General features: G+C 65.8%; 203 protein-coding genes, 5 tRNA genes, 7 pseudogenes and 1 riboswitch (2 of these 216 running past the window's edge). Of the genes and pseudogenes, 89 read left to right on the plus strand and 126 right to left on the minus strand.

The features are described 5' to 3' along the window. Both ACPWT1_RS02510 and ACPWT1_RS02515 read left to right on the plus strand, forming a co-directional pair. Nucleotides 1–1,306, plus strand: the 3' portion of a protein-coding gene (locus ACPWT1_RS02510) for a fimbria/pilus outer membrane usher protein (protein WP_427913849.1). It extends 1,097 nt beyond the left edge of the window; 1,306 of the gene's 2,403 nt are visible here — the last part of the coding sequence; the start codon falls outside the window, past its left edge; the stop codon is at nt 1,304–1,306. A 25-nt stretch (nt 1,307–1,331) separates the two neighbouring features. Further along, nucleotides 1,332–1,775 carry a Csu type fimbrial protein gene (locus ACPWT1_RS02515; RefSeq protein WP_427913850.1) on the plus strand — a complete coding sequence of 148 codons (444 nt, stop codon included), beginning with the start codon at nt 1,332–1,334 and terminating at the stop codon, nt 1,773–1,775. Between the two features lie 591 nt (nt 1,776–2,366). Here the strand turns inward: ACPWT1_RS02515 and ACPWT1_RS02520 are convergent. Together ACPWT1_RS02520 and ACPWT1_RS02525 are read right to left on the minus strand one after the other, a co-directional pair. After that, nucleotides 2,367–3,140 carry a pseudouridine synthase gene (locus ACPWT1_RS02520; protein ID WP_427913851.1) on the minus strand — a complete coding sequence of 258 codons (774 nt, stop codon included), beginning with the start codon at nt 3,138–3,140 and terminating at the stop codon, nt 2,367–2,369. Continuing rightward, nucleotides 3,130–3,885, minus strand: a complete 756-nt coding sequence (locus tag ACPWT1_RS02525; protein ID WP_427913852.1) for a Crp/Fnr family transcriptional regulator — start codon at nt 3,883–3,885, stop codon at nt 3,130–3,132. Before ACPWT1_RS02525 ends, ACPWT1_RS02520 begins: the two co-directional genes overlap by 11 nt. A gap of 122 nt (nt 3,886–4,007) precedes the next feature. On the opposite strand from ACPWT1_RS02525, the gene ACPWT1_RS02530 reads away from it, so the two are divergent. From ACPWT1_RS02530 to ACPWT1_RS02570, 9 genes are all read left to right on the plus strand, one after another. Continuing rightward, nucleotides 4,008–5,954 carry an AMP-dependent synthetase/ligase gene (locus ACPWT1_RS02530; protein ID WP_427913853.1) on the plus strand — a complete coding sequence of 649 codons (1,947 nt, stop codon included), beginning with the start codon at nt 4,008–4,010 and terminating at the stop codon, nt 5,952–5,954. Nucleotides 5,955–5,956: 2 nt separating this feature from the next. Continuing rightward, the gene (locus ACPWT1_RS02535) at nt 5,957–6,781 is read left to right on the plus strand and encodes an ABC transporter ATP-binding protein (RefSeq protein ID WP_427915634.1); all 825 of its coding nucleotides are present in this window, start codon (nt 5,957–5,959) and stop codon (nt 6,779–6,781) included. A gap of 77 nt (nt 6,782–6,858) precedes the next feature. After that, nucleotides 6,859–7,788, plus strand: a complete 930-nt coding sequence (locus tag ACPWT1_RS02540; RefSeq protein WP_427913854.1) for a branched-chain amino acid ABC transporter permease — start codon at nt 6,859–6,861, stop codon at nt 7,786–7,788. A gap of 2 nt (nt 7,789–7,790) precedes the next feature. Beyond that, a complete protein-coding gene (locus ACPWT1_RS02545) occupies nt 7,791–8,867 on the plus strand; it encodes a branched-chain amino acid ABC transporter permease (RefSeq protein ID WP_427913855.1) in 1,077 nt (358 codons plus the stop codon). Nucleotides 8,868–8,958: 91 nt separating this feature from the next. Next, nucleotides 8,959–10,278, plus strand: coding sequence for an ABC transporter substrate-binding protein (locus ACPWT1_RS02550; RefSeq protein WP_427913856.1), 1,320 nt, complete (start codon nt 8,959–8,961; stop codon nt 10,276–10,278). Between the two features lie 150 nt (nt 10,279–10,428). Continuing rightward, nucleotides 10,429–11,289 carry an ABC transporter ATP-binding protein gene (locus ACPWT1_RS02555; protein ID WP_427913857.1) on the plus strand — a complete coding sequence of 287 codons (861 nt, stop codon included), beginning with the start codon at nt 10,429–10,431 and terminating at the stop codon, nt 11,287–11,289. A 20-nt stretch (nt 11,290–11,309) separates the two neighbouring features. Next, nucleotides 11,310–12,557: a phenylacetate--CoA ligase family protein gene (locus ACPWT1_RS02560; RefSeq protein ID WP_427913858.1), complete on the plus strand. Its 1,248-nt coding sequence runs from the start codon at nt 11,310–11,312 to the stop codon at nt 12,555–12,557. Between the two features lie 101 nt (nt 12,558–12,658). Continuing rightward, nucleotides 12,659–13,648: a tripartite tricarboxylate transporter substrate-binding protein gene (locus ACPWT1_RS02565; RefSeq protein ID WP_427913859.1), complete on the plus strand. Its 990-nt coding sequence runs from the start codon at nt 12,659–12,661 to the stop codon at nt 13,646–13,648. A gap of 99 nt (nt 13,649–13,747) precedes the next feature. Then, nucleotides 13,748–14,728 (plus strand): Bug family tripartite tricarboxylate transporter substrate binding protein, encoded by a 981-nt coding sequence (locus ACPWT1_RS02570; RefSeq protein ID WP_427915635.1) that lies wholly within the window; start codon nt 13,748–13,750, stop codon nt 14,726–14,728. Between the two features lie 108 nt (nt 14,729–14,836). On the opposite strand, the gene ACPWT1_RS02575 is transcribed toward ACPWT1_RS02570, so the two are convergent. Continuing rightward, nucleotides 14,837–15,160: a DUF1840 domain-containing protein gene (locus ACPWT1_RS02575; protein WP_427913860.1), complete on the minus strand. Its 324-nt coding sequence runs from the start codon at nt 15,158–15,160 to the stop codon at nt 14,837–14,839. Between the two features lie 15 nt (nt 15,161–15,175). Then, nucleotides 15,176–16,438, minus strand: a complete 1,263-nt coding sequence (locus ACPWT1_RS02580; protein WP_427913861.1) for a class I SAM-dependent methyltransferase — start codon at nt 16,436–16,438, stop codon at nt 15,176–15,178. A 128-nt stretch (nt 16,439–16,566) separates the two neighbouring features. On the opposite strand from ACPWT1_RS02580, the gene ACPWT1_RS02585 reads away from it, so the two are divergent. The 5 genes from ACPWT1_RS02585 to ACPWT1_RS02605 are packed head-to-tail and all read left to right on the plus strand — an operon-like array spanning nt 16,567 to nt 22,640. Further along, nucleotides 16,567–17,043, plus strand: coding sequence for a MarR family winged helix-turn-helix transcriptional regulator (locus ACPWT1_RS02585; protein ID WP_427913862.1), 477 nt, complete (start codon nt 16,567–16,569; stop codon nt 17,041–17,043). Continuing rightward, nucleotides 17,040–18,677, plus strand: a complete 1,638-nt coding sequence (locus ACPWT1_RS02590; protein ID WP_427913863.1) for an AMP-binding protein — start codon at nt 17,040–17,042, stop codon at nt 18,675–18,677. Before ACPWT1_RS02585 ends, ACPWT1_RS02590 begins: the two co-directional genes overlap by 4 nt. A 45-nt stretch (nt 18,678–18,722) precedes the next feature. Further along, complete coding sequence (gene gspF, locus ACPWT1_RS02595) at nt 18,723–19,943, plus strand: type II secretion system inner membrane protein GspF (RefSeq protein WP_427913864.1); 1,221 nt, start codon at nt 18,723–18,725, stop codon at nt 19,941–19,943. Between the two features lies 1 nt (nt 19,944). Beyond that, nucleotides 19,945–20,841 carry a 5'-nucleotidase gene (locus tag ACPWT1_RS02600; protein WP_427913865.1) on the plus strand — a complete coding sequence of 299 codons (897 nt, stop codon included), beginning with the start codon at nt 19,945–19,947 and terminating at the stop codon, nt 20,839–20,841. A 47-nt stretch (nt 20,842–20,888) separates the two neighbouring features. After that, nucleotides 20,889–22,640: an ABC transporter ATP-binding protein/permease gene (locus ACPWT1_RS02605; protein ID WP_427913866.1), complete on the plus strand. Its 1,752-nt coding sequence runs from the start codon at nt 20,889–20,891 to the stop codon at nt 22,638–22,640. Here the strand turns inward: ACPWT1_RS02605 and ACPWT1_RS02610 are convergent. After that, nucleotides 22,632–23,582, minus strand: a complete 951-nt coding sequence (locus tag ACPWT1_RS02610) for a DMT family transporter (protein WP_427913867.1) — start codon at nt 23,580–23,582, stop codon at nt 22,632–22,634. The two genes, ACPWT1_RS02605 and ACPWT1_RS02610, sit on opposite strands and share 9 nt — an antisense overlap. Before the next feature lie 49 nt (nt 23,583–23,631). Continuing rightward, nucleotides 23,632–23,786: riboswitch (FMN riboswitch) on the plus strand. Between the two features lie 106 nt (nt 23,787–23,892). On the opposite strand from ACPWT1_RS02610, the gene ribB reads away from it, so the two are divergent. The 3 genes and pseudogenes from ribB to groL all read left to right on the plus strand — a co-directional run bounded on the left by ribB (nt 23,893) and on the right by groL (nt 26,751). Then, on the plus strand, nt 23,893–24,549 hold the full coding sequence (gene ribB, locus ACPWT1_RS02615; protein ID WP_427913868.1) for a 3,4-dihydroxy-2-butanone-4-phosphate synthase: 657 nt from the start codon (nt 23,893–23,895) through the stop codon (nt 24,547–24,549). A gap of 223 nt (nt 24,550–24,772) precedes the next feature. Next, a pseudogene (locus ACPWT1_RS02620) lies at nt 24,773–25,065 on the plus strand (co-chaperone GroES). A 39-nt stretch (nt 25,066–25,104) separates the two neighbouring features. Continuing rightward, nucleotides 25,105–26,751, plus strand: a complete 1,647-nt coding sequence (gene groL, locus ACPWT1_RS02625) for a chaperonin GroEL (protein WP_427913869.1) — start codon at nt 25,105–25,107, stop codon at nt 26,749–26,751. A gap of 95 nt (nt 26,752–26,846) precedes the next feature. Here groL and ACPWT1_RS02630 read toward each other — a convergent pair whose 3' ends face one another. The 3 genes from ACPWT1_RS02630 to tal all read right to left on the minus strand — a co-directional run bounded on the left by ACPWT1_RS02630 (nt 26,847) and on the right by tal (nt 29,784). Then, on the minus strand, nt 26,847–27,218 hold the full coding sequence (locus ACPWT1_RS02630; protein WP_427913870.1) for a DUF805 domain-containing protein: 372 nt from the start codon (nt 27,216–27,218) through the stop codon (nt 26,847–26,849). Nucleotides 27,219–27,282: 64 nt separating this feature from the next. Beyond that, nucleotides 27,283–28,833, minus strand: a complete 1,551-nt coding sequence (gene pgi / locus ACPWT1_RS02635) for a glucose-6-phosphate isomerase (protein ID WP_427913871.1) — start codon at nt 28,831–28,833, stop codon at nt 27,283–27,285. 3 nt (nt 28,834–28,836) lie between these two features. After that, the gene (gene tal, locus ACPWT1_RS02640; RefSeq protein WP_427913872.1) at nt 28,837–29,784 is read right to left on the minus strand and encodes a transaldolase; all 948 of its coding nucleotides are present in this window, start codon (nt 29,782–29,784) and stop codon (nt 28,837–28,839) included. Between the two features lie 98 nt (nt 29,785–29,882). Here tal and zwf point away from each other — a divergent pair, with 98 nt between their 5' ends. Continuing rightward, nucleotides 29,883–31,337: a glucose-6-phosphate dehydrogenase gene (gene zwf / locus ACPWT1_RS02645; RefSeq protein ID WP_427913873.1), complete on the plus strand. Its 1,455-nt coding sequence runs from the start codon at nt 29,883–29,885 to the stop codon at nt 31,335–31,337. Between the two features lie 15 nt (nt 31,338–31,352). Here zwf and ACPWT1_RS02650 read toward each other — a convergent pair whose 3' ends face one another. The 7 genes and pseudogenes from ACPWT1_RS02650 to ACPWT1_RS02680 form a co-directional block, all read right to left on the minus strand. After that, nucleotides 31,353–32,393 carry an ABC transporter ATP-binding protein gene (locus tag ACPWT1_RS02650; RefSeq protein WP_427913874.1) on the minus strand — a complete coding sequence of 347 codons (1,041 nt, stop codon included), beginning with the start codon at nt 32,391–32,393 and terminating at the stop codon, nt 31,353–31,355. After that, the gene (locus ACPWT1_RS02655) at nt 32,390–33,367 is read right to left on the minus strand and encodes an ABC transporter ATP-binding protein (protein ID WP_427913875.1); all 978 of its coding nucleotides are present in this window, start codon (nt 33,365–33,367) and stop codon (nt 32,390–32,392) included. Before ACPWT1_RS02655 ends, ACPWT1_RS02650 begins: the two co-directional genes overlap by 4 nt. A gap of 7 nt (nt 33,368–33,374) precedes the next feature. Continuing rightward, the gene (locus ACPWT1_RS02660; protein WP_427913876.1) at nt 33,375–34,286 is read right to left on the minus strand and encodes an ABC transporter permease; all 912 of its coding nucleotides are present in this window, start codon (nt 34,284–34,286) and stop codon (nt 33,375–33,377) included. 44 nt (nt 34,287–34,330) lie between these two features. Further along, nucleotides 34,331–35,901 (minus strand): annotated as a pseudogene (locus ACPWT1_RS02665) (ABC transporter substrate-binding protein). A 32-nt stretch (nt 35,902–35,933) separates the two neighbouring features. Then, on the minus strand, nt 35,934–37,160 hold the full coding sequence (locus ACPWT1_RS02670; RefSeq protein WP_427913877.1) for a M20 aminoacylase family protein: 1,227 nt from the start codon (nt 37,158–37,160) through the stop codon (nt 35,934–35,936). Next, on the minus strand, nt 37,160–38,140 hold the full coding sequence (locus tag ACPWT1_RS02675) for an ABC transporter permease (RefSeq protein ID WP_427913878.1): 981 nt from the start codon (nt 38,138–38,140) through the stop codon (nt 37,160–37,162). Before ACPWT1_RS02675 ends, ACPWT1_RS02670 begins: the two co-directional genes overlap by 1 nt. Nucleotides 38,141–38,291: 151 nt before the next feature. After that, a complete protein-coding gene (locus tag ACPWT1_RS02680) occupies nt 38,292–39,485 on the minus strand; it encodes a porin (protein WP_427913879.1) in 1,194 nt (397 codons plus the stop codon). A gap of 298 nt (nt 39,486–39,783) precedes the next feature. Here ACPWT1_RS02680 and coq7 point away from each other — a divergent pair, with 298 nt between their 5' ends. Continuing rightward, entirely contained in the window at nt 39,784–40,401 is a 618-nt protein-coding gene (gene coq7 / locus ACPWT1_RS02685; protein WP_427913880.1) for a 2-polyprenyl-3-methyl-6-methoxy-1,4-benzoquinone monooxygenase, read from the plus strand. Here the strand turns inward: coq7 and ACPWT1_RS02690 are convergent, their stop codons facing one another. After that, nucleotides 40,402–40,851, minus strand: a complete 450-nt coding sequence (locus tag ACPWT1_RS02690) for an OsmC family protein (protein ID WP_427913881.1) — start codon at nt 40,849–40,851, stop codon at nt 40,402–40,404. Between the two features lie 247 nt (nt 40,852–41,098). On the opposite strand from ACPWT1_RS02690, the gene ilvA reads away from it, so the two are divergent. Further along, the gene (gene ilvA / locus ACPWT1_RS02695; protein ID WP_427913882.1) at nt 41,099–42,643 is read left to right on the plus strand and encodes a threonine ammonia-lyase, biosynthetic; all 1,545 of its coding nucleotides are present in this window, start codon (nt 41,099–41,101) and stop codon (nt 42,641–42,643) included. A gap of 15 nt (nt 42,644–42,658) precedes the next feature. Here ilvA and ACPWT1_RS02700 read toward each other — a convergent pair whose 3' ends face one another. After that, on the minus strand, nt 42,659–43,102 hold the full coding sequence (locus tag ACPWT1_RS02700; protein WP_427913883.1) for a type II secretion system protein N: 444 nt from the start codon (nt 43,100–43,102) through the stop codon (nt 42,659–42,661). 49 nt (nt 43,103–43,151) lie between these two features. Between ACPWT1_RS02700 and gspG the strand changes: the two genes are divergently transcribed. From gspG to ACPWT1_RS02750, 10 genes are read left to right on the plus strand one after another with little or no spacing between them, the layout of a single operon-like run. Continuing rightward, nucleotides 43,152–43,589: a type II secretion system major pseudopilin GspG gene (gene gspG / locus ACPWT1_RS02705; protein WP_427913884.1), complete on the plus strand. Its 438-nt coding sequence runs from the start codon at nt 43,152–43,154 to the stop codon at nt 43,587–43,589. After that, entirely contained in the window at nt 43,564–44,034 is a 471-nt protein-coding gene (locus ACPWT1_RS02710; protein WP_427913885.1) for a pilus assembly FimT family protein, read from the plus strand. Before gspG ends, ACPWT1_RS02710 begins: the two co-directional genes overlap by 26 nt. Next, nucleotides 44,031–44,393 carry a type II secretion system minor pseudopilin GspI gene (gene gspI, locus ACPWT1_RS02715; RefSeq protein WP_427913886.1) on the plus strand — a complete coding sequence of 121 codons (363 nt, stop codon included), beginning with the start codon at nt 44,031–44,033 and terminating at the stop codon, nt 44,391–44,393. Before ACPWT1_RS02710 ends, gspI begins: the two co-directional genes overlap by 4 nt. 2 nt (nt 44,394–44,395) lie before the next feature. Beyond that, complete coding sequence (locus tag ACPWT1_RS02720; protein ID WP_427913887.1) at nt 44,396–45,100, plus strand: PulJ/GspJ family protein; 705 nt, start codon at nt 44,396–44,398, stop codon at nt 45,098–45,100. Beyond that, nucleotides 45,097–46,074, plus strand: a complete 978-nt coding sequence (gene gspK / locus ACPWT1_RS02725; RefSeq protein WP_427913888.1) for a type II secretion system minor pseudopilin GspK — start codon at nt 45,097–45,099, stop codon at nt 46,072–46,074. The genes ACPWT1_RS02720 and gspK overlap by 4 nt, the downstream gene beginning before the upstream one ends. Nucleotides 46,075–46,120: 46 nt before the next feature. Continuing rightward, complete coding sequence (gene gspL / locus ACPWT1_RS02730) at nt 46,121–47,332, plus strand: type II secretion system protein GspL (protein WP_427913889.1); 1,212 nt, start codon at nt 46,121–46,123, stop codon at nt 47,330–47,332. Next, a complete protein-coding gene (gene gspM, locus ACPWT1_RS02735; RefSeq protein WP_427913890.1) occupies nt 47,329–47,811 on the plus strand; it encodes a type II secretion system protein GspM in 483 nt (160 codons plus the stop codon). Before gspL ends, gspM begins: the two co-directional genes overlap by 4 nt. Before the next feature lie 16 nt (nt 47,812–47,827). After that, nucleotides 47,828–48,631, plus strand: a complete 804-nt coding sequence (gene gspN / locus ACPWT1_RS02740) for a type II secretion system protein N (RefSeq protein WP_427913891.1) — start codon at nt 47,828–47,830, stop codon at nt 48,629–48,631. Next, nucleotides 48,628–50,772: a type II secretion system secretin GspD gene (gene gspD / locus ACPWT1_RS02745; protein ID WP_427913892.1), complete on the plus strand. Its 2,145-nt coding sequence runs from the start codon at nt 48,628–48,630 to the stop codon at nt 50,770–50,772. Before gspN ends, gspD begins: the two co-directional genes overlap by 4 nt. A 13-nt stretch (nt 50,773–50,785) precedes the next feature. Continuing rightward, a complete protein-coding gene (locus ACPWT1_RS02750) occupies nt 50,786–52,174 on the plus strand; it encodes a GspE/PulE family protein (protein ID WP_427913893.1) in 1,389 nt (462 codons plus the stop codon). Here the strand turns inward: ACPWT1_RS02750 and ACPWT1_RS02755 are convergent. After that, nucleotides 52,171–52,368, minus strand: coding sequence for a hypothetical protein (locus tag ACPWT1_RS02755; protein ID WP_427913894.1), 198 nt, complete (start codon nt 52,366–52,368; stop codon nt 52,171–52,173). The genes ACPWT1_RS02750 and ACPWT1_RS02755 overlap by 4 nt on opposite strands. Continuing rightward, on the minus strand, nt 52,365–52,601 hold the full coding sequence (locus ACPWT1_RS02760) for a hypothetical protein (protein ID WP_427913895.1): 237 nt from the start codon (nt 52,599–52,601) through the stop codon (nt 52,365–52,367). The genes ACPWT1_RS02755 and ACPWT1_RS02760 overlap by 4 nt, the downstream gene beginning before the upstream one ends. A gap of 135 nt (nt 52,602–52,736) precedes the next feature. Between ACPWT1_RS02760 and ACPWT1_RS02765 the strand changes: the two genes are divergently transcribed. Beyond that, complete coding sequence (locus ACPWT1_RS02765; RefSeq protein WP_427913896.1) at nt 52,737–53,648, plus strand: EamA family transporter; 912 nt, start codon at nt 52,737–52,739, stop codon at nt 53,646–53,648. Nucleotides 53,649–53,796: 148 nt separating this feature from the next. Further along, entirely contained in the window at nt 53,797–54,369 is a 573-nt protein-coding gene (locus tag ACPWT1_RS02770; RefSeq protein ID WP_427913897.1) for a porin family protein, read from the plus strand. A gap of 398 nt (nt 54,370–54,767) precedes the next feature. On the opposite strand, the gene ACPWT1_RS02775 is transcribed toward ACPWT1_RS02770, so the two are convergent. After that, a complete protein-coding gene (locus ACPWT1_RS02775; RefSeq protein ID WP_427913898.1) occupies nt 54,768–56,465 on the minus strand; it encodes an MBL fold metallo-hydrolase in 1,698 nt (565 codons plus the stop codon). Between the two features lie 130 nt (nt 56,466–56,595). Here ACPWT1_RS02775 and ACPWT1_RS02780 point away from each other — a divergent pair, with 130 nt between their 5' ends. The 6 genes from ACPWT1_RS02780 (at nt 56,596) to ACPWT1_RS02805 (ending at nt 64,266) form a co-directional block, all read left to right on the plus strand. Further along, nucleotides 56,596–59,292 carry a hypothetical protein gene (locus tag ACPWT1_RS02780; RefSeq protein ID WP_427913899.1) on the plus strand — a complete coding sequence of 899 codons (2,697 nt, stop codon included), beginning with the start codon at nt 56,596–56,598 and terminating at the stop codon, nt 59,290–59,292. Nucleotides 59,293–59,427: 135 nt separating this feature from the next. Continuing rightward, nucleotides 59,428–60,396: a hypothetical protein gene (locus ACPWT1_RS02785; protein WP_427913900.1), complete on the plus strand. Its 969-nt coding sequence runs from the start codon at nt 59,428–59,430 to the stop codon at nt 60,394–60,396. A gap of 17 nt (nt 60,397–60,413) precedes the next feature. Beyond that, nucleotides 60,414–61,064 carry a DUF6988 family protein gene (locus ACPWT1_RS02790; RefSeq protein WP_427913901.1) on the plus strand — a complete coding sequence of 217 codons (651 nt, stop codon included), beginning with the start codon at nt 60,414–60,416 and terminating at the stop codon, nt 61,062–61,064. Nucleotides 61,065–61,097: 33 nt separating this feature from the next. After that, entirely contained in the window at nt 61,098–62,450 is a 1,353-nt protein-coding gene (locus ACPWT1_RS02795; RefSeq protein ID WP_427913902.1) for a hypothetical protein, read from the plus strand. A 1,178-nt stretch (nt 62,451–63,628) separates the two neighbouring features. Next, complete coding sequence (locus ACPWT1_RS02800) at nt 63,629–63,856, plus strand: helix-turn-helix transcriptional regulator (protein ID WP_427913903.1); 228 nt, start codon at nt 63,629–63,631, stop codon at nt 63,854–63,856. Next, entirely contained in the window at nt 63,853–64,266 is a 414-nt protein-coding gene (locus ACPWT1_RS02805; protein ID WP_427913904.1) for a hypothetical protein, read from the plus strand. Before ACPWT1_RS02800 ends, ACPWT1_RS02805 begins: the two co-directional genes overlap by 4 nt. Before the next feature lie 404 nt (nt 64,267–64,670). Here the strand turns inward: ACPWT1_RS02805 and ACPWT1_RS02810 are convergent, their stop codons facing one another. The 3 genes from ACPWT1_RS02810 to ACPWT1_RS02820 form a co-directional block, all read right to left on the minus strand. Continuing rightward, nucleotides 64,671–65,198 (minus strand): hypothetical protein, encoded by a 528-nt coding sequence (locus tag ACPWT1_RS02810; RefSeq protein ID WP_427913905.1) that lies wholly within the window; start codon nt 65,196–65,198, stop codon nt 64,671–64,673. Nucleotides 65,199–65,257: 59 nt separating this feature from the next. Further along, nucleotides 65,258–66,358 (minus strand): AAA family ATPase, encoded by a 1,101-nt coding sequence (locus tag ACPWT1_RS02815; RefSeq protein WP_427913906.1) that lies wholly within the window; start codon nt 66,356–66,358, stop codon nt 65,258–65,260. Between the two features lie 77 nt (nt 66,359–66,435). Beyond that, nucleotides 66,436–67,059, minus strand: coding sequence for a hypothetical protein (locus ACPWT1_RS02820; RefSeq protein WP_427913907.1), 624 nt, complete (start codon nt 67,057–67,059; stop codon nt 66,436–66,438). Nucleotides 67,060–67,204: 145 nt separating this feature from the next. On the opposite strand from ACPWT1_RS02820, the gene ACPWT1_RS02825 reads away from it, so the two are divergent. Both ACPWT1_RS02825 and ACPWT1_RS02830 read left to right on the plus strand, forming a co-directional pair. Then, a complete protein-coding gene (locus tag ACPWT1_RS02825; RefSeq protein WP_427913908.1) occupies nt 67,205–67,450 on the plus strand; it encodes a helix-turn-helix domain-containing protein in 246 nt (81 codons plus the stop codon). Nucleotides 67,451–68,285: 835 nt separating this feature from the next. Beyond that, nucleotides 68,286–68,495 carry a hypothetical protein gene (locus ACPWT1_RS02830; protein ID WP_427913909.1) on the plus strand — a complete coding sequence of 70 codons (210 nt, stop codon included), beginning with the start codon at nt 68,286–68,288 and terminating at the stop codon, nt 68,493–68,495. Between the two features lie 488 nt (nt 68,496–68,983). Here the strand turns inward: ACPWT1_RS02830 and ACPWT1_RS02835 are convergent, their stop codons facing one another. Next, nucleotides 68,984–70,402, minus strand: coding sequence for a hypothetical protein (locus tag ACPWT1_RS02835; protein WP_427913910.1), 1,419 nt, complete (start codon nt 70,400–70,402; stop codon nt 68,984–68,986). Nucleotides 70,403–70,626: 224 nt separating this feature from the next. Beyond that, nucleotides 70,627–71,832 carry a ParB/RepB/Spo0J family partition protein gene (locus ACPWT1_RS02840; RefSeq protein WP_427913911.1) on the minus strand — a complete coding sequence of 402 codons (1,206 nt, stop codon included), beginning with the start codon at nt 71,830–71,832 and terminating at the stop codon, nt 70,627–70,629. 488 nt (nt 71,833–72,320) lie between these two features. Between ACPWT1_RS02840 and ACPWT1_RS02845 the strand changes: the two genes are divergently transcribed. From ACPWT1_RS02845 to ACPWT1_RS02890, 10 genes and pseudogenes are all read left to right on the plus strand, one after another. After that, nucleotides 72,321–72,620, plus strand: a complete 300-nt coding sequence (locus ACPWT1_RS02845) for a hypothetical protein (RefSeq protein ID WP_427913912.1) — start codon at nt 72,321–72,323, stop codon at nt 72,618–72,620. Nucleotides 72,621–72,681: 61 nt separating this feature from the next. Then, on the plus strand, nt 72,682–75,258 hold the full coding sequence (locus tag ACPWT1_RS02850; RefSeq protein ID WP_427913913.1) for a DNA phosphorothioation-associated putative methyltransferase: 2,577 nt from the start codon (nt 72,682–72,684) through the stop codon (nt 75,256–75,258). Between the two features lie 132 nt (nt 75,259–75,390). Next, nucleotides 75,391–76,438: pseudogene (gene dndB, locus ACPWT1_RS02855) on the plus strand (DNA sulfur modification protein DndB). Next, nucleotides 76,439–76,933 carry a hypothetical protein gene (locus tag ACPWT1_RS02860; protein ID WP_427913914.1) on the plus strand — a complete coding sequence of 165 codons (495 nt, stop codon included), beginning with the start codon at nt 76,439–76,441 and terminating at the stop codon, nt 76,931–76,933. After that, nucleotides 76,933–77,988, plus strand: coding sequence for a DNA phosphorothioation system sulfurtransferase DndC (gene dndC / locus ACPWT1_RS02865; RefSeq protein WP_427913915.1), 1,056 nt, complete (start codon nt 76,933–76,935; stop codon nt 77,986–77,988). Before ACPWT1_RS02860 ends, dndC begins: the two co-directional genes overlap by 1 nt. A gap of 1 nt (nt 77,989) precedes the next feature. Further along, nucleotides 77,990–79,219 (plus strand): DNA sulfur modification protein DndD, encoded by a 1,230-nt coding sequence (gene dndD, locus ACPWT1_RS02870; protein ID WP_427913916.1) that lies wholly within the window; start codon nt 77,990–77,992, stop codon nt 79,217–79,219. Between the two features lie 82 nt (nt 79,220–79,301). Beyond that, nucleotides 79,302–79,709 (plus strand): hypothetical protein, encoded by a 408-nt coding sequence (locus tag ACPWT1_RS02875; protein WP_427913917.1) that lies wholly within the window; start codon nt 79,302–79,304, stop codon nt 79,707–79,709. Next, nucleotides 79,682–79,981, plus strand: coding sequence for a hypothetical protein (locus tag ACPWT1_RS02880; RefSeq protein ID WP_427913918.1), 300 nt, complete (start codon nt 79,682–79,684; stop codon nt 79,979–79,981). The genes ACPWT1_RS02875 and ACPWT1_RS02880 overlap by 28 nt, the downstream gene beginning before the upstream one ends. A gap of 3 nt (nt 79,982–79,984) precedes the next feature. Beyond that, entirely contained in the window at nt 79,985–80,380 is a 396-nt protein-coding gene (dndE, locus tag ACPWT1_RS02885; protein ID WP_427913919.1) for a DNA sulfur modification protein DndE, read from the plus strand. Between the two features lie 109 nt (nt 80,381–80,489). After that, the gene (locus ACPWT1_RS02890; protein WP_427913920.1) at nt 80,490–81,563 is read left to right on the plus strand and encodes an HNH endonuclease domain-containing protein; all 1,074 of its coding nucleotides are present in this window, start codon (nt 80,490–80,492) and stop codon (nt 81,561–81,563) included. Here ACPWT1_RS02890 and ACPWT1_RS02895 read toward each other — a convergent pair. The 6 genes from ACPWT1_RS02895 to ACPWT1_RS02920 form a co-directional block, all read right to left on the minus strand. Next, on the minus strand, nt 81,560–81,952 hold the full coding sequence (locus tag ACPWT1_RS02895; RefSeq protein WP_427913921.1) for an HIT family protein: 393 nt from the start codon (nt 81,950–81,952) through the stop codon (nt 81,560–81,562). The genes ACPWT1_RS02890 and ACPWT1_RS02895 overlap by 4 nt on opposite strands. A 443-nt stretch (nt 81,953–82,395) precedes the next feature. Continuing rightward, nucleotides 82,396–82,887 (minus strand): hypothetical protein, encoded by a 492-nt coding sequence (locus tag ACPWT1_RS02900; RefSeq protein ID WP_427913922.1) that lies wholly within the window; start codon nt 82,885–82,887, stop codon nt 82,396–82,398. Continuing rightward, nucleotides 82,884–84,908 carry an AAA family ATPase gene (locus tag ACPWT1_RS02905; RefSeq protein WP_427913923.1) on the minus strand — a complete coding sequence of 675 codons (2,025 nt, stop codon included), beginning with the start codon at nt 84,906–84,908 and terminating at the stop codon, nt 82,884–82,886. Before ACPWT1_RS02905 ends, ACPWT1_RS02900 begins: the two co-directional genes overlap by 4 nt. Continuing rightward, nucleotides 84,908–85,144, minus strand: coding sequence for a hypothetical protein (locus tag ACPWT1_RS02910; RefSeq protein WP_427913924.1), 237 nt, complete (start codon nt 85,142–85,144; stop codon nt 84,908–84,910). The genes ACPWT1_RS02905 and ACPWT1_RS02910 overlap by 1 nt, the downstream gene beginning before the upstream one ends. Next, a complete protein-coding gene (locus tag ACPWT1_RS02915; RefSeq protein WP_427913925.1) occupies nt 85,131–85,571 on the minus strand; it encodes a DEAD/DEAH box helicase in 441 nt (146 codons plus the stop codon). Before ACPWT1_RS02915 ends, ACPWT1_RS02910 begins: the two co-directional genes overlap by 14 nt. Beyond that, nucleotides 85,517–86,902 (minus strand): DEAD/DEAH box helicase family protein, encoded by a 1,386-nt coding sequence (locus ACPWT1_RS02920; protein WP_427913926.1) that lies wholly within the window; start codon nt 86,900–86,902, stop codon nt 85,517–85,519. The genes ACPWT1_RS02915 and ACPWT1_RS02920 overlap by 55 nt, the downstream gene beginning before the upstream one ends. A 544-nt stretch (nt 86,903–87,446) precedes the next feature. On the opposite strand from ACPWT1_RS02920, the gene ACPWT1_RS02925 reads away from it, so the two are divergent. The 3 genes from ACPWT1_RS02925 (at nt 87,447) to ACPWT1_RS02935 (ending at nt 91,884) form a co-directional block, all read left to right on the plus strand. After that, a complete protein-coding gene (locus ACPWT1_RS02925; RefSeq protein ID WP_427913927.1) occupies nt 87,447–87,782 on the plus strand; it encodes a hypothetical protein in 336 nt (111 codons plus the stop codon). A 462-nt stretch (nt 87,783–88,244) separates the two neighbouring features. Beyond that, nucleotides 88,245–90,086 carry a GTPase gene (locus ACPWT1_RS02930; RefSeq protein WP_427913928.1) on the plus strand — a complete coding sequence of 614 codons (1,842 nt, stop codon included), beginning with the start codon at nt 88,245–88,247 and terminating at the stop codon, nt 90,084–90,086. After that, on the plus strand, nt 90,079–91,884 hold the full coding sequence (locus ACPWT1_RS02935; protein ID WP_427913929.1) for a GTPase: 1,806 nt from the start codon (nt 90,079–90,081) through the stop codon (nt 91,882–91,884). The genes ACPWT1_RS02930 and ACPWT1_RS02935 overlap by 8 nt, the downstream gene beginning before the upstream one ends. A 149-nt stretch (nt 91,885–92,033) precedes the next feature. Here the strand turns inward: ACPWT1_RS02935 and ACPWT1_RS02940 are convergent, their stop codons facing one another. The 9 genes from ACPWT1_RS02940 to ACPWT1_RS02980 all read right to left on the minus strand — a co-directional run bounded on the left by ACPWT1_RS02940 (nt 92,034) and on the right by ACPWT1_RS02980 (nt 99,978). Beyond that, nucleotides 92,034–93,833, minus strand: a complete 1,800-nt coding sequence (locus tag ACPWT1_RS02940) for a DUF262 domain-containing protein (RefSeq protein WP_427913930.1) — start codon at nt 93,831–93,833, stop codon at nt 92,034–92,036. Nucleotides 93,834–93,857: 24 nt separating this feature from the next. Further along, complete coding sequence (locus ACPWT1_RS02945; RefSeq protein ID WP_427913931.1) at nt 93,858–94,241, minus strand: hypothetical protein; 384 nt, start codon at nt 94,239–94,241, stop codon at nt 93,858–93,860. Nucleotides 94,242–94,470: 229 nt separating this feature from the next. Next, nucleotides 94,471–94,788 carry a hypothetical protein gene (locus ACPWT1_RS02950; protein WP_427913932.1) on the minus strand — a complete coding sequence of 106 codons (318 nt, stop codon included), beginning with the start codon at nt 94,786–94,788 and terminating at the stop codon, nt 94,471–94,473. 432 nt (nt 94,789–95,220) lie between these two features. Further along, a complete protein-coding gene (locus ACPWT1_RS02955; protein ID WP_427913933.1) occupies nt 95,221–95,586 on the minus strand; it encodes a hypothetical protein in 366 nt (121 codons plus the stop codon). Nucleotides 95,587–95,774: 188 nt separating this feature from the next. Then, nucleotides 95,775–96,011 (minus strand): hypothetical protein, encoded by a 237-nt coding sequence (locus tag ACPWT1_RS02960; RefSeq protein WP_427913934.1) that lies wholly within the window; start codon nt 96,009–96,011, stop codon nt 95,775–95,777. A gap of 75 nt (nt 96,012–96,086) precedes the next feature. Then, entirely contained in the window at nt 96,087–97,115 is a 1,029-nt protein-coding gene (locus ACPWT1_RS02965; protein WP_427913935.1) for a hypothetical protein, read from the minus strand. Continuing rightward, entirely contained in the window at nt 97,025–97,492 is a 468-nt protein-coding gene (locus tag ACPWT1_RS02970) for an ATP-binding protein (RefSeq protein ID WP_427913936.1), read from the minus strand. Before ACPWT1_RS02970 ends, ACPWT1_RS02965 begins: the two co-directional genes overlap by 91 nt. 455 nt (nt 97,493–97,947) lie before the next feature. After that, nucleotides 97,948–98,406 carry an RNA polymerase sigma factor gene (locus ACPWT1_RS02975; RefSeq protein WP_427913937.1) on the minus strand — a complete coding sequence of 153 codons (459 nt, stop codon included), beginning with the start codon at nt 98,404–98,406 and terminating at the stop codon, nt 97,948–97,950. Nucleotides 98,407–98,631: 225 nt separating this feature from the next. Then, complete coding sequence (locus tag ACPWT1_RS02980) at nt 98,632–99,978, minus strand: tyrosine-type recombinase/integrase (protein ID WP_427913938.1); 1,347 nt, start codon at nt 99,976–99,978, stop codon at nt 98,632–98,634. Nucleotides 99,979–100,381: 403 nt separating this feature from the next. Between ACPWT1_RS02980 and ACPWT1_RS02985 the strand changes: the two genes are divergently transcribed. Continuing rightward, nucleotides 100,382–101,716 carry a tyrosine-type recombinase/integrase gene (locus ACPWT1_RS02985; RefSeq protein ID WP_427913939.1) on the plus strand — a complete coding sequence of 445 codons (1,335 nt, stop codon included), beginning with the start codon at nt 100,382–100,384 and terminating at the stop codon, nt 101,714–101,716. A gap of 37 nt (nt 101,717–101,753) precedes the next feature. Here the strand turns inward: ACPWT1_RS02985 and ACPWT1_RS02990 are convergent, their stop codons facing one another. After that, nucleotides 101,754–103,046 carry a hypothetical protein gene (locus ACPWT1_RS02990; protein ID WP_427913940.1) on the minus strand — a complete coding sequence of 431 codons (1,293 nt, stop codon included), beginning with the start codon at nt 103,044–103,046 and terminating at the stop codon, nt 101,754–101,756. A gap of 476 nt (nt 103,047–103,522) precedes the next feature. Further along, complete coding sequence (locus tag ACPWT1_RS02995) at nt 103,523–104,914, minus strand: hypothetical protein (RefSeq protein WP_427913941.1); 1,392 nt, start codon at nt 104,912–104,914, stop codon at nt 103,523–103,525. Between the two features lie 598 nt (nt 104,915–105,512). On the opposite strand from ACPWT1_RS02995, the gene ACPWT1_RS03000 reads away from it, so the two are divergent. Beyond that, complete coding sequence (locus tag ACPWT1_RS03000; RefSeq protein ID WP_427913942.1) at nt 105,513–106,274, plus strand: Rap1a/Tai family immunity protein; 762 nt, start codon at nt 105,513–105,515, stop codon at nt 106,272–106,274. A gap of 174 nt (nt 106,275–106,448) precedes the next feature. Next, nucleotides 106,449–106,886 carry a hypothetical protein gene (locus tag ACPWT1_RS03005; RefSeq protein ID WP_427913943.1) on the plus strand — a complete coding sequence of 146 codons (438 nt, stop codon included), beginning with the start codon at nt 106,449–106,451 and terminating at the stop codon, nt 106,884–106,886. Between the two features lie 29 nt (nt 106,887–106,915). On the opposite strand, the gene ACPWT1_RS03010 is transcribed toward ACPWT1_RS03005, so the two are convergent. The 4 genes from ACPWT1_RS03010 to ACPWT1_RS03025 form a co-directional block, all read right to left on the minus strand. Beyond that, complete coding sequence (locus tag ACPWT1_RS03010; protein WP_427913944.1) at nt 106,916–107,710, minus strand: FRG domain-containing protein; 795 nt, start codon at nt 107,708–107,710, stop codon at nt 106,916–106,918. Nucleotides 107,711–107,984: 274 nt separating this feature from the next. After that, complete coding sequence (locus ACPWT1_RS03015) at nt 107,985–108,299, minus strand: hypothetical protein (protein WP_427913945.1); 315 nt, start codon at nt 108,297–108,299, stop codon at nt 107,985–107,987. Between the two features lie 62 nt (nt 108,300–108,361). Continuing rightward, a complete protein-coding gene (locus tag ACPWT1_RS03020; RefSeq protein WP_427913946.1) occupies nt 108,362–108,721 on the minus strand; it encodes a hypothetical protein in 360 nt (119 codons plus the stop codon). A 157-nt stretch (nt 108,722–108,878) separates the two neighbouring features. After that, nucleotides 108,879–111,149, minus strand: coding sequence for a Rab family GTPase (locus ACPWT1_RS03025; RefSeq protein WP_427913947.1), 2,271 nt, complete (start codon nt 111,147–111,149; stop codon nt 108,879–108,881). A gap of 167 nt (nt 111,150–111,316) precedes the next feature. Here ACPWT1_RS03025 and ACPWT1_RS03030 point away from each other — a divergent pair, with 167 nt between their 5' ends. From ACPWT1_RS03030 to ACPWT1_RS03055, 6 genes and pseudogenes are all read left to right on the plus strand, one after another. After that, nucleotides 111,317–114,904, plus strand: coding sequence for a helicase-related protein (locus ACPWT1_RS03030; RefSeq protein WP_427913948.1), 3,588 nt, complete (start codon nt 111,317–111,319; stop codon nt 114,902–114,904). 493 nt (nt 114,905–115,397) lie between these two features. After that, on the plus strand, nt 115,398–116,522 hold the full coding sequence (locus ACPWT1_RS03035; RefSeq protein WP_427913949.1) for a hypothetical protein: 1,125 nt from the start codon (nt 115,398–115,400) through the stop codon (nt 116,520–116,522). 9 nt (nt 116,523–116,531) lie between these two features. Beyond that, nucleotides 116,532–116,714: a DUF1156 domain-containing protein gene (locus tag ACPWT1_RS03040; protein WP_427913950.1), complete on the plus strand. Its 183-nt coding sequence runs from the start codon at nt 116,532–116,534 to the stop codon at nt 116,712–116,714. Then, nucleotides 116,680–117,021 (plus strand): annotated as a pseudogene (locus tag ACPWT1_RS03045) (hypothetical protein); the annotation flags it as partial. The gene ACPWT1_RS03040 and the pseudogene ACPWT1_RS03045, both read left to right, overlap by 35 nt. After that, complete coding sequence (locus tag ACPWT1_RS03050) at nt 116,967–119,762, plus strand: DUF1156 domain-containing protein (RefSeq protein WP_427913951.1); 2,796 nt, start codon at nt 116,967–116,969, stop codon at nt 119,760–119,762. The pseudogene ACPWT1_RS03045 and the gene ACPWT1_RS03050, both read left to right, overlap by 55 nt. Nucleotides 119,763–119,779: 17 nt before the next feature. Further along, nucleotides 119,780–123,061, plus strand: coding sequence for a DUF499 domain-containing protein (locus tag ACPWT1_RS03055; RefSeq protein ID WP_427913952.1), 3,282 nt, complete (start codon nt 119,780–119,782; stop codon nt 123,059–123,061). 265 nt (nt 123,062–123,326) lie between these two features. Here the strand turns inward: ACPWT1_RS03055 and ACPWT1_RS03060 are convergent, their stop codons facing one another. From ACPWT1_RS03060 to ACPWT1_RS03075, 4 genes are all read right to left on the minus strand, one after another. Next, entirely contained in the window at nt 123,327–123,839 is a 513-nt protein-coding gene (locus tag ACPWT1_RS03060; protein ID WP_427913953.1) for a hypothetical protein, read from the minus strand. 299 nt (nt 123,840–124,138) lie between these two features. Then, a complete protein-coding gene (locus tag ACPWT1_RS03065; RefSeq protein WP_427913954.1) occupies nt 124,139–124,783 on the minus strand; it encodes a hypothetical protein in 645 nt (214 codons plus the stop codon). A gap of 189 nt (nt 124,784–124,972) precedes the next feature. Further along, nucleotides 124,973–125,308, minus strand: coding sequence for a recombinase family protein (locus ACPWT1_RS03070; protein WP_427913955.1), 336 nt, complete (start codon nt 125,306–125,308; stop codon nt 124,973–124,975). A gap of 158 nt (nt 125,309–125,466) precedes the next feature. Then, nucleotides 125,467–127,128, minus strand: coding sequence for a recombinase family protein (locus ACPWT1_RS03075; protein ID WP_427913956.1), 1,662 nt, complete (start codon nt 127,126–127,128; stop codon nt 125,467–125,469). Between the two features lie 489 nt (nt 127,129–127,617). Here ACPWT1_RS03075 and dcm point away from each other — a divergent pair, with 489 nt between their 5' ends. Further along, nucleotides 127,618–128,958 carry a DNA (cytosine-5-)-methyltransferase gene (dcm, locus tag ACPWT1_RS03080; RefSeq protein WP_427913957.1) on the plus strand — a complete coding sequence of 447 codons (1,341 nt, stop codon included), beginning with the start codon at nt 127,618–127,620 and terminating at the stop codon, nt 128,956–128,958. Nucleotides 128,959–129,028: 70 nt separating this feature from the next. Here dcm and ACPWT1_RS03085 read toward each other — a convergent pair whose 3' ends face one another. The 4 genes from ACPWT1_RS03085 to ACPWT1_RS03100 all read right to left on the minus strand — a co-directional run bounded on the left by ACPWT1_RS03085 (nt 129,029) and on the right by ACPWT1_RS03100 (nt 131,760). Then, nucleotides 129,029–129,388 (minus strand): recombinase family protein, encoded by a 360-nt coding sequence (locus tag ACPWT1_RS03085; RefSeq protein ID WP_427913958.1) that lies wholly within the window; start codon nt 129,386–129,388, stop codon nt 129,029–129,031. Between the two features lie 459 nt (nt 129,389–129,847). After that, nucleotides 129,848–130,594 carry a hypothetical protein gene (locus tag ACPWT1_RS03090; protein ID WP_427913959.1) on the minus strand — a complete coding sequence of 249 codons (747 nt, stop codon included), beginning with the start codon at nt 130,592–130,594 and terminating at the stop codon, nt 129,848–129,850. Beyond that, nucleotides 130,594–131,055, minus strand: a complete 462-nt coding sequence (locus ACPWT1_RS03095) for a RusA family crossover junction endodeoxyribonuclease (protein ID WP_427913960.1) — start codon at nt 131,053–131,055, stop codon at nt 130,594–130,596. Before ACPWT1_RS03095 ends, ACPWT1_RS03090 begins: the two co-directional genes overlap by 1 nt. Before the next feature lie 180 nt (nt 131,056–131,235). Further along, complete coding sequence (locus tag ACPWT1_RS03100; protein ID WP_427913961.1) at nt 131,236–131,760, minus strand: hypothetical protein; 525 nt, start codon at nt 131,758–131,760, stop codon at nt 131,236–131,238. Between the two features lie 153 nt (nt 131,761–131,913). Here ACPWT1_RS03100 and ACPWT1_RS03105 point away from each other — a divergent pair, with 153 nt between their 5' ends. Then, nucleotides 131,914–132,303, plus strand: coding sequence for a hypothetical protein (locus ACPWT1_RS03105; RefSeq protein WP_427913962.1), 390 nt, complete (start codon nt 131,914–131,916; stop codon nt 132,301–132,303). A 264-nt stretch (nt 132,304–132,567) separates the two neighbouring features. Here ACPWT1_RS03105 and ACPWT1_RS03110 read toward each other — a convergent pair. The 20 genes from ACPWT1_RS03110 to ACPWT1_RS03205 form a co-directional block, all read right to left on the minus strand. Continuing rightward, nucleotides 132,568–132,643, minus strand: a tRNA-Phe gene (locus tag ACPWT1_RS03110). Nucleotides 132,644–132,675: 32 nt separating this feature from the next. Next, nucleotides 132,676–133,374, minus strand: coding sequence for a response regulator (locus tag ACPWT1_RS03115; RefSeq protein WP_427913963.1), 699 nt, complete (start codon nt 133,372–133,374; stop codon nt 132,676–132,678). Between the two features lie 37 nt (nt 133,375–133,411). Further along, on the minus strand, nt 133,412–135,703 hold the full coding sequence (locus tag ACPWT1_RS03120) for an ATP-binding protein (RefSeq protein ID WP_427913964.1): 2,292 nt from the start codon (nt 135,701–135,703) through the stop codon (nt 133,412–133,414). Next, on the minus strand, nt 135,700–136,242 hold the full coding sequence (locus ACPWT1_RS03125; protein WP_427913965.1) for a DUF4390 domain-containing protein: 543 nt from the start codon (nt 136,240–136,242) through the stop codon (nt 135,700–135,702). Before ACPWT1_RS03125 ends, ACPWT1_RS03120 begins: the two co-directional genes overlap by 4 nt. A 37-nt stretch (nt 136,243–136,279) precedes the next feature. Then, the gene (gene rsmB, locus ACPWT1_RS03130; protein ID WP_427915498.1) at nt 136,280–137,617 is read right to left on the minus strand and encodes a 16S rRNA (cytosine(967)-C(5))-methyltransferase RsmB; all 1,338 of its coding nucleotides are present in this window, start codon (nt 137,615–137,617) and stop codon (nt 136,280–136,282) included. Between the two features lie 16 nt (nt 137,618–137,633). Beyond that, a complete protein-coding gene (locus tag ACPWT1_RS03135; protein ID WP_427913966.1) occupies nt 137,634–138,290 on the minus strand; it encodes a peroxiredoxin in 657 nt (218 codons plus the stop codon). Nucleotides 138,291–138,351: 61 nt separating this feature from the next. Next, nucleotides 138,352–138,927: a LemA family protein gene (locus tag ACPWT1_RS03140; RefSeq protein ID WP_427913967.1), complete on the minus strand. Its 576-nt coding sequence runs from the start codon at nt 138,925–138,927 to the stop codon at nt 138,352–138,354. A gap of 66 nt (nt 138,928–138,993) precedes the next feature. Then, entirely contained in the window at nt 138,994–143,220 is a 4,227-nt protein-coding gene (rpoC, locus tag ACPWT1_RS03145) for a DNA-directed RNA polymerase subunit beta' (RefSeq protein WP_427913968.1), read from the minus strand. A gap of 19 nt (nt 143,221–143,239) precedes the next feature. Then, entirely contained in the window at nt 143,240–147,352 is a 4,113-nt protein-coding gene (rpoB, locus tag ACPWT1_RS03150) for a DNA-directed RNA polymerase subunit beta (RefSeq protein WP_427913969.1), read from the minus strand. 284 nt (nt 147,353–147,636) lie between these two features. Next, entirely contained in the window at nt 147,637–148,020 is a 384-nt protein-coding gene (gene rplL, locus ACPWT1_RS03155; RefSeq protein ID WP_427913970.1) for a 50S ribosomal protein L7/L12, read from the minus strand. Between the two features lie 36 nt (nt 148,021–148,056). Beyond that, nucleotides 148,057–148,566: a 50S ribosomal protein L10 gene (gene rplJ, locus ACPWT1_RS03160; RefSeq protein ID WP_427913971.1), complete on the minus strand. Its 510-nt coding sequence runs from the start codon at nt 148,564–148,566 to the stop codon at nt 148,057–148,059. A 241-nt stretch (nt 148,567–148,807) separates the two neighbouring features. Next, nucleotides 148,808–149,512: a 50S ribosomal protein L1 gene (rplA, locus tag ACPWT1_RS03165; RefSeq protein ID WP_427913972.1), complete on the minus strand. Its 705-nt coding sequence runs from the start codon at nt 149,510–149,512 to the stop codon at nt 148,808–148,810. Further along, nucleotides 149,513–149,944 carry a 50S ribosomal protein L11 gene (gene rplK / locus ACPWT1_RS03170; protein WP_427913973.1) on the minus strand — a complete coding sequence of 144 codons (432 nt, stop codon included), beginning with the start codon at nt 149,942–149,944 and terminating at the stop codon, nt 149,513–149,515. Nucleotides 149,945–150,057: 113 nt separating this feature from the next. Further along, nucleotides 150,058–150,651, minus strand: coding sequence for a transcription termination/antitermination protein NusG (gene nusG, locus ACPWT1_RS03175; RefSeq protein WP_427913974.1), 594 nt, complete (start codon nt 150,649–150,651; stop codon nt 150,058–150,060). Continuing rightward, the gene (secE, locus tag ACPWT1_RS03180; protein ID WP_427913975.1) at nt 150,652–151,035 is read right to left on the minus strand and encodes a preprotein translocase subunit SecE; all 384 of its coding nucleotides are present in this window, start codon (nt 151,033–151,035) and stop codon (nt 150,652–150,654) included. It abuts the gene before it with no gap. 112 nt (nt 151,036–151,147) lie between these two features. Further along, a tRNA-Trp gene (locus ACPWT1_RS03185) sits at nt 151,148–151,223 on the minus strand. Nucleotides 151,224–151,231: 8 nt separating this feature from the next. Further along, nucleotides 151,232–152,422, minus strand: a complete 1,191-nt coding sequence (gene tuf, locus ACPWT1_RS03190; RefSeq protein ID WP_427913976.1) for an elongation factor Tu — start codon at nt 152,420–152,422, stop codon at nt 151,232–151,234. 38 nt (nt 152,423–152,460) lie between these two features. Beyond that, nucleotides 152,461–152,535, minus strand: a tRNA-Thr gene (locus ACPWT1_RS03195). Between the two features lie 55 nt (nt 152,536–152,590). Further along, a tRNA-Gly gene (locus tag ACPWT1_RS03200) sits at nt 152,591–152,664 on the minus strand. Nucleotides 152,665–152,774: 110 nt separating this feature from the next. Continuing rightward, nucleotides 152,775–152,860 (minus strand) — tRNA-Tyr (locus ACPWT1_RS03205). Nucleotides 152,861–152,974: 114 nt separating this feature from the next. Here ACPWT1_RS03205 and ACPWT1_RS03210 point away from each other — a divergent pair. After that, the gene (locus ACPWT1_RS03210; RefSeq protein WP_427913977.1) at nt 152,975–154,096 is read left to right on the plus strand and encodes a patatin-like phospholipase family protein; all 1,122 of its coding nucleotides are present in this window, start codon (nt 152,975–152,977) and stop codon (nt 154,094–154,096) included. On the opposite strand, the pseudogene ACPWT1_RS03215 reads toward ACPWT1_RS03210, so the two are convergent. The 8 genes and pseudogenes from ACPWT1_RS03215 to trpE form a co-directional block, all read right to left on the minus strand. After that, a pseudogene (locus tag ACPWT1_RS03215) lies at nt 154,093–154,796 on the minus strand (uracil-DNA glycosylase). The gene ACPWT1_RS03210 and the pseudogene ACPWT1_RS03215 sit on opposite strands and share 4 nt — an antisense overlap. Before the next feature lie 49 nt (nt 154,797–154,845). Continuing rightward, nucleotides 154,846–155,637, minus strand: coding sequence for an indole-3-glycerol phosphate synthase TrpC (gene trpC, locus ACPWT1_RS03220; protein ID WP_427913978.1), 792 nt, complete (start codon nt 155,635–155,637; stop codon nt 154,846–154,848). 5 nt (nt 155,638–155,642) lie between these two features. Then, a complete protein-coding gene (gene trpD, locus ACPWT1_RS03225; RefSeq protein ID WP_427913979.1) occupies nt 155,643–156,674 on the minus strand; it encodes an anthranilate phosphoribosyltransferase in 1,032 nt (343 codons plus the stop codon). A gap of 12 nt (nt 156,675–156,686) precedes the next feature. Further along, entirely contained in the window at nt 156,687–157,334 is a 648-nt protein-coding gene (locus ACPWT1_RS03230) for a LysE family translocator (RefSeq protein WP_427913980.1), read from the minus strand. Nucleotides 157,335–157,341: 7 nt separating this feature from the next. Then, nucleotides 157,342–158,388, minus strand: coding sequence for a low-specificity L-threonine aldolase (ltaE, locus tag ACPWT1_RS03235; RefSeq protein WP_427913981.1), 1,047 nt, complete (start codon nt 158,386–158,388; stop codon nt 157,342–157,344). Beyond that, a complete protein-coding gene (locus ACPWT1_RS03240; protein WP_427913982.1) occupies nt 158,385–158,954 on the minus strand; it encodes an anthranilate synthase component II in 570 nt (189 codons plus the stop codon). Before ACPWT1_RS03240 ends, ltaE begins: the two co-directional genes overlap by 4 nt. Nucleotides 158,955–159,036: 82 nt before the next feature. Then, a complete protein-coding gene (locus ACPWT1_RS03245; RefSeq protein WP_427913983.1) occupies nt 159,037–159,477 on the minus strand; it encodes a GxxExxY protein in 441 nt (146 codons plus the stop codon). Then, nucleotides 159,474–160,973, minus strand: coding sequence for an anthranilate synthase component I (trpE, locus tag ACPWT1_RS03250; protein WP_427913984.1), 1,500 nt, complete (start codon nt 160,971–160,973; stop codon nt 159,474–159,476). Before trpE ends, ACPWT1_RS03245 begins: the two co-directional genes overlap by 4 nt. Before the next feature lie 328 nt (nt 160,974–161,301). Here trpE and ACPWT1_RS03255 point away from each other — a divergent pair, with 328 nt between their 5' ends. Next, the gene (locus ACPWT1_RS03255) at nt 161,302–161,844 is read left to right on the plus strand and encodes a chalcone isomerase family protein (RefSeq protein WP_427913985.1); all 543 of its coding nucleotides are present in this window, start codon (nt 161,302–161,304) and stop codon (nt 161,842–161,844) included. Nucleotides 161,845–161,859: 15 nt separating this feature from the next. On the opposite strand, the gene gph is transcribed toward ACPWT1_RS03255, so the two are convergent. Further along, nucleotides 161,860–162,522 carry a phosphoglycolate phosphatase gene (gene gph, locus ACPWT1_RS03260; RefSeq protein WP_427913986.1) on the minus strand — a complete coding sequence of 221 codons (663 nt, stop codon included), beginning with the start codon at nt 162,520–162,522 and terminating at the stop codon, nt 161,860–161,862. A gap of 51 nt (nt 162,523–162,573) precedes the next feature. Further along, entirely contained in the window at nt 162,574–164,727 is a 2,154-nt protein-coding gene (locus tag ACPWT1_RS03265; RefSeq protein WP_427913987.1) for a catalase, read from the minus strand. 416 nt (nt 164,728–165,143) lie between these two features. On the opposite strand from ACPWT1_RS03265, the gene ACPWT1_RS03270 reads away from it, so the two are divergent. Further along, nucleotides 165,144–165,437 (plus strand): hypothetical protein, encoded by a 294-nt coding sequence (locus tag ACPWT1_RS03270; protein WP_427913988.1) that lies wholly within the window; start codon nt 165,144–165,146, stop codon nt 165,435–165,437. A gap of 7 nt (nt 165,438–165,444) precedes the next feature. Here the strand turns inward: ACPWT1_RS03270 and rpe are convergent, their stop codons facing one another. Continuing rightward, a complete protein-coding gene (gene rpe / locus ACPWT1_RS03275; RefSeq protein WP_427913989.1) occupies nt 165,445–166,128 on the minus strand; it encodes a ribulose-phosphate 3-epimerase in 684 nt (227 codons plus the stop codon). A gap of 54 nt (nt 166,129–166,182) precedes the next feature. Between rpe and apaG the strand changes: the two genes are divergently transcribed. From apaG to ACPWT1_RS03320, 9 genes are all read left to right on the plus strand, one after another. Next, a complete protein-coding gene (gene apaG, locus ACPWT1_RS03280) occupies nt 166,183–166,563 on the plus strand; it encodes a Co2+/Mg2+ efflux protein ApaG (RefSeq protein WP_427913990.1) in 381 nt (126 codons plus the stop codon). Nucleotides 166,564–166,669: 106 nt separating this feature from the next. After that, nucleotides 166,670–167,917, plus strand: coding sequence for a cation:proton antiporter (locus ACPWT1_RS03285; protein WP_427913991.1), 1,248 nt, complete (start codon nt 166,670–166,672; stop codon nt 167,915–167,917). Continuing rightward, entirely contained in the window at nt 167,910–169,100 is a 1,191-nt protein-coding gene (locus ACPWT1_RS03290; RefSeq protein WP_427913992.1) for a YbdK family carboxylate-amine ligase, read from the plus strand. The genes ACPWT1_RS03285 and ACPWT1_RS03290 overlap by 8 nt, the downstream gene beginning before the upstream one ends. An 86-nt stretch (nt 169,101–169,186) precedes the next feature. Beyond that, complete coding sequence (locus tag ACPWT1_RS03295; protein ID WP_427913993.1) at nt 169,187–169,444, plus strand: GlsB/YeaQ/YmgE family stress response membrane protein; 258 nt, start codon at nt 169,187–169,189, stop codon at nt 169,442–169,444. Between the two features lie 33 nt (nt 169,445–169,477). After that, nucleotides 169,478–170,452, plus strand: coding sequence for a thiamine-phosphate kinase (thiL, locus tag ACPWT1_RS03300; RefSeq protein WP_427913994.1), 975 nt, complete (start codon nt 169,478–169,480; stop codon nt 170,450–170,452). A 7-nt stretch (nt 170,453–170,459) separates the two neighbouring features. Continuing rightward, complete coding sequence (locus ACPWT1_RS03305) at nt 170,460–170,996, plus strand: thermonuclease family protein (protein ID WP_427913995.1); 537 nt, start codon at nt 170,460–170,462, stop codon at nt 170,994–170,996. Nucleotides 170,997–171,039: 43 nt separating this feature from the next. Then, the gene (locus ACPWT1_RS03310) at nt 171,040–171,549 is read left to right on the plus strand and encodes a phosphatidylglycerophosphatase A family protein (protein WP_427915499.1); all 510 of its coding nucleotides are present in this window, start codon (nt 171,040–171,042) and stop codon (nt 171,547–171,549) included. Next, the gene (locus ACPWT1_RS03315) at nt 171,546–172,040 is read left to right on the plus strand and encodes a CinA family protein (protein ID WP_427913996.1); all 495 of its coding nucleotides are present in this window, start codon (nt 171,546–171,548) and stop codon (nt 172,038–172,040) included. Before ACPWT1_RS03310 ends, ACPWT1_RS03315 begins: the two co-directional genes overlap by 4 nt. A 53-nt stretch (nt 172,041–172,093) precedes the next feature. Then, a complete protein-coding gene (locus tag ACPWT1_RS03320; RefSeq protein WP_427913997.1) occupies nt 172,094–172,567 on the plus strand; it encodes a hypothetical protein in 474 nt (157 codons plus the stop codon). 12 nt (nt 172,568–172,579) lie between these two features. Here ACPWT1_RS03320 and ACPWT1_RS03325 read toward each other — a convergent pair whose 3' ends face one another. The 9 genes from ACPWT1_RS03325 to argS form a co-directional block, all read right to left on the minus strand. Beyond that, nucleotides 172,580–173,341 carry a UPF0149 family protein gene (locus ACPWT1_RS03325; protein WP_427913998.1) on the minus strand — a complete coding sequence of 254 codons (762 nt, stop codon included), beginning with the start codon at nt 173,339–173,341 and terminating at the stop codon, nt 172,580–172,582. Continuing rightward, nucleotides 173,338–173,766, minus strand: coding sequence for a PIN domain-containing protein (locus ACPWT1_RS03330; protein ID WP_427913999.1), 429 nt, complete (start codon nt 173,764–173,766; stop codon nt 173,338–173,340). Before ACPWT1_RS03330 ends, ACPWT1_RS03325 begins: the two co-directional genes overlap by 4 nt. Continuing rightward, complete coding sequence (locus ACPWT1_RS03335; protein WP_427914000.1) at nt 173,747–174,967, minus strand: THUMP domain-containing class I SAM-dependent RNA methyltransferase; 1,221 nt, start codon at nt 174,965–174,967, stop codon at nt 173,747–173,749. Before ACPWT1_RS03335 ends, ACPWT1_RS03330 begins: the two co-directional genes overlap by 20 nt. Nucleotides 174,968–174,977: 10 nt before the next feature. After that, on the minus strand, nt 174,978–176,540 hold the full coding sequence (locus tag ACPWT1_RS03340; RefSeq protein ID WP_427914001.1) for an RNA polymerase factor sigma-54: 1,563 nt from the start codon (nt 176,538–176,540) through the stop codon (nt 174,978–174,980). 22 nt (nt 176,541–176,562) lie between these two features. Continuing rightward, nucleotides 176,563–177,351 (minus strand): LPS export ABC transporter ATP-binding protein, encoded by a 789-nt coding sequence (gene lptB / locus ACPWT1_RS03345; RefSeq protein ID WP_427915500.1) that lies wholly within the window; start codon nt 177,349–177,351, stop codon nt 176,563–176,565. Nucleotides 177,352–177,353: 2 nt separating this feature from the next. Continuing rightward, entirely contained in the window at nt 177,354–177,956 is a 603-nt protein-coding gene (gene lptA, locus ACPWT1_RS03350) for a lipopolysaccharide transport periplasmic protein LptA (RefSeq protein WP_427914002.1), read from the minus strand. Nucleotides 177,957–178,059: 103 nt separating this feature from the next. Further along, nucleotides 178,060–178,710, minus strand: a complete 651-nt coding sequence (locus ACPWT1_RS03355; RefSeq protein ID WP_427914003.1) for a thiol:disulfide interchange protein DsbA/DsbL — start codon at nt 178,708–178,710, stop codon at nt 178,060–178,062. A gap of 51 nt (nt 178,711–178,761) precedes the next feature. After that, complete coding sequence (locus ACPWT1_RS03360) at nt 178,762–179,397, minus strand: SPOR domain-containing protein (RefSeq protein WP_427914004.1); 636 nt, start codon at nt 179,395–179,397, stop codon at nt 178,762–178,764. Between the two features lie 8 nt (nt 179,398–179,405). Beyond that, on the minus strand, nt 179,406–181,079 hold the full coding sequence (gene argS, locus ACPWT1_RS03365; protein WP_427914005.1) for an arginine--tRNA ligase: 1,674 nt from the start codon (nt 181,077–181,079) through the stop codon (nt 179,406–179,408). A 169-nt stretch (nt 181,080–181,248) separates the two neighbouring features. Between argS and ACPWT1_RS03370 the strand changes: the two genes are divergently transcribed. Continuing rightward, on the plus strand, nt 181,249–181,467 hold the full coding sequence (locus ACPWT1_RS03370; RefSeq protein ID WP_427914006.1) for a PsiF family protein: 219 nt from the start codon (nt 181,249–181,251) through the stop codon (nt 181,465–181,467). Nucleotides 181,468–181,507: 40 nt separating this feature from the next. On the opposite strand, the gene ACPWT1_RS03375 is transcribed toward ACPWT1_RS03370, so the two are convergent. Further along, nucleotides 181,508–182,473: a LysR family transcriptional regulator gene (locus tag ACPWT1_RS03375; protein WP_427914007.1), complete on the minus strand. Its 966-nt coding sequence runs from the start codon at nt 182,471–182,473 to the stop codon at nt 181,508–181,510. A gap of 271 nt (nt 182,474–182,744) precedes the next feature. Here ACPWT1_RS03375 and ACPWT1_RS03380 point away from each other — a divergent pair, with 271 nt between their 5' ends. The 4 genes from ACPWT1_RS03380 to ACPWT1_RS03395 all read left to right on the plus strand — a co-directional run bounded on the left by ACPWT1_RS03380 (nt 182,745) and on the right by ACPWT1_RS03395 (nt 187,441). After that, nucleotides 182,745–184,940, plus strand: a complete 2,196-nt coding sequence (locus tag ACPWT1_RS03380) for a malate synthase G (protein ID WP_427914008.1) — start codon at nt 182,745–182,747, stop codon at nt 184,938–184,940. A 107-nt stretch (nt 184,941–185,047) separates the two neighbouring features. Beyond that, nucleotides 185,048–185,197 carry a cysteine-rich CWC family protein gene (locus tag ACPWT1_RS03385; RefSeq protein WP_427915501.1) on the plus strand — a complete coding sequence of 50 codons (150 nt, stop codon included), beginning with the start codon at nt 185,048–185,050 and terminating at the stop codon, nt 185,195–185,197. 77 nt (nt 185,198–185,274) lie between these two features. Next, entirely contained in the window at nt 185,275–186,663 is a 1,389-nt protein-coding gene (locus ACPWT1_RS03390) for an MFS transporter (RefSeq protein WP_427915502.1), read from the plus strand. Between the two features lie 7 nt (nt 186,664–186,670). Further along, nucleotides 186,671–187,441, plus strand: coding sequence for a class II glutamine amidotransferase (locus ACPWT1_RS03395; protein ID WP_427914009.1), 771 nt, complete (start codon nt 186,671–186,673; stop codon nt 187,439–187,441). A 10-nt stretch (nt 187,442–187,451) separates the two neighbouring features. Here ACPWT1_RS03395 and gshB read toward each other — a convergent pair whose 3' ends face one another. Further along, the gene (gshB, locus tag ACPWT1_RS03400; RefSeq protein WP_427914010.1) at nt 187,452–188,411 is read right to left on the minus strand and encodes a glutathione synthase; all 960 of its coding nucleotides are present in this window, start codon (nt 188,409–188,411) and stop codon (nt 187,452–187,454) included. 45 nt (nt 188,412–188,456) lie between these two features. After that, nucleotides 188,457–189,176 (minus strand): glutathione S-transferase N-terminal domain-containing protein, encoded by a 720-nt coding sequence (locus ACPWT1_RS03405; protein ID WP_427914011.1) that lies wholly within the window; start codon nt 189,174–189,176, stop codon nt 188,457–188,459. A 153-nt stretch (nt 189,177–189,329) separates the two neighbouring features. Here ACPWT1_RS03405 and ACPWT1_RS03410 point away from each other — a divergent pair, with 153 nt between their 5' ends. Next, a complete protein-coding gene (locus tag ACPWT1_RS03410) occupies nt 189,330–190,214 on the plus strand; it encodes an amino acid ABC transporter substrate-binding protein (RefSeq protein WP_427914012.1) in 885 nt (294 codons plus the stop codon). A 157-nt stretch (nt 190,215–190,371) separates the two neighbouring features. On the opposite strand, the gene ACPWT1_RS03415 is transcribed toward ACPWT1_RS03410, so the two are convergent. From ACPWT1_RS03415 to ACPWT1_RS03470, 12 genes and pseudogenes are all read right to left on the minus strand, one after another. Beyond that, entirely contained in the window at nt 190,372–192,240 is a 1,869-nt protein-coding gene (locus ACPWT1_RS03415; RefSeq protein ID WP_427914013.1) for a potassium transporter Kup, read from the minus strand. Nucleotides 192,241–192,365: 125 nt separating this feature from the next. Continuing rightward, complete coding sequence (gene gshA, locus ACPWT1_RS03420; RefSeq protein WP_427914014.1) at nt 192,366–193,661, minus strand: glutamate--cysteine ligase; 1,296 nt, start codon at nt 193,659–193,661, stop codon at nt 192,366–192,368. 111 nt (nt 193,662–193,772) lie between these two features. Beyond that, nucleotides 193,773–195,053 carry a glutamate-5-semialdehyde dehydrogenase gene (locus tag ACPWT1_RS03425; protein WP_427914015.1) on the minus strand — a complete coding sequence of 427 codons (1,281 nt, stop codon included), beginning with the start codon at nt 195,051–195,053 and terminating at the stop codon, nt 193,773–193,775. Then, the gene (holA, locus tag ACPWT1_RS03430; protein WP_427914016.1) at nt 195,050–196,135 is read right to left on the minus strand and encodes a DNA polymerase III subunit delta; all 1,086 of its coding nucleotides are present in this window, start codon (nt 196,133–196,135) and stop codon (nt 195,050–195,052) included. Before holA ends, ACPWT1_RS03425 begins: the two co-directional genes overlap by 4 nt. 163 nt (nt 196,136–196,298) lie before the next feature. After that, entirely contained in the window at nt 196,299–197,531 is a 1,233-nt protein-coding gene (rocD, locus tag ACPWT1_RS03435; RefSeq protein ID WP_427914017.1) for an ornithine--oxo-acid transaminase, read from the minus strand. Nucleotides 197,532–197,659: 128 nt separating this feature from the next. Next, nucleotides 197,660–198,145, minus strand: coding sequence for an Lrp/AsnC family transcriptional regulator (locus ACPWT1_RS03440; RefSeq protein ID WP_427914018.1), 486 nt, complete (start codon nt 198,143–198,145; stop codon nt 197,660–197,662). 3 nt (nt 198,146–198,148) lie between these two features. Further along, nucleotides 198,149–198,640, minus strand: a complete 492-nt coding sequence (lptE, locus tag ACPWT1_RS03445) for an LPS assembly lipoprotein LptE (protein WP_427914019.1) — start codon at nt 198,638–198,640, stop codon at nt 198,149–198,151. After that, nucleotides 198,640–201,281, minus strand: a pseudogene (gene leuS, locus ACPWT1_RS03450) (leucine--tRNA ligase). Before leuS ends, lptE begins: the two are co-directional and overlap by 1 nt. A gap of 65 nt (nt 201,282–201,346) precedes the next feature. Next, entirely contained in the window at nt 201,347–201,763 is a 417-nt protein-coding gene (locus tag ACPWT1_RS03455) for an ExbD/TolR family protein (RefSeq protein ID WP_427914020.1), read from the minus strand. Beyond that, the gene (locus ACPWT1_RS03460) at nt 201,763–202,413 is read right to left on the minus strand and encodes a MotA/TolQ/ExbB proton channel family protein (protein ID WP_427914021.1); all 651 of its coding nucleotides are present in this window, start codon (nt 202,411–202,413) and stop codon (nt 201,763–201,765) included. Before ACPWT1_RS03460 ends, ACPWT1_RS03455 begins: the two co-directional genes overlap by 1 nt. A gap of 38 nt (nt 202,414–202,451) precedes the next feature. Further along, complete coding sequence (gene dapB / locus ACPWT1_RS03465; RefSeq protein WP_427914022.1) at nt 202,452–203,252, minus strand: 4-hydroxy-tetrahydrodipicolinate reductase; 801 nt, start codon at nt 203,250–203,252, stop codon at nt 202,452–202,454. A gap of 14 nt (nt 203,253–203,266) precedes the next feature. Beyond that, nucleotides 203,267–203,818 carry an outer membrane protein assembly factor BamE gene (locus tag ACPWT1_RS03470; protein ID WP_427914023.1) on the minus strand — a complete coding sequence of 184 codons (552 nt, stop codon included), beginning with the start codon at nt 203,816–203,818 and terminating at the stop codon, nt 203,267–203,269. Nucleotides 203,819–203,889: 71 nt separating this feature from the next. Here ACPWT1_RS03470 and fur point away from each other — a divergent pair, with 71 nt between their 5' ends. Next, nucleotides 203,890–204,321, plus strand: coding sequence for a ferric iron uptake transcriptional regulator (gene fur / locus ACPWT1_RS03475; protein ID WP_427914024.1), 432 nt, complete (start codon nt 203,890–203,892; stop codon nt 204,319–204,321). 4 nt (nt 204,322–204,325) lie between these two features. Here the strand turns inward: fur and hprK are convergent, their stop codons facing one another. The 5 genes from hprK to ACPWT1_RS03500 form a co-directional block, all read right to left on the minus strand. Next, nucleotides 204,326–205,276, minus strand: a complete 951-nt coding sequence (hprK, locus tag ACPWT1_RS03480; protein ID WP_427914025.1) for an HPr(Ser) kinase/phosphatase — start codon at nt 205,274–205,276, stop codon at nt 204,326–204,328. A 13-nt stretch (nt 205,277–205,289) separates the two neighbouring features. Continuing rightward, nucleotides 205,290–205,757, minus strand: coding sequence for a PTS sugar transporter subunit IIA (locus ACPWT1_RS03485; protein WP_427914026.1), 468 nt, complete (start codon nt 205,755–205,757; stop codon nt 205,290–205,292). 135 nt (nt 205,758–205,892) lie between these two features. Beyond that, nucleotides 205,893–206,222, minus strand: coding sequence for a ribosome hibernation-promoting factor, HPF/YfiA family (gene hpf / locus ACPWT1_RS03490; RefSeq protein WP_427914027.1), 330 nt, complete (start codon nt 206,220–206,222; stop codon nt 205,893–205,895). Between the two features lie 195 nt (nt 206,223–206,417). Continuing rightward, the gene (locus tag ACPWT1_RS03495; protein ID WP_427914028.1) at nt 206,418–206,597 is read right to left on the minus strand and encodes a hypothetical protein; all 180 of its coding nucleotides are present in this window, start codon (nt 206,595–206,597) and stop codon (nt 206,418–206,420) included. 30 nt (nt 206,598–206,627) lie between these two features. Further along, the gene (locus tag ACPWT1_RS03500) at nt 206,628–206,819 is read right to left on the minus strand and encodes a hypothetical protein (RefSeq protein ID WP_427914029.1); all 192 of its coding nucleotides are present in this window, start codon (nt 206,817–206,819) and stop codon (nt 206,628–206,630) included. Nucleotides 206,820–206,998: 179 nt separating this feature from the next. Here ACPWT1_RS03500 and ACPWT1_RS03505 point away from each other — a divergent pair, with 179 nt between their 5' ends. The 4 genes from ACPWT1_RS03505 to ACPWT1_RS03520 all read left to right on the plus strand — a co-directional run bounded on the left by ACPWT1_RS03505 (nt 206,999) and on the right by ACPWT1_RS03520 (nt 211,378). Next, nucleotides 206,999–207,601, plus strand: a complete 603-nt coding sequence (locus ACPWT1_RS03505; RefSeq protein ID WP_427914030.1) for a cysteine hydrolase family protein — start codon at nt 206,999–207,001, stop codon at nt 207,599–207,601. Between the two features lie 51 nt (nt 207,602–207,652). Beyond that, nucleotides 207,653–208,852 (plus strand): patatin-like phospholipase family protein, encoded by a 1,200-nt coding sequence (locus ACPWT1_RS03510; protein ID WP_427914031.1) that lies wholly within the window; start codon nt 207,653–207,655, stop codon nt 208,850–208,852. Between the two features lie 152 nt (nt 208,853–209,004). Next, nucleotides 209,005–209,994 (plus strand): magnesium/cobalt transporter CorA, encoded by a 990-nt coding sequence (corA, locus tag ACPWT1_RS03515; protein ID WP_427914032.1) that lies wholly within the window; start codon nt 209,005–209,007, stop codon nt 209,992–209,994. 49 nt (nt 209,995–210,043) lie between these two features. Next, entirely contained in the window at nt 210,044–211,378 is a 1,335-nt protein-coding gene (locus tag ACPWT1_RS03520) for a carbohydrate porin (protein ID WP_427914033.1), read from the plus strand. 24 nt (nt 211,379–211,402) lie between these two features. On the opposite strand, the gene ACPWT1_RS03525 is transcribed toward ACPWT1_RS03520, so the two are convergent. The 12 genes and pseudogenes from ACPWT1_RS03525 to ACPWT1_RS03580 all read right to left on the minus strand — a co-directional run. Further along, nucleotides 211,403–214,513, minus strand: a complete 3,111-nt coding sequence (locus ACPWT1_RS03525) for an efflux RND transporter permease subunit (protein ID WP_427914034.1) — start codon at nt 214,511–214,513, stop codon at nt 211,403–211,405. Next, complete coding sequence (locus ACPWT1_RS03530) at nt 214,510–215,727, minus strand: efflux RND transporter periplasmic adaptor subunit (protein ID WP_427914035.1); 1,218 nt, start codon at nt 215,725–215,727, stop codon at nt 214,510–214,512. Before ACPWT1_RS03530 ends, ACPWT1_RS03525 begins: the two co-directional genes overlap by 4 nt. 13 nt (nt 215,728–215,740) lie before the next feature. Continuing rightward, nucleotides 215,741–215,902 carry a hypothetical protein gene (locus tag ACPWT1_RS03535; RefSeq protein WP_427914036.1) on the minus strand — a complete coding sequence of 54 codons (162 nt, stop codon included), beginning with the start codon at nt 215,900–215,902 and terminating at the stop codon, nt 215,741–215,743. Further along, nucleotides 215,860–216,918 (minus strand): TolC family protein, encoded by a 1,059-nt coding sequence (locus tag ACPWT1_RS03540; protein WP_427914037.1) that lies wholly within the window; start codon nt 216,916–216,918, stop codon nt 215,860–215,862. The genes ACPWT1_RS03535 and ACPWT1_RS03540 overlap by 43 nt, the downstream gene beginning before the upstream one ends. 236 nt (nt 216,919–217,154) lie before the next feature. Then, nucleotides 217,155–218,309, minus strand: coding sequence for a hypothetical protein (locus ACPWT1_RS03545; protein ID WP_427914038.1), 1,155 nt, complete (start codon nt 218,307–218,309; stop codon nt 217,155–217,157). Between the two features lie 374 nt (nt 218,310–218,683). After that, nucleotides 218,684–219,376 (minus strand): 5'-methylthioadenosine/adenosylhomocysteine nucleosidase, encoded by a 693-nt coding sequence (locus ACPWT1_RS03550; RefSeq protein ID WP_427914039.1) that lies wholly within the window; start codon nt 219,374–219,376, stop codon nt 218,684–218,686. A 135-nt stretch (nt 219,377–219,511) separates the two neighbouring features. Further along, nucleotides 219,512–221,117, minus strand: a pseudogene (locus tag ACPWT1_RS03555) (ABC transporter substrate-binding protein). Between the two features lie 18 nt (nt 221,118–221,135). Beyond that, nucleotides 221,136–222,161: a dipeptide ABC transporter ATP-binding protein gene (locus tag ACPWT1_RS03560; protein ID WP_427914040.1), complete on the minus strand. Its 1,026-nt coding sequence runs from the start codon at nt 222,159–222,161 to the stop codon at nt 221,136–221,138. Beyond that, nucleotides 222,158–223,177 carry an ABC transporter ATP-binding protein gene (locus ACPWT1_RS03565; protein ID WP_427914041.1) on the minus strand — a complete coding sequence of 340 codons (1,020 nt, stop codon included), beginning with the start codon at nt 223,175–223,177 and terminating at the stop codon, nt 222,158–222,160. The genes ACPWT1_RS03560 and ACPWT1_RS03565 overlap by 4 nt, the downstream gene beginning before the upstream one ends. A 138-nt stretch (nt 223,178–223,315) precedes the next feature. Beyond that, the gene (locus tag ACPWT1_RS03570) at nt 223,316–224,230 is read right to left on the minus strand and encodes an ABC transporter permease subunit (RefSeq protein WP_427914042.1); all 915 of its coding nucleotides are present in this window, start codon (nt 224,228–224,230) and stop codon (nt 223,316–223,318) included. Between the two features lie 4 nt (nt 224,231–224,234). Continuing rightward, nucleotides 224,235–225,239 (minus strand): ABC transporter permease subunit, encoded by a 1,005-nt coding sequence (locus ACPWT1_RS03575; RefSeq protein WP_427914043.1) that lies wholly within the window; start codon nt 225,237–225,239, stop codon nt 224,235–224,237. 36 nt (nt 225,240–225,275) lie between these two features. Then, a protein-coding gene (locus ACPWT1_RS03580; protein ID WP_427914044.1) for a long-chain-fatty-acid--CoA ligase crosses the window boundary here: on the minus strand, nt 225,276–226,110 show its end. 842 nt of this gene lie beyond the right edge of the window; the window shows 835 of its 1,677 coding nt (coding positions 843–1,677); the start codon falls outside the window, past its right edge; the stop codon is at nt 225,276–225,278.

The raw sequence follows: 226,110 nt of genomic DNA on the forward strand, positions 1-226,110 counted from the left end.
TGGGTTGAACGACCGTGTCACGATCGGTGTCGGCGGCGAGGCCAACGCCGACTTCGCCAGCATCGGCTCAGGCGCGACCTTGCGCACCGAAACCCTGGGCCTGTTCTCGCTCGACCGACTCGCGAACAGGGACAGGGTTGAGGGGCGCACCCGCACGGGATGGTCCGGGCGATACACCTTCCAGACGCCCCTGTTCACCGCCATCGGGGGTTTGCGGGTCTTCGATCGCCAGTTCCGCAGCTTCTCCACTGCCTCTGATGCCGCCTTTCCCACCCGGGACACGCGCTTTTCGCTGTCGCGGGCCGTTGGCAGCACGTCGGTCAGTGTCGAGTGGGCACGGACGCAGACAGACACGGAAACGCGAATGACGGCAGCATTGCGCCTTTATCGAAGCCTTGGCAACTCGTCGCTCGTCAGCGCGGAGCTGAGGACGACCCAGCTTGATGGTCAGCGCCAGAATGGCATCGGTGTGGTCTATCGCAAATACCTGGACCAAGGTCAGTGGGCCGGCGGCAGCGTGGACCTCACGGGCTCCACCCGGACTTCGTCAGTCGAGGTCGGGCGCCAGACGCCGCAAGATGAGGGAGTGGGTTACCGCGCTCTGCTCAGCGACATCTCCCAGCCCGGGCGCGATTCGCAGGCTGCCGCTCTCGTCAGCACCCTGAACTTGCGACCCGCCACATTGGAACTGACGACCACGAGCGAGAACGGCGGGGGTGGCACTTACGGCGAATTGGCGCTGACAGGGGCGATGGTCGCGGTGGATAGCCACATCGGGCTGAGTCGGCAGGTGAACGACAGCTTCCTGCTCGCACGCCTTGGCGTGCCCCAGCCAGGAGTGCAGATCCTGCTGAACAACCAGGTGCAGGGCACGACCGACACGGACGGACAACTGTTCATCCCGAACGTGGCGGCTTTCGACCGCCAGGACCTTTCGGTGAACGACAAGCAGGTCCCGATCACGTACCAGCTCGGTCGCCGATCCATCGTCGTCGCCCCCCAGTACCGCAGCGGAGCAATCGTGGATTTCGGCATGCGCAAGCAACGCGGACTGGCCGGGAAGGCCTGGAACGTGCGAGGCGGGCGGCGCAGTCCCCTGGGAGGGCAGGCGTGGACAATGCGTGGGCCTTCGGGCGCGTTCACAATCGAATCGAGTTCGACCGGGGATTTCTACGTGGAAGATGCAGCGCCAGGAACCTACACCGGCCATGTCACGACGGCGGGACAGGACCTGTCGTGCAAGCTGCGCGTGCCCGTATCCAGCGAGCCGGTCGTTGAACTAAGCGAGGGCGTTCTCTGTGAGTAGTCGTGCGCTTGCTCTCGTGCTCGCCATGAATGCCGCGGTCGCCAGCGGCCAGACCGTCTGCCGCTTCACCACCGCGGGATCCCTCGGCTTCGGCGCCTACGACGCGATGTCGAACACCGCAGGCACCTCGCAGGCCAGCATCCTCGTACGTTGCGACCGCTCCACGGGATCCGCGAACGTGACCGTCACGATCGGCCTCGGCCCGGGCAGCAACAGTGCGAGTACGTCGGCACGCAAGCTGGTCGCGCCGGGAAGCCCGACGCCGCTGAGCTACGGCCTGTACCGCGATAGCGGACGGACGATGAACTGGGGCAACACGGCCGGAATGGACACGCAATCACAGACGGTCAACGTTCCGAACAAGAGTTTCGCGACCCTCACATTTCCGGTCTACGGGAGCATCCCGCCGCACCAAGATGTGTATACGGGGATATACAGCGACTCCGTGCAGGTCACGCTGACGCCGTAGCTCGCTTTCAGGCTGACGCTGCGATCTGCAGCGGCCAAGGATGCACGCCCGGCGTGGCAGTTTTCGCTAGCCGGAATCGCGCCCTCATCGGGAGCACGGCAGTTCCGGTCACGGTCCTCAGCGGTACGGACTCGCCGGCCGGACCCACCCAAGCCACGCGCCCCCCGGTGGAGACCTCCGCCTCGACGACTTGGTCCCCGTGGCAAGAGACCTGCAAGTCCAGCGCGTCGGCGAAGTTCGCGTCAACCTCAACGGACCATGGCGGGGACTCGAGCCACCCCAGCTGCATGTCACGGGCGGTGATCTCGATGCGATCGGGCAAGAGCGGCATGCGGACGCTGGCGCGCCGGCGAATGACTGCCGTGACCTGCAGACTCGTGGTCGCCGCCCGCGCCGCTCCCGCCAATGCGGCCAACAACGTCCCGGCCAGCAAGGTCCTGCGCTTCGGAGCATGTGGTGTAGGCAGCCGCATGGGATTCGTCCCATGCTAGGAGTCGCAGCGTCCATCCCCGTAAGAAAATCCGGCCGCCGCTTGCAGCAATTCGCCCACTCAAGTATTCCGCCCAACGGCCGATAGCCGCGCAGGATCGTTCAGAACCTTTCCCCGGCTCCCAGATACCGCCACATCCCGACCGGCAGCTGCCCCAGCACCACGCGCCCGATCCGGATGCGCTTCAAGCCCACCACCTTCAGCCCCACCAGCTCGCACATGCGCCGGATCTGCCGCTTCTTGCCTTCGATGAGCACGAAGCGCAGCTGCTCCGGGTTCTGCCACTCCACCTGCGCGGGCTTGAGCGGCTGGCCATCCAGCGCGAGGCCGTGCCGCAGCCGCGCGAGCTGCGTCGGAGGGAACGCCGCCTGCACATCGCGCGCGACCTGGCCATAGGCCACGCGCACCAGGTACTCCTTCTCGACACCGGAGTCTTCGCCGATCAACTGGCGCGCCACGCGACCGTCCTGCGTCAGCACCAGCAGGCCGGTGGAATCGATGTCCAGCCGCCCCGCCGGCGCCAGTCCGCGCAGCTGCTGCGGCGAAAAGCGTTGCCGCGCCGTGTCGCCGTTCCAGTGCGTGCGCTCCTGCACCAGCGTCACGGCCGGCTGGTAGCCGTCCTCGGCCTGGCCGCTGACGTAACCCACCGGCTTGTGCAGCAGGATCGTCACCTGCTGCTGCTGCTGCCCCTGCGCGCGGCGGTCGACCTCGATGCGTGCGTCGGGCGTGACCTGCAATCCCATCGTGGCGACGGCGCCGTTCACGCGCACCCAGCCCTTGGCGATCCAGTCGTCGGCCTCGCGGCGCGAGCACAGGCCCAGCTCGGCCATGCGCTTGTTGAGTCGGCTCGTCGGTGCGGTCGGTTCAGGCGGCATGCCGCGATTGTCCGGGAGCGGCCGCGTGCGCCGCCGCTTCGCCGCGCAGCGCGGCCAGGTCCAGGACGCGCAGGCCGCCGTACTCGACACGGATCGCACCTTGCGCCTGCAGTTCGGCCAGGGCCTCGTTCACGCGCTGGCGCGACAGTCCGACGAGGTAGGCCAGCTCCTGCTGCGTGATGCGCAGCACCTCGCCGACGCCGGGATAGAGCACGGGATTGAACAGCGCCGCCAGGCTGCGCGCGACACGCACGTCGGGATTGGTGAGCCGGTCGATCTCGCGTGCCGCGATGAACTGCGCGAGCCGCTCGTTCAGCTGGTTCATCACGAAGCGGTTGAAACCGATCGAGTGATCCAGCAGCCAGTGGAAGGTGTCGACGGGCAACCCCGCGACGACGCTGTTGCGCAGCGGCTGGATGTTGTAGCGGTAGACCTCGCGCTTGAGGGCGGTGCCCTCGCCGAACCAGCCGCCGGGCGGCACGCCCGTGAAGGTGACGTGCTGCCCCTGCGCGCTGTCGGTGCTCATCTTCACCAGGCCCTCGATCACGCCGAACCAGTAGGTGACCGGCCGCCCCACGCGGCAGATGAAATCACCGGGCCGTGCGTCGCCCACGGTGATGTCGTGCGCCGCACGCTCCGCCTCGACGGGCGCGAGCTGCCGCAGCCACGGAATGCCCGCAAGCTCGGCCTCAGTGGGCGCTCGGCGACGCTGGTGCAGCGACAGCTCGGGACGTGCGGCCTGCATGCGGGTAAATCCGTTCAGGGGAATCCCGAAAATTGTCGTTGCAAAGACAAGGCGACGTCAAAGTGCCGCCTACGATCCGCCCGATTCGCCCGGCCCCCGCCGGGTGGTGGGGTGGGCCCCGGATGGACACGACGTTTCCCCGTCTCCTGCTGCAGCATGCCGCGCGCCGCCCCACCGACGCCGCCATGCGCGAGAAGGAGTTCGGCATCTGGCAGGCGCTGACCTGGGCCGGGCTCGCGCAGCTGGTCGAGCAGCTGGCGGCGGGACTGCACGCAGCGGGCCTCTCGCGCGGCGAGCATCTCGTCATCATCGGCGCCAACCGCCCGCGCCTGTACGCCACCATGCTCGCCGCGCAGGCGCTGGGCGCGATTCCCGTCCCGCTCTACCAGGACGCCGTGGCCGCCGAGTGCGCCTTCCCGATCAACAACGCCGAGGTGCGGTTCGCAGTTGCCGAGGACCAGGAGCAGGTCGACAAGCTGCTCGAGATCCGAGGCCAGTGCCCGCAGTTGCAGGCGATCTGGTTCGACGATCCGCGCGGCCTGCGCAACTACAGCGAGCCCGGCCTAGCCTCGCTCGACACCTTGGCCGACACCGGCCGCGAGATCGCGCAGGGCAACCCGGGCCTGTTCCGTGCGCAGGTCGAGAAGGGCTCGCCCGACGACGTGGCGGCGATGTTCTTCACCTCCGGCACGACGGGCAATCCCAAGGGCGTGGTGCACACGCACCGCACCCTGCTGGACCGTGCGCGGGCAGGCGCCGAGTTCGACCACCTGACCGAACGCGAGGAAGTGCTGGCGTACCTGCCGCCTGCGTGGATCGGCCAGAACATCTTCAGCTACGCACAGTGGCTCGCCTGCGGCTATGTCGTGAACTGCCCCGAGTCGTCGGGCACGGTGATGATCGACCTGAAGGAGATCGGGCCCACCTACTACTTCGCGCCGCCGCGCGTCTTTGAAGGCCTGCTCACCACGGTGATGATCCGCATGGAGGATGCCGGCGCGATCAAGCGGCACATGTTCCATGCCTGCATGCGACTGGCGCGGCGCGTCGGCCCTGCGCTGATGGACCACGCACCCGTGAAGTGGATCGACAGGCTGGCGTACCGGCTCGGCGACCTGCTGGTGTACGGGCCGCTGCGCAACAACCTGGGTTTCTCGCGCGTGCGCGTCGCCTACACCGCGGGGGAGGCCATCGGCCCGGACCTGTTCACCTTCTACCGGTCGATCGGCATCAACCTCAAGCAGCTGTATGGGTCGACCGAAACAGCGGTGTTCGTCTGCCTGCAGCCGGACAACCAGGTGCGCGCCGACACCGTGGGCGTGCCGATCCGGGGCGTGGAGATCCGGGTCGCGGAGAACGGCGAGATCCTGGTGCGCTCGCCCGGGCTGCTCAAGGGCTACTACAAGAACCCGCAAGCCACCAGCGAGGTGCTCACGGGCGACGGCTGGTACCACACCAGCGATGCCGGGTTCATGGACGCGCAGGGGCACCTGAAGATCATCGATCGCGTCAAGGACGTGGGCCGCATCCACGGCGGCCCCAACGACGGCGCACTGTTCGCGCCCAAGTACGTCGAGAACAAGCTGAAGTTCTTCCCGTTCATCAAGGAAGCCGTGGCGTATGGCGACGGCCGCGACCGCGTGTGCGTGATGGTCAACATCGACTTCGATGCGGTGGGCAACTGGGCCGAGCGCCGCAACCTGCCCTATGCCGGCTATACCGACCTGGCGCAGAAGCCGGAGGTGTACGCGCTGGTGAAGGACTGCGTGGAGAAGGTCAACGCCGACCTCGCCGCCGACGAGAAGCTGGCCGGCTCGCAGGTGAACCGCTTCCTCATCCTGCACAAGGAGCTCGATGCCGACGACGGCGAACTCACCCGCACCAACAAGGTCCGGCGCGGGTTCATCGGCGACAAGTACCGCGTGCTGGTCGAGGCCCTGTACGACGGCCGTCCCGAGCAGTTCATCGAGACCCAGGTCAAGTTCGAGGATGGCCGCACGGGCGTCGTGCGGGCCACATTGCGGATCGAGGACGCACGCACGTTCCCGCCCGTGAAGGCCGCAGCATGAAGATGAACGACCTCGCACCGCAGGTCGCCGTTAAGGCAGGCAGCACAGGACGTCGGCTGGGCGACGTGGTGCTCGACGTGCGCAACATCTCGCTCGCGTTCGGCGGCGTCAAGGCGCTCACGGACATCTCGTTCGACGTCCGCGAGCACGAGATCCGCGCCATCATCGGCCCCAACGGCGCCGGCAAGAGCTCGATGCTCAATTGCATCAACGGCGTCTACCAGCCGCAGCAGGGCACCATCACCTTCCGCGGCAAGAGCTTCTCGCACATGAGGAGCCGGCAGGTGGCGCAGATGGGCATCGCGCGCACGTTCCAGAACCTCGCGTTGTTCAAGGGGATGAGCGTGCTGGACAACATCATGACCGGCCGCAACCTGCGCATCCGCAGCAACCTGCTGCTGCAGGCATTGCGCATCGGCCCGGCCGAGCGCGAAGAGATCCGCCACCGCGAGTTCGTCGAGCGCATCATCGACTTCCTGGAGATCCAGGCCTACCGCAAGGTGCCCGTGGGGCAGCTGCCCTACGGCCTGCAGAAGCGCGTCGACCTCGGCCGCGCGCTCGCCATGGAACCACAGGTGCTGCTGCTCGACGAGCCGATGGCGGGCATGAACGTGGAGGAGAAGCAGGACATGTGCCGCTTCGTGCTGGACGTGAACGACGAATTCGGCACCACGGTGGTCCTGATCGAGCACGACATGGGCGTGGTGATGGACATCAGCGACCGCGTGGTGGTGCTCGACTACGGCAGGAAGATCGGCGACGGTGCGCCGCAGGACGTGCGCAGCAATCCCGACGTCATCAAGGCCTACCTGGGGACGGCGCATTGAACCGTCCGGCTGTCATTGCGGGCTTGACCCGCAATCCATGGATCCCGCGTCAAGCCCGGGATGACGGAGGTCTGTGAATGGGCTTCTTCCTCGAGACCCTGCTCGGCGGCCTGATGGCCGGCATGCTCTATGCGCTGGTGGCGCTGGGCTTCGTGCTGATCTTCAAGGCGTCGGGCGTCTTCAATTTCGCGCAGGGCGCGATGGTGCTGTTCGGCGCGCTGGCGATGGCGCGCTTCGCCGAATGGATCCCCGGCTGGACCGGCATCGACAGCAAGCTGCTGGCCAATGCCGCAGCGTTCGTCGTCGCGGGCGCCATCATGTTCGCGGTGGCCTGGGCCGTCGAGTGGCTGGTGCTGCGGCGCCTGGTCAACCAGGACGGCGCGACGCTGCTGATGGCCACGCTGGGCATCGCCTACTTCCTTGAGGGCCTGGGCCAGGGGCTGTTCGGCAACAGCATCTACAAGATCGACATCGGCATGCCCAAGGACCCGGTGATCGCGTTCGAGTCCACTTTCCAGGGCGGCATCCTGGTCAACAAGGAAGACCTGATCGCGGCGCTGATCGCCGCCGGCCTCGTGGCCGTGCTGAGCCTCTTTTTCCAGAAGACATCGACAGGACGCGCGCTGCGTGCGGTCGCCGACGACCACCAGGCGGCGCAGTCGATCGGCATTCCGCTCGGCCGCATCTGGGTGATCGTCTGGTGCGTCGCCGGTGTCGTGGCACTGGTAGCCGGGATGATCTGGGGCAGCAAGCTGGGCGTGCAGTTCTCGCTGGCGACAGTGGCCCTGCGCGCGCTGCCGGTGGTGATCCTGGGCGGCCTCACCTCCGTGCCGGGCGCCATCGTCGGCGGCCTGATCATCGGCGTCGGCGAGAAGCTCTCCGAGGTCTACATCGGCCCGATGGTGGGCGGCGGCATCGAGATCTGGTTCGCCTACGTGCTGGCGCTCGCGTTCCTGCTGGTGCGGCCGCAGGGCCTCTTCGGCGAGAAGATCATCGACAGGGTCTGAACATGCTCTACCGCGAGAACGGCCAGTTCAAGACCAGCTACCGCGCCGACCAGCAGATCTTCCCGATCCTGCAGGACCGGCTGGCGATCGTGCTGCTGCTGGTCGTGGCCTATGTGGTGGTGCCGGGCCTCGCGAGCGAGTACCTGTTCCGCGCCATCCTGATCCCGTTCCTGATCATCGCCCTCGCCGCGCTGGGCGTGAACATCCTGGTGGGCTACTGCGGGCAGATCTCGCTGGGCTCCGGTGCGTTCATGGCCGTCGGCGCGTACGGCGCCTACAACTTCTTCGTCCGCATCCCCGGCATGCCGCTGGTGCCGGCCATCGTGCTGGGCGGCCTCTGTGCCACGGCGTTCGGCATCCTGTTCGGGCTGCCCAGCCTGCGCGTGAAGGGCCTGTACCTCGCCGTGGCCACGCTGGCGGCGCAGTTCTTCGCCGACTGGCTGTTCCTGCGCGTCAAGTGGTTGACCAACGATTCGCCTTCCGGCTCGATCGGCGTCTCGGCGTTGCAGGTATTCGGCATCCCGATCGAGAGCGCGGCCACCAAGTACTGGTTCTGCCTGGTGTTCCTCACCGTGCTCGGGCTGCTGGCCAAGAACCTCGTGCGCAGCGCCATCGGCCGCGAGTGGATGGCGATCCGCGACATGGACGTGGCGGCAGCCGTGATCGGCATCCGCCCGATGTACGCCAAGCTCAGCGCGTTCGCGGTGAGTTCGTTCATCGTCGGTGTCGCCGGCGCGCTGTGGGCCTTCGTCTATCTCGGCACCTGGGAGCCGGCCGCCTTCTCGGTCGACCTGTCGTTCCGGCTGCTGTTCATGGTGATCATCGGCGGGCTGGGCTCGATCATGGGCGCGTTCTTCGGCGCCGCCTTCATCGTGGTGCTACCCATCCTGCTGAACCAGCTGCTGCCTCCGCTGGCCGCGCTGTTCGGCATGCAGATCGACACCGCCGGCCTGTCGCATGCGGAGCTGATGATCTTCGGCGCGCTGATCGTCTGGTTCCTCGTGGTGGAACCGCACGGCCTCGCGCGCCTGTGGTCCACCGGCAAGCAGAAGCTGCGGCTGTGGCCGTTCCCGCATTGAAGGTCCACTGCTCGCAACTCCCGATGCGCCCCACCTTCCCGCACCGTCAACTCTCGCCCGCGAACGTTCGCTTCCACTGAAGGAGACATCCATGACGATCCGCCACATCCTCCTGGCCGGCCTGCTGGCCGGGGCCGCGCTCGGCACGGCGCCGGCGGCACTGGCCCAGGCCAAGGAGCAGTTCTTCCCGCTGCTGTCGTATCGCACGGGCCCCTATGCGCCGAACGGCACGCCCTGGGCCAACGGCAAGCAGGACTACCTGAAGATGATCAATGCCCGCGACGGCGGCATCAACGGCGTCAAGCTCACCTGGGAAGAGTGCGAGACCGGCTACGCCACCGACCGCGGCGTGGAGTGCTACGAGCGCCTGAAGAACCGCCCCGGCATGACCTTCTTCGATCCGCAGGCGACCGGCATCACCTTCGCGCTCACCGACAAGGTGGCCAACGACAAGATCCCGCTGATGACGCTGGGCTACGGCCTCTCGGTCGCGCAGGACGGCACGGCGTTCCCCTGGAACTTCCCCCTCATGGGCAGCTACTGGACCGCGGCCGACGTGCTGATCCAGCACATTGCGAAGAAGGAAGGCGGCAACCTCAAGGGCAAGAAGATCGCGCTGGTCTACCACGACTCGCCGTTCGGCAAGGAGCCGATCCCGCTGCTGCAGGAGCGCTCCCGTATGAACGGCTTCGAGCTGAGCCTCATCCCCGTTACCGCGCCCGGCGTCGAGCAGAAGGCCGCGTGGCTGCAGGTGCGCCAGCAGCGCCCCGACTACGTGCTGCTCTGGGGCTGGGGCGTGATGAACTCCACCGCGCTGAAGGAGGCGCAGGCCACGGGCTATCCGCGCGACAAGATGTACGGCGTGTGGTGGGCGGGTGCCGAGCCCGACGTCAAGGACGTGGGCGAGGGCGCGAAGGGCTACAACGCCCTCAACCTCAATAGCGCCGGCACGCAGCCGAAGGTGATCCAGGACATCCTGAAGTACGTGCACGAGAAGGGCCAGGGCACCGGGCCGAAGGACGAAGTGGGCAGCGTGCTGTACACGCGCGGCGTCGTGATCCAGGCGCTGGGTGTCGAAGCCGTGCGCCGCGCGCAGGAGCGCTTCGGCAAGGGCAAGGTCGTCACGCCCGAGCAGGTGCGCTGGGGCCTGGAGAACCTGAGCCTCGACCAGAAGCGGCTGGATGCACTGGGCCTGAATGGCGTGATCCGGCCGCTGTCCACCAGCTGCACCGACCACATGGGCTCGACCTGGGTGCGCGTGCAGACCTGGGACGGCCACAAGTGGAACTTCTCGAGCGACTGGTACCAGGCGGACGAGTCGATCATCAAGCCGATGGTGCGGGCGGGCGCCGAGAAGTACCTGGCCGACAAGAAGCTGTCACGGCGTGCTGTTGCGGATTGCCAGTCCTGAGCGGACTGGCGCCGCGGCGCGCCGTTCACTTTGCGAGTACTGACGGGCACCCACCCCAACCCCTCCCGCCAAGCGGGAGGGGCAGCGGCTCTCACGAGCCGCCAAACGAAACGGGCGTTCGCCGTTTCGTTTGGTTGAAACCGGATGATCATGGAATCAGTAGCCACTCCACGTGAGGCGTCGAAGGACGACGGGCCGGCGGCGCAGCCGCGGCCGATCGTCCTGAACGTCAACGGCATCGAGGTGATCTACAACCACGTGATCCTGGTGCTCAAGGGCGTGTCGCTGCAGGTGCCCGAGGGCGGCATCGTGGCGCTGCTCGGGGGCAACGGCGCAGGCAAGACCACGACGCTGCGCGCCGTGTCCAACCTGCTCGAGGGCGAGCGCGGGCAGGTCACCAAGGGCTCGATCGATCTGCGCGGCCAACGCATCGAGAACCTCACGCCGGCGCAGCTGGTGCGGCGCGGCGTGGTGCAGGTGATGGAAGGACGGCACTGTTTCCCCCACCTCACGGTCGAGGAGAACCTGCTCACGGGTGCCTACACGCGCGCGAGCCGGGCCGAGGTGAACGCCAGCCTGGAGAAGGTCTACGCCTACTTCCCGCGCCTGAAGACGCGCCGCGGCTCGCAGGCCGCGTACACCTCGGGCGGCGAGCAGCAGATGTGTGCCATCGGCCGCGCGCTGATGGCCGATCCCAGCATGGTGCTGCTCGACGAACCGTCGATGGGCCTGGCGCCGCAGATCGTGCAGGAGGTGTTCGAGATCGTGAAGGACCTCAATGCCCGCGAGCGCGTCACCTTCCTGCTGGCCGAGCAGAACACCGGCATGGCGCTGAAGTACGCCGACTACGGCTACATCATGGAGAGCGGGCGCATCGTGATGGATGGCCCCGCGGCCGACCTGGCGGCCAACGAGGACGTCAAGGAGTTCTACCTCGGCGTGGGCGGCGGCGAGCGCAAGTCGTTCCGCGACGTGAAGAGCTACAAGCGCCGCAAGCGCTGGCTGGCCTGAGCCGGCAAGGAGGAGGTGCGATGCCCGAGTTTTTCGATGTCCTGGAGGTGCGCGATCCCGCAGAGCGCGAGAGCCAGTTGATGCGCGCACTGGCGCGCCAGGTCGCGCATGCGCGCGAGAAGACGACCGCGTTCGCCGAACTGCTGGCCGGCGTGGACGCAAGCACCATCACCTCGCGTGCGGCGCTCGCGACGCTGCCGGTCACGCGCAAGCACGAGCTGCTCGCCCGCCAGCGCCAGCAACGGGCCAGCGACCCGCTGGGCGGGTTCTCGGCCCTGGTGCGAGGGCCAGCGATGCCGCACGTGTTCGCCTCGCCGGGACCGATCTACGAGCCGGAGGGGACCGCGCGCGACTACTGGCGCTGCGCACGCGCCATGCACGCCGCCGGATTTCGTGCCGGCGACCTGGTGCACAACGCCTTCAGCTACCACATGACCCCGGGCGCCTTCTTCATGGAGGCGGGGGCGCATGCGATCGGATGCACCGTGTTCCCGGCGGGCACCGGGCAGACCGAACAGCAACTGCAGGCGATCGCCGAACTGCGTCCCTCGGCCTACACCGGCACGCCCAGCTTCCTGCGCATCCTGGTCGAGAAGGCCGTGGAAGGCGGGACCGGCATCGCCAGCCTGAAGAAGGCGCTCACCGGCGGCGAGGCCCTGCCTCCCAGCCTGCGCGAGTGGTTTGCCGGGCACGGCATCGACGTGTTCCAGAGCTATGCCATCGCCGACATCGGATTGATCGCCTACGAGACGGCGTCGCGCCAGGGTCTCGTCATCGACGAAGGCGTGATCGTCGAGATCGTGCGTCCGGGGACGGGCGACCCGGTGAGCGAGGGCGAGGTCGGCGAAGTCGTCGTGACCACGCTCAATCCCGACTACCCGCTGATCCGCTTCGGCACCGGCGACCTGTCGGCGGTCCTGCCCGGCACCTGTCCCAGTGGCCGGACCAACATGCGCATCAAGGGCTGGATGGGCCGCGCCGACCAGACCACCAAGATCCGCGGCATGTTCGTGCATCCGGGCCAGGTGGCCGACGTCGCACGGCGCTTCCCGGAGGTCGTGAAGGCCCGGCTGGTCGTCACGGGCCGCATGGCCAACGACGTCATGACCCTGCACGTGGAGGCCGCGTCCCGCCCGCACGGGCTCGAGGCCCGCATCGGCGAAGCGATCCGCGACGTGACCAAGCTGCGTTGCGAGGTCGAACTGCTGGCGCCGGGCAGCCTGCCCAACGATGGGAAGGTCATCGAGGACGCGCGCAGCTACGACTGAATACGACGCCGGCTTAAAGCCTCGTGCTACGTAATTTCCTCGATGCGTCCCCGATGGGCTGCGCCTACCATCGACGGGTTTCCCACCTGGAGTCACAAAAGATGAGCCCCCTCTTCAAGAGCCTTGCTGCTGGCGCCCTGCTCGCGACGGCCGCCCTTGGCGCCCACGCCGAAGACTTCCCCGGCAACAAGCCCATCACCATCGTCGTGCCGTTCGCGGCCGGGGGCCCCACCGACCGCGTTGCACGCGACCTGGCCGAGGCCATGCGCAAGCCGCTGGGTGGCGTGAGCATCGTGGTGGACAACGCCGCGGGCGCGGGCGGCTCCATCGGTGCCAACAAGGTGGCCAAGGCGGCTCCTGACGGTCACACGCTGCTGGTCCACCACATCGGCATGGCCACCATGCCGGGCCTGTATCGCAAGCTGCCCTTCCGCGTGGAGACGGACTTCGACTACCTGGGCATGATCAACGACGTGCCGATGACCCTGATCGGCAAGCCCGCGCTGCCGGCGAGCAACTTCAAGGAACTGTCGACCTGGATCGGCCAGAACAAGGGCAAGATCAACCTCGCCAACGCCGGCGTCGGCTCCGCCTCGCACCTGTGCGGCCTGCTGTTCCAGGACGCGGTGAAGACGGAGATGACGACCGTTCCGTACAAGGGCACCGGCCCGGCGATGACGGACCTGATCGGCGGTTCGGTCGACCTGATGTGCGACCAGACCACCAACACCACCTCGCAGATCGAAGGCAAGAAGGTCAAGGCGTTCGCCGTCACGACGAACAAGCGCGTGGCCACCCCGGTCCTGAAGGACCTTCCCACGCTGCAGGAAGCCGGCCTGAAGAACTTCGAAGTGACGATCTGGCACGGCCTGTACGCACCCAAGGGCACGCCGGCCGACATCCAGAAGAAGCTCAATGACGCACTGAAGGTCGCCCTGAAGGATCCGGATTTCATCAAGAAGCAGGAAGGCCTGGGCGCGGTGGTGATCAGCGACAAGCGCGCGGAGCCGGCCGAACACAAGAAGTTCGTGGCCTCCGAGATCGCCAAGTGGACCCCCATCATCAAGGCAGCCGGCGTGTACGCCGACTGATGCCGGCGGGCATCCAGCCGACGGCCGCCTTCGGGCGGCCTTTTGCTTGGGGCTCCGCAACACGACAACACACCAAGGAGACACCATGAGCCATTCCCCCTGTCCCGTCGTTCGCTGCTGGCCCTCGCGGCCGGCACCCTGGCGCTGCCCGCGGGCGCGCAGTCCGGCTGGCCGACCAAGCCGGTGCGGATCGTGGTGCCGTTCGCGCCCGGCGGCACCACCGACATCCTGGCCCGCGCGACCGCGGCCGCACTGAGCCAGGCATTTCCGCAGCAGTTCATCGTCGACAACCGCGGCGGCGCCGGCGGCAACATCGGCGCCGAGCAGGTCGCTCGCGCAGCCCCGGACGGCTACACGCTGCTGATGGGCACGGTGGGCACGCAGTCGATCAACAAGTGGCTGTACTCGAAGATGCCCTTCGATCCGCAGAAGGACTTCACCCCGATCACGATGGTCGCCGCCGTGCCCAACGTGATGGTGGTCAACACCGAGAAGGCCAAGGCCCGCGGCATCAACAATGTCGAGGACTTCATCCGGTACGCCAAGGCCAACCCGGGCAAGCTGAACATGGCCTCCAGCGGCAACGGCACCTCGATCCACCTGGCCGGCGAGCTGTTCAAGAGCATGACCGGCATCTACATGACGCACTTCCCGTTCACCGGCTCGGGGCCCGCGCTCATGAGCCTGGTGTCCGGCGACATGGACGTGATGTTCGACAACCTGCCGTCGTCGATGCAGCTGATCAAGTCCGGCAAGCTCAAGGCGCTGGCGGTCACGAGCTCGCAGCCGTCGGCGGCACTGCCCGGTGTGCCGACCGTCGAAGAGGCGGGGCACCTCAAGGGCTTCGAGGCCAGTTCGTGGTTCGGCCTGCTGGGACCCGCGGGCCTGTCGCCGGACATTGCCAACCGCATCCAGCAGGAAGTGCACAAGGCACTGGGCACGCCGGAGCTGAAGGACAAGCTGCTCGCCCAGGGCGCCATCCCCAGCGGCAACACGCCAGCGCAGTTCGCGGCGCATATCGACGCCGAGCTGAAGAAGTGGCAGCCGGTGGTGAAGAACTCGGGCGCGAAGGTGGATTGAACGCGAAGCTTCGCCGCGACGCTGTCATTGCGGGCTCGACCCGCAATCCAGTGCCCCGGTGATGCGCCGTCTGGATGCCGGACCGAGCCCGGCATGACAGCTCCGGGGCTACACGCCCCAGACGATGTCCTTGCCGGCGGCGGATGCCCGCTTGAGCATGTCGATGAAGGGAACGGCGCGCTGGCGCAGCGAGACCTCGGCAAACCGTGGCGGCACTTCGCCCTTGGCCTTGGCCTCGTCGATGGCGGCCTGCTGCTCGGACTCCTCGCGCGCGATGGCGGCATCCAGTGCGGCCAGCGCGGCGGGCATCTGCGCCGCCTCGATGATGCCCTTGGGACCGGCGTCCTTGCCGATGATCTCCAGCACGCGCCGGCCATTGGGCTCCAGCATGATCAGGTCGCCGGCGGCCTTGCTCTTGAACTTGTACAGCATGCTTGCGAACCGCTCTCAGCGGTAGATGTACTCGCGGTTGAAGGGGAACTGCGATTGTGCGCCGCGCAGCGGCCCCGACTCGAGCTTGCCGTCGGGGCGGGACGCCAGCAGCTGGTGCAGCGAGATCCAGCCCTGCTCGAAGCTCATCGCGCAGCCGGCCAGGTAGAGGCGGTAGGCCCGCAGCACCTTGCCCGCATCGCGCGCGTTGCCGGTGGTCTCCAGCACGCGCTGCGCCTCGGTCAACTGCTCCTCCAGCGCATCGGACCAGGCCCACAGCGTGCGCGCGTAGTGCGGCCGCAGGTTTTCCGTGTCGACCATCTCCAGGTCGGCCAGCGACATCTCGCGCTGCACATGGCTCACGTGCAGCAGTTCGCCGCCGGGGAAGATGTACTTGCCGATGAAGTCGCCCATGCCCGCGCCGAGCTGGCTCGTGTTGACGCCGCCCGCGGTGATGCCGTGGTTCATCACCAGCCCGCCCGGCTTGAGCAGCCGGCGGATCTTGCCGAAGTAGACCGGCATGTTGGCGCGGCCCACGTGTTCGAACATGCCCACGGAGGCGATCTTGTCGAACGGCTGCGACTCGTCCATCTCGCGGTAGTCGCGCAGGTGCATGCGCGCGCGTCCCTGCAGTCCCTTGGCCTCGATCAGGCGCTGCACGTGCGCGTGCTGGTTCTTCGAGAGCGTGATGCCGGTGGCGTCGACACCGTAATGCTCGGCGGCCCAGAGCAGCAGGCCGCCCCAGCCCGCGCCGACATCCAGGAAGCGCTCGCCGGGACGCAGCATCAGCTTGCGGCAGATGTGGTCGAGCTTGGCTTCCTGCGCCTGCGCGAGCGACATGCCGGTCTCGCGGTAGTACGCGCAGGAGTACACGCGGCGCGGATCGAGCCACAGCGCGTAGAAGTCGTCGGAGACGTCGTAGTGGAACTGGATCTGCTCGGCGTCCTTCTGCGGCGAATGCTGCGCCAGCGAGCGGGCGCGACGCAGCATCTCGTTCCACCAGTTGGTGTTCGAGCTGACCGGGCTGCCCGGCAGCAGGTGGGCCGCGGCGCGCATCAGGTCGCGCATGCGGCCTTCGAACAGCACCCGCCCTTCGACGATGTCCTCGCCCAGCTTGCCGATCTGCCCGGCGGCCATCACGGCCAGGCTGCCCCACTCGCGGAACGTGAGCAGCACGTCGGGATTGGCCCGGCCCGCACGCTGGCCGTCCGGTAGCTGCAGGGCCACGGCGACGGGAAGTCCCGCGAGTTGCGAATCGATCTTTCGGGTCAGGGCGTCCATCCACAAATTCTTGCCAGCGCCCCCGTGCCTCGTCAATGGCGGCCATGTAGGACAGGATGCCGTCCGATCGGTCGCATCCCGATTGATTGAGGCTTAAACTATTCAGGTACCCACCCCCGGTGACGCCCATGGACATGGAAGCACGCGCGCACAGCGAGCACCCCGAGGCCCTGCGCCTCTGGCTGCGGCTGTTGACCTGCACCCAGCTGGTCGAGAAGGAACTGCGCGGGCGGCTGCGCGGACAGTTCGACACGACGCTCCCCCGGTTCGACCTGATGGCGCAGCTGGAGCGCGCGCCGGATGGGCTGAAGATGAACGAACTCTCGCGCCGGATGATGGTGACGGGCGGCAACGTCACCGGCATCACCGACCAGCTCGCGGCCGAAGGGCTGGTGGACCGCGTCGGCGTCGAGGGCGACCGGCGGGCGTTCCGGGTGCGCCTGACACCCAAGGGGCGCAAGGTGTTCCACGGCATGGCGCAGCAGCACGAGGACTGGGTGGTGCAGGCCTTCTCGGCATTGAGCGAGAAGGAGATCGCCACCCTGCACCGCCTGCTGGGCAAGGTGAAGCAGCATGCGCAGCAGCGCACGGGGACAGCCACATGACCGATCGATCGAATGCCGCGTCGGCGCAGGGCGACCGCTTCGTGCACGACCGCCTCCCGCCCCGCGCGCAGTGGCCCGAGCTGCGCTACGACCTGCCGGAGCTGCGCCTGCCGGAGCGCATCAACCTCGCGGAAGAACTGCTCGACAAGGCAGCGGCCAAGGGCTGGGCGGACCGGCCGGTCCTGCGAACGCCGCGTGGATCCCTCAGCTACGCGCAGGCGCGCGAGCAGGTGGACCGAATCGCGCGCGTGCTGGTCGAGGACCTGGCGCTTGTCCCCGGCAACCGCGTGCTGCTGCGCGGTGGCAACTCGCCGGTGCTGGCGCTGGCGTGGCTTGCCGTCGTCAAGGCGGGTCTGGTCGCCGTGGCCACGATGCCGCTGCTGCGTGCGCGCGAGCTCGGCGACATCATCGACAAGGCGCAACCTGCCGTTGCGCTTTGCGATGCGGCGCTGCTGGGCGAACTGCAGGCGGCCTGTACCGAGCGTCCCGTCGTGCGCACCGTGGTGGCCTTCAATTCGCAGGACCCGGGCGGGCTGGAGCAACGCGCGGCACGCAAGGCGCCGGGCTTCACGCCGTGCCCCACCGCAGGCGACGACATTGCGCTGATGGCATTCACCTCCGGGACCACGGGCAAGCCGAAGGCCGCGGTGCACACTCACCGCGACGTGCTGGCCGCGTGCGAGGCCTGGCCGCGGCACGTTCTGCGCGCCACGCCGGACGACATCGTGGTCGGTTCGCCGCCGCTGGCGTTCACGTTCGGCCTCGGGGGCCTGCTGGTGTTTCCCATGTGGGCCGGTGCCTCGGTGTACTTCGGCGATGGGCCCTACACGCCCGAAGCGCTGGTGCGCACGATCAACGAGGTCGGCGCCACCATCTGCTACACCGCGCCGACTTTCTACCGGCAGATGGCGCCGTTCGCGCGCGAGCGCGGCACCGGGAAGTTGCGCCTCTGCGTGAGTGCCGGCGAGGGCCTGCCGGACGCTACGCGCCAGTTGTGGAAGCAGGCGAGCGGCCTGGAGATGGTGGACGGCATCGGCGCGACGGAGATGTTCCACATCTTCATCTCGTCGGCCGGCGACGAGGTGCGCCGCGGCGCCATCGGCAAGGTGGTGCCCGGCTACCAGGCGAAGGTGGTCGATGACGACGGCAACGCGGTGCCGCATGGCACGGTCGGCAAGCTCGCCGTGATCGGCCCCACGGGATGCCGCTACCTGGACGACCCGCGCCAGGCCAGCTACGTGCAGGGCGGCTGGAACTACCCCGGCGACGCCTTCGTGCAGGACGCGGACGGCTACTTCTTCTACCAGGCCCGCGCGGACGACATGATCATCACCGCGGGCTACAACGTCGGCGGTCCGGAGGTCGAGGACGCGCTGCTTCGCCATCCCGCGGTCGCCGAGTGCGGCGTGATCGGCAAGCCGGACGAGGAGCGCGGGATGATCGTCAAGGCGTTCTGCGTGCTCAAGCCCGGGCACGCCGCGGGACCGGACATGGTGCGTGCGTTGCAGGAACACGTGAAGTCCACGATCGCGCCCTACAAGTACCCGCGCGAGATCGAGTTCGTGGCCGGCCTGCCGCGCACCGAGACCGGCAAGCTGCAGCGCTTCCGCCTGCGCCAGATGCAGGGCGCCTGAGCGCGACCGGGCCGGCGCGCCGGCGAACGGCTGGATAATGGCCGCATGCCCGCGTACTCGTTCGAGGCCCTGGATCCGCAGGGGCAGACCCGGCGCGGCCTGCTCGAGGCCGACACCGCCAAAGCCGCGCGCGGCCAGCTGCGCGCGCAATCGCTGATCCCGCTGCAGGTCACGCCGGTGGATGCCGGCGGGCCGGGCCGCGGCGCCGCGGTCAGTCGCTGGGGCCGGCGCGTGTTCAACGACACCCGCCTCACGGTGTGGACGCGCCAGATCGCCGGACTGGTCACCTCGGGCCTGCAGCTCGAGCGTGCACTCACGGCCCTGGCCGAAGAAACCGATCGCGAGGAAGAACGGCACCTGGTGGCCGCGCTGCGCGCCGAGGTCAATGCCGGATCGACGTTCGCCAATGCGCTGTCGCACTTCCCGCGCGAGTTCTCGGACATCTACATCGCGGTGGTCGGCGCCGGCGAGCAGAGCGGGGACCTCGGCATGGTGCTCGAGCGCCTGGCCGACGACCTGGAGAACCGGCAGGCCCTGCGCGCCCGGTTGATCGGCGCCGCCCTCTATCCGGCCATCGTCACCCTGGTCGCGGTCGTGATCGTGGTGTTCCTGGTCACCTACGTCGTGCCGCAGGTGGCCAGCGTCTTCGCCGGCACCAAGCGCGCCCTGCCCTTCCTCACGGTGGCCATGCTGGGCCTGAGTTCCTTCGTGCGCAACTGGGGCTGGCTGTTCCTGCTGGTCATCGTGGGCGCCTTCACGGTGCTGCGGGTGATGCTGCGCAACGAGGGGTTCCGCGAGCGGTTCGACGCGTCGTGGCTTCGATTGCCGCTGCTGGGCCGCATCTCGCGCGGCTACAACAGCGCGCAGTTCGGCAACACGCTCGCGATGCTCACGTCGGCCGGCGTGCCGATCCTGCGCGCGCTGCAGGCGGCTGCCCAGACCCTGAACAACCGAGCCATGCGCGCCGATGCGCTCGACGCGCTCGTGCTGGTGCGCGAAGGCGCACCGCTCGCGTCGGCCCTCGCCCAGAAGAAGCGCTTCCCGGGCCTGCTGTCGATGTTCGCGCGCCTGGGCGAGCAGACCGGCCAGCTGCCGTTGATGCTGCAGCGCGCCGCCACGCAGCTGGGCAACGAGGTCCAGCGCCGGGCGATGCAGCTCGCCACCGTGCTGGAGCCGCTGCTGATCGTCGGCATGGGCCTCATCGTCATGCTGATCGTGCTGGCGGTGCTGCTGCCCATCATCCAGCTCAACCAGCTGGTGCGCTGACATGAGCGTGTTTCCGGCCGACAAGCTGGTGGTGGCGATCTCCTCGCGGGCGCTGTTCAACTTCGAGGAGGAGAACCGCATCTTCGAGAGCGGCGATCCGCAGGCCTACATGGCGCTGCAGCTGCAGCGGCTCGACGAACCGGCGCGCCCGGGCATCGCCTTTTCGCTGATCAAGAAGCTGCTGGCCTTCAACGACGAGGCCACGCAGCGCGTCGAAGTGGTGATCCTCTCGCGCAACGACCCGGTCTCCGGCATGCGCATCTTCCGTTCGGGCAACGCCAATGCGATCAAGCTCGAGCGCGGCGTGTTCACCCAGGGCCGCCCGCCGTTCCGCTACCTCAAGCCGCTGCAGGCGCACCTGTTCCTCTCGGCCAACGCGGAAGACGTGCGCGAGGCACTGGCGGCAGGCCACCCTGCCGCGCGCGTGCTGACCGAGTCGACGCTCGCCGGCGCCAACTACCCGGACGAGGTGCGCATCGCCTTCGACGGCGACGCCGTGCTGTTCTCCGACGAAGCCGAGCGGGTGTTCCAGAGCCAGGGCCTGGACGCCTTCCAGCGGCACGAGAGCGACAAGGTTCTGCAACCCCTGCCTGAGGGGCCGTTCAAGCCGTTCCTCGAAGCCCTGCACCGCCTGCAGAACGCGGGCACGCCGGCCATGAAGATCCGCACCGCGCTGGTCACGGCGCGCAGTGCCCCGGCGCACGAGCGCGCGATCCGCACGCTCATGCAATGGAACATCCACGTCGACGAGGCGATGTTCCTCGGCGGCCTGCCCAAGGGTGAGTTCCTGCGCGAGTTCGAACCCGACTTCTTCTTCGACGACCAGACGCGGCACGTGGACCATGCCGCGCGCCACGTGCCGGCCGGCCACGTGTCCGGCGGCATCAGCAACACCTAAGGCTGCCTTCAGCGTCGGCCGCTAGCATGGTCCTCACTGGAGGTCCCATGTCCGTCGCATCCCGCCTTTCGGCCTCGGCCGCCACGACCCGCCGGGTCTGGGCGCTCACCGCGCCCTATTTCCGCTCCGAAGAAAGGTGGAAGGCCCGTGGGCTCCTCGCGGCCATCGTCGTGCTCAACCTGGCGGCGGTGTACGTGTCGGTGCGCATCACCAACTGGAACCGGGTGTTCTACGACGCCCTGCAGGCGCGCGACGCGCCGGTGTTCTGGCGGGAGGTCGGCGTGTTCGCCGTGCTCGCGTTCAGCTTCGTGCTGGTCGCGGTGTACCGGTTCTATCTCACCCAGCTGCTCGAGCTGCGCTGGCGCGCATGGCTCACGCGCAACTACCTGCAGCGCTGGCTGCAGCACCAGGCGTTCTACCGCATGGAGCTGGCCCGCTTCTCCGGCGAACGCGCCCCCGACAACCCGGACCAGCGGATCCAGGAGGACCTGCAGCTGTTCACCGAGTACAGCGTCTCCCTCAGCATGGGCCTGCTCAATGCGCTGGTGAGCCTGGCCAGCTTCATCGGGATCCTCTGGGCGTTGAGCGGCAGTTTCACTTTCCAGCTCGCCGGAGCGACGTACGCGATCCCGGGCTACATGGTGTGGGCGGCACTCGCGTACTGCATCGGCGGCAGCGCGATCACGCATGCGATCGGCCGCCCGCAGATCGGGCTGAACTTCCGGCAGCAACGCTTCGAGGCCGACTTCCGGCACCACATGGTGCGGGTGCGCGAATACAGCGAAGCCATTGCCCTGGACCGCGGCGAGCAGGTCGAGCGCGGGCAGCTGGAAGTGCGCTTCTCGCAGGTGCTGCTGAACTACCTGCAGCTGCTGCGGGCGCGCAAGAACCTCACCTGGTTCACCGCCTTTTTCGGCCAGGCCGCCGTGGTGTTCCCGCTGCTGCTCGCGGGACCTCGCTTCCTCAGTGGCGCGATCCAGCTCGGTGAGCTGATGCAGATCTCGTCCGCCTTCGGCGAGGTGCAGGACGCGCTGGCCTGGTTCGTCGACAACTACAGCGCGCTGGCGTCCTGGCGCGCGACGACGGACCGGCTCACGAGCTTCGAGGAAAGCGTGTCGGCGCAGGAGGGCCATGCGAGCGGTGTCGACCGCAGCGCCGGCGAGGAAGTCACCACGCGCGGGCTGGACCTGGCCTTGCCCTCGGGCGCCCTGCTGATGTCCGGCGTCGCGGTCAGCGCAGCACCCGGCGACCATGTGCTGCTGAAGGGACCGTCGGGGAGCGGCAAGTCGTCGCTGCTGCGCACCCTCGCAGGCATCTGGCCCTTCGCCCGCGGGCGCGTGACGATGCCGGACGATGCGATGGTCATTCCGCAGCAGCCCTACTTCCCGGACGGCAGGTTGCGCGACGCGCTCGCCTATCCCGAACCGGCTTCGCGTTACGGCGACGCCGCGCTGCGCCACGCGCTCGATGAAGCTCTGCTGCCGCAGCTGGCCGAGCGCCTGGACGACGAGGATGCATGGAGCCAGAAGCTGTCCGGCGGCGAACGCCAGCGCCTCGCGCTGGCACGCGTGTTCCTGAAGGACCCGCGCTGGGTGCTGGCCGACGAGGCCACCTCCGCGCTCGACGAGCCCGCCGAGAAGGCCTTGTACGCGCGACTGCTCGCGGGCATCGAGCGGCGCCAGGGCGGCCTGGTGTCGATCGGCCATCGCCCGGCACTTGCAGCTTTCCACAACAAGCGTTGGGACATCGCACCCGCCGGCGCTGGCACTCCCGCGGCGTTCGCGTTGCGCTCAGGCTGAAGCTGGGACCGGTCCGCGCGATTCACGACGCGCGATCCAGACCGTCGACGCGCAGATCACCGCGCCCCCGACCAGCGACCACTGGCTGGGCCAGTCGCCGAACGCCATCCAGCCCAGGAGGGCTGCCCACACCAGGTCGAGAAACTTGACCGACTGGGTGGCGGAGATGTCGGTCACGCTGAACGACCGCGTGAGGCAGTAGTGGCCCGTGCTGCCCAGCACGCCGCACAGCAGCACCAGCGCCCATTGACCCGCGGTCGGCCAATGCCAGTGCAGCACCGCCAGCGGCAGGCTGCACAGGGTGACGCTGATGGCCTGCCACACCACGATGACCGCCGCACGCTCGTAGCGCGTGAGCGCCTTCGTGATCAGGTACGACGCCGCGTACACCGGCGAGGAGGACAACATCACCAGCGCGTAGTAGCTGCCGCCGGTGAGCTGCGGACCGACCACCAGGAGCACGCCCGCGAAGCCGAGGGCGGCGGCCACCCACCGTTCCCACCGCATCGGCTCCTTCAGGACCAGCACCGCACCGAACATGATGAAGATCGGTGTCGTGAAGCCGATCGCGGTGGTGTCGGCAATGCTGATGTGCGGCAGCGCGAAGAACCACAGGTACAGGCCCACCGTGTGCACCCCGCCCCGCAGGAACTGGCCGCCGATGTTGCGCGGCACGTACGACCGCAGGCCGCTGCGCAGCACGATGGGCAGCATCACCAGGATGCCGGCCAGGTAGCGCAGGAACTGGGTCTCGAATGGATCGAGCTGCATCGCCAGCCCGCGCATCACGGTGTTGAGCAGGACGAACACCAGGCCGGAGGTGGCCGACCACATGAGCCCGCGCACGGTCGCCGGCAACCGGCCGGCGCGGCGGTGCGCGAGCGAGGCGCGCCGCATCCAGGGGTGCCGCTGCCAACTGCCAGGGCGTCCTTCAGCCGGCATCGGGTGTCTCCATGGCGGCAACTCTAGCCCAGGCCCGTGACTAGGATGGAACGGTCTTCAGGGCGGGGTGGAATTCCCCACCGGCGGTAGGCGGCGCAAGCCGCGAGCCCGCGAGCGCCCGGGCCGCCTTCGTGCGGCGCGGGGTCAGCAGACCCAGTCCGATGCTGGGGCCGACGGTGACAGTCCGGATGAAAGAAGATTCGCGAAGGCGCAAGCCTGCGCGATGTGCCGTCGTCCGCGTTCGCGCGCGGGCTGCGGCGTTCTTTGCGTGCCTTGGAGCGTTTTTGTTCTCAACCGACAGGAGCGTTTCATGACGACTGCAGTACCTTCCCCCACCGGGTCCGCCACGCCTTTGGCGCTGGCACCCATGCCCGAGGTGATCGAGGCGATCCGCACCGGCCGGCCCGTGCTGGTGCTCGACGACGTCGCCCGCGAGAACGAGGCGGACATCATCTGCGCGGCCGAGCGCATCACGCCGGCCGTGATGGCGTTGATGATCCGCGAGGGCAGCGGCATCGTGTGCCTGTGCATGCGGCCCGAGATGGCAAGCCGCCTGAGGCTGAAGCCGATGGTCGAGATCAACCGGTCGCGCTATGCGACGGCGTTCACGCAATCGATCGAGGCAGCACACGGCATCGGCTCCGGTGTGTCGGCCGCCGACCGCGTGCAGACCATCCAGTGCGCCTTGCGTTCGACGCTTGAACACGCCGAGATCGTCAGCCCCGGCCACGTGTTCCCGCTGGTGGCGCGCCCTGGCGGCGTGCTGGAACGCCAGGGCCACACCGAGGCGGCCGTCGACCTCGCGCAGATGGCCGGACTGGCTCCGGCCGGCGTGCTGTGCGAGCTGATGAACCCGGACGGGAGCATGGCGCGCGGCGACCAGGTCGCCGCGTTCGCGCGTGCACACCGCCTTGCCTGCACGACGGTCGAGGCGGTCGCCAGCTGGCGACGCCAGCACAGCCGCTGAGAGCCGGGCCTTCCGGCCGGGCGCCGCGTACGCGGCAGGGCTCCCGCAAGCTCGCGTCCGACAGCCCGGGGGGCTTGAAACCGACATCCGATGCCCTATCATTAGCACTCTCCGGACGCGAGTGCTAGCAGATGAGCTGGCCAGCGCTCCGCAGGTTATGAAGCGCTAACTTGCGTTGGCGCTTTTTGATGTCCCCATCGAGTTTCAAGACAAAGGAGATGCAATGAAGCTTCGCCCCCTGCACGACCGCGTGATCGTCAAGCGCCTGGAAAACGAGACCAAGACGGCCTCGGGCATCGTGATCCCCGACAACGCAGCCGAGAAGCCGGACCAAGGTGAAGTGCTTGCCGTCGACCCGGCCGCAAGAACGACAAGGGCGACCTCATTGCCCCGAACGTCAAGGTCGGCGACCGGGTCCTGTTCGGCAAGTACAGCGGCCAGACCGTCAAGGTCGATGGCGACGAACTGCTGGTGATGAAGGAAGACGACCTGTTCGCGGTCGTCGAGAAGAAGTAATCGCCCCTCCTCCCCTCAACTGAATTTCGGAGTCAAGACATGGCAGCAAAAGACGTGGTTTTCGGCGGCGACGCCCGCGCCCGCATGGTCGAAGGCGTGAACATCCTGGCCAACGCGGTCAAGGTGACCCTGGGCCCCAAGGGCCGCAACGTGGTGCTCGAGCGCTCGTTCGGCGCCCCCACCGTGACGAAGGACGGTGTCTCGGTCGCCAAGGAGATCGAGCTCAAGGACAAGCTCCAGAACATGGGCGCGCAGATGGTCAAGGAAGTCGCTTCCAAGACCAGCGACAACGCCGGTGACGGCACCACCACCGCCACCGTGCTGGCCCAAGCCATCGTGCGCGAGGGCATGAAGTACGTGGCCGCCGGCATGAACCCGATGGACCTCAAGCGCGGCATCGACAAGGCCGTCGTGGCCCTGACCGAGCAGCTGAAGAAGGCGTCCAAGCCCACCACGACCTCCAAGGAGATCGCGCAGGTCGGCTCCATCTCCGCCAACAGCGACGAGTCGATCGGCAAGATCATTGCCGACGCGATGGACAAGGTCGGCAAGGAAGGCGTGATCACCGTCGAGGACGGCAAGAGCCTGAACAACGAGCTGGACGTCGTCGAAGGCATGCAGTTCGACCGCGGCTACCTGTCGCCCTACTTCATCAACAACCCCGAGAAGCAGAGCGCGATCCTGGACAACCCGTTCGTGCTGCTGTTCGACAAGAAGATCAGCAACATCCGCGACCTGCTGCCCACGCTGGAGCAGGTAGCCAAGGCCGGCCGTCCGCTGCTGATCGTTGCGGAAGAAGTCGAAGGCGAAGCGCTGGCGACCCTGGTGGTCAACACCATCCGCGGCATCCTGAAGGTCGTGGCCGTCAAGGCGCCGGGCTTCGGTGACCGTCGCAAGGCGATGCTGGAAGACATCGCCATCCTGACCGGTGGCAAGGTGATCGCCGAGGAAGTGGGCTTGTCGCTCGAGAAGGTGACGCTGGCCGACCTGGGCCAGGCCAAGCGCATCGAAGTGGGCAAGGAAAACACCACCATCATCGACGGCTCCGGTGCCGCTGCCGACATCGAGGCGCGCGTCAAGCAGATCCGCGTCCAGATCGAGGAAGCGACCAGCGACTACGACCGCGAGAAGCTGCAGGAGCGCGTGGCCAAGCTGGCCGGCGGCGTTGCGGTGATCAAGGTCGGTGCCGCCACCGAAGTCGAGATGAAGGAGAAGAAGGCCCGCGTGGAAGACGCGCTGCACGCCACCCGGGCTGCCGTGGAAGAAGGCATCGTGGCTGGTGGTGGCGTCGCGCTGCTGCGTGCCAAGCAGGCTGCCGGCACGATCAAGGGCGACAACCCCGACCAGGAAGCCGGCATCAAGCTGGTGCTCAAGGCCATCGAAGCGCCGCTGCGCGAGATCGTCTACAACGCCGGCGGCGAAGCCTCCGTCGTGGTCAACGCGGTCCTGAATGGCAAGGGCAACTACGGCTTCAATGCCGCCAACGACACGTACGGCGACATGATCGAGATGGGCATCCTGGATCCCACCAAGGTCACCCGCACCGCACTGCAGAACGCCGCGTCCGTCGCGTCGCTGATGCTGACCACCGAAGCGATGGTCGCCGAGGCGCCGAAGGAAGAAGCGCCCGCGATGCCCGGCGGTGGCATGGGCGGCATGGGTGGCATGGGCGGCATGGACATGTAAGGTCCGCGCTGCATCGGGACGCAGCCGCGTCCCGCTGTGCCAGCAACAAAAAAGGCCGGGAGACATCCCGGCCTTTTTTGTGCGCGACGAGGTTCTTACTGCTGTCCCGGGGCCAGCGCGGGCTGCCCGCCACCCGTGGGCACCGGACCATACGCGTTGTCATGCGGTTCGCCGGGCTGGGCCGCGAAGAACAGCAGCACGAGGCCGCCCACGACGGGGATCAGCGCCAGAAGCAGGATCCAGCCACTCTTGCCCGTGTCGTGCATGCGCCGCGCACCCACGGCCAGTCCGGGCACGACGAGCGCCAGGAAGGCGACCAGCTCGATGAGGCCGTGGACGAAGCTGGTGACGACATACACCGCGAACTGGAACGCGAAGAACCACCAGAACTCCGGCCGCGCCGCGCGGCCACTGAAGTCGGCGTACTTGTTGAAGCAGGTCTTGACTGCGTGCTGGAACTCTTCCATGTGATCTCCTCTCGGGCCATGTGGCCCGGGCGGATGATAGGCGGCACGAAAGAGCTTGGCGAGCTCAGCTGGCCAGCCGCCGGATCAACATTGCGGTGGATGCATCCAGGCCCGCGGTGTCCCCGGAGGCGAGTCGCGGCGCGATGTCCCTGGCCAGCACCTTGCCGAGCTCGACGCCCCACTGGTCGAAGCTGTTGATGCCCCACAGCGCGCCGGCGCAGAACACGCGGTGCTCGTACAGCGCGATCAGCGCGCCGAGGCTTTGCGGCTCCAGCCGATCCAGCAACAGCATGGTGCTGGGCCGGTTGCCGGGGAAGTGCTTGTGGCCGCCCGGGTCCGCCTTGCCCTGCATCAAGGCCTGGGCCTGCGCCAGCACGTTGGCCAGCAGCTGCGGATGGTGTTCGCGCAGCGTGTGGGCAGGCTCCTTCACGGCGATGAACTCCACCGGGATCACGTCCGTGCCCTGGTGCAGCATCTGGAAGTACGCGTGCTGCCCATTGGTGCCCGGCTCGCCCCAGACCACCGGCGACGTGCCATAGGGCACCACCTGCCCCTCGCGGTCGACGCGCTTGCCGTTGCTCTCCATCTCCAGTTGCTGCAGGTACGCCGGCAGGCGCCGCAGCGCGCTGTGGTACGGCGCGACGGAGCGGCTGCCGAAGCCATGGAAGTTGCGGTACCAGAGGTCCAGCAGCGCCATTCGAGCCGGCAGGTTGCGCTCCAGCGGCTCGGTGCGGAAATGTCGGTCCATCGCATGCGCGCCGGCCAGCAGCGCGCGAAAGTTCTCCGCCCCGACAGCAATCGCGATCGGGAGGCCGATGGCGGACCACAACGAGTAGCGGCCGCCGACCCAGTCCCAGAAGCCGAACGTGCGCTCGATGCCGAAGTCGGCCGCTGCACCCACATTGGTGGTGAGTGCAGCGAAGTGACGTGCGATGTCGGTGCCGCCTTGCGACTGGAACCACTGCCGCGCCGAGCGCGCGTTGGTCATCGTCTCTAGCGTCGTAAAGGTCTTGGAGGCGATGAGGAACAGCGTGCTCCGTGGCTTCAGGCCGCGCAGCACGCCCGCGAGTTCGTGCCCGTCGACGTTCGACACGAAATGGAAGCGCCTTCCCGGCGCGACGAAGCTGTCGAGCGCCTGCACCGCCATCTGCGGGCCGAGGTCGGAACCGCCGATGCCGATGTTGACGACGTCCGTGATCTGCGAGTCGGCACGCACGGATTCCGCATAGGCCAGCATCGGCTCGAGCGTGCGATGCACCTCGGCCAGCTCCTGGGCTGGCCCTTCGCCGCCCTGTGGCGTGCGCAGCAGGAAGTGCATGACGGCGCGGCCTTCCGTCGCGTTGATCGGATCGCCGCGGAACATCGCATCACGCTGCGCCTCCAGCCCGCAGTCACGCGCCAGCTGCAGCAGCAGGTCCTCGGTGGCCGCATCGATGAGGTTCTTCGACATGTCGGCGAACACGAACGGCGCCTGCTGGCTGAAGCGCTGGACGCGCCCGGCGTCGTCGCGCAGCGCATGCCTGGCGTCGAACGACCGGCCCTCGGACGCGAAGCGTCGCTGCAGCGCACCCCAGGCGGCGGCCTGGTCGCACCGCGGGTGCATCTGGGTGGCCATCGGTCAGGCCTCCTTCATCAGGTGCTCGAGCTTGATCGCATCGGCGGCGAAGGCCCGGATGCCCTCGGCCAGCTTCTCGGTCGCCATCGCGTCCTCGTTCAGCGCGAAGCGAAAGCTGGCCTCGTCGAACTGCACGGGCGCGATGTCCATCGCCTTCGCGTGTGCAGGGTCGAGGGCGCGCGTGACGGGCGCCTCGGTGCCGGCGAGTTGCGCGAGCAGATCCGGGCTGATCGTGAGCAGGTCGCAACCGGCCAGTGCGAGGATCTGCCCCACGTTGCGGAAGCTGGCGCCCATGACCTCAGTGCGGATGCCGAAGTGCTTGTAGTGCAGGTAGATCTGCCGCACCGACTTCACGCCCGGGTCGTTGGCACCCGCATTGGCGGCTTCGTCCCAGGTTGCGCCGGCGCTCTTCTTGTACCAGTCGTAGATCCGGCCCACGAACGGTGAGATGAGCTGCACCTTGGCCTGCCCGCACGCCACCGCCTGGCAGAACGAGAACTGCAGCGTGAGATTGGTGTGGATGCCGCGCCGTTCCAGTTGCGCGGCAGCCTGGATACCTTCCCAGGTGGACGCAACCTTGATCAGCACGCGGTCGACGGGAACGCCCTCGGCCTGGTACAGCTCGATGATCCGCTCGCCGCGCGCGACGCTCGCTTCGGTGTTGAAGCTCAGGCGCGCGTCGACCTCGGTCGACACCCGGCCGGGGATGAGGGTCAGGATCTCGCGTCCGAAGCGCACCAGCAGCCGGTCCATGGTTTCGTCCAGCGGCTTGTTGCGGAACCGGGCCATGGTCTCCTTCAACAGCGGCGCGTACTCGGCCTTCTGCACCGCCTTCAGGATGAGTGATGGATTGGTGGTGGCATCCTGGGGATGGAACTGGGCCAGCTGGCGAAAGTCGCCGGTGTCCGCGACCACCGTCGTGTATTGCTTCAGTGCGTCGAGTTGGTTCATCGCTCGATTATCCCGGCCTGCGCTGCTCATCAAGGCAGCATGGAATCGCGGCAGAAGCGAGCCGATTACAGTAGGAGCCCTCTCGCTCCCACTTCTCCATGAGCTTCGACCTCGTCCTGTTCGGCGGCACCGGCGACCTTGCCTGGCGCAAGCTGATGCCCGCCCTGTTCCAGGCCTTCCGCCACGGTACCCTGCCCAAGGATGGACGCATCCTGGGCATCGCGCGCGACGACCTCACCAACGAGCAATACCGCCAGCTGATCCAGCAGCGCTTCGCCGGCGTCGAAGGCGCCAAGCGGCCGAGCCCGGAGGAGTTCGCCCGGTTCGCCGAGTTGCTGCACTTCCAGCGCCTGGACCTGTCCAGGCCGGGTGACTACGGCCGGCTCAAGGACCGTCTGGCGCAGCGCAACGCGGACGTGGTGCTCATGTACCTGGCCACCGCGCCCAGCCTGTTCGCCACCGTCTGCGAGCAGCTTGCTGCCGCCGGCCTGAGCACGCCGCAGACCCGCATCGTGCTGGAGAAGCCGCTCGGGCACGACCTCGCCTCCAACCGCGAGATCAACGACACGGTGCGCAAGGCCTTCCGCGAGGAGCAGGTCTTCCGCATCGACCACTACCTGGGCAAGCCGTCGGTGCAGAACCTGTTCGCCCTGCGATTCGGCAATGCCTTGTTCGAGCCGCTGTGGCGGCGCGAGAACATCGCCAACATCCAGGTCACGATCGCGGAGGACCTCGGCGTCGAGAAGCGTGGCGCGTTCTACGACAGCACCGGCGCGCTGCGCGACATGGTGCAGAACCACGCCCTGCAGCTGGTCTGCGCCCTGGCCATGGAGCCGCCGATCAGCGCCGACGCGGACGCCATCCGGGACGAGAAGCTGAAGGTGCTGCGCTCGCTGCGTCCCTGGACGCCCGAAGCCATCACGCAATTCGCGATCCGCGGCCAGTACGGCCCGGGCACCGTAGGCGGCGAGCCCGTGCCCGGCTACCGTGACGAGCCCGGCGTGTCGCCCCAGAGCACGACCGAGACCTTCGTGGCGCTGCGGGCCGTGATCGCCAACTGGCGCTGGGCCGGCGTGCCGTTCTACATCCGCACGGGCAAGCGGCTCGCCGCCCGCGACGCCCACATCGTCGTCAATTTCCGCGCGGCACCGCACGCGATCTTCCGCACGCCGCTCGGGGCGGCCAACCGCCTGGTGATCAACCTGCAGCCCCGCGATGGCCTGGAACTGCACCTGCTGGCGCAAGGCCAGGACGACCGGCGCCACTCGCAGTCGCTCACGCCGGTGCACCTCGACCTGGACTTCGACAAGCGCTTCGGCGCCGAGCGCGTGGGTGCGTACGAGCGGCTGCTACTGGACGTGATCGACGGCCGGCTGAACCTCTTCGTGCGCAGCGACGAACAGGAGGCGGCGTGGCGCTGGGTCGAGCCCTTGCTCGATGCCTGGCAGGGCAACGATGCGGACCTGCGCCCGTACGCCGCCGGTAGTTGGGGACCGAGCGCCGCCAGCGCGATGATCGCGCGCGACGGCTACTGCTGGAGCGAAGAGCTGTAGGCTGGCCGGGCCGCCCTAGATGCGGCCTTCCTCGACGGCGTGGCAGGCCACGCGCACGCCACGCAACGGCAGCAGCTGTGGCCGCTCGACGCGGCAGCGTTCGTTGGCATGCGGGCAGCGTGGATTGAAGGCGCAGCCCATCGGGGGACTCAGCGGATTCGGCACTTCGCCCTGCACCGGCGTGCGTGCGCGTCCCGTGTCGTGCATCGCCGGGATCGCATCGAGCAGCATGCGCGTGTAAGGATGCTGCGGGTTGCCGAACAGCTGATGCTTCCCCGCGAGTTCGACCACCCGGCCCAGGTACATCACGCCGACCTGGTCACTCACATGGCGCACGACGGCGAGGTTGTGCGAGATGAACAGATAAGTGAGCCCCTGCCTGCGCTGCAGGTCCTTCATGATGTTCAGCACCTGCGCCTGCACGCTCACGTCGAGCGCACTGGTGGGTTCGTCGCACACCAGGAACTCCGGCTCAGTGGCCAGCGCGCGGGCGATCGAGATGCGCTGGCGCTGGCCGCCGGAGAACTGGTGCGGGTACTTGGTCATGTCCTGCGCCGACAGCCCCACGCCTTGCAGCAACCGTGCCACGCGCTCGCGCAACGTCGCGGCGTCGCGCTCGATCCCGTGCTCGTGCAGCGGCTCGGCGACGATGCGGTCCACGGTCCAGCGCGGATTAAGGCTCGCGTAGGGGTCCTGGAAGATCATCTGGATGCGCCGGCGCAGCGCCCTGCTCTGGGAGGACCGGTACGCCACATGCGCGTCCTGGCCATTGAACGAGAAGCTGCCGCGCGAGGGCTCGTACAGGCCGACCAGCAGGCGCGCCACCGTGCTCTTGCCGCAGCCCGACTCCCCGACCAGGGCCAGGGTCTGTCCGCGCGCGATCTCGAAGCTGACACCGTCCACCGCGTGCAGCAACTGGCGCGGCCTGCGCTCCAGCACGCGATTGAGCCAGGGCGCGGAGACGTCGAAGGACTTCGCGAGATCGCGCGCCTGCACCAGCGGCGCCGATCCCTCTGCTGGCGAGGCCGCCCGGATCTCGTCGGCTTTGGCGCTCAAGACGATGCTCCGGCGTGTGCGTCGTGCAACCAGCAGGCGGCGCGCGTCGCTCCCGCAGCCATCAGGTCCGGGCGTTCGCGCGTGCAGCGATCGAACGCGCGCGGACACCGCGGGTTGTAGGCGCAGCCGGGCGGGATCGCGTTGAGCCGCGGCATCGAGCCGTCGATCTGGTTCAGGCGTTCGCGATCGCTGGTCATGTCGGGGATCGAGGCCATCAGGCCGAGGGTGTACGGGTGCGCCGGCTGGTGGATGACTTCGCGCACGGGCCCGATCTCGGCGATGCGGCCGGCGTACATGACGGCCACCCGATCGCATGTCTCGGCGATCACGCCCATGTCGTGCGTGATCAGCAGGACGGCCGCGTGGTGTTCGCGGCAGACGCGCTTGAGCAACTGGATGATCTGGGCCTGGATCGAGACGTCGAGCGCCGTGGTCGGTTCGTCCGCGACGATCAGCTTCGGTTCGGCGGCCAGGGCAAGCGCGATCACCACGCGCTGGCGCATGCCGCCCGAGAACTGGTGCGGGTAGTGGTCGATGCGCTGCGCGGGCGCCGGGATGCCGGTGTCCTCCAGCAGGGCGATGGCGCGCTGTCGTGCCTCGGCCGCACTGACCGGCAGGTGGGCCCGGATCGTTTCGACCAATTGCCGCCCCACCGTGTACAGCGGGTTGAGCGAGGTGAGCGGGTCCTGGAAGATCGCGCCGATCTTGCGACCGCGGATGTGGCGCATGCGGTCGGCAGACAGCTGGTCGATGCGCTGTCCCTCGAGCATGATCTGTCCCGAGGCGACACGTCCAGGCGGCTCGAGCAGGCCGATGATGGACGCGCCTGTCAGGCTCTTGCCGGCTCCCGATTCGCCCACCACGCCCAGGATTTCGCCCGGCGCGATGGAAAAGGAGATGCCATCCAGCGCACGGAGCGTGCCGCGCCGGCCGGGGAATTCGACCACGAGGTCCTGGACGTCGAGAAGGTTCATGACAGCGCTAGCGCAGGCGCGGATTCAGCGCATCGCGCAGCCAGTCGCCCAGAAGGTTGATCGACAGGGCGATCAGCACCAGCATCACGCCGGGAAAGACGGTGATCCACCACTCGCCGGAGAAGAGGTAATCGTTGCCGATGCGGATCAAGGTTCCCAGCGAGGGTTGAGTGGGAGGTACGCCGACGCCGAGGAACGACAGGGTCGCCTCGGTGATGATCGCGGTGGCCACGTGGATGGTGGCAAGCACCAGCACCGGACCGGTGACGTTGGGCAGGACATGGCGGAACATGATCCGCATCGGGGCCACGCCGGTGACGCGCGCCGCCTGCACGTATTCCTTGCCGCGCTCCACCAACGTCGAGCCGCGCACGGTGCGTGCGTACTGCACCCACCCTGTGAGCGTGATCGCGAGGATCAGCACGCCGAACGCCACGCTCGTGTGGGCGTTGGGGAACAACGCCCTGCCGACGCCAGCGATCAGCAGCGCCACCAGGATTGCCGGGAAACTGAGCATCACGTCGCACAGGCGCATGATGGAGCTGTCCACCCAGCCACCGCGGAATCCCGCCAGCAGTCCGAGGGCCACGCCGATCACCATCGACAGCACCACCGACGCCAGGCCCACGACGAGGGAAATGCGGGCTCCGAACATCAGCGTGGACAGGATGTCGCGGCCCTGGTCGTCCGTGCCCAGCAGGTAGCTGGCGTTGCCCTCGGCGCGCCAGGCGGGCGGCAGCCGCGCGTCGGACAGCACGAGCGTCGTCAGGTCGAACGGGTTGTGCGGCGCCACCCAGTTGGCGAACACGGCGCAGAACACGCAGACGAATGCGATGGCCGCCGCCGCGATGGCGATCGGGGAGGTCCTGAAGCTGTAGCCGATGTCGCTGTCGAGCCAGCGGGCGAGGGTCTGTCGCATGGGGAATCGGGCGGTCCGCGGCTGCGCGGGCCGCCCTCAGCGGATTACTTCTTGATGCTGATCCACTTGAAGAACATGAAGTTGTCGGCCAGTTGAACCAGGTCGACCTTCTTGCTCATCCCCCACGCCAGTGCCTGCTGGTGCAGCGGGATGTGGCCGACGTCGGCGGCGTGGATCTCGATGCCTTCCTTGATCATGGCCATGCGCTTGGCCTTGTCGGTTTCCGACTGCACCGCGCGCGTCAGCTGGTCGAACTTGGGATTGCAATAGCTGCCCAGGTTGAACTGCCCGGTGCCCTTGTCGTCGGGGCAGGCCATGAGCGCATTCATCGCGTTGTGCGCGTCGTAGGTGGTCGGCGTCCAGCCCAGCATGTAGAAGCTGGTGTCGCGACGCAGGATCTTGGGGAAGTAGGTGCCCTTGGTCTCGGCGGCGAGATTGATCTTCACGCCGATGCGCGCGAGGTTCTGCGCCACCGCCTGGCAGATCCGCGCGTCGTTGACGTAGCGGTCGTTCGGGCAGTTCATCGTCACCTCGAAGCCCTGCGCGTAGCCCGCTTCGGCCAGCAGTTTCTTGGCGGCTTCGGGGTCGTACGGCAGTCGCTTGTTCAATTCGGGCACGAACCCGTTGATGCCCGGCCCCCACATCTCGGCGGTGGGCTTGGAGGCGCCGCGCATCACGGTCTTCTGGATGCCGTCGATGTCGATGGCCTGGTAGAAGGCCTGGCGCACGCGCTTGTCCTTGAACGGGTTCTTGCCCTTCACGCTGGAATACAGGAGCTCGTCGCGCTTCTGGTCCATGCCCAGGAAGATGGTGCGCAGCTCGGGTCCGTCACGACCTTGGCCGTCGGCGAAGCCTTGATGCGCTCGATGTCCTGCACTGGCACCGGCTCCATCACGTCGACCTCGCCCGACAGCAACGCGGCAACGCGCGTGGCGTCATTGCCGATGGGGGTGAAGATCACCTCCTGCACGTTGCCGTCGATCTTGCCCCAGTAGTTGCCGTTGCGGACGAAGGTGGTGCGCACGTTGGGCTGGCGCTCGCGAAGGCGGAACGGGCCGGTGCCGTTGGCGCGGAAGGACGCTGCGTTCTCGATGCCCTTGCGACGGTCGACCGGTCTCGTGGCCTGGTTCTCCTCGCACCACTTCTTGCTCAGGATGTAGGTGTTGGACAGCTGGTCCGGCAGGATGGGAAACGGCGTCTTGGTCTCGATGTCGACGACGTAGTCGCTGACCTTGCGCACTTCCTTGATGTCGTTGACGTTGCTCTTGAGGTCCGAGCCCTCGCCCGCCACCCGCGCCAGCGAGAACACCACGTCGTCGGCGGTGAACGGCTTGCCGTCATGGAACTGCACGTTCTTGCGCAGCTCGAAGCGCCACACCGTCGGCGAGACCTGCTTCCACGACGTGGCCAGTGCGGGCGTCAGGGCCAGGCTCTTGTCGCGCCCCACGAGCGGCTCGTAGACATTGCCGGTGACCGAGAGCTGCAGCGATTCGTTCAGCGAATGCGGGTCCATCGACAGGGCGTCGCCCTGGTTGGCGATGCGCACGGTCTGCGCCCCGGCGAGGCTGGCAAAGGCGCACAGGATGGCTGCGCAGAGCAGGGTCTTGGTTCTCATCGGCGTTCTCCTAGTGGTGAGCGGCTGCAGGATCAGGCCGCGGCGAGCGGCAAGGCTTGTTCGACCAGGCTGGCGTTCAGCGCCGAACCCAGGGGCAGGATGTCGTCGTTGAAGTCGTAGCGCGGGTTGTGCAGCATGCAGCTGCCTTCGCCGCCCTGGCCGATGCGCAGGTACGCGCCCGGCTTGACCTGCAGCATGAACGAGAAGTCCTCGGCGCCCATGCTCGGCTCCAGGTCGCGGACGACATGGTCGGCGCCGACGAGGGACTCGGCCACGTCGGCGGCGAATTCCGCTTCCGCCGCGCTGTTGGTGGTGGCCGGATAGACCCGCTCGTACTTCACCGACGCCGTCGCCCCGAAGCCCAGGGCGATGGCGCTGCACAGCTCCGTGAGGCGCCGCTCCACCAGCTCCTGCACGTCGGACGTGAAGGTGCGCACCGTGCCCACCAGCACCGCCTTGCCGGGAATCACGCTCATGGCATGCACGTCGCCCGCCTGCATGGCGCAGAGGCTCACGACGGCTCCGTCGATGGGTCGCACATTGCGCGACACGATGGATTGCGCGGACGTGATGATGTGGGCCGCCACGAGCACCGGGTCGACGGCCAGGTAGGGATGCGCGCCGTGGCCGCCCTTGCCAGTGATCTCGATCGTCACCTTGTCCGCGGCGGCCATCATCGGGCCGGGGTTGAGACCGATGGCGCCGGGCTTGAGCCCCGGCCAGTTGTGCATCCCGTAGACAGCCTCGACGGGGAAGCGATCGAAGAGGCCGTCCTCGATCATTGCCTTCGCACCGGCGAAGCCTTCCTCACCGGGCTGGAAGATGACCACGGCCGTGCCGTCGAAGTTGCGCGTATCCGCGAGATATCGCGCCGCGCCCACCAGCATCGCGGTGTGCCCGTCATGGCCGCAGCCATGCATCATCCCGTTCTTCGCCGACTTCCAGGCGAACTCGTTGTCCTCGGCCATGGTCAGGGCGTCCATGTCGGCGCGCAGGCCGAGCAGCCGGCCACTGTTCGTCTGGCGACCGCGGATGACGCCCACGACGCCGGTCTTCCCGATCCCCTGGTGGATTTCGTCGACGCCGCACACGCGCAGCGCCTCGACCACGCGGCTGGCGGTGTAGACCTCCTCGAACCCCAGTTCCGGATGCGCGTGCAGGTCGCGCCGGAACGCGGTGAGTTCGGGGTGGAACCTGGCGATGTGGGCGAAGGCGCGGCCGTTGGCCTTGAGGCGGGCGCCGCCGGCAGTGGCAAGCATCAGAGTCCTTTGGCGCTGCTCAGGCGCAGGCGCGGATCGACAGCCAGATAGAGCAGGTCGACCACGAGATTGATCACGACGAAGATGAGGGCGATCAGGCACAGGTACGCCGCCATGATGGGAATGTCAGCGAACGTGACGGCCTGGATGAACAGCAGCCCCATGCCAGGCCACTGGAAGACGGTCTCGGTGATGATGGCAAACGCGATCAACCCTCCGAGCTGCAGGCCGGTGATGGTCATCACCGGCACCAAGGTGTTCTTCAGGGCGTGCCCGAAGTGGACGGTGCGTTCGGGCAGCCCGCGGGCGCGCGCGAACTTGATGTAGTCGGTGCGCAGCACCTCCAGCATCTCGGCCCGCACCAGCCGCATGATCAAGGTGAGCTGGAAGATCGCCAGCGTCACGGACGGCAGCACGATGTGCATCCAGCCGTCGCGGCTGAGCAGACCCGTGGTCCACCATCCGAGCTGCACCGTTTCGCCGCGCCCGAAACTGGGGAACCAGCCCAGGATGACGGCGAACACCAGGATCAACAGGATCCCGATCAGGAACGTCGGCAGCGACACCCCGAGCAGGGAGATCACCATGAACAGGTGGCTGAGCGCGCTGTTCCTGCGCAGCGCGGCGTAGACCCCCATCGGAATGCCCATCACTAGGGCCAGCACCGCTGCGACGAGCGACAGTTCCAACGTCGCGGGGAAGCGCTCGCCGATCAATCGCGACACCTTGGCCCCTTGGCGTAGGCTGAGTCCGAACTCTCCCTGCGCGGCGTTCACGAGGAAGTGCCAGAACTGCACGAAGAAGGGCTGGTCGAGACCGAGGTCCGCCCGCATCTGGCGGATCTGCTCGGGGCGGGCGTCCTGTCCGAGGAGGAACACGACCGGATCGCCCACGTACTGGAACAGCAGGAATGCGATGAACGCCACGACGACCATGACGATCACGGCCTGAAGCAAGCGTCGGAGGAGAAAGGCGAGCATCGGGTGGCGTGCGGCGCAACGATGCTAGCAGAGCAAGCCACGGGCCAGCCCCGGGCAAACACGTGGGCCCGCAAAGCAGCGGGCCAAAAAGCCGCCCGAAGGCGGCTTTTCAAGTTTCTTATTGTCTTCGGCTGGTGAGCCAGCCTTGCAATTAGAAGCTGTGGCGAATGCCCAGGTCGTAGCCGGTCGAGTGCGCGCCGAGCGCCGGAGCAGCAGCGGCACCGTTGAACACGGACACGGCGGACGTCGAGTTGTTCTGCACGCGGGCGATCGTGGTGTAGACCGCGGTGCGCTTGGACAGGTTGTGCACATAACCCAGGGCGTACTTGCGTGCGCGCGGGTCGGTACCGGCACCGGCGTAGTCCGTGGTGTACTGCGACGCGGCGAACTTCAGGACGCCGGCACCGATGGGAGCGGTAGCGCCCAGCAGGTAACCCTTGCCCTTGGCGCTGCCGCCGCCCACGCCGGCCAGTGCGTCGGCCTTGTCACGCGACGCTTGGGCCATCAGGGTCATGAAGCCGAAGTTCCACGAACCGGCGATGTTGGTCGCACGGGTCGAGCCGGCCGGCTGCGCGCCGCCAGTGACGGAAGTCGCCGTCGCCAGGGCGGTCACCAGCGAGTACGACGTACGGCCAGAAGCGATCGCGACGTTGACCGGGCCAGCGGCGTAGCCGAAGCGGAAGGCGGTACCGTTGCCGTCGCCGGAGTTGGCCACGGTGCTGGAGTTCTCGCCACGATAGTGCTGGATCTGGCCGTAGAAGCCACCCAGGTTGCCGGGCAGGAAGTAGCCGATGGTGTTCGAAGCACGCACCGAGGTCGGGCCGCTGACGTTCAGGGACGTCATCAGGTTCGTGCCGACACCCACGGTGCCGTACGGATCGAACACGGTCAGGTTCCAGAATTGCGGGGTGTAGTCACGACCCAGGCGGATCTCACCGAAGCCGCCAGCCAGGCTGACGGTCGAACGGCGGTTGAACACCAGGCCCGTGCCGTTCTGGGCGCGGGCGTTGCGGCCGGCTTCGCCACCGCCAGATGCAAACGCGCTGGTCGCTGCGAACTGGTTGTTCGTGCTCAGGGTCTGGCCGGTGCCGTCGTCGTTGTTCACGCCGGCCTCGAGCCAGAAGGAGGCGGACATGCCACCGCCGAGGTCTTCCGTGCCACGGAAGCCAAGGCGCGAGCTGCTCTCGCCCGAGTTGTGCAGGCGGGTCACCGAACCACCGCCGGCGCCGCCGTTGGACACGCGCTGGATGGTGGCGTCAACGATACCGAACAGGGTGACCGACGACTGGGCGGAGGCGGTGCCGGCGGCAGCCAGCACGGCGAGAGCAATCAGGCTCTTTTTCATTGCAAGTTTCTCCAAGGTTAAACAGAGGGCTCCGGTGCGAAGGGGCTCACCAAATGCAGGCACTCTTGTGCTCCCGCCGGATCCCCGGGCCAACCTCCTTTTGGGAAGTTGTTGCTATTGCACCAGACGGACTTTTCTTTCGCAAAGTATTTAGCCCGCGCCGGGCGTATTCGTTGCACGAGGACAACATGCCGAACCGCTGAGTGGGAGACGCGCAACACCCTTCCGCCAGCCTCATCTGAAAGTGCGGATCGGCCTTGACGGCGCTTGTCGAAGCCTCCTCGTAAACTGCCTCCCCATGGACCGCCTGCTGGGGGCCGCCGACGGCGCGCTCCGAACCCTCTTCGCTCCTCCCCGCGGCGCCCGGCCGTGTCCCGTGATTCCCGCTGACGAGACCGTGCTCACGCCAGAAGAGCGGCGCGAGTCGGCCAGCCTGATGCGTGTGAACCACGTGGGCGAGATCTGCGCGCAGGCGCTCTACACCGCGCAAGCGGCGGCTACGCGCGACCCGGTCCTGCGCACGCACTTCGAGCGCGCTGCGCGCGAGGAGACCGACCACCTCGCATGGACGCGCGCGCGGCTGGACCAACTGGGTGCACGCCCTTCGCTGCTCAATCCGCTCTGGTACGCGGGCGCGTTCGCACTCGGCGTCGTGGCAGGCCGCTTCGGCGATCGCGTGAGCCTCGGATTCGTGGTCGAGACCGAACGCCAGGTGGAGACGCACCTCGAGTCGCACCTGGAGCGATTGCCTGCGGCCGATCACGCCTCACGCGCCGTGGTGGCCCAGATGAAAGCGGACGAAGCCGCCCATGCCGCGCAGGCGCTGGCCCAAGGCGCAGCTGAACTGCCCGCGCTGGCCAAGGGCCTCATGCGTGCGGCCGCCAAGGTGATGACGACCACGGCCCACGTGGTCTGATCAGCCCTCGCGCACCTCGAAGCTGGTGGTGATCTCGGCCGTCTTCGCAAGCATGATGGTCGCCGAGCAGTACTTGTCGTGGCTCATGGCCACGGCACGCTCCACGGCGCTTGCCGGCACCCCCTTGCCCGTCACCGTGAAGTGCAGGTGGATCTTCGTGAACACCTTCGGATCCACGGGCGCGCGCTCGGCCGTGAGCTTGACGCTGCAGCCCGAGACGGCGTGCCGTCCCCGCTTGAGGATCAGCACCACGTCATAGGCCGTGCAGCCGCCCGTGCCTGCCAGAACGGTCTCCATCGGGCGCGGCGCGAGATTGAGCCCGCCGTTCTCCGGGCGCGCTTCGTCGGGCGCACCATCCATGGCCAGGACATGGCCGCTTCCCGTTTCGGCCACGAAGCCCATGCCGGACCGCGTGCCGGCGGCCCCGGTCCAACTCACCGTGCATTCCATCTTTGTCGTCCTTGCCTTGCCGCGGATGAGCTTGGCGTGAAGTAGTGCCGCCCAACGCGGCGGAGGACTTGCTGCGTCGCAGCATTTCACCGTTATACTGGTGTTGCAGCATAACCAAACGGTTGTGCCCCGATTGTCTCCTCCACCTTCCCTTTGGTGGATTTGGCCTCCGGACCGCAAGGTCTGGGGGCCTTTTCTGTCCGGCGCAGCCCGACCGTTGCGGAGCGCGCCTTCTAGGATCGCGCCCATGACCAAATCCCTGAAGCCGGCCGACTACCTCAAGAAGATCCTCACGGCACGGGTGTACGACGTCGCCAGCGAGACGCCGCTCGAGACTGCCAAGGCACTCAGTCGGCGGCTGCACAACAAGGTCCTGCTGAAGCGGGAAGACCAGCAGCCGGTCTTCAGCTTCAAGCTGCGCGGCGCCTACAACCGCATGGTGCAGCTCTCGGCCGAGGAACTGGCACGCGGAGTGATCTGCGCATCGGCGGGCAACCACGCACAAGGCGTGGCGATGGCGGCGCACCGGTTGGGAACCCGCGCCGTGATCGTCATGCCTGTCACGACGCCCAGCGTCAAGGTCGACGCGGTCAAGGCGCTCGGCGGCGAAGTCGTGCTGCACGGGGACAGCTATTCCGACGCGTATGCCCGGGCCGTGGCGCTGCGCGATGAGGGCGGCCTCACCTTCATCCACCCCTTCGACGATCCCGACGTGATCGCGGGCCAGGGAACGATCGCGATGGAGATGCTCCGCCAGCAGCAGGGGCCGTTGCACGCGGTCTTCGTTGCCATCGGCGGCGGCGGCCTGGTCTCGGGCGTGGCCAACTACATCAAGGCCGTGCGGCCCGAAGTGAAGGTGATCGGCGTGCAGATGAACGACTCCGACGCGATGCTGCAATCGGTGCAGGCGCGCAAGCGCGTCACGCTGCCCGATGTCGGCCTGTTCTCCGATGGCACTGCCGTCAAGCTGGTGGGCGAGGAGACCTTCCGCATCGCACGGGAGCTGGTGGACGAGTTCATCACCGTCGACACCGACGCCGTGTGCGCCGCGATCAAGGACGTATTCGTCGACACCCGCAGCATCGTCGAACCCGCAGGGGCGCTGGCCGTCGCAGCCATCAAGCAGTACGTGGCGCAGCACAAGACACGGGGCGAGACCTACGCGGCGATCCTGTGCGGCGCCAACATGAACTTCGACCGCCTGCGATTCGTCGCCGAGCGCGCCGAAGTCGGCGAGGAGCGCGAGGCCCTGCTGGCGGTCACCATCCCCGAGGAGCGCGGCAGCTTCCGACGCTTCTGCGAGTTGATCGGATCCCTGCCCGGCGGTCCGCGCAACGTGACCGAATTCAACTACCGCATCAGCGACTCGCGGCAGGCGCACGTCTTCGTCGACCTGGCCACGCATGGCAAGGGCGAGTCCGCGCGCATCGCTGCCAACTTCACGCGCCATGGCTTCGAAGCACTGGACCTGACGCACGACGAGCTCGCGAAGGAGCACCTGCGGCACATGGTGGGCGGCCATTCGCCGCTGGCGCAGGACGAGCGGCTGCTGCGCTTCGTCTTTCCCGAGCGACCGGGCGCCTTGATGAAGTTCCTGTCGATGCTGCGGCCGACCTGGAACATCACGCTGTTCCACTACCGGAACCAAGGTGCCGACTACGGACGGATCCTGGTCGGCCTGCAGGTACCGCCAGCGGACGATGCAGCGTTCGGCGCGTTCCTGGACACGCTGGGCTACCCCTTCGTCGACGAGACCGCCAACCCGGCGTATCGGCTGTTCCTGCGCAGCTGAGGGCGCGCCAACCGCTCAGTGCTGCTGCGGCGGCAGTTCGAGGGTCACGACGGGCGGGCCATCCGGCGTTGCGGCCAGGACCGCGCGCCGCGCCTGCACGGATTGCAGGACCAGCCCTTCGTCCACGCTGCTGCCGACGCGGAACGGCTTGGGCGCACGCCCGTCGATCGCGATCAGCGCGGCCCCTTGCTGCGAGCGGGCGGCGACCACGCCGACGAGGCTGAATCGACTGGACAGAGGCGCTGCGGCCGGGGCAGCTGGCCCGCTGCCCTGCACATGCCCCAGCAAGCGCGCCACCGCCGCCGGATCCGCCGCCAGCGGGGGACGCACCGCTGCTGGAGCGACCCCGAGTGTGTTGGGGTTGCCGAGCTTCAAGCCCCAGGCAATGGCACTCGCACCAGCGACGGCCCATAGAACGAACGTCGTCCCACGGACGGTCCAGTTGTTGCTGTCCCTCATGCGCACCATGCGACGATTATCATTGATCGCTTTCCCATCGCGACCCCCCATGAAGCTCTTCCGTTCCCTCGGCCGCAGCGCGCAGGCCGGCTTCACCCTCATCGAGCTGATGGTGGTGCTGGTCATCATCGGCGTGCTCGCGGCGCTGATCGTTCCCAACGTGCTGGACCGCGCCGACGATGCTCGCGCGACCGCCGCCCGCACCGACGTCAACAACCTGATGCAGGCGCTGAAGCTCTACCGCCTGGACAACCAGCGCTATCCGACCGCCGAGCAGGGCCTGCAGGCCTTGGTCACGCGTCCTTCGGCACCGCCGGTGCCGCCGAACTGGAAGCCGTACCTCGACAAGCTCCCGGCGGATCCGTGGGGCCGGCCCTACCAGTACCTCAATCCCGGCGTGAAGGGCGAGATCGACGTGATGTCGTTCGGTGCCGACGGCCAGCCGGGTGGCGAGGGCAAGAATGCCGACATCGGTTCCTGGCAGTAGTGCAACTGCCGCCCCTTCACGCCTGCGGGCGTCCGGCTTCACGCTGATCGAGTTGATGGTGGTGGTGGCGATCATCGCCATCGCCACGGCCGGCGTCAGCTTCGCCATCCGCGACAGCGCCGCGGCGCAGCTCGATCGCGAGGCGCAGCGGCTGTCCGCCCTGTTCGAGTCGGCGCGCGCCCAGTCGCGCACCAGCGGCGTCGCTGTCGTGTGGCACCCGGTGGACGGCGGATTCCGCTTCGACGGGCTGCCCGACAAGGCACTGCCCGACCACTGGCTGAGCAGCGGCACTTACGTGCAGGGCGGCCCGGCGATCGTGCTCGGGCCGGAACCGATCATCGGTCGCCAGTCCGTGGTGATTGCCTCCACGGCCGTGCCCCAGCGAAGCCTGCGCATCGAGACCGACGGACTGCGGCCGTTCACCGTCACCGAGCCCACCCCATGACCCGTCGGCCGCAGCGCGGCTTCACGCTGATCGAGGTCCTCGTCGCCCTTGGCATCGTCGCCATCGCGCTGACCGCCGGCCTGCAGGCGACCACGGCGCTCACCAACAACGCCCAGCGCCAGTCCAGCGTGCTGCTGGCCCAGCTGTGCGCCGAGAACGAACTCGTGAGGGTGCGGCTCGCGCGCCAGTTGCCGGGTGTCGGCGAGCAGCGCGTGGGCTGCCGGCAGGGCAACACCGACTTCGAAGTCGCGGTGGTGGTGGCACCGACGCCCAACCCGAACTTCCTGCGCGTGGACACCCAGGTGTTCGACGCCGGCTCGGCGGTGCTGCGCATCTCCACCGTGGTTGGACGGTACTGAAGATGCGGCGCCCGCAATCCGGCTTCACGCTCGTCGAACTGCTGGTCGCGCTGTTCGCACTGTCGCTGTTGGCGATGCTCAGCTGGCGTGGCATCGACGGCATGGTGAAGGCTCGCGAGCAGACCCGTGTGCGCGCCGACGAAGTCCAGGCGCTGCAGGTCGGACTGGCGCAATGGGCCGCGGATCTCGATGCCTTGGTGACGGTCCCGCAAATGAGTGCCGTCGACTGGAACGGGCGTGTGTTCCGGCTCTTGCGCGAAGCACCGGGCGACCCGGCGCGTGGGGTCGTCGTGGTTGGATGGAGCCGCCGCGTGGACGCGGCCGGCAGCCGCTGGATGCGCTGGCAGTCGCCGCCAGCCCTCACGCGTGGGCAACTGGACGACGCCTGGCGCCTGGCCGATGCGTGGGCCCAGAACAGTGGCACGGCCGCTGGCGCCGACGAGGTCGCAATCACCGGATTGCTGGACTGGCAGATCTTCTACTACCGCAGCGATGCCTGGACCAATCCGCTCTCCAGCGACACGACCAACACGACAACCGCCAGCACGCCGCTGACGACGTCGGGCACGCCAACCCCGACGGTGACGCGAGCAGCAGTCACGCCCGACGGCATCCGCATCGTGCTGACGCTGGCTCCGGGGCAGACCATCAGCGGTGACCTCACGCGCGACTGGGTGCGGCCCACGGTCGGGGGGCGGCGCTCATGAGACGTGCAGAGCGCGGGGCGGCGCTGCTGGTGGCGATGCTGATCGTCACGCTGGTGGCCACCTTCGCCGCAGCGGCCCTGTGGCAGCAGTGGCGCACCGTGGAGGTTGAAGCGGCCGAACGTTCGCGGATGCAGGCCGGCTGGGTGCTCACGGGCGCCCTCGACTGGTCGCGCCTGATCATTCGAGAGGATTCACGCACGGGCGGTGCGGACCACCTCGCCGAACCCTGGGCGGTGCCGCTGCAGGAGGCGCGGCTGTCGACATTCCTCGCGGCGGACCGCAATGCGGACACCAGCGGCGCCGCCGATGACACCTTTCTGTCGGGATCGATCACCGATGCACAGGGGCTGCTGAACCTCGCGAACCTGGTCGAAGGCGGCAGCCTCTCCCGCACCGGCATGCGCAGCTTCCAGCGCCTGTTCGCCCTCCTCGGCCTGCCGCAGTCGCAGCTGCAGCAACTGGCCGAGAACATGCGCTTGGCCAATGACATCAGCACAGACAACCAGTCCGCCAGCCAGGCGCCGCTGATGCCGCAGCGGGCCGACCAGATGGCGTGGCTGGGCGTGTCGCCAGCCACCGTCACGGCCCTCCTTCCCTACGTGACGATCCTTCCGATCGGACGCACGGCGATCAACCTGAATACCGCGCCGGCGGAAGTCATCTACGCAGCAGTGGACGGGCTCACGCTCGCCGAGGCCCAGGAGATGGTGGCCCGCCGCGCGCAGGCGCCATTCCGCACCCGGCAGGAAGCCACGCAGCTGATGCCGCAGCATACGGCCGCGCTGAACGAGGGCACGGTCGACGTCGCGACGCGCTTCTTCGAAGTGCGAGGCAGGCTGCGCATCGACCGCATGGTGATCGAGGAACGTTCGCTGTTGCAGCGCGATGGCCTGGACGTCAAGACGGTCTGGCGCGAACGCGGCGTCGTCGACCCCTCGTCCGTCGCGCAGGCGCAGGCACAGGGCAATCGCTGACAAACACTCCACGGCTGAGTTGCGGGCTTTCTACAATGCCCGTCACATGAGTTCGCTGTTCGTCCTCCTGCCGCGATCGACGGCCACCGCGTCCACCGAGTTCGAGTACCTGCTGTCGCCCGATGGCCGCAGCGTCTCGGCACACGCGAACGCGCAGGCCGCATTGCTGCCGGCACCGGCTGGCGCGGGCAGCGAGACCGTCGTCATCGTTCCCGCGGCGGCGATGTCGTGGCAGCGCGTCGAACTTCCCAAGGGCACGGGCCCGCGTTCGCCGCGACTGCGCGCCGTGCTCGAAGGCCTGCTGGAGGACCGCCTCCTCGACGAACTCGAGGACCTGCACTTCGCGCTCGAACCGGGCGCAACGCCCGAGCAGCCCGCGTGGGTCGCCGTGTGCGACCGGACCCGCCTGCGCGCCGCCCTGCAGGTGCTGGAATCCGCGGGACGCCCCGTGTCACGCGTGGTGCCCGAGTTCGCGCCCGAGGGCGATCCGGTCCTGTATGCGCTGGGCGATCCCGACAACGCCCATCTGGTGTGCGCCGGCAGGCAGGGCGTGCTGGCCGTTCCCCTGTCGGCCGCATCTCTGGGGCTTCTGCCACCCAACCTGCCTGACTCCACGCCCGTGGTCGCAGAACCAGCCGTCGCCGCGCTGGCCGAGCAGTTGTTGCGACACGAGCCGCGCTTGCAGCCGCCAGGCGAGCGGCTGCTCGGGGCGGCGCAGACGCGGTGGGATCTCGCGCAGCTCGAGTTCGAGAGCAGCGGACGCAAGCGCGCCTTCAAGAAGCTCTCCACCGGCTGGGCCGGGCTGCTGCGCGCACCGCAATGGCGTCCGGCGCGATGGGGTGCGGTCGCCCTCGTGGCTGTGCAGCTGATTGGCCTGAATGCGTGGGCCTGGAAGGAGCGCAACGCGCTCGCCGCCAAGCGCGAGGCGAGCCGCACGTTGCTGACGCAGACGTTCCCCAATGTGCGCGCGATCGTCGATCCACCGCAGCAGATGGAACGTGAAGTGGCCGCGTTGCGGCAGGTCGCCGGCGGCATCTCCACTCGCGACCTGGAAGCCATGCTGGGCGCCCTCGCCAGCGCGTTGCCGCCGGGGCGCAGTGCCACGAGCGTCGAGTACTCCGGCACCGAGTTGCGCGTGCGCGGCATCGCGACGTCGGAAGCGCAGGCACAGCCGCTGCTGATGGCGCTGCGCAGCCGCGGCTATTCGGGCGCGCTGCAGGGCGACGTGCTGGTGGTGCGGCCGGAGGACCGTCCATGAAGATGCCGGAGCGCATGTCCCAGAGCTGGCGCGGCCTGGCGCCTCGCGAAAAGCTGCTCGCCTCGGGCGCTGCGGTAGTGGTGCTGGTCGCATTGGTGTGGTGGGTGTTGATCGGGCCGGCACTGGCCGTCCTGCGGACTTCGGAATCCCAGCACCGCGAGCTGGACGCCCAGCTCGCGCACATGCGGGCCTTGCAGCAGCAGGCCCGCGCGCTGCAGGGCCAGCCCAAGCAGGGCCACGACGAGTCGCTGCATGCACTGGAAGACGCCGTGCGCCAGCGCCTCGGAACAACCGCACGCACCACCGTCGCAGGCGATCGCGTGACGCTCACGCTCGCCGGCACGCCGCCGGACGCGCTCGCCACGTGGCTGGCCGAGGCGCGCACCAATGCGCGCGCCCTGCCCGCGGAGGCCCGGCTCACGCGCGCCGCCAGCGGTGGCTGGGACGGAACGCTCGTGCTCACCCTGCCGGCCCGCTAGCCCGCAAGCAGACGCCGTGCGACGCGCCACCTCCTTCCCGCGTTCCGACGTGCCCTGGCGCTGGGCCGTCCTGGGCGCCTGCATCGGCGGCCTCCTTGCGCTGGTGCTGTTCGCACCCGCGCGCTGGCTCACGTCACGCGTGGCCGCCGCCACCGGCGGACAGGTGCTGCTGCTCGATGCTCGCGGCACCGTCTGGACCGGCTCTGCGCAATTCGTGCTGACCGGCGGCTCGGGCAGCAACGATGCGGCCGCCCTTCCGACCCGCGTGGACTGGCGCCTGGGGCCCTCGTTCACAGGGCTCCGGTTGCACCTGTCCAGCGCCTGTTGCACGCCGCAGCCCCTGGCCATGTCCATCGGCCTGGGGCTGGGCAGCACCCGGGTCGACGTGGTGAATGCGACTTCGCGCTGGCCGGCGGCCATCCTCGCGGGGCTTGGCACGCCGTGGAACACCCTGCAACTCGAAGGCGACCTGGACCTGCGCACCCAGGACCTGAAGCTGCGCTGGGCCGCGGGCCGGCTGCAGGTCGATGGCAGCGCCGAACTGACGGCCGAAGGCGTGGCCTCGCGCCTGTCGACGGTGCGCCCCATGGGGAGCTACCGGCTGACGCTGACCGGCGGCCCGGTACCCGCACTGCAACTGACCACGGTCGGCGGCGCCCTGCAGCTCAAGGGCAGCGGCCAGTGGGTGGGTTCACGCCTGCGGTTCACCGGCGAGGCCAGTGCGGCGCCGGACCGCGAGACCGCCCTGGCCAACCTGCTGAACATCATCGGCCGCCGCAATGGCGCGCGCTCCATCATCACCATAGGCTCACCGTCATGAACTTCCGACCTGCACTGCTTTCCCTGCTGGCCGCCGCGGCGGTGATGGCCACGGGCCCCGCACAGGCCCAGCGATCGCGCGAGCCCGTGACGCTGAACTTCGCCAATGCCGACATCGAGGCCGTGGCGCGCACGATGGCCACCATCACCGGCCGCAACATCGTGGTCGACCCGCGGGTGAAGGGCACGATCACGTTGAGCACCGAACGCCCCGTGCCGCCGCAGCAAGCCTTCGACCAGTTCGTGTCGACACTGCGCCTGTCCGGCTTCACGGTGGTCGATTCCGGCGGGCTGCTCAAGGTGGTGCCGGAGGCCGACGCCAAGCTGCAGGGCGGCACGGTGTCGGTGGGCAAGGCGCCTGCAGGCTCAGGGATCGTCACGCAGATCTTCCGCCTGAACTACGAGACCGCGGCCAACCTGGTGCCGATCCTGCGGCCGCTGATCACGCCGAACAACACGATCAACGTGAACCCCGGCACCAACTCGCTGGTGATCACCGACTACGCCGACAACCTGCAGCGCCTCGGTCGCATCATCTCGGCGCTCGACGTCTCCAACTCCACCGACGTCGAGGTCGTGCCGCTGAAGAACGGGCTGGCTTCCGACCTGGCGCCCGTGGTGCAGCGGCTGGTCGACGCGGGCGGCGCCACGCCCACCGCGGCACAAGGGCAGGTGGACACGGCCACGCGCACCACCGTCATCGCCGAGCCCCGCAGCAACAGCCTGATCGTGCGTGCTTCCAATCCGGCCCGCATGAATCTTGTCCGCACGGTCATCGAGCGGCTCGACCAGCCGGGCGCGCAGAGCGCATCGGGCAACATCTACGTGGTCTACCTGAAGAACGCCGATGCGACCCGCCTGGCCACCACGCTGCGCGCGGCGCTGGCAGCGACGGCGACCGGTACCACCGGTGCGTTCACGGGCGGCGGAGCCACCTCGATTCCTACCGCAGGCCAGGCGTCGACGCTGCCCACCACGGCGGCCACGGCGGCAGGCGGAACCAGTGCGCAGGCCGCAGCCGCGGCCCAGCCCCTGGCCCAGCCTTCCACCGGCGGACAGATCCAGGCCGATCCGGCCACCAATTCGCTGATCATCACGGCGCCCGAGCCGCAGTACCGGCAACTGCGCGCCGTGATCGACCGGCTCGACGAACGCCGGGCGCAGGTGTTCATCGAGAGCCTGATCGTCGAGGTCAATGCCAACAAGGCGGCCGAATTCGGCGTGCAGTGGCAGAACGTGCTGGGCAACCAGAACTCCAGCCGCATCGGCCTGCTGGGCACCAACTTCACGATCGGCGGCCAGAACATCCTGAGCCTGAACACACAGGGCGGCACCACGCCCACGCTGCCGTCCAGCGGCTTCAACGTCGGCTTCGTCCGCAACCTCGGCGGCACTTACGTGCTGGGCGCGCTGGCCCGGTTCCTGGAGACGAACGCCGACGGCAACACGCTCTCGACGCCGAACCTGGTGACCCTGGACAACGAGGAAGCCCGCATCGTCATCGGCCAGAACGTGCCCTTCATCACGGGCCAGTTCACCAACACCGGCGCCACCAACGGCGCCGTCAATCCGTTCCAGACCATCGAGCGGCGCGATGTCGGCCTGACGCTCCGGGTGCGGCCGCAGATCAACGAGAACGGCACGGTGAAGCTGCAGATCTTCCAGGAGGTCTCCAGCGTCGACCAGGCGTCGGTGAACTCGGCCACCGGCCTGATCACCAACAAGCGCTCGATCGAGTCCAACGTGTTGGTGGATGACGGCGCCGTCATCATGCTCGGCGGCCTTCTCCAGGACGAATACGCTGGCAACCAGCAGAAGATTCCGGGCCTGGGCGACGTGCCCGTGCTCGGCAACCTCTTCAAGGCCGAGACCCGCAGCCGCAACAAGACCAACCTGATGGTGTTCATGCGGCCCATCGTGCTACGCGACGGTGCGGAGAGCGATGAACTTTCGCTCGATCGCTACGATCTGATGCGGACCAAGCAGCAGGCTGCACAGCCGCGCAACAGCGTGGTGGTCCCGATCAACGAGTCGCCCGTGCTGCCTGCGCCAGCTTCGCGGACGCCGGCCCCGGCTCGTGCCACGCCTCCCGGCCCGCCGGTCCCGAACGAAGCGGCACCGCCCAACACCAACACCCGCTGAGACACCGATCCCGATGCGCTATCCGCTTCCCTACAGCTTCGCCCGCAGCCACCAGCTGCTGCTCGAGGACGACGGCCAAGCCGTGACCCTCTGGCACGCGGGAGCACCCGCGCCCGGCGCCTGGAGCGAAGTGATGCGCAAGTTCCAGGTGCGCGGCCTGCAGCAGCTCGACCCGGCCGCGCTGGCGCAGCGCATCACGGCGGCCTACGCGCAGGGCGAATCGAGCGCCGCCACCGTGGTCAGCGAGGTGCAGAACGACGCCGACCTGTCGCGCATGATGCAGGAGCTGCCCGCGGTGGAGGACTTGCTGGAGACCAGCGACGACGCACCCATCATCCGCATGCTCAACGCCCTGCTCACGCAGGCGGCGCGCGACGGTGCGAGCGACATCCACATCGAGCCCTATGAGCGGCACTCGTCGGTGCGATTCCGCGTCGATGGCACCCTGCGCGAGGTGGTTCAACCCAATCGCGCATTGCACGCCGCGCTGATCTCGCGCCTGAAGATCATGGCGGACCTGGACATCGCCGAGAAGCGCCTGCCGCAGGACGGGCGCATCTCGCTGCGCATCGGTACCCGCGCGGTCGACGTGCGCGTGTCCACGCTGCCCAGCGCGCACGGCGAACGCGCCGTGCTGCGCCTGCTGGACAAGAGCGAGAACAAGCTGAGTCTCGAGTCGGTCGGCATGACCGGCGACACGCTGCACCGCTTCCTGCAGCTGATCACGCAGCCACACGGGATCATCCTGGTCACGGGTCCCACCGGCTCGGGCAAGACCACGACGCTCTATGCGGCGCTGTCGCGGCTGGACGCCGGCACCAGCAACATCATGACCGTGGAGAACCCGATCGAGTACGAGCTGCCCGGCATCGGCCAGACCCAGGTCAACGAGAAGATCGATCTCGATTTCGCCAAGGCGCTGCGGGCCATCCTCCGCCAGGACCCGGACGTGATCATGATCGGTGAGATCCGTGACCACGAGACCGCGCAGATCGCCATCCAGGCTTCGCTCACCGGCCACCTGGTGCTTGCCACCCTGCACACCAACGACGCGTCCAGCGCCGTCACGCGCCTGACCGACATGGGCGTCGAGCCGTTCCTTCTCAGCTCCTCGCTGCTGGGCGTGTTGGCGCAGCGCCTCGTGCGCAAGCTCTGTCCGGTGTGCCACGGCTCCGGGTGCGCCGAGTGCGCGCAGAGCGGCTACCAGGGCCGCACGGGCGTGTTCGAGCTGATGGTGGCCGACGACACCATCCGGGCCATGGTCCACAACCGGGCCTCGGAGGCCGACATCCGCGCGGCGGCCATGTCGGCCGGCATGACCCTGATGCGCGACGACGGCGAACGGCTGGTGCGCGAGGGCATCACCTCCCGCGAGGAGCTGCTGCGCGTCACGCGCGATTAGGCAGCTGCGCGGCCGGGTCGCGACTCCACCCGTTCGGGCACGCTGGGCCTGCCGGGCAGTTCCACAGGTGGTGGCGTCCTTCCACCCTCGGAGGGCGGCGCCTTCGGCTTGCCATCACCCGGCTGCGGATCGGGGTTGTTCACCGGCGGCACCGAGTCGGGCGCCGGCACGTCGGACGTGCGGATCGCGCTCATGGCTGGCGCCTCCTGCCGTCGGTGATGCCGGGCCCTTCGTCGACGACCGGGTCGGCTTCCTCGTCCTCGATGTCGGCGGCCATGCGTTCCGGATGTTCGGGCAGGCCCGGGCGATGCGCGATGTCGGGCGTGCCATCGTCGCTGCGCGCCTTGGGTCCTGGCTGCGGGATCTGCTGCGATTCGGGCACGCGCTGCATGTCGCGCGGGTCCGGCGTGGTATCGGTCGGGCACATGACATTCCTCCTGGCACGGCGACGTGTCCTCATGCTGGGCACAGGACTTGGCCTGCACACCCGGCAGGGGCCGGCCCTTGTTGTCAGTCCGCGCCGACAGGTGGTCCCCGGCAGGAACGTCATGCGTGAAAGCCTATGCTCGGCGGCATGGTTTCTCTCGCTCCCCTGCATCTCCTGCTCGCACTGGCCGTGGTGGCGGTGTGGGGCACCAATTTCGTCGTCATCAAGACCGCGCTGCACGACCTGCCGCCCCTGCTGTTCGCAACCTTGCGCTTCCTGCTGGCACTGCTGCCCGCGGCCTTCTTCCTGCCGCGGCCGCGCGTTCCGCTGGGCAACCTGGCCGGGTACGGGCTGCTGATCGGCGCGGGCCAGTTCGGCTTGCTCTACATCGCGGTGAACGGCCGCATCTCGCCCGGGCTCGCATCGCTCGTGGTGCAGACGCAGGTGTTTTTTACCATTGGCCTGTCGATCTGGCTGGCCGGCGAGCGGGTCCGCATGTTCCAGCTGGCGGCGGTTGCCATTGCCGCTGCGGGTCTCGGGGTCGTGGCCCTGCACACGGATGCCACCACCACCTGGGGCGGCCTGCTGCTCGTGCTGGGTGCAGCGCTGTCCTGGTCGGGCGGCAATATCCTGACCAAGCAGGCCGGCAGCATCAACATGCTGGCCTATGTGGTGTGGTCCAGCGCGTTCTCGGTGCCGGTGCTGTTCGCGCTGTCGCTGGGGTTCGAGGGCTCGGACCGGATCGCCCGCAGCATCTCGCAGGCTGGAATAGGCACATGGCTGGCGGTCGCCTGGCAGGCGTGGGGCAACACCCTGTTCGGTTATGCCGCATGGAGCTGGCTGCTAGCCCGCTACCCCGCCGCTGCAGTCACGCCCATGGCATTGCTGGTGCCGGTGTTCGGCATGGGCGCCTCGGCCGCGTGGCTGCACGAGCCGTTGCCCGTCTGGAAATTGGTTGCCGCAGCTTTCGTCATGGCCGGCCTGGCGCTCAACGTGCTCTGGCCACGGATGCGCGCTCGGAAGGTGTCGCGTGTATCGGACTTGTAAATGCGGCAGTCGCCGTGAATTGCAGCGTCGCTCGCATGCGACGCAAGACTGTCACCACGCCTGCGCCGCTTGCTGCCGGATGAGGCCGATCGCTAGACTGACGATGGGCTCGATCCTGAGCTCCAACATCCTAGATAGGGGAACAAGAATGAAACTGATCGCGATCGCCGCTGCCACTTCCGCCATGCTCCTGGCAGGTGGCGCCCAGGCACAGATGGCCCGGTCCGCAACCACCGGCACCGCCTACGGCGAACTGGGCTATGCCCAGCTGAAGATCAACGACACGGGCACCAGCGTCAAGCCCGGCCTGCTGCGCGGCATCGTCGGCTACAACTTCAACGACTTCCTGGCCGTTGAAGGCATGCTCGGCTTCGGCGTGCGCAAGGACAGCACCACGACCACCGTCGGCGGCGTGCCCGTGAATGTCGAAGGCGACGTGCGCCACATCGTCGGCGTGTACGTCAAGCCGAAGGTCACCGTGGGCGACGGTTTCGAGCTGTTCGGCCGCCTGGGGTATGCCGACACGCGCCTGCGCGCCACGGCTTCCGTTCCGGGCGCCAGCGCAACGGACACCAGCAGCGACGGCAGCTTCTCGTACGGCATCGGCGGCAACTTCAACGTGTCGCCGCGCGCGTATGTCGGGGTCGACTATATGCGCTACTACAAGAAGGACGACACCAAGATCGACGGCGTGTCGTTCAACGTCGGCTATCGCTTCTGATCGTCGCCTGACCTGATGGAATGCCCGCCTCGGCGGGCATTTTTCATTGGTGGGCGGCTGTCGACGGCGCGGGAGCCGCAAAAGTGAAACGCCCCAGAACCCGAATCGGGCGCTGGGGCGCATGAAGACTGGTGGCCTGGGGCGGAACGCAACTCTCGTCCGCCTGCCTTACAAATCAAGGACTTAGCGGAAAGGTGCTGCGCGGTTACTGCGCCGGTTACTGCACCTCCTCGGCGCTGGCCGGCAAACCGCCCCGGGCTCGCCTTCGACAAGCCACGGCGGGAGTCTACTTGGCACGCACGACAACGCCAAGCGCGTCGTTCCCACTGCCTGCGCTGCGATCGCACGTTGCATGCAACGGGCACCTGCGGCACTTACGCACACCCGCCTACCGCTCGTCAACCGCGCAGACGTTTCCGCTGCGCCTCCAGTTGGGCCAGCAGCAATTCAATCTCGCGCAGTTCGCGCTCCGGATCGATGATTGCCCCCGCCTTGTCGAGGTCGTAGATCTCCTCGCTTTGGGGTCTTGACGTGGCGATGTCCAAGCCCACCTCGGTCGAGCGGGCTCGGATCGCTTGTTCCAAAGCCAGCCTTCCGCTTTCATTCCCGTGCTGGATGAAGACCAGCTTGCCGGCAGCGCACGGATTTCCATCCGACTGACCGATGGTCCAGTTCACCAGCCCGGCCTGGTCTGCGTGTGCCGAGTACCCCTCCAGCCGCGTGATGGATGCCCTCACCTCCCGTTCCTTGAGAGTGGGACCGTCCGGCCACTCAAGCGAAGCCGACAGGCGCTGGCGCTCGCTTTCAGGCAGATTCGCCAGCGCCAGCAGCTTGCCTCCGATGGTGCGGGGAGCACAAAAGCCTGCGAGAGCGACCGTGTTGCGCACATCGCCCAGAAGCTTGGGCAGCCAGTGCGCGGCGGGACCGCCGTCGCAGGTCCCCGAACTGAGCACGAGAACGCCGGGCGTAGCCTCCAGCGCGCCAGCGAGTTCCGCGCGCCCCATCGGGGCCCGAACGATTCCACGCCATGACCTCGCCAGGTCATTTCCGCGCAGACGGATGTCGACTCCCTCCCCGGCACGGTGGCCTAGGGTTTCGCCGCAGATCTGCAGGGCCCGTTTGATGTCGTCGGGGCACGCTCCATCCAACCCAAACCACGTGAACATCTGTTTGCCCATCCACAAAGGACGTACCTTTCCCTTTCGGCCGTTGCTCTCCGTGCGCTCGAGGGCATTGAGCACAACGCGATGGATCTTCCGGGCCGTGGGGGAATCCAGAAAGACAGGGAGGGAGCCATAGCGCTGCGGGTATTCGGCGGCCAGCCAGTGAAGATCGAAAAGGACGTCCTGAGTCCTTCCAAAGGCGAACGCCGGGATCACGAGAGTGCCGCCGTCCTCTAGCGTCCGATCGAGCAGCTGAGCGAGGCGCTGTCGCCGCATCGTTGGTCTGGTCTGCGCCCGATCGCGCACCGTCGCGCCGTATGTGGATTCCACAACGGCGAAGTCATGCGGCCAGACCCCCATGCGGTGGCGCAGGAAGGGCAGCGCCTCCGTGTCCTCCTCGTTAGGGCCCAAGTCACCTGAAAAAAGGATGCTGCGCTGGTCCGTTGCCTTCGGCGCTCCCCAGTAGACGGCCACAGAGACCGCGCCGACGACATGAGCGGACCGGTAGAACCAGAGGAACAGGTCCTGCCCTGCGGGGTGGAACTTACCAAATAGCTGGCCGGCGCCCGGCTCGTGCCACTGAATAAGGTCAACGTCTTCCGGGGCGTACCCAAGGTCGGAGAGCTTGGCGGCATCCTTTAGTAGCAAGGTGGCAAGCGCTGCGGTCTCACGAGTGCAGAACACCCTCCCCTGGAAACCGCGCTTGTATAGGGCGGGCAGCAGGCCGCAGTGGTCCACGTGCGCGTGTGTCAGCACCACAAACTGGATCTGACCGGGATCGAACGGCCACTCACTCCGATTCCATTGCGCTGCGGTGGCCTCGCCCTGCTGCATTCCGCAGTCGATCAGAAAATTCCAGCCCTTTTTCTCGTCCCACATCCAAGTGCAGGAGCCGGTGACCTTGCCAACGGGACCTAGAAATCGCACTTTCATCCATCACCTCCAAACAGTTTTGAGGTCCCGAGGATTGCCCGCGCCGTCGCCTGTTGCAATGGCACAGCAATGCAATGCATCGATGCATCGTTCATTGCATTGTTCGAGCGTCATCCGCTAGTCTCGGGACATGCAGACCTTCAAGCCGATTGCGTCCGCCCTCTCCCGTGGCAACTACTCGTCAAACGACCAGCTTGCCCGCCGGCTAATAGAAGCCTCGCGTCAGCTTGACTGGCCATCAGCCCGTTCGCTGGGGGCAAAGATCGGAGAGATCGACCTCGGGCGACGTGGCTGGTGGCTGAAACGGCCGGAGCACGGCGAGGCACTGGCTGCGCTCCTGCAAGTGCCCGCCATTGACCTCGGACTGCACGCTCACGAGCCCGTGGATGCGCATGCCTTCAGTCGGTTTCCCGAGTTGCCACCGCTGAAGTTGCGTCAGGAGCGGCCATGTCGCCTCGCCGCGCCCTGGCGCTTGGGAACGGATTTCCAAGGCAAGCCATACGGGGAGAGCTGGGATGACCTGGCCCTTTGGTTCGAACCGGATTCCCGCGCTGCCCAGCGGCCCGACCGAACCGTGCACTGGCTGCACGTACCGCCCGGGACCGGCCTCAACCTCCTGTGGGAGTGGCTGGAGAGCCGTGGGCGTGGCGAGTACCTGAGGGTCGAAACGCTGTCCGAATGCAGTCGACGGTTTCTCGAAATGAGGCCTTTTGCCGTCCGTGTCGACCGCGAAGACGCGCAGGACGTGCATGTGCTCGCATCCCGTGAGCTGGATTTGCCCGTACTCGTCGTCGCTCCCTTTCCGGTTCCAGCTCTGCCCGCAGCTGAACGGGCCGCCGCACACACCTTCGCCACTTGGGAATTCTTCGAGGCAGATCGTCTGCAGCGCCGCAGCATGGCATTGACCAACCCGGACGATCGCAGCGAAGGCATCCAAAGATACGAGTGGCGGCTTCTTACCGACTGGCAGGACACGCTGCTTCTGTGGGTGGAGCGGCGCATCGGAGCGGCAACGAACGAAACTCTTCTGAGCGCTTCCGGTGTCCGCCGCTGGATGAGTGGGTTCAGCACCGAATTCGATGCGCTTCGTCCAGCAGACTTGATGGCCATCTGCCATCTGTGCCACAGCATTCCGGAGAGGTCCCTACCCCCGGCGGGAGCGCCCGATGCAGGAACGCGACTGCTGCGTCACCTCACCGGTCTCAATCCTCATCGCGCCAATCAGTTCTCGCGCTTGGTGCGGGCGTCCCTGACAGACCGTCGTAGCCCTTGGAGGAGCCAGTTGCCCGGCGACACTTGGCTGCAGTTTCTGGGAGCGTCAGGAGCGGCGCCCGCAGATGCCGAAGCTGTCAACGCCATCGCAGATGCCCCGTCCAAGGCTGCACGTCGGCAGCTGGCAGCCGAAGTGCTCGCCGCGGCCGAAAGCAGGTCGCTCGCAGGTCTGCAAGCCAACCGGCTGCTTATGGAGATGGAGGCAGATCAATACGCCCTGCAGCCGGCGTTCCTCGCCGATTTGGTGGCGCGCGATCAGATCCTGCAACTGGTCAGCAGCGCGGAAATCGACCGGTGGGCTGCGCTGTGCTTCGATGCATCCCGCCGGCGGTTGGTGGACGCCGCTCTGCGGGTCACCCCGTTTAAGACATTGCTGCAGGTGCAGGAGCAAGTTCTGAGCATGGCGCCAGGCAATCCGCTGGCCATCGCTGCGGCAGAAGCGTTGTTCTTCGCGGTCGGCAACTTGGCCGCACGTGGTGTCCCGGTGCCTCGCTCTCTGCACAGCATCGCGGGACGTGTGCTTCCAAGCCTGCAAAGGGACGATTTCTCCGGCCCTTCGTTCTGGACGAGGCCTGCAGAGACGAGGGATCAAGCGTGCGAGCATCTGTCGGTCATGTGGATATGGAGCCTGATGGCCGACCCGCCACTCGCCGCAGTTCCTCCGCACTGGGGTTGGCACTTCCCCGCCTGGCCGGGTGATCGGTCTGACCCCCCGGTGTTTGATCTACTCTTCATGGCGGCAGACCCCTTCGGCGCGCGAACGCATGCACCCCTGCTGGACGTGGCGGAGCGGGTGGTCACGTCGCTCAAGGGGGGCACTGATGCGCCCCCAGCGTTCCTCGCTCCGCTTCTTCTCGCTCGCGCGGTGCGCGAAGACAGGCCCGCTCCGTCCGAGTGGCTGGAAGCGGTCGTGGGGAAGAGCGAGGTCGAAGATTTCTTTCTTCAGCGTGTGGCGGGCCAGCCGGCACCTGGTTGGCTCCTCCCTGTGTACCTGAGCGCCGCAGCCCGCAGCCAAGGGGACGTCGGCGCCTGGCGTTTCCTGTACTCACCCATCCGGCAGTGGGTGCTGCGAAGCATCTCCGCAGAAGAGGCGGATCGGGTCCTCGACGAGCAGCACCGTCACCTGCTCTGGTCGACACCTTCCATGCTTCCGCCGCACCTGCGCAGTTGGCTACTTCTACGCGCCGAACCTCGCAAACAAGACACGGCCGTCCGCGCCACCATCGCCTTGATCGGTGCCGGCGAAGTAGAAGCGCTTGAGCGATGGCTTGCCGATGCCTGGTTCGGTCCGCAAGCGGCAAAGCGCATGTGGTCGGTCGCGCCTAGCATCGCTGCGGCTCACATGAGTCGCCAAGACGCAGCCGACGAAGCACAAGTGCACCTATTGATGGCAGCACCGTCCGACCACCTTGCCTCGGTTGTTCGCCTGCTACGTGAGAAACCGAACCTGCTCGACTCCTCCCAACTCGCGCTCTGGGCAGTCGAGACCGCTTCGCGAGCGGGCCCGCTGGCGGAAGATGTTCTCGGGCTTGCAACTGGATGGTGTGAATCCTAGGTCTCACCCGACGATCAACTGCCTACACTTGCCCGATCTACCGAGGGATATTTCTTCAACATGAGCGGTCGTGAGCGGGACTGGTTTGCAAGGCTTACAGGCTTTCGCGAAAGGGGGTATGAGGAGACGCAGCCAATGCTGCGAGTTCAGAGCGATCGACTGCTGCATGCCGACGGAGAACGCAGCTGGGGAATGGGCCACCTGGAGACGCCGACCCTCGCAGAGTTGCGCGAGCGGGTCCGAGCCCTCCAGCCCGGGTCCGAACGCCTCAAGGTCTCTATTGTTCGAGGTACCGTACAGGAGCTCCATGCCTCACCTCCACATCGACACGCGCTGTTTCAGGCTGCCAGTCAGTTCAATCTGCTGGAGATGGTCAGCCAAGACGTCTCGCCCGAGGACGGTGTGGCCCGCTACGAGCATGACGCCACTCAAGGGCCCGCGTGCGCCATAGCCGCTGGTGCGGGGACAATCTTCAGAAACTACCTGGCTGATCTTCCGGACGGCCGTGGCCAGTCCCGGCAACGGCAGATCGACTGCCTCGCGGACCTCGGGATGGCTCTGGGGAATGCCAGAGGCGAACTCTGGTCGATGTGCAACGGCTACGCGATGCTGCGGCCAGGCGCACTCGAGAAGATCGACGCCATGCTGGCGGGCGCGTCCGCGCTGCAGATTGACAGGTGGCGCGACCTGTTGCGCATCGGCCTTCACTGGAACGTCCAGGTGACCTTGCCTGATGCGAACGACGAACAGTACGTCTCCCAGGCGTACTGCTCGGCCCTTCCGGTGGCATACAACCGTGCCTACCCCGAAGCTTTGTGGGCGCGCTTTGCAACACTCGTTCTGGAAGGCACGTACGAAGCAACGCTGTTGGGGGGCGCTCTGAACTTCGCTCAGCGAGGTTCGCCTCTGGCATTCCTGACAAGCGTGGGGGGAGGCGCCTTCGGCAACGATGCGAAGTGGATCGCCACCGCGATACGCAGATCGTTCGAGGTTTGCAGCCATCTGCCGCTCGATGTCCGAATTGTCGCGTTCAGGTCGCTTTCGCCGGAGGTGACAGCTGTCGTGCGCGGCTTCGAAAAGACCCCGAATACTGCTTCTGAGTAAGTCGCCCGGGAGCGTTTATGGACATTGAGCAGCTACTCGATCTGTCAAACCGCTTCAGCGAACACCTTGCATCGTTCTTGGAAGACCTGCCGATCACCGCCTCCGCGCACTTTCCTGCCGCAACGGCCGCCGCACTCAGCCTTGAGCATGCAGGTGCGTTGCGTCTATTGTTCTCCGCAGGAGCACCACAATCCGCGTGCGCACTTCTCCGGCTCCAATACGAGGCATTGCTGCGAGGGGCATGGTTGATCTATGCAGCACCTGCTGCAGCCTCGGAAAAGCTTTCCGCCTCGTTGGAGCCCGACTCGCAGCAGGCGGCCAAGAACGTGGCAGGCGCCAAGACGATGCTGGAGCAGCTGCAAAAGTCCCTGGAGGCCAATCCTGCGCTGTTAGGCCTTGTAAAGCCACTAGCCGAGATCCGGGATGTTTCCTGGGATGCGATGAACTCCTTCGTGCATGCCGGATTGCATCCCCTGGTGCGAACCAGCGAGGGGTTCCCGCATGAGTTGGCTGCAAACGTCGTGCGGCAGTCCAACGCAATGCAGCACATGGCGGCACGACTGCTGGCAAGGCTCTCGGACGACAGCAGCGGCCTGATACCCAGACGGGTCGATTCAGTGTGGATGCAGTATGAGGGATGTCTCCCAATGGCGAGCGCGCGTTCATAGCGCGGCCAGAATGCACTTTCTTGAGGACCACCATTGAACCCCGAGTCGACCCACGCGATTCCCAGCTCGCCTTTGACAGATGCGCTTCGGGCAATCTACGGCACCGCTTCTGCTTTGAACGAGTTCATGAACTCGCACATTGCCGCACTAAAGGCCTCGGATGACGCCACGATTTCCCGTACGGGCGACCTTCTCGCCGAGGCGAAGTCGGGCTTCATGATCGGATACGTCACGCCGGTGGCCGTGATCGCTGTTGGGCAGCTGCTCTTGGGAAATCCCCTGACTGCTGCAGTCTCCGCAGTGACGATGGCAGTGAGCCCTGTAGCAATAACTTGTGCCGCAGTGGGCGCGATCTGGATGGGATGGAGGGCATTGAAGCCGAGTGAGCAGGCACGCATTCTTGAGACCGTCAAGGCGGGCCTCGGTCTGAGCATCGCAGTGGTGACCTCTGTGATTGAGTTTGTGGCCAAGCAGGCGCACGCTCTGTTCGGAAAACCTCAGATCGCGGTGCTGCGTGAGATGGTGCGCGCCGAGGCCGCGAACTTCGGCAGAAGCCTTGCGCAGGTGACCGGCAGTGCCGTCGACGCCATGCTGGACCTACTGCCGCGAAAGCCAGCCACCCCCGAAGGTGACGACCAGACGCTGACTGAGGTCCTCTGGAGCATGGACAAACGAGAACTCACAGGAATGCTCCGCGACACGTTCGGACGCAGGCGAAATCTGGAGGAGATGGAAGCTCCCGAACTTCGTCGGCTGCTTGTCGCGAGCTTCTCGGATGCAGCCGCCTACTCCTGGCCGTGGGCAGCCGCCCCTACGTATCCCGAGACTGTCGCACTGGTGGCGAAGCAGTTGAAACTTCCCAGCTCTTCGAGGGTGCATGTGCGCGAGCTCGAGCGGATGATTCTATTCAAGGTTGTCGAGCTCTCTCTTGAAAAGCTTGATGAATCCCAGAAAGCCGACGTCGTGACGCGGGTGCAAGCCGAGCTGGGTGCGCGAGGGATTGAGCAGCGCATTGCATTCCAAGAGATCGTTTCGTTCGTGAAGACAGGTGGGGTCGACATCGGCGGCACGTTAGGCGGCTTGGTCCTGGCTGGGCCCGGCATCTATGGCGTCGTGGGTCTGAACTTCCTGCAGTTCGTGGTGCTCAAGGGCATCATCCTCAGCAGCGGGTACTTCGCCGGCGGCGCGGCGCTCATGGGATTTGGAACTGGAGGCTTGATGCTTGCAATGGCGGGCTGGGCAGGTCCAGTAGGAGCGGGACTGGCCTTTCTCTTCACCGCATACAGCATCGCGGGTCCCGCCTACCGCAAGCTGGTTCCCGCCGTGTGCATGATTGCCGCTAAACGGCTTGAGTTGAGCTCCCGTGAGCGGCCCAATGAAGGGTAAAAACTTGCCTGGCGCAGAGACGCACGGCGCGTGGGGAGGTTGTTGGCGGTCTGCGTTCGCCGCCAGGCCCTCACACCGAACTCCTTCTTGACTCGTTCGCTTTCGCGGCGCGGCTCCGGACTTGGGGCTCGGGCAGCAGAGCGTCTTCCCCCTAAGGGCCTCCACGAGCACGGCTGTTCGCTTGGACCGCACGCCGGCGGGTCAACCTTAGGTCTGCCGAGGGACGGTGGCGCGCGGCGGCTCCAGTAAGCCTAAAGGCCGCCTCCTGCACCCTTCGGCTAGAGCTGCTGGCCGGCCTGGCGTACCGTCATTCTGGGGATAGTTGCAACGGGAACTGCGTTGAGGCAACCCTGAACGACATGACCGCCGCCGAACTGACCTTGACACCAGCTCGCCCTGGCCGCCGCCCTCCGTCGCTTCGCCGACCGCCGCTCGAGCCGCGCGCGAGACTCGCGCCGCTTGCGGTGGTTAGTACCGCCACCGCTGCGTTAGCTCCGACGCCCAGCCCTGATCCAGTCGCGCCCAAGCCTGGACCAGGGTGTAGCCGTCTTCCTTTAGAAGGTCGGCGCGGTCTGCAGCAAGAGCGACGTATACGCGCTCCCCACTGCTTAGCACCCAAAAGCCCACTTTCTTCCCCTCGCGCAACTTCTGGGCGAGTTCGTCTAAGTAATCCAACTGCTGCATCTTCAGATCTCCGATGGGAAGCAACCCGCTCTACGCGAGCTAGGTCATAGACGTTGCGTTTAGCTACGTGCTGCCATCCACAGGTGGTGCGTCCCCGTCGATCCGCAAGTGCGCCCAGAGGCTTGTCTATCAGCGAGGTACGAGACGAGGCCTCGAGGCGCTATTGATAGGCCCTCTTTCACATCGAAATGGTGAGATGCATGTTTGCGCGCGATTGCTTATGCCGCTTTAAGCGAGCCACTCGCACTTAAATGAAAACTCAGTAGTAGGGGCGCTGAGGGTACTCCACCTTCCCACCGCCCTCCACGACCAGTAGATCCGGCTCTTGCGATCCGCCCCCGCGGTCACGGCGAACTCAATATCGTCAACATCTTGACGATCATTTCGAAAGACGGCTCTTCAAATCCATGCCGCCGCGAAATCAGCGGTTGCGCCCCGGACACTTCAATGGTCATCAATTCAGGGCACTCGCCCGCAGACCACAGGAGTGTTTCATGCAAGACGTTTATGGGGATTCGCAGCTACTACGACTGCCAGAGGTGTTGAAGGTCCTTCGAATCGGCAGGACTGCCTTCTACGAAGGGATCAAGCTTGGCATTTACCCCAAGCCCATACGAATGGGTAAGCGCACGGCCGTCTGGCTGCACGGCGAACTGAAGGATGTGATCAAGCAAGCCATCGCCGAGCGCTCGGGCTCAACGCGAGGGGAATACGCGCCATGATCAACGAGGAGTTCAAATATCACGGCAAGAACATCAACTTAGAACTGGCCGGCAAGTTCGCATACACCACGTATGAACTGGAAAAGCGTATAGCCAACAGCGCGGCGTCAGCCGCGCGTAGTGCTACCCAGCTCAAGAACACGGCTGACAAGTTCGTGGAGGTGTTGAACCCAGAACAGTTATTGGCACTGAAGGCGGCGGCGTCCGTCGTCTCCCGGCTCGCTTTCGACCTTCAGGCCCTCCGCCCGTGGGCCAAGGCGTACGCCCAGTACATGGAAGAAGTGCGCCTTCGCCAGCGTGAGGAGGAGCTTGCTGCGCGCGAACGCGAGCGATGGCCCACCGACCAAGCAGCTGTCGACGAAGCCTCCGATCTCATCGTCTTTTTAGACTCCGGCGCGGTCCGGAGATGAGGTCGACGCCTTCATCGCGGCGAAGCGCGGCTACACAAATGTCGACCGAGGTATCTCCCACCCCGGCGTTCGTGATGCTCTCGCCGAATTGCCCGCTGCCCTCCAGTCGCGAGACCTTCGAACGGTTCGGCGCAATATGCTTCTAATACTCGATCGCATTGGTCGTTCACAAGCCCACGGGTCTGAGTGGTTCGCTGGTGCCGAAGATTTCGCTGAGTGGCGTGCTGCGCACACACGCGCTCACTCCGTTGCTGCAAGTTCCTTGGCCCACATTCGACGTACCGGCGGCGAGTGAGCGTGTGTCCAACAACCCGCATGCGACTAGTTCCTATGGGATCCTGAGGTAACTCTTTTCTTGGCCGTGGTCCGCTGCAGAGGACCCTGGCTGAATGGGAGCTGGCGTTTCACGGCCGCGCGCCATCGAGGAGTTGATCGAGCACCACCAGGATGGCGTCCAGCCATTCCATGAACGTCTCTGAGCTCACCTCTGACTGCTCGCGAACACCTGCAGTCGACCGCAATGAGGCGCACACCGCGGCTTTCAGCAGACTGTTCTGACCGTCCTGCTCGACCGTTCCAAGTAGCAGCGGGCGAAGCGATTTGCGCGCGGTCTGCGCATCCTCTCGCAATGCGACGTACCCAGCGCATGCCCCGCACAGAGACATGTAGGTGTCACCGACGTCGCGCGGCCTTCCCTGCCGAGCGCATGCCATGCAAGTGAAAGTGGCTTTCGCTCGCGCTTTGCGTAAGATCCCCTGAAGCACCTTGTCGTCAGTGACAGCCTCCACATGCAGGTAGCCGTGGTGTTCGTATGCGCCTTGGACAAAAACTGCATCACGCCTGGGCGACCGCACCGCCTTTAACTTGGAGCGAAGGTCCCCGTACAGGCGCTGCCAACCGAATGGAATCCAGTCAATGCGTTGATCCAGCAATCGGAGGCTCTCGGTGAAACGGGACTCCCCAGCCTCGGATCTCTCCCTTTCGCCACTCATCACGGCAGCTTCCTATTACTGTCAGCAATTAAGCTGTTCGTCGCCAAAAACCCAATGTTCCTTGAAGCTTTTGGCCGGTTCGGTGTCACGTCCTGGGCAACCAGATAACGGCGCCCAGCAGCCGCTGCTTTTGCGCACGCATCTTCGAGTGATTGCCAAACGGATCTGGGCGAGTCGTTGAACAGTCGCGCGATCACTTCACTTGGCAGAACTTCGGGGAATACCCGGCCCCATGATTCTTGGTGCCGAAGTGACCTGAAGACGCTCTGAATGACGGCCGCCATCTGCTCGCGCGACGGTGCCTCGATGTTGAAAATCCTAAAGCGACTTCGCAGGGGTGCTTCGATGCTTCCCAGTTCGTTGCACGTGGCAATCCAGGCGATCTGGGAAGCATCAATCGGTAGCCCGACATACGCATCCTGAAAGCGGACGGCGCTCGTTGGTTCTAGCAGGCCCAGCAAAAATGAGAGCCCGCTATCTCGCGTGGAATCGGGTCGCTTGTCGATTTCGTCGAGCACGATGACTGGAGACATCGACTCGCACTGGAGCGCCTCCCACACCCGCCCAGGCTTCCCGGTGGCGTAGCCCGCGTCCAAGCCCGTGAGCCTAAAGCTGGTCTCCAGCATGCTTACATCTACTTCGACGATGGGAACGTTGAGCCAGTCGGCGAGACGCTTGCTGAACGCTGTCTTTCCCGTTCCCGCAGGACCGTTCAGCAGAATTGGTGGGATGCGGACGGCCGGCGGGTGGACCAAGCGCGCGAGCATCACCCGACTCCAGACGAAGTCGATCACCTTCGAGAACGTCGGGAAATCCATGCGGAGTTGCTCCAGGTCATCGAAGGATCCGCCCGCGCACAGGTAACGAAGTGGCCCCAGCTGTTGCGCTCTCTCGAGTTCGGTCAAGACCCCCGCGCCTGCGTCCTTGGACAGACTCTTTGCCCAAGTGACTTGAGCTTCGAAGTCCACCTGGTCATACAGCAGTCGGCGCGCCAGTTGCGTGTGGCGCGGGTCGTCTGCTGTGCGATCACAGTAAGGCGTGCCGCCCCTGTCGGCCCCGATTCTCGCCGCGGCGGCGGGCGGACTCTTCGAGGAAGTCATGGGCAAACCTGCTGCGATCCCGCGCACTGCAGCCAGTTGCTGCACCAGGTCCCGGTATGCCCTGGGCCGCATGGCCATCACGAGCCCCGGTTCAACTCTTGCATGCGCTCGTAATACCAATGCCGCAGTCTCCAGACCTCTGGGGATGTGCCCCTGCAGCCCGGGTGCACATGAATCAGGCAATCGACGCGGAATTTTTGAGCCAGATCGGCATGCTCTCGTTTGCGACGCAGGTGCTCGCGCAGGCGTTCGAGCACGAAGAAAGCACGCATGCCGCTGTAGTTTAGATAGTGGCAAACGCGCGTTTGCAGTCGCTTGGGCTTCGGGCTGCTAATCCGCCCTCGTAGACCGACGGCCCACTCGAATTCCCGCAGCACGGCCAGGCTGCACTGCGCCACCTGAATGCGAAGCGAAAAGCTTTTGCACTCTCCGGTGCCAGGGTACGTCTGCCTGGCGATGTGGACGCACCCCTCACCGTCCATGAGCCCTGCGGCCCAGCCAATGTCGGCATCGGTGGGGACGTCTCGGCCGCTGATCGGGCTGAGAGATCGTGTGGCCACGTCCTCCATGACTGCCCACATTTCGTCGAGCGTGAAAGCCTGTTCGCGCGCTTCAGAGATCGGCACGGTCGACGGCTTGGTGAACTCGGCCGCTGCCTGCGCGATGGGGCGAAGGTCGGCGGTGGATTGCGTTTCTTGCATTTCGTGATTTCCTGGTACTGCGCAACGTCGCGCAAAACAATCATCGAAGATTGCACAGAAATCCCCAAGGTTCGGCCGGGTGCAAGCAGATCACCTGTCGCCTTTGCGCGACATCTGAACGCTAGACTAGCCCCAGGAGGGCTGGATGATTCGATTCCGTTTGGCCGAGGTGATGGCCGATTTCGCGTTTCGTCGCGGCAAGCGCGAGGACTGGAAAAGCGTGGCAGAAGCGACCGGCGTTCACAGGTCCACGCTTTCAAAGATGCTCAACGTGAGGGGCTACAACGCGAGCGTTGATTCCATCGATCGGCTCTGCACCTACTTCGGGTGCAAGGTTGAAGACTTAATGGTCCACGTACCGGATGACGCGCCCAGCGGCGACGCCAAGTAGTAGAAGCGAAGAGCCGGGCTGCCGGCGGAAGCTCAGCCTACCGTCTCCTCACATGCGTGCCTTTGCCGGCTTTCCCGAGCTTCACCAAGCGACGAACTGGCTCACACGTTTTCCAGTGGAGTGAGCCGCCGGCGATTCCATCTTGCTTCGAGTTACAGGGAGCTGGAAGCCGCTGCGTTCTTCGGATGCATGCGTGCCGGCCAGAAAGTGCAGCGCTGCGCGTCGGCGCGCAGCGGTGTTGCCAAACAGTACAAGTCCTCGCCGTTGTGCACTACTCGCCTCGCGCAAGCCCGGTACAGCGCTCGTCATCCGGCCACCGGCTTGATCTCCCTCCTCGAGCATAGATCGCGGTTGAGCCTCCCGCTCCTATTGGGCAACTAGGACGACCGTCACTTTCCGCAAACGCGGATGTCGGAAAGAACGGTACCGTCCCGTGGACCCGTCTTGACGCCGCGCTTGGGAGCCGTGGGCCGCGCCCACCGAGATGACAGCAGTTAATCGATCCGACCGGCTGGCCAGCTTCTAGACGACCTTCTTTGCACGCGTGGAACCTCGCTTTGAGCGCTCTTCCATGATCCGGCGACGTTCCGCCCGGGCGGAGAAGATAAAGCCGATGCCCAGCACCACGCCGAGAGCCCAGACCACCAGCAACGGACCATAGGCGTGTGCGAAGGCGAGAAGGCTAGCCACCTCTTGACCCTACGCCGGCCCTGCCTACGCGTCAACTCGGAACGACTTTGACCAGGCCGAATGCTTCCGCCGATTGTGAGACTGCACGCGGACAGGACACCGGGCCAGTAGACGGAACTTAGCTGCTCCCGCCACAATGACATCCATGAGTGAGCCCAACTCTCCGGATCACCCGGGTTACGCTGGTATGGATTTTCCGACGATCTCCACGGAGTCGAAAGACGCCGACGGACCAATCGTTCTAGGTTCTGATTACGTCTGCATCGAGTTGCCGACCCACATCACGCGCGCCCGAACCAGACAGCAGCAGGCCATGATTGACCAAGCCTATGAGGGCTGGACAGCGGAAATGTGAGCGCCTCGGAGCAGGAGACTGCCGCCGCGCACATCGGCGGGTATCGTGGTCGAGGCCGCGCCGCCGTTATCGCCAGGCCGGACGAACGTTCCCTGGTTCAGCCGCCGGGCCGCAACCCAACGCCGGTGCCGTCGTGCACCAGCACCTTCATACAGTTGACCCGCAGGTCGGAGAACCAGTACGGATGGTGCGGCCGGGCGGCACAAACACGTCAACCAGGCGGTGGGGACCGTCTCCGCGTCTCCGCGCCAGCACGCATGTCCAGCGGCTGAACGACTACGAGAGGACTCAGGAGACCTGCGGGCCGTGAAGGAAGAACAGCGTCGCGACACGCGCCCACTTAACGCAGAAGCACCACGGGCGCGGGTACCGGTAAAGCCCCGACCTCACGAAGTACAACCCTCGTTCGAGCCTACTGAATACCACCTGGGATTGCGAGCGTGTGCTGCGAAAGAACAGCGAGAATCGTCGTGCAGAGCAGGTCTCGATCATCGTCCCTTTGGCTTCGCCTTGCGGTCCCGCGCTGCAATGGTAGACGACTGGGCGAAGTGCCGCAGTCCGGAGCGATCCAGCTCCTTCACTGCCCGCGGCACACGAACGCTTCCGGCCACGATCGCAGGCCTGACACTTCCGGTTGTGTGCGCCGATCCGTACAGATTCGCTGTGCGTGCCGAGCTCTCTCCTATGACAGGGGCAATGTCTTCCGCGGTCCAGCCGGCTGCCCTCAAGTCCGACACCAAGGCGTGCCTGAAGGTGTATGCGGACAGGTTGATGTGCGCGATACTTTTTCTGCCCGTGGGGTTGAGCACGGGTCGAGTCTGACGATATAAGTGGCTCCGCATCGAGTCGGCCTGCGCTTTGATGACAAGGCTGCGGTTCGTCGGAAGGAGTTCGACAAACCATCGGGGCAACTCAGCCACGTCAAGTGAGAAGCTTCGCCATGGTTGCCCTGCGGTTTCACGGACCTTCGCGCCGGCGACCCTCACCCGTATACCGTGCTCGGTCCGTCGCAGCCGGACGCCGCGCTCCAGTTCTGCGGGTCTCACGCCTGTGAACCGCAGCACCACTCCCGCATCGCGGTACGTTGCAGACCGCTCGTTCGTGTGAAGAAACCGATCACGCCAGTTGGAGTCGAACCGGGGCACATCCTTGCGTTTTGACCTGGATGGCTTTGGAGCTAGCCCCTCGGACTTCAGGCATTCGTCGCGTTTGAGGCCATCGATGACTTCAAGATCGGACAGGCCCCAGTCAATCATTGCCACCCAAGCCAGCCACTTCGGCCTCCACTCACTTTCCTCGAGCGTTCCTCGCGCACGCTGCAGCCTGTCTTGCTGGCTCAGGAGAAGCTTGATTCGCGCGAGCGTGAGGGTACGCGCTGCCGACTTCATCTTTTGGAAAGATTGGCGCGCGCCTGCGTACTGCCCCAATGCTGATCGAAGTGCATCTGGCTGGGGCTTCGCAGATGCGCGTACTACCGCGTCCAGGTTCTCGCACCTCTTGCGATAGTCGGCAAGGGTTTCCCCTGATGCCGCTGTATCTTTGCGCGCTCGCCGGTCATCGTCGGCGGCCCTGAGCCGGGCCCTCGCAGCGACCACGATTTTCCGAGCTTGTTCGTCGCCGATTCGTGCGGCCGCTGCGAATGCGAACCGAAGCGCATCGGAATCGATGCTTCCTGCCGCCAACAAGCGCTTCGGCGCTGGCTCTCCATCATCTTCGACTTCGAGCCGCACTGTCGCCGTAGCCGTTTCGGTCGCGTTGGCTGTTTCGCGTTCGAAACTCTCTTCGATCACGCTCAGCTTCGCGACCGAACGCGGGGGCAGTCCCGGCTTCGCCACGACTGCCGCTCCGCCGGTAGCAGGAGCCGCGCCAAGCCTGCTCGCATGCTGCGCATGCGGCAGGCCTGTCACGGTTCCTGCTCCCGTCGACTCAGGGCCTGCGCTACGCGCCCCCTCCCTTCGGTCGGGTCCGGCCCACATTACCGGACGGTTGGCCACTGCTTTACTGAGGAGGTTACTGTCTCCCGGCGGATGTATCCGCCGGCCCGCGTCCGGTAATGTGAATTCCCCTTCGTTATCGGGTTCCTTCGTGATCGGAACTGCTTCGGCACCGCCTTTTGTTTCGGCCGCGCTGCTCACGACGGCGCTCCTTGGGCTTCCTTCGTTGACGCTATTGCGGTCGCAGGCTTGCCGCCTTTCCCCATGCCCTTTTCCGGCTTGAGGCCCATCACCTTCGATCGAACGAAGCTGGTGATGTGCTTGCTCAAGGCCATTCGGTGCGCCTCCGTGAGCGCGATCTGCAGCGTTATCACGTGGTCGCCGGCTTTAGTCTGAGTCAGGTCACCGAACACTTTTCCACCCGCCTCCAGCGGAGCGTTGAACCGTTCAACGCCGGTCTTTTTCGGCTTCGTTGCTGCGGCCCCGGGCGCATTGGCCGCAGCATTTGTGAGCCGCTCTAGGACCTCGGAAGCCTTCAACTGCTGGCCGGCGCGGATCTGCACTGCAGCTGCCAGCACCTCTTCTGGAGCGGCAGTGAAGGCGTCCGCCAGCGGCTTGGCGTCTGCGTATCGCAGTTGGTCCACGGACTCAAAGCAATCAATGACTTTCCTGGGCAGGCTGGCGAGTGTCAGCGCTTTGGAAACGATGCTTTTGTCCACGCCGATCATCCGGCCTATGGCCGCATCGGACAGCTTCGCTTCAGGGTACTGTGTCCGGATGAACTGGACTTGCCAGCCCAACTCTATGGCGCAGGGAGACTCACGGTTGAAGTTTTCCGCGAGGCGGCGCAAGCTTTCCTCTAACGGGGTGAGCTTGTCGTTCACCGTGGCGTAAACCTGGAGTTGATGCTGCCTGCAGGCGCGGAGCCTGCGTGCTCCGCTAATGAGAACGTACTGATACGGCCCACCTGCCGGCAGTTCGTCTGCTGTCGTGACCGGCCGCACTTCGATGGCCGTGGTGTTGCCCCCCATCGCCAGGATGCTCAGCGCGAGCTGTTCGAACTGTTCAGAGACGAAGGCGCTTTCGTCTCTGTTCGGTCCGCTGCCTTCGTAGATGGTGCTCGGGTCAAGGTACTCGACCCGAGGAGCGGATGCGAGCAGGGGACGAGACGAGGCATCCTTGGGGTGGGCGGGGGTGCCGACCGCCGGTAAAGTGCCGGCGTCGTGTTCGTCGAGCGTGACGTCGACAGGATTGGCGGTTGTTGTCGGCGTGGATTTGGCAGTGTTGGTAGTAGCAGTAGTAGTGGTGGCGTTTTTCATGGCTTTCCTTTCGACGTTGAAGAAAGCCACTTCTGCTTCAGCTCGCGCACGCGCGTGAACCCGCCGCAGAAGCGGCATGTTCACGGGTGGGTCATCACCGTGGTCCAGCACTACCCGACCGGTCACGTGTGGACCGACCAGCGCCCTCGCGGGAGAGCCTGCGTGGCGTCACTATGGGCCGTTAATGCCCGAACTCTGCGACGTCACTCCTGACAGTCTAGGTGGCGCACAACGTCCCAGACGGCGAGGCTGGAAGTTAAGGAGCCTTTATTTTGGAGCTCCTTCGGCACCGTGAGCCCCCTCGTCCGTCGTCGGATGACTTGAGGCCAGCATTGATTTGGTAGCAGAAGCCAACGCGATTACGATGATGAGATGCGCCGCTACTTTCAACACTTGCGTGTGCGAGACCACCAGAAGCCCACGGTCGGCGAGGCTAAGTCTTGGTCAACGACCATACGCGGTTCTGCGCAGTCCTCGGCGCCCGGCCATTCGGCTCTCGCGCCTTCGCTGCCTCGGGTGAACCCGATGACCGGCGAGGCGCTTAGCCGGTCCTCCCACTGCGTGGGTTCGGCATGACGACAAAGATCTCTGAAGGCTTGCGCTTCCCAGGCGAGGGCGTGGCCATGTCCAGCACACCACTGTCCGACTGGTACACCGGAACGCTGCGCGTCCCGAAAGGGCGCGAGCTTAACGACGTACACATGGCGTTCGGCAGCACGTTCGAGCGCGATCTTCTGCTGGAAGTGCGCGACGGCGTAGTGGTTGGAGGTCGTGTACAGAGCAATGCGGCAGCGGATCGAACACAGACAACACAGTGGTACCGCGAGGGAGTGTTCACGGTGTTCGGTCGAGGGGAAGAGACCGGCAACTGAGTTCACGTCGACGGAACCTGGCACTGCACCGCTGGCAGCCAATTCACTCTGGATTACTCATATGGGCGAGAGCCTATTCACGGGAAAGAGGGTCGCCGACGCGCTGTACGTTCATGTCAGTGCGGTAGGAGCATTACTCGATTTGAACCAAGTAGAGAAGGTGAGATCTCTTCTCGAACAAGTTCAGCCGCTGAACGTTGGGACGCCCAACATCATCAAGGTACACACCCGTGACAACCGGATCTCGCTTCTCAGCTACCCTGATTTCGACGAGGACCCCTTCCCCCGCCTCGCCGCGAGCTGGACGGAGGGCGCTGAACGCACGCTGAGATTTCGCACGTACGCCGAGTCCTTGAACCCGCCGATCTTGCACCGCAAGGAGCTGCTAGTTCCTGAAGGCTGGCCTCGGCGAAGCGAGTGGCTGGAGACCACGATCCTCGCTGAATCGCTGGGGCTCTTCGATGAGACGCACACCATCGGCTTCCTTGACAACTGGAGGCGGCTGCTGGACGCCAAAGGCTATGAAGTAGTCGAAGGTCACCTAGTCCCGGTAGGAAATACAAGACAGCGAGATCCGCAAGCGCTAGAGGCTGTGGACGCCCTGGACACGACTGTTGTTCAACGCCATTTAACGGCGCTGTCTCGACCTTGCCTCTCCGCCCCAGTCCAATTGCTGCTCCGCACTGGACTCCTGGCTCCAGGAACTACGTTGTTCGATTACGGGTGTGGCAAAGGGGACGACCTACGCGGTCTGCAGAGCGCCGGCTTCGAGGCGACGGGTTGGGATCCCTATTACGCGGCCGACTGGCCACGAAGCAAGGCCGACATCGTGAATCTTGGCTTCGTGATCAATGTTATTGAGGATCCCGTCGAGAGAGCCGAAGCGCTTCGTTGTGCCGCCGCCCTAGCGCGACGGGCCCTTATCGTTAGCGTCATGCTCCAGAACGCTTCGAACGGAGGCGTTGCGTTCAGCGATGGGGTACTAAGTAGCCGCAATACTTTCCAGAAGTATTTTTCGCAGGAGGAATTTCGAGACTACCTTGAACACGCCTTGGAACTCCCCGTGTCCATGGCGGCGCCAGGGATTGCACTTGTGTTCAAGGATCGTGAGCTCGAACAGAGCTTCCTGATCAAGCGCTTCCGCAAACGAGATGTTGCGACTCGACTTCTTTCTTCTGCTGCAGTCGCTCGCCGCACGAAACCTCCGCGTCCGCAACGGGAGCGTCACCCGACTGTAGCCCAAGAGAGGCGTGAAGAGCTTCGGCCCTTGCTTAGTGGGCTGTGGGAGCTTGCACTTGATCTTGGCCGGTGGCCGGTGGCGGAAGAAGTGCCAAATCTCCAAACTATCGAGTCAAAGGGAATCTCGTTGACGCGGGCCCTGCGGCTGGTGCAGCGGACCTCAGATCATCGCGTTCTCCACGCAGCCTCTCAAGCGCGGAGAGACGATGTCCTGCTGTTTCTCGCCATGCAGCAGTTCAGTAGACGGCCCGCATACAAGCGACTCGATGAGCGGCTACAGCGTGACATAAGGGCATTCTTCGGCGCCTACGGCGCGGCTTACTCGGCGGCTGCGTCACTGCTCCGACAAACGGGAGAGCCGTCGAAACTTCTCGAGGCGTGTCAGGAGGCGTCCTCCCGCGGGGTCGGCCACTTGGAAGCCGATCACTCGTTGCAACTCCACGTGTCGATGGTCGAGCGCCTTCCCGTCATCTTGCGAGCCTACGTCGGCTGCGGCTTGATCCTGTGGGATGAAACGAGCGCTGTGCAATTGGTGAAGATTCATATCACCAGTGGAAAGCTCACGCTGCTGGAGTTTGATGACTTTGACGGGCAGCTGCTCCCGCGCCTGCAAAGACGCATCAAGATCAACTTGAGGCGGCTGGATTACAGCATTTTCGACTACGGCAGTGCTACTACACCGAGGCCACTCTTGTATCGCAAGAGCCGTTTCATCAACGAGGAGTATCCAGGCTTTGAAAAGCACGTGTCGTTCGACGAGGCACTACTAGCCACGGGGATGCTTGAAGAAGACGATGAATATGGCCCTTCTGAGGAAGACCTTCTCGCGGCGCTGGAGCTGAGGCGCATCAGGGTCACTCCTGAAGGCTTTGAGTCAAGCGACAGGATCCCGCCTCTTGACCAAGCTTGCGGACGTCACTTTTCCTATCGCAGCTTTGTCGAATGCGGCGAGACGCAGCGCCGCTTGGGCATACCGAATATCCCTCTCCGATCCCAGACGTACAACGCACTCTATGCGCTGGCAATCCAGATCCTGGACCCGCTGATAGACTACTTTGGCGGTATCCGCCTGACTTACGGCTTCAGCTGTCCAGGCCTCGCCGCCAAGATTGATCGAAGGATCGCGCCAAAACTGGACCAGCATTCGAGTTGTGAGCTTGGGCGGTCGGGTGCTCTGGTGTGCAGTCGCGGGGGCGCGGCTTGCGACTTCCTTGTGGAGGACGAGAGCATGCGTGAAGTCGCCGATTGGATCATCGAGAATCTACCTTTCGATCGTCTTTACTACTATGGTCACGATCGACCACTCCACGTGAGCTACGGTCCACAGGGCTGTCGTGAGGCCTACGAGATGCGCCCGACCGCCTCCGGCGCCCTCGTTCCGCGGCTATACCCCAAGTAGCTCTGCCTGAGTTGACTCGGCCTTGTTTGCACATTAACATGCAAACGTACGTGAGGAGTCAGAATGGGCGCGTTTTCCTATACCTTCCCCGCGATCCGCGGTATCCAGGCAGGGCGGGAGTATTACGCCTCTATGTGCCCTCTTCGGCTCCTGCCAAGGATGTTCCACTTCGACGACGAGGAACTCGTGCCTGAGCTGCGGGCGCAGCGCTCCCTGAATAAAGCCCGTGTACCGGAGATTTCCCGCTACATCCTCGAAAACCAAGCCAGCTACGTCTTTTCGGCTATCACGGCGTCCATCGACGGCGAAGTCCAGTTTGATCCCGTCGGCAAAGACACCTCTAGCACCTTTCGCATGGGCACTCTAACGGTTCCCATGGACGCCAAGTTTGTCGTGAACGATGGGCAGCATCGTCGCGCCGCGATCGAAGCGGCATTGAATTCAGCCCCAGAATTGGGCGAAGAGACGATCGCCGTCGTGTTCTTCGTCGATCACGGCCTTCAGCGATGCCAGCAGATGTTCGCGGACCTGAATCGACATGCCGTCAAGCCGTCAGCCTCTCTAGGAATTCTGTACGACCACCGAAGTGGGACTGCTAAGGTGGCAAAGCATGTGAGTTTGACCTCGCCCGTGTTCAAAGGCCTTATCGAGGCTGAGCGGTCAACACTCTCCCCCGCTCGCGGAAGCTATTCACACTCAGTTCCCTGCACAACGCGTGTATCGAACTTGTTCCTCAAAAAGAGCAGCAGGATTTTCCGCGAGCTTCTCAACACTGTCAGGAATTCTGGGAGCTGGTCGCAGAGCAGATCCCAGAGTGGCGGTATGTACGTGAATCAAAGATGACGTCTGGGGAAGTGAGGCGGGACTTCATCCACTCTCATGCAATCGTGCTGCAAGCCCTGGACGCGCAGGACGCACTCTCTACGAGAAGCATCCCAACGAGCTCCGAAAACGTCTTCAGCGTCTGAAGCAGGTTGATTGGTCCAGAAGCAATGCGTCAGTGTGGGAAGGTCGCGCGATGGTTGGCGGCGCAATGGCGAAGTCGGGTCAGAACGTCACGCTCACCTGCAATGAAATTAAGCGTGTCTTGGGCCTGCCTTTGAACGCCGAGGAACAGAGCGCCGAGGCGGCGTACCAAAAATCACGTGGGAATACCCCATCTAGAAGAAAGGCAGCCTGAATGCCAGTGTCTCCCGAACACATCATCACTGAGATCCAAGAGCTTTACCTCTCTGACTCGATCCCTTGGATCGTCGGCTACAGCGGCGGCAAAGATTCAACAGCGTCATTGCAGCTCTTGTGGACGGCACTTTCACAGCTGCCCGTCGAGCGTCGAAAGTTCAAGCCCGTCTATGTGATCAGTACTGACACGCTCGTCGAAAACCCAATCATCGCGAAGTGGGTTCAGGTCTCACTGCTTCGGATGGGGGTCGCGGCGAAACGCGACGGGCTGCCGATCATCGAGACGCCTCTAGCTCCAGATTTGCAGAACCGCTTCTGGGTTAACTTGATTGGAAAGGGCTACCCCGCCCCGCGCCCGAAGTTCCGTTGGTGCACAGATCGATTGAAGATCAGCGCATCTACTAAATTCATTCAGAACCTCTCCGAGACCAACGGCGAAGCGATTCTGGTGCTCGGCACCAGGCGGGGCGAGAGCGCGGCCGCGACAAGGTGATGGACCAATACAAGGGAAGCACACGAGAGAAGCTCAGTCGAAATTCAGATCCGAAATTGTCTCGAGTTTGGGTGTATGCCCCTATCGAGAGCTGGTCGAGTGATGACGTCTGGGAGTTCTTGATGGAAAACAAGAATCCATGGGGCACGGACAACCAAGAGCTCTTCGACATTTATCGTGGCGCAACGCCCGATGCTGAGTGCCCGATCGTCGTGGATCGATCTACGCCCAGCTGCGGCGACAGCCGCTTCGGCTGCTACGTGTGCACGATGGTCACGCAGGACAAGTCGTTGAAGGCGATGATCCTTAACGATGAAAGCAAGTCGTGGATGCAACCGATTCTCGATTTCCGAGACAACTACTTGGCCGTGCCGGACCGCGAGTACCGCGACTTTCGCCGCATGAATGGCAGCTTGCTTCTCATGACAGATCGCCTGGTGCACGGGCCGTACACACAAGAGCGGCGCGCAGAGCTCCTGAGAGCTTTGCTAACCGCGCAGCGGCAAGCAGCGGAGCGTGGGAAGAGCCAAGGCTTTAACGACCTCGAGCTGATCACGGTTTCCGAATTGGAGGAGATCCGGCGAATCTGGGTCGCCGAGAAGGGTGAAATTGAGGACCTCGTTCCGAACATTTACGTCGAGGCGATGGACCGTCCCTATCCAGGTCGAGAACTTGATTCGATGCCTCTAGATGCCGCTGACCTAGCTCTCCTGCGGTCAGTCGCCTTGGAAGCCGCGAACTCGTCGCCAGCTCCTAACGTGGACCAAGCACGTGACCGGGGAGCTGAGTTGTACAAGCTAACCAGGACGCTGTTGGCATCCGGTTTTCGGGGCCTGCAAAGCAGGCGTCGGTCTCGGCAACTCGATGAACTACAAGACATCTTGAAGGCGTACGCCTTTGTTGACGAACAGGATGCCCTGCAGTTTGCAATGAAGCACTTGGGCGATGCTAGTGCGGATTCATCGGTTGAAGAGGACGAAGCGCTAAGCCCCGAGCTCGATTCGACCCTCGCTCGCAAGGTGATCCCGATCCACACGGCACCATCTTCTACCTAGCATGGCAAAAATCACCTTCAACAAGGTTACCGTTGAGAACCTAGGGCCCTTCCGCGAGCTGCAAGAGCTTGACTTGCGAGTGCGACGCTCCCGGCCAATCATTCTGATTAAGGCCCTCAACGGAAGCGGCAAGACGACGCTTCTGACATGCCTGCAGGTCGTTCTTTACGGCAGCAAGGTCTTCAGCAGCAAGTCGAGTGAGTACGAGCAATTGATGCGCGGCTTGCAGCGATCGGACGCCACGGGCCGACCCAGGATCTCACTTGATCTGACGATCGAGACGAGTGGCGAGAAGGAGCAGCTCACCGTGGTGCGCGAGTGGGCGCCAAACAGTGCGCGGCTTAATGAGCGGCTAGAGGTCCTGCGTGATGCAGTCCCTGACTTGCATCTCACTGAAGATTGGCCAGACTTCATCGACAGCATCCTGCCTTCGGAATTGCTCCAGCTCTTTCTGTTCGACGGGGAGAAGATCGAAGCTCTGGCAAATCCAAGAAGCTTGCCCGACATGCTTCGACGGGCCACAGAGGCATTTCTCGGGATTGGAGGCATTGATGCATTGACCAAGGATTTGGTCGCAGTCGAACGGCGGGCACTTTTGCATGCGAAGAGCGTAGACGCCGACTACGTCGCGGCGAAGGAGGAGCTGGAGCAACTCGAACGCGACCTGGGCCAGACGGAGGAACGCATTGCAATGGAGTCGCAACGCAGCGCCGCCGCAAAAGGAAAGCTCGCGCAAGCCGTCGAAGAACACGAAAAGTTCAAAGCCCGCGCCGCTCGGCAAGGCCTCGCGGCTTATGAACAAGCCGCCGACATTCGTGCGGCCGAACAACTTCTCAGGCAACAGCTACAGGCGGCTGAGGAGGAAGTGCGACTGGCTCTCGGCAGCCCGTTCTTGCCGCTCGCTAGGGTTGGCGCGTTGTGGAGTGCGTACAGGGATCAATGGAGCAGCGAGGCAGATAGTCAAACCGCCAAGTCCGTTTTCGCCGAGCTCAAGAAGCGCGACGCGAGAGTGCTGAAATCTCTTGAATCGGCGGTCGCCCCTAAGGCGTTGGACACTCTGAAATCCATTCTGCAGCAGGAGAACTCGAAGTACATCAAAGCGAGCAAGGTGGATTGCCATTTGGGCGCTGCACCGAGCCCAGGAGAGGTGGAGCTCCAGATTCGCGTCGCGATGGAACGTCACCAGCTGGACCTGCGCTCGCCTTGCGGAGACGCGTGGGCAGCTCCATGAAACCGAACGCAGGTTAGCTGCCGTCCCCTCAAAAGACCAGGTCGCGGACGTTTTGGAGCGGCTGCGCGAAGGGGCCGCAGCTGTGGCTCGCGCCGAAGCAGAGACCGAGCTCATTGAGGCGCATCTCCAAGAGGAACGAGGACGCGCTGCGCATCTCAAGCTACGGGTCGACAGTGCAACCGGTCGCATGCGCGACGATTTTAAGGGGAAAGAGCTCGACGGCCGTGCGATCGAGGCAGCACAAAGAACACGGCTCGTTTTGAGCACGTTCAAAGATCGCCTGCTGGCCTCAAAGGCTGCCTGGCTATCCGACATGATCACTGCCGAATTCCAGAGTCTCCTGCGCAAACAAAAACTCATTCAGCGTGTCGAGGTGGCAGCTGACACCTACATGGTCCGCATCATCAGTCGAGGCGGAGAGGTGCTGCCGATAGAGCGCCTCTGGACGGCGAACGTCAGCTCTTGGCGATCGCGGTACTTAGCGCCCTGATTCGCGAGCGCAAGGGTCTCTTCCCCGTCGTTGTAGACACGCCGCTGGCGCGACTTGACCGCACACACCGCCAAGCTCTCATTCAGCGATTCTTTGCAAAGATTTCACATCAAGTGCTCGTTCTCTCCACCGATGAAGAAGTAGAGGGGACAGTTCATGAGGCCATGCAAAGGCACACGTCGGCCTCGTTTGTGATTCAGTTTGCCGACGAGGAGCGACGCTCCATCGTTGAGAGGTCGATGGTGGATCAGGTTTTTCTTGAAGCGGCCTAAATCATGGATTACAGCATCGACAGAGTCAGGCTAAGTTCTGCAGCAAAGCAGCAGCTGGTCACGCTAAAACGCCGCACCGGTATTGAGCACTACAACGTGTTGTGTCGACACGCTCTATGCGCGTCACTTGCGAACCCCTCGGCTGTCGCTGATGAGACGCATCAATATGCGGGGGGAGTGGAGATTGAATGGCGCGTATTTGCGGGCGAGGCGGAGGCCACGTATCTCAATCTTCTTGTGGTGCGCTGCCTGCAGGACGAGGGTGAGGCGACGGCCGAAGGAGTGAAGGGAACCCTGACGCGCCATTTGCACAGAGGACTGAGCTACCTAACATCCAGGGCTGATTCGTTAATGCAGGCAGAAGCGATGGCGGGCGAGTTTGTGATCGCGGAGGCCTAGTTAGGCCGCATTTACCTGCCGCATGCCGATACCCGAGACAGAGCCGCGAGTGAGCGGCGAATCTGGAGTGAATCCCTCATTCAGGGGTCCTGCGGTCATGTTGGCGCGGGTGTTCCATGACACCACTAACTCGTACAAGATCGTGTGGTTTTTGGCGCTCCTGCGTTTGGTCAAAGAAACTCGCGGGCGAAGTGCGCGGTTCACCCTCGCCGAGGCGTTCGTGGAGGCGGCTGTGTTGGCGTGGCCCGCGGCCTGCCTGTACTTGCTTTCGTTCGGGAAGCAAGACCAGCTCGCCACTTGGCTAAGAACGACGATCGACCGGCTTGGTGTACCTGCCGCCGCGGGACCGAATGCGGTCCGCACGACCCTGCGTGAATCGGGCACGCTTAGCGAGCTTCAGAAGTTCGAACGTTATGTTCCCACGCGGTTCTTGACGCCCTGGTTTCGGGAGAGTCTCAGAGGAACGCCAGACCATGCTCGGGACGCACTTATTCGAGATCTTGCGTTTCGCGCCCGCAGCACAAGCGAGGCACCTCCGTACTTTCTCGACGGTGATGTGATCGAAGTGACCCCGCCGTGGATGCATTTCTTGTCCGAGAACATGCCACTCGTGGAAGCATTCGCGGAGCACGCGTTTGTGGAGTTCCTTCAGTCAAAGAATCCGAGTGTTCCCGGCATAGTCAACAAGACGAAACCCCCGATACGACGGAATTTGAAGACTGCGAGGGATGCTTGGACTCAGGTTCGCAGCTGTATGGAATCGGCCGGGTGCGGCAATGAGTTCCGAGACATCTACAGTGGTGAGCAGCTTGCCGAGTTTTTCGCAATCGACCATGTGCTCCCCTGGACTTTCGTCGCCCATGACCTTCTCTGGAATCTGACTCCAGTGAGCGTCTCGACGAATTCCTCTAAATCAGATTGTCTACCCGACTTAGAGATCTACATACCTCGCTTGGCGAAGCTCCATCTACGAGCGATTCGCCTAGTGCCGGGATCCGTGATTGTTGATGATTACGAGCAGCACTTTAAGGTGCCGAGGCCGGAACTTCTTGCGCTTAGCGATGAGCGATTTCTGCAAGAGTGCCGCGCCTCGTTAACTCCACTCGCGCACATCGCGCGGCAACAGGGTTTCTCGGCAGATTGGCAAGTCAGGTCTGGAGCACAGGACCTCGACCTGAGTTAGTAGCGGCCCTTGCCCGGAATCACATGCCTGATTCCACCGCGAGGATCAGTGACGTCGCCCACGCGCCTCGGGACTAAATGGAAATGGCAATGGAAGACCGTTTGCCCAGCAGCAGCACCCGCATTTACCCCGACATTGAAGCCCGAAACGGTTGGGTCACTGGCAAGGATTGCTTGCCGGAGACTGACCAGCAACTCATGGCAAGCTTCGCGCTCCTCTGCAGTCAAGCTCCAGTAGTCCTGAACGTGGCGGCGTGGAATGACAAGACGATGGCCTGCAGTTACCGGGAAGGCGTCGGAGAAACCGATGGCAAGTTGATTTTCGACTTCCACCCGCGACGTCGGCAGTTCACAGAACACGCATGGTGGCTGGAGGTTCACGGCTTTCACTTCGGTGCGCTACGCTTTGGTGAACCGTATCGTGTACGCGTCGCCGTCGAAGGCGACGACTGAACCCACAAGGTCGGGACGAGGATAGAACTCCTTCTTCAACTTGCTGGCGTCCTCTCCCGCTTCGACGCGGTCCGGCTCCGTGGTCGAGACGATCACCAGGCGAACCGGCCGGCGAGTGTCGAATGCTTTCTGTACATTCCGAACGAACTCGTTCTTCCCGGAACCTGCCAGCGCGAGCTGTGCCCGTGGTACTCGGCACTCTTGTCCAGACCGGGGCAGTAGTGATGCGCCCACATACTGACGACCAACTCGTCATCACCGTTCCACGCTGACACGGACCAATTAACGTTGTGCAGAGTCGCCCCGAAGGCCGCAAAGGCGTCTCTGATTCCCAGTTTTGCCATATTCAACTGTCTTGAAGCAGTAGCGGCCCTGAAGCTTTAGAGCAGGTCAGGCAAGTCGCTCAACGCAGACTCTTGACGGGCTGAGGTTGGCTTCAGCAGACTGTGCAGCACAACGTCCACTTCCCGTCCTGCCGAGCGCTCAAACTCGCCAGCCAGCACTTCCAGCCCTCCGGCCGCGTACCGCTCGAACTCTTTCAACGTGGCCTCCTCGTTTTCCGGACGGAGCGCCTCCGTTGCAGCCTCGGGATGGGAGAGGATAGGGATAAGCAGAAGGTACAGCTCCAGGCCTTGCATGTGAAAAGTGGTGCTGCTGATCTCTTTCCGGTTAGCGCCTACTTCACGTTTGCGCCCCTCTCGCAGTCCGAGGGCGGCTGCCATTGCAATGACGCCTACGTTCAGCGTGAATGGAGCTCCTGGCTGCGAGCGCCCATCATCGCCTCGCTTTGTGAGCAGGTCGACAATCTCCGAGAACTCACCTGGCCAGTACAGGATCCGCTCTCGCGTCAGCAGACTCGGCTTCCGCATCATCGGACCTCCTCGAACATTGACTCGGAGCGCTCGCCGCCGTACGAGTTCAGCATGTAGTTACGTCCTCGAATTGCCACGGACTTGACCGGCTTGTCACCGCGAGGCCCAGCTTCAACCGACAAGATCAGGTATCGCTTGCCGACCAACGGCTCCAAAGGAGCAGCTACGGCTTCGGACCATGCCGCGGATGAGATCATGAGAATGAGCTGTGTGGCCTGTGTCGCAAGGTTGCGAGCAACAGAGCCCTGATATTCCGGATCCAGGGCCGAGAAGGGCGCATCGAGAACGAGAGGCGCAATCGTCGGCTCGCTGAGCCACTGAATCTTCTGTGTCGTCTTCTTCGCGGCCATGGCGACCACGGTCGCGATGAAGGCGAACTTCAGAACCTGCCCTTCGCCCGTACTGTGGCCGACCTTCCGGCCCTCTTGGTCTAGCAACTGGACTGCGTAGTTCGACGGATCAATTCTGGCTTGGTAGTGCTTCGTGAGATACCGCTCAAGAACGAGATTCAGTTCCTGGGAGAGGATCAGCAATGCCTGCTTTTCCTGAGCGCCGGCCGCCTTGCGAATATGGTCGATCAGACGGGTTGTCTTATCCAACTCGCGCTTCAACTTCGCGCTGACGTGCAACTTCTTTGCCGCGGCCTCGTATCGCGCCTGCGCGTCAGCCTTTCGCCGCTCGGTGAGTTCGATGATCCGGTTGACGGAGCCGAGCTCCTGATTTACTTGGTCGCGTCGCCGCTCTACGTCCACCCTCTCGCGTTCCAGGCGTTGAATGGCCTCTTGATCGATTGAGCGAAGCTCCTTGGTCACCTCCGTCCACTCTTCTTCGAGACGCCCGAGCTCTGTGTCGATGTCCGCTATGCGAGAGCGGGCCTGTTGGAGCTGCAGCGGGTACCTCTCAGCCTGGCTTGAGACTTCAATTAGGAAGTACCGCAGTTGCGAGATGCGCTGGTTCAATGCCCCAGTAGTCGCATGCTCCATCAGCTTCGCGATCTGGTGAGACTCATGACTCCCCTCGTCAACCGGGCGTCCGCAGATGCAGGTCTTCGCCTCCAAGATGTCCTTGATCAACTGATCGCTGTACGGTGAAGGCAGCCGACCCCTCACCTCCTGCTCATTCAGCTGTCCCTCTAGCCGGCTGGTCAGCGCTTCCAGCAAGACAGGGGCCGATGCATTCCCTATCGTCTGTGCGACGGCTGCAGTTGCAGCTACCTTCTCGTCCCTCAGTCGTTTGATGTCGGACTCGAGCTTTAGACGGCGCTGCTCTAACGGCTTTGCTTGCGGCTGTTTCGCAAGCTCGGTACGCACGCGCTCGTACTCAGCCACGAGCTCGACCCGCTTTCGGTCCAGTTGTTGCCGTTGTTCGTGGTGTCCTGGCAGGACGTGTTCTACATTCTCAATTTCAGCCTGAATGTCCTGGAGGTTACGGTCATTGGACTGCTTCGCCACTTCTCCGCTGCGTCGGGTTCGCACGCGGTCCAAGTCCGCGAGCAACTTGTCCACCAAATCGAATCCCAATGTCTTCCGAAGTTCGCTTTTGAATTGATCGCTTCCGGAGAGCTCCAAGCTGCCGATGGCCTCCGCGTCGAAAAAGAACCAACTCGCCAGCGCGTCAGGCAGTAAGCTGCGCAGCAGACTGTCGCCTTTGGGGACAGTTGTCGAGTTTCCCTTGGTGACCCTGAAGACATCAAACGCGGTCTGAGCCTGGTTGCTCGCACTCCGGCGCACTCGGTATGTGGTGCTGACGCCCCCAGCAACGTCGCTGAATGTCAATTCAACGGTGCACTCACGGGCACCCTCCCGATACGCCTCCTTGTTGACCAGCAGCTGCCGATCTTGGAAGCGGGGGGTGAACTTGCCGGTAACGCACCAGTGGATAGCGTTTAGCAGGTTCGTCTTTCCCGCGCCGTTCTCTCCGTGGAATATAGTGACGCGGCGTTCGTCCTCCGCTGCAAACTCGACTCGGTGTTGTCCATAGAACCCGCGGAAGTTGTTCAGTTCGAGGGAGAGGAGGCGCATTAGAAGTCCCGCTCTTCGATGAATTGCATTAGTCGATCCACGCGCACTCCGTCCGGCTGGGTCGATCCAGGGACAGTCATGTCTTTTTCCAGCTTCAGCATCTCTCTTGCGATCGTCTCCAGCTTTTGCTGGTCAGGCTTCATGACTGCGAACGCTTCACTCTCTACCTCGTCACTTAGTTCGCCCATGAGCTCCGCCAAGCCTGAGCGCTGCTTTTGTCCATCAGAGTTTTTCATCTAGCTTCTCCACGTCTACACCCGTTCGTTCGGCGATGCTCCGGAGCTCCAAGCGCACAGGCTCCACATTCGCAGCGTCATTTGAAAAGCTCCAAGCTCGGCGCATCTCTTTTCGCGCCAGGTTCTGCATGGACTTCGATTGAGTCGCGCCTCCGGTGACCAGGAAGTCGTACAAGTCAGCACCATCTTTGCCTTCCGCCTTTCGCAGCACTCGGCCCCGCCGCTGGATACCCTGCCTGTCGGAGCTTTGACTTGCGAGAAGGTATGCACGCCGGCATACAGGGACATCAATACCTTCGTCCAGAACCTTGATGGAGACGACCGCGTCGATGCTCCTTCGGCGCAAGCCCTCAAGCAAGCTTTCTCTCTCTTTCAGGCTCTCTTCCGCCGTGATCCGTGACGACCTCCAGCCAAGCCGGTGGAGCAATTGGGAAACGAGTTCAATTTGCCGCTGGCGATCGCCGTCCTCCTCGAGTGAACCGTCGCCGCAGTAGAACAGCGTGAAGGGGAATGGACGGCGCTTGAGAGATGCTTCTCGAGCTGCTCAAGCTTCCCCCTAGCAGCGCCCACGATTCGCGCGCGGGCGAGCAGCAGGTGTTGAACCTTAGCCAGCGTCTCGGGCGTAAAACTCTCATCACTCCCGGCAACTTTGACGATGCGGTGCGTTAGTTCCTCATACTGCTCGGTCTCCTCCTGGTCCAGGCTGGTTCCAAAAACGTGATACCTGTACGGGGTGAGGAAGCCTTCCTTGATGGCTTTGCCAAGGGAGAACTCGAACACAATCCCGCCAAAATATCGGTCTAGGTAGTGCTCGGCGTATTGGTCGTACGGCGTAGCAGAGAGCCCCAGCCGAAACGTAAAGTGCTCCGGCAGCTTGCCGATCTGTTCTGGTCCATTGAAGTGATGGCACTCGTCCGCGATAAGCAAGTGGTGCCGTTGCTTCGCTGTGGCGAGTAACCCGGTTAGCTCTTGGAAGCGTCCATCGCGGAACGTGTCATTCACGCACACAAAGCACGGCATTGAACCGATATGCGCATCCTGAGATGCGAGAAAGTAGTTTTTCACCTGGCTATGCCAGCGGGTGTACGAATCAAAGACCGCCAAGGTGTCGATGCCTTGCTCGCGCAGTGCATCGATCCACTGCAGGGCCAGGTTCTGATACGGCACGGTGATGACGACTGCTCCGCCAGGTACCGCCCCCCGGAACCGCTTCACTGCGTCCACTGCGGTGAGGGTCTTCCCGGTGCCGGTAGCCATAGCCAGGATGCCTCGATAGTGGTGGGCTTTCCACGATTGAAGCGCTTCGTGCTGATAGGGCCGCAATGAGTACCGGCTCGCCAGCCCCGGGAGTGCTGCGGCGTGTGGATGCTGCGAGCTCACATGAGAGTCGGCAATCTCGCGCATCATCGCCAGTGACTGTTCGTCTAACGGGTAAATCCGGGTTTGCTTTGTGCGCCCGTTCCACAGGTCGGCGAAGCGCTGCTCAAGAGGCGCGCCATAGGCTTCGTAGATCGAGGGCTCTCGAGAATGGAAAACAGAAAACGATTCGTGGTTTCTTCCGGCAGAGAGGGCGGCTTCCGTCTCGTTCGTGGACCCGATGAAGGCCACCTTGTTTCCGTACGCGTCGATGAAAATACCAAACTTCTCGTGGTAAATGCCAGCCGAGCGAACAGCGAACTTCAGCTCAATCACTCCCGATGCCACAAGTTGGCTAAAGAGAACCGCTGCAGGCATGTCGACGGTCTTCAGCTCGTTCAACTCCCTGTGCAGTCGCTCCCGTATGAGCCTCCGCTCGTCTCCCGTGAGCTCCTCTGGCGACAGCGCCTGCGCGTCTTCCTTCGAGACAAGGCACCCAATGACAAACCGTATTCGGCCATCTCTACCAACGAATCCACCCAGCTCGTGAGCGCAAGCGCGGAGCGCGGATGACGAAAAGTAGCCGACGGCACGGTCGTACCGGCTTGCTTGGTCTAAGAGCGGCTGGTAGAAGTCAGTGAGGACATCGCATTCATCACTGTTGTAGTGACGCGCCACGGACACGTCCAGGAAAGACGTGCTGGTCACAAGGAACCACCAGAGGCGTCAATGCGCGGCGACGTACGCACACCGCGCCGCGCGAGGTAATTCATACAACGCAGAACAGCTTCTCCTCGTGCGATGCGGCAATTTCAGCGACTGCCAAAGATGTGTCAAGATATTAAGCGCATGCACCGCTTCTGAAAAGAGGCGTTACCCGCGCGCGGCCACTTGGCAAGGACACTGGGGCGGCGAAGCAACATTCAAACACTAAGGAGCAGCGCGAATGCCAACGGTCGCAATCAAGTTAGCGGGGCCCGTGGAGGTCGGCTATGCCGATACCGTCATCAAAATTGCCGGCGTCGGGCAGCTACGCATTAGCCAAGGCGCCGTGCAGTGGAAGCCATACAAGAACAGCAAGAACATGCGTTGGTACGACTGGGAGCAGCTTGCGGCCCATCTCCTTCTGGGCGGGAGCAAGGCACGCAAGGAGGGCAATACCATCAAGAAGGTGCGGCGAGCGCCTCCTGCTGCAGTCGCGGCCAAGCGATCGGCAGCGGCCAAGAAAGCTGCGGCCACTAGGGCGGCAGCGCGGAAGGCGCCGGCTCGCAAACGCGCCTAGCACTTGACCGAACGCCGCCTAACTAAACGGTCGCGCTTACAGAGTTGCGCCCTCCCGTTTCTGCGCGCACTGCACCTGTGAATACCAGGCGCGGGATGGCCTCACGATGAACGTACCCAAAGGTTCCAAGAACCCGCCACAAGGCTCGAACCCAGGGAGCCAACGGGAGAGCCGGCGACGTGACGATGACTACCACCGTGCGCTGGAAAAGTGTGCGCGTATCGCACGAGAAGAGTTCACTGTCGCCGCAGCTGCCCTCCACGAGGTGGAGCAGATCGGCTTGCACCTGAAGGCAGCGGTAGCCGCAGTGGCCCGCCGTGCACCGGCGGACGGTGCCGCTGTGGAGGATGCCCGGATCGCCTCGAGGAACTCGGAACGAAGCTGGAGACGACACTTGCGGGCTCGTTGCGAGCGGCTGAAGCAACCCTTCACTCAAAGCGAGGCGCACTCAACCGCTTCACGGTGACCCTTTTCGGTCGAACTATGGCGGGCAAGAGCACGATCCGAGAGGCGCTCACCCGCGGCGATGGAACGACCATCGGCAAGGGCGCGCAGCGCACCACGTTGGAGGTCCGTGAGTACACCTGGAACTCGCTTCGCATCATCGACACCCCTGGCATTGGTGCCTACGCAGGCAACGAAGATCGTGCCAAGGCGATCTCGGTCATTGATGAAACTGATGTCGTATTGTTTCTCGCCAGCTCGGATGGCATCCAGGAGGAGTCATTCAAGGGAATGCAGGAATTGAGGCAGCACAATAAGCCGCTGCTTTTTGTCCTGAACGTGAAACGGGACCTCGAGAAGCCGGTAAACATGCGGCGGTTCCTCAAGGACCCGCGCACGGTGTTCGACGACAACGAACTTCGGGGACACTTCGATCGCATTCACAAGCTCGCCGGCGAATACCTCGGGATGCGGGATGTTCGAATCGTTCCCATCCACGCTCAAGCCGCTTACCTTTCAACGCGGCCGGAACATGCGGAGCACGCCGAGATGCTCGCCGAGCACTGCCGACTCGGCGATCTCCTAGAGGAGCTCAGGTCCGAGGTCGCTTGGCGGGGAACCGTTCGCCGAGTACAGACGATCGTGGACGGCACGCAAGTGTCGCTGCTGGACCTGCAAGAGGAGTTGGCCGAACAAGCAAAGACGGTGAGGCGCACGGCCCAGTACCTCGAGGACAAGTTTAGCGAGCTGGACGCGTGGTTGGAAGGTTTCATACGGTCGACGAACTCGCGTACGGAAACCGAGGTCGCCCAACTGGTTCAGCCCCTGCGCGCTTCGGTGTCCACCTTCATCGACGAGAACATTGAGCGCCATGATGTTGGCGAACGCTGGAACCGGAGGGTGAAGGCCTTGGACGTCGAAGGCTGGCTGAAGCAACAGCAAACGTCGATCCTTGATGAGCTTCGGATCCGGCTGGCCGAGTTCTCTCGAGAGATGTCGGTTGAGTCCAAGTTGATCGGCGAATTCGACGCCGCCACTCCATCTCAGTTTGACCCATGGGATGTAAAGCGCTCGCTTCGCTGGGCATCGGCGGCAGGCGGCGCATTGGCAGGCGTTGCGGCCGTGGCGGGATACTTTGGCGCAGCGAACTTCTGGAACCCTGTCGGGTGGATCGCTGGTGGTGTAAGCGTGGTTGCGCTTGGGCTATCCTGGCTCTTCGGGGATCGCGAGCAAAAACTTCAGCGACAAAAGGCGAAGGCCGCGTTGCAGCTGCGCGAGAACATCCAGAAGCTGGAGCAGGACGTCGCAAAAGGACTGAAGCAATGGTTCTACTCGAGTGTGACGAGCCGGCTGGTGCGCGCCATCCGCAAAGACACAAAGCAGCTATACAGTGGGATGCGAGACGTGTCGCGGTCTCTGGACGATGGTGCACGCCAAGTAGGATCGATTGTCGAGGAGCTCAACCGCCGTCTCCTAGTCCGCACCGGCCAGTTCGTCGGAGTTCTTGTCGAAGAAGCACTCGTTGCACGCGTAGCCCGGGACCCGGGTGTACGGACCAAATTTCTCTGGCGCGACGGCAGCCACAACCCATCATTCTGCAAGCACGTAGGCATCGCCCTCGGCGAGTGGGTAGACGGAGTTCCTGATGGCCCCGTCGTCCAGAAGGTCGCATTGGCGCTGCGTCCAGCCTTGGTCTCGCCCACGGCAGTTGCCGTCTCCGCACAAGCAGCGATAGTTCGTGTCCCCGAAAAGGAGGTGGGACGCGCTATAGGGCGACGCGGGAGCAACGTATCGCTAGCGAGTCGTCTCCTGGCCATCCGCATCAAAGTGATCAGGGAGGAACTAGAAGCGCATGACTGACGGCCCATCTTTTGAATTCGGCGAGATCCTGTCCGCTACCCAGCAGCTTCAGCAAGATCTGCGTGCGGCAACAACGCGCTCGGATGATCCCAAGGTTAAGGCGCTTTCTCGCGAGCTCGCCGAGGTGAGAGTCGTCGGAGCGTCTAGCGATGCACCTCAGCTAACTATGGCGTTCGTGGGACAGTACAACGCCGGCAAATCGACAATTCTTCGCGTGCTAACAGGTCGCGAGGACATCGTGATCGATTCCGATGTCTCCACAGACAAGGTGACGGCGTATGACTGGAACGGCGTGCTGCTTCTCGACACGCCCGGCATCCACGCTGGGCGCCCGGAGCACGACGATCGAACCTACGCAATCATCGACCGTGCCGACCTCCTCGTGTTCGTCATCACCAATGAGCTGTTTGATGACACTATCGGGCGCCACTTTCGCGAGCTTGCATTCAACCGGCACCACGCCGGGCGGATGCTTCTCGTCGTCAACAAGATGGGGCAAGACCCGGGGACGCCGGACACAAAACGTCCTGACATCGAGAAGGTGATTGCACCACTCTCGATTGCAGACTTCCGTTGCGTGTTCATCGACGCGCGTTCGTGGCTTGAGGCGCAAGTCGCTGACGATGAGGATCGTAGCGACCTTCTTGGAATCGCCAACATCGGGAGCCTTAGGCAGGCGCTCAATGGGTTCATCGCTGAGCGGGGGCTGGCGGGACGCTTGTCCGCGCCTCTGTTCACGATGCGTGGCATTGCCGAACAGGCGTCTGCTCTGCTCTCGACCCACTTCCCTGAAGAGCGCGCCGCGCTCGAGCTCCTTCACCGGAAGCGCAGCATCCTCCTCGCGTCGCGGGCTCGTCTACGTACCACGATGAGCGGCGTAATCGCCCGCGCCGTCTCAGACATCGGAATGTATGGCGATGAGGTGGCGGAGGCCATTGAACCAGGCAAGACCGAGAAGGATCTGGCTGCGCTCAACGCCGCAGCCCTGGCTCGCGCCAATGCTCGAAGCCAAGCGCTGTCCGATGAAGGACGCCGGTGCGTCGAAGCCGAACTCGACGAGCTTCGGTCCCAATTGCAGGTCCTAAGTAGAGGAGTGCTTGCTCACGAGCTGATCGGGCACGTTGAGAATGCATCCGCCAGCGGCGCCGGTCGTACCGACTCCGCCTCGCCCGCTTGGGAGCCGCGGAGTAAGGAGGAGGGCCTTGCCGACTGGCCTGCGAAGGCAAAGAAAGTCGGAAACATCGCGAAGGAGATTGGCAATTGGGGTGCGCGATGGGCCACAGGTCCGGCAGCTGAAGGTGCGTCGGCCTTTGGCGCGACCGCCGCTCGTGGGAGCGACGCTCACAAGGCTGTCTACAACGTCGGCAAGTTCTTCGGAGTGAAGTTCCAACCCTGGGGCGCTGTGAAGGTTGCGCGGGCGATCGGGAATGCAGGCCGTGTGATTTCAGCGGTGGGCGGCGTACTCGCTGTCGTCGCGCAAATCGCAGAGGACCGGCAGCAGGAGCAGTACCGTCTTCAACTCCGAGATGCACGCGACGGCGTTCGGTCGGCCTACAGGGACTCCGCAACCTCCGTGCAGACTGCGTTCTGGGAGCAATTCGAATCGTTCCTCGCAGACTTCTACGACTCGGAGCTTCTTGCGATAGATCAGATCGTAGAGGATCTCGTCGGCAAGCGCAGCGAGCGTAAATCCGGGGCTGAGTCCTTCCAAGCCCTGGAACGGCGCGCTGCGGAACTCATGCAACAACTCACGACGAAAAGGCTTTCTGCGCCACCTGCGGGGTCAGCGCCAATATAGGCATGTCGGAGCGGAGGTGCGGGCTGCTCCTTTCCGCTCGGCCAGGACTCCCTATGGCCATTCATCGTCGCCCAACGTCTATCGCGGGCCGCCCGGAAGCCCCGCTTCTCCCCTGTCCAACGGGAACGTATTCGAATGCAGCCAGCCAGTCATTGCAAGTCCCAGACCTGCAGGGCGTACTGCGAAGCAAGGTCTGCTTGCCGGTCTGCAATGCTCTTAAAGGTCCAATTCCCAGCCTCAAGGAAATTCCGGGCCAACTTCGGGAACGTCATGTGGCTGTGCTGATAGTCTCGCCCCGAATCGTTGACGTCTTTGTACAAAAAAGCCCTGTTCCGGATGTACGAGTTGATGTTGGCTTCGAGGACCAAGAAGTTACCGATTCGATTGACGTAGTCGCCGTGCTCTGGGTGTTGGTACACGTGCGGCCATTCAGCTGGCGCAGGCCGCTTGGGCATGATGTGTTCAAGGTGCTGAGACACGCTCTGGCGCTGAACATACGTGCCAGCATCCGCCGTGATGTAATTCTCGATCATCTCGATCACATAAAAGGCGGCTTTGTTGGTAGCGGCCGAAAATAGTGAGAAGCGATTTTTGAACGACAGATCATCGGCCAACGCAGATAAGCGGGTCGCCAACGCGGTCGGATCGGCAATCGGACCATTCGGTGCGGCGAAGTCCCTAGCTGCCTTGCTGATTTCGGACGCGTAGGCGCTTAGGCTCAGAGAGCCGACCACAAACCGACGGAACACATAGTGGTGCGTCAACTTGATTACCTTAGCCATCTCTGCTGACGTGGGCGAGAACTTGGCCAGCCCGGCGATCACGAGCGTCAGCGCGTACATGTTCGGTATCAGGTCGCGAATACTCTCGACGTCCCGTGCGACAGCGGGGGTGAAACTTGCACCCGCCTCCAAAATTTGCTGCAGTCCTTCTGCAGTCTTGGCCACGTCCTCGGCATAGTCCTTCGCGGTCACCCCGGGCGTGCTTAGGTGGGCGAGCACCTCCTTGTACAAGTCCGACTGCTTGGATTCCCGATGCTTCGAAAGGAGGTGGAGATGAAAAAGCTCTGTGAGAGAGAGCATGGACTGCTGGTCCACCGCCTTCAATATGCGACCCCAAGCAGAGGCAACTTCATTTTTCATGCCCTGCTGATCGCCGAGCGCGTAGAGCTTGTTCTTTAGCAAATCAGCCTGCTGCAGCTCGAGGCCTCTCGCATTGAGTGTTTCGAAGACTTCATACGCGACGCCTTGCTCGTGAACCTTCATCTGGAGAACGACGGTCAGCTGCATTACCGCTTGAAGGAGCTGCACCAACTTGGCGTCGCGCCCAGCAGCCCCCTCAGGACCTATGTACTCAGAAATGTTGGTAAAGAGCAAACGCGTACAAACTTGGAGACGCCCCAAAACAGACCGGAATGGGGCGCCCTTTGACTCAAAATACGCGTCTCTCTCAGATTGAACGAATCTGTCACACACCACTGCTTGGTAATGCTCGTCGTCGCGCGCTAAGCTGACTCTCGGCACCTTCTCTCCCCCGACATAGATAAAGAGAAGCTGATGCAAGGAACTCGTCCAGCGCAGGCGCTCTTGCGCTGTCGAAAGCTGTTCGGAGAATTCAGAGAACACTGACAGCATCGCGGTCAGTGTGACTAGTCGCTGCTGCCCGTCTATCACCTCCGGTGGACGGTTCTCAGAAGCGGGGAATGACTGGAGGACGACAGACCCCAGGAAGTGGGGCGTCGGGCTCGTGACGAGCATTCCCGCCGCATTGAATGACCTTTTTGCTGTATTAGAGATGTCATCCCACAGCTTCTGTACTTCATCAGCCGTCCAGCTGTAGTCTCTCTGATAGTCCGGGATCTGGTACCGACTGTTTGAGAGAAGGGTCACGATCGTGACGCTCGATGGCTCCAGAAATGTAGATGGATTGATAAGCTGCGTAGTTGCCATGGTGCGCTCCTGTAGTCACTCGTGTTAGCCGCGCAGCGCCAGCGCGAGCTGCTGGCCAATGGCCATGTGGTCGCCGAACAGGTTCACGCCATCCTTGTCATAGTCACGCAGCTGCGCGCCAGGTAGCGTCTTGATCCTCGCGATGAGGTCTGTCTCGGCGACGTTGGGGCTGTGATGGACCCGCACGAACGGGTCCATCCCCCTGGGCTCCCAGATTTCCAAAGAGAGCACCCCGCGCGCGCGAAGTCTGAACTTCACGAGATCGCTCCCGCTCCACTTGGCCCGCTTTGGATTTTCCTGAAACTCGAGGATCACCAACAAGTCAGTCCCCCGGTACATTGCTTCCAGTTGCGCGGATCGTTCTGAGAACCACTCGTCGCTCCCGGGCTGGTGCTCGCTCTTCTCCATCTCAATGTCTCCTTCTAGGGAATGAGTCTACCAACCAGCGTCAGTTTGGCTGTTGAATCAGATCATGCTGTGGGGCGCGGGTTCTAAGCGCGGCGACGTCGCGCGCAACATGACGACGTTGAACTGAGTTTGAGCGCCTTGGACGCTAGAAGGGCTTCGAGCGCCGGCCGACTACACTTCGGCGCCCCAAGTCTCACCGGCTGCTTGCAGCAGGTGCGCCATGGCGTCCTCACGGCTCACGGGTCACGGCAATCACTGTGACCTGCTGCGCTCGATTTCCACCTTGCTGAATCTCAGTGATGCGCTTCTGCACTTTCCGAGCGGCGAGCTGGGTATTGGCCATCAGCGGAAAGCCCACTCGCTCCGAATACAAAAAGATTACCTTGTGCGTGGCCCGGGACCACCGGAACTTATGTAGATCCTCGCGCAGGCTCGGCTTCTGCACGTCGATGCCTTCAATCTCGAACACAACGTGCGGTATCCGCCTGCCTTTCCGGAACCAGGCGAAGTCAATCCGACCATGCTGATGCTGATCCCAGAAAATCACCGGGAATTCAACAGTAGGCAGCGCCGGCTGTTAGGGCATCCGCGTGCTTGCAGTGGCTAGGTAAGGCTAGCCACCACGTTCCGCCAGGCGCTCGGCGAGAGTGAGGGGGTAAACACGGTATCGCCCCTCAGACAGTCTCTGTGTGAAGTGTGTGTAGTTGGGACTGTGAGCAGCCCCCGTTGTGATCTCGGAATTCGAGAGGAAGACTCCTGTCGTGGCCTCATTTACATCGGTGAAGTGGCCGATAAGCTCTTGGCGAGTAACGACGACCCCCTGACCAAGTTCACCGTCCAACATGGCATCCAACATTCGTTCACGGAGTGTCATCGAGGTTTCCTTCTGTGGTTGAACAAGCCGAAGCATCCCGTTGTGTATTGAATAACGTGCGCAGTGCGCTTGAGAAGGAGCAGCAACTCTTCTTGCGCGGCTAGGCTACTGCGTCTCGTACCAGTCGATAAAGCGCTCGACCGCGGAATCGTCCTCGCACTCCACATAGAACGCCTCACAGCCCATCCCGAGCTTCGGGTCGCTCGCGATGCTGGCAGCACGAGGATCGCTGGGCAGGTAATGTCCGGGCGTCTTCGCGTGCACGCGCAGCTTTACACCGGGAATGACGCCATCGCCCGGGAACCGTTCGGAGTAAAGGCCTCGGAAGTTCACGGCGCGCTTGAGCATGACGCGACGGCCCCGCGCCGTGTCGAATTTGGACGTGTACTGAATTTCCTCCCCTACTTGGCGCAAGCGCGCTCGCAAGATGGCTTCGACGCGGCTGGCGATGGCGGTTGCAGACTTCGGCATAAGCGGTTTTTTTGATGGACTTGAGCTTGGACCCCGGCAACTTGCCGGTGATGATGAGGCGGTTGTGCGTTTCGACGCCGCAGGGCCCTTATTCGACTAGGTCGGCGCGTTTGAGTGATCGGTTGGCCAGGCTCGGTCGCACCTTGGTACAGAACCGGGGAAAGAGGGAGCCGCGCCCCCTCTGCCGCCTAGGTGTTCCGCTGGTACTCGCGCACCAACCCATGCGCGAACAATCCCCAGTGGGAGCGAAGCTCCCCGTAGGCTTCTTCGGGATCGTTATGCATGTTCTCGGCTTTCGCATAGGCCAAGATCAACAGGTCAATCCCTGCAGCGACTTTCTTGAGCAGCTCTGAGACTTCGCGTGCGTCGATTTCGTCAGGCTCAACTGCCGCCATCCCCCTAAGCGGCATGACGATCTCCGACATGAAGGGGTGCCGCGTGTTGAGCTTGATGATCGCCTTCCCGGTAAGGTGCTTGATCTCGAAGAGCTCTTTTCCGGGTCACGCCGCGTCCACAACAGTCAGAGCACGACTGTCGAAGCTTTCCCGAATCCACTCCGCCTTCGCCTTATCGTCCTCCTTGCCGGGATCCAGGCCGAGGTCCTGGAACAGCTGCTGCAGCGTTTCGTCCACTGTGGCTTGGTCGGTTCCGTCGAAACCGGCTTGACCTTTCGGGGCGGTGCGGTCGAAGTTGTCCACCGCCTCGTGGGCGCCCATATGTGCGTCGCCAGTCGCCAGAGCCTCTTTCTGCTCGACCTCGCCCCAGTATCGACGCACTTCTTTCCTTGCTTCGTCGACGGGCTTCTTGAGGGCCTTCTTCAACTCCTCCCTGAGCTTGCTCACGGGTTCCGCGCCGCGCTTGACGTTCCGCACTTGGAAGTATTCATCCAGCTCGGCGGGGAAGGAAATCTCGATCCCGATGAAGCGGTCCACCTTGTCGACGCCGTTCGGCAGCAGCCGGGGAACGACGTCGTAGTAGATCTCCCGGTCGTTTCGCAGCATGCTGATCCGGCCGACGTTGTCCGGGATGTAGAGATCCTCGAAGTCCTCGCGACCCTTTCCCGCACGGCCACCTTCCCCGCGCTTACGACGGACCTCCTCCGGGAGAAGAGACACCCTCCAGTTCACGGAGTGACCGTCCACAGTGAAATGACCTTCGTCAACGATCTTGGCACGGAGGTCTTCCCCGAACTTCTTGACGACGCGCGGGTTGCTGAGAAGAAACAGCGGATCGTGCAGCGTGATCTCACGGTCATCCAGCTCGATGTACAGCCCCTTGTCGATGAAGCGCCGGTACGCCCGCGCGATGAACTTCGTGAGGTCCTGCATCCTCTCCTTCAGCCCGGTCCCGTAGTGTCCGCCGAAACGAAGGCGATCGATCTTGCGCCACACGACGAGGGTGCCATGATTGAACGGCTCCTTCGTTTCAGGGTGCGCCATCAGGTGGGCGAAATCCGCAGGCCATGCGGCCACCTCCTCGATGGAGAGATCACGCTGCTTGCCACTCTTGACATCATCGAGATCCAGCACCGTCCGGTAGATGGTCGGCTCCCCCGGGCTTTCGTGTACACCTCGGCACGCCGTCCCAGACTCAGGGCGGCGAGCTTCAGCCCCATTCCGAAACGGCCCAGGCCCTTCCGCGAGTTGTAGCGAGATGAGTAGCCGACGGAGAGCACGTTCGGCAGGATTTCAGCGGGGATGCCAGCACCGTTATCGGCAATGCCGATGTCAGTGATGGAACCACCGTCTTCTCTCACGGTTTGGATGCGCACCGTGGAGGCACCAGCCTCCCACGAGTTGTCGACCGGTTCACCGACGGCGGCGCTCAGGTCGAAGCCAGAGTCGCGCGAGCTTTCAAGTGCCTGCCCCTGGTGCGTGAGCGGGGCGCGGATTTCCAATGCGTTCATTTCATTCTCCTGTTTGCTGAGTCGGTCCAGTGATCTGACTCGGCGGGTTGATGAAGCGAGGCCAATTGCCGGCCTCGTTGTATTAGGGGCGCCGCCACGTTTCCGTTGCGACGCGCCCCAAACTTTTTAGAGGTGCCCGCAGATGAAGCACTTCCTTCCACTATGGCCTGGCGACGCGGGGTGGATGACGTTGCTCGCAATGGGCTTCAGCGCGTGGAACAACGCGCATTCCATATCGAACGCACGTGCAGGGTCTGGATAGGTATTGAATCCAAAGTAGTCTCCCCGTCCTGCGCGCGCGTGAGTAATCAGGCGGTGCTGAAGATCCAGATCAGATCGACCCGCGTACACGGGGCGTCCCATCCGATACAACAGGTACGTGCCGGGGCGGCCGCGCGGAATGAGAGCACGCACAAGCCAAGGATCCAGTTTGAACACCCTGTGCTTGCGACCGATCACTGCTTCCCCTCCCAGAGCGAGCGCGCGCGCGCGCGCGCCCGGCTGAGCCTTTCACGCGACCGCTGGACCGGGGTTCCGAGCTGCCCAGCGATGTCTTCCGCGTCAGAGCCATCCGCCGCCAGCTCGATGATCTGCCGCTCCGAAGCGGACAACCGGGGCAGGACTGCGTGGATGTCGTGCGCGCTCTCAGCGATGCTGTGGTTGGTCGGGACGTCGATTCCGAACGTCAGAGTGGCGGAGAACTCGTCCATGAGCGCCGAACGCCGCTGCAGCTTCTTGCTTGCGTTCGAAAGCGCATTGCGCACCTGGTGCGCAGGCGGATCGGGTCTATGGGGATTGGCCACGAGCTCGTTGAGAGCTTCTTCGGCCTGGTCGGTCGACCAGTGGTCGAATCCTTGGCAGCGGGCGATACGCGAATACAGCGCAGCGCACGCCTGAACGACGTGAGGATGCATCATTGACTCCTTTGCGTGGCTACGAGCGCCGAATGGTCGCGCGTGGCCGCAGTTGGAACGTTGATATTAGCCGGAACTGCCCGGGATTGGGAAGGCCGGCTGAGGGCGGGCTTTCCGCGTCCTCACCCGTATTGGGGGTGCGAGATCAAATGCGTTGCGCGATCCGACGGCCGGTTGTGCAGATCCCTGCGGCCAGACTGCTGGCCGCGCGCCCCACTCTGCTGCTTACGCCGCGGTCGAGGCGCCTGCGGAATCCAGCGTGACGGGCGTGAACCGCTCCCGCAGGCTCAGCTTGACGCTGATCTTCCCCTGCCGAAGCTCATCGAGAAAGTCCGCCCACGCCTGCATCATGAGAACCCGGGGATCCTCGAACTCCGTCCGGTTGTACGCCGTCCCGTTCGCGTCGGGGACCTCATGGGACAACTGCAGCTCGGCGTACATCGCATCCCACCCGAGCCTCTCAGCCAGCATCGTGCGCGCAGTGGCCCGGAATCCGTGACCGGTCACCTCAGTCTGGGTGCAATAGCCCATGCGCCGGAGCGCCTTGTTCAAAGTGCCGTCGGAGATGAATTTGCCCTTCGGGCCGACGCCGGGAAACACGATGCCGGTGCGGCCCGTAAGCGGGAACAGCTCCTTCAGGATTGCCACCGCCTGTCGGGCGAGCGGCACGAGGTGATCCACGGCCTTTTCCCGGTGCTTCGGATCGAGCTTCCGATGCTCGACTGGCACGAGCATGATGCCGTTCTCCAGATCGATGTGACTCCAGAGCGCCTTGCGCAGTTCGCCAGGGCGTAGCATCAGCAACGGCACCAGACGCAGGGCGCTCTTGACGATGAATGTGCCCTCGTATGTGTCGATGTCCTTGAGAAGCGTGGCCAGGCTCCGGGGGTCCGTAATAGCCGCGAAGTTGCGCGTGTGGTACATGGGGAGCTGGTCGAGGACTTCCTTGAAGAAGTTGCGCTGGGCCCAACCTTCGACCACCGCCAGGCTCCACACGCCTGACGCAATCTTGCAGACGCGCCGGGCCGTTTCGATGGTCCCCTTGTCCACGACGCGCTGACATGCCGTCAGGAGGTCCAGAGGCTCGATGTCGCTCATCTGCCGACGACCCAGAAGCGGATACAGATGGTTCTCGAGCCGCCCACGCACCTTCGGCGCGTAATTGGGATGCCACTTTTTGAGCTTCCCGTTGTACCAGCGCTCCGCGACATCCTTGAAGCTGCCGGGAATAACATCGGTGGGCCGCGCAGCGACGGCAACCGTGGCAGCTTTCACAGGTCTCGGCGTGCTCCGCTTCTTCTTGCGCCGGTCCTTGGAGGGATCGGTGCCCTGCCCGATCATCAGACGCATGGCGCCCGCCTTATCCCCCGCGGCCTCCACACTGACGTCCGGATATACGCCGAGACTCAGAGTCTTGCGACGACCGTTGAACTGGTAGTCGAAACGCCACCAGCGCCGCCCGGTAGAGTTCTCCGCTGGTAGAAGATACAGGCCACGGCCGTAGTTCTGCCGGCCCGATCGGCTCGTTGTCGTTCTTGACCTCGTCGTTCTTGACCTCGTTCTGGACCGCACCAGATTGCATAACAGCCTCCATGACGCCTGAGGCGCCTGTGTTGATGGATGGCTACAGGAACTCTGCAGCGGTCTCTGATTCTTCAGAGTTACCGCCCGAGTTACTGGAACCGTGGCTGTCGAAGACCGACTTTTTGCGAACGCTCGCGAACGCCCGCGGACAAACAAAAAGCCCTAAGGTGCTGTCACCAAAGGGCTTTTCGATTTTCCGCGAACGTCGGCGAACGTTCGCGATGCAGTAACTGGTGGCCTGGGGCGGAATCGAACCACCGACACGCGGATTTTCAATCCTATGATTTAGCTCAAGTCCTCTGATGTCTATTGCCAGTGCGGCCTGCGCATAGTCTAATTGCACACGTTTGCACACAACTGAGCTGCCGCAGCATCGCGGTGCACATTGCACATGGGCATCAAGCAACTTCCTTCCGGCCGTTTTCGCCTGCAGATCCGCCGCAGCAGCCTCAAGGTGGACGAGACCTTCGACACCGCAGCCGATGCGCGCGCGACCCAGGAGCGGTACTTGGGCGGGGGCACCAGCGGGAAGCCGGTCAAGGCACGCGGTCTGACTCTGACGGAAGCTTGGGAGCTGTACATCGACTCCCGCGCGTTCCTGGAGAAGAAGGACAACACGCGCCGCTCAGAAGAGACCCATGTCAAGGCAGCCCTGGCGGTGCTGGGCAACCGGGCGGTGAAGTCCCTCACAGCCGACGACGTGGACGCGTTCATCATTGCACAGACCAGGGCGGGCAAGGCGCCGGACACGATCCGCAATGCCGTCGCGGCGATGTCGTCCATCCTGAACTTCTGCCGCAAGAAGAGTCTTGTGACAGCGAACGTCACGATCGGCGTGAAGCGCCCGAGCGCCCCGCCAGTTGTCAAGCGGATGCCCGAGGGTCACCAAGGCGCACTGATGAAGGTGCTCACTCACCCGAAGTACCGCTATCGCGCCGTCGCTCGACTGGCCCTGTTGGTCCGCGAAACGGGCGCTCGCCCAGGCGAATGGGCTGCTGCGCAGTGGGATGACCTGCACCTCGACACGCAGAAGGTGGTCTTCAGGAACACAAAGTACAAGAGGATGCCGCGAACGGTGCCGCTCACGGCTGCCGCCATGGCTTTGCTCAGCGCACAACTGGAAGACATCACCATCAACCTTTTCGACCAGTTCGCGGGCAGCGAGTGGGTTTTCCCGACCGTTGGGCGCGATGGCGAGCTCGCGCCCATCCAGTACACCGGAACGATGCGCGACATGAAGCGCGACGAGCTGCTTCCGAAGTCCCTGCGTGCACACAACGGACGCCACGAATTCATCTCGAGCCTGGTGGAGAGCTCCGATCTCGACGACTCTCGCATCATGTCGCTGGTGGGGCACCACAGCCCGGCGTCCATGCAGATCTACACGCACGCTCGCAACATTCGGTTCCTGCCGCAGCTGGAGGCGCTGGAGGACGGCCGGCGCAAAGAGCGCGCGAAGGAACTCGCCAAGGCGCTCGGCGTGCCCTCCGCGCTCATTGACTCCTATCTGGCGCACCTGCGGCAAAAGGAAAAGGAAGACCTGCTGGACGATGCAGGCAATGAGCTCCTGTACGAACGGGAATCGGTGCAGAAGCTCGCGGCCGTCGCGGAGCGCCTCGGAGCGTCAGAGAGCGATCGCATGCGAACCCTCTTGGAGATCAAGGCCCGTGCGCGCAAACGAGAAGCCCCGACCGATGCGCTCAGCCGGGGCAGCCTAGGGTCATGAGCAAGCCCTGTACCCGCCAGTGCGCGACGACGCGCCTTCAGTCTTCTTGCGCCTGGCGCCAACCCTCCTGGTCGGTGACCCCACAGACATAGCATGTGAGGCATGCGCCGTTTTCGCGGACACGCTCATTGACGAGTGCATCGGCTGCGGAGCCGTACGCACACGAGCAGCTGCCCCCCGATTCGGAAAGACCGTCCACAGGGTCGCACTTGCGCGGCGCGGTCGCCGGCCAAGCCACTCGGCTGCGGTGCAGCCGCCCGTTGTGGAAGTTCTCGAAGACGAGCTGGCATCTGCCGACGCGGGCCCAGTATCTATAGACCGCGCGGAACCGCCGGTCGCATGACGGCATGGTCACGACAGTGAGCTCGTGCGCCGATTCCACCATCAACACGTAGATGGGGTCTTCTGCCCGTTCGCATTGAGCCGCCAACCGCACCACGGCAGAGAAGTCGCCGGACTGTATGCGCCTGAACATCTCGGGCATCACCGTCACCTTGAGCACCAGCGGCGATTCGCCTGCGCACTCCTCCTGGAAGTGAGTGAGCTCGGGCAGCCAGCCGAGGGCCGCATCGCAGATGCGATGCCAACTCGCCTTCGGCAGATGCCGCTTCCTGGCCTCGGGAAGCTGCGCGAGGTCGAACGGCTTGGGCCATGCGAGCTCTGAGCACACCACCGGAAGCACCGGGCAACCACCGGCGGCCGGCCCTTCCGGGTCGACGCCAGTCTCCTCAACCAATCGCGTGCGCTCCTGGAGGCTCTTCACGGAGTGGATGCGCAATGGCCGCTGGAACGTGCTTTGCGTACAGGCAGACAGCCCTGTGGCCAGGTCTTCGCCGCTGGGAATCCCGCGAGCCCACAGCTGCCCTGCACAGTCGAACATCAGGATGGCGAAGCCTTCGCCAAACGCGTGAGTAAGGTCAATCGCCTCTGAGCGGAAGGCCAGCAAGGGGGCTGAGTGCGCCGCGGCGTGCGCACAGGCGTCGACGCCCTCCTTCAGGGCGAGATAGACGCCGTGCGTCCACGGATGCTCAGTGAGATGGCCGTAGCAGTCCCACCGCGCGGTCAGAAGCTGCGGGACCAGCGACTCCATGGACTCGGGCAGGACGAAGTACAGCACCTGCGCGCTACTGAGCGACTGGGGAATGAGGTCCGGCACCTCCGCGGCGAGAAGTGAAAGGACCACGGGCGGGCCGAAGTGCGCTGCCTGCTGACGCAATGCATCGACGGAAGCCAGCGCGTCGGCCTCGAAACCACGGGGGCGCAGGAGCCCCGTTCGACGCAGAAGCGCGTCAACCTGTTGCTGGCAGAGGTCAGGATGGGGATGGGACATTCAGGATTCCTTTCGGTTTGAGGAATCCCGTGTAGGTACCGAGCTCGGTTGGAGCAATGCGATCGTGAGCCACCGTCCTTCCGTGCAGCGGAACGGGTTCTCTTGGCTGGCCACGAGCCGCTTCACCGGCTGGCCGCGTCTTTGGCCGTATCGACGCCCTTGCGATCCTCGAGCGAATTGCCGCAGGAACGAGAGCCGTCGCGGGCCGGCCGATCGGCAGCGGGTGCTCTCGCTTCCCGAGCGACACGATGCCGCTGCCGATCAGATCGCACTCGCGACCGCGCCCGGCCCGCGAACTCGCTACTTCTTCGGCGGATTGTTGCCGCGGCCGCCACCCGAAGGCTTGCCAGGGTTCTTACTGGGTGCGTTTTCGAGGAATGTGTTCATGTGACATCTCCAAGTCCCGGAAAGGAAGAACGAGCTGCGCCAGCCCCGGGACCAAACGCCGGCGCGACTCGATTGATGAAGGGAAAGACTTACCTGCCTTGCCAGCGATCTGGTCGCGGCGGCCCAATTGCGACCTCCGCTATCGCGCTGGTCAGCCGCTCGAAGAGATGCTTCGCGACGGCTTCCAAGCTGGCTTGGCGCCACGGCGCAGGCCATAGCTTTGCATTATCGAGCTCCACAAGGCGGATCGCGTAGTTAGCAGGCCGCTGCTCCGCGCCTGCAACGACGCGATACGGCACGCTGGAGAGATCGAGAGTGACCGCGATGCCCGCCTCGCCGGCGTTGACGCGCCAGTGCTCCAACGGCCAGTTCATCAAGTGCGGGACAAGGGCGTCAAACAGTTCGACCCGCAGAATGCATAGGACTTGCTCGTGAGCGGCGTCAGTGTCAACCAGCCGCTGCAGATACTCTTCCGAAACATCGGGGAGGTCGCCCTCATGAACTGCAACCTGCTCGGGTTCTCCGCTGCCGACGCAACGTTCAATCAACAGCCGGAGCTGGCGAACGTCTCGCGGTCGCGTCTTACCTTGCCAGTTGACGAACTCGGCCTGCGTATACGCCCAACGAGGCAAATACCAGTCAAGCCAGGACCGATCACGCCAAGTAGGGTTCTGCCATTCAATTCCGCGAGAAGTCGGCAAGCACCGCACCACGCTGAACACCATGGGCGGTCTGCCGCTGCGCACCCAACGTCGGCTCGAGATTTCGATGCGCAGCCAGGGAAGCTCCTCCCTGAAGGTGATCGTCGCGTCAGTGCCGACGATGCGTAGCAGTTCCACGCTCTCGTCCTTGACGATTTGAAGGACGGACTGCAGTCCAGTCGTGATGTGCGAGATCCGACGAAGGGCTGAGACTAGCGTCCAGTAGCCAAGTTGCGCGCCGGCGTTCTGCACTTGGCGCTCGGACCAGCCTATGAGGCACGCAATCCGGGAGAGCTCCACCGTTATCTGCGGCAGTTGAGCCTCTTCGGCCTCGAGCGCGAGGTCTTCAGCGAGCCACTCCACGTGATCGCCATCGCCCTGCATCCGTTCGAGCCTGCCCAACAGTGCCGGGCTCGCACCAGCGGCAAGTTGTGAGCGCACCTGAGTCTCGATGCGCCGCGACAGGGTCGGGCCGTCCTCGGGCGTGTCGCCTTGAAGCACGGCCACTGTCGTTCCATGGAACCGCGCCAACGCCTCTGCGCGCTTCCGCGACGTTCTGCCCTCACCTTCAATGCGTTGGTACGTGGTGAGCTGCGCCTTGTCGGAGGTCGGCGACCCCTTTGGGTGCAATAAGCGGTGCATCCCTTGTGCGACCTGCTCTTGCGTGAGATCGGCCTCCTCACGTAGTCCTTTGATGCAAACAGGAGACAGTTGGACGCCGTCGGCCCGGCCTCGCTTCTTGCGACCCGCTGCACCATTTCCACCATCGACTGCTTTCATGCAGCAATCGTCGCCCCCCGCGTTTGTGCTGTAAAGCCCGATATTTACAGCATTAATTCAAGGGGTCTCCCGGACCGCGGTTAACACGCGCGAAGTCGGCCACCGCGCCCAGCACCGGTTGCCGCGCATGGTTCCCGCCCTGGCGTGGCCGCTGCATCACGGTCGCACCCGATCGGACGGGTGTCGAACCAGCGGCAACAGCCCGGTGGAACCAGGCCCAGACCCGGCGCGCGGCCGCCTTCAAGGTCCTCGTTCTCGGAGGACATACAGAACCCGGGCCGCAGATTGCGCTCGGCTCACTCTGTTGACGGTCAGGGCAGCTCTCGGCAGCGCGAAGGACAACTCCACCGAGTTCCATGTTCCCCAAGATGCGAAACCTCGCCGAGACTCTCCGGGCACGACGTACCCGGGCGAATCCCAATCCTCTTCAGCCTTCGTTGTCGCCGCGCGGCAGCTTGCCTTGTGCGCGCGGTTACTATCTCGTCAGCAGTACCAAGGACAGCAAATGCAGAAGCATCTCGCGCGAGTGCCTCGGCTCGCCGCAGAGCCCCGTTACCCGACTTGCCGCGTCGATCGCGCGATCCCCTGCCCACTCCCGTTGAAGAAGGTCGCCGCGACATTGGCCGCCTGTTTCGTTGCTGCATCGTCGCAAGCGGCACCGCCCGTCATCGGCGGCGACACCCTCTTGAGGTGGCTGCAAAGTAACGATCAACGAGACGGCTCGCTGGCGATCGGCTATATCGGCGGAGTGCGAGAAGCGACGTTCGGAAAAGAGCACTGCGCCTCAAGCGATGCGAAACTCCCGGATGTGATCGCGGCGGTGCGGCGCGTGCTCGAAGGCATGCCGAAAGCCCGCACCATGCCAGGCTCATGGACCGTAACCGCAGCGTTGCAGGCCAAATGGCCCTGCCCGTCGAGCGTTGCCACGGCGCCCACACAATCAAATGCGCCGAGCGCGCCAGCACACCCGGTGCCCGCACCATCCGCCACACCTGCACCGTCACCGGCGCCCGCGCCGAGCACCCCCACGCGTGCGGAAACGGAGTCGTACATCGTTGATGCGGTGCGCAGTTGCGACGGCTCGATCAACGACGCGAGCCTCACCGGCACGCAACTGCAGTACGACACGCGGCAGTTCACGTATGTGATCGATCTGTCCAGATCGGCCACCACGGCGTCTTCATCAGCGGTCTATTTCACATGCACCGCACCGGGCTGTATCAGCCTAACCTATGGCGACAAACCCCCGGCCCCGCTCAACCAGACGACCTTGAACTGCAACTATGCGATCGGGGCACGCCTCGACCGCGCGCTGAAGCATTACCAGAGCTTCATCGGCAAGAGCAAGCCACTGTTCTAGCTGGAACGTGAAGTGATTCCTTCAAGGAGCCTTAATTTCCGCTCACCAGGTTCAGAAATATCTTCTTTGAGTCACTCCGGCAACACAGGCGCCGAACCGCGGCCAGCGTCCTTGACTCTGGCGGGCAACGGCGAACACACTCACTGCCAACCCGAAGAAGCCAAGAATCGAGTCATGCCTCATCGCGAGTTGCACATCGTTCCGTCCGCCAGCGCTTCCAGTACCCTGCACCGCATCCAGCAGCGCATCGAAGACACAGCCATTCACGAGCTCACCTACGCACTATTCACGTCGTTGATCCATGAATGGAAAGACGGAATCAATCGCGCCGGCTTCACGCTTTCAGAGATCTACTCGATGGTCGCCGAAGGTCGGCGCGCCCAAAGCGACCGCCAGCTGACGGCTGACTTGTGCTCAATCGACTGCCCTTTGGCAGCTACGGCGAGCTTCTCGGAGGAGAGTACTTTCCGTGAAAAGCTGCAGGGCCTTACCCGCCACGAACGTTGCGGGCTGGCCTTCATCTTGAACGAGTGCTGGCTCGCCCGCGACTGTGGAGATGCAGAAGCAGTCTTGAAGCGGTTCTCCTTGCACGGCATTTCGCTGCTCGCCTGACTTGCGGTGGTTCTAAGCGCACAGGGCACTCAAGGGATGTAGTAGATCTTCGAGAGAAGGTCTTGCACGCTCGGCACCTGGAACACCCGCTTGGAATCGAGCAAGAATGCCAAAAACTCATCGCGTCCAGCGTTTGGGAAATAGGACGCGGCGTTCCCTTCGAATTTCCACTTAGAGTGACCTATCAGGCGCACCGCTACGTAGATGCGCTGCGCGGCGTAGTTTGGCGCGTGCCCCCACCCTGTTGAGAAGAACATCGCAGCTTGAGCCGAAGGTCGCGCACAGAGCAACCGCATGGGCGCAAGTTGGTCGTCAGGCAGCAGTTCATGGTCGGCAAAGCCCCCTAACCCGTAGATGATCGGCGACTCGGACTCTGGAGCTCGGGCCACGGTAGCGACACCCGTAGTTTTGTCGGTGCTGATCGAATGGAGCGCGAAGAACAAGGCGACGTTGATGTCATGAGTGACATCGAGCCCAACGCTCGGCAGGCCATAGTGCTGCGCGGTCGCGAATCCCCAGAGTCGATACCGATAAGAGTTGACGAAATTCAGGAGCTCGCGCTGCATGCCCGCGTCTTTGGCCCGTTCGTGCACATAGACGTCGAGAAGCGCCGACCAGGCAGCGAAGCTGTCTGGAAAGTACAAGTCAGTCCGCGCCGCTGATGGCAGGAGTGAAGGCTCCTGAACGTCCGCAGATCCGTATAGCCTCAGTAACTCTTCGGGCGTACGCGCCTTCTTTTCTGTCGTATGTTGCCGAACCTGGCCCCGCCAAACGCCCCGAAAGCCGGGGTCCTTCGGCTGCACACGTTGGGCGATGTCGACCACTTCGTCTATGGAGTGTGCGTCGATCACAGGCACGCGCCGATAAGGAACGCGGAGGTAAGTGCCGTTCCCTAGCGAATCGAGCGACGTAGATGGCAAATCCTCGGTTCGACCGTACACGGCAGCCCCCACCGCCGGCGTCCAACTCCAACAGTTCCCATGTAGCGCATCTGCGTAGGCAGGAGTCCCGGCGCTTTGATTCACCAGCGTAACGTTGCAAGCGGGAGAAATTCGATCCCCAATCGGGCTAACGTTGTGCAAGTGCGGCAGGAGCGGTTCAGAGATGACCATGAGGCGCCTTCATTCCCAGTTGCAAGGCCAGCAGAAGTCGAGACGGATCGACTGGTGGTGCGGCCTGCAAATTGACCGCGCGGTACGCGTTATCAACATTGTTCAGACCAGGTTCAGCAAACCGTGTCCCAACATCGAGCCCGAGCGAGTAGAAACAAGCGGCTTCGATCAGGCTCGGCAACCGGGCATCCGCGTACGGGCGGTGAAAAATAGTCGGAGAGCCTCCCGTCCTTTCTCCGTAGTCGACCACGATGTCACGCAGTGACTTCGCGAATTCGTACTTGCTCAAGTAGATGTCCATGAGGCAGTTGAGGGGTGCCCGGATTAGCTCTATTACGGCCGGCTCATCCTCAATGACGAACGTCACCCTTCCGGAAAACTGCGGGAGGCGCCGGTCCGGACCGTGGGCTTGAAGCGGAGCGCCTCCAACTGAGCTGCTGTGCTCGGGGAAACTTGACGATCCAGCATGCGTGCGACGGAGATCTTCTGCTGGGGTACTGAGTAGCCTTCAATCAAGTAGCCGAGCAAGATTGCGAAGATGTCCCGGAACGCACCTTCATCGTGCTCGAGGGGCATGCACAGGGTGTCACTTGGCTGATCCTCCGGCAGAGTGCGCCCTTCGAGGATGCGTGCTGCAGCCAACAGATCTGCCACGGAAGTCCAGGCGGCGAGCTCTCCTAGAGTCGCCGCGCAGAGCGCTCGCGGAAAGAGTACTTCACTCATCCTTGTCCCTTCAGTCTTTGTGCGAAGGCGCCGCGACGACGCTCTTCCCGTATTGGATGTGCCACGCGCTCTGCAGCAGCAGGTCGTCTCCGGCGGCAGGTTCCGCGGGAGCCGACACCTGCGGCGTCAAACACAGTACAGCGCAACGCAGTGCGCTCTACGCGAGCTTGGCGCCAAGCTCGTCGCAAACGCTCTCCACCAGCGCCGCCACTTCGTGCAGAAACGAGTTGCGATCCGGCGAGGGCGTCACGTCGGGGATAGGTGCCGCCCGTTCGTAGATGCGTTCGCCGATGATTGAGGCACGTGCATAGCTCGATCCGCGCCCCGACTGATTGAACGCCGACTGCCAGTCCGACATCCGCTCGGCTCGAACGCGCCGGGTGGCGAGATCCAGCATCTTGGCGGACAGCGCGTTGGCCAATCCGTCGAAGACCTGCTGCTTGTGGGCGTCGTCGGTCGGCTCCGCGGGGTCCCACCGAAGCGGGTTCTGCAGCAGCACATAGAGGCGGTCCTGGAGCTGCTTCCGCAGATCCGCAACGGGCTTGAGGGTGTCGTACTCGTCACCGAGACCCGGCGTGCTCAGTCGGCGGCTCAACGCCCAAATGCGCTTCCAGTGTTCCTTCCCGACGCCGGGCTTGTAGGCAAGACCCAAGCGAGGCCACCAGGCCTCGTGGAAGCTCTCGGCCGCGTTCTTGACAGCCAACACGAGATTCATCCGGTCGTACACCGGTTTCGCCGCCACGGGCGCGGGCTTCTCGACGATCCCGTCGATAGCGGCAAGCAGCGCCTGCAACTGCCCGATGGTCCGTTTGTGAGGCTTCTTCGCTGGGTCGAGGCTCTCGTCGATGCCGCCGACGAAGAAGCAAGCCTCCTTGAGCCGCCAGCGCAGTGCGCGTTCCGCGAACGGGCCCAGCTCTTCACCGATGGAAGCCAAGACATTTTCCGCAGACGCCAAGACGTGCTGCTCTTTGGCAGCAGCATTGGGCAAGTTGTCGCCCTTGACTTCGTCGAAGTGCGTGAAGACGAGCAGCAGCTTGCTGGCGCTGCCCGACGTGATCATTTCCTTCATGGCGGCCACCGGCGCAGCCTGCATAGGTTGGACAGCGTTGTCGACCAGAACGATGGCGTCGGTCGTCTCAATGCGCCGAGTCAACGAAGTCGAGATGGCAGCAACCGACTTCGGTGTGTGCCCCAGGCCTTCGGCATCCAGCAGCACGAGCTTCGGCTGCTGACCACCGTTCCACGCTGGCAGGAACGCCCCCACTACACGGAGGCCGTTCACAAGGGGAGTTAGCAAGAAGCCGAAGCGCGGTGCGTGATTGCTGGAGAACCGAGTGACCGTCTTGATGAAGCTTGCGCGGTCGTCCGTCTCCCACGACCAAGACTCGGGCCAGCCCTGTTTGTTGCGCCTCACCGTCCCTTCCGTGAGAAGCGAGAAGCGGAGCTCGATCTCGTCCATGAGCTCGTCGCTAATGCGGTGGAACTCTTCGTCTTCGCGCAACCTCCGATCCAGCTCCTCCTCGAAGAGCTCGTCAACGACCCGCTGATCCTTTTCGTCGATCGCGCCAACTTCGGCCTTCAGCAGATCGCCATGTCGTGCAGCGATGGCGCGCAGTGCCGCCAGCGTTTTGGCCAACAAGACGTTCGTAGCGTCGAGGTCAATGACACTCTCGGCAGCCGTCTCATCGGCCGGCGCCGTGACGTCGTCCTCCTCGTCGTCCTCCTCCACTTCCGGGGTTACGGCCCGCGGTCCATTTCCGAGCACGTAGTTGAACCGGAACCGCTGGTTGACGTGCATCAGAAGCTTGCGCAGAACTTCGGCATCACTGTCGCCGCGATACGCGGAAAGTACGGCCTCGGAGATGCACTCGTTCAAGTGCTCACGGACTTCGTCAATGGGAAAGAAGGTGACCGCAGCGCGGTACGGCCCGTCGGCAAGGACAACTTCGGTCTCATGCACCGTGGTCTTTGCCGTCGACGTAGAGGGAAACCGCTCCGTTTCGGGGTCGGTGCCGATCAACTGCCGCAGAAGCGTCGTCTTCCCGGCGCCAGTCGTCCCAAGAAGCAGCGCTCGCCGGTAGTCGGAATCCGCAGAGCTTGGCAATGGGAGGATCGCGTCGCGAATCGCGCTGAAGTCGTTCTGGGTCGGTTCCATGCCGTGATAGAAGATCTCCACGACGCGGCGCGGGAATCGCTTTTCGGCTTCCGCCCGTGCCGGCAGGCTCCAGAAAGCCTCATCCGCAAGCAACTGGTTGAGCTGGTCTTTCAGCTCGTTCGCTTCCGCCTCATCCGACGTCCCCAATCCTTGTCGGACCCTGAGCCCCGGGTTACCCGTGTTCGTGTCCACGCGAACCGGATGTCGAAAGATCACCGCCCAAGCGCTGCGGCCTTGGGATCGACTCAGGCTTGCTGCAAATCGCTTTTCCATTTCGTTGTTCCACCGTTGTTCAGGGGCGAATCCTACGCGCCACAAAATCCGGAGTCAACTCTTTTTGAACAACGCCCGAACAACGGAGCTGGCGGAACGGCGTGCGATGAGATTGCGCTCTTTATATCACTCGATATAAACTCGTTCAAAACGCACGCGAAGCGCCCATGACGCCAGCCGAAATCCGACACCTTCGCAGGAACCTCGACCTGACGCAACAGCAGTTCGCGGATCTGCTGGGCGTCTCGTTCGTCACGCTCAACCGTTGGGAGAACGGCCAGTCGAAGCCGTCGGCCATGGGCTTGGCGAAGCTGCAAGAGCTCAGTGATCGCGCTGGCAGCGGACGCGCAGGTGAGGCATCGTCATCCGCCAGTGCCATTCCGCCTGACGAGCAGGGCGAGGTCCCCCGTTTGGACTTCCTTGGCGATGCCAACGCGTTGCGCGTACTCGTCGAGGGAGAACGTCTCTCGTACGGGCATTTGTTCAATCCGGCGTTCGCTACCGAGATCAGCGAGATTGACCCGCTGCCGCATCAGCGCATTGCGGTGTATCAGCACATGCTGCCCCAGCATCGCCTGCGCTTCCTCCTGGCCGATGATGCGGGGGCGGGCAAGACGATCATGACGGGGCTGTACGTCCGGGAGAGCCTGTCCCGCCGGACCATGCGCCGCGTGATGGTGGTGGCGCCCGCCGGCCTGGTCGGCAACTGGTACCGCGAGCTGCATAAGCTTTTCCAGTTGCAGTTCAACATCGTGACCGGCGCCGACACCAAGGACGGCAATCCCTTTATTGGGACCGGCAGCGACCTCGTTGTGGTGAGCGTCGACAGCTTGCGCGCGCCGCGCCTGTTCAATGCTTTGCGCGACCCTCAAGTTGCGCCCTATGACCTAGTCGTGTTCGACGAGGCGCACAAGCTCTCGGCGAACCGCGACCTGGATGGAACTTTCCGGGCCACGGATCGCTACCGTCTTGCCGAGGCGATCGCTGGCGTGCGAGAGCTGCCCGAAGAGTGGCAGATGCCTTGGGCAGCGCACCATCTACTGCTGCTCACCGCGACTCCTCACATGGGCAAGGAATATCCGTACTACTGCCTGTGGCGGCTGCTGGAACCCGAGCTATTCAGCACCGAGACGGCGTTCGCCAAGTTCCCACCCGAGTCCCGCAGCCGGTATTTCATCCGCCGCGTCAAAGAGGAGATGGTTGACCTCCGTGGCAAGGCGCTCTATCCCGAGCGCCTTTGCGACACCGTAAGCTACGACCTCACTCAGGGGGAGATCAGCGAACAGGCGCTGTACGACCGCACGACCGCATACATCCGCCACTACTACAACCAAGCTCGCCTGTTGAACCGACAAGCCGCACGGTTCGCTATGACCGTGTTCCAGCGGCGCATGGCAAGCAGCACGTGGGCATTGCTCTGCTCCTTCCGCAATCGCCTCGCCAAGCTCGATGTCCTGATCGACGACATCCAATCAGGCCGTGTACCTGAGGAGGAACTGCGGACGCAGCAAGAGCGGTTGAACCGCAAGGTTCGCGAGGGGCGGTTGGTTGACGTTCTCGCGGCGAAGACCGGCGACGAGGAGACCGCAAGGGCGGGCGCAGAGGAGCACGAAGAAAGCGAAGCCGAAGCGCTTGGCGCCTTCATCGCCACCAGCTTGGCGGAGCTCATGGACGAGCGGGCGCAGGTGCAGGAGCTGATCGCACTTGCCGAGGCGGTCCACGCCAGCGGACAAGAGTCAAAGTTCGAGCGCATGGCGGAGCTGCTGCGGTCGCCGCAGTACCGCGACCAAAAGGTCATCATCTACACGGAGCATCGCGACACGCTCGACTTCCTGACGCGACGCCTCGAGGGGATGGGCTACGCCGACCAGGTGGCCTACATCCACGGCGGTCTCGGTTTCGAGGAGCGCGACGCACAGGTCGAGCGCTTCCGCCGCCCGCATGACGCCGAGGGCAAGGGGGCGCGCTTCTTCATCGGCACCGACGCTGCCGCTGAGGGTATCAACCTGCAGTTCTGCTGGATTTTGTTCAACTACGACGTTCCCTGGAACCCGGCGCGTCTTGAGCAGCGTATGGGCCGGATTCACCGTTACGGCCAGAAGCGCGACCGCGTCGCCATCGTGAATCTCGTTGCGGGCAAGACGCGAGAGGGCCGGGTCATCAAGACGCTCCTGGACAAGCTCGAAGAAATCCGGAAGCAACTCGGATCGGACAAAGTGTTCGACGTCGTCGGCCGCATCTTCGAAGGCATGGCCATTACCGACTACATCCAGCTCGCCGTCGAATCGGATGACGAGGCCGACAAGAAGGCGCTGGAACTCGCCGGTCAACTCACGCCGGAGCAGATCAAGGCCATTGAGGCCCGCGAGGCATCCATTTACGGCAAGGGCGGTGACGTTCGGATCGACCTGCCCCAACTCCGGGAAGCGATGGCGATCGAGGAGATGCGCCGGCTTCTACCTGGCTACGTTCGCCGGTATCTCGAGCACGCTGCGCCCGTGATCGGCATCGACGTGGTCGGTGATCTCGAAGACAGCTTCTTCATGCGACCGCGCAAGCGCGGCGTGCTAGACAGCGTCCTGCCGGTGCTCGAAACGTACCCCGAGTCTGCGCGCAACCGGTTCACCGTGTATCGCCCGGATGACCGGCGCGACGCCATCTTCCTGCATCCAGGCGAGCCCGTCTTCGAGCGCCTGTCGGCGATGGCCATCGAGAGCGCGCGCAGTCAGGCCCTGCGCGGCGCGATCTTCACGGACGTCAGCGCCACAGCCCCTTACTTATTCCACGTCGCGCGTGTCAGCGTGGAGCGCGGTGTTGATCCCGGATTGCCTGCATTCCACAGCCCAGAAGCCGTTGAGCAGCGCCTGGTCGGCCTGAAGCAATACGCAGACGGGCGGTTGATCGAAGCGCCGGTCGAGCACCTGCTGCTCCTGAAGCCGACTGCGAAGCCCAGCCCCGGGAGCGTGGTCTTTCTCGCCCAAAGCGACACGTGGCGTCTGGCGGCGCAGGAACACATCCATCGCGATGTCGTCGGCAAGCTGGCGGAATTGCAGCGAATGAACGCCACGTCACGGCTCGCGGAAACCGAGGAGTACCTGCAGCGGGCGTTTGACTATCAAGAATCGGAGCTGGCCGCAGCGCGAAAGCGCTTCACCGAGAAGGCACGCGACGGCAATCGGGCTGCCCATGCGGAGTTAGATCGGATCAAGGCGCAGCAGAAGAGCCTTGCGCAGCGGCGCGAGCGGGCCCTGCTTCAGGCGAGGCGGGAGGTCGAACTGATCCAGGCAGGCCAAGTCGAGATGCTGGCGAGTGCCCTGGTTCAGCCCTCCACCGACCCGGAGGACATCAAGGCACGTGACGCCGAGGTCGAAAGAATTGCGGTCGAAGTGGCCATCGCCTTTGAGGCTGCACAAGGTGCCGACGTTCGTGATGTTTCAACGCCGCCCAAGGCACGCTTGGCCGGTTTGAATGACTACCCGGGCTTCGACCTGATGTCCAAGCGCGCAAGCGAGGAACGCGGTATCGAGGTCAAGGGCCGTGTCGGCGTCGGTGAGATCGAGCTGACCGAAAACGAATGGGCCCGCGCCTGCATTCTGCGCGAGCGCTATTGGTTGTATGCCGTCTTCGACTGCGGCGGCGTTCAGCCCCGTCTCCTCCGGGTACAGGACCCCTTCGCTAAGCTGATTGCAAAGGCACGCGGTAGCGTCGTCATTGCCTACGGCGACATCGCCAACGCATCGGAGGCCGTTGAATGAGCTCCCCCGTTGTCACCGCCGGAGTCAGTCCCCGGCTCACCACACACGCAGAACGCGCTCGCGTCCGCGAACGCGAGCTACTACGGGTTGCGGGGCGACTCGCCGCTGCCGACGCAGGCTCGGCAGTGGAAGCCGCTCGCGGGGAAGTTCTGAAGTGGGCAGCCGTGCAAGTTGGCGATCACCTGCCCGCGCCAGCGATGGAGGGCCACGCGTTCGAGCACTTGCGGGGGGACGCGTTTGTATCGGCACAGGGTTCTCTGACGAGTATCGCTCACTCTGGGCGCTGCGAGTGGATCGTCCAGATGCGAGTGTTGCGCAGCGGACTTGGACCACCGAGGTTGTGATCGGTCATGCACCGGGCACTGCGAGTGCGTTGTTCAGCCTGCGGCTTCTTGCCAGTACCCCTGAGTCAACGCTCCAGGTCCAGCCCGCGGTTCCCGGGCTCGTTCGCCAAATCGCTACCGCATGCGGACTGCAGCAAGGCGGAACTCGGTTGGACGGCGGCGCATGGCACATCTCATCAGATGAGGACGCCGAGCAGCTGGTCGCGGAGCTCTTGGACTCCGCGCGTGCCGTGCCGTACATGGTTTGCTCAGTCCCGGACCGCGAGACGGAGCCCAGAATCAACACGCAACTGCTCGCGAAGGTGACCTTGGGAATCGCCAGAATCGTGGTCATTCCGGCTAGCCGCACGTGGGTTCTAACACAGCAACTGGGAAAACCGCTTTCAGTCTACAACGGTGCCCTTCGCGCGTACATGCCGGGCTTTTCGTATGATGCGAATCCGTACGCGCACCGCCTGTTCTTCACGGCCGCCAGCGGCAACGATGAGCGGGCGAGATCGACGCTCACAGCCCTTCGTTGGATTGCTGCCAATGAGAGCGTCCGCCGATTCGAGCTTGGCACTGACGTGCTGGCGTTCTCCGCCGTGCGTGAAGCCAGTCTGGATGTCGAGCGCCAGCGCCTGAAGCAGGCAGGGTCCGCCGAAATCGAACAGCTGCGCGCCGCGCAGGCACAGATCGATGCCTTGAAGGACGACGTGCGTCGGTCAGCTGAGACCCAGCAGTGGCTCTCGGACGAACATAAGTCCATCGAAGAGCACGCACAAAGCCTGGAGCAACAGCTCCGGGGCGCGCAGTTTCGCATCCATCAGCTGTTGGAGCAAATCAAGGCACGTGGAGACGAGCCCGATGCTGGCATTCGGCTTCCGGACAACTGGGACGCGTTCGCCGACTGGTGCGACGAGGTACTCAGCGGCCGCGTCGTGCTCTCGGGCAGGGCACGCAGGGAGATCAAGTCCGCCGAGTTCGATGACGCCCAGACCGCCGCTCGTTGCCTACTTTGGCTGGCTAACGAGTACCGCGACTCGCGCATCAACGGAGCAAGTGGCGACTTGCGCAAGCCCATCGACGAGGGCATCCACAACGATCGCTGCGGAGCGGACAGTTTCGAGTTCGGCTGGGGTCCTCGCAGGGTGCCCGTCGAATGGCATCTCAAGAACGGCGGCAATACGCGCGATCCGCGACGCTGTCTGCGCATCTATTACTTCTGGGACGAGGAAAGCCAATTGGTGGTTATCGCCACCATGCCAGCACACATCCGAACCGGCGCGACCTGAAGGGCTACCATGAATAATGACAAGCGGCTAATTGAGGTCGCCTTCCCGCTCAAGCAGACCTCCATCGACTCGGTGCACGAAAAGAACGTGCGTCACGGGCACATTTCGACGCTGCACATCTGGACCTGCACGACGCCCGCTTGCTGCGAGCCGCGCGGCACTGATTGCAACGCTGCTGCCGGATCCGGGTGACAAGGAGAAGCGAGACGAGCTTCTCCAGCGTCTCGGCGGCTCGCTGGTACGAACAGTCAAGAAGAAGAAGATGCCCAACGGGCGCATCGAAGAAGTTGAGGGGCTTGAAACGAAAGGAGGCGTCCTGCATTGGGGGCGCGAGTCTGACCCGGACCTCGAATGGTTCCGAGCGGAAATTCGCAAAGTCTATGGCGACCGTGCGCCGAAGGTGCTGGACCCGTTCGCTGGGGGGGTGCCATTCCGCTCGAAGCCATGCGCCTGGGCTGCGAAGTCACCGCAGTCGACATCAACCCGGTGGCTTGGTTGATCCTCAAATGCACGCTGGAGTACCCGCAGAAATTCGCCGGTCAACGAAAGCGCTTGCCAGAATTCGCCTTGGCGGACACAGAGTTCATGACGGCCTACTTGAAAGCCAAGGGGCTGCAGCCGGCCGACATCGCGCAGTACGTGGGCTGTATGGGCCGCACGACGCCAGACCGTCAGCAGGGCGACTTGTTTGCGCGGCTGCATCTGACCGAGGAAGACCTCGAAGCCGATCTCGCATGGCATGTGCGCGCCTGGGGGCTGTGGGTTCTCAAGCAAGCGCGCACACACCTGGCTCACTTTTACCCCACATACGCCGAGTACTGCCGTCTCAAGCCGTACGCGCGCGTTGAACTCGACACAGACGAACCTCTCAAGCTCGTGCCTGTAAGCGACGATGGCGAACCGCAGATCGATCTGCTGAATGCAGGCTTTGATCGCACCTACCTCGAGAGCGAAGCGAATCCGCGATGGATCGCCAAACCAACGGTGGCCTACCTCTGGGCGCGCACAGTTAAGTGCAAGGCGTGTCGGGCGACCGTCCCGCTGCTCAAGACGCGGTGGCTTGTGAAAAAGGACAACAAGCGGGTCCTGCTGACGATGACGCCCAACTCTGAGCGCACCGGCGTCGTCTTCGGGCTCGACCGTAACGCGAAGGTCGTTGGCGGGAATGCGGCGCAGAAGCGCGAGTCTGACAAGCGACAAGGGTCGGGAACCATCAGCCGGGCTGGCGCGACCTGCCCCTGCTGCGGGACCATCATGACGATGACAGACATCCAGCTCGAAGCCCGAGCTGGCCGCATCGGCGAAGAGCTAGTCGCTGCGGTCACCGACGGACCGAGCGGCAAAGAATATCGAGAGGTCACGTTCCTCGAACGTTCCTTGGGTTCCGACGTAGACGAGGCGCTTGCAAAAGCGTTTGCGGCATTGCCGTTCGGAGAACTTCAGGAACCCATATCCGCCGAGCGGCCCTCACCCAATACGCGTGGCGTTTCCGGCCTGACCCGCTATGGTGTGACGACCTGGAGCAACGTCTTCTCTCGCCGCCAGCGACTGGCGATTGCGAGTTTGAGTCTCGCGCAGCGATCCGTACGGGAGCATCAGTTGTTTCCTCGGGATTCGACCGGCTGGGGCGAGGCGATCTGCTGCTATCTGGCCTGCGCGCTCAGTAGGTTCGCAGATAGGGCTAGCGTTATTGCAACCTGGCAGAGCGGCGCAGAGCAGATAAACCACACGTTCGCAAAGTTCGTGCTGCAACTACCTTGGGACTTCGCTGAGTCAAATCCGCTGGCTGATTCGTCTGGTGGTTTCCTGCAGGGCGTTGAGTGGGTGTCACGATTCCTAGTGCACAGCTTGAATGCCACGTCGTGTGCACCGGCACCGACGCTAATTCGAGAGTCAGCAATCACGGCCGTCTCAGGCAAGTTCGATCAGATCGTGACGGATCCGCCGTACTACGACGCCATCCCGTACTCAGATTTAATGGACTTCTTCTACGTCTGGCTTCGCCGGACGCTGGAGGGCCTGTCTGGATCGATGTCGAATGCTTTCTCTGAGCCACTCGGTCCGAAGTGGGATCGAGATAAAGGCGATGGCGAGCTGGTGGATCAACCCGGTCGCTTCGAAAACGACGTTGCTAGATCAAGGCAAATCTATGAGTCCGGGATGGCGGTGGTTTTCCGTAAGTGCTACGACTGTCTTGCTGATGCGGGTCGCCTGGTCGTGGTCTTCGCCAACAAGAGCCCGGATGCGTGGGAAGCGCTGGTCGCGGCACTGATTCGATCCGGGTTCACCGTCGACGGCTCCTGGCCTATCCAAACGGAGCGTGCGGCAAGGACCAATGCTCTGACCTCCGCAACGTTGGCTTCGTCAATATGGCTCGTCTGCCGAAAGCGTGACCCGCTCGCTCGCGCTGGTTGGGACACGCAGGTGCTTAAGGAGATGGAGTCCAATATCACAACCAAGTTGCGTGAATTCTGGGATGCCGGCATTCGTGGCCCTGATTTCATCTGGGCGGCAACTGGCCCGGCACTGGAAGCCTACAGTCGCTACCCGGCGGTCAAGAAGGCGTCTGAGCCCGGCGCGTTGATGTCGGTCGCCGATTTCCTGGGCCACGTGCGCCGCATCGTGGTGGACTTCGTCGTCGGCCGCGTGCTCTCGCACGGAGAGTCCGAGCCCACGCCCGGCGATCATCCGCTGGACGATGTCACCACCTACTACTTGCTCCACCGTAACGACTTCGGTCTCAAGGAAGCGCCAGCGGGCCCGTGCATCCTATACGCCGTGTCTTGCGCGCTATCCGAGCGCGAACTTGCTGACCAATATGAACTGCTGGCCCGCGGCGGCGATGCTGCCGATGTCGACGACGCAGATTCGGACGACGACGGGGATGGCGATACCGAGGAGACGTCGTCCGGCGGTGGAGGCAAGTACAAACTCAAGGACTGGCGTAACCGCAAGCACCGCTCGTTGGGTATGGAGACGACCAGCGGGCGCGCGATTCCGCTGATTGACCAGGTGCACAAGCTGATGCAGCTCTGGGTGGCAGGCGATGTGGTCAAGGTCAACGAATACCTGGACAGCCGTGCCTTGCGCCGTAGCCAAGTTTTCGCGCAGCTGATTCAAGCCTTGATCGAGAAGAGCCGTGCAGAGGGTTGCTCTGAAGAGTGCTCGATCCTGGAGCGGCTGCAGAACTACCTGCGAACTGTCGGCAGCGTCGCGCAGACCGCGCTCGGGCTGGAATAGGACAAGGAGAAGCAACGATGGCAAAACCCACCACAAAGCCCTGGCATCAGGTGGTGCAACTGCGCGACGACATCACCAACCAGGAGCTGTCGCAGAAGCAATTCGCCGCGGATTTGTACGACGTCGTGTTGGGCCGCAACCCCGGCGTCTACCACGACGCCAAGGAGTTCTTCGCACTCACCTACCCCACCGTCAAGCTACGTGATCTGGCGCGTGACGTAACGCACCGCTTGGCGGGCAAGTCCGAGAAAGCCGTCCGCCAATTGCACATGACCTTCGGCGGCGGCAAGACGCACTCTCTGATTACGCTGGTGCATCTGGTGCGCGATCCCGCAGCCCTGCCCGACATCCCGGCGGTGCAGCAGTTCAAGGCGCATTGCGCCCTCGAAGGTGGGCTGCCGAAGGCGCATGTGGCCTCGGTGGTGTTCGACCGCTTGGACGCCGAAAAGGGCATGGAAGTGACCGCACCGGACGGGAGCGTTGCGACGGTCAAGATGCCTTGGAGCGCGATTGCCTGGCAGCTGGCCGGCACTGCGGGCATGAAGCTGCTGAAAGACGACGGTACCGAGCGCGCGACACCCCCCGCCACCGGAGTAATGGAGGACCTGCTCAAGCTCGCGCGCAAGAACGGGGTCGGCGTACTGATCCTGTTCGACGAGGTGCTTTGGTTCGTCCGTGTGATGGCAGATACAGATCCGGCGTGGATTGGCCGCATGCGCGAGTTCATGCATAGCCTGACCCAGGCCGTCGCCAAGGTGCCGCAGTGCTGCCTGGTGGCCTCGCTGCTCGCGTCTGATCCCGGCAAGATGGATGAGCTCGGCAAGCAAATCAGTAAAGAGCTTTACGACGAGTTCAAGCGGGTGGCTGACGAAGGCATCCAGCCTGTGGAAAGCCAGGATGTGCCCGAAATCCTCCGACGTCGGCTGCTCAAGTTGGAGAGCTATACCGACCGCTTGCAGTGGCCCAGCCAAGTCTTCGGGGCGCTCAATGGCGTGCAAGGAATCGACGACTACACCGCGAAGAATCGTGCCGCCGAGGAGAAGCGCTACACCGACGCATACCCCTTTCACCCTGCCTTGATCGAGGCCCTGTACCAAAAGTGGACGCAGCTCGAGGGGTTCCAGCAGACGCGCGGCATCCTCAAGACCCTGGCTTCCGCGTTGCGCGACGCAGTGAAGTGGGACCAGCAGCCGCTCATCGGCCCCCAGATATTCCTGGTCGACCCGAAGTCAGATGGACTCAGTGTCGCAGCGCGTGAGCTGGCCAACGTGGCGCAGCTGGAGCTGTACGAAGGCCGCCGACAGAACTGGACCGCCATCCTGGAAGCCGAGCTTGGACATGCGCGCAAGGCACAGGACGGGTTACTTGGCGTCCAGCACCGGGAGATTGAACAGGCGGTGATGGCGACCTTCTTGCACTCTCAGCCCATCGGCCAGCGTGCGACCACGCGCGAACTCAAGGTCCTGATCGGTGTGGGTTCACCGGATCGGATCGAGTTGGACAAAGGACTGACTCGCTGGTCCGATGCGTCTTGGTATCTCGATGACACGTTCACAGGAGATCGTGAGGGCGGCTTGCCCAAGGTGTGGCGCCTCGGCTCCAAGCCCAACCTCAAGCAGATGCATCACGACGCGCGCCAGAACGTCAGCGCCACCTTGGTCGATGAGGTGCTTGAGAAGGAGATCCGCGCCGCCGGTAAGCTGACCGAGGGCGCACGCGGAGCTGGCGCCAGGGTCCACGTGCTGCCGGCTCGCCCGGCGGACATTGAAGACGACGGTGAGTTTCACTACGCGGTGTTAGGCCCGAAAGCGGCGAGCAACGGCAAACCCAGTGCCGACGCCAAGCGCTTCATCGACGAAACGACCGCCCCCGAGAAGCCCCGCGCGCAGAATCGCAATGCAGTGGTGTTGGCCGTCCCGTCCAAGGACGGCATCGACGTCGCCCGAGAGAAGGTGCGTGACCTGCTTGGTTGGGAGAAAGTGCGCGAGATGCTCAAGGAGCGCAGCGACATCGACACGGCTGCAACGACGCGCCTCGACGGCAACATTCGCGCGGCTCGTGGCGAAATGGTGTCGCAGATCGTCATGGCCTACTGCATCGCGGTGACGGTGAACGACGGCAACGAGGTGGCCGCATACCGGATCAACGTCGACAACGACCCGCTGTTCCCCAAGATGGTGGCCGACAAGCGCCTGCGGATCGAAAGCACGGCCGTCAACGCCGAGGCACTGCTGCCTGGTGGACCGTTCGATCTGTGGAGCGCTGGCGATAATGCGCGCTTCGTCAAGGATCTCGTCGGAGCCTTCGCAGCGACGGCCAAGTTGCCGAAGATGCTGAACCGGGCAGCGATCCTGGAGACGCTGCTGCAGGGTTGCGAGGCAGGCGAGTTCGTGCTGCGCGTGACGCGCGCGGACAAGTCGACGCGGACCTTCTGGAAGTGCCGCCCCGACGACAACGCAGTCCAGGACTCGAGCCTCGAAGTCGTTCTATCGGACGCTGCCTCGCTCTCGGAGCTGGACGCGCAGCTGCTCGGCCCCAGCAAGCTTCCCGGCCTGTGGGACAAGGAGCCCGTAACCCTAGCAGATCTCTCGGCGTACTTTTCGGGCAAGCACTTCGTCGAAGTCGACAAGGGTGGCTACACCGAGAACCTGCTGATTCCTGCGGCCACACTGCAGGCGGTCACCGACGCAATCGCGGGCGCGGTGAAGAGCGGCCGGGTATGGCTGTTGAACGGAACGGTCAGCGTCCTGGGCGAGGACGTCCCGGCTGGTTTCGTCAACGACACCGCGCAATTGTTCTCGCCGCCGGTACCGCTGGCGAGCGTTGACGTGCTACCTGCGCAGTTGCCGACAGCTTGGCAAGCTGACGCAACCAATGCCCATCTCGTTCATGCGGCGCTCTCGTCGAAGGCGGGGAAGGTGCTACCTTGGACGCGCGTCGCCGCGGCTCTCGACGAGGCATTCCGGCTTGGACTCATCGAGCGAGCGCTCGATTCCGGTCCCTGGCCATGCGATCTGGGCGGTGCCGCCGCGGTGAAGATTTTGAAGCGAAAGACAGAGGCGAAGGAGCCGCCTCCGTCTCAGAAGTACGGATCGAAGTCGGCCAGCGCAGATCTGCAGACGCATGAGGTGCAGGACCTTGCCGAACACATCGACGCCTTGCGCGAAGCTACTGCCGGGCACCCGCTGCGCATTCACGTGACCGTGGAGGTCGGGGACGGAAGTCCGGTTGACGCAACGGTCATCGACAAGGTGAACGCCGTGCTGGCGCAGGTCAAAGCGGGTTGGCAAGCGAGTTGAATTCGCCGCGCACCTGCTTTCACTCAAGGCTAGGATACCGAGTGATCATGCGACGTGTTCCTGTCCCGAGCTCAGTACGCGCGCTTCTGCGTGACCCGGAACATGCAGAAAGGGTTGTTCTGCTCGGGTGTTCTCTGGCCGCCGTGATGTGCTTGGTCGCATCTCTCGTCGCCATAACTTGGTTGAAGTAGCTGTCCCAGCGTACCCAGCCGCTCAGACACTCTTCCGAGAAAAAGGGGTGAACGGCTATCGTTCACCCCTTCAATCAAGCCGCTCTCGCTCGCGTTTCGTGAACGCTCGCGGCAGCGCTAAGTGCCTTGACCATGTGCGGCACTAACCGCAACTCCTCTGCCCCTATCTGCGCACCGCAAGTCAAGTGCACCGGCTCGCCGCCTTCGTGTCCGACTGTCGCTTCGACCCAGCGGTCGAAGTCCGTGGCGCAGACGAAGTCAATCAGCTTGAGCTGACCGGCGACGATGAGCACCACAACGGCGGGCACCTGCAAGAACACGGCGCATGCCGCCGCGAAATCGTGCGAGATGTTCGCGCAGTCCCGAATGCCGGCTTGAAGCTGCGCCAGATACCCTACGGTGACCCGGAGTTCACGCGCCAAATCGGCGATGTCCCAGCTCCTATTCGAGGCCTCCTCGAATAGCCAGCCCACCAGCGGGCCGCCTGCAGCGGCATAGAGCCGTTTCCAGCGCTCGTGCACCTGTTTGTTGCACGCCTTGGTTCCGATGCGACCGTTCGACTCGGTCGTTCCTGTCTGCTTGTCCATTGCTTTCCTCATTTCGATGCCGCTGTTCGTCGGCGTTGCTCAATGTGTGGTGCATTGCATCCTGCTGGCTCGAAAGAAGCCGTCCAAGAACGTAGGTACCCTGGATAGGTAGCCTTCCGCAGGTCGGACTTCGACTTCCTGCCACTCACTCAGCCCAAGCTGTCCCACCACGTACGCGACCCGCGCGGCCGCCTGCTCGTCGTCTCGCGCTTCCACCAGCGCGATCGCCGCGCCGTCACGCTTGCTCCTGGCCAGGTACAGGGGGTGGCGTGTGGGTAAGGGAACCGGCCTAGGCTGGCTCATTCCCGCACCCCATAGCGGCGTGCGAGCTGCGCCATCACTTCCGCGGGAGGAATTGCGGTAACGCTTGCATACCGCACCGTGACTCCCTCCACCACTGACGGGATTCGCGCAGGGTGGCGCACCTCTGCAAGCAATCTGGAGTATTCCTCCAGGACCGGCTCCTCCTCGCCTTCCGGAACGGCTCCGCACATTGCCTTGAGCGGCACAAAGTCCCGAGCGCCGATGCAGCTGCTCCATACGAGCGCCTGGTGGCTCTCACCAGCGAGCGAGTACCCCAGCGCACCGTTGCGAGTGATGTCCTCTATGCAGTTTCTTACCTTCGAGTCGTACAGCGGTACGAAGTAGCGGTGCTGATAGGAACTGACCTGATGTGTCAACACGACGTAGCTGTGTCCGGCGGGTGACGAGAACGCTGTCAAGCGCTCATTCACGGCGGCCGGGTTGTGCAACGCCTGCAGCAGGTCGAACGCCGCCGGCGACACGTCACCGCACAAGGTCCACCGATGCAATGAGCCGTATACGGGGTGGTCGCGGTCCGCGGTGGCGCGAGCCACCTCGTCGGGTGTCATCAAAACTCCCAAGTACACGCCCGGTGCGATGCGGAAGCTCGTTTCATTGTCTTCAGTCGTCTGCTGTTTCATGATGTCCTCTTGTTTGCCAAATGGCATTGGGTGTAGCAACTCGCTCCGAACCAACTCCCGCGCCGGCGACCTTGCCTCCGACTGCAAGATCTCCCACTTCAGGTCCCAGAAGCGGATGAGATCGCATTGGCGACTCCCGCAGAAAGACCGACGTTGCGGCCAAGAAAAGGGGGCCACGCCCCCTTGGAATTAGCGGCGGCATTCGCCGCGTCCGACCTCGATGACCCGAACGCCTTTTTCCTCAAACTCCCTGAGCAGCCCTGCCAACTGGCGGATGTCTCGCGACAGCCGCGACAGGTCCTGCAAGACCACAGCCTCCATCGACTCGTCCTTCAGAGTTTTGCGCAGGGCAGAAAGCCCGCTGCGATGACGAACCCTCAATCCACTCACCCCATGGTCGGTGAACACATGTTCCTCCGACACTTCGAACCCATGCAGCGCCGCTGCCTGAAGACAGGCGGACTTCTGCTCTTGCGACGACGCATCAGGTCTGACGCATCGGACGTAAATTGCTGCTTGCTTCATTCGCACTCCTGGATGCGGCCCATGCCGCACTTTGGTGTAGCTACCTCCCGGGAGCGCGAGGCGCCGATCGCCGAGCATGTGGTCGTCGTGATCGGATCAGACCGGCCACGCCACTCGACGCCGAAAGTGAAGAAGGGGCCGTCACGGCCCCTTCTCAATCACGCTGATACTGCCCTTCCACTCACATGCCACACGACGGGCCGACTTGCAGTGGTTGAACAGGTGACCTCGAACTGGAACAGCGAGTTGTCGATGACGTCGGTGTCCGAGAGTTCAGCCAAGCAGACCCCCGGCTGAAGTGCGAGCCGAAAGACGCTGACATAGCGCGACGGCTTGGCGACAAACGTGAAGGTCGCGAGCAGGCGCCGCAAGGTAGCGCGCACCTTGTACGCCTCCATCTGTCCGTCCAGCAGTTCACGCAGCGCCGGCAGCGGGTCCATGTGAACTTGCGCCTGCAGGACTGCCGGGGTCAGTTTGCGACTCGCTGACCGCAGCTGCGACAGGCGATGTTCGCAAGCCTGCTTGCTTTGCGCAAAGCCCTCCAGCCTTTTGACCCAGATTGCCGGGTCCAGATTCGGGTTGAGCATGAACTCCTGAATTCGGTCGATGTTCGCCTCGATGTCCTTCAGCCGGCCGGTCACTTCCTCCAGCTCCTTCGCAGGCCCGGTGTGCAGCTTGTGAGTCAAGCGCTTGTTCAGCTCCTGACGCACCTCGCCCGTGAACAGCGCCGCCAACACCCATTCCAGTGCAAGCTTCGCGGCGGTGACCGACGTGTATCCCATGTACTGGTCTACCGCTCCGACACGCTTTGCCTGGTAGCAGCCTGGGCAGTTCATGCCCTTGTTGCTGCCGATGGACAGCAACGAGTCGCACACGCCGCAGCGCACGAGCCCCGAGAAGACGTTCTTGCCCCCACCGCGTGGGCGGTGGGATCGTTGCTCGCCGTTGCCACGAGGATTACACGAGAACCACAGTTCGTCGCTCACCAGCCTAAGCTGTGGCCGCGCGAACGGAAGTTCCTTGACTTCCTTTCGCTTCTTTCGAGCTCGGGCCTTGGTGAAGCCGCTTCCGTTCCAGATGAACAGTCCACGGTAAATCTGATTGGACATGAGGCGGTGAACGGACGCGGCCCGCCACCGCACCTGCCCGCGCTTGCGCGCACTGCCCGGCGGCAGGACGCCTTCGCGCTGCAGCGTCGCGGCAATGGTGGGGCATGACAGTCCCTGATGCCGCCACGCATAGATGCGGCGGATGACCTCAGCCTCGGGCTCGTGAATGGACCACTTCGTCCCGAGAACCTTGCCCGCGTCGGTGACCTCCGGAATCGCGCGGTAGCCGTATGGAGCTTGCGCAATCTGGTAGCCCCGCTCCAACTGCCCGACCATCCCCCGCGTGGTGCGGCTGCCCGTGCTCTCGACCTCCATGTTGGCCGCCATCAACTTGACCATCCACAGCGCCCGCCACCCGTCACGAAGGGTGTCGATGCCGTCGTTGGTGAGGAAGCGCACGCCCATCTCGTCGACCAGGTCCATCAACCGGCCGCCTTCGCGGACGTGCCGGGTCAGGCGCGAAATTTCGTCGACGATGACGATGGAGCACTCCCTCGCCTCGATGGCGTCGAGGAGCCGGCGGTACTGGGTCCGCTTGGCCAGGCCCTCGGCCTTGCCCGTGATGGCCTGGTCCGCGAAGACGAAGTTCTCGTCTATCGCGAGCCCCTCCCTCTCCGCGACCTGCCGGCAACGCCGGAGCTGGTCTTCGATGGACGTTTCGCGCTGCCCGTTTCCGGGTGAGTAGCGGGCATACGCTCCTGTGACTGACATTGAGTTGTTGTCTCCCGTAGTTGGTGATGTTGGTTCTTCGCTGCTAGATCGACCATGAGGTCGAGCAGCTCGGAGAGTGCTGGGTGCATTTGACAGATGTCCTGTTGTGAGGTGTGGCCTTGATGGGAGCCCGCCGGGCAGCCCACTCGATCGCTTCTTTCCTGCTCGCGCCCAAACGGCGTCGACCCTTCGTGTAGTGACCTCAAGAAAACGTGTTTTTGGTGCGCGGCGCGGCGCCCCTCCACGCACGTGCGCTGATGCCGACGCGATAAGCGCGCCTGTTCCTCCCACTTCGTCTTCGCGCGAACCCCTCCAGGCACGCATGAGCCTGCCTGTGGCCGCTCACACGCAGCGCCAGAGGACCGACGGATAAAAGTCGATGGCTTCACGACTCAGCCCGGCGCTACGCGCCGATCTGAGTCGTCCAACGCTGTGGATCGTCCATAGCACTCGCTGACGCGGTCGCCGGGCCCTTGCCCGGAGACCCTCATGTCGTGCAACGGTGCCCACCGCACTCACCAACCCCGCGCTCATCGCGTTCTCGAACTCTTCGCCGGTGTCGGCGGATTCCGCTTCGCACTGGAGGAAGCCAATCGGCACCTGTCGGTCGGCTGCGCCCAGCATTACGAAGTCGTCTGGGCTAACCAGTGGGAGCCTGGGGCGCGCAAGCAGAACGCTGCGCGCGTGTACGAGGCACGCTGGGGCCATGCTCCGGTGAACCGTAATCTCTTCGAGGTGCTCACCGACGCCGAAGAGATGGCGCGCGTGGACGCTCTTGCGCCCACCATGCTGGTGGCAGGATTCCCCTGCCAGGACTACTCCGTCGCCAAGCCGGCATCGCGGAGCGCCGGCATCGAGGGAAAGAAGGGCGTGCTCTGGTGGGCCATCCACAACCTGCTGCAGGCGCGCATCAGCGCGGGCCGGCCCCTCGAGGTCGTTCTGTTGGAGAACGTCGACCGCCTGCTGGCGAGCCCGGCTGCCTGCCCGGACCGGGACTTCGCCGTCATTCTTGGAAGCCTCCAGGCGTTGGGCTATGCCGTTGCCTGGCAGGTGGTCAACGCTGCCGAGTATGGGTACCCGCAACGTCGCCGGCGCGTGTTCATCACGGCGGTGCACCGAAGCAGCCCCGAATGCACCCACTGGGTCGGCGCGAAGCGTGCGCCGGCCGAATGGCTCGCCGGCAGCTCGCCGCTTGCCGCGGGCTTGCCGGTCGCCCTCAGTGGCGACCTCGTCGCGTTCGATGTGCCCGCTGGTGCGTACGCCGCGCAGCAGTCGTACAACACGGGCCGCGCTGGTCGGACGAGGTTCGCCACCGTCGGTGTGTGCATCGACGGCACGGCGTGGACCGCGCAAGCCAAGGCGGCGCCGACGTCCGAAATGCGCCAGCACGCGCGCACTCTGGGGGACGTGGTGGCGAAGACCGGGTCCGTTCCGAGCGCGTACTACCTGAGCGAAGCCAGCCTGGAGCGCTGGCGCTATCTCAAGGGCGCGAAGTCCATCCTACGCACCAAGGCAGATGGTCATGAGTACACGTACTGCGAGGGCGCAGTGCCTTTCCCTGACCCGCTGGACAGGCCGTCCCGAACCATCATCACGTCGGAAGGTGGTTCTGGCGCTTCGCGCACGCGCCACGCCGTGGCGGCGGCCGGCGGCCGCCTTCGCCGGCTCACTCCCGAAGAACTCGAGGAGCTGAACGGATTCCCGCGTGGGTTCACGGACGCAGAGGGCCTCAGCGCTTCGCAGCGCGCCTTCCTCATGGGCAATGCACTCGTGAGCGGTGTGGTGACCCGCATTGCCGTCGCCCTCGCAAGTGGTCAGACCATGAAGTGATGATCTCCGGTGGCAAGCCGCCACTAGAGACACAAACAAAGGGGGTGGGCGCGAAGCCCACCCCCTTTGTTCATCGCGCGCGCTGCCGCGCGCAGAGCCAGCCAGTGTCGACGCCGTCGGCAGTGACGAGCCGGAGAGCCCCGGCTCTGACGTAGGTCCAGAGGTGCGCCAACTCCTCGATGTCGCTGGTGAGCACAATTACCTCGTCGACGACGACCAAGTCGCAACGACCTTTGCGGATGGACTCCACAAGCTTCCCGTACGCGGGCCTGCGCGCGACAGGGGCCGCCGCTCTGGGGCCGGTGTCCATGAGAATCTGTGCGCCTTCCAAGGGCAGGCCCTTGCTGGACGCAACTTGGCGGCATCGCACGAGCTGTTCCTCGATGCGATGTTTGTACGAGGAGCGCGCGAACAGGGTCATACGGTTCATTTCAAGATTCGAAGAGAGTGCAGCTGCACGGGCCTCGTATAGGTAGCAAGGTGTCGATCGCGAAATGAATGCTGCTGCGCGCGCGCCACGTGCGAGCACGCGCGCCTCGCTGCTCGACGTCCGTGCCGCCGCGGTACGGCGCAGCGAACGCGCGGGCGGCGGTGACGTGCTCGCCCGTAGCCACGAACCCGCAGCCGATCAAGGACACTGGGGCCAACGGCTGCCTGCCCCGCTCAGGCGGGGCTCCAGCACCACAGCTCGTGTGCAACGAGATTGCAGACACACCCGGAAAGATGCCAACGGGCTCCGAAACAGAAAGAACCCGCAGAAACCCAAGGTTTCATGCGGGTTTGGAGGTGGTGGCTCGGGCGGAATCGAACCGTCGACACGCGATTCTTAGATCGCCTGGGGCGTAAGGCAGTTCGGGGCCAAGCTGAAGTGGCTGCGACGCAGCACGTTTTACTCCCCTCCTTCACCTCCAAGCTTCTGCGTAACCGCTGCGACCGTCATCCTTTTCCAGCGTCTGATCTGTGCACGCACCGAACGGATGTGCGTACGCAATTCACGGGCCTCCATCGAAGTCACCGACGCCCCTTGCAGGAGCGCTGTAGCGATCTGGTGCAGTTCGTGTAGGTCAAGTTGAGCCGAGTCCTCCGTCTGCTCTGGTGCGACGAGCAAGTCCTGCTTCAACAGCAAATCGTACTGATCCAATACCGCGAGGGAACGATCCGGCTCACTAGCTGCCATTGCTGCAAACTCACGAAGGGTTGCAACATGCAGTGCCCAGAGACCCAGGTAGAGCCGCGCAAGGGAAATGCGAGAGCCGCCGGATTGCTTGGGAACTCTCATCTTCAGGAGTGTGTTGAGACGCTCCGAAGGGTCGCCCTGGGCCTGTTCAGTCTCGCGATCTTCCTGCGTATGCACGGCGAAGGCTGATCTTCCTGGGTCCAGGTACCTGAGATCCACCGATGCATTGGGAAAGAAGGATGCGGCCTGCCTCAGAATTTCAAGCCGCGCATCGCTCGCAGTCTCGCGTTGGGCATTGACAAGCTCGACGATTACGACAGCTCCCTCGGGGCTCCGCGCGAGCGCATCAAATCTCCCGTTTGATTCAGGGACTGAGGCCTCGAGATCAACGGTATATCCCTTGGCCCGGTACTCCGCAGCGATGAGGTGCAGTTGATACTGCTCGTAGTCTCGCCGCATCACCAGTGCTCGCCGCTCTTCTCGGTATACGGCACGACCTTTATGGCGGTCGCGTACTGAGGCTTCCCTGCCCCCGCCAAGAACGCACTCTGCCCGCTAGCACTCATGAGCGCATTGGCCAAAATGGGGGCGATGCCGACGGGCACGATCAATGACGAGCCGGGTTCAGGAACGAATCGCTCTGCGACGACGCGCATGACCGTCTTGTCGTTCTGTAGCACTGGCGGAGAGATTGCGTCAAGTGTGTGCTTGATTCCGTTATCCACATCCGTGTACTGCCTAGAAGTGGGGAAGAAAAAGAACTTGACGGTGACCTCTCCCGCATGAGGCGGTGGAGGCGAGGAACCCAAGGCACTGGCGGCGGCGGCATTCACGGCGGTCTTCCAAACCTTCTTCTTGGCGCTGGTCGCGTTAACAGAAGATGGCCGCCCATGTACTAGAAACTCGACTGGAATGGTCATGTCGTTGTGGTGCCGTGGCGCAGCTGGCCCTGCTGGTCGTACTCGCCCGTTCAGGTGTGAAGTATCTCGTCGAGCGCTTTCAACAATCCCCAGAGTGTGCGTTGGCGCATTGCCATCTTAGCGGGCGCAATGCCACGCTGCTCGCCACTGAGGGAGACGACTTTGTAGAACTAGAGAGCCCTACTGCCTTCCCACCAACGGCAAGTGTTTGCGCCGGAGTGCCGCTTCGAGCCGTGGCGCGATCACGTCGTAGTTCCTAACCTCTAACGGCAGCACTGAGAGTCGGTACCGGTACGGTGCGAGTAACTCGCGCGCCTGAAGCTTTAGCGCGAACGTGCGATGCTGCTTTTCGAGATAAAGGTGCTCCCACAAACGTTTTCCGATCTTCTTCGCCTTGCCCAGGTAAAGAGGCATCCACTCCTGCAGCACCTCATGCCTCCTGATACGGCCCTTCTGGCATGAAGGGACGAACCATTGCTTGAACTCCTCCCGATCAAACGCGGCCTGGAATTCCGTCAGCCAGTCCTGCAGCGTGGACTTTCGACCGGCCCAAACCTCGATGAAGTAGATGCCTGCAATTGGCAAGTCGTCACGACTGATCTTGCGGAGCGTACCCATCCCTTGAAGCTGTAGGGAGTGCGCTATCTCGTCGAAACCACGAAACATTTGGCTCAGTTGAGTGTCGATACTCTGAATTCGATGCATTGGCTCTCCGCTCTTGGGCGCAACCCGGCGCCTCGGGCAAGTCTAAAGGAGCTCTTTCTGCCCACGCTTAGCCGATGTATGCGCAATTTGCCGTTTCCGCTGGCCACTCGCGCGGGTCTTGATGTTGTCCCACAATTGATGCCAGGAGGAGTCATGGCCACCATCCCAGAACACGTCTCTATTGAATTGGAGGGCCAAGGCTTCCTCCAGCCCATCGAACGCCACGCCATATGGTGGCTCGCCCAGCGCAGGCACGATGATGGAACGTGGCATCGGAACTGGAATAGGGCTCTGCGCGTACGTCGCCGCTCTCCCGAGCTGTTCGATGTCGCCATCCATGCAATCCGCACCAACGGACCCAACGAATGGCATGTCGGATCACCCGCAGCCATCTTGGTCGAGGAGGCCTGCGTGGAGTTTGCCAAGGACGGCCTCATCTCACAGGTGCCGCTCTGTGATCAGGCGCGATCGGTGTTCCTTCGAGTCGTCCAGGACGCCATGAATGCGGCCGAAGCGGCGACGACCGGCATGGCGCCCTCCTGATCCCTCTTCACCCTGCAGTGCGGCCGCCAGCCGCATGCGCTCGATCGAATTGAACACCGCGTGTACACCGTGGCCCTCCTTGTGCAGGCTGGTCTTGGTACCGGGGCGGCGTTCAAGGCGCAATCACCCCGCGCCTCGGCAGCGCGCTGCGGCTAACCCGCCACAGTCGTGTGCAACGAAATTGCACACGGATTGTGAAAGGTGGCGGGACGGCCTCAAAAGGAAAAACCCGCAGGAACCTAGATTCCATGCGGGTTTCGAAGATGGTGGCCTGGGGCGGAATCGAACCACCGACACGCGGATTTTCAATCCGCTGCTCTACCAACTGAGCTACCGGGCCGTGAGCCGGAAATTATAGCGTAGCCGACGCCCTCACCCCGCCGCGCGCTTGCCGCGCGAGAGATCGACACCCAGCTGCTTGAGCTTGCGATAGAGATGGGTGCGCTCCAGCCCGGTCTTCTCGGCCACGCGCGTCATCGAGCCGCCTTCCTTGGCCAGGTGGAACTCGAAGTAGCTCTTCTCGAACTCGTCGCGCGCATCGCGCAGCGGTTTGTCCAACTCGAAGGTCTGGCGGGCCTGCGGGCCCATCTCCACCGGCGCCGGAATCGATTGCCCGCCGGTCATCGCGGCTTCGACCGTGAGTTCGGCCACCGGCGGCGGCGCGGTCACGAAGCCGGGGCCTGGCTTGCGCACGCTGGGCGCAAGGGTGTCGCGATGCAGCGCGGCCTCGACGGCCTTGAGCAGCTTCTGCATCGTGATCGGCTTCTCCAGGAACGAGTGCGCGCCGATCTTGGTAGCTTCCACTGCCGTCTCGATCGTGGCGTGGCCGCTCATCATGATCACGGGCATCGTGAGCTGCCCCGTGCCGGACCATTCCTTGAGCAGGGTGACGCCGTCCGTGTCGGGCATCCAGATGTCCAGCAGCACGAGGTCTGGCCTTGCCTTCGCGCGCGCGGAGCGCGCCTGGGCAGCGTTGTTCGCCAGCTCGACGTTGTGTCCCTCGTCGTTGAGGATTTCGGACAGCAGGTCACGGATGCCAAGTTCGTCGTCGACGACCAGGATGTTTGCCATGTGTGTGGGTGGTGCTTGCGCGGTCCGCTTGCTGTTGTTACGCCGCAACTGCGAATGATAGCGAGACTTGCGCCCCTGCAACCGCGCCGTTGTCGACCCGATTCTTCACGTCGATGCGGGCGCCATGCTCGTCCGCGATCTTCTTGACCACCGCCAGTCCGAGCCCGGTGCCCTTGTCCTTCGTGGTCACGTAGGGTTCGAAGGCGCGCTTGAGGATGTGCTCCGGGAATCCGGTGCCGCAGTCCTGCACGACCAGGCGCACGCGACGATTGGCAGCGTTCCACTGCGTGCGGATCACGACGTCGCCGCGCCCGAGGCCCTCGGTCGCATCCTGCGCGTTCTGCACGAGGTTGTGGATCACCTGCCGCAGCTGCTGGGCATCGCCCAGGATGCGCGGGCAGGCCGGATCGAGGTCGGCCCGGATCGGCACGTGGGTCGATGGAGCCGCCTCGCCCTCGCGGGCGTACAGCTGCAGCACATCCGACACGACCTGGTTCAGGTCGAGGGGCTTCAGTTCGGCGGCCGGCAGGCGCGCGTAGTCGCGGAACTCGTTGACCAGGCGCTTCATGGCATCGACCTGGTCGACGATGGTCTGCACCGACTTGCGCAGCACCACGCGCTCGGGCTCCGCCACCTTTGCATCCAGCTTGTGCGCCAGGCGCTCGGCGGACAGCTGGATGGGCGTCAGCGGGTTCTTGATCTCGTGCGCCAGGCGGCGTGCCACTTCGCCCCAGGCCTGCACGCGCTGCGCCGACACGATCTCCGAGATGTCGTCGAACACCAGCAGGCGCGCCGATCCACCGACGGCGTCTTCGGGCATCTCGGCGCCTCGCGCCACGAGCGTGATGGCGTCGTTGTTGGCCGGCAGTCCGGGCAGCGATGCATTCAGCTCGAACGACTGCTGCCAGTGGTCCAGGCCGTGCTGCCGGCGATCGTTGGCGAAGTCCTCGAACTGCGCGTGCACTGCGGCACCGAAGGCCTCCAGGCCCGGCACCTCCACCAGCAACTGCCCTTCGTGCGCGGCCAGCGGCACGCGCAGGATGCGCGTGGCACCGGGGTTGGCGGTCTCGATCCGTCCTTGTGCATCCAGCACGATGACGCCAGCCGTGAGGTTGTCCAGGATGGTCTGCAGGTGCGCGCGCGCGGCGTTCACCTGGCCCATGCTCTGCTCGACGGCCGCGCGCGCATCGGCCAGCTGCTGCGTCATCTCGGCGAACGAGCGCGTCAGGCCCCCCAGTTCATCCTTGCCCTGCAGCACCGGCTTGGGCGACAGGTCACCCGCGGCGACTTCGCGCACACCTGCGGCCAGCAGCAGCAGTGGCCGTGCCAGCTGGTTGCCCAGCAGCACTGCCAGCAGGATCGCGCCGAAGACCGACAGGAACAGGCTGAGGGTCAGCGTGCCGATGTACATGCGGCGCAGGCCCTGCCTTGCGAGCGCTCGCTCCTGGTACTCGCGGTAGGCCTCCTGCACCGCGATCGCATTGCCCACCAGGGTGGGCGGCATGCCCTGGGTGACCTGCAGGATCCGGGGCTCGGCGATCAGCCCCAGACCGGGCCCTGGGACCACCGCCATGGCTTTGATTCGGGCCTGCCCCGACGCCAGTGCATTCGGTTCGTCGAGGCCCTCGATGACGGCGACCGCACGCTGGCTGCGCACCTGCCGCACCTGCTGCGCGGATGGGCGCTCGGGACTGAGCAGGAATCGCGACTGGCCCGTGCCGGCGATCAGCTGGCCGCTGCCGCTCCACAGGATGATGTCGCTGGCCCCGAGTTGCTCGCGCACGCGCTCGAGGGCCAGGCCTGCCGAGGCGTCTGGCGTCTCGGCCAGCATGTTGGCTGCCGAACGCGTCTTGTTGGCCAGGTCGCTGGCCAACGTGTCCAGGGTCGAGCGGCCGAGATTCAGGCCCGCATCGAGGGCGCCCTCGACCTTCACGTCGAACCAGCTTTCGATCGATCGCGACACGAACTGGTAGGACACGACGTAGATCAGCAGCCCGGGAAGGAAGCCGACCAGCGCGAAGATCGCCGCCAGCTTCACCAGCAGGCGGCTGCCGAACTTGCCGCGCCGCAGCCGCGTGAACAGCCGCACCGCCACCCAGCCGATCACGGTGAGCAGCAGCCCGGCGACGACCATGTTGATCGCGAACAACCGGCCGTAATTGCGCTCGTACAGCTCGCGATTGCCGGTGGCCTGCGTGAGCAGGAACATCAGCACGATGGCGATGGCGACCATCACGGCCGCGCCCACCAGCACGGCCCAGCGGATCGCCCGCGAGCTGCCGAAGTTGGGCTTCGCGGGTGGGGCTTCGGGCGCGAGGTGCGTGGTCACCGTCCGGACTCGAGGGCCAGCCGCTGGGTGCGCGCCGCGCTGATGTTCCAGTCGGCGTGGCCGACGGCGCCGATCTGGAACGGCCGTGGCAGCTGCGACACGTCCAGGTGAAAGCGGAAGTCCACGCTGTAGCGCGCGTCGGGCTCCAGGTCGGCCACGTCGGCGATCTTCCAGCGCGCCACGTGCTTCACCGCATCCATCGCTTCCTCCTGCGTGTCGAAGCTCTGGCCGAGCGCCAGTCCCGCGCTGCCGATCGGCTGCGACGACACCTGCAGCCGCCAGCGGCGGGTGAGCGGCTGGTACGACAGGCGCATGTGTCGCTGCGCGCTGGCCACCTGCTTGTCGTACCAGTACCAGCGGTCGCGCAGCAGCGTGGCCTCGGCGACAAAGAACATCGGGAGGCCTTTCAGCAGCGCGTCCTCGACCGACGGGGGCAGCTCGAACTTGACGGACGAGCTGAGAAGAACGCCTTCGTCCGTGCGCTCGAGCCGCAGCTGGGTGACCTCGCCCACGTCGGCCCAGGCAAATCCCGAGGCCACGGCAATGACCAATGCGACGACAGCATGCAGCGCCCGCTCAAGGAACGGGCGCAGTCGGCCGGGCCTCTGGCAGGCCCTTGTCCAGCAGGGCGTAGAAGAAACCGTCGTGGTCACTCCAGGGATTGTCCCGGACGGGGTTGCCGTTTCCCGCCAGCCCCGGAAGCAAATGGCCTGGGCCGGGCCGCATTTGGGCCGCTTTGTTGTGCGCAAGAAACGCTTCGATACGGGCCTCGCCCTCGGCCCGGAACACCGAACAAGTGCAGTAGAGCAGCCTGCCGCCGGGGGCCACCAGGGGCCGGAGCGCGTCCAGCAACCGGGCCTGCTGGGAGGCCAGTTGCGCGACGTCGCCGGGCCGCCGCAGCCACCGGACGTCGGGATGGCGGCGGACGATGCCCGAGGCCGTGCACGGCGCATCGAGCAGGATGGCGTCGAATGGTGTCCCGTCCCACCACGCCCGCACATCCCCTGCATCGGCCGCGACCACGCGCGCGCGCAGGCCAAGACGCTGCAGGGTGTCGTCGATGCGGCGCGCGCGGACGGGGTCGAGTTCCAGCGCGGTCACGTCGGCATCGGCCAGTTCCAGGATGTGCGCTGTCTTGCCGCCCGGCGCCGCGCATGCGTCCAGCACGCGCAATGGCCGGTCCGCAGGGCGCTCCAGCCCCTCGAGAAGCAGGGGCGCCGCGATTTGCGCCGCGCCGTCCTGGACCGAGACCAGGCCCTGGTCGAAGCCTGGCAGTTCATGCACCGGCCGCGGCTGCGCAAGTGCGATGCCCCAGGCTCCGACCGGCGTGCCCTCGATGCCTTCGGCCGCGTAGCGCGCGATCACCTCGTCGCGACTTGCCTGGCGTGCATTCACGCGCAAGGTCATCGGCGCCGGCGTGTTGTTCGCCTGCAGGATGAGCTCCCAACGATCGGGATGGTCCTGTCGCAGGCGATCGATCCACCACCGCGGATGGTTCCACCGCGCCACCGGGTCCTTGTCGGTTGCAGCCACGAGGGCGTCCCGCTCGCGCAGGAATCGCCGCAGGCAGCCATTGACGAATCCTGCCTGCGCCTGCGTGGTGGCCGAGCGCTTGGCCGCTTCCACCGCCTGGTCCACCAGCGTGAAGGGCGTGTACGGCGCCTGGTCCTCGCGCCAGCACAGCGCCAGGGCCGTGCACAGCAGCGCCTGCACCGCTGGTGGCGGGGCGCGACGTGCGAGCTGGTGCTGCAGGGCTTCCGCCCGACCGAGCTGTCGCAGTGCCTGGAAGGCCAGCGCCTGCGCAGCGGCACGCAGGTCTGCTTCGACACGCGCAATGGCGGGCGTGGCGGACTCACCCGCACGCACGGCGCCCAAGACGGAAGCGGCAGCCTGAAGCTGCCGCCAGAGGGGGATGGTGCTCAACGCGCGATCAGGTGCCCGGCTGCTTGGTCACGCGCAGGTAGGGCTTCGGCGCCTTCCAGCCCTGCGGGAAGAGCTTCTTGGCGTCCTCGTCGGACACCGAGCCCGCGATGATGACGTCTTCGCCCTGCTTCCAGTTGGCCGGCGTGGCCACCTTGTACTTGGCGGTCAGCTGCATCGAGTCAAGCACGCGCAGGATCTCGTCGAAGTTGCGCCCGGTCGTCATCGGGTACGTGAGCATCAGCTTGATCTTCTTGTCGGGCCCGACGACGAACACCGAGCGCACGGTCTGGTTGGTCGTCGCAGTGCGGCCATCCGATGTCGTCTCTTCGGCCGGCAACATGTTGTACAGCTTGGAGATCGTGAGGTCGTTGTCCGAGATGATCGGGTAGTTGACCTTCGCGCCCTGCGTCTCCTCGATGTCGCCGAGCCAGCGGCTGTGGCTGTCGACCGGGTCCACCGACAGGCCGATCAGCTTCGCGTTGCGCTTGGTGAATTCGGGCTCGATGCGGGCCATGTACCCCAGCTCCGTGGTGCAGACCGGGGTGAAGTCCTTCGGGTGCGAGAACAGGATCGCCCACTGGTCGCCGATCCACTGGTGGAAATCGATCTTCCCCTTGGTGGTGTCGGCCGTGAAATTCGGGGCCGTGTCGTTGATGCGCAGCATCTCACTCTCCTGGTTGTTGTCGACGAAGGGCAACGATGATGGCCCGTCGCAAAAGACACTGTCAAACCGCGGGGCCTTTGGGCGCGGGCATCGGCGGCATCCGCCGTGCCGGGCGGAAGCCGAACAGCGCCGCCAGCAGCACCGCCGGAAACTGCGCGATGGCCTCGTTGTAGCTGTCCACCGCGCGGCTGAAGCGCTCGGCCCCCGCGATGCAGTTGGAGGTGAGCTGGGCGCGCTGCCCCGTCAGCGTTTCGGGCAGACGGGCGCCCGCAAGGTCGTGTGCGTCGTCGCGCTCGGCGCGCTCCCAGGCGACCACCAGCACCTTCTGCGCCGAGCCGAGTGCGGCGATGCGTTCGGGATCCAGCGGCCGCTGCCGCGCCGCGGCCAGCGACGCGCGCAACTGTGCCGCCGCGCCCTGCAGCCCGCCCCAGAACGACGACTGCGCGCCTTCGAAGATCGACTCGGGCTCCTCGCCGACCACGGCATCCACCAGCTCCACCTGGCGCTGCAGGTGTCCATCGAGTTCGGCAAATGCGGTGTTGGCCTCGCCACGCAGGCGCACGAGGCGGTTGTAGGCGCCCACGCCCCAGAACAGGAGCACGGCGCCGGCGATCGAGGAGACAAGCGTGGAGGGCATGTGCGGCAAGAAAAACGCCCCACCCCCGCGAAGGGGTGGGGCGTCGAGTCTACCGAAGCGGTGCGATTACTCGCCGCCGGCGCCTTCCGTGGCTTCCGGCGCCGCGGCGTCGGCACCGATGCTGGCCAGTTCGGCCGCCTCGGATTCGGCGATGGCGCGGCGCTCGGCCTCGTCCATCGCGTCCTTCGCCTTGCGCGCCGCGTGGTACGCCATGCCGGTGCCCGCGGGGATCAGGCGGCCGACAATGACGTTCTCCTTCAGGCCACGCAGCTCGTCACGCTTGCCCATGATGGCCGCCTCGGTCAGCACGCGGGTGGTCTCCTGGAAGGAGGCCGCGGAGATGAACGAGTCGGTCGACAGCGAGGCCTTCGTGATACCGAGCAGCAGGTTGCTGTAGGTCGCCGGGATCTTGTCCTCGGACCGCAGGCGGTCGTTGGTGTCCAGCATCTCGGAACGCTCGACCTGCTCGCCGGCGATGTAGCCCGACTCGCCCGGGTTCTCGACCACGACACGGCGCAGCATCTGGCGAACGATCACCTCGATGTGCTTGTCGTTGATCTTCACGCCCTGGAGGCGATAGACGTCCTGCACCTCGTCGACGATGTAGCGCGCGAGCTCCTCCATGCCCAGCAGGCGCAGGATGTCCTGCGGGTCGGCCGGGCCGTCGACGATGCTCTCGCCCTTGTTCACCACCTGGCCTTCGTGCACGAGGACGTTCTTCTCCTTGGGCACCAGCTCGGACCACTCGTTGCCCTCGGGGTCGGTGATCACCAGGCGGATCTTGCCCTTGGTCTCCTTGCCGAACGACACCGTGCCGGTCATCTCGGCCAGGATGCCGGCATCCTTGGGCGAGCGGGCTTCGAACAGTTCCGCGACGCGCGGCAGACCACCCGTGATGTCGCGGGTCTTCTGGCCTTCGATCGGGATGCGCGCCAGCACTTCGCCGGGCGCCACGTCCTGGCCATCACGCACCTGGATCAGCGCGCCGACCTGGAAGCCGATGGTCACCGAGTGGTCGGTGCCGGGGATCTTGACCTCGGCGCCGCTGGCGTCGATCAGCTTCACCTGCGGGCGCACCACCTTCGCGGAGCCGCGGCGCTTCGGGTCGATCACGACCAGCGTCGACAGGCCGGTGACCTCGTCGACCTGCTTGGCGACCGTCAGGCCCTCTTCCACGTTCTCGAACTTCACCTTGCCGGCGAACTCCGTGATGATGGGTCGGGTCAGCGGGTCCCAGTTGGCCAGGATCGTGCCGGCCTTGACCTGCTGGTCGGCCTTCACGGTCAGCGTGGCGCCGTACGGCACCTTGTGGCGCTCGCGCTCGCGGCCGTGCTCGTCATGGATGACGACCTCGCCGGAGCGGGCGATCACCACCAGCTCGCCCTTGCCGTTGGTCACGTAGCGCATCGTGCTGTTGAAGCCGATCACGCCGTTGGACTTGGCTTCCACGCTCGATGCGATGGCAGCGCGCGAAGCGGCACCACCGATGTGGAACGTGCGCATCGTCAGCTGCGTGCCGGGCTCGCCGATCGACTGCGCGGCGATCACGCCGACCGCTTCGCCGACGTTCACCAGTCCGCCGCGGCCGAGGTCACGGCCGTAGCAGCGGGCGCACAGGCCGAAGCGCGTGGCGCAGGTGAGCGCGGTGCGCACCTTCACCTCGTCGACGCCGGCGGCTTCCAGCTCCTCGATCGCGTCTTCGTCCAGCATGTTGCCGGCGGCCACGATGACGGCGCGCGACTCGGGGTGCACCACGTCCTCGGCCGCGGTGCGGCCCAGGATGCGGTCGCGCAGCGACTCGATCACTTCACCGCCCTCGACGATGGCGCGCATCAGCGAGCCATCGGTGGTGGCGCAGTCGTCCTCGGTCACGACCAGGTCCTGCGTCACGTCGACCAGGCGGCGCGTGAGGTAGCCGGAGTTCGCGGTCTTCAGCGCCGTGTCCGCGAGGCCCTTGCGGGCGCCGTGGGTGGAGATGAAGTACTGCAGCACGTTCAGGCCTTCGCGGAAGTTGGCCGTGATCGGCGTCTCGATGATCGAGCCGTCCGGCTTGGCCATCAGGCCGCGCATGCCCGCCAGCTGGCGGATCTGGGCGGCCGAGCCGCGGGCGCCGGAGTCGGCCATCATGTAGATGGAGTTGAACGACTCCTGCTCCACGTCCTTGCCGTTGCGGTCCTGGGTCTTCTGCTTGGCCAGCTGGGCCATCATGACCTTCGACACTTCGTCGCCGGCCTTGCCCCAGATGTCCACGACCTTGTTGTAGCGCTCGCCGGCGGTGACGAGACCCGAGACGTACTGCTGCTCGATCTCCTTCACTTCCTTCTCCGCGCGGCCGATGATCTCGGCCTTCTGCGGCGGCACCAGCATGTCGTCGATGGCGATCGAGATGCCGGCCTTGGTCGCGAGGCGGAAGCCGTTCTGCAGCAGCTTGTCGGCGAAGACCACGGTCTCCTTCAGGCCGCACTTGCGGAAGCTGACGTTGATCAGGCGCGAGATCTCCTTCTTCTTCAGCGCCTTGTTGATGTTCGAGAACGGCAGGCCCTTGGGCAGGATCTCGGACAGCAGGGCACGGCCGACGGTGGTGTCGACCAGGCTGGTGGAAGGCACGAACTCGCCGCTGGCCTTGTCCTTGTTCCACTCGGTCAGGCGGACGCTGATCTTGGCAGTCAGTTCGACCTGGCCCGCGTCGAGCGCGCGCACGACTTCACCGACGTCGGCGAAGATCATGCCTTCGCCCTTGGCGTTGATGCGCTCGCGGGTCGTGTAGTACAGGCCCAGCACCACGTCCTGCGACGGCACGATGGACGGCTCGCCGTTGGCGGGGAACAGCACGTTGTTGGAGGCCAGCATCAGCGTGCGGGCTTCCATCTGCGCTTCCACCGACAGCGGCACGTGCACGGCCATCTGGTCGCCGTCGAAGTCGGCGTTGAACGCCGCGCACACCAGCGGGTGCAGCTGGATCGCCTTGCCCTCGATCAGGATCGGCTCGAACGCCTGGATGCCCAGGCGGTGCAGCGTCGGAGCGCGGTTCAGCATGACCGGGTGCTCCTTGATGACCTCCTCGAGGATGTCCCAGACCACCGGCGTGCCGCTCTCGACTTCCTTCTTCGCCGCCTTGATGGTGGTGGCGATGCCCATCGCCTCCAGGCGCGAGAAGATGAAGGGCTTGAACAGCTCCAGCGCCATCAGCTTGGGCAGGCCGCACTGGTGCAGCTTGAGGGTCGGGCCCACGGTGATGACCGAGCGGCCCGAGTAGTCGACGCGCTTGCCCAGCAGGTTCTGGCGGAAGCGGCCGCTCTTGCCCTTGATCATGTCGGCCAGCGACTTCAGCGCACGCTTGTTGGCGCCCGTCATGGCCTTGCCACGGCGGCCGTTGTCCAGCAGCGAGTCGACGGCTTCCTGCAGCATCCGCTTCTCGTTGCGCGCGATGATCTCCGGAGCCTTCAGCTCCAGCAGGCGACGCAGGCGCGAGTTGCGGTTGATGACCCGGCGGTACAGGTCGTTCAGGTCGGAGGTCGCGAAGCGGCCACCATCCAGCGGCACCAGCGGACGCAGGTCCGGCGGCAGCACGGGCAGCACGTCCATCACCATCCAGTTGGGCTTGATGCCGGACTTCTTGAACGCCTCCAGCACCTTCAGGCGCTTGGCGTTCTTCTTGACCTTCACTTCCGAGCCGGTCAGGTCGCCGCGCAGCTTCTCGATCTCGATGTCGAGGTCGATGCCTTCCAGCAGGTCCTTGATGCCCTCGGCGCCCATCTTGGCGACGTACTCGTCGCCGTATTCCTTGCGCTTGGCGTCATAGTCGTCCTCGGACATGATGCTGAACTTCTTCAGCGGGGTCATGCCGGGATCGGTGACGACGTACGCTTCGAAGTACAGCACCCGCTCGATGTCGCGCAGCGTCATGTCGAGCACGAGGCCCAGGCGCGACGGCAGCGACTTCAGGAACCAGATGTGCGCGCAGGGCGCGGCCAGGTCGATGTGGCCCATGCGCTCGCGGCGCACCTTGGTCTGGGTCACTTCCACGCCGCACTTCTCGCAGATCACGCCGCGGTGCTTCAGGCGCTTGTACTTGCCGCACAGGCACTCGTAGTCCTTGATCGGGCCGAAGATCTTGGCGCAGAACAGGCCATCGCGCTCCGGCTTGAAGGTGCGATAGTTGATCGTCTCGGGCTTCTTCACCTCACCGAACGACCACGAACGGATCTTCTCCGGCGAGGCCATGCCGATGCGGATGGCATCGAAATGCTCGTCCGGCGTGAATTGCTTGAACAGGTCGAGTAGCGATTTCATTGACTCAATCCCTTCCTAATTAAGACCGCTCGAGTTCCATGTCGAGACCCAGCGACCTGATTTCCTTGACCAGGACGTTGAACGATTCCGGCATGCCGGCCTCGATGGCGTGCTCGCCCTTGACGATGGACTCGTACACCTTGGTGCGGCCCTGCACGTCGTCGGACTTCACGGTCAGCATTTCCTGCAGCGTGTACGCGGCGCCATAGGCCTCCAGCGCCCACACTTCCATCTCGCCGAAGCGCTGTCCGCCGAACTGCGCCTTGCCGCCCAGCGGCTGCTGCGTGACCAGGCTGTAGGGGCCGGTCGAACGGGCGTGCATCTTGTCGTCCACCAGGTGGTGCAGCTTCAGCACGTGCATGTAGCCGACGGTGACCGGGCGCTCGAACTGGTCGCCGGTGCGGCCGTCGTACAGGTGCGCTTGGGTGCGGGTAGCCGTGAGGCCCTTGCGCTGCGCGATGTCCTCGGGGAAGGCCAGCTGCAGCATGCCGCGGATCTCGGCCTCGGCCGCGCCGTCGAACACCGGGGTGGCGAACGGGACGCCCTTGGCGAGCTCGCCGGCCATCTCCAGCACGTCCTCGTCGGACAGCTTGCTGATGTCTTCCTTGCGACCGGACTTGTTGTACAGCTCGTCGAGGAACTTGCGCAGCTCGGCCTGCTTGGCTTCCTGCTGCAGCATGTCGCCGATGCGCTGGCCGATGCCCTTGGCGGCCCAGCCCAGGTGCACTTCCAGCACCTGGCCCACGTTCATGCGCGAAGGCACGCCCAGCGGGTTGAGCACGATGTCGCACGGCGTGCCGTCGGCCATGTAGGGCATGTCCTCGACCGGAACGATCTTGGACACGACACCCTTGTTGCCGTGGCGGCCGGCCATCTTGTCGCCGGGCTGCAGGCGGCGCTTGACGGCCAGGTAGACCTTGACCATCTTCAGCACGCCCGCGGGCAGCTCGTCGCCCTGTGTCAGCTTCTTGCGCTTCTCCTCGAACGCCAGGTCGAAGTTGTGGCGCTGCTGCTCGATCGAGTTCTTGATCGATTCCAGCTGCGCGGCAATGTCGTCCTCGGCGGGGCGCACATCGAACCAGTGGTACTTCTCGATCGAGGCCAGGTATGCCTTGTCGATCTTGGTGCCCTTGGCCAGCTTCTGCGGGCCGCCGTTGGCCACGCGGCCGTTCAGCAGCTTCTCGATGCGGTCGAACGCGTCGGCCTCGACGATGCGCAGCTGGTCGTTCAGGTCCAGGCGGAAGCGCTTCAGCTCGTCGTCGATGATCTGCTGGGCGCGCTTGTCACGCTGGATGCCTTCGCGGGTGAACACCTGCACGTCGATGACCGTGCCCTGCGAGCCCTGGTCCACGCGCAGCGAGGTGTCCTTCACGTCGGACGCCTTCTCGCCGAAGATGGCGCGCAGGAGCTTTTCTTCCGGCGTCAGCGTGGTCTCGCCCTTCGGCGTGACCTTGCCCACCAGCGTGTCGCCCGGCATCACTTCCGCGCCCACGTAGATGATGCCGCTCTCGTCCAGGCGATTGAGCTGCTGCTCCGACAGGTTCGGGATGTCGCGGGTGATTTCCTCGGCGCCCAGCTTGGTGTCGCGCGCCATGACCACCAGTTCCTCGATGTGGATCGAGGTGTAGCGGTCGTCGGCGACGACGCGCTCGCTGATCAGGATCGAGTCCTCGAAGTTGTAGCCGTTCCAGGGCATGAACGCCACCAGCATGTTCTGGCCAAGCGCGAGCTCGCCCAGATCGGTGGACGCACCGTCGGCCACCACGTCGCCCTTGGCGATCTTGTCGCCGCGCTTGACGATCGGGCGCTGGTGGATGTTGGTGTTCTGGTTGGAACGCTGGTACTTGATCAGGTTGTAGATGTCGACGCCGACTTCACCGGCCAGCGCCTCGTCGTCGTTGACACGCACCACGATGCGGGTGGCATCGACGTAGTCGACCACGCCGCCGCGGTTGGCGGTGACCACCGTGCCGGAGTCGACCGCGGAGACGCGCTCGATGCCGGTGCCGACGAAGGCCTTCTCGGGACGCAGCACGGGCACGGCCTGGCGCTGCATGTTGGCGCCCATCAGCGCGCGGTTGGCGTCGTCGTGCTCGAGGAACGGCACCAGCGAGGCGGCCACCGACACGATCTGCGCCGGCGACACGTCCATGTACTGGATGCGGTCGGCGCCGACCAGGATCGATTCGCCCTTCTCGCGTGCGGACACCAGCTCGCCGGTGAGGCGGCCTTCGGCGTCGAGCGTGGCGTTGGCCTGCGCGATGACGTACTTGCCTTCCTCGATGGCCGACAGGTAGTCGATCTCGTTGGTGACCTTGCCGTCATGCACGCGGCGGTACGGCGTCTCGATGAAGCCGTACTCGTTCAGGCGCGCATACAGGGCCAGCGAGTTGATCAGGCCGATGTTCGGGCCTTCCGGCGTCTCGATCGGGCACACCCGGCCGTAGTGCGTGACGTGCACGTCGCGCACTTCGAAGCCGGCGCGCTCGCGCGTCAGGCCGCCCGGGCCGAGCGCGGACACGCGACGCTTGTGCGTGATCTCGGACAGCGGGTTGGTCTGGTCCATGAACTGCGACAGCTGCGACGCGCCGAAGAACTCCTTGAGCGCCGCGGAAATCGGCTTGGAGTTGATCAGGTCGTGCGGCATCAGCGGTTCTTGCTCGGCCTGGCCCAGGCGCTCCTTGACGGCCTTCTCGATGCGAGCCAGGCCGGTGCGGTACTGGTTCTCGGCCAGCTCGCCGACGCAGCGCACGCGGCGGTTGCCCAGGTGGTCGATGTCGTCGACTTCACCGCGGCCGTTGCGCAGGTCCACCAGGATCTTGACCACCGCGAGGATGTCCTCGTTGGTCAGGACCATCGGGCCGGTGCTCTCGTCGCGGCCGACCTTGGCGTTGAACTTCATGCGGCCGACGCGCGACAGGTCGTACGTGTCCGGGTTGTAGAACAGGCGCTGGAAGAGAGCCTGCACCGCATCCTCGGTCGGCGGCTCGCCGGGGCGCATCATGCGGTAGATGGCCACGCGCGCGGCGAACTCGTCGACGGTCTCGTCGATGCGCAGCGTCTGGCTGATGTACGGGCCCTGATCGAGCTCGTTGGTGTAGATCACCTGCAGGTCCTGCACGCCGGCGGCGCGCAGCTTCTTCAGCAGCGCTTCGGTCAGTTCGTCGTTCGGCTTGGCGATGATCTCGCCGGTGTCCTGGTCGACGATCGCGCGGGCCACGACGCGGCCCACGAGGTAGTCCTCGGGCACGGAGATGTGGGTCGTGCCGGACTGCTCCAGTTCACGGGTGTGGCGCGCGGTGACGCGCTTGTCCTTGGCCACGACCACCTTGCCGGACTTGTCGGTGATGTCGAAACGCGCCACTTCGCCGCGCAGGCGCTCGGGCACGAATTCCATCTGTGCGCCGCTGTCCATCAGGCGGAAGTTGTCGTTGACGAAGAAGTTCGCCAGGATCGACTCGGGCGTCAGGCCGATGGCCTTCAGCAGGATCGTCACCGGCATCTTGCGGCGGCGGTCGACGCGGAAGTACAGGATGTCCTTCGGGTCGAACTCGAAGTCCAGCCACGAGCCGCGGTACGGAATGATGCGGGCCGAGAACAGCAGCTTGCCCGAGCTGTGCGTCTTGCCCTTGTCATGCTCGAAGAACACGCCCGGCGAGCGGTGCAGCTGCGACACGATCACGCGCTCGGTGCCGTTGATGATGAACGAGCCCTTGTCGGTCATCAGGGGCACCTCGCCCATGTAGACCTCCTGCTCCTTCACTTCCTTGACCACCTTGGACTGCGGCGTGGACGACTCGCGGTCATAGATGATCAGTTGAACCTTGGCGCGCACGGCCGAGGCGTAGGTGAGGCCACGGGTCTGGCACTCGCGCACGTCGAAGGCGGGCTTGGCCAGGTTGTATTCGATGAACTTCATCTCGACAAAGCCGTTGTGCGAGACGATCGGGAAGGCGGCATCGAAGGCGACCTGGAGGCCTTCGACGGTGCGCTTGGAGGGCGCGGTGTCAGCTTGGAGGAAGGCGGTGTACGCGTCCTTCTGCATCTGCAGCAGGTACGGCACCTCGAGGACGCTGTCGCGTTTGCCGAAGCTTTTGCGGATACGCTTGCGTTCGGTATAGGAATAGGCCATGAGATCTCCGGGCTATGAGCTCTTGCGCAACTGACGCGCCGCACCCCGGGCGCGAGGGGCGGCGTTGCTTGGCGGGTTGGCCACTACCAACCATGGCGGACGGCCGTGCATTGCACACGGCCCGAACCAAGGTCTCTTCTGCAGTCGGGTCAGAAGACACTCGAAAACACTGGGGGGAACCCTCGATTGGACCAGTGTTTTCGGGTGCGTTCAGCGCACACCTTTAGAAGCACCAAAGGCTGGAGGCCCTTTCGGGCACCTCCAGCCTCCGGTCCAGGGACGAATTACTTGAGTTCGACCTTGGCGCCGGCTTCTTCCAGCTTCTTCTTGGCAGCCTCGGCGTCGGCCTTGGCGATGCCTTCCTTGACGGGCTTCGGAGCGCCGTCGACCAGGTCCTTGGCTTCCTTCAGGCCCAGGCCGGTGATCTCGCGCACGGCCTTGATGACCGACACCTTGTTGGCGCCGGCTTCCAGCAGCTGCACGGTGAACTCGGTCTTCTCTTCCGCGGCCGCAGCGGCACCGCCGCCAGCGCCACCACCGGCGGCCGGAGCGGCCATCGCGGCGGCGGACACGCCGAACTTCTCTTCGATCGCCTTGACCAGGTCGTTGAGTTCCATGACCGACATGCTGTCCAGCGCGGTCAGGAATGCGTCTTTGTCGAATGCCATTTTCAGTTTCCTAAGGTTGGGTTGGTTGGCCGGCGCTCAAGCAGCGGCGGCCTCGGTTGCTTCGCCCTTTTTCGCCGCCAGCGCGCCCAGCACCACGGCGGTGCGGGAGATCGGCGACTTCAGCAGCCCGCACAGCTGGGCCAACAGCACTTCCTTGCTCGGAATGCTGGCCAGCTGCTTCACGCCGTTGACGTCCAGCGACTTGCCGCCGTAGGCGCCGCCGCGAATGACCAGCTTGTCGTTGGTCTTCGCGAAGTCGGCCACCACCTTGGCGGCGGCCACAGCGTCCACGGAGAAGCCGTAGATCAGCGGACCGGTCATCTGGTCACCGACGACTTCGAACTGGCTACCGGCCACAGCACGGCGGGCCAGGGTGTTCTTCAGAACACTCAGGCTGACGCCCTTGCTGCGCGCGTCGTTGCGCAGTTTCGTCATGTCGGCGACCGTGATGCCGCGGTATTCCGCCATCACCAGCGTTTGAGCTTTAGCGGCGAGGCCGGTCACTTCGTCGATGACCGCTTGCTTCTCACTGCGATTCAGACTCAAGCTCTACTCCTTCCAATGCGCCCCTTGGGTTTGCACCCGCGCGGCGCGCTTCACTTGCAGCGACCAAACCTCGAGGAAACTCTTCGAATTCCATCTCGGCGGGATCGCCATCTGCGTTGGCAGCCGTCCTTGCGGCCGGCCATTAAGCGGGTTGTCCCGCGCCAACGGTCCTGGATGGCCTGCCGGTTCCTTGCGGACCGGCAGCCCACCACACCGGCCACCTCGCGGCGGCCGGAATCTCTTACGCCTGCTGCGCCGTCAGGGACTGGATGTCCACGCGGACGCCCACACCCATCGTCGAGGACACGGCCACCTTGCGCAGGAAGACGCCCTTGCTCGATGCCGGCTTGGCCTTGTTCAGCGCATCGATCAGCGCGGCCAGGTTGCCCTGCAGCTTGTCGCTGTCGAACGAACGGCGGCCGATGGTGCCGTGCACGATGCCGGCCTTGTCGACGCGGAACTGCACCTGGCCGGCCTTGGCGTTCTTCACAGCGGTGGCGACGTCGGGCGTCACGGTGCCGACCTTGGGGTTCGGCATCAGGCCGCGCGGGCCCAGGATCTGGCCCAGCTGGCCGACCACGCGCATGGCGTCGGGCGCGGCGATGACCACGTCGAACGGCATGTCGCCGGCCTTCACGCGGGCAGCCAGGTCGTCCATGCCGACCACGTCGGCGCCGGCAGCCTTGGCTTCCTCGGCCTTGGCACCCTGGGCGAACACGGCGACGCGCTTGGTCTTGCCGGTGCCGTTGGGCAGCACGACGGCGCCACGCACGACCTGGTCGGACTTCTTGGCGTCGATGCCCAGCTGCACCGCCACGTCGATGGACTCATCGAACTTGGCAGTGGCCGCGTCCTTGACGATGGTGATCGCCTCGGTCAGCGGGTACAGCTTGTTGCTGTCGACCTTGCCCTCGAGGGCTTTCTGCTTCTTGGTGAGCTTGGCCATTTACACGCCCTCCACGGTGACGCCCATCGACCGGGCCGAGCCGGCGAGGGTCTTGATGGCGGCGTCGATGCTTGCCGCGTTCATGTCCTTCAGCTTGGTCTTGGCGATCTCTTCCAGCTGGGCGCGGGTGATCTTGCCGACCTTGTCGCTGTGCGGGGTCTTGGAACCCTTGTCCAGCTTGATCGCCTTCTTGATCAAGGTGGTCGCCGGGGGCGTCTTGATGATGAAGGTGAAGCTCTTGTCCGCGAACGCGGTGATCACCACCGGCAGCGGCAGACCGGGCTCGACGCCCTGGGTCTGGGCGTTGAACGCCTTGCAGAACTCCATGATGTTCAGGCCACGCTGGCCCAGGGCCGGGCCGATGGGGGGCGACGGGTTGGCCTTGCCAGCCGGCACTTGCAGCTTGACGAAGCCGACAATCTTCTTTGCCATGTCTTGCTTTCCTTGCGGGTGATAACGCCTCGGTCTTCCGACCTCGGCTCCCCGGGGTTAACGACTCTTGGTTTGTGCAGTCCGCGCCGAGTCGGCGAGCGCGAACCGGCGGCTCAGGTCTTCTCGACCTGGCTGAACTCGAGTTCGACGGGCGTCGCGCGACCGAAGATGGTCACCGACACGCGCACCTTGCTCTTCTCGTAGTTGACTTCCTCGACCGTGCCGTTGAAGTCGGTGAACGGGCCGTCCTTGACGCGCACGTACTCGCCCACCACGAATTCGACCTTGTGGCGCGGCTTCTCCACGCCCTCTTCCATCTGGCCGAGGATCTTGGCGACCTCGTCCTCGGAAATCGGCGCCGGGCGGTTCTTGGCGCCGCCGACGAAACCGGTCACCTTGTTGGTGTGCTTCACCAGGTGCCAGGTGTCGTCGTTCATGATCATCTGCACCAGCACGTAGCCGGGGTAGAAGCGGCGCTCGGAGGTGCGTTTCTGGCCGTTCTTGATCTCGACCACTTCCTCGGTGGGCACCAGGATCTCGCCGAACATGTCCTGCATGCCCGCGCGATTGATGCGCTCGCGGATGTTGCGCTCGACGGCCTTCTCCATGCCCGAGTACGCGTGCACGACGTACCAGCGCAGGTCGGGGTTGACCGGCTTGGCGGGCGCGGCCTGGTCGGCGGCGCCGGACGTATCGGTATCGCTCATTTAGTGCTTCCAGCCCAGGAGCAGGTCATAGATGGCCCACTCCAGGGTCTTGTCGGTCAGGAACAGGAACAGCGCCATGATGACCACGAAGCCGAACACGTAGGCAGTCATCTGGATCGCTTCCTTGCGCGTGGGCCAGACGACCTTCTTCACTTCCTTCCAGGCATCGCGACCGAAGGCGGCCAGCTCCTTGCCCGACTCGGAGGCCATGAAGAGGACGAACGCCGCGGCCAGGCCGACGACGAGCGCGCCCCACTGGGCGACGGCGCCCTGGCGGCCAAGCAGGTAGAAGCCCGCGAGCGATGCGATGACGAGGGCGATCGCCGCGCCGAGCTTGGCCTTGTCGGCGCCCGTGCTGACGGTCTCAACTTGCGAAGTGGCCATGGAAAGGCTGGTTCCTGCTGAAAAAAAGCCTGTCTCTACAAGACAGTGAGCCCGTCACGCGGACGGGCCTGGTTTCTGTCGCCCTCACGGGCTCTGGATGGCGCCACTCAGGTGGCAGGGGCAGTAGGAATCGAACCTACAACCTTCGGTTTTGGAGACCGACGCTCTGCCAATTGAGCTATACCCCTCCGTCCAATCACTCCATGATCTTGGCAACGACGCCGGAACCGACGGTCTTGCCGCCTTCGCGGATGGCGAAGCGCAGGCCTTCTTCCATGGCGATCGGGGCGATCAGCTTGACGGTGATCGACACGTTGTCGCCGGGCATGACCATCTCCTTGTCCTTGGGCAGCTCGATGGCGCCCGTCACGTCCGTGGTGCGGAAGTAGAACTGGGGACGGTAGTTGTTGAAGAACGGCGTGTGGCGGCCGCCTTCGTCCTTGCTCAGCACGTAGATCTCGGCCGTGAAGTGCGTGTGCGGCTTCACGGAACCCGGCTTGCACAGCACCTGGCCGCGCTCGACTTCCTCGCGCTTGGTGCCGCGCAGCAGGATGCCCACGTTGTCGCCAGCCTGGCCCTGGTCCAGGAGCTTCCGGAACATCTCCACGCCCGTGCAGGTGGTCTTCTGGGTGGGCTTGATGCCCACGATCTCGATTTCCTCGCCGACCTTGATCACGCCGCGCTCGACGCGACCGGTCACCACGGTGCCGCGGCCGGAGATGGAGAACACGTCTTCCACCGGCATCAGGAACGCGCCGTCCACCGCGCGCTGGGGCGTGGGGAAGTAGCTGTCCATCGCGTCGGCCAGCTTCATGATGGCCTTCTCGCCCAGGTCGCCCTTGTCGCCTTCCAGGGCCAGCTTGGCCGAGCCGTGGATGATCGGGGTGTCGTCGCCGGGGAAGTCGTACTTGGTCAGCAGCTCGCGCACTTCCATCTCGACCAGCTCGAGAAGTTCAGCGTCGTCGACCATGTCGCACTTGTTCAGGAACACGATGATGTGCGGCACGCCCACCTGGCGGGCCAGCAGGATGTGCTCGCGCGTCTGGGGCATCGGGCCGTCGGCGGCCGAGCACACCAGGATGGCGCCGTCCATCTGGGCAGCACCGGTGATCATGTTCTTGACGTAGTCGGCGTGGCCCGGGCAGTCCACGTGGGCGTAGTGGCGGTTGGCCGTCTCGTATTCCACGTGCGCGGTGTTGATCGTGATGCCGCGCGCCTTTTCTTCCGGCGCCGCATCGATCTGGTCGTAGGCCTTGGCTTCGCCGCCGAACTTGGTGGACAGCACCGTGGTGATGGCCGCCGTCAGCGTGGTCTTGCCGTGGTCCACGTGGCCGATGGTGCCCACGTTGACGTGCGGCTTGGTGCGCTCGAACTTACCTTTTGCCATTTTTTCGCCTTCCGAAAAGAACCTTAGCGATCAAAAACTGGTGCCCTTGGCGGGAATCGGACCCGCGACCTCTCCCTTACCAAGGGAGTGCTCTACCACTGAGCCACAAGGGCGAATTCTTTGCCCCATTCGGGACAACCACATCGTCTGCCGGCATGCGACAACCTGTGGAGCGGGTGGCGGGAATCGAACCCGCGTCATTAGCTTGGAAGGCTAAGGTTCTACCATTGAACTACACCCGCATCGGGCGCAATCCACGAGCCCCTGGCGGCCCCGCAACCCACGGCTGCGAGCTTCCCTTCAGCTACCACTCGATCGTCACTTGCACATCGCCGAGCCCCTTGCGAGGCTCTGGTGGAGGAGGCTGGATTCGAACCAGCGTAGGCGTAAGCCAACAGATTTACAGTCTGCCCCCTTTAGCCACTCGGGCACCCCTCCGGCGAACCTCGAAATATACCACGTTGTGAAGGCGCAGGCCAGCCTTTGCACTCCGCCGCAGGGGCAAACGGCGGCGCGCATGGCGGTTCCGCATGGTTCTTGCAGGGTTGAGGCATGCGAACCATCAACCTGGCCCTGCAGGGCGGCGGCTCCCACGGCGCATTCACATGGGGCGTGCTCGATGCATTCCTGGCCGATCCGCGCATCGCACTCGAAGGCCTGTCGGGCACCAGCGCCGGCGCCGTCAATGCCGTGGTGCTGGCCAGCGGCTACGCGACCGCGCGCGCGGCCGGGCATGACCCACGCCAGGGTGCGCGCGACGCCTTGGCGAGGCTGTGGCAAACCATCGGCTCGTGGGACGCGCTCGGCGCCTGGCAGCGCCAATGGGCACGCCTCCTCTGGGGTGGAGCAGCGCTGGCCCATGGCAGTGACTGGCTCAGCAAAGCCGTGGGCGGGTCGCTGTCGCCCTACCAGACCAATCCACTCGACCTGAACCCGCTGCGCGACCTGTTGCGCGAGCAGGTCGACTTCCACGCCGTGGCCGATGGCCCGCTGAAGGTGTTCGCGACGGCGACGCACGTGCCGACTGGCCGCGCGGTGATCTTCTCGGGCGCCCGCCTCGACGCAGCGGCCGTGCTGGCCTCCGCGTGCCTGCCCCAGTTGTTCAAGGCCGTCGAGATCCAAGGCGAGCCGTACTGGGACGGCGGCTACTCGGCCAATCCGGCGCTGACGCCGCTGATCCAGGGCTGCACCAGCGCCGACCTGATGCTGGTGCAGATCAACCCGCTGCGCGTGCCGGGCGTGCCCCAGAGCTCGGCGGACATCGAGGACCGTGTGAACGAACTCACCTTCAACGCGAGCCTGCTGACGCAGATGCACACGATCGAGTCGGTCAATTCGCTGATCGCCGCCGGCGCGCTGCGAGGGACCAGCCTCAAGACGGTACGCATGCACCGCGTCGATGGCGGCGAGGCGATCCGTGCCTTCCCGGGATCCACCAAGACCTCGACCGACGCCGCGATGATCGAAACGCTGTTCCGCATCGGCCAGCAGGCAGCCACGCACTGGCTGCAGCGCCACTACGACGCCTTGGGTCACCACGGGACGGTGGACATCCGGCGCGACTACCTCGACGACACGCGCGTGTCGGTGGCGCAGCCGGAATCCGGCGCCACGCGGCCGCCTGGTGGTTTCCGGCCGTGGCTGGCACGGCTGCTGCGTCGCCGCGGCTCCTAGGCGAAGTAGCCCGGCAGCCCGCGTTGCGCGAGCCATTCGCGCGCCTGCGCGAAATGCCCGCAACCGAGGAACGGCACGGGGGGCGGCTCGCGGAGAGCGGGGACGGATGGTTGGCCTGCAGCAGCAACGCCTCGCGCCCGTGACGTGCTGCGGTGGCCGCGATCAACGCGGCTTTCGCCTGTGCATGCGCACCCCACAGCAGGTACACGCACGGCGACGCGTGCGCAGCGACTCGCGCCAGCACGGCGTCCGTCAACGCCTCCCAGCCGCGCCGCACATGGCTGCCGGGCTGGCCGTCCTCGACGGTGAGGACCGCGTTCAGCAGCAGCACGCCCTGTTCCGCCCAGCGCAGCAGCGAGCCGCTGGTGGGCAGTGACTGCGGACGATCGCAGTGCAGTTCCTTGAAGATGTTGCGCAGCGAAGGCGGCAGCTTCACGCCCTGCGCCACCGAGAAGGCCAGGCCTTCGGCCTGGCCGGGCCCGTGGTACGGGTCCTGTCCGAGCACCACCGCATGCACGGCATCCAGGGCCGTCGTCTCCAGCGCACGCAACGGACGCGGCGGGTAGATCACCGCACCGGCGGCAAGCCGCGCCTGCAGGAAGGTGCTGAGTGCCCGGCCGGCCTCGCTGGCGAAGAAATCGCCGACGACCTGCTCCCACCCCGGCGCGAGCCTCAGCGATGAAGGGTCCCAGCCCCGCAGCCGCGGCGGCCCATCCGCCTCGAGCGGCAGGCTGGCCTGGTCCACCGCCTCAGCCGCCGAACAGTGCCGCAAGGGCTTCGCCCGGCTCGTCGGCGCGCATGAAGGCCTCGCCGACGAGGAAGGCATGCACGCCGGCCTCGCGCATGCGGCGCACGTCCGCGGGGCCCAGGATGCCGGACTCGGTGACCAGCAGCCTGTCCTTCGGCACCTCGCCGAGCAGCCCGAGCGTGGTGTCGAGCGAGACCTCGAACGTGCGCAGGTTGCGGTTGTTGATGCCCACCAGCGGCGTCTTCAGCTTCAGCGCCCGCTGCAGCTCCGCACCATCGTGCACTTCCACCAGCACTGCCATGTCGAGGCCACGTGCGATGGCTTCCAGCTCGGCCATCAGCGCGTCGTCCAGGCACGCGGCAATCAGCAGGATGCAGTCGGCGCCCATCGCACGCGACTCGTAGACCTGGTACGGATCGACCAGGAAGTCCTTGCGCAGCACCGGCAGGTCGCACGAGGCGCGGGCCTGCTTCAGGTAATCGGGCCGGCCCTGGAAGAACTGGCGGTCGGTGAGCACCGACAGGCAGGCCGCGCCGTGCTCGGCATAGCTCTGCGCAATGTCGGCCGGGATGAAGTCGGGGCGCAGCACGCCCTTGCTGGGACTGGCCTTCTTCACCTCCGCGATCACGGCCGCGCGGCCCGCCGCGATCTTGCGTCGCAGCGCGTCCTCGAAGCCGCGCGTGAGCACGCGGCTCTCGGCGTCGGCGCGCATGGCCTCCAGCGGCACCTTCTTCTTGGCTGCCGCGATCTCCTCGCGCTTGACCGCGACGATCTTGTCCAGGATGTCCGCCATCGCCCTCAACTCCCGAGTTGGTTGGACACCGCCACCAGCCGGTCGAGCCGCGCCTTGGCGGCACCCGACGCGAGCGCGGTGCGCGCAGCGGCGATACCGTCCTGGATGCTGGGCGCCACGTTGGCCGCATACAGCGCCACGCCGGCGTTCAACACCACGATGTCGCGCGCCGCCCCAGGCTGGTTGTCCAGCACCGACAGCAGCATGGCCCGCGACTCGTCGACGGTCTCGACCTTCAACGCACGATTGCTGGCCATCGCGAGCCCGAAGTCCTCGGGATGGATCTCGTACTCCTTTACCTGCCCGTCCTTGAGTTCGCCCACCAAGGTGGCCGCGCCCAGGCTCACTTCGTCCATGCCGTCGCGGCCGTAAACCACCAAGGCGTGCTCGGCGCCGAGCCGCTGCAGCGCACGCACCTGGATGCCCACCAGGTCGGGATGGAACACGCCCATCAGGATGTTCGGCGCGCCCGCCGGATTCGTCAGGGGGCCCAGGATGTTGAAGATGGTGCGCACGCCCAGTTCCTTGCGCACCGGCGCCACGTTCTTCATCGCCGGATGGTGGTTGGGCGCGAACATGAAGCCGATGCCCACTTCCTGCACGCAGCGCGCGATGGCCTCGGGCCTGAGGTTGATGTTCACGCCCAGGTTCTCCAGCACGTCCGCGCTGCCGGACTTGCTGCTCACGCTGCGGCCACCGTGCTTGCTCACCTTGGCGCCGGCGGCCGCCGCGACGAACATCGAGCAGGTCGAGATGTTGAAGGTGTGCGAGCCGTCGCCGCCCGTGCCCACGATGTCGACCAGGTTCGTGCGATCCACCACGTGCACCTTGGTGGAGAACTCGCGCATCACCTCGGCCGCCGCGGTGATCTCGCCGATGGTTTCCTTCTTCACGCGCAGCCCCGTGATCAGCGCCGCGGTCATCACCGGCGACAGCTCGCCACTCATGATCAGGCGCACGATCTTCAGCATCTCGTCGTGGAAGATCTCGCGGTGCTCGATGGTGCGCTGCAGCGCCTCCTGCGGGGTGATGGACATGGAAGCTCCTCGTTAGCGGGAAGGTAGGTCGGCCAGGGCTAGGCGCAGGCCGAAGGCGATGAACAGTACGCCGGCGGCGCGATCCAGCCAATGCAGGCTGCGCTGCACGGCGCCGCGGCGCGCCATCCACGCGGCCGCCAGCGCCCAGCCGGTGTTGACCGGCACGCTGTTGATGTTGAACAGCGCGCCGAGCAGCAGGAAGGCCAGCGTCTTGTCAGTGGCATCGGGCGCGATGAACTGCGGCACGAAGGCCAGGAAGAAGATCGCGACCTTCGGATTGAGCACGTTGGTCCAGAAGCCGCCCAGGAACACGGCGCGCAGCCCGACCTCGGGTTGCTGCCGCGCCAGGGCTTGCAGGTCCGTGGCGGGCGGCGTGCGGGCCAGCAGCAGCCGCGCGCCCACCCAGAGCAGGTAGGCCGCGCCCAGCCACTTGAGGACGCTGAACGCGATCGCCGAGGCCGCCAGCAGCGCGCCCAGGCCCAGGGCAGCGGCGGCCACGTGCACGAAGCAGCCCGCCGTGATGCCCAGCCCCGCGACGATGCCGGCGCGCGCTCCACCACGCAGCGACTGGCTGGTGATGTACAGCACGTCCGGGCCGGGCGTGAGATTCAGCAGCCAGCCGGCGGCCATGAACAGCAGCAGCTGGTGCAGGTCGGGCATGGCGGGCTCAGGCAGCGAAGAAGCCGCGGATCGCGCGAGTGGCGCGGTCGATGCCCGCCTCGTCGACGTCCAGGTGCGTCACGAAGCGAAGGCGGTACAGGCCGGTGGCGAGCACGCCGTGCTGCTGCAGGTGATCGAGCAACGCTGCCGATCGCTCGCGCGCGGTGCCCGTGAGGTCGACGAACACGATGTTGGTCTGCGGTGCCGTGACCCGCAGTCCCTCGATGCCGGCCAGCCCTTCGGCCAGCCGCCGGGCCAGCGCGTGGTCCTGCCCTAGTCGCTCCACGTGCGCATCGAGCGCGTGCGAGGCCGCTGCGGCGAGCAGGCCGGCCTGGCGCATCGCGCCGCCGGCCATCTTGCGAACGCGCCGCGCGCGCGCGATCAGGTCCTTGCCGCCGCACAGGACCGAACCAGCCGGCGTGCCCAGGCCCTTGCTGAAGCACACCGACACCGAGTCGAACAGCGAAGCGATCCGGCGCGCCTCCGTGAAGGCGTCCGAGCCGCTGGCATGCGCCTGCGCGACGGCGGCGTTGAACAAGCGGGCGCCATCGAGGTGGCGCCCCAGGCCCTTGCGCTTGGCGAGCGCGGTCGCCTGCTCGAGGTACGCCATGGGCATCACCTGCCCGCCGAGCGTGTTCTCCAGCGCCAGCAGCCGCGCGCGGGCGAAGTGCGGATCGTCCGGCTTGATCGCGGCCTCGATGTCGGCCAGGGCCAGAGTGCCGTCGGGCTGGTGCTCCAGCGGCTGCGGCTGGATGCTGCCGAACACCGCCCCGCCGCCGCCTTCCCAGCGGTAGCAATGCTGCTGCTGGCCGACGATGTACTCGTCACCGCGCTGGCAATGCGCCAGCAGCGCGCACAGGTTGCCTTGCGTCCCAGTGGGCACGAAGAGCGCGGCCTCGAAACCGAGCAGGCCGGCGATGCGTTCCTGCAGCGCGTTGACCGTCGGATCGTCGCCGAACACGTCATCCCCGAGCGGCGCCGCGAGCATGGCCTCGCGCATGGCGCGGGTCGGCCGCGTGACGGTGTCGCTGCGCAGATCGACAACGGCGTTCATGCCTGCTCCAGGAAGTTCTTCAGCAACGCATGGCCGTGCTCGGTGAGGATGGACTCCGGATGGAACTGCACGCCCTGGATCGGCAGCGATGCATGCCGCACGCCCATGATCTCGCCGTCGTCGGTCCACGCGGTCTTCACCAGGTCGGCGGGACAGCTCTCGCGCTCGATGGCCAGCGAGTGGTAGCGGTTGACGGTGAAGCGCTCCGGCAGGCCTGCGAACACGCCTTCGCGCGTGGTGGTGATCTCGCTGACCTTGCCGTGCATCAGTTGCTGCGCGCGAATGATCTTGCCGCCAAACGCCGCCCCGATCGCCTGGTGGCCCAGGCACACGCCCAGGACGGGCAGCTTGCCGGCGAAGTGGCGGATCGCCTCGACGGAGATGCCCGCCTCGGCGGGAGAGCACGGACCGGGCGAGATCACGAGGCGATCCGGCGCGCGCTGGGCAATGCCTGCGACATCGATCTCGTCGTTGCGGAACACCTCCACCTGCGCGCCCAGTTCGCCGAAGTACTGCACCAGGTTGAAGGTGAAGCTGTCGTAGTTGTCGACCATGAGCAGTTTCATGCTTCGCTCCTGAAAACCAAACAACCGGACGCAGAGGGCGCAGAAGTTCCGCAGAGAACGCAGAACAAGACAGGAAGAACTTTCATAGCTTGTTCACGAGCCGCTGGATGCCCTTGACGACAGGGAATGCGTGAAAGTTGATGAGGAGGCCGAGCCTCAGGCCAGAGAGGCGGAGGTACGAGAGCAGTTGGGAGCGATGAATGTCGGCAAGCACATCCACCGCCTTGGCCTCCACGATGACGGCTTGTTCGACGATGAAGTCCGCACGGTACGCGAGCCCAATGTCGTGCCCCTTGTACTTGCCGGACATTGGCACTTCGCGCTGGAACTTCAGCCCGCGCTCCCGAAGCTCAATGGCGAGAGCTGCGTCGTAAGCGCTCTCGAGAAGCCCAACACCCAGCACTCTCTGCACCTCGACAGCCGCGCCGATGATCGCGTGGGAGCAGTCATTTTCAATCGGCTGTTCCTTTTGCGTCTTCTGCGGAATCTCTGCGTCCTCTGCGTCCGGAAGTTGGCTTGTCATTCCAACCCCTCCTCCACCAGCTCGCTCGCGCGCAGCAGCGCCCTCGCCTTCGCCTCGGTTTCCCTCCATTCGAGTTCGGGCACCGAGTCGGCCACGACGCCCGCCGCGGCCTGCACATAGAGCGTCTGGTCCTTGACGATGCCGGTGCGGATGGCGATCGCGACGTCCATGTCGCCCGCATAACTGAGGTACCCGCACGCGCCGCCATAGAGGCCGCGCTTGCTCGGCTCCAGCTGGTCGATCAGTTCCATCGCGTGCACCTTCGGCGCGCCGGTCAGCGTGCCTGCCGGGAAGGTGGCCTTGAGCACGTCGATGCTGGTCATGCCGTCGTTCAGCAGGCCCTCGACGTTGCTCACGATGTGCATCACGTGGCTGTACCGCTCGACGGCGAAGGCCTCGGTCACCTTCACGCTGCCCACCTTAGCGATGCGGCCGATGTCGTTGCGCGCCAGGTCGATCAGCATCACGTGCTCGGCGCGCTCCTTCGGGTCGTTCACCAGCTCCTGCTCCACCGCCTTGTCCTGCTCGGGCGTCGCGCCGCGCGGACGGGTGCCGGCCAGCGGCCGGATGGTGACCTTCTGGCCCTCCGGCGTCTGCTCCTGCCGCACCAGGATCTCCGGCGAGGCGCCCACGACCTGGAACTCGCCGAAGTCGTAGTAGTACATGTAGGGGCTCGGGTTGAGCGAGCGCAGCGCGCGATAGAGCGACAGCGGCGATTCCGTGTAGCGCTTCTTGATTCGCTGCCCGACCTGCACCTGCATGAAGTCGCCGGCGGCGATCAGCTCCTTGGCGCGATCGACCGCAGCCAGGTAATCGGCCTTCGCGAATTCGCGCTCGGTCGGATAGCCCTGGGTCTGGCGCACCTGCGGCGCGCTGACCGAGTACTTCAGCTGCTCCTTCAGTTCACGCAGCCGCTTCTTGCCGTTGGCATACGCCTCGGGACGCGAGGGATCGGCATAGACGATCAGGTAGAGCTTGCCCGACAGGTTGTCGATGACGGCCAGCTCCTCGCACTGGAGCAGCAGGATGTCGGGGCAGCCCAGCGTGTCGGGCGGGCAGGACTTCTCCAGCTTCTTCTCGATGTGGCGCACCACGTCGTAGCCGAAGTACCCCGCGAGACCGCCGCAGAACCGCGGCAGGCCGGGGCGCAGCGCCACCTTGAAGCGCTTCTGGTATTCGGCGACGAACTCCAGCGGGTTGCCCCGCACGCGCTCGACCACCTGTCCGTCGGTGACCACCTCGGTGGCCGCGTCGGCGCCGAATCCCGTGGCGCGCAGCAGCGTGCGGGCCGGCAGTCCGATGAAGCTGTAGCGGCCGAAGCGCTCGCCGCCGACCACCGACTCCAGCAGGAAGCTGTGGCGGCCATTGCCCTTGCCGTGGACCAGCTTGAGATACAGGGAGAGCGGGGTTTCAAGGTCGGCAAAGGCTTCCGCAATCAAGGGGATGCGGTTGAAGCCCTGCAAGGCCAGGCTCTTGAATTCGAGTTCGGTGATCACGGTGAGCCTCCACAAGCTCGCGCGGCCGGGGCCGCCATCCAACGAAAGTGTCCCGGGTGGGACGCGGGGCACGGGCTGCCCCGTGCGGATCAGGAACGCACGTCGACAGGCTTGCGCCAGGGCCAGGCTCCCCGGCTGGCGCGGCCTGTCATCACGGTGCGGTGGAAGAACATCGCGGGCAGTGTAGCAAACGCGACTTGCGCCCCGACGGCCCGTTGCGCTGGTCCAAGGCGAATGCAACAATGCGTAACTGCGCTTGGGTTCGCGCACAGAGGAGTGCAGAGGTATGTGGATCAGGACATTCAGATGGGCAGCGGTTGCACTGCTCATGGTGGCCGCGGCTGCCCAGGCCGAGGTGACGGTCAACGGCGTGAAGTACGACGACACGCTGGACCTGTACGGCGCCAAGCTGCAGCTCAATGGCGCGGGCACGCGCTACAAGGCGGTGTTCAAGGTCTACACCGCGGCCCTCTACCTTCCGAAGAAGGTGGGCACCACCGAGGAGGTGCTCGCGATGCCCGGCGCCAAGCGCGTGACGGTCACCATGCTGCGCGACATCGACTCGGGCGAGCTGGGCAAGCTGTTCGCCCGCGGCATGGAGGACAACATGGACCGCAAGGACTTCGCCAAGCTCATTCCCGGCGTGATGCGCATGAGCCAGCTGTTCAGCGACATCAAGGGTCTCAAGTCCGGCGATGGCTTCACGCTCGACTGGGTGCCGGGCAAGGGCACCATCGTCAGCGTCAAGGGCGTGCAGCAGGGCGATCCGTTCAAGGAGCTGGAATTCTTCAACGCGATCCTACGCATCTGGCTGGGCCCGGTTCCGGCCGACTGGAAGTTGAAGGACGCGCTGCTCGGCCATCCGGCCTGACATCGGCGCAGGGGCCTACAGCCAGCGCGCCACGTCCGCCAGCGAGTCGAGAAAGCCGTCGGCATCGACGGCGCGCACGGGCTCCCCGTGGTTGTAGCCGTAGGTCACCAGCAGCACCGGGCAGCCGGCTGCGCGCGCCGCGGCTGCGTCGTTGCTGGAATCGCCCACCACGAGCGTCTGCCCGGGCGCGCTCCGCAGGGCCTCGCACGCGCCCAGCAGCGGCTGCGGATCCGGCTTCTTGCGCTCGAACGCATCGCCGCCGAACACCGCATCGAAGAAGCCGGCCAGGTGCTTGCGCGCCAGCAGCTCGCGCGCGAACGCCGTCGGCTTGTTGGTCACGCAGGCCAGGCGCAGGCCCCGTTCGCGCAGCACGTGCAGGCCCGCCTGCACGCCGTCGTAGACCGGCGCGAACTCGCCGTTGATGCGCGCGTAGTGCCGCTGGTAGGCCTCCCAGGCGGCGTCGTACCGGTCCTCGCCCGCACCTGCAGCCCGCAGGGCCGAGCGGATCAGGTGCTCGGAACCCTTGCCGACCATCGACTCGACGTCGCCGGCCGGGATCACGCGCAGCCCGAGCTCCTCGTGCACGGCCGCCAGTGCCGCGCTGAAGTCACCCAGCGTGTGCACCAGGGTGCCATCGAGGTCGAGGATCGCGGCCGCGAGGTCGTTGGGAAGAAGCATCGGACGAGTGTGCACCAGCACCGGTCGTGCCAGCGAAGCACGCGGACGGCGTCAGGCCGGCACCGTGTCCAGCGGGCTGCGCGCCCAGTGCCGGTGCCGCGCGATGGCGGCCACGAACTCCTGCGCGAGGGGCACGCGTGTTGTCGGGTCGCCGTTGCCGACCAGCACGCCCGCCGGAGGCTGGTCCGACACGTCGATGCCGCCCGCGCGCAGCAGCTCCGTCGCCGGCCCGATCAGGCAGATCGGCTTGCAGTGCCGGTATGCCTCCAGCAGGAAATGCACGGCGTTGCCGTTGCGCGCCAGGGCCTCGGCGTGCGGCGCGCCGCCTGGCACCAGCACGGCATCGAACAGCACCGATGACGTGCCCATGAAGCAATGATCCACCGGCAGTTGCTGGCCCGAGGACGTCGACACCACGCCCAGGTGGTCGGCGATCACGCAGCACAGCGCGCCCGCGTCGGTGAGTGCCTGCTGGATGATCTTCAAGGCGCCGATCTCCACGCCGGTTGCCGCGAGCACCGCGATCCGGCGCGTGGCGATGCCGCCGTTCGAGCCTTCCATGCTCAGCGCGGGCGAAGCCTCGATCGCGAGCTTGGCCTTGCTCTCACGGAAGCCGGCGCGTCCCGCCGCTGCCTTGGGGTCCGGCACGGCCAGCGCCAGCGGCTCGGCCACCTTGCGCGCCAGTCGCGCGTCGACATGCGCCAGGTTGTCCACGACGCGCTGGCGGATCGCCGGCACCTGCACCCGCGACAGGTCGTACTGGAACGCGCTGACGATGTGCTCCTTCTCGGCCGGGCTCTGGCTGTTCCAGAACAGCGTGGCCTGGCTGAAATGGTCGTCGAAGCTCGGGCTGCGCCGGCGCACCTTCGGCGACTCCAGCGGCTCCTCATAGCTCTGGAATCCCTGCTGGCCGCCATCGACGCGGAACTCCGATCCGGTGGCCAGGCTGTTCGGCTCGTAGCTCACCGCACCGCGCGCGATCGTGCTGCGATGACGGCCGTCGCGCTGGTAGTTGTGGAACGGGCACAGGCTGCGGTTGATCGGCAGCTCGTGGCTGTTCGGGCCACCAAGCCGCGTGAGCTGGGTGTCCATGTACGAGAACAGGCGGCCCTGCAGCAGCGGGTCGGCGGTGAAGTCGATGCCGGGCACCAGGTGGCCGGGACGGAACGCCACCTGCTCGGTCTCGGCGAAGTGGTTGTCCGGATTGCGATTGAGCACCAGCCGGCCGATCACCTGCACCGGCACCAGCTCCTCGGGGATCAGCTTGGTGGGGTCAAGCAGGTCGAACCCGAGCTGCTGCTCGCGCCCCTCCTCCACCATCTGCACGCCCAGCTCCCACTCCGGGCAGTGGCCGCGCGCGATCGCGTCCCAGAGGTCGCGCCGATGGAAGTCCGGGTCCTGGCCGGCGATCTTGCGCGCCTCCTCGGCGCACAGCGCATGGCGCCCCTGCTTCGGCTTCCAGTGGAACTTGACGTAGTGCGCGGCGCCGTGCGCGTTGATGAACCGGAAGGTGTGCACGCCGAATCCTTCCATCATCCGAAGGCTGCGCGGCACGCCGCGGTCGGACATCAGCCACAGCAGCGCGTGCGTGGTCTCGGGCATCAGCGACACGAAATCCCAGAACGTGTCGTGCCCGCTCGAGGCCTGCGGCATGCCGTGGTGCGGCTCGGGCTTCCAGGCGTGCATCAGGTCGGGGAACTTGATCGCGTCCTGGATGAAGAACACCGGCACGTTCGCGCCCACCAGGTCGTAGTTGCCCTCGCGGGTGTAGAACTTGACCGCGAAGCCGCGCAGGTCGCGCACCGTGTCGGACGATCCCCGCTCACCGGCGACGTTGGAGAAGCGCACGAACACCGGCGTGCGCAAGCCGGCCTCCTGCAGGAAGTCGGCGCGGGTGTACTGGCCCATCGGCTTGGTGAGCTCGAAATAGCCGTGCGCGCCGGTGCCGCGGGCATGCACCACGCGCTCGGGAATGCGCTCATGGTCGAACGCCGTGAGCTTCTCGCGCAGCAGGAAGTCTTCCAGCAGCGTGGGGCCGCGCAGGCCGGCGCGCAGCGAGTTGTGGTCGTCGCTCACGACCACGCCCTGGTTGGTGGTGAGGACCGGCTCGTGGGTCTGGGTGAAGGTGTCGAGCTGCTTCTGCTTGGCGGCAGCAGCGTCTCCGGACTTCGGCTTGCGCGTGGCGTCCGGCTTGGACTGGGCCATGGATGCTCCCCTGGGGCCGCGGGGCCGGTCGGTCCGGGCGCGGTCGTTCTGTTCGGCTCAGGTCTCGAGGTCGAGCGCGGCTTCGATGGTGTTGACCACCAGCGTCAGTGCGAGCGCACCGGCGGCGGAGGCGGCACACCAGACCAGCCATTCGGGAACCGCGGCGATCATGTCCATGGCATCAGTCTCCTTCGTGTCCGCTCTCAACGTGGAGAGCCAGCTTAGCTAGCTCATGGGGACACCCCCGTAGCCGGGCAGCGGGCGGGTTTGTCCGACAGCACCGGCTGCCGCCGTAGGACATGGCCGACAGCGTGCGGGGTCGCTCCCCGGCGCCGGCGTCCTACCCATCCGGCGCCGCAACGGCGCGAGCATCGAGCCACCGAGACCCTGGACAAGGACACACGATGCGCGAGCGCATGACCAACCCGCCCGACACGGGCCTGGGCACCGACAAACCCGTGGCCGGCAAGGGCAACACCACGATGGCGCAGGGCGAGGACCAGCACCCGGTGCCGCGGATGCCGCACGAGCGCGACGAGTCGGCCGACGAACAGCCGAAGATGGAGCCGTCGAACGAGCGCGTGGGCCGCGCGGCCCAGAAGGACGCCGAACGCGGCGTCGCCGACACCAGCAAGGGCGCCGAGCTCGACGCCACCTACGACAAGCTGCGCGAGGACCTGCCCGACGGGCAGAAGAAGTTCCGCCCCTGAAGTGGCTTCAGGCCCGCAGCGCGGCGCGCATGCCGTCGATGATGGACTTGTAGTCGGGCTTGCCGAAGATCGCGCTGCCGGCGACGAAGGTGTCGGCGCCGGCAGCGGCGACGCGCGCGATGTTGTCACCCTTGATGCCGCCGTCCACTTCGAGCCGGATGTCGCGGCCGCTCGCGTCGATGCGCTTGCGAGCCTGCTCGACCTTGCGCAGCGCCGAGTCGATGAAGCCCTGCCCGCCGAAGCCGGGGTTGACGCTCATGATCAGGACAAGGTCGATGTCCTCCACCAGCCAGTCCAGCACGTCCAGCGGTGCCGCCGGGTTGAACACCAGGCCGGCCTTGCAGCCTGCCGCCTTGATCGCCTGCACGCTGCGGTGCGCGTGCGTGGAGGCATCGGGGTGGAACGAGATGTAGTCGGCACCGGCCTGCGCGAACGCCTGTGCGAGGGCATCGACCGGTTGCACCATCAGGTGCACGTCGATCGGCGCCGGTGAGCCATCCGGCCGCTTGGCATGCGGCTTCAGGGCCGAGCACACCATCGGCCCGAAGGTGAGGTTGGGTACGTAGTGGTTGTCCATCACGTCGAAGTGGATCCAGTCCGCGCCCGCCGCCAGCACGTTGCGAACCTCGTCGCCCAGCCGGGCGAAGTCGGCGGAAAGGATCGACGGCGCGATGCGGTACGTGGTGCTCATGGCGCCGATTCTCGCAAATGGGCACCGGCATCCCTGCGCACGTAAGATCGCCCGATGCCCCGCTACCAGTTCCGCGTCGAGGTCCAGCCCGCGTTCCTTCCCGAGCAGTCTGACCCCTCGCAGGGCGTGTTCAGCTTCTCGTACACGATCACCATCACCAACGCCGGCGAGATCGCGGCGCAGCTCATCTCGCGCCACTGGCTCATCACCGATGCGGCCGGCAAGATCGAGGAGGTGAAGGGACTGGGCGTGGTGGGGCACCAGCCGCTGCTGCAGCCGGGCCAGTCGTTCCAGTACACCAGCGGCGCTCGCCTGCGCACGCCGAGCGGCACGATGCACGGCAGCTACTTCTGCGTCGCCGAGGACGGCGAGCGGTTCGAAGTCGAGATCGCTCCCTTCCTCCTCGAGGACGGCAGCCGCCGCGTGCTGCACTAGGGCGGCCCCCATCGGCAATGCCGCGGGGTCGTATGGCCGCGTCAGCGCGTTGTCCTACGGGCTGAGCTCCACCCGGCAGCTACATTGCGCCGCGAGCGAAGCACCCATGATCGACATCACGGCCATCTGGGGCCAGTGGCTCAAGCCTTCAGCCGGCCTGCCCACGGTCCAGTGGTCACTGCTGCTGGCACTGGCTGCCGCCGCCGGCCACCTCGTCCAGTCCCGCATGGCCCTGCCCAAGGTGGTGGGCTACGCCGGCGTCGGCGTCGGCGCAGGCTTTGCCGGATTCAGCGGCATGGACTGGCCGCTGCAGGGCGTCGGGCTGTTCCTGCTGGAGCTGGGCGTGTCGCTGGTGCTGTTCGAGACCGGCGGTCGCATCGCGCTACGCTGGTTCCGCCACAACCCGATGGTGCTGCTGCAGAGCCTGTTCGAGGCGGCACTCACCTATGCGCTGGTCTACGCCGCGCTGCGCTGGCTGGAGGTGCGCGAATCCATCGCCGACGCGCTTGCCCTGGTGGCGATCGTGTCCTCGCCGTCGGTGCTGAACCGCGTCGCCACCGACCTGCGTGCGGCCGGGCCGGTCACCGAACGCACCCTGGTGCTCGCCACGCTGGGCGCGCTCTATGCGATGGCACTGGTCGCGGCGCGCGTGGGCATGCTGCAGCGCGAGGAGACCAACTGGGTCGAACTGCTGCTGCCGATCGCGGTGGTGCTCGGCCTCTCGGTGCTGGTTGCGATGGCGATGGCCGTGGTGTTGCGCCTGGCGCTGTACGTGATGAGCCCCAACAGCGAGAACACGTCGGTGCTGCTGGTCACCACCATCGCGGCCGGCATCGCCATCGCGTCGTACCTGGGCGGCTCCGCGCCACTGGCAGCGCTGCTCGCAGGTCTGCTGCTCAAGCAACTGCATTCGCGCCCCTGGGCGCTGGCCCGCCAGCTGGGAGCCGCCTCGTCGGTGCTGGTCATGCTCACCTTCGTGCTGGTCGGCGTGGTGGCTGCGCAGGCGGGCTGGGATCCGTTCCTGGCCAGCGCCGTCGTCGCCCTGGTGGTGGCACGCGGGCTGGCCAAGGTGCTGGGCGTGACCGCCGCCAACCACGGCAGCGGGATGCGCTGGCACCAGGCGGTCCTCACCGGCTGGGCCATGACGCCGATGTCCTCGCTCGCGCTGCTCCTGGTGTCGCAGTTCGCCTCCGCCTCCGTGACGCTCGGCCCGCGCATCGCCGCGATCGCCCTGCCGGCGATCCTGCTGCTGGAGGTGCTGGGGGCGATCGTCGCCACGCTGGTGATCCATCTGGCGCGCGAGACCTCGCGCGGCGATGCAAGGACGGTCGTGACCGAAGCGCAGGATGGCTGAGCCGCGTCCGCCCGACATCACGCCGGCCGGCGATGCGCCCTCTGCCCCGCCGGCCCTGGAGCCTTTTCGCGCGTCGGAGCCGTTGACGCTGGGCGTCGAGCTCGAGCTGCAGCTCGTGAACACCCACGACTACGACCTGGCGCCCTACTCCGACGAGATGCTGCGCCTGATGGCCAGGCTGCAGTGGCCCGGCGCGGTGGTGCCCGAGATGACCTCCAGCATGATCGAGGTGTCCACCGGCGTGTGCCGCTCCGGCACCCAGGTGCTGGAGGAGCTGACGCAGCTGCGCGAGGCGCTGCTGCGTTGTGCCGACAAGCTCAACATCGCCGTCGTCGGTGGTGGCACGCATCCGTTCCAGCTGTGGCACCACCAGCGCATCTACGACAAGCCGCGCTTTCGCGAGCTGTCCGCGCTGTACGGCTACCTCTCCAAGCAGTTCACCGTGTTCGGCCAGCACGTGCACGTCGGCTGTCCCGATCCCGACGCGGCGCTGCTGATGCTGCACCGGATGTCGCGCTACATCCCGCACTTCATCGCGCTGTCGGCCTCCTCGCCCTTCGTGCAGGGGCAGGACACCCAGTTCGATTCGGCGCGGCTCAATTCGGTGTCCGCGTTCCCCATGTCGGGCCGGGCGCCGTTCACGCTGTCCTGGCAGGCGTTCGAGGCGTTCTTCGCCAGGAGCACGCGGACCGGCGTGGTGCGCAGCATGAAGGACTTCTACTGGGACATCCGTCCCAAGCCGGAGTACGGGACGATCGAGATCCGGGTGTTCGACACGCCCCTCACCGTGGAACGCGCCGCGGCCTTGGCGGCCTTCGTGCAGGCGCTGGGGGCCTGGTTCCTGCAGGAGCAGCCGTTCATGCCGCAGGAGGACGACTACATGGTCTACACATACAACCGCTTCCAGGCCTGCCGGTTCGGGCTGGAGGCGGTGTACGTCGAGCCGGCGACCGGGCGCCATCAGCCGCTGCGCGACCACCTGCTGGCCACGCTTCGCGGACTGGCGCCGCATGCGGAGGCACTGGGCGCCGGGCCCGCGCTCGAGATGCTGGCCCGGGACGTGGAACAGGGCGCGAACGACGCGCGCTGGCTGCGCCAGCGGCAGTCACGCGAGCGGCTGCTGGCCGAAGTGGTGCGGCAGGGCGCGCAGCGTTTCCGCGGTCCGCAGGGACGGCGCTCCTAATCGCACAGCGGCGCTCGTCCTACGCGGGGCACGCCTGGGCGGTTCCACCATCCGCTGCATCCACACCACGACCGCAGGAGTCCTCGATGTCGATCATTGGAACCATCGTCGTCGGCTTCATCGTCGGCCTGATCGCCCGGGCCATCAAGCCGGGCGACGACCGCATGGGCCTCATCATGACCACGCTGCTGGGCATCGCCGGCGCCTTCATCGCCCGCTATGCGGGCCAGGCCATGGGCCTGTACACGGCCGACCAGCCGGCCGGCTGGATCGCCTCCGTCATCGGCGCCGTGGTGCTGCTGGTCATCTACGGCCTGATCCGCGGCCGCTCGACCCGCATCTGACGTTCCAGCGGGTGCGCGTATGCTCGCGCACCCATGGGCGAATTCGAGCTGATCGACCGCTTCTTCCGGCGCCCGGCCGCCGGACGCGGCGTGGCATTGGGCATCGGTGACGATTGCGCGCTGCTCGCACCGCAACCCGGCATGCAGCTGGCGGTGTCGTCCGACCTGCTGCTCGAAGGCCGCCACTTCTTTGCCGATGTCGACCCGCAGCGGCTGGGCCACAAGGCGCTGGCCGTCAACCTCAGCGACCTGGCCGCGTGCGGTGCACGGCCACTCGCCTTCACCCTCGCACTCGCCCTGCCGGCCGCGGACGAAGCGTGGCTTGCGCCGTTCGCGCGCGGCCTGCTGGCCCTCGCCGATGCGCATGGCTGCGCGCTGGTCGGCGGCGACACCACGCGCGGACCTCTGGCCATCTGCATCACCGTGTTCGGTGAAGTGCCGACCGGACAGGCGCTGCTGCGCTCCGGCGCACGGCTGGGCGATGACCTCTACGTGAGCGGCACGCTGGGCGATGCACGGCTGGGACTGGAAGCGCTGCGCGGATCGGTGCCATTGCCCGCGCCGATGCTTGCAGCGGCGCGTGACCGCCTGGAGCAACCGACGCCGCGCGTCGCACTCGGGCAAGCCCTGCGCGGCATCGCGAGTTCCACCATCGACGTGAGCGATGGGCTGCTGGGCGACATCGGCCATGTGCTGCAGCAGTCGGGCGTCGGCGCGCGCATCGACACCGACGTGGCGCTCGGCCTGCTCGCGGCCCGGCAGACGAACGCGCCAGCCCTGCCACCGGACGACCAGCTGCTCGCGTGGGTGCTGGCCGGCGGCGACGACTACGAACTGGCATTCACCGCCAGCCCGGACCAACGCGAAGCGGTCATGACCGCAGGGCAGGCTTCCGGCACGGCCGTCACCCGCATCGGTTCCATCGAGGCCGCCCCCGGCTGCAGGCTGGTCGATGCACGAGGCCGCCCCGTGGCCATGCCGGCGCGGAGCTTCGACCATTTCGCGTAGGCCAACCATGAACCCAAGTCGGCACGCAGCCGACGTGGGCCGTTGCGGCGCCATGTGGCGGCTGCTCGCACTTCCCTGGCTGCTTGCCGCGCTGGCGCTGCCGCTGCCTGCGGCGGCGCGCGCGTACCGCGCGGTCGTGACGTCCGTCGTCGATGGCGACACGCTGTGGGTGCGCCGATCCTCGGGCGATGCGGGCGTCGACATCCGCATCCAGGGCATCGATGCGCCGGAGATCTGCCAGCGCTGGGGCGTGCAGTCGCGCGACGCGCTGCGCAAGCTGGTGCTGGGGCGCCGCGTGCTGGTCGACGAACATGCCCGCGATGCCTACGGCCGCGTGCTGGCGCGCCTGTCGGTCGATGGCCGCGACGTCGGCGGCTGGCTGGTCGTCAACGGCCTCGCCTGGTCGCCGGGGTTCCAGCACCGGCCCGGCGTGTATGCCGCGCTGCAGGCGCAGGCACGCGAGGCGCACCGCGGCCTGTGGTCGCAGCCGCGGCCGCTGGAGCCGCGCGCGTTCCGGCGCCAGCACGGACCCTGTCCGCACTAGGCACGCACGCGGTCGCCGCCGCTACCATCGCCGCATGCGCGCCATGCCACCTCCTGCCGCACGCCCCACGCTGCGGATGCTGTTCGCGCATCCGGCGCACCTGCTGGCGTTCGCGTTCGGTGCCGGCCTGAGCCCCGTCGCCGCGGGGACCGTCGGCACCCTCTGGGCCTGGGTCGCATTCCTCGTGCTGCAGACCTGGTTCACGCCCGCCACCATCGGCTGGATCGTGTTCGCGAGCCTGCCCGTCGCCTGGTGGTCCAGCACGGTGACGGCACGCCACCTCGCGGTGATGGACCCCGGCAGCATCGTGATCGACGAGGTCGTGGCGTTCTGGCTGGTGCTCTGGCTGCTGCTGCCCGCGGGGCTCCTGGCCCAGCTGATCGCCTTCGCGCTGTTCCGTTTCTTCGACGCCGCCAAGCCCGGCCCGGTGGGATGGGCCGACAACCTGTTCCATGGATTCGGCTGGCGCGGCGGCCTCGGCATCGTGCTGGACGACCTGGTGGCCGCGTTCTGCACCCTCCTCGTCATCGCCTTGTGGAGGACGCTCGCATGAACGCGACCGTGCACGCGTTGTGCGCGCGACTGGCCCAGGCACTGCTGGACCGCCGCTGGCGCATGGCGACGGCGGAAAGCTGCACCGGCGGCCTCATCGCGGCGTCCTGCACCGACCTGGCAGGCTCGAGCGCCTGGTTCGAGCGCGGCTTCGTCACCTACTCCAACGAGGCCAAGAGCGAGCTGCTGCACGTGGACCCGGCCGCCATCGCCTCGCACGGCGCCGTGAGCGAAGTGGTCGCGCGCGCCATGGCATTCGGGGCGTTGCGCCACTCGCATGCGCAGGCCAGCGTCGCCGTCACCGGCATCGCCGGTCCCACCGGTGGCAGCACCGACAAGCCGGTGGGCACCGTGTGGTTCGGCTTCTCGGTGGGCGGGCGCCTTTCCAGCGAGTTGCGCCAGTTCGACGGCGACCGTTACGCGGTGCGTGAAGCGACGGTGCGCCACGCACTGACCCGCCTGCTGGCGCTGGTGCAGGCCGAGCCCTCCTGATCCCGGGAAGGTCCGGGGCCGCGGACGCGGCATTGCCGCTAGCATCGCGGCCCATGAACAAGCATCTCCTCCACGCCACCACCCTGGCCGTCGCCGCCCTGTCGGTGTCGCTTGCCCAGGCCCAGACCGCCGCCACGCGCAAGGTCGACCGCAACGAGCTGCGCACCTGCCTCGACACCGCCGACAGCATCAAGGCGCGCAGCGAGGCGCTCAAGACACGCTCGGCGCAGCTCAATGCCGCGAACGAGGAGCTGAAGACGGAAGGCGAGGAGATCCAGCGCGAGATCGACCGCCAGGAGAAGAGCTCCAGCATGCTGGGCATGTCGCGCGACCGGCTGGAGCGTCGCAAGGCGGCGTACGACCGCAAGGCGGCGGCCGCGAAGGCCGAGTCCGAGAAGTTCGGGCCCGATGCCGAGTCCCTCAACAAGGACCTGAGCGCCTACAACTCCCGCTGTGGCGGCATCGCGTACGACCCGGCCGACCGCGAAGCCATCATGAAGGAGCGCGAGGCGTCCGGGAAGAAGTGACGACGCGGAGCCTCAGGCTCCGTGGCACTTCTTGTACTTCTTCCCGCTGCCGCACGGGCACGGATCGTTGCGGCCAGGCTCGGGGGCCTTGCGGACGGTGGCCACCCGCGGCCCGAGGCTCTTCCAGAGCTGGCGCAGGTCGTACACCGCCCACAACGCCTCTCCGAAGGCGTCGAAGCGCGCGTCGCTGACGCTCGGCGGACCGTCTTCCGTGTGCATGTTCAACACCGGTTTCCCGGTGTCGGGACGCGCCAGCTCGCCGATCGCATCCACCGCGTCGCGCAGGATGTCGGCGGCCTCGCGGTCACGCGGCGCGGCCCAGTCGTCGGGCCAGCTGTGCACCGCATGCAGGAAGCCGTGGGCCCATGCTTCGGCGAACGACGGCAGTTGCGCGATGTCGGCCTGGGCCCGCTCTTCTTCCGGCAACGCCAGCATCGCGCCCCGGACATCCAGCACTTCCGGCTGGTAGGAGCGCTCGTCCTCGAGCGTGTCCACGTCGACATCGAGTGCAGCGGCCACCTCCTGCCAGCGCCGCCGCCAGCGCCAGACGAACTCCATCTGCGTCATCGGCGCGAAGCGCTCGCCCAGCAGCACCGGCCAGTACTCCTCCGGCGGAATCTCGCGGCGGCAGCACACCAGCGCGGCCAGGAAGCCCTCGCAGAACTCCCAGTCGGGTGTCAGCTCGTCCTGCTCGCGCAGCTGGTCGAGCACGGCATCCTGGGCATCGAAGTCGTCGGGACCGAGGGGCTTGTCGTCGGGGCTGGTGGTCGTCATGGGACAGGCGAGGGCTGGGGGCCGAGCGCCGCGCGCACCGCGACGTCGAGACGCGCCAGCCGGTTCTTCATGGACAGCACGGCGGCATCGCGTGACAGGAGCAGCGCGCCGCGGGCCACGGCAAGGTCGATGAACTTCTGGTCGTCGGGATCGGCACAGGTGGCCGGAGCCTTGTCCGGCTCATCCACCACGTGTGCGAAGCGGTCGAAGTGCGCCAGCACCTGCGCGGCGTCGAGCCCGTAGAACGCCAGCCGCGGCACGATGCGCGGATAGCCGAGCACGCGCGCGAGCTCCTCGCGCATGGCCGCCGTCGCGAGCCACTGCAGGCGCCCCGACTCGAGCGCGGGCTGCAACGGCTGCGCGTCCTCGTCGTCGAAGACGAAGGCGTCCAGCACCACGTTGGTGTCAAGCACCAGCGGCTGCATCGCGCGCGCGGGCCGAACCGGCCACCATGTCGAAGCGGAACAGGCGGCATTCGATCGGGCCGTTCCACATCGGAACGCGCCGCGACTCCTTCAGCCGCATGTGCGAAGGCAGTTTCAGGTCGGGCGTGAGCACCCACGCCGTCCAGCCCGCGTAGTGCTTCTTCCAGTGCGCCGCCAGCTGCACGAAGAAGTCCTCGCCATCGCCCGCCTCGGGGCGTTCGCGTCCGCGCTGCGTGCGGCCGGCCACGCCCGCCGTGGCGATGCGCTCGCCGTACGGCGGGTTGACCAGCATCACGCCGGGTCGCTCGCTGGGCGGCAGGCGCTGCAGCGCGTCGCCGCCGCGGAACTGCACCGCGTGCGCGACGCCGGCGCGTTCCGCGTTGCGGGCCGCGAAGTCGACCATGCGGAACGCGACGTCGCTGCCGAAGACCGGCGCTGCGGGCTCGCGCTGCGCGGCCTGCGCTTCCTGCTTCAACTGCGCCCAGACATGGGCCTGGTGCGGCAGCAGGCGCTCGAAGCCGAAGCGGCGGCGCAGTCCCGGTGCGACATTGCAAGCCACCTGCGCGGCCTCGATGGCAATGGTGCCGCTGCCGCAGCAAGGGTCGTACAGCGGCGTCGCCGCATCCCACCCGCTGGCGGCGATCATCGCGGCCGCGAGCGTCTCCTTCAGCGGCGCCTCGCCCTTGTCCTCGCGCCAGCCGCGCTTGAACAGCGGCTCGCCCGAGGTGTCGATGTAGAGCGTGCAGTGCGTGCTGGTGAGATGGACGTGCAACCGCACCTCGGGCCGCTGCGTGTCGACGTCGGGCCGCACGCCGGACTTGGCGCGGAACCGGTCGGCGACCGCGTCCTTGATGCGCAGCGCCGCGAAGTTCAGGCTCTTGAGCGGGCTGTGCTGCGCGGTGATCTCGACCTTGAAACTTTGCCGTGGCGTGAACCACGCTTCCCACGCGACCGCCGAGGCCGCTTGGTACAGGTCGTCCTCCGCGCGATACGGTGCATGCACCAGCTGCACCAGGACGCGCTGCGCCAGCCGGCTGTGCAGGTTCAGGCGCAAGGCCTCGCGCCAGGGCGCATGCACCTCGACGCCGCCGCGGCCGACGAGCAGCGCGTCGCCGGCAAGGCCGGTGAGCGAATGCACTTCATCGGCAAGAAGATCTTCGACGCCTGCCGCGCAGGGCAGGAACAGTTGCAGGTCGGACATGGCAGGGAGGCTACAGGGCCTTGCGCAGGTTGGCGGGCGAGATGCGCAGCGCCTCGCGGTACTTGGCGACGGTGCGGCGGGCGCACTCGATGCCCTGCTCCTTGAGCATGTCGGAGATCTGGCTGTCCGACAGCGGCTTGATCACGTTCTCGGCGGCGACGAACTGCCGGATCAGCGCCCGCACCGCCGTCGACGACGCGTTGCCGCCGGTCTCGGTGCCGAGCGCCGAGCCGAAGAAATACTTCAGCTCGTAGGTGCCGAATGGCGTGGCCATGTACTTGGCGGTTGTCACGCGAGAGATGGTGGACTCGTGCAGCCCCAGTTCGTCGGCGATCTCGCGCAGCACCAGCGGCCGCATCGCCAGCTCGCCGTGGACGAAGAAGTTCTTCTGCCGCTCGACGATGGCGTTCGACACGCGCAGGATGGTGTCGAACCGCTGCTGGATGTTCTTGATGAACCAGCGCGCCTCCTGCAGCCGCTGCTGCAGCGCCTGGTGGCCTTCGCCGCGGTGCGCCTTGAGCGCGCCCGCGTACACGTCGTGCACCCGCAGCCGCGGCATCACGTCGGGATTGAGCTGCACACGGAACCGAACCTGGTTGCCGCGGCCGACCTTGGTGACCAGCACGTCGGGCACTACCACGTTACGCTCGACGTTGACGAAGCGGCGGCCCGGCTTGGGCTCCAGCCGCGTGATCAGGCCGATCGCGGCCTTGATCGCCGTGTCGGGCTCGCTGCACAGCGCCGCCAGCCGCTTGACGTCACGGCGCGCCAGCAGGTCCATCGGATGACGGCAGATGGCCAGTGCGGTCTCGCGCACGGCGTCGTGGCGCTCGGCCTGCTGGGCCTTCAGCTGCAGCGTCAGGCACTCGGCCAGCGACCGTGCGCCGACGCCCGCCGGCTCCAGGTGGTGCAGCAGGCGCAGCGCCACCGTGAAGCGGTGCACCAGTTCCTCCTGCTGCTCCAGGTCGTCCGGCGCCAGGCCCGCAGCAAGGTCTTCCAGCGTGTCTTCGAGGTAGCCGTCGTCGTTGAGCGACTCGATGAGGAACCGCAGTGCCGCGCGATCCTCGTCGGCCAGTCGCAAGGCGAGCGCCTGGCGGTGCAGGTGGTCCTGCAGCGACACGTGCGGATGCGCCATGTCGGCGGCCTCGACGTCGTCGCCAAGCTCGTTGTTGTTGCGGCGGGCCTGCGCCTCGCCGCCCCACTCGCCGTCGTCGGCGATCACCTCGGTGCTGCCCTCGCCTTCCCAGTCCGTGGGCTCGGTGTCCACGGGGGCCGAATCGGCGTCGGTGCTTCCGGCTGCGGTGCGTTCGCTCTCGGTGCCGCCGAAGTCGGCGACGGGCACGAACTCGCCTTCGTGCTCGTCCTGCGGCGCCGGCGTGTCGGCGCGGTCGAGCCCGAACTCCTCGCGCGGTGCCTCGTCGGAATTGAGCTCGAGGAACGGGTTGTCGCCCAGCATCTGCTCGACTTCCTGGGCCAGCTCCAGGGTGGACAGCTGCAGCAGCCGGATCGATTGCTGCAGCTGCGGCGTGAGCGCCAGGTGCTGCGAGACGCGAAGCGAGAGGCCCTGCTTCATGGGAACTGCACGTGCACGACGCTCACATTCGGAAATGCTCGCCGAGGTAGACCCGGCGCACGTCGGCGTTGTTGACGATCTCCGCCGGCGTGCCCTGCGCAAGCACGTTGCCGTCGCTGATGATGTAGGCGTGGTCGCAGATGCCCAGCGTCTCGCGCACGTTGTGGTCCGTGATCAGCACGCCGATGCCGCGCGACTTCAGGAAGCTGATGATGCGCTGGATCTCGATGACGGCGATCGGATCGATGCCCGCGAACGGCTCGTCCAGCAGGATGAAGCGGGGCTGCGTGGCCAGCGCGCGCGCGATCTCGACCCGGCGTCTCTCGCCGCCCGAGAGCGCCAGCGACGGCGAATCGCGCAGGTGGTCGACGCGCAGGTCCTGCAGCAGCGCAGCCAGGCGCTCCTCGATCTGGTCGGAGGCCAGCGGATTGCCATCCGGGCCACGCTGCAGCTCGAGCACCGCGCGCACGTTGTCGGCGACGTTCAGCTTGCGGAAGATCGACGCTTCCTGCGGCAGGTACGACAGGCCCAGGCGCGAGCGGCGATGGATCGGCATGTGCTCCACCGGCCGGCCGTCGATGGAGATCTCGCCGGCATCGGCGCGCACCAGACCCACGATCATGTAGAACGACGTCGTCTTGCCGGCGCCGTTGGGGCCGAGCAGCCCGACGACCTCGCCCTTGTCGACGCCGAGCGAGACGTCCTTGACCACCTTGCGGCTGCCGTACGACTTCTGCAGGTGACGCGCCTCCAGGCGGCTGCGGGCAGCGGGCGGCAGCGCCGCCCCGTCAGCGGCGGCTGCGGGATCGATCCTCACCGGGGACTCCCCGAGATGCCGGGCGCCGGCCGCAGTTGTGCCGGCGGCGTGCCGCTGGCCGGCGCGGACGCCGCCTCGCGCGGGCCCAGCACGGCGCGCACGCGGCCGCCGGGTCGCGGCGAGGCCGGACCACCGTCGACGGTGAAGACGTCGGTGGTGTTCTCGTAGGTGATCAGGCTGCCGATCATTTCGTCCACGATCGTCGCGCCACGCAGCCGGCGCAGCTCGGCCTGGCGGATGAACTTCACGCGGTCGGCCTTGCCGTCGTAGTCGATGACCTCCGACTCGCCCTCGATCCACTCGTCCAGCCCTTCGCGCTTCTGGCGGTAGAAGGCGCGCTTGCCGGGCTCACCGGTGACGATGCCGTACTGGAAGCCGTCGGGGTCCTGGCGCACTTCGAGCCGGGCGCCGCGAATGACGATCGTGCCCTTGGTCAGCACGACCTTCCCGGTGAACACGCTCACCTGCCGAAGGTCGTCATAGCGCAGGGAATCGGCTTCCACGTTCATCGGCTTGTCGCGGTCGGCCTTCTCGGCCAGCGCGGCGACGGGCCACGCCAGCGACAGGGCGAGAAGGACGGGCAGGAAGGGGGAGTTCATAAAGGCATGAAACTTGCTGGCGCATTGTACCGAGCGCTCTCGCAGCGACGAACGAAAAAGCCCGCCGAAGCGGGCTGGTCCGGAGAGCGCACCGCCAATGCGGTCAGCGGCTCTTGCGGGCCTCGGCGATCAGGAACTCGGTGACCTGCAGCGCGCGGCCCATGTTGCCGGCCAGCGAGCCGTCGGTGTACCAGCGGCCGCCGACGCACAGCGCCGGAACGCCCTCGACCTGGTAGGCCTCCTGCAGCTGGGTGGCCTTGCGGGCCTTGGTCTGCACGGAAAACGAGTTGTAGGTGTCCTTGAACTTGGCCTTGTCGAAGCCGTTCTTCTCGGCCCAGGCGAGGATCTGGTCTTCCTTGTTCAGGGCCTGGCGCTCGCCGTGGATCGCCTGGAACACCTTGCGCTGCATCTCGTCGACTTTCCCCAGTGCGTCGAGCGTGTAGAACAGGCGCTGCTGCGGCACGAAGCTGTCGTTGAAGGCCACCGGCACGCGCCGGAACGACACGTCGGGCGGCAGCTTCTTCAGCCAGCTTTCCAGCTGCGGTTCGAACGCATTGCAGTGCGGGCAGCTGTACCAGAAGAACTCGATGACCTCGACCTTGCCGGCCGGCGCCTCGGTGGGCACGCGCTTGTCCAGCGTCTTGAACTCGCGGCCCTCCTCGGGCTTGCCCTGCGCCCACACCAGGTGCGGGAACCCCACGCTGGCTGCCGCCAGCAGGCAGGTGGTGCCCACGGAAAACTCGCGTCGATTCATGTGCTTGTGACTCCTTGCGTCCGTCTGAGCCGCTGCGGCCCGGTTGGTTCCCTACCTCTGCACGCGCACGAGGGCAGTCTCGATGCCGCCGGCCTCGAGCTTGCCCTTGCTGCGATCGGCATCGTCCTTCTTGTCGAACGGACCCACGCGCACGCGGTACACGGTGCGGCCGGACTGTTCGCGCTCGGTGACGCGTGCTTCCACGCCCATGAGCGACAGCTTGGCGCGCTGCGCCTCGGCGTCGTCCTGGGAGCGGAACGCGCCGGTCTGGACGAAGTACAGGAACGGTTCCGGCGTGGCACTGCTGCTGGCCTTCGCAGTGGCGAAGTCGCCGAGTGGGTCCGTGGCGGCGCCCTTGCCGGGACTGCCGACAGCGGGAGCGGCAGGCCGCTCGGACGGGCCGGCGACGGCGGGCGGCACCGGCGCCGAGCCAGCGGCCGCAGGGGCCGGAGCAGCTGCCGGCGGCAGCGTCCTGGCCGGGTTCTTGCCGTACAGCGGCGCGTTGGGATCCCAGTCCTTGTTCTTCTTCGATTCGGCCGCGTCCTGCTCGGCCGTGCGGCCCTGGTTGCGGCTGAGAAAGGGGACGGGGACCTTGGTGACGTACACGGCCACCGCGAGCGCGGCCGCCAGTCCGATCACGATCCCGATGATGATGCCCACCAGGACGTTGCCACGCTGTCTGTTCAAGCTCTTTCTCACATCTTCTCCGGTGCACCCACGCCCAGCATGGCAAGGCCGTTGCGCAGCACCTGCGCCGTGGCCGCCACCAGTGCCAGACGCGAGCGCTTCACGGCCTCGTCGTCCACCAGGATGCGCTCGGCATCATAGTAGGAGTGGTACGTGCTCGCGAGATCGCGCAGGTAGAAGGTCACATCGTGCGGCGCGAAATCCTGCGCGGCGGACGTGAGCATGTCGGGGTACTTGGCCAGCTGCAGCATCAAGGCCAGCGCCGGAGGGCTCTCGAGTGCGGAGAGGTCCGCGTCCTTCAGCGTTGCCGCGTCGCCACCCCATGCGGCCAGCACCGAGCAGATGCGGGCATGCGCGTACTGGACGTAGTACACGGGGTTGTCATTGTTCTGCGCCAGCGCCAGGTCGACGTCGAACACGTACTCGGTGTCCGGCTTGCGCGAGAGCAGGAAGAAGCGCACCGCGTCCTTGCTGGTCCAGTCGATCAGGTCGCGCAGGGTCACGTAGCCGCCGGCACGCTTGGAGATCTTCACTTCCTCGCCGCCGCGCATCACGCGCACCATGGTGTGCAGCACGTAGTCCGGATAGCCCTGCGGGATGCCGACGCCCGCGGCCTGCAGGCCGGCGCGCACGCGTGCGATGGTGCCGTGGTGGTCGGTGCCCTGGATGTTCACCGCCTTCTGGTAGCCGCGCTCCCACTTGGCGATGTGGTACGCCACGTCCGGCACGAAGTAGGTGTACGTGCCATCGGACTTGCGCATCACGCGGTCCTTGTCGTCGCCGTAGTCGGTGGACTTCAGCCACAGCGCGCCGTCCTGCTCGTAGGTCTTGCCCGCGTCCTGCAGGCGGCGCACGGTCGCCTCCACCTTGCCGGAGGTGTAGAGGCTGGACTCGAGGTAGTAGTTGTCGAACTTCACCGCGAACGCCTGCAGGTCCAGGTCCTGCTCGTGCCGCAGGTAGGCCACCGCGAACTGGCGGATGCCTTCCAGGTCCTCGACGTCGCCCGACGCCGTGAACTCGCGGTCGTCGGCGCGCACCGTCTTCTTCGCGAGGAAGTCGTTCGCGATGTCGGCGATGTAGTCGCCGTTGTAGGCCGACTCGGGCCAGCCCGCGTCACCCGGCTTCAGGCCCTTGGCGCGCAGCTGCGTCGAGGTGGCCAGCGTCGCGATCTGCACGCCGGCGTCGTTGTAATAGAACTCGCGGAAGACCTTCCAGCCCTGCGAGGCATAGAGGTTGCAGATCGCGTCGCCCAGCGCGGCCTGCCGGCCATGGCCCACGTGCAGGGGGCCGGTGGGATTGGCGGAGACGAACTCCACCATCACCTGCCGGCCGATCGCAGCGCGGCGCCCATACGCCTCACCTGCAGCGAGCACCTCGTGCACCACCTGCTGCTTGGCAGCGGGCTTGAGGCGGATGTTGATGAAACCGGGACCGGCGATGTCCAGCGCATCGACCCAGCGCTGGAACGCAGGCGTCTGCAGCAGGTCGGCCTTCAGTGACTCGGCGACCTGGCGCGGATTGAGCTTGAGCGGCTTGGCCAGCTGCATCGCGGCGGTGCAGGCCAGGTCGCCGTGGGCGGCGACCTTGGGCGACTCGAACGTCGCCTTCGCTCCCGCGCCAGGCGACAGCTTGTCGAGCGCGGCAGCCAGCGCGCCGAGCAATTCTTCTTTCACGAGGAGCATCGCGGGATTCTAAGGAACGGCGCCTGCCGACCCATCCGTGCGGTCATGCGGCCGCCTCGCAGCGAGCCTCCCCCAGGCTTGGGGATGGCCTCACGCCATGAGGGGACGACGGCGCAGGCACGCCCTACTACAACAGCGATCCCATTCACTCGTTCACACCGGAGGATCCATGCACAAGTCCCTGTCCCTCGTCGCCGCCGCCCTGGCGCTGTCGCTCGCCACTGCCGCCAACGCGAAGGAAGCCCCGGCCGCCGACGCCAAGCCGTCCGACAGCAGGGTGGCGCAGCAAAGCCGCATGAAGACCTGCAATGCCGATGCCAAGGCCAAGGCTCTCAAGGGCGCCGAGCGCAAGGCCTTCATGGGCGAGTGCCTGCGCAAGAAGGCCTGAGGTCCCGCGGGCGCCGGCGGCGGTGCGCCTGCCGCCGGCTTCAGGTGCCGCGCCAGAACTCGGGCCGGCCGAAGTGCTGCTTGATGAAGTCGATCCACAGCCGAACGCGCACGGGCAGGTGCTTGCGCTGCGGGAACACCGCATAGATGCCGTTCGGCGGTGCGGCGAACTCGGCCAGCACTTCGGCCAGCCGGCCCGAGGCGATCTCGTCCTCCACCTCCCAGGTGCTGCGCCACGCGATCCCGTAGCCTTGCAGGCACCAGTCGTGCAGCACCTGACCATCGCTGCAGTCCAGCGGACCGCCCGGGCGCATGTGGATCACTTCGTAGCCCTCGGGCACGCCAGCGTCAGCCACGGCATCCTTGTGCCGCCCTGGCGCCGTGCGCGGCACCCGGAATGCCCAGCCGCGCACTTGGGAGGCGTCGCTCGACAACGTGAGGCAATCGAACCGCGCCAGGTCGTTCGGATGCTCGGGCGTGCCGTGCCGGCGCAGGTATTCGGGCGTGGCCACGCACATGCGGCGGTTGTCCGCCATGCGCACGCTCACCAGCGACGAATCGGGCATGTCGCCCACTCGCACGGCGCAGTCGTAGCCTTCGCCGGCCAGGTCGACGACGCGGTCGCTCAGGTTCAGCGAGATGGTCACGTCCTTGTGCTGCTCGCGAAACCGCGGCACCAGTGGCGCCACGTGCCGCCGCCCGAAGCCGGCCGGGGCGGTGATGCGCAGGTGGCCGCTGGCCTTGACCCCGCCGGCGCTGACGCTGGCCTCGGCATTGGCGATGTCGGCCAGCAGCCGCTGGCAGTCCTCCAGGAACGCGCTGCCTTCGTGGGTCAGCGTCAGGCGCCGCGTGGTGCGCACCAGCAGCTTCACGCCCAGCCGCTCTTCCAGCGCATCGAGCCGCCGGCCCATGATCGCGGGCGCCACGCCCTCGGCCTTGGCAGCGGCAGTCAGGCTGCCCCGCGTGGCCACCGAGACGAACGACTCGAGTTGCTTCAGCTTGTCCATGGCGAGCGAATTATGCGCATGGAGGTTCCGAATCTGGGGTGATTCGCAGCCGTTTCAGGCTGAGCTGGGTTGGTCCCGGAGGCACTGTCAGCATCTCGGCAACGGGGCTGAACTCGAAGACTCCATCTCCCTAGCCCAGCGATTAGGCGCGCCCAAGTTGAGAATCAAATCACCGCAGGGCTGCTAAACGCGGGCACAAGGTTCAAATACAGTTTCGACCTGTCTCGCGGCCGTCGCGCCGCATTGCTGTCACCGTTTGCCAGGAGCCTCCATGACCGCCCGCACCACCGTCCACCGCCTTGCCGTCGCCACCGAGCTGTACCGGTTCATCGAAGACCAGGTGCTGCCCGGCACCGGTGTCGACAGCGCCGCGTTCTGGAAAGGGTTCGACGCGATCGTGCACGACCTCGCGCCGAAGAACCTGGCGCTGCTCGCCGAACGCGACCGGCTGCAGGCCGAGATCGACCGCTGGCACAAGGCCAATCCCGGGCCGATCCGGGACATGGCTGCCTATCGCAGGTTCCTGGAGCAGATCGGCTACCTGGTGCCCCATCCCAAGGGTGCCAAGGCCACGACCACCAACGTCGACGCCGAACTGGCGCTGCAGGCCGGCCCGCAGCTGGTGGTGCCGATCCTGAACGCGCGCTACGCGCTCAATGCCGCCAACGCGCGCTGGGGCTCGCTGTACGACGCGCTCTACGGCACCGACGTCATCCCAGAGGACGGGGGCGCCGACAAGGGCCCGGGCTACAACGAGGTGCGCGGCGCCAAGGTGATCGCCTATGCGCGCAACGTGCTGGACCAGGCCGCGCCGCTGGCATCGGGCTCGCACAAGGACGCCACCGGCTACAAGGTCGTGGGCGGCAAGCTGGCGGTCACGCTCAAGGGCGGCGAGACCACGGGGCTGAAGGACCCGGCCAGGTTCGTGGGCTACCGCGGCGACGCGGGCGCGCCCAGCTCGGTGCTGCTGCGAAACCACGGCATCCACCTGGACGTCGTGATCGACCGCAACTCGCCGATCGGCAGCACCGATGCGGCCGGCATCAGCGACGTCATCGTGGAGGCCGCGCTCTCCACCATCATGGACCTGGAGGACTCGGTGGCCGTCGTCGACGCGCAGGACAAGGTGCTGGCGTACGGCAACTGGCTGGGCATCCTCAAGGGCACGCTCACGGAGCAGGTGCACAAGGGCGGCAAGAGCTTCACCCGCGGCCTGAACAAGGACCGCGAGTACACCGCCCCCGACGGCAAGGGCAAGGTCACGCTGCATGGCCGCTCGCTGCTGTTCGTGCGCAACGTGGGCCACCTGATGACGAATCCCGCGATCCTGTGGGACGGTGGCAAGGAGATCCCCGAGGGGATCCTCGACGCCGTCATCACGTCGGCGATCGCCATCCACGACCTGAAGGGCCACGGCGCCAACGGCATCCGCAACTCGCGCACCGGCTCCGTCTACATCGTCAAGCCGAAGATGCACGGCCCCGCGGAAGTGGCGTTCGCCGACGAACTGTTCGGCCGCGTCGAGGACATGCTCAAGCTGCCGCGCGACACGGTGAAGCTGGGCATCATGGACGAGGAGCGACGCACCAGCGTGAACCTGCAGGCCTGCATCGCCGCAGCGCCGGCGCGCGTGGCCTTCATCAACACCGGCTTCCTCGATCGCACCGGCGACGAGATGCACACCGCGATGTACGCGGGCCCGATGATCCGCAAGGGCGACATGAAGTCCAGCGCGTGGATCCAGGCCTACGAGCGCAGCAACGTGCTGGTCGGCCTGGCCTGCGGCCTGCGTGGCCGCGCGCAGATCGGCAAGGGCATGTGGGCCATGCCGGACCTGATGGCCGCGATGCTGGACCAGAAGATTGCGCACCCCAAAGCCGGCGCCAACACCGCGTGGGTGCCGTCGCCAACCGCCGCCACGCTGCATGCGCTGCACTACCACCAGGTCGACGTGGCCGAGGTGCAGCGTGAGCTGGAGAAGGTCGACGCCGAAGCCGAGCGCGAGAAGCTGCTCACCGGCCTGCTCACCGTCCCGGTCGCGGAGAAGGCCACCTGGTCGGCGCAGGAGCGCCAGCAGGAACTGGACAACAACGTGCAGGGCATCCTCGGCTACGTGGTGCGCTGGATCGACCAGGGCGTGGGCTGCTCCAAGGTGCCCGACATCCACAACGTCGGCCTGATGGAAGACCGCGCGACGCTGCGCATCTCCAGCCAGCACATCGCCAACTGGCTGCAGCACGGCATCGTCACCGAGGACCAGGTGCGCGAGACCTTCCGCCGCATGGCTGCCGTGGTCGACAAGCAGAACGCGGGCGATCCGGCCTACCAGCCCATGGCGGGCAACTGGACCAACTCGGCGGCGTTCCAGGCGGCGCAGGACCTGGTGTTCAAGGGCAAGGAGCAACCCTCCGGCTACACCGAGCCGCTGCTGCATGCGTGGCGCCTGAAGGTGAAGGCGGGCCGCTGACCGCCTCCTGCGCGGTGGCCCGCGGGTAGACTGCCCGCATGGCTGCCGTGCCCGAGCGTCCCGACCCGTCGCGTTGCCCTCTGTGCGGCGGCGCGAACGGCTGCGCGATGGAGGCGCAGCGCCGCACTGGCGAGCCACAACCGCCGTGCTGGTGCACGCGCGCGACTTTCACCGCTGACCTGCTGGACCGAGTGCCGGCGGAAGCACAGGACCGGGCCTGCATCTGCGCCCGCTGCGCGGCGCCGGCAGCCCGGTGAGCGGCCGGCCCTCCACCGTCCAGGAACTCAGCGCCCGCTGGGGACCGCGCTACCGCTGGTACCTGCTGCTGTCCCTCATGGTCGGGACGATGGCGTCGATCATGTCGTCGACCATCGTCAACGTGGCCATCCCCGACATGAGCCACCACTTCACGCTCGACCAGAGCCGCGTGCAATGGGTCAGCTCGGGCTTCATGGTGTCGTCCACCGTCGGCATGCTGGTCACGCCGTGGGTGCTGGGGCGCTTCGGCTACCGGATGACCTACGTCGCCACGATGCTGTTGCTGCTGGCGGGCGGCATCGGCGGAGGCGTGGCCACTGCTTTCTGGATGGTGCTCGCCGCGCGCGTGGCCGAGGGCCTGGCCGCCGGCGTCGTGCAGCCGATCCCGGCCATCGTCATGCTGCGCGCCTTCGAGCCCAGCGAACAGGGCCGAGCGAGCGGGATGTTCGGCATGGGCGTGGTGCTCGCACCGGCCATCGGCCCCAGCATCGGCGGCCTGCTGGTCGACTGGTTCGGCTGGCGCTCGATCTTCTTCATGGTCGTGCCGTTCTGCTTCGCGTCGATCGCGCTCGCGTACACCTTCGTGCCGGCGAGCGCGCCCGGCGGCGCGCAGGCGCAGCGCGGTGCGCAGCTGGACTGGCGCGGGCTCGTGCTCGCCTCGGGCGGCACCCTGTGCCTGCTGAACGGCCTCGTCGAACTGCACGGCCGCTCGCACACGACCGCGGGCCTGCTGCTGATCGGCGCCGCGCTCGCGCTGTTCGTCTTCATCGCCTGGCAGCGCCGCGCCGCGGCGACCGGTCGCGAGCCGCTGATGAACCTGGCGCTGTTCGGCTACCGCACCTACGCGATGGGCAGCATCGTCGCCTTCATCTATGGCACGGCGCTGTTCGGGTCCACCTACCTGCTGCCGGTGTTCATGCAGATGGGACTGAAACTGCCAGCCTCGCAGGTGGGCACGATCCTGTTCCCGGCGGGGCTGGTGCTCGCGTTCACGATCGGCGGCGTGGGAAGGCTGGTGCGACGCGTGCCGACTCGCGTGCTGGTCACCATCGGGCTTGCACTGCTCGCTGCGTCGTTCGTGCTGATGCCGACCGTGGGCCTCGCCACGCCGCTCTGGGTGTTGGTGACCTGGGCGATCCTCGGACGTATCGGGCTGGGCTTCATCCTGCCGTCGCTGAATCTCGGCTCGATGCGACCGCTGAGCAAGGAGCTCATCCCGCACGGCGCCAGCGCGATCAACTTCCTGCGCATGCTGGGCGGGGCGACCGGCGTGAGCCTCTGCGCGATCGTGCTCGAGTGGCGCATTGCGGCGCACGGCGACTCGCTGGCCAATCCGCAGACCAGCGCTGCCCGGCTGGCGGCCTTCAACGAGTCGTTCTTCCTCCTGGCGGCGCTGTGTGGCGTGGCCATCGTCGCAGCCCTGCAGCTGCGCGACTCCCCACGCGGCAGCACCGCTGGCAAATAATGGATCCATGTGCCAGCTGCTGGGGATGAACTGCAACACGCCCACGGACGTCACGTTCAGCTTCGCCGGGTTCGCGCAGCGCGGCGGGCGCACCGACCACCATGCCGACGGCTGGGGCATCGCGTTCTTCGAAGGCCGCGGGCTGCGCCACTTCGTCGACCACCAGCCCGCCGCGCAGTCGCCAGTGGCCGAGCTGATCCGCCGCTATCCCATCCAGAGCCGCAATGTCATCGCCCACATCCGCAAGGCGACCCAGGGTGAGATCGCGCTGGAGAACTGCCATCCGTTCGTGCGCGAGCTGTGGGGCCGCTACTGGGTCTTCGCCCACAACGGCGACCTGAAGGACTTCGCGCCGCGCCTGCATGCCAACTTCCGGCCGGTGGGCAGCACCGACAGCGAGCGGGCCTTCTGCTGGATCATGCAGGAGCTGTGGAAGTCGCATGCCGGGGTGCCGAGTGTCCAGGAGCTGACGCTCACGCTGCGCGAGCTGGCGCCGCAGATCGCGCGCCACGGGCCGTTCAATTTCCTGCTCTCGAACGGCGAGGCGCTGTGGGCGCATTGCGCCACGAACCTGTTCCACCTGGAGCGCAAGCACCCCTTCGCGCATGCGCAATTGGCGGACGAGGATCTATCGATCAACTTCGCGCACCACACGACGCCGCAGGACAAGGTGGCGGTGGTGGTCACCGCACCGCTCACCACCAACGAGACCTGGACGCAGATGCGGCCGGGCGAGCTGCGGGTGTTCGTCGACGGCGAGGCGCTGGCCGACGGCTAGGCGCCGGCGCTCAGGCCAGCGCAGCCTCGAGCGCGTCGACGAACATCGCCGGCACGTCGAAGCCCGTCTGCTGCGTGATCTCCTGGAAGCAGGTCGGGCTGGTGACGTTGATCTCCGTCAGCACGTCGCCGATCACATCCAGGCCCACCAGCAGCAGGCCACGCGCGGCGAGCACAGGCCCCAGTGCATTGGCGATCTCCAGGTCGCGCGCCGACAGCGGTTGCGCCACGCCCTTGCCGCCCGCGGCGAGATTCCCGCGGATCTCGCTGCCCTGCGGAATGCGCGCGAGGCTGAAGGGCACCGGCCTGCCCGCGATGACGAGCACGCGCTTGTCGCCCTGCGCGATCGCGGGCACGAACTTCTGCACCATCAGCGTGGTGGTGCCCTGCCCGTTCAGCGTCTCGGTGATGGAGCCGAGGTTCAGGCCATCAGGACCGACGCGGAAGATGCCCATGCCGCCCATGCCATCGAGTGGCTTGAGGATGATCTCGCCGTGCTCGGCATGGAAGCGGCGCACCGCCTCGGGATCCCGCGTCACCAGCGTCGGGCTGACGAACTGCGGGAACTCCATGATCGCCAGCTTCTCGGGATGGTCGCGCAGCGCCCGCGGGCTGTTGAACACGCGCGCACCATCGCGCTCGGCCTGCTGCAGCAGGTGCGTGGCGTAGAAGTACTCGGGATCGAACGGCGGGTCCTTGCGCATCAGGACGGCGTCGAACTCCTTCAGCGCCCGCATCGCGCTGCCGGTCTCGCGAAACCAGTCGTAGGGTCCACCGCCCGTGAGTTCGATGTCGCGCACCATCGCCTGCACCGGGCCGCCGGAGCGCCACACCAGGTGGCGCGGCTCGCACGCCGCGATGCGGTGGCCGCGCCGCTGCGCCTCTCGCATCATGGAGAACGTCGTGTCCTTGGCGATCTTGAACGCCTCCAGCGGGTCGGCGACGAAAAGCAGGGTCTTGGGTCCGGGCATGGGGGCGCTACTGTTGCACAAATCGCCTGCGGCCGCAGGCGTCGCTCAAGGAGCCTTGGGGATCGTGAGCCCACGCTGCACGGCAGGGCGCTCCAGGAAGGCGTCGAGCGCGCGCCGCACGTTCCTGAACTGCTCGAACTGCACCAGCTCGCCCGCGCCGTAGAAGCCGGCCAGGTTGCGGATCCACGGGAAGGCGGCGATGTCGGCGATGCTGAAGGTGTCGCCCGCGATCCACTTGTTCGTCGACAGCTGCTGGTCGACCACGGCCAGCAGGCGCTTCGTTTCGGCCACGTAGCGATCGCGCGGGCGCTTGTCCTCGTAGTCCTTGCCGGCGAACTTGTGGAAGAACCCCACCTGCCCGAACATCGGTCCGATCCCGCCCATCTGGAACATCAGCCACTGGACCGCATGCCAGCGCGCCGCGGGGTCGCTGGGCAGCAGCTGGCCGGTCTTCTCCGCCAGGTACAGCAGGATCGCGCCCGACTCGAACAGGGCCAGCGGCTGCCCTGCCGGACCGTTGGGGTCAAGGATGGCCGGGATCTTGTTGTTCGGATTGAGCGACAGGAATTCGGGCGAGGTCTGGTCGTGCTTCTCGAAGTCGACGCGGTGCACCTCGTAGGGCAGCCCGGTCTCCTCCAGCGCGATCGACACCTTCACGCCATTGGGAGTGGGCAGCGAATACAGCTGCAGGCGGTCGGGGTGGCTGGCGGGCCATTTGCGGGTGATCGGGAAGGCCGAAAGCGGAAACGCGGACAGGTTGGTCATGGCGGCACCGTAGCAGCTTCGGGCCTGCCGCGCCGCGCGCCGTGTTCGCGTTTCCGTGAATGCGGACGCCAGGCCCGCCTGTCTACACTGCCGGGCACGCCGCATGCTTGGGTTCGCCGGCGTTCCTTTCCCACCCGAACTAGGAGTTCACGAATGAAGAAGATGACGACCCTGCTCCCCCTGGTGCTCGCGCTGGCCGCTGCCGGCGCGTCGGCCCAGGAGACGCTGAAGAAGGTGTCCGACACCAACAAGCTCACGCTGGCCTACCGTGAGTCGTCGGTGCCGTTCAGCTATCTAGCCGGTCCCGGCAAGCCAGTGGGGATGATGGTCGAGATCTCGGAGGCAGTGGCCGCCGAGGTGAAGAAGGTGACCAACAAGCTCAACCTCGAGGTGGCCTGGCAGTCGGTCACCTCGCAGAACCGCATCCCGCTGCTGTCCAACGGCACCATCGACCTGGAGTGCGGATCGACGACGAACAACTCCACGCGCGGCAAGGAAGTGGCGTTCGCGATCAATCATTTCTACACCGGCACGCGCCTGCTGGTGAAGAAGAACTCCGGCATCAGGAACTACGCCGACCTGAAGGGCAAGACCGTGTCGACCACGGCCGGCACGACCAACTTCCAGGTGCTGCGCAAGTACAACCAGGAGAAGAACCTGGACATGAACATCATCACCGGCAAGGACCACGACGACTCCAAGCTGCTGGTCGAGAGCGGCCGCGCGGTGGCCTTCGGCATGGACGACATCCTGCTGTTCGGCCTGAAGGCCAACGACAAGAACCCGGCCGACTGGGAAGTGGTGGGCGACTCGCTGCAGGTCGAGCCCTATGCGTGCATGGTCCGCAAGGACGATCCGCAGTTCAAGCAGCTGGTCGACCGCGTGATCGGCACGATGATGAAGAACGGCCAGTTCGAGAAGCTCTATGCGAAGTGGTTCACCTCGCCCATCCCGCCGAACAACGTCAACCTGCAGCTGCCGATGGGACCGGAGCTGAAGCAGAACCTGAAGGACCTGAGCGACAAGCCGGCCACCTGATCACCGTCACGGTCACATAGAAGGGGCGCTCCGGCGCCCCTTTTGTTCTCGGAGCAGAACTACCAGTCGCCACATTCAAGTGCCACCGTGGAACCGGTTTTGCCGGACCGCTGGTGGCGCCCTTGAGGGGAGGCGCCGCAGGCGCTTCGGGGTGGTCCTAGATTTCGATCTTCGACCCCAGCTCCACCACTGCGTTGTTCGGCAGCTTCAGGAAGTCGGCGGCGGCACTCGCGTTGTGGTGCATCTGGGCGAACAGCTTCTCGCGCCAGGTGGCCATGCCGCCGCCGATGGTGGGCACCACCACGTCGCGCGACAGGAAGTAGCTGGTGGTCATCGGCTGGATGACGCAGCCCATGCCGCGCATGTGCTCCAGCGCGCGGGGCACGTCGAAGTCGTTCTTGAAGCCGTAGTGGATCACCACCTGCCAGCAGCTGTGGCCGAGCGACTCCACTTCGAGGCGGCGGTTCAGGCCCACCCATGGCACTTCGTGGCTGCGCACGGTGACGAAGATGTTGTGCTCGTGCAGGACCTTGTTGTGCTTCAGGTTGTGCAGCAGCGCGTTCGGCACCGTGCCGGGTTCCGCGGTGAGGAAGACCGCCGTGCCTTCCACCCGCGTGGGCGGGCTGACGAACACCGATTCCAGAAAGCTCTTGAGATCGATGGCGTCGTGCAGCAGCTTCTCGTTGAGGATGGTGCGGCCCTTCTTCCACGTCATCATCAGCAGGAAGATGGCGCTGCCGATCATCAGCGGGAACCAGCCGCCGTCGATCAGCTTCAGCAGGTTCGAGGCGAAGAAGGTGACGTCGACGACGAAGAACCACCCGGTGGCCGCGATGCACAGCGACAGCGGGTATTTCCAGCCGTAGCGGATCACGAAGAAGGTCAGCGTCGTCGTGATCAGCATGTCCAGCGTGACCGCGATGCCGTAGGCCGCGCCCAGCGCGGTCGAGGATCGGAACAGCACGACGGCCAGCACGATGGCGACGAACAGGCCCCAGTTGACGAACGGGATGTAGATCTGCCCGGTCTCGCGCACGCTGGTGTGCTGCACGTTCAGCCGTGGCAGGTAGCCCAGCTGGATCACCTGCTTGGTGACCGAGAACGCGCCGGTGATCAGCGCCTGTGATGCCACCACGGTCGCGGCGGTGGCCAGCAGCACCAGCGGCAGCTGCGTCCACTCGGGCGCCATCAGGAAGAACGGGTTCTTCACCGCCTGGGGATTGCGCAGCAGCAGCGCGCCCTGGCCGAAGTAGTTCATCGTCAGCGAGGGCATCACCACCGTGTACCAGGCCAGCCGGATCGGCTGCTTGCCGAAGTGGCCCAGGTCCGCATACAAGGCCTCGGCCCCGGTGACGCACAGCACCACCGCCCCGAGGATCACGAACGTGGTGACCGGGTGGTGGACCATGAAGAGGACCGCGTGGTGCGGGCTCAGCGCCGTGAGGATGGCGGGATGCTGGGCGATGTTGGCCACGCCCAGCGCCGCGATGACTAGGAACCACACCAACGTGATCGGCCCGAAGAACTGGCCGATGCCGCCGGTGCCGCGCTTCTGCATGGCGAACAGGCAGAACAGGATCAGCAGCGTGAGCGGGATCACCCACTCCTTGAAGCGCGGCGAGACCACCTCCAGGCCCTCGACCGCCGACAGCACCGAGATCGCCGGCGTGATCACGCCGTCGCCATAGAACAGCGAGCTGCCGAAGATGCCCACGCCGAGCAGCACCTTGCGCAAGGCCGGCTTGTCCTTCACCGCCTGCGAGGCCAGCGCCAGCATCGCAATCAGGCCGCCCTCGCCGTTGTTGTCCGCGCGCAGCACCAGCAGCACGTACTTGATCGAGACGATGACCGTCAGGGTCCAGAAGAAGATGGACAGGACGCCGTAGAGATTGGCCTCGGTGAACGGGATGTGCCCCGTCTCGAAGACAGCCTTCATGGCGTACAGGACGCTGGTGCCGATGTCACCGTAGACGACACCGATGGCGCCGAGGGTCAGCGCCGCAAGCGAGGATTTCGAACGTTGCACGAGCGGGCCCCGTCTTGGCGCCGTGGACGGCGGCGGGGTTCCGTTTCCTTTGGGACCGCTATTGTGCGCCGCGGCCACTCGGCTGGCCGGGCTATGTTGCAGCGCAGCAACTGCGCTGCCGAGGCTCAGTCGTAGGTCTCGGCCTCGGGGTCGGTGGCCTCCAGCTCGTAGCTGGCCGCCAGCATGGCCACGCGACCGATCACCCCGTACATGTAGAAGCGGTTCGGCGCACTGGCGCCCGGCTTCTCGCCCGGCTGAGGCAGCCGGGTGCTCTCGGCGAACGCGAGCGGCACGAAACCGGCGCCGGGTGCGTTGAGGTTCTCGTCGATGCCGCGCTCCGGGTGGACGCGGTAGAAGCCGCCCACCACGTAGCGGTCCATCATGTAGACCACCGGCTCGGCCACGGCGTCGTGGATGCGCTCGTACGTCTGCACCCCTTCCTGGATGATGACGTCTTGCACCTGCTGGCCATCCTTGATGACCGACATCTTGTTCTTCGTGCGCCGGCTGAGCTGCTCCAGGTCCTTGACGTCACGCACGGTCATGATGCCCATGCCGTAGGTTCCGTTGTCGGCCTTGACGATCACGAACGGCTTCTCGTTGATGCCGTATTCCTTGTACTTGCGCCGCACCTTGGTCAGCAGTGCATCGACGTTGCTCGTCAGGCATTCCATGCCCGAGCCCTCGGCGAAATTGATCTCGCCGCACTTGTTGAACATCGGGTTGATGAGCCACGGATCGATGCCCAGCATCTTGCCGAAGCGCTTGGCGACCTCTTCGTAGCTCTGGAAGTGCCGGCTCTTGCGTCGCACCGACCAGCCTGCGTGCAGCGGCGGCAGCAGGTACTGCTCGTGCAGGTCCTCCAGGATCCCGGGAGGACCTGCCGAGAGGTCGTTGTTCAGCAGGATGGTGCAGGGGTCGAAATCCTTCAGGCCCAGCCGATGCTTGCTGCGCACCACCGGCTCCAGCACGATCGACTCGCCCGTGGGCAGGTTGATGGTGGTGGGCTCGGTGATCTCCGGGCTGATGGAGCCGATGCGCACGTTCAGCCCGGCCATGTGGAAGATGCGCTTGAGCTGCAGCACGTTCGCCAGGTAGAACGTGTTGCGCGTGTGGTTCTCCGGGATCACCAGCAGGTTGCGCGCTTCCGGACAGATCTTCTCGATGGCCGCCATCGCCGCCTGCACCGCCAGCGGCAGCATCTCGGGCGTGAGGTTGTTCCAGCCGCCGGGGTACAGGTTGGTGTCCACCGGTGCCAGCTTGAAGCCGGCGTTGCGCACGTCGACCGAGCTGTAGAACGGCGGCGTGTGCTCCATCCATTCCAGGCGGAACCAGCGCTCGATGGCGGGCATCGATTCGAGGATGCGCTGTTCGAGTTCGTTGATGGGCCCGGAGAGGGCAGTGACGAGATGGGGAACCATGGGCCCTCTGCGGCCGGCCGCGCCGGCGAATGTCTGAGTGAATTTTAGGGAAATGAGGCCGACCTTGCGGCTTGCAAGGCCAGCTCGGCCGCAGCGGCGGCCGCCACGCGCTCAGGTGCGAATCTCGCCCTGGCCGAGCACCACCCACTTCAGCGAGGTCAGGCCTTCCAGGCCCACCGGTCCGCGGGCGTGGAACTTGTCGGTGCTGATGCCGATCTCGGCGCCCAGGCCGTATTCGAAGCCGTCGGCAAAGCGGGTGCTGGCATTGACCATCACGCTGGCCGAATCCACCTCGCGCAGGAAGCGCTGCGCATGCACGTGGTCGCGCGTGACGATCGCGTCGGTATGGTGGCTGCCGTACCGGTTGATGTGGGCGATGGCTTCGTCGAGCCCGCTCACCACCTTGATGCTGACGATGGCGGCGAGGTATTCCTCGGACCAGTCCTGCTCGGTGGCATCGACCAGCTGCGCGCCGGACACGTCGGCCAGGATGGCCTTGGCGCGTGGATCACAGCGCATCTCGACGCCCTTGGCCGCGTAGATCGCGCCGATGCGCACCAGGAACTGCGCCGCCACGCCCTCGGCGACCAGCAGGCCTTCGGCGGCATTGCAGGGGCTGTACTTCTGCGTCTTGGCGTTGTCGGCGATCGCGACCGCCATCGCGATGTCGCACGGGTCGTCGACGTACACGTGGCAGTTGCCGTCCAGGTGCTTGATGACCGGCACCTTGGCCTCGCGGCTGATGCGCTCGATCAGGCCCTTGCCGCCGCGCGGAATGATCACGTCGACGAACTGCGGCATCGCCACCAACTGGCCCACGGCCTCGCGGTCGGTGGTGTGCACCAGTTGCACCGCGTCCTCGGGCAGCCTGGCCTCGACCAGCGCCTCGCGCACCAGGCGCGCCAGCGCCTTGTTGGACTCGATCGCCTCCGAGCCCCCACGCAGGATGCACGCGTTGCCGCTCTTGATCGACAGGCTGGCCGCCTCGATGGTGACGTTGGGCCGGCTCTCGAACACCATGCCGAACACGCCGAGCGGCACGCGCATGCGGCCGACGCGGATGCCACTGGGCTGCTCGGTCATGCCGGAGATCTCGCCCACGATGTCGGGCATGGCAGCGAGCTGCTCGCAGCCCTCGGCCAGCGTCTCCAGGATCTTCGGCGTGAGCTTCAGGCGGTCGACCATCGGCGCTGCCAGGCCAGCCGCGGTGGCGCGTTCCAGGTCCTTGGCGTTGTCGGCTGCAAGGGCTTCGAACGACGCGCGCAGCCTGCGCGCGATGCCACGCAGCGCGGCGTTCTTTTGCGCCGCGCTGGCCGCGGACATGCGCGCGCTGGCCTGCCGGGCTTGTGCGCCCAGCGCCTGCATGTACTCGGAAACGTTCAGCGCGTTCACGCCGCCATTGTCCCACGCGAGGTCTGGCCCTGCTGCGTGGTGCATTCGGCGCACAGCTGCATGGCCAGGCGCTGCAGGGCCTGCCAGCCGTCGGTGGGCCACCCCGGTGCCTTGAGGCCCTTGACGATGCCGTCGACCACGTGGGCGGCATGCAGGAGGTTGTCGAGGGCAGTGGCCGACAGCCTCGGCAGCACGCGCTCGAACAGCCGCTCCTTCAATCCCCACACACGTTGTTCGCGCAGCGCGATCGGCAGCGGACGTCCCTGCCCCATCGCGTCCTTCACGCGCTTGAGCGCGCGGATGTCCTCGGCCAGCGTGTAGTGCACCAGCACCTCGGCCTCGCCCTCGGCCTGCAGGCCATCGAGCATGCGCTGCACGCGTGCCGCCTGGCCGGCCAGCACCGCCTCGGAGAGCTTGAACACGTCGTAGCGCGCGACGTTCAGCACGGCGGCTTCGACCTGGTCGAAGGTGAGCTCGCCGGCCGGGTGGAGCAGCGCGAGCTTCTGGATCTCCTGGTGCGCGGCGAGCAGGTTGCCTTCCACGCGATCGGCGAAGAACTGCAGCGTGCGATGGCCTTCGTCGCCGGCCACGACGCGTTGGCCGTTCTGCGCGAGGCGCTGGGCGATCCATTGCGGCAACGCCGAGCGCTCCACAGGGTCGACCTGCAGCGTGACGCCAAAGCTGTCGAGCGCCGCGAACCACGCGCCGCCCCGCGTCATCTTGTCCAGGCGCGGCAGCAGCACCAGCGTGAGGGTCGAGTCGTTGCCCTGTGCCGCCTGCGCGAGCTGCTGCAGCGCCGTGCTGCCGTCCTTGCCCGGCTTGCCGGACGGGATACGCACCTCGACGATCTGCCGCTCGGCAAAGAGGCTCAATGAGCCACCGGCGGCCAGCACCTCGCTCCAGTCGAAGTGCGCGCCGGCAACCGTGTGCACGGTGCGTTCGGTGTAGCCCCGGGTGCGGGCCGCGGCGCGGATCGCGTCGGCGGCCTCCTGGACCAGCAGGGGCTCGTCACCATGCAGGGTGTAGAGCGATCGCAGGCCCTTCTGCAGGTGGGCGCTCAGCTGGGCGGCGGCAAGCTGCATGGCCGCGAGTGTAGCGGCGGACACTGGAAACCCAACAGCCGGACGCAGAGGACGCGAAAGACAACCAGGAAGACCTGAATGGTTCCTTCTGCGCCTTCTGCGCAAACTTCTGCGTCCTCTGCGTCCTCTGCGTCCGGCTGTTTGTCTTTGTTCTGCCCCCGCCTCAGCCCCGTGCTTCGACCGCCACCTCACGGAAGATGCGCGTGGCTTTCTCGATCAGCGCCGGCGTCACGGTCAGCGGCGGCGCGAAGCGGATCACGGTTTCGTGCGTCTCCTTGGACAGCACGCCGCGCTGGGCCATGCGCTCGACCAGTTCGCGCGCGCTGCCATGGGCCGGGTCGATGTCGACGCCGATCCACAGGCCGCGGCCGCGCACGTCGCGCACCAGCTGGCCGGCGGCCTTCTGCACTTCAAGCAGGCGCTCCATCAGCAGCGGCCCCATCTGCGCGGCGCGCTCGACCAGCTTCTCGTCTTCCAGAACCTGCAGGCCCTCCAGCGCCACGGCTGCAGCCAGCGCGTTGCCACCGAACGTAGAGCCGTGGCTGCCGGGATTGAAGACGTCCATCACGGCCGCATCGGCGAGGAATGCGCTGACCGGCAGCAGGCCGCCGCCCAGCGCCTTGCCCAGGATCAACGCATCGGGCCGGATGCCCTCGTGCTCGAAGGCGAACCACTTGCCGGTGCGGCCAAGGCCCGCCTGCACCTCGTCGTCGATCAGCAGCACGCGGTTCTTCGTGCACCAGTCGCGCAGTGCGCGGAAGAACCCGGGCGGCGGCAGCACGATGCCGGCCTCGCCCTGGATCGGCTCGATCAGCACGGCGCAGGTATTGGGACCGGCGGCGGCTTCGATGCTGGCCATGTCGCCGAAATCGAAGTGCCTGAATCCCGGCGTGAACGGCCCGAAGCCGGCGCGGTAGTCGGCCTCGCTGGAGAAGCCGATGATGGTGTTGGTGCGGCCATGGAAGTTGCCGCGCGCGACCAGGATCTCGGCCTGGCCGTCGGGAATGCCCTTGACGCGGTAGCCCCAGCGCCGCGCGCACTTGATCGCCGTCTCCACCGCCTCCGCGCCGGTGTTCATCGGCAGCGCGCGCTCGAAGCCGGCGACGTCGCACAGCTTCGCGAGGAACGGGCCCAGCGTGTTGCTGTGGTACGCCCGCGAGGTGACCGCCACTTTCTCGAGCTGGCGCTTCGCGGCGGCTACGAGGCGCGGATGCAGGTGGCCGTGGCTCACTGCGGAGTACGCGCCCATCATGTCGATGTACTCGCGGCCCTGCACGTCCCACACCAGGCAGTCGAGCGCCCGGTCCACCACCACCGGGACCGGGTGGTAGTTGCGCGCGCCGTAGCGCTGCTCCAGGCCGATGTACATCTCGGTGGTTCCGCTTTTCTGTTCCATGGCGATCTCCCGTTGTGCCACGGCCATTGTGGGCAGCGGTCTGCTGCGCAGGGAGCGGTTCGGAAGGCCTGGAGCTGCCGCAACGGCCGAGATGCGAGGCCGCCGCTTCCGAAACGGCAGAGGCGCGCTCAGCCGTTGCGGGCGGGGAGGCGCGGGACCGGAAAGCCGGTGAATTCCTTGATCGTCTGCAGCTCGATGTTGCTGACGATCTTCTCGATGCCGAGCGCCGGCTCGTCCAGCCAGCCGTTGATCAGGCGGTGGTAGTCGTCCAGCGCCGGGCACGAGACGCGCACCAGGTAGTCGTAGCGGCCGCTCACGATCCAGCAGGCCACGACCTCCGGCGCTTCGGCCATGCGACGCTCGAACCGCTGCACGGAGGCCTGGCGCTGGTCCTTCAGCGCGATCTCGGCGAACACGCTGATGTGCTCACCGAGAGCATTGCGCCGGATCAGCGCGCGATAGCCCTCCAGCACACCGCCGGCCTCGAGGCGCCGCACCCGATTGAGCGTGGCGCGTGCCGAAAGGTGCACGGCCTCCGAGAGCGCCTGCATGGTGGCCCGGCCATCCTGCTGCAGCAACTCCAGCAGCTTGAGGTCGGCCCGGTCCAGCTCCATGGGTCAGATCTGCTTGACCGCGGCGATGCGGCGCATCAGCTGCTGCACCAGGTCGGTCTGCATGTCGCGGTACAGCAGGCCTTCCTCGGCCTCCTTGGCCAGCACCGCCGACTCGTTGAAGCTGACGTCGCGCGTCTGCAGCAGCTCGGTGTCGGGAATCAGCTCGCGCCCTTTCGGCGTGCGCAGGCGGAAGTGCAGCCGGGTGCGCAGCTGGAATTCGCGCACCTGGCCGGACGCGTTGATGCCCACGATCACCTTCTCGCGGTTCTCGGACAGCACGTCGAGGATGACCTGCGCCTCATCGGGCTTGGCCGTCGTCGGCAGCACCTGCAAGGTGCCCGCCGACGCGAGCGTGCGCCGCAGCTCGATGGCGATCGCGCCTTGGGAGGGCACGGCGATGGTCTTGAACGCGAACTCGGGCGCGCGTCGCAGCTCAAAGCCGCAGGCTGCCAATGCGATCGCGGCGGGGATGGCGACGAAGGAGCGGCGCAGCATCAGACGACCACGTTGACCAGGCGGCCCGGCACCACGATCACCTTCTTCGGCTGCGCGCCCCCGGAGAACTTCTGGAAGCCTTCACTGGCGAGCGCGGTGCGCTCGATCTCCGCCTTGTCGGCGCCGGCAGGCACGAACACCGAGCCACGCAGCTTGCCGTTGACCTGCAGCATCAGCTCCACCTCGTCCTGCTCCAGCGCGGCCGGATCCACCTTGGGCCACGGTGCATCCAGCAGGTCGCCGTGCAGCTCGCTGTAGCCCAGCTCGTGCCACAGTGCATGCGCAACGTGCGGCGTGGCGGGATACAGCACCCGCAGCAGGATGCCGAAGCCCTCGGCCAGCACCGTGTCGGCGCCGGCATCCGCGGAGGCCTTGAAGTCCTCCAGTGCGTTGAGGATCTTCATCGCGCCAGAGACGACGGTGTTGTATTGCATGCGGACGTAGTCGTAGTCCACCTGCTTGAGCACCGTGTGCACCTCTCGCCGCAGCGCCTTCGCGCCCTTGCCGAAGGTGCCCGCACCGGCCAGTCGCTGCACGTGGTGCCCCACGGCACCGCTGCTGCCGGACAGCCGCTGGCCGAACGCCCAGACCCGGCGCAGGAAGCGATAGCTGCCTTCCAGCGCCGCGTCGTTCCACTCCAGCGTGGCCTCGGGCGGCGCGGTGAACATCGTGTACAGCCGCGCGGTGTCGGCGCCGTACTTCTCGATCAGGTCCTGCGGATCGACGCCGTTGTTCTTGGACTTGGACATCGTCGTCCAGCCCTCGTACGTCACCGGCTGCCCGTCGGCCCTGGCGGTGGCCGACAGCACCTTGGCGTGCTCGTCGCGCACGATGTCCAACTCGTGGGCCCAGAAGTACTGCTTGCCGGTGGTGGTGCGCGAAAAGGCCTCGTTCAGCACCATGCCCTGCGTGAGCAGCTTGGTGAACGGCTCGTCGATCTTCACCAGCCCGAGGTCGCGCATCACCTTGGTCCAGAAGCGCGCGTACAGCAGGTGCAGGATGGCGTGCTCGATGCCGCCGATGTACTGGTCCATCGGCATCCAGTACTGCGTGCCCTCGCCCACCATCGCGCGGTCGTTCTTCGGGTCGCAGTAGCGCATGAAGTACCAGGACGAGTCGACGAACGTGTCCATGGTGTCGGTCTCGCGCCGGACGGCTTGCCGCAGACCGGGCAGGTGCAGGCGAGGAAGTCCTCGCGCTTGTTCAGCGGGTTGCCGCTGCCGTCGGGAACGCAGTCCTGCGGCAGCACCACGGGCAGGTCCTTCTCGGGCACCGGCACCGCGCCGTGCTCGGCGCAATGGATGATGGGGATCGGCGTGCCCCAGTAGCGCTGGCGGCTGACGCCCCAGTCGCGCAGGCGCCAGGTGGTCTTCTTCTCGCCCAGGCCCTTCTGCTGCAGCGCGTGCGCCACGGCATTCACGGCCTCCTGGTACCCGAAGCCGCTGTAGATGTCCGAGTTGATCGTGACCCCGCGCTCCTTGTCGGAGTACCAGTCGTGCCACTGCCTGTAGTCGTACGTCTCGCCATCGACGTGCACCACCTGCATGATGGGCAGGTCGTACTTGAGCGCGAACGCGAAGTCGCGCTCGTCATGCCCGGGCACGCCCATGACGGCGCCGTCCCCATAGCCCATGAGCACGTAGTTGCCCACCCAGACGTCGACCGGCTTGCCCGTGAGCGGATGCGTCACGGCCAGGCCCGTCGGCATGCCTTCCTTGTCCTTGAGCGCGAGTTCGGCCTCGGTGGTGCCGCCCTTCTTGCAGTCCTCGATGAAGGCCGCCAGCTTCGGGTTGTTGCGGGCCGCATGCGTGGCCAGCGGATGCTCGGGCGCCACGGCGCAGAAGGTCACGCCCATGATCGTGTCGGCACGCGTCGTGAAGACGTACATGCGGCCGCCGCCGATCAACTGGCCATCGTCGCCCTTGATGTCGTGCGTGAAGGCGAAGCGCACGCCCTCGCTGCGGCCGATCCAGTTCTCCTGCATCAGCTTCACGCGCTCCGGCCAGCCAGGCAGGTGGTGCTGCACGTGCTCGAGCAGTTCCTGCGCGTAGTCGGTGATCTTCAGGTAGTAGCCGGGGATCTCGCGCTTTTCCACCACCGCGCCGGTGCGCCAGCCCTTGCCGTCGATGACCTGCTCGTTGGCCAGCACGGTCTGGTCGACCGGGTCCCAGTTGACGATCTGGGTCTTGCGGTACGCGATGCCCTTCTCCAGCATCTTGAGGAACAGCCACTGGTTCCACTTGTAGTAGCTCGGGTCGCAGGTGGCGACCTCGCGCGACCAGTCGATGGCAAGGCCCATCGACTGCATCTGCCGCTTCATGTAGGCGATGTTGTCGTAGGTCCACTTGGCCGGCGGCACGTTGTTCTTCAGCGCAGCGTTCTCGGCCGGCAGGCCGAACGCATCCCAGCCCATGGGCATCAGCACGTTGTAGCCGTTCATGCGCAGGTACCGCGTCAACATGTCGTTGATGGTGTAGTTGCGCACGTGCCCCATGTGCAGCTTGCCGCTGGGATAGGGCAGCATCGAGCAGGCGTAGAACTTCTTCCTGCGGGGATCCTCGACCACCCGGTAGGCGTCGCGCGCGGTCCAGTACGCCTGTGCGGCGCGCTCCACATCGAGGTGGCTGTACTTGTCTTGCATGGCGGGAATTTTAGGCATTCGGACCGCATGGCCCGTCCGCACCCGCGTGAACCGGAGTGCCCTGCTCAGGAGCCCGGCTCAGCGACGAAGCCGACGCGATTGAGCCCGGCCTTCTGCGCCGCGCCCATCACCTGCACCACCAGCCCGTAGGGCACGGCCTTGTCGGCGCGCAGTTGCACCTCGGTGTCGGGCGCCTGCCGCGCCGCCTCCGCCAGGCGCTGCGCGAGCTGCTCGGCCGTCACGGGCTGGTCGTTGAAGAAGGTGCGACCGCCGGCCTCGATGCCGATCGTGACGAACTTGGGCGCGTCGCTGGGCTGGGTGCCCTCGGCGCGCGGCAGGTCCAGCCGCAGCGAACTGGCCATCAGCGGCGCCGTGATGATGAGGATGACGACCAGCACCAGCATGACGTCCACCAGCGGCGTCATGTTGATGTCGCTGATCGGACGCGGGCCCTCGGACCGCTCCAGGCGTCCAAAGGCCATCAGCGTTGCCCCTGGTGGTGCACCATGAGTTCGCGCAGGTCGCGCGCGAAGCCTTCGAGGTCGGCCTCGATCCGGCCGATGCGGCGACCGAAGATGTTGTAGCCCAGCACGGCGGGGATGGCGACCGCCAGGCCGGCGGCGGTCATGATCAACGACTCGCCGACCGGACCCGCCACCTTGTCGATGCTGATCTGCCCGGCGCTGGCGATGCCGGTGAGTGCGTGGTAGATGCCCCAGACCGTTCCGAGCAGCCCCACGAACGGCGCGGTGGAACCCACCGTGGCCAGCAGCACCTGGCCGAACTGCAGCTTGTCCAGCACGTCATGCAACGCATCGCGCAGCATGCGCGTGAGCTGCTGGCTGCGATCGCCCGCAGCGGCCAGCGATCCGGGCTGCTGCGAGGCCGTGGCGTCGATGAGGGGCAGCACGAGGGCGTCGCGGTCGAAGCCGCTGACGCGCGCCCGGGCATCGTCCAGCGAAGGCGACTGCCAGAACGCGGCAGTGGAACGCCCGACGTCGCCGGTGGCGCGGCGCAGCAGCCAGGCCTTCCACAGGATCACGACCCAGCTGGCCACCGACATCACCAGCAGCAACAGGGCCACGACGCGCCCGATGGCGTCGGCCTGCCCGACCAGCTGCATCACATCCATCGCTGCCTCCCGTCAACCGGCGCGGCGCCGGCGCATGGTCACCGCAGGCCGAGCACGTCGAACATGTCGAACAGGCCGCTCTTGCGCCCGGCGAGGAACCGCACGGCGCGCAGGCTGCCCTGCGCATAGGTCGCCCGGCTGGACGCCTTGTGCGTGATCTCGATGCGCTCGCCGGTGCCCGCGAACAGCACGGTGTGGTCGCCCACGATGTCGCCGCCGCGGATCGCGGAGAAGCCGATGGTGGACGGGTCGCGCTCCCCGGTGATTCCTTCGCGGCCGTACACCGCGCAATCCTTCAGGTCGCGGCCGATCGCCTGTGCGATCACTTCGCCCATTTTCAGCGCCGTGCCCGAGGGCGCATCCACCTTGTGGCGGTGGTGCGCCTCGATGATCTCGATGTCGTAGCCCGTGGCCAGCGCCTGCGCCGCCATCTCCAGCAGCCGCAGCGTGACGTTGACGCCGACGCTCATGTTGGGCGCCATGACGATCGCGATGTCGCGCGCGATCTCCCGGATGGCGGCCTTCTGGTCGTCGGAGAAGCCGGTGGTGCCGATGACGGCGTTGACGCCGGCGGCGCGGCAGGCCGCCAGGTGCGCCATCGTGCCTTCGGGCCGCGTGAAGTCGATCAGCACCTGCGCGCCGACGATGCCCTTGCGGACATCCGACACCACGGGCACGCCGCTGGCATGGCCCAGGAAGGCGGCGGCGTCGTTGCCGATGGCGGGACTGGAGGGCTGGTCCATGGCGCCCGCGAGCTGGCAGTCGCCAGAGGCGCGGATCGCCTCGATCAGCATCTGGCCCATGCGGCCGGTGGCTCCGGCGACGGCGACTCGGTGCATCTGCGAAACGGCGTTCAGCGGGTGGTGGGCTCGAGCGGCGGGTACGACGCCGCCGGCGCCGGCGGCGGCTCGGCCGGTTGCGCGCGCGCCTCCGTCGACGGCTTGCTGCCGGCGCGCTCCAACTGTTCCTCGGTGGCTTCCAGCTGCGGGATCTTGCCGCCGCGGCGCTTGTTGATCGCGGCGATGAACTCGGTCTCGCTGGGCATGGTGTCGCCGTCGAAGCGCTGGAGCGCATCGCCCTGGAAGTACAGCGTGAGGCGGCGCGCCTGGTCAGGCACGCCCTGCCGGCGCAGCGTGAACACGTAGTCCCAGCGCTGGGCGTGGAAGATGTCGGTGACCAGCGGGGTGCCCAGCAACTCCCTGACCTGCTGCCGGGTCATGCCGGGCTTGAGCTGGTCGACCTGCTCGCGCGACACGAAGTTGCCCTGCACCACCTCGACGCGGTAGGGCGTGATGGCATCGGTGATGCGGTGGCTCACCGCGTCGACGCTGCCGCAGCCCGCCGCAGCGGCGCAGGCGGCAAACACGAGGCCGCAGCGCGTCAGGCTGGACGGGGACAGGCGCATGGGTCGGGGGCTGGCGATATGATCGACTCATTGTAGCGGCAGCCCCTCCGGCGCCCTGCTGCGCGGCACCCATGGCGAACATCGACGAACTGAAAAACACCGGCCTGAAGGCGACCCTGCCGCGGCTGAAGATCCTCGACGTTTTCCAGCGCGGATCGCAACGCCACATGACCGCCGAAGACGTGTTCCGCGTCCTGCTGGAGGAACGCTCGGACATCGGCCTCGCCACCGTGTACCGCGTGCTCACGCAGTTCGAGCAGGCCGGCATCCTCTCGCGCAGCCACTTCGAAAGCGGCAAGGCCGTCTACGAACTGAACGAGGGCACGCACCACGACCACCTGGTGTGCCTGGACTGCGGCCGGGTCGAGGAGTTCTACGACGCCGAGATCGAGAAGCGCCAGCACGCCGTCGCGCAGGCCAAGGGCTTCGAGATCGCCGAGCATGCGCTGAGCCTGTACGCGCATTGCACCAAGACCGACTGCCCGAACCGCCCGAAGCGGTGACGGGTCAGCCGCCGCCGTCCATGGCGCGGCGGTGCCGCTCGACGAATTCCTGGTACGTGTCCACGCCGCGCAGCTGCAGGATGGTGTTGCGCACGGCCGCCTCCACCAGCACGGCCATGTTGCGGCCGGCCACCACCTGGATCACCGCCTTGCGCACCGGCACGCCCAGCACGTCCTGCACCAGCGGCTCGTAGGGCAACCGCTCGTAATCGCGCTCCAGCGTCTCGCGCCGCACCAGGTGCACGATGAGGCGCAGGCGCATCTTCCGGCGCACCGCGGTCTCGCCGAAGATCGCGCGGATGTCCAGCAGGCCGATGCCGCGCACCTCCAGCAGGTTCTGCAGCAGCTCGGGGCAGCGGCCTTCGATCGTGGTCTGGTTGACGCGGTACAGGTCGACGGCATCGTCGGCCACCAGGCCGTTGCCGCGGGTGATGAGTTCCAGGCCCAGCTCACTCTTGCCCAGGCCCGACTCGCCGGTGATCAGCACACCCAGCCCGAGGATGTCCATGAACACGCCGTGCATCGACGTGCGCTCGGCGAAGTGCTTGGACAGGTAGGCGCGCAGCACGTCGATCACGAAGGCCGACGGCTCCTTGGTCGAGAACATCGGGATCTGCGCCCGCTCGCACATCGACAGCAGCGCCTCGGGCGCCGTCTGGCCGTTCGTGAGCACCAGCACCGGCGGCTCCAGCGTGACGATGCGCGCGATGCGGCGTGCGCAGTCGTCGGCCGTCGCGTTGGTGAGGTAGGCCACCTCGCGCTCGCCCAGGATCTGCACCCGGTACGGATGGATGTAGTTCAGGTAGCCCACCAGGTCGGCGCCCGAGCGGGCGGCGCGCACGGCCACTTCGTCGAACCGGCGCTCCGATGCGCCGAGGCCGGCCACCCACTCCCACTTCAGCTGCGCGCGGTGGTCCTCGAACAGGACATCGGCGCTAACGACGGTGGGCTTCACGTCCGCGGGTCGGCTACGCCGCTTGCGCGGACTGCCAGTTGGCGATGAGCCGGTGCAGGTCGGGAGCGCTGGGGCTGGACTTGATCTTCTCGCGCAGTGGCGCGTCCGACAGCAGCTCGGCGATCTCGGACAGGATCTCCAGGTGCTTCTGCGTCGCCGCCTCCGGCACGAGCAGGAAGATCAGCAGGTTCACCGGCTGCTCGTCGGGCGCATCGAAGCCGATCGGCTGCGCCAGCTGGAACAGCGCCGCCATCGGTGCCTTCAGGCCCTTGATGCGACCGTGCGGGATGGCCACCCCATGGCCCAGGCCCGTGGAGCCGAGGCGCTCGCGCGCGAACAGGCTGTCGGTGATCAGGGCGCGGGAGAGGCCGTGCAGGTTCTCGAACAGGAGGCCGGCTTCCTCGAATGCCCGCTTCTTGCTGGTGGCTTCGACACCGACGAGCACCTGGGGAGCGGGCAGGATGGCGGCGAGACGATTCATGGTCGGCGAGCGATTATGCACCCTGCCCTCGGGCAAACCCTGAACCCCGGCCGTGGGTGGCTCTCCAGAAAAAAGGGCCCCGAAGGAGCCCCTGGACGTGCAGCGTCAACGCGCCGCCGATCGTCACACCACGCGCTACATCACACGCTTGGGCGCGGGATGGTGGTGGTCCTGGAGACGGGTCTTGTGGCGGCCGACCTGGCGATCGAGCTTGTCGACCAGGTCGTCCAGTGCCGCGTAGAGATCCTCGTGGGCGCACTCGGCGAACATGTCGTTGCCCTTGACGTGGATGCGGCACTCCGCGCGCTGTCGTCGTTCCTTTTCTGTCTGCCTTTCGATGGTGAGGAGAACCTTGATGTCCACCACCTGGTCGAAGTGGCGGGTGATGCGATCGAGCTTGGTGGTCACGTAGGTACGGAGAGCGGGGGTGACTTCGAGATGGTGACCGCTGATCGTCAAGTTCATGCAAAACCTCCTGGTTCGCTCGGTTGGAATGCCCGGCGGGGGACCCGCCGGCGAGGGGGAAGCTTGAACTGCGCTGCGGACCACTATGCGCCGCACCCTGGCGAAAGGCAATGGCCGACAAAGACCGGTCACAAAATAAAAAAGCGGCCCGCAGGGCCGCTTTTTCATTGCGAGCGGGATGTGCCCGCGCGGGTATCAGTTCCAGCGCCAGCCGGCGGCGCGATGCGCGTAGCGGCTCCAGTCGGTGCACCCACGCATGCGCGGATGCGCCTGCGCACCCGGGCGCTCCAGGTTCGCGTGCTCGACGCGATCGCCCTGCGGCTTCTCGCGTGGCGCGTCGATGAATTTGTTCGGGCTCTTGGATTCGGTCAGCATGATGGCCTCTTCGATGGTGGGTGCGGCCGTTCAGCTGCCGCTGTCGTTGCTGGGGGTCTGGCTGGCGGCCGGCCGCTCGGGCCGGTTCGCGTGGGGGCTGAGGAACGGCCAGGCGTGGCCGGTCCGGCGGCGCCGCTGCTCCTCGGTAGGCGACTTGTCGCCTTGGGCGTTGGGACGCCAGCTCATGCGACTGGCGTTCGGGTCGTTCGCTAGCTGGATCATGGGGAAGGGCTCCTTGGCGGAACGGCAGCACGTGCTGTTCCGGGGTACAGAAGGACTGTAGGGACACGACCTCATCGGGGATGTCGGACAGGTCGGCCCAGCTTTGTAGGACGACTCCTGCGGCTGGGGCAGCCAGCGGATGGCACGGCTGAGGCAGCCGCCTTCGCACAATCGCCGCCATGCCCTCCACTCCCCGCGGCACGGGCTTGCGGCCGGCGAAGCTGCCGACAAGTCAGCGCGTACTTCTGCTGGTCGACTTCATCACCTCGCTCGATTTCCCAGGCTCCGAGAAGCTGGAGCCGCATGCGCTGCAAGCGGCGCGCGCGACCGCCGCCCTCAAGCAGCGGCTGCATGCCGAGGGCGTCCCGACGATCTATGCCAACGACAACTACGGCGTGTGGCAGTCGGACTTCCACAGCCTGGTGTCCACCTGCCTCGGGCTCGAAGGGCCGGCCGGCGAGATCGCGCGGCTGCTCTATCCGCAGGCCGACGACATCACGATCCTCAAGCCGCGGCACTCGGCGTTCTACGCCTCGGCGCTGGAGCTGCTGCTCACCGAGATGGGCGCGCGCGAACTGGTGATCTGCGGCCTGGCCACCGACATGTGCGTGCAGCTCACGGCCGCCGACGCGTTCCTGCGGGAGTTCAGGATCTGGGTGCCGGCCGACTGCAATGCGGCCGAGACCGAAGATGCCAAGGCCCGCGCGCTGGAGTACATGGGCAACGTCCTCAAGTGCGACGTTCGGCCTTCGACCGACGTGCGGGCCACTGCAGCCGCCTGACGCGCCACTCGCCGCCAGTCCACTCCCCTACCATCGGCCGCGAGGAGCGGCATGAGTCTGGGGACCATCATCGATTCGACGCTGGCGCAGCCGGGGCGCCCCGTGCGCGCGCTGGTGCTGATGGGAGGCGGCGCACGCACCGCCTACCAGGTCGGCGTGCTCAAGGCATACGGCGCGATGCTGCGGCTGCAGTCCAGTGCCGACGAGGCCTTTCCGTTCCAGGTGCTGGTGGGCACGTCCGCCGGTGCCATCAATGCGGCCTGCCTCGCGAGTGCCGCGACCCAGGGACTGGCCGCGTTCGACCACCTCGGCACCTTCTGGTCACGCCTGCGCAGCCGCGACGTCTACGCGCTGCAGCTGTCCCCGTGGATGCGGGTGTCGCGACTGCTCGCCGCCGTGCACCTGTGGGGCCGCGCACGGCGCGAAGGCGCGGTGCTCGACACCATGCCGCTCGTGGACACCCTGCATCGCGGCATCGCGCTGGGCGGCATCGAGCAGGCGCTGGAGCAAGGGGCGCTGCAGACCGTCGCGACCACTGCATCGAGCTACACCACCGGCGTGCACTGGACCTTCTGCCACAGCGCGCAGGACCGCTGGCACGAGCCGTGGAACCGGCCCGGCCGCCGCGCCGAGTTCCAGCCGCTCACCATCGAGCACCTGATGGCGTCCAGCGCGATCCCGTTCCTGTTCCCGGCCACGCCGTTGTGGGTGGACGGCCGGCGCGAGTTCTTCGGCGACGGCTCGATGCGCCAGGTCTCGCCGCTGTCGCCCGCGATGCACCTGGGCGCGCACAAGGTGCTGGTGGTCGGTGTGGGACAGCCCGAGCGCGCGGGCCTGGTCGGCGGCCCGCCCAATGGCGTGCCGGGCCTGGGCGCGATCGCGGGCCATGCCATGGCCAGCGTGTTCCACGACACGCTGCAGGCCGACGTCGAGCAGGCCCAACGCGTGACGCAGACGCTGCAGCAGCTGCCGCGCGAGGTGGCGGCGATGCTGCCGTACCGAAGCGTGGAGGTGCTGTCGCTGCAGCCGTCGCAATCGGTCGACGCGCTCGCCCAGGCGCACGTCCACGAACTGCCGCCGGCGGTGCGCCGCGCACTCGGGGGCCTGACGGCGCGCCAGGGCGCAGGCGCGCTGGCCAGCTACCTGCTGTTCGAGCCAGGGTTCATCGGCGCGCTGATCGCCCTGGGCGAACGCGATGCGTATGCGAGGAAGGACGCACTGCTGGCCTTCGCCGGGGCGCGCACGGCATGACGCGCGGCATAATCGCGACCCGTCGCACCACCCCACGAGCAAGCCTTGGAAACGCCACCGAGTCGGTAGCTTCCAGCGTCCCCTGACCCGCGCTGGAAGCTCGCACCTGCCTTCCACGCGCCACGAGCGCCAACCGCCACGCCAGGGAATCCATGCTCAACATCTTCTCGCTCGCCAACGGCCGTCTCTTCCAGGAAGAGATCGAGGCGCTGGAGGAGCTGTCCCGCTTCCAGCCGATCTGGGTGGACCTGGAGGCGCCCACGATCGAGGAGAAGCGCTGGGTCGCGCAGTACTACGGCCTGTCGATCCCCGAGGATGCGATGGACGAGGACATCGAGGAGTCGGCGCGCTTCTACGAGGAGGACAACGGCGAGCTGCACATCCGCAGCGACTTCCTGATCGCCGACGACGAGGAGCCGCAGAACGTGCGGGTCGCGTTCATCCTCAACCAGCACAACGAGCAGCTGCGCAGCAAGGGCGTGCTGTTCTCCATCCACGACGAGGACGTGCCGGTGTTCCGGCTGCTGCGGCTGCGTGCGCGGCGCGCGCCCGGCCTGATCGAGGACGCGAAGGACGTGCTGCTCAAGCTGTTCGACGCCGACGCCGAATACTCGGCCGACGCGCTGGAGGGCATCTACGACGAGCTGGAGAAGGTGTCCAAGGAAGTGCTCGCCGGCGAGGTCACCGACACGCTGGCCGGCGAGGTGCTGGGCGAGATCGCGCGCCAGGAGGACCTGAACGGGCGCATCCGCCGCAACGTCATGGACACGCGCCGCGCGGTGAGCTTCATGATGCGCAGCCGCATGCTCTCGGCCGGCCAGTTCGAGGAGGCGCGGCAGATCCTGCGCGACATCGAATCGCTGGACAACCACACGGCGTTCCTGTTCGACAAGATCAACTTCCTGATGGACGCCACCGTCGGCTTCATCAACATCAACCAGAACAAGATCATCAAGATCTTCTCGGTGGCCAGCGTCGCCCTGCTGCCGCCGACGCTGGTGGCCAGCCTGTACGGCATGAACCTGAAGTTCCCCGAGCTGGAGATCCTGGGTTCCATCAGCTATCCGTACGTGCTGATCCTGATGGCCGCCAGCGCGCTGGTGCCCATGTGGTACTTCCGCAAGCGCGGCTGGCTGCGTTAGCCCTCGTCTGTCACGTCGCGGCATGTCGCCGCTGCTAAGGTCGGCGTCCATGATCCGCCCGCGCCACTGGCTGCTTCCCCTCCTCCTCGTCCCGTTCGCGGCGGCCGCCGGCGACGAGGACATGCCCGCCGTCGGCCTGCATGCGCAGGCCACCTGGATCCGCCAGTACAAGCCCGCCCTGGACGCCCTCTACAGCGGACCGAACTCGCTGCGCACCGAGCGTGAATGGTCGATGTCCTTCACGACCACGGCGGACCTGGGCGTTCGCCTGTGGCCGGGCGCGCAGCTGCACGTCAATCCGGAAGCGGCACGCGGGCTACCGCTCTCGCACCTGGCCGGCGCGGGCGGCATCAGCAACGGCGAGCTGCAACGCGGCGGCTCGGGGACGCTGCGCAGCTATCCGGCGCGGCTGTTCGTGCAGCAGCGCGTCGACGTCGGCGGCGAGACCGAGCGCGTCGAGGCCGGCTTCAACGAGCTGGGCGGGACGGCGGCCACGCGACGCTGGACCTTCACCGCCGGCCTGCTCTCGCTGCTGGACTTCTTCGATCCCAACCCCTACGCCAAGGATCCGCGCAGCCAGTTCACCAACTGGGCGTTCCTCACGCACGGCGCCTGGGACTACGCCGCCGATGCGCGCGGCTACACGCTCGCCGCGATCGCCGAATACCGCGCGCCGGGTTGGGCGGTGCGCTTCGGTCGCGCCGCCCAGCCGCGCGAGAGCAACGGCCCGAAGCTCGACCACGACCTCGGTCGCCAGCGTGGTGACCAGATCGAGGCCGAGACCGACCTGCCCGTGCACCTGCCCGCCGGACCTCTGCGCGCACGCGCCCTGCTGTTCCGCAACCGCGTCAACGGCGGCCGCTTCGATGACGCCATTGCGCAGGCCATCGACGCGGCGCCTGCCGTGTCGACCGTGCGCCGCTTGCAGTCCAAGATCGGGTGGGGCCTGACGCTGGAAGCGCCGCTCGGGCCGGACCAGGGCCTGTTCGTGCGCGCCAACCGCAACGACGGCCGCGTGGAGACCTACGCCTTCACCGAGATCGACCGGCAGGTCTCGGTCGGTGGCCAGTTCGGCGGCGCCGCGTGGGGACGCGGCGAGGACCGATGGGGACTGGCCTACGCGATCAACGGCCTGTCACCGAGCCACCGCGACTATCTCGCGCAGGGTGGGCTCGGCGCGTTCCTCGGCGATGGGGCGCTGCGCTACGGCACCGAGCGCGTGGCCGAGGGCTACTACCGCTGGGTGCTGCCCGAGCTGGGCGTCGGTGGCGCGAAGGTCCAGAACGCCTTCAGTGCCGGCCTGCAGCACATCGCCAACCCGGGCTACAACCGCGACCGCGGCCCAGCCCGTGTCGTTACGGTGCGCTGGCACAGCGAGTTCTAGGCGCGGGACCGAGCCCCGCCGCCCTCACTCCGCGCCAGCCGGTGCTTCGACCAGCGCTGCGGCTTCCCTGCGCACCGCCGCCTTGCGACCGAACCAGGCGACGTACAGCACCGGCAGCACCACCAGCGTCAGCAGCGTCGCGGTGATCAGGCCGCCGATCACGACGATGGCCAACGGGCGTTGCGTCTCGGAGCCGATCTCGTGCGACAGCGCCATCGGCAGCAGGCCGAGAGCGGCGAGCATGGCCGTCATGAGCACGGTGCGCAGCCGCTGCATCGAGCCCAGGCGCACCGCCGACAGCACGTCGGCGCCGTTGGCGCGCAGCTGCTGGAACACCGACAGCATCACCACGCCATTGAGCACGGCCTGCCCCGACAGCGCGATGAAGCCGATCGCCGCCGACACCGACAGCGGGATACCGAACACCCACAGCGCGACGAAGCCGCCGATGAGCGCCAGCGGCACGTTGACCAGGATCAGCGCGGCCAGCTGCACCGACTTGAAGGCGTCGAACAGCAGCACGAAGATCAGCAGCAGCGAGATCGGCACCACCACCGACAGCCGCTTCATCGCCCGCTCCTGGTTCTCGAACTCGCCCGACCAAGTGATGGTGTAGGAGTCCGGCAGCTTGATCGAGCGGTTCACGCGCGCCTGCATGTCCTTCACCACCGACCCCATGTCGCGGTCCTTGATGAAGATGCCGATGGCCATCGTGCGGCGGCCGCTCTCGCGGGCGATGTTCATCGCCCCGCTCACCTGCCGGATCTCGGCGACCGCGCCCAGCGTCGTGTAGCCGCCATCCGGCGTCGGGATGATCGTCTGCGGCAGCGCAGCCAGTGCGCGCTTCGGTTCGGGCAGCCGCACCGCGACCGCGAACTTGCGCTCGCCTTCCCAGATCTGGGTGGCGGCCTTGCCGGCCAGCGCGGCCTCGACCACGTCCTGCACGTCCTGCACGTTCAGGCCCAGGCGCGCGGCGCGATCGCGGTCGATGTCGATCACCACCTGCGGCAGGTCGCCCAGGCGGTCGATCTCGGCCCGGTAGACGCCGGGCACCTGCTTGATCTCGCGCTCGATGTCCTGCGTCACGCGGCGCAGTTCCACCAGGTCGTCGCCGGCCACCTTGATCACGATCTGGCCGTCGATCTGCGAGATCGACTCCAGCACGTTGTCGCGGATCGGCTGCGAGAAGCTCGGTTCCATGCCCGGGATGGCGGACACCGCGCGGTCCATCTGGTCCAGCAGCTGCTCGCGCGTGAGGCCCTTGCGCCATTCCTCGGCCGGCTTGATGTCGACGAACACCTCGGCCATCGAGATCGTCTTCGGGTCGGTGCCGTCCTCCGGCTGGCCGGCCTTGGACACCGCCGTGCGCACCTCGGGCACCGTCAGCAGGGCGCGGCGCACGTCGTGCAGCACGCGGGTGGCCTCGTCGTTGGAGATGCTGGAAGGCAGGCGCAGGTTGACCCAGATCGTGCCCTCGTTCAGCTCGGGCAGGAATTCCGACCCCAGGCGCGAGGCCGCGACCAAGGCCAGCGCGAACGCGCCCAGTGCCAGGCCGATCACCAGCTTGCGGCGCGCCAGGGCCCAGCCGAGTACGCGCTCGTAGACCGACTTGCAGGCCGTGACGAGGCGGTTGTCGCCGTGCGGCAGCTTGCGCTTGAGCATCCACAGCGCCAGCAGCGGCACCAGCGTGAGCGAGAACACGAGCGAGCCGACCAGGGCGGTGGTGACCGACAGGGCCATCGGCTGGAAGATGCGGCCCTCGTGGCGCTGCAGCGCGAAGATCGGGATGTGGGCCGCGATGATGATCAGCATCGAGAACAGCGTCGGCCGTCCCACCTCGTTGGCGGCGTCGGCGATGGTGGCGCGGCGCTCGGCCGGGCTCATGTCCTCGCCGCGCTCCGCGAGCCGGTGCATCACGTTCTCGATCACGATCACCGCACCGTCGACGATGATGCCGAAGTCCATCGCGCCCAGCGACAGCAGGTTGGCCGGCACGCCCATGATCTTCAGGCCGAGGAAGGTGGCCAGCAGCGCCAGCGGGATCACCACCACCACGGCGAGGCTGGCACGCAGGTTCGACAGGAACAGGTACAGCACCAGCGAGACCAGCAGCGCGCCTTCGACGAGGTTGCGGAACACCGTCGACAACGTCTTGCCCATCAGCCAGGTGCGGTCGTAGAACGGCACCACCTGCACGCCCTTGGGCAGCCCGCGCTCGTTCAGCTGCGCGATCTTTTCCTTCACGCCCTTGAGCACCACGCTGGGGTTCTCGCCCTTGCGCATCACCACGATGCCGGTGACCACGTCGTCGTCGTTGTCCTGGCCCACCGTGCCCAGCCTGGGCACCGAGCCCAGGTTCACCTGCGCCACGTCGCGCACCAGGATCGGCGTGCTGCCGCGGGTGGCCACCACGATGCGGCCGATGTCGTCGGGCGAGCGCAGCAGGCCGATGCCGCGGATCGCGTACTGCTGCGCGCCCTGCGCGACGTAGCTGCCGCCCGCGTTGGAGTTGCCGCGGCCCAGCGCATCCAGCAGATTCTGGAACGTGAGCTTGGCCGCGCGCAGCTTGTCCATGTCGGGCTGCACTTCGTACTGCTTGATGTAGCCGCCCATGGCCACCACGTCGGCCACGCCGGGCACCTGCCGCAGCGTGCGCTCCACCACCCAGTCCTCCAGCGTGCGCAGCTCGGTGGTGCTCAGGCCGTCGCCGCGCACCCGGTACCGCATGATCTCCCCCACCGGCGTGGCGTTGGGCGCGATGCTCGCCTCCACGCCGGGCGGCAGGTCCACCGAGCGCAGCCGCTCGTTGACCTGCGCGCGCACCGCCAGCACGTCGGCCTTGTCGTCGTAGGTGACCACGGTGAACGAGAGGCCGAACTGGGTGTGCGAGAACACGCGGATCGAATTGGGCAGGCCCGACAGCGCCACCTCGATCGGCAGCGTCACCTGCTTTTCCACTTCCTCGGCCGCGCGGCCGGGATAGAGGGCGATCACCGTCACCTGCGTGTCGGTGACGTCGGGGAACGCCTCCACCGACAGGTTGCTGAACGCGATGACGCCGGCCAGCGCGAACAGCAGCGTGCCCAGCACCACGAACAGTGGCTGGTGCAGCGCGAAGTGGATCAGCTTCTTCATTTCGCGGCAGCCTTGTCGCCCGAGGGTGACGGCGGCGCCCCGGCCGCACTGACTGCCGCAGCGGGTTCGTTGCCCGCGGCATCGCGCAGCAGTGCGTACTGGCGCGCCAGCAGCAGCGTGTTCCCGGTCACGACCAGCTCACCGGCCTCGAGGCCGCGGCTGACCAGGACTTCCTTGGGTCCCTGCCAGCCGATGGCGATGTCGCGCGGCTCGTAGGCACCGGGGCGCACCTGCACGAACACCGATTGCCGCGTGTCGCGCAGCAGCACGGCCGATGCGGGCACCACCACGCCGGCGCCGGGCGTGCGCTCGACACGTGCGGTGGCCAGCATCTCGGCCTTGAGCTTGCGGTCGGGATTGGCGATCAGGCCGCGGACCTTGATGGTGCGCGTGGCCGCGTCGATGAAGTCGGCCGCCGCGATGACCTTGCCTTCGAATTTCTCGCCCGGCAGCGTCGGCACGACCAGTTCGAACGCGGCGCCGGGGCGCAGCGTGCCGGCCTCGGTCTCGCGGGCATCGATCTGCACCCACAGCGACGACGGATCGCTCACCACGAACAGCGGTGGCACGCCGGGCCCCATCTGGTCGGGCCGCAGTTCCTGTCCGGGCGTGAGGTTGCGCTCGACCACCACGCCGGCGATGCCCGAGACCAGCGCCAGCCGCTGGTCGACCCCGCCGGTGCGCGCCCCGTACAGGCGCGTGCGGGCTTCGGCCCGCTGCACTTCGGCCTGCGCCCGGGCGGCGTCGGCCTCGGCCTGCTCCAGTTCCTTGCGCGCGGTGACGCCGGCCTCGAACAGCTCGCGCTGGCGGGCCAGCGACTTGCGGGCCAGTTGCGCGTCGACCTGCGCCTTGGCGGTGTCGGCCTGCGCCACGCCGAAATCGGGCGAGGCGAGCTGCGCCAGCACGGTGCCGGGCTTGACCGGCTGGCCGACGTCGGCGCTGATCTTCGCGACGCGCCCGGCAAAGGCGGCAAAGATGCGCTGCGTGCGGTCCTCGTTCCAGACCAGTCGGGCGGGCAGTTCGACGGTGAGCGTGCGTGCCGGCGCGGCGGGCGTGACACCCAGCTGCGCCAGCTGCGGGTGGTGGTCCGGATAGACGACCGTGCGGCCCTGCAGGGTCGGCGCAGCCGGCTCGGGAGCGCTGCGCGGCTCGTCGCGGCAGGCGGCCAGTCCGAGCGCGGCGGTGACGAGGAGGACGAGGATGGAGCGGTTCACGATGGCTTGGGTCTCACGGTGTGGCGCTGGCCTGGCGCAGTTGCCAGGCGGCCTGTGCGCGCGCATGTTCGGCGCGCGCGGCGATGTCGTCCAGGAGCACGGCGCGCAGGGTGCGACGGGCGTCGATCAGGTCTACCAGCGGCAGCGCACCCTTCGAGTAGGCCAGCTCCGCCATGCCCGCGACCTGGCGGTCCGCGGCACGATGGACTGCTCGAACTCGGCGGCGCGGGCGGCGGTGGCGCGCAGTTCCTCGCCGAGGCGGCCGGTCTCGGCCAGCGCCGCGCGGCGCGCCTTTTCCAGCTGGTCCTGCGCCTGGTCGAGGCCGGCGCGGGCGCGGGCAATCTCGCCCTCGTAGTTGTAGCTGCCCAGCACGCCGGCCAGCGGCATCGACAGGCGCAGTTCCACCAGGCGATTCGAGGTGCCGGGCCAATGGTCGATGGAGGAGCCGATCGTGACGTCGTTGCGGCGCAGCGCCAGCGCGTTGTCGAACGCCGCCTGCGCGGCCTCGACGCGCAGCCGGGCGGCCCGCACGTCGGCGCGCTGCTCGGGGTCGGGCTGCGCGCCGGCATCCGCGGTGACCGGGGGCCAGCTCGCCTCGACGGCGAACTCGCCGCGCTGGCCAAGCAGCTGGCCCAGCGCGAGCATCGCCCGCACGCGATCGGCCTGCGCGGCGCGCAGGTCGGCCTCGGCGCGCCTGGATTCGATCTCGGTGCGCAGGCTCTCCTGCTGGGAGATGTCGCCGGCGCGCTGGCGCCGGCTGGAGGCCGCCGCCAGGTCGGCGGCGCTGCGGGTGATGTCGGCGACCTGCAGCACGCGCTCCTGCGCCGCGGCGAGATCCCAGTAGGCGGCGGCGACGGCGATCTGCTGCTGGACCACCACTTCCTGGAAGTCGGAGGCGGCGGCGTCGGCGGTGCGCGCTGCGGCGCGGGTGCGCAGCTCGCGCTTGTTGCCCCGCTCGTAGGTCCAGTCGACGCCGACCGACTTGTCGATCCGCTTGTCGCGCAGCAGGTTGCCGGGGCCGATGCCGTGTTGCAGGTCCATCTGGCTCGCCTTGGTGGTGAGCACGGGCGCCGGCGCATGGTCGGCGGTGGCGACATCGGCCCGAGCGCCCTCGACGGCCCGGCGGGCGATGGAGACCTCGACGGTGTCGCGGGCGGCCTGCATGGCCTGCGGGAAGGTGAGCACGGGCATGGCGGCCTGCGCGCAAGCCCAAACGGGCGGGCAGAGGCAAGCCGCCAGAACCAGCTTCCGGATTTTCATGGTTGGGGTTATCCGCAGGAGCCCTGACCCGCTACTGACACCGGCGTGCGTAGAAGCACGTATCGATCCGGCACGTGGGCGCAGGAAGGCCACCGGGCGGGCAGCGCCGCCGGGTGGCGTCAAGGAAAAAGGGCCGGCACGGCGGCGGTGCCGCGACGGCGAACCGGTCAGCCCAGGGCCGCCTTCATCGTGGAGCCCCAGACGTTGCCGCCGCTCATGTTGGTCTGCGCGCTCCAGCAGAACAGGCCGCGGATGTTCGGGTGCGCCGCCTTGATGGTGGCCCACTCGCGCGTGCAGTCGCTCAGCGACGGTCCGTTGCTGTAGTTCGCCGACAGGCCGACGACGACCTGCGACTCGCCCAGCGCGCGCGACCACGTGTCGACGGAGTTCGCGATGTAGCCCACCGCGTTGAAGCCGCTCCAGTCGTAGTGCTGGGGCGCGGCATAGGTCAGGAGGCCGGCGTTCTTCAGCGCCACCATCAGGTTCTCGTCCAGCGTGCCGGCGGCACCCGCGGGCGAGGTGATGGCGAAGTTGGGGCCGTAGGTCGCGCGCAGCTGCTGCGCGATCCAGACCATCTCGGTGCACATGGCCGAGACGTTGCCCGAATTCATGATGCCGGCTTCGTAGTTGTTGAAGTCGACGCCGTCGATGCCGCCGATCTGGCTGACGATGGACTTGATGGAGTTGACGCAGTTGGTCGACTGCGTGCGGTTCGTGTAGACGAAGCCCAGGCCTGCACCGCCGACCGTGAGGATCACCTTCTGGCCGCGCTGGCGCACCTGCTGGATCTGCGCCGCGGGCACTTCGCTGGCAAACGGCCAGGTCCAGGAGCCGTCGCCGGTGTTGGTGCCGCCGTTCTGGGCGTTGAACAGGTAGATGACGTTGAAGTCCAGCGGCACGTCGGTGATGCGGTACGACGTGTCCCAGGCGGTGTAGTAGCAGCCCAGGATCTTGGACGGCAGGCCGCCGATGGTGGATCCGGTGGTGGTGGTGCTGGTGCTGGCCTGCTGCGTCGTCTGCGTGGACGTCTGCGTCTGGCTGGTCGACGCCTGCGTCTGGGTGTTCGAGGCCTGCGTCGGCGTGCTGGTGCTCGTGCTCGTCGTCGGAGTCGCGGCCGTGGATGTCGTGCCGGCCGTCGCGGCAGTGGTCGCGACCGGCGTGCTGGCGGCCGTGGTGCCGACAGTCGTCCCCGCAGCCGTGTTCGCGACGTCGGTGCTCGCGGCCACGTCGGCGGCGGTTCCACCGCCGCCCCCGCCACAAGCGGTGAGCGCAGCAGCAGCGGCAGATGCAGATCCGGACAGGAGGAACAGGCGACGTTTCAAGGCAGGGGCTCCGTGAAGGGCCTGCGCCGGGAGCGATGCCGGGCGGGCCGATTGCAGGCGCTGACTCGTCTGCGGGCCGGAAGAAACCGGTGGTGCGCAGGAGGCTCAGCAGGAGCCGGGACTCTAGTGTCGGCAGGGTCCTACAGGCCAGTAGGCGACCGACTACAAACGTAAGAAAACATGAGCTTCCGCAGGTGCGGCAGAAGTCACACCACCTCGCCGCATCGTGGTGCGGATGCGGCTCAGCAATTCGGCAATGGCTGAGCCATCGAGGAGCTCGACGTCGAGCCAGTGGCGGTGCAGATGCCCGCACGGCGCGGCGCACGTGCAACAGCGCGCGGGAAGCTCGCGCGCAGATGGTTACGTTTTCCTGCTCAGGCGAGCAGTGCGCGGACGACGGCGGCCGAGTGCCGGCTGGCCACGTCGCGGATGAAGGTGGCGAAGTCGATGTGCGCCATGTCGTCGGCGCGGTCGGAGATCGTGCGCACGGCGGCGAACGGCACGCCGCAGTCGTGGCACACCTGCGCGAAGGCGGTCCCTTCCATCTCCACGGCCAGCGCGGCGGGCAGGGCCGCCTGCAGCGCGCGGCTTTCGCCGGTGGTGGCCACGAAACGATCGCCACTCACCACCAGGCCGCGGTGCAGGTGCACGCCCGGCAGGGCGCGCGCGGCCGCCGCGGCGACGCGCGCCGTCAGTGCGGCGTCGCAGGCGAAGGTGCTGGTGCCATACAGCGGCACCTCGAAGCGCGGGAAGATCGGCGAGGCGTCCAGGTCGTGCTGCAGGAAGCGGTCCGCGACCACCACGTGGCCCACGTCCACGCCGGGCGCAAGCCCGCCGGCGACGCCAGTGAACACGATCTCGTCGACGTGGAAGCGTTCGACGAGGAGGGTCGCGGTGGTGGCCGCCGCGACCTTGCCGATGCGCGAGAGCACCACCACGACCTCACGGCCATGCAGGTCGCCCACGAAGAACTCGCGCCCCGCGGCCACCTCCTTGCCCTCGTGCGGCATCAGCGCCAGCACCGCGGCGAGTTCCTCCTGCATGGCGGCGACGATGGCGGTGCGCATCGCCGCAGTCTACGACCGCAGGTCGAACCGTTCGCGCGGCGCAGCGCGCGGCGCGAACACACCTTGAGCGAGGATCCGGCTCCGCCGGTCCTCGTTCAACTGATCAAACAACCAGAGTGAAATCGCGCAGCGATTTCACTGTGACTTGATATCCACGCCGTAGAAGGTGTGGCGCCCGAACGGGCTGAGCTTGAAGTCGACCACTTCCTTGCGCACGGGCTTGAGCTGCACGGCGTGGGCGATCGTGAACCAGGGCGCCTGCTCCTTGAAGACCACCTGCGCCTGCTTGTAGAGGCGGTCGCGCTCGGACCTGCTTCGTCTCGACCTTGCCCTTCTGGATCAGGTCCTCGAAGGGCTGGTAGCACCACTTCGACACGTTGGAGCCGTTGTTCTTGGTCGCATCGCAGCCGAGCAGCACGGCCAGGAAGTTGTCCGGGTCGCCGTTGTCACCGGTCCAGCCCAGCATGCCCATCTGGTGCTCGCCGGCCTGCATGCGCTTGCGGTACTCGCCCCACTCGAAGGTCTTGATCTCGGCCTTGACGCCGATCTTGGCCAGGTCGGCCTGCATCAGCTCGGCGATGCGCTTGGCATTCGGGTTGTACGGGCGCTGCACCGGCATGGCCCACAGGTCGGTGGTGAAGCCGTTCGCGAGGCCGGCCTGCGCCAGCAGCTTCTTGGCGGCTTCCGGATCGTACGGATCGTCCTTGATCGCGTCGTTGTACGCGGACATGGACGGCGGCAGCGGGTTCTTGGCCGGGATGCCGGTGCCCAGGTACACGCCGTCGAGGATCGCCTTCTTGTTGATCGCCATGTTGACGGCCTTGCGCACGCGCACGTCGTCGAACGGCTTCTTCGTCACGTTGTACGCGAGGTAGCCCACGTTCAGGCCGGGCTGCTCCAGCACCTTCACGTTGGGGTCCTTCTTCATCGCCTCCAGGTCGGCCGGGTTCGGGTACGGCATGACATGGCACTCGCCCTTCTGCAGCTTGGCCCAGCGCACCGACGCATCCGGCGTGATTGCGTAGACCAGGTCATCGATCTTCGCCTTGCCGCCCCAGTACGGCGCCCAGGCCTTGTAGCGGATCACCGCGTCCTTCTGGTACTGCACCAGGTAGAACGGGCCGGTGCCGATGGGGTCCTGGTCGATCTTCTCGGGCGTGCCGGCCTTGAGCATGGCGTCGGCGTATTCCTTGGACTGGATGGCCGCGAACGGCATCGCCAGGTTGGACAGGAACGGCGCCTCGGCCTGGTTCAGCGTGATGCGCACCGTGGAGTCGTCGACCTTCTCGATCGCCTTCACCAGCCGCGGGAAGCCCTGGTCGTTCCAGTACGAGTGGTTCGAGCTGGTGACCTTGAAGTACGGATTGCTCTCGTGCCACATGCGGTCGTACGAGAACACGATGTCGTCGGCATTGAAGTCGCGCGTCGGCTTGAACGCGCGCGCGTTGTGCCACTTCACGCCCTTGCGCAGGTGGAAGGTGTAGACCTTGCCGTCGGCGGAGATGTCCCACTTCTCGGCGAGGCTGGGGACCACCTTGGTGCCGCCGCGCTCGAACTCCACCAGGCGGTTGTAGACCGGCTCGTTGGCGTCGAACGAAGTGCCGGTGGTGTTGACGCCGGGATAGAAGTTCTCCGGGCTGCCTTCGGAGCAGAACACCAGCGTCTTGGCCGAGGCGCCGGCGGCGCAGACGAGCGCCAGGACGGCCAGGGCGACCTGCTTGCGGGAGGGGAACGTTTGCATCGAGCTTCTCCTTCAGTGCTAGCGCGCCGCTGCGGCGCTGGGGGTTTGATTATCGGAAGCACGCGGGGCGGGAAAACCCGAGCGCAGGAAGTCGTCGGCGAAGTGGCAGGCGACGCGGCGTTCGTCGACCAGGCGCGCTTCGGGACGCTCGGCGCGGCACCGCTCCACGGCATAGGGGCAGCGGGTGGAGAACACGCAGCCCGCCGGCGGCGCCAGCGGCGAGGGCAGCTCGCCCTGCAGCACGATGCGGCGCTGGCGCGAACCGACACCGGGCGTCGACGCCAGCAGCGCCTGCGTGTACGGATGCAGCGGCTGCGCGAACAGCTTGTCGCGCGGGCCCTGCTCCATCACCAGGCCCAGGTACATCACCAGCACGTCGTGCGCAATGTGGCGCACCACCGCGAGGTCGTGCGAGATGAACAGGTAGGCCAGCTGGTACTTCGCCTGCAGGTCGGCCAGCAGGTTCAGCACCTGGGCCTGGATCGACACGTCGAGGGCCGATACCGGTTCGTCGGCGACCAGCAGCTTGGGTTGCAGCATCAGTGCCCGCGCGATGGCGATGCGCTGGCGCTGGCCGCCCGAGAACATGTGCGGATAGCGGTTGGCGTGCTCGGGCCGCAGGCCCACCTGCGCCAGCATCTCGCGGGCACGGTCGGCGCGCTCGGCCGCCGGCAGGTCGGTGTTGATGGCCAGCGGCGCCTCCAGCACCGAGCCGATCTTCTTGCGCGGATTGAGGGACGCGTACGGGTTCTGGAACACCAGCTGCACCGAGCGCCGCAGGTGGCGGCGCTCGCCGGACGGCGGCTGCACTGCGTCGATGCCATCGAGCAGCAGGCGGCCGTCGGTCGGCTTCTCGATCAGCGACACCATGCGCGCGAGCGTCGACTTGCCGCAGCCCGACTCGCCCACCACCGCCAGCGTGCGCCCGGGCGCGATGCTGAACGAGATGCCGCCCACCGCCTGCAGCTGCGCCGGCGGCTTGAACAGGCCGCGCCGCACGCGATAGACCTGGCGCAGATCCTGTGCTTCGACGACCACGCTCATTCGGACGCCTCCGCCCCGACCGGGGCGTCGTGGGCGCGCGCGGCGTCGCGCTGCGGATCGCCCAGCGGGTAATGGCAGCGCACCTGCCCGCCCTGCCAGGGGCGCAGCTCGGGCCGCACGGCACGCGAATGCGCGGTGCCATAGGCGCAGCGCGGCGCGAACAGGCAGCCGGTCGGGCGGTCGAACACGCCGGGGACGACACCGGGAATGGTGGCCAGCCGCTGCCCGGCGTCGCCGCGCTCGGGCAGGGCCGCCAGCAGCGCCTCTGTGTAGGGATGCTGCGGCTGGGCGAACAGCGCATCGGCGGCCTGTTCCTCGACCACCTGGCCCGCGTACATCACGGCGACCCGGTGCGCCATCTCGTGCACCACGCCCATGTTGTGCGTGATCAGCACCAGGGCCATGCCGGTGTCGGCCTGCAGCCGCTGCAGCAGGTCGAGGATCTGCGCCTGGATCGTGACGTCGAGCGCGGTGGTGGGCTCGTCGGCGATCAGCAGGCGCGGGTTGCACGAGATCGCCATCGCGATCATCACGCGCTGGTTCATGCCGCCCGAGAGCTGGTGCGGGTAGTCGCCCATGCGGCTGGCGGCGGCCGGAATGCCGACCTGCTCAAGCAGCTCGATGGCACGGCGCCGTGCACCGGCCCGGTCCAGCGGCAGGTGCAGCCGCAGCGTCTCCACCAGCTGGTCGCCGATGGTGAAGCAGGGGTTGAGGCTGGTAGTCGGGTCCTGGAAGATCATCGCCAGGTCCTTGCCCACGAGCCGGCGGCGCTGCGCCGGCGAGAGACCGAGCAGGTCGTGGCCGCCGAAGCGAAGCGCCTTCGCCCGCACCCGCCCCGGATGCCCGACCAGCCCCATCAGCGCCATCATCGAGACGCTCTTGCCCGAGCCCGACTCGCCCACGATGCCCAGCACTTCGCCCTGGTCCACCTTCAGGCTCACGCCTTCGACCGCATGCAGCACGCTGCCCTGCGTGGGGAAGTCGACGTGGAGGTCTTCGATCTCAAGCAGGGGCATGAAAGTCAATGCGGACAGCCGAACGCAAAAGACGCAGAAGGGACGCGAAAGACGCGAAAAAACTCATCTTTCAAGGGGTGTCTTTCGCGCCTTTTGCGCACTTTTGCGTCTTTTGCGTTCGGATGTCCGTCTTCAGTTTCATCGTTTCAGCTTCGGGTCGAGCGCGTCGCGCAGGCCGTCGCCCAGCAGGTTGAAGGCGAGCACGGCGATCAGGATCATCAGGCCGGGGAAGGTGACTACCCACCAGGCGCGCAGCACGAACTCGCGCGCGTCGGCCAGCATGGTTCCCCACTCGGGGGCGGGCGGTTGCGCGCCCAGGCCCAGGAATCCCAGCGCGGCCGCGTCGAGGATGGCGCTGGACACGCCCAGCGACGCTTGCACGATCAGCGGCGCGGCGCAGTTGGGCAGCACTTCGCTGAACATCAGCCGCAACGTGCCCGCGCCGCCGACGCGCGCGGCCATCACATAGTCCTTGGAGATCTCGGTCACGACCGCGGCACGCGTGATCCGCACGTAGTGCGGCAGCAGCACCACCGCGACGGCGAGCATCGCGTTGACCAGCCCCGGCCCGAGGATGGCCACCACCACGATCGCGAGCAGCAGGCTGGGCAGCGTGAGCAGGATGTCCATCGCCCGCATGATCGCGATCTCGACGAAGCCGCGGGCGAAGCCGGCCGCCAGGCCCAGCGACACGCCGGCCAGCAGCGAGATCGCCACCACGCCCAGGCCGATGGACAGCGACAGGCGAGCGCCGTGGACCAGGCGCGAGAGGATGTCGCGGCCGATCGCGTCCGTGCCCAGCAGCGCCTGGGCGCTGCCGCCGTCCTGCCACACCGGCGGCTTGAGGAACGCGGCGCTGTTGGTGTCCTGCGGCGCATGCGGCGCGATCCACGGCGCGAACACCGCGGTCAGCAGCAGCAGCACGATGACCACGAGGCCGATCACCGCGCCGCGGTTGGCGCTGAAGGCGATCCAGAACTCGCGCAGCGGTCCGGGCGGAACCTGCGTCGGCGCGCCGGCGGGCAACGTCAGGGCGTCGGGAATGTCGGCCATGGGGTCAACGGCGGATGCGCGGGTTGATGAAGCCGTACGCCACATCCACCAGCAGGTTGACGAGCATCACGACCGCACCGAGCAGCAGCAGGCCGCCCTGCAGCACCGGGTAGTCGCGGCGGCTGATGGCGTCGATCAGCCACTTGCCGACGCCCGGCCACGAGAAGATGGTCTCGGTGAGGATGGCGCCGGTGAACAGCACGCCCACCTGCAAGCCGATGACGGTGACCACCGGGATCAGCGCGTTGCGCAGCGCATGCACGCCGACCACGCGCAGCGGCGGCAGGCCCTTGGCGCGCGCGGTGCGGATGTAGTCCTCGCCCAGCACCTCCAGCATCGCCGAACGCGTCATGCGTGCGACCACGGCCAGCGGGTTGGTGCCCAGCACGATGGCGGGCAGCACGAGGTGCTTGAGCGCCGAACCGAACGCGCCCTTGTCGTCGCTGAGCAGCGCATCGACCAGCAGGAATCCGGTCTTCGGCTCGATGTAGTACTCCACCGCGATGCGCCCCGACACCGGTGTCCAGCCCAGCTGCACCGAGAACAGCAGGATGAGCAGCAGGCCCCACCAGAAGATCGGCATCGAGTAGCCGGTGAGCGAGGTGGCCATGACGCCGTGGTCGAACACCGAGTTGCGTCGCACCGCCGCGAGGATGCCGGCCGGGATGCCCAGCAGCAGCGCGAACACGATCGCGCACAGCGCCAGTTCCACGGTGGCGGGGAACAGCGCACCGAACTCCTGCAGCACCGGCGCCTGCGTGATCATCGACTTGCCCAGGTCGCCGTGCAGCACGCGGCCGATGTACTGGCCGTACTGCGTCCACCACGGCCGGTCCAGGCCGTACTCGTGCACCAGCGCGGCGTGCCGGACCGCGTCGATGCCGCGCTCGCCGGCCATGGTCTCGATCGGGTCGCCCGGCACCAGCCGGATCAGCACGAACGCCAGCAGCGTCATGCCGATGAAGGTCGGGATGACGAGGGTCAGGCGGGTGACAAGGAAGCGAAGCATGGGCAGCGGATCGTGGAACGCAAGTCGCGCGCCAGGCTAGCTGCGATCGCGCAGCTCCCGGCGCAGGATCTTGCCGACCGGCGTCTTGGGCAGGTCGGTGCGGAACTCGATGACGCGCGGCCGCTTGTAGCCGGTGAGGTTGGCGTGGCAGAAGTCGCGCACCTGTTGCTCGGTCAGCGCGGGATCCTTCTTCACGATCACCAGCTTCACGGCCTCGCCGGTCTTCTCGTCGGGCACGCCGACCACCGCGCACTCGAGCACCCCAGGCAGCTGCGCCACGACGTCCTCGACCTCGTTGGGGTACACGTTGAAGCCGGAGACCAGCACCATGTCCTTCTTGCGGTCGACGATGCGGAAGTAGCCTCGCTCGTCCATCACGCCGATGTCGCCCGACTTGAAGAAGCCGTCCGGCGTCATGACCTTGGCGGTCTCGTCGGGGCGCTGCCAGTAGCCCGCCATCACCTGCGGACCCTGGATGGCGATCTCGCCCGGCTGGCCCATGGGCACGTCGTTGCCGTTGTCGTCGACGATCTTCATCGTCGTCGAGGGCAGCGGCACGCCGATGGTGCCGCTGTAGGCAGTGCTGGTCACCGGGTTGCAGCTGGCCGACGGCGAGGTTTCCGAGAGGCCGTAGCCTTCGCAGATCGGGCAATGGGTCTTGTCCAGCCACAGCTTGGCGACCGCACCCTGCACCGCCATGCCGCCGCCGACCGAGACCTTGAGGTGGCTCCAGTCGACCTTGTTGAAGTCGGGATGGTTGGCCAGGCCGTTGAACAGCGTGTTGACGGCGGGGAAGCTGTGGAAGCGATGCTTCGAGAGCTCCTTCAACGTGCCGGCCAGGTCGCGCGGATTCGGGATCAGGATCAATTTC

The organism is Ramlibacter sp. MMS24-I3-19, assembly GCF_050320135.1.
Classification (GTDB): domain Bacteria; phylum Pseudomonadota; class Gammaproteobacteria; order Burkholderiales; family Burkholderiaceae_C; genus Ramlibacter.

What these genes read in the sequence shown, in the direction of transcription:
- ACPWT1_RS02515 (WP_427913850.1), top strand. Translation starts at nt 1,332, where the DNA reads ATGAATGCCGCGGTCGCCAGCGGCCAGACCGTCTGCCGCTTCACCACC.
- ACPWT1_RS02520 (WP_427913851.1), bottom strand. Translation starts at nt 3,140, where the DNA reads ATGCCGCCTGAACCGACCGCACCGACGAGCCGACTCAACAAGCGCATG.
- ACPWT1_RS02525 (WP_427913852.1), bottom strand. Translation starts at nt 3,885, where the DNA reads ATGCAGGCCGCACGTCCCGAGCTGTCGCTGCACCAGCGTCGCCGAGCG.
- ACPWT1_RS02530 (WP_427913853.1), top strand. Translation starts at nt 4,008, where the DNA reads ATGGACACGACGTTTCCCCGTCTCCTGCTGCAGCATGCCGCGCGCCGC.
- ACPWT1_RS02535 (WP_427915634.1), top strand. Translation starts at nt 5,957, where the DNA reads ATGAACGACCTCGCACCGCAGGTCGCCGTTAAGGCAGGCAGCACAGGA.
- ACPWT1_RS02540 (WP_427913854.1), top strand. Translation starts at nt 6,859, where the DNA reads ATGGGCTTCTTCCTCGAGACCCTGCTCGGCGGCCTGATGGCCGGCATG.
- ACPWT1_RS02545 (WP_427913855.1), top strand. Translation starts at nt 7,791, where the DNA reads ATGCTCTACCGCGAGAACGGCCAGTTCAAGACCAGCTACCGCGCCGAC.
- ACPWT1_RS02550 (WP_427913856.1), top strand. Translation starts at nt 8,959, where the DNA reads ATGACGATCCGCCACATCCTCCTGGCCGGCCTGCTGGCCGGGGCCGCG.
- ACPWT1_RS02555 (WP_427913857.1), top strand. Translation starts at nt 10,429, where the DNA reads ATGGAATCAGTAGCCACTCCACGTGAGGCGTCGAAGGACGACGGGCCG.
- ACPWT1_RS02560 (WP_427913858.1), top strand. Translation starts at nt 11,310, where the DNA reads ATGCCCGAGTTTTTCGATGTCCTGGAGGTGCGCGATCCCGCAGAGCGC.
- ACPWT1_RS02565 (WP_427913859.1), top strand. Translation starts at nt 12,659, where the DNA reads ATGAGCCCCCTCTTCAAGAGCCTTGCTGCTGGCGCCCTGCTCGCGACG.
- ACPWT1_RS02575 (WP_427913860.1), bottom strand. Translation starts at nt 15,160, where the DNA reads ATGCTGTACAAGTTCAAGAGCAAGGCCGCCGGCGACCTGATCATGCTG.
- ACPWT1_RS02580 (WP_427913861.1), bottom strand. Translation starts at nt 16,438, where the DNA reads ATGGACGCCCTGACCCGAAAGATCGATTCGCAACTCGCGGGACTTCCC.
- ACPWT1_RS02585 (WP_427913862.1), top strand. Translation starts at nt 16,567, where the DNA reads ATGGACATGGAAGCACGCGCGCACAGCGAGCACCCCGAGGCCCTGCGC.
- ACPWT1_RS02590 (WP_427913863.1), top strand. Translation starts at nt 17,040, where the DNA reads ATGACCGATCGATCGAATGCCGCGTCGGCGCAGGGCGACCGCTTCGTG.
- gspF (WP_427913864.1), top strand. Translation starts at nt 18,723, where the DNA reads ATGCCCGCGTACTCGTTCGAGGCCCTGGATCCGCAGGGGCAGACCCGG.
- ACPWT1_RS02600 (WP_427913865.1), top strand. Translation starts at nt 19,945, where the DNA reads ATGAGCGTGTTTCCGGCCGACAAGCTGGTGGTGGCGATCTCCTCGCGG.
- ACPWT1_RS02605 (WP_427913866.1), top strand. Translation starts at nt 20,889, where the DNA reads ATGTCCGTCGCATCCCGCCTTTCGGCCTCGGCCGCCACGACCCGCCGG.
- ACPWT1_RS02610 (WP_427913867.1), bottom strand. Translation starts at nt 23,582, where the DNA reads ATGCCGGCTGAAGGACGCCCTGGCAGTTGGCAGCGGCACCCCTGGATG.
- ribB (WP_427913868.1), top strand. Translation starts at nt 23,893, where the DNA reads ATGACGACTGCAGTACCTTCCCCCACCGGGTCCGCCACGCCTTTGGCG.
- groL (WP_427913869.1), top strand. Translation starts at nt 25,105, where the DNA reads ATGGCAGCAAAAGACGTGGTTTTCGGCGGCGACGCCCGCGCCCGCATG.
- ACPWT1_RS02630 (WP_427913870.1), bottom strand. Translation starts at nt 27,218, where the DNA reads ATGGAAGAGTTCCAGCACGCAGTCAAGACCTGCTTCAACAAGTACGCC.
- pgi (WP_427913871.1), bottom strand. Translation starts at nt 28,833, where the DNA reads ATGGCCACCCAGATGCACCCGCGGTGCGACCAGGCCGCCGCCTGGGGT.
- tal (WP_427913872.1), bottom strand. Translation starts at nt 29,784, where the DNA reads ATGAACCAACTCGACGCACTGAAGCAATACACGACGGTGGTCGCGGAC.
- zwf (WP_427913873.1), top strand. Translation starts at nt 29,883, where the DNA reads ATGAGCTTCGACCTCGTCCTGTTCGGCGGCACCGGCGACCTTGCCTGG.
- ACPWT1_RS02655 (WP_427913875.1), bottom strand. Translation starts at nt 33,367, where the DNA reads ATGAACCTTCTCGACGTCCAGGACCTCGTGGTCGAATTCCCCGGCCGG.
- ACPWT1_RS02660 (WP_427913876.1), bottom strand. Translation starts at nt 34,286, where the DNA reads ATGCGACAGACCCTCGCCCGCTGGCTCGACAGCGACATCGGCTACAGC.
- ACPWT1_RS02670 (WP_427913877.1), bottom strand. Translation starts at nt 37,160, where the DNA reads ATGCTTGCCACTGCCGGCGGCGCCCGCCTCAAGGCCAACGGCCGCGCC.
- ACPWT1_RS02675 (WP_427913878.1), bottom strand. Translation starts at nt 38,140, where the DNA reads ATGCTCGCCTTTCTCCTCCGACGCTTGCTTCAGGCCGTGATCGTCATG.
- ACPWT1_RS02680 (WP_427913879.1), bottom strand. Translation starts at nt 39,485, where the DNA reads ATGAAAAAGAGCCTGATTGCTCTCGCCGTGCTGGCTGCCGCCGGCACC.
- coq7 (WP_427913880.1), top strand. Translation starts at nt 39,784, where the DNA reads ATGGACCGCCTGCTGGGGGCCGCCGACGGCGCGCTCCGAACCCTCTTC.
- ACPWT1_RS02690 (WP_427913881.1), bottom strand. Translation starts at nt 40,851, where the DNA reads ATGGAATGCACGGTGAGTTGGACCGGGGCCGCCGGCACGCGGTCCGGC.
- ilvA (WP_427913882.1), top strand. Translation starts at nt 41,099, where the DNA reads ATGACCAAATCCCTGAAGCCGGCCGACTACCTCAAGAAGATCCTCACG.
- ACPWT1_RS02700 (WP_427913883.1), bottom strand. Translation starts at nt 43,102, where the DNA reads ATGAGGGACAGCAACAACTGGACCGTCCGTGGGACGACGTTCGTTCTA.
- gspG (WP_427913884.1), top strand. Translation starts at nt 43,152, where the DNA reads ATGAAGCTCTTCCGTTCCCTCGGCCGCAGCGCGCAGGCCGGCTTCACC.
- ACPWT1_RS02710 (WP_427913885.1), top strand. Translation starts at nt 43,564, where the DNA reads ATGCCGACATCGGTTCCTGGCAGTAGTGCAACTGCCGCCCCTTCACGC.
- gspI (WP_427913886.1), top strand. Translation starts at nt 44,031, where the DNA reads ATGACCCGTCGGCCGCAGCGCGGCTTCACGCTGATCGAGGTCCTCGTC.
- ACPWT1_RS02720 (WP_427913887.1), top strand. Translation starts at nt 44,396, where the DNA reads ATGCGGCGCCCGCAATCCGGCTTCACGCTCGTCGAACTGCTGGTCGCG.
- gspK (WP_427913888.1), top strand. Translation starts at nt 45,097, where the DNA reads ATGAGACGTGCAGAGCGCGGGGCGGCGCTGCTGGTGGCGATGCTGATC.
- gspL (WP_427913889.1), top strand. Translation starts at nt 46,121, where the DNA reads ATGAGTTCGCTGTTCGTCCTCCTGCCGCGATCGACGGCCACCGCGTCC.
- gspM (WP_427913890.1), top strand. Translation starts at nt 47,329, where the DNA reads ATGAAGATGCCGGAGCGCATGTCCCAGAGCTGGCGCGGCCTGGCGCCT.
- gspD (WP_427913892.1), top strand. Translation starts at nt 48,628, where the DNA reads ATGAACTTCCGACCTGCACTGCTTTCCCTGCTGGCCGCCGCGGCGGTG.
- ACPWT1_RS02750 (WP_427913893.1), top strand. Translation starts at nt 50,786, where the DNA reads ATGCGCTATCCGCTTCCCTACAGCTTCGCCCGCAGCCACCAGCTGCTG.
- ACPWT1_RS02755 (WP_427913894.1), bottom strand. Translation starts at nt 52,368, where the DNA reads ATGAGCGCGATCCGCACGTCCGACGTGCCGGCGCCCGACTCGGTGCCG.
- ACPWT1_RS02760 (WP_427913895.1), bottom strand. Translation starts at nt 52,601, where the DNA reads ATGTGCCCGACCGATACCACGCCGGACCCGCGCGACATGCAGCGCGTG.
- ACPWT1_RS02765 (WP_427913896.1), top strand. Translation starts at nt 52,737, where the DNA reads ATGCTCGGCGGCATGGTTTCTCTCGCTCCCCTGCATCTCCTGCTCGCA.
- ACPWT1_RS02770 (WP_427913897.1), top strand. Translation starts at nt 53,797, where the DNA reads ATGAAACTGATCGCGATCGCCGCTGCCACTTCCGCCATGCTCCTGGCA.
- ACPWT1_RS02775 (WP_427913898.1), bottom strand. Translation starts at nt 56,465, where the DNA reads ATGAAAGTGCGATTTCTAGGTCCCGTTGGCAAGGTCACCGGCTCCTGC.
- ACPWT1_RS02780 (WP_427913899.1), top strand. Translation starts at nt 56,596, where the DNA reads ATGCAGACCTTCAAGCCGATTGCGTCCGCCCTCTCCCGTGGCAACTAC.
- ACPWT1_RS02785 (WP_427913900.1), top strand. Translation starts at nt 59,428, where the DNA reads ATGCTGCGAGTTCAGAGCGATCGACTGCTGCATGCCGACGGAGAACGC.
- ACPWT1_RS02790 (WP_427913901.1), top strand. Translation starts at nt 60,414, where the DNA reads ATGGACATTGAGCAGCTACTCGATCTGTCAAACCGCTTCAGCGAACAC.
- ACPWT1_RS02800 (WP_427913903.1), top strand. Translation starts at nt 63,629, where the DNA reads ATGCAAGACGTTTATGGGGATTCGCAGCTACTACGACTGCCAGAGGTG.
- ACPWT1_RS02805 (WP_427913904.1), top strand. Translation starts at nt 63,853, where the DNA reads ATGATCAACGAGGAGTTCAAATATCACGGCAAGAACATCAACTTAGAA.
- ACPWT1_RS02815 (WP_427913906.1), bottom strand. Translation starts at nt 66,358, where the DNA reads ATGACTTCCTCGAAGAGTCCGCCCGCCGCCGCGGCGAGAATCGGGGCC.
- ACPWT1_RS02820 (WP_427913907.1), bottom strand. Translation starts at nt 67,059, where the DNA reads ATGCAAGAAACGCAATCCACCGCCGACCTTCGCCCCATCGCGCAGGCA.
- ACPWT1_RS02825 (WP_427913908.1), top strand. Translation starts at nt 67,205, where the DNA reads ATGATTCGATTCCGTTTGGCCGAGGTGATGGCCGATTTCGCGTTTCGT.
- ACPWT1_RS02830 (WP_427913909.1), top strand. Translation starts at nt 68,286, where the DNA reads ATGAGTGAGCCCAACTCTCCGGATCACCCGGGTTACGCTGGTATGGAT.
- ACPWT1_RS02845 (WP_427913912.1), top strand. Translation starts at nt 72,321, where the DNA reads ATGACGACAAAGATCTCTGAAGGCTTGCGCTTCCCAGGCGAGGGCGTG.
- ACPWT1_RS02850 (WP_427913913.1), top strand. Translation starts at nt 72,682, where the DNA reads ATGGGCGAGAGCCTATTCACGGGAAAGAGGGTCGCCGACGCGCTGTAC.
- ACPWT1_RS02860 (WP_427913914.1), top strand. Translation starts at nt 76,439, where the DNA reads ATGCCAGTGTCTCCCGAACACATCATCACTGAGATCCAAGAGCTTTAC.
- dndC (WP_427913915.1), top strand. Translation starts at nt 76,933, where the DNA reads ATGGACCAATACAAGGGAAGCACACGAGAGAAGCTCAGTCGAAATTCA.
- dndD (WP_427913916.1), top strand. Translation starts at nt 77,990, where the DNA reads ATGGCAAAAATCACCTTCAACAAGGTTACCGTTGAGAACCTAGGGCCC.
- dndE (WP_427913919.1), top strand. Translation starts at nt 79,985, where the DNA reads ATGGATTACAGCATCGACAGAGTCAGGCTAAGTTCTGCAGCAAAGCAG.
- ACPWT1_RS02900 (WP_427913922.1), bottom strand. Translation starts at nt 82,887, where the DNA reads ATGATGCGGAAGCCGAGTCTGCTGACGCGAGAGCGGATCCTGTACTGG.
- ACPWT1_RS02905 (WP_427913923.1), bottom strand. Translation starts at nt 84,908, where the DNA reads ATGCGCCTCCTCTCCCTCGAACTGAACAACTTCCGCGGGTTCTATGGA.
- ACPWT1_RS02910 (WP_427913924.1), bottom strand. Translation starts at nt 85,144, where the DNA reads ATGAAAAACTCTGATGGACAAAAGCAGCGCTCAGGCTTGGCGGAGCTC.
- ACPWT1_RS02925 (WP_427913927.1), top strand. Translation starts at nt 87,447, where the DNA reads ATGCCAACGGTCGCAATCAAGTTAGCGGGGCCCGTGGAGGTCGGCTAT.
- ACPWT1_RS02935 (WP_427913929.1), top strand. Translation starts at nt 90,079, where the DNA reads ATGACTGACGGCCCATCTTTTGAATTCGGCGAGATCCTGTCCGCTACC.
- ACPWT1_RS02940 (WP_427913930.1), bottom strand. Translation starts at nt 93,833, where the DNA reads ATGGCAACTACGCAGCTTATCAATCCATCTACATTTCTGGAGCCATCG.
- ACPWT1_RS02945 (WP_427913931.1), bottom strand. Translation starts at nt 94,241, where the DNA reads ATGGAGAAGAGCGAGCACCAGCCCGGGAGCGACGAGTGGTTCTCAGAA.
- ACPWT1_RS02955 (WP_427913933.1), bottom strand. Translation starts at nt 95,586, where the DNA reads ATGCCGAAGTCTGCAACCGCCATCGCCAGCCGCGTCGAAGCCATCTTG.
- ACPWT1_RS02960 (WP_427913934.1), bottom strand. Translation starts at nt 96,011, where the DNA reads ATGTCGGAGATCGTCATGCCGCTTAGGGGGATGGCGGCAGTTGAGCCT.
- ACPWT1_RS02970 (WP_427913936.1), bottom strand. Translation starts at nt 97,492, where the DNA reads ATGAACGCATTGGAAATCCGCGCCCCGCTCACGCACCAGGGGCAGGCA.
- ACPWT1_RS02975 (WP_427913937.1), bottom strand. Translation starts at nt 98,406, where the DNA reads ATGCATCCTCACGTCGTTCAGGCGTGCGCTGCGCTGTATTCGCGTATC.
- ACPWT1_RS02985 (WP_427913939.1), top strand. Translation starts at nt 100,382, where the DNA reads ATGGGCATCAAGCAACTTCCTTCCGGCCGTTTTCGCCTGCAGATCCGC.
- ACPWT1_RS02990 (WP_427913940.1), bottom strand. Translation starts at nt 103,046, where the DNA reads ATGTCCCATCCCCATCCTGACCTCTGCCAGCAACAGGTTGACGCGCTT.
- ACPWT1_RS02995 (WP_427913941.1), bottom strand. Translation starts at nt 104,914, where the DNA reads ATGAAAGCAGTCGATGGTGGAAATGGTGCAGCGGGTCGCAAGAAGCGA.
- ACPWT1_RS03005 (WP_427913943.1), top strand. Translation starts at nt 106,449, where the DNA reads ATGCCTCATCGCGAGTTGCACATCGTTCCGTCCGCCAGCGCTTCCAGT.
- ACPWT1_RS03015 (WP_427913945.1), bottom strand. Translation starts at nt 108,299, where the DNA reads ATGGACATCTACTTGAGCAAGTACGAATTCGCGAAGTCACTGCGTGAC.
- ACPWT1_RS03020 (WP_427913946.1), bottom strand. Translation starts at nt 108,721, where the DNA reads ATGAGTGAAGTACTCTTTCCGCGAGCGCTCTGCGCGGCGACTCTAGGA.
- ACPWT1_RS03025 (WP_427913947.1), bottom strand. Translation starts at nt 111,149, where the DNA reads ATGGAAAAGCGATTTGCAGCAAGCCTGAGTCGATCCCAAGGCCGCAGC.
- ACPWT1_RS03030 (WP_427913948.1), top strand. Translation starts at nt 111,317, where the DNA reads ATGACGCCAGCCGAAATCCGACACCTTCGCAGGAACCTCGACCTGACG.
- ACPWT1_RS03040 (WP_427913950.1), top strand. Translation starts at nt 116,532, where the DNA reads ATGAATAATGACAAGCGGCTAATTGAGGTCGCCTTCCCGCTCAAGCAG.
- ACPWT1_RS03050 (WP_427913951.1), top strand. Translation starts at nt 116,967, where the DNA reads ATGCGCCTGGGCTGCGAAGTCACCGCAGTCGACATCAACCCGGTGGCT.
- ACPWT1_RS03055 (WP_427913952.1), top strand. Translation starts at nt 119,780, where the DNA reads ATGGCAAAACCCACCACAAAGCCCTGGCATCAGGTGGTGCAACTGCGC.
- ACPWT1_RS03060 (WP_427913953.1), bottom strand. Translation starts at nt 123,839, where the DNA reads ATGGACAAGCAGACAGGAACGACCGAGTCGAACGGTCGCATCGGAACC.
- ACPWT1_RS03065 (WP_427913954.1), bottom strand. Translation starts at nt 124,783, where the DNA reads ATGAAACAGCAGACGACTGAAGACAATGAAACGAGCTTCCGCATCGCA.
- ACPWT1_RS03070 (WP_427913955.1), bottom strand. Translation starts at nt 125,308, where the DNA reads ATGAAGCAAGCAGCAATTTACGTCCGATGCGTCAGACCTGATGCGTCG.
- ACPWT1_RS03075 (WP_427913956.1), bottom strand. Translation starts at nt 127,128, where the DNA reads ATGTCAGTCACAGGAGCGTATGCCCGCTACTCACCCGGAAACGGGCAG.
- dcm (WP_427913957.1), top strand. Translation starts at nt 127,618, where the DNA reads ATGTCGTGCAACGGTGCCCACCGCACTCACCAACCCCGCGCTCATCGC.
- ACPWT1_RS03085 (WP_427913958.1), bottom strand. Translation starts at nt 129,388, where the DNA reads ATGAACCGTATGACCCTGTTCGCGCGCTCCTCGTACAAACATCGCATC.
- ACPWT1_RS03090 (WP_427913959.1), bottom strand. Translation starts at nt 130,594, where the DNA reads ATGCGGCGAGACTACGAGCAGTATCAACTGCACCTCATCGCTGCGGAG.
- ACPWT1_RS03095 (WP_427913960.1), bottom strand. Translation starts at nt 131,055, where the DNA reads ATGACCATTCCAGTCGAGTTTCTAGTACATGGGCGGCCATCTTCTGTT.
- ACPWT1_RS03100 (WP_427913961.1), bottom strand. Translation starts at nt 131,760, where the DNA reads ATGCATCGAATTCAGAGTATCGACACTCAACTGAGCCAAATGTTTCGT.
- ACPWT1_RS03105 (WP_427913962.1), top strand. Translation starts at nt 131,914, where the DNA reads ATGGCCACCATCCCAGAACACGTCTCTATTGAATTGGAGGGCCAAGGC.
- ACPWT1_RS03115 (WP_427913963.1), bottom strand. Translation starts at nt 133,374, where the DNA reads ATGGCAAACATCCTGGTCGTCGACGACGAACTTGGCATCCGTGACCTG.
- ACPWT1_RS03135 (WP_427913966.1), bottom strand. Translation starts at nt 138,290, where the DNA reads ATGCTGCGCATCAACGACACGGCCCCGAATTTCACGGCCGACACCACC.
- ACPWT1_RS03140 (WP_427913967.1), bottom strand. Translation starts at nt 138,927, where the DNA reads ATGCCCTCCACGCTTGTCTCCTCGATCGCCGGCGCCGTGCTCCTGTTC.
- rpoC (WP_427913968.1), bottom strand. Translation starts at nt 143,220, where the DNA reads ATGAAATCGCTACTCGACCTGTTCAAGCAATTCACGCCGGACGAGCAT.
- rpoB (WP_427913969.1), bottom strand. Translation starts at nt 147,352, where the DNA reads ATGGCCTATTCCTATACCGAACGCAAGCGTATCCGCAAAAGCTTCGGC.
- rplL (WP_427913970.1), bottom strand. Translation starts at nt 148,020, where the DNA reads ATGGCATTCGACAAAGACGCATTCCTGACCGCGCTGGACAGCATGTCG.
- rplA (WP_427913972.1), bottom strand. Translation starts at nt 149,512, where the DNA reads ATGGCCAAGCTCACCAAGAAGCAGAAAGCCCTCGAGGGCAAGGTCGAC.
- rplK (WP_427913973.1), bottom strand. Translation starts at nt 149,944, where the DNA reads ATGGCAAAGAAGATTGTCGGCTTCGTCAAGCTGCAAGTGCCGGCTGGC.
- nusG (WP_427913974.1), bottom strand. Translation starts at nt 150,651, where the DNA reads ATGAGCGATACCGATACGTCCGGCGCCGCCGACCAGGCCGCGCCCGCC.
- secE (WP_427913975.1), bottom strand. Translation starts at nt 151,035, where the DNA reads ATGGCCACTTCGCAAGTTGAGACCGTCAGCACGGGCGCCGACAAGGCC.
- tuf (WP_427913976.1), bottom strand. Translation starts at nt 152,422, where the DNA reads ATGGCAAAAGGTAAGTTCGAGCGCACCAAGCCGCACGTCAACGTGGGC.
- ACPWT1_RS03210 (WP_427913977.1), top strand. Translation starts at nt 152,975, where the DNA reads ATGCGAACCATCAACCTGGCCCTGCAGGGCGGCGGCTCCCACGGCGCA.
- trpC (WP_427913978.1), bottom strand. Translation starts at nt 155,637, where the DNA reads ATGGCGGACATCCTGGACAAGATCGTCGCGGTCAAGCGCGAGGAGATC.
- trpD (WP_427913979.1), bottom strand. Translation starts at nt 156,674, where the DNA reads ATGTCCATCACCCCGCAGGAGGCGCTGCAGCGCACCATCGAGCACCGC.
- ACPWT1_RS03230 (WP_427913980.1), bottom strand. Translation starts at nt 157,334, where the DNA reads ATGCCCGACCTGCACCAGCTGCTGCTGTTCATGGCCGCCGGCTGGCTG.
- ltaE (WP_427913981.1), bottom strand. Translation starts at nt 158,388, where the DNA reads ATGAACGCCGTTGTCGATCTGCGCAGCGACACCGTCACGCGGCCGACC.
- ACPWT1_RS03240 (WP_427913982.1), bottom strand. Translation starts at nt 158,954, where the DNA reads ATGAAACTGCTCATGGTCGACAACTACGACAGCTTCACCTTCAACCTG.
- ACPWT1_RS03245 (WP_427913983.1), bottom strand. Translation starts at nt 159,477, where the DNA reads ATGACAAGCCAACTTCCGGACGCAGAGGACGCAGAGATTCCGCAGAAG.
- ACPWT1_RS03255 (WP_427913985.1), top strand. Translation starts at nt 161,302, where the DNA reads ATGGTGGCCGCGGCTGCCCAGGCCGAGGTGACGGTCAACGGCGTGAAG.
- gph (WP_427913986.1), bottom strand. Translation starts at nt 162,522, where the DNA reads ATGCTTCTTCCCAACGACCTCGCGGCCGCGATCCTCGACCTCGATGGC.
- ACPWT1_RS03265 (WP_427913987.1), bottom strand. Translation starts at nt 164,727, where the DNA reads ATGGCCCAGTCCAAGCCGGACGCCACGCGCAAGCCGAAGTCCGGAGAC.
- ACPWT1_RS03270 (WP_427913988.1), top strand. Translation starts at nt 165,144, where the DNA reads ATGACCAACCCGCCCGACACGGGCCTGGGCACCGACAAACCCGTGGCC.
- rpe (WP_427913989.1), bottom strand. Translation starts at nt 166,128, where the DNA reads ATGAGCACCACGTACCGCATCGCGCCGTCGATCCTTTCCGCCGACTTC.
- apaG (WP_427913990.1), top strand. Translation starts at nt 166,183, where the DNA reads ATGCCCCGCTACCAGTTCCGCGTCGAGGTCCAGCCCGCGTTCCTTCCC.
- ACPWT1_RS03285 (WP_427913991.1), top strand. Translation starts at nt 166,670, where the DNA reads ATGATCGACATCACGGCCATCTGGGGCCAGTGGCTCAAGCCTTCAGCC.
- ACPWT1_RS03290 (WP_427913992.1), top strand. Translation starts at nt 167,910, where the DNA reads ATGGCTGAGCCGCGTCCGCCCGACATCACGCCGGCCGGCGATGCGCCC.
- ACPWT1_RS03295 (WP_427913993.1), top strand. Translation starts at nt 169,187, where the DNA reads ATGTCGATCATTGGAACCATCGTCGTCGGCTTCATCGTCGGCCTGATC.
- thiL (WP_427913994.1), top strand. Translation starts at nt 169,478, where the DNA reads ATGGGCGAATTCGAGCTGATCGACCGCTTCTTCCGGCGCCCGGCCGCC.
- ACPWT1_RS03305 (WP_427913995.1), top strand. Translation starts at nt 170,460, where the DNA reads ATGAACCCAAGTCGGCACGCAGCCGACGTGGGCCGTTGCGGCGCCATG.
- ACPWT1_RS03310 (WP_427915499.1), top strand. Translation starts at nt 171,040, where the DNA reads ATGCCACCTCCTGCCGCACGCCCCACGCTGCGGATGCTGTTCGCGCAT.
- ACPWT1_RS03315 (WP_427913996.1), top strand. Translation starts at nt 171,546, where the DNA reads ATGAACGCGACCGTGCACGCGTTGTGCGCGCGACTGGCCCAGGCACTG.
- ACPWT1_RS03320 (WP_427913997.1), top strand. Translation starts at nt 172,094, where the DNA reads ATGAACAAGCATCTCCTCCACGCCACCACCCTGGCCGTCGCCGCCCTG.
- ACPWT1_RS03325 (WP_427913998.1), bottom strand. Translation starts at nt 173,341, where the DNA reads ATGACGACCACCAGCCCCGACGACAAGCCCCTCGGTCCCGACGACTTC.
- ACPWT1_RS03330 (WP_427913999.1), bottom strand. Translation starts at nt 173,766, where the DNA reads ATGCAGCCGCTGGTGCTTGACACCAACGTGGTGCTGGACGCCTTCGTC.
- ACPWT1_RS03335 (WP_427914000.1), bottom strand. Translation starts at nt 174,967, where the DNA reads ATGTCCGACCTGCAACTGTTCCTGCCCTGCGCGGCAGGCGTCGAAGAT.
- ACPWT1_RS03340 (WP_427914001.1), bottom strand. Translation starts at nt 176,540, where the DNA reads ATGAAGCAGGGCCTCTCGCTTCGCGTCTCGCAGCACCTGGCGCTCACG.
- lptA (WP_427914002.1), bottom strand. Translation starts at nt 177,956, where the DNA reads ATGAACTCCCCCTTCCTGCCCGTCCTTCTCGCCCTGTCGCTGGCGTGG.
- ACPWT1_RS03355 (WP_427914003.1), bottom strand. Translation starts at nt 178,710, where the DNA reads ATGAATCGACGCGAGTTTTCCGTGGGCACCACCTGCCTGCTGGCGGCA.
- argS (WP_427914005.1), bottom strand. Translation starts at nt 181,079, where the DNA reads ATGCTCCTCGTGAAAGAAGAATTGCTCGGCGCGCTGGCTGCCGCGCTC.
- ACPWT1_RS03370 (WP_427914006.1), top strand. Translation starts at nt 181,249, where the DNA reads ATGCACAAGTCCCTGTCCCTCGTCGCCGCCGCCCTGGCGCTGTCGCTC.
- ACPWT1_RS03375 (WP_427914007.1), bottom strand. Translation starts at nt 182,473, where the DNA reads ATGGACAAGCTGAAGCAACTCGAGTCGTTCGTCTCGGTGGCCACGCGG.
- ACPWT1_RS03380 (WP_427914008.1), top strand. Translation starts at nt 182,745, where the DNA reads ATGACCGCCCGCACCACCGTCCACCGCCTTGCCGTCGCCACCGAGCTG.
- ACPWT1_RS03385 (WP_427915501.1), top strand. Translation starts at nt 185,048, where the DNA reads ATGGAGGCGCAGCGCCGCACTGGCGAGCCACAACCGCCGTGCTGGTGC.
- ACPWT1_RS03390 (WP_427915502.1), top strand. Translation starts at nt 185,275, where the DNA reads ATGGTCGGGACGATGGCGTCGATCATGTCGTCGACCATCGTCAACGTG.
- ACPWT1_RS03395 (WP_427914009.1), top strand. Translation starts at nt 186,671, where the DNA reads ATGTGCCAGCTGCTGGGGATGAACTGCAACACGCCCACGGACGTCACG.
- gshB (WP_427914010.1), bottom strand. Translation starts at nt 188,411, where the DNA reads ATGCCCGGACCCAAGACCCTGCTTTTCGTCGCCGACCCGCTGGAGGCG.
- ACPWT1_RS03405 (WP_427914011.1), bottom strand. Translation starts at nt 189,176, where the DNA reads ATGACCAACCTGTCCGCGTTTCCGCTTTCGGCCTTCCCGATCACCCGC.
- ACPWT1_RS03410 (WP_427914012.1), top strand. Translation starts at nt 189,330, where the DNA reads ATGAAGAAGATGACGACCCTGCTCCCCCTGGTGCTCGCGCTGGCCGCT.
- gshA (WP_427914014.1), bottom strand. Translation starts at nt 193,661, where the DNA reads ATGGTTCCCCATCTCGTCACTGCCCTCTCCGGGCCCATCAACGAACTC.
- holA (WP_427914016.1), bottom strand. Translation starts at nt 196,135, where the DNA reads ATGCAGCTTGCCGCCGCCCAGCTGAGCGCCCACCTGCAGAAGGGCCTG.
- rocD (WP_427914017.1), bottom strand. Translation starts at nt 197,531, where the DNA reads ATGGAACAGAAAAGCGGAACCACCGAGATGTACATCGGCCTGGAGCAG.
- ACPWT1_RS03440 (WP_427914018.1), bottom strand. Translation starts at nt 198,145, where the DNA reads ATGGAGCTGGACCGGGCCGACCTCAAGCTGCTGGAGTTGCTGCAGCAG.
- lptE (WP_427914019.1), bottom strand. Translation starts at nt 198,640, where the DNA reads ATGCTGCGCCGCTCCTTCGTCGCCATCCCCGCCGCGATCGCATTGGCA.
- ACPWT1_RS03455 (WP_427914020.1), bottom strand. Translation starts at nt 201,763, where the DNA reads ATGGCCTTTGGACGCCTGGAGCGGTCCGAGGGCCCGCGTCCGATCAGC.
- ACPWT1_RS03460 (WP_427914021.1), bottom strand. Translation starts at nt 202,413, where the DNA reads ATGGATGTGATGCAGCTGGTCGGGCAGGCCGACGCCATCGGGCGCGTC.
- dapB (WP_427914022.1), bottom strand. Translation starts at nt 203,252, where the DNA reads ATGCACCGAGTCGCCGTCGCCGGAGCCACCGGCCGCATGGGCCAGATG.
- ACPWT1_RS03470 (WP_427914023.1), bottom strand. Translation starts at nt 203,818, where the DNA reads ATGCGCCTGTCCCCGTCCAGCCTGACGCGCTGCGGCCTCGTGTTTGCC.
- fur (WP_427914024.1), top strand. Translation starts at nt 203,890, where the DNA reads ATGGCGAACATCGACGAACTGAAAAACACCGGCCTGAAGGCGACCCTG.
- ACPWT1_RS03485 (WP_427914026.1), bottom strand. Translation starts at nt 205,757, where the DNA reads ATGAATCGTCTCGCCGCCATCCTGCCCGCTCCCCAGGTGCTCGTCGGT.
- hpf (WP_427914027.1), bottom strand. Translation starts at nt 206,222, where the DNA reads ATGAACTTGACGATCAGCGGTCACCATCTCGAAGTCACCCCCGCTCTC.
- ACPWT1_RS03495 (WP_427914028.1), bottom strand. Translation starts at nt 206,597, where the DNA reads ATGCTGACCGAATCCAAGAGCCCGAACAAATTCATCGACGCGCCACGC.
- ACPWT1_RS03500 (WP_427914029.1), bottom strand. Translation starts at nt 206,819, where the DNA reads ATGATCCAGCTAGCGAACGACCCGAACGCCAGTCGCATGAGCTGGCGT.
- ACPWT1_RS03505 (WP_427914030.1), top strand. Translation starts at nt 206,999, where the DNA reads ATGCCCTCCACTCCCCGCGGCACGGGCTTGCGGCCGGCGAAGCTGCCG.
- ACPWT1_RS03510 (WP_427914031.1), top strand. Translation starts at nt 207,653, where the DNA reads ATGAGTCTGGGGACCATCATCGATTCGACGCTGGCGCAGCCGGGGCGC.
- corA (WP_427914032.1), top strand. Translation starts at nt 209,005, where the DNA reads ATGCTCAACATCTTCTCGCTCGCCAACGGCCGTCTCTTCCAGGAAGAG.
- ACPWT1_RS03520 (WP_427914033.1), top strand. Translation starts at nt 210,044, where the DNA reads ATGATCCGCCCGCGCCACTGGCTGCTTCCCCTCCTCCTCGTCCCGTTC.
- ACPWT1_RS03525 (WP_427914034.1), bottom strand. Translation starts at nt 214,513, where the DNA reads ATGAAGAAGCTGATCCACTTCGCGCTGCACCAGCCACTGTTCGTGGTG.
- ACPWT1_RS03535 (WP_427914036.1), bottom strand. Translation starts at nt 215,902, where the DNA reads ATGGCGGAGCTGGCCTACTCGAAGGGTGCGCTGCCGCTGGTAGACCTG.
- ACPWT1_RS03540 (WP_427914037.1), bottom strand. Translation starts at nt 216,918, where the DNA reads ATGCCCGTGCTCACCTTCCCGCAGGCCATGCAGGCCGCCCGCGACACC.
- ACPWT1_RS03550 (WP_427914039.1), bottom strand. Translation starts at nt 219,376, where the DNA reads ATGCGCACCGCCATCGTCGCCGCCATGCAGGAGGAACTCGCCGCGGTG.
- ACPWT1_RS03560 (WP_427914040.1), bottom strand. Translation starts at nt 222,161, where the DNA reads ATGAGCGTGGTCGTCGAAGCACAGGATCTGCGCCAGGTCTATCGCGTG.
- ACPWT1_RS03565 (WP_427914041.1), bottom strand. Translation starts at nt 223,177, where the DNA reads ATGCCCCTGCTTGAGATCGAAGACCTCCACGTCGACTTCCCCACGCAG.
- ACPWT1_RS03570 (WP_427914042.1), bottom strand. Translation starts at nt 224,230, where the DNA reads ATGGCCGACATTCCCGACGCCCTGACGTTGCCCGCCGGCGCGCCGACG.
- ACPWT1_RS03575 (WP_427914043.1), bottom strand. Translation starts at nt 225,239, where the DNA reads ATGCTTCGCTTCCTTGTCACCCGCCTGACCCTCGTCATCCCGACCTTC.